The organism is Micromonospora sp. NPDC047762, from assembly GCF_043204655.1.
In the GTDB taxonomy this organism is placed as follows: domain Bacteria; phylum Actinomycetota; class Actinomycetes; order Mycobacteriales; family Micromonosporaceae; genus Micromonospora.
Map to the genome: position 1 here is coordinate 1 of NZ_JBIDCQ010000013.1, position 215,105 is coordinate 215,105.

Sequence of the window (215,105 nt, forward strand, 5' to 3'; positions counted from 1 at the left end):
ACAAACCGCCCACCCCGTCACCCTGCCGAACCCGACACGACGGCCACGGCGGCATGATCCACTCCGGTTCCCTGAAAACGCGGTGTCCCGCTGCCAGAGACCCCCCAACATCACGGAACCCGAGTCGGTCATGCCGCCTGCCTCGGTACCGGGTGAAAATGGTCAGGTTGCGTCGAGCAGTTCCAGGACCGCGTCGCGGGCGGCCAGGACGGCTGCCTCGGATTGCGGGCCGTGGTTGAGGATGTCGAAGGAGTGCTGCCCGTCCGGCACCTCGATCACCTGCATCGGCCAGCCCTTGGCGGTCGCCGCGGGGAGGAACGCGTCGATACCGGCCAGGACCGGCGGGATGTCCTGACCCGCGCGGGTCAGCACCAGTGGCACGTCGGTGCCGGAGCTGAGTGCCTCGACCGGCAGGAACCGGGCGTCGACCTCCCAGCCGGGGAACGGAACGAGCAGCGGGTACGTCAGTGCGATCCCGCGTAGCCAGGCCGGTGGGACGCGCAGCCAGTCGGCCGCGAAGAGGCCGCCGCCGGAGAAGAACCACAGCACCACCCGCTCGGGGTCGACCCGCGGATCGGCGCGGACCTGCTCGACCATGGCGGCGATGTCGTCGGCTGCGGCGGGCAGCGCGGACAGGTCGGACACCTGGTAGCTGACCAGTGCGGTGACCACGCCGCTCGCGGCGAGCAGCGCGCCGTAGCCGCGGTAGAGCAACCAGTCGCGAGGGTCGGGCGCGTCGGGTGGCAGCGGAGCGCCGTGCACCACCACGACGGCCGGCGCGCGACCGGCGTGGGTGGGCAGGTGCAGGTCGACGTTGCCGTGTCGTTCGACCGGCGCGGCCGGGATGGACAGGACGAAGGGCCGTTGTGCGACGGGCGTCGTCATGGCCTCATCGTATCGATCATCGACCCGCCCGGCTGCCCAACGAGGATCTACAGAGGACGGTGGGTCAGGTCGGGTCGCCGGGTTTCGCGGCGTCGCTGGCCTGGGCGTGCCGCTCCAGCAGCCGCTGCCGGATCTCCTCCGGGGTGTACGCGCGCCGACGCCGTTCGGCCCGGGCGATGACCACGCCGGAGGCCGCGACACCGGCGAGCCCGGCCAGCCCGAGAACTTTCCACCACCGCATTCGTTGCCGCATCGGCCTAGGCTAGACCCTCATGAGCATCAGCCTGGATGAGGCCGTCGAGTTGACCCGCACCGGTGACGTGTGGGTGTTCCGGGGCCGCAGCGTGCCGGACCGGGCGATCCAGTTCACCACCAACAGCCCGGTGAATCACGTCGGGATGGCGGTGGTGCTGGACGACATGCCGCCGCTGATGTGGCACGCGGAGTTGGGCAGGTCGTTGCCGGACCTGTGGTCGGGCAGCCACCAACGTGGCGTCCAGCTGCACGACCTGCGGGACGCCGTCTGCGTCTGGGCCAACCGGTACGGCCAACGGGCCTGGTTGCGGCAGCTCGACCCGCCGGCCGACGCGGAGATGGAGCGGGCGGTGCTGCGGACGATCGCGCGGCTCGACGGCACGCCGTTCCCGTCGACCGCCCAGTTGGCGTGGCGCTGGGTGCGGGGTCGGGTGCCGGCGCTGCCGCGCCCCGGCCGGCTTCCCGCGTTGCCGCACCTCGGTGGGCTGTCGGCGTTGGCACGCCTCGGCCAGCCGACACCTCACCCCAACCGGGCCGAGCGCCCCAACCCGACCGAGCGCCCCAACCCGACCGACCGCGCTGAGCACCCCAACCCGACCGACCGCGCCAACCCTTCCGGCCCGGTCAGCTCGGCCCGGTCGGCGGGGGAGCGGGACCGGGCGCTGGAGACGGCGTACTGCGCCGAGGTGGTGGCGGTGACCTATGAGGCAATGGGGTTGCTGCCGGCGGGTCGACGTCCGAACTGGTACGACCCGGGGCGATTCTGGAGCGGGGACGACCTGGGTCTGGCCGGCGACGCCCGGTTGGGTTCCGAGATCGAGGTTCAGGTGCCGCCCCGCTGAGGTTTGAGCTGTGCGGTGACCGGCAATTGCTGTGGCCGTGAACGCCTCCACGGATCTTGACACGTTGGCCGACTTCTTCGACCGGTACGGCGTGGCGTTGACCTCAGGCGACCTGCCGGCCATCGCCGGCTGCTACGCCCTGCCGGGGCTGGTGGTGGCTGACACCTACAGTTTCTCGTTCACGTCCGCGGCGGCGGTGGCGCTGTCCTTCGTGGGCGCCGCACCCGACTACCAGGACCGGGAGTTGGTCGCGGCCCACGCCCGGATCGAGGACGTTCAGGCGGTGTCCGCGCTGTTGACGATGGTGGCGGTGGAGTGGGAGTTCCTGGACTGTCGGGGGCAGGCGGTGCCGGGGGAGCGGTACCGCTACCTGCTGCGTATCTCGGATGACGGACCACTGATCTGCACTGTCGTCCGGACGGGCTGACCGACGGGGGCCGGTTGGCCCGATCCGTACCCACCCGGTTTCGGGTCCGTGCGGCGCTGGCTACGCTGTCGCGTCGGTGGGGGACGAGGGGAGACCTGATGGCGGTGCGGCCGGACGGTGCGGCAGATTCGCGGGCGGCGCGGGTGTTGGCGTCGGTGCCGTGGATCGTGGTGCTGCTCGGCGTGTGCGCGCTGGTGGTGCTCCTCGTGATCGCGCTGCTGGCGTTTCGCACCAGGGAGCGGGACGCGCCGCCGCAGGCCGCGCCTCCGGCGTTCCTGCCGACCGTGCCGGCCGCCGCGTCGGCCACCGGTGGGCCGACTCCGGCCGCCGTGGAGCGGCGCTCGGTGTCACCGCGACCGTCACGCAGTAGCCGGACACCGTCACCGCGGGCCACCGTCACCGGCTCGCCGACTCCGGGGCGGACGAGCGTCCTGATTGCGCCGTCGGCGCAGGACGCGGTCAGCGCCCGGTACGAGGTCGGTTCGAACGGCTGGGACGGGGATTCGGCGGTCCTGTCGATCGCCAACGAGTCGAGTCGGTCGGCGGACTGGCAGGTGGAACTGCTGTTCGACGACGACACCTGGACTCTGCGGGTGGGTGATGACTCGGGCGTCTCGGTGCGGGGGCGCGGGCACGGGGAGTTCGTCCTGCGCGGCACCCGTTCGCTGGACCCGGGCGACTCTCGGACGCTGCGGCTGCGCGTGGGCTGGGGTGACTCGGCACAGCGACCGGTCAAGTGCACAGTCAACGGGGTCGACTGCCGGATCGGCTGAGCCACCGCTGCGCCGCTGCGCCGCTGCGCCGCTGCGCCGCTGCGCCGCTGCGCCGCTGCGCCGCTGCGCCGCTGCGCCGCTGCGCCGCCAAGGCTTTCCGGGCCGGGCCGCCGATCGCTACGCTGCGCGGACGGTCCGCTGAAGGAGGTACATGTCCGGCATGCGCCGTGTTCCGCGCCCACCACACGGTCCGGTGGCGATCGCCACGTCACCCTGGATAGTGGTCGGCGCCGGTGTCGTCGTGATGGTGGTCCTGCTCATCGTGGCCCTGGGCGCGTACCGGGGACGGAGCCCCGCGCCGGACGGCGCGCAACCGCCGGCGCTGCCGGTGCCGTCGGCGGTGGTGGTGGCGCCGAGCGTGCCCACCTCGGTGCCGTCTCCGGCGCCGGTGCTGCCGGGGATATCCGGCCGTGCGAACGGGCTGCCGCCGAGCGCCGCGGCCGGGTCCGCGTCACCATCGGCCGAACCGACGGCCGGTCCCACCGGGAAGCCGGCGGCGACGCTGTCGCCGAGCCGGGCCGCGCCAGGGCAGCCGGCGATGATCGGGCGGTACCGGGTGGTGCAGAGCTTCGACGGGGGCTTCATCGGCGAGGTGGCGATGGTCAACACGTCCACCCGCAGCCGTGGTTGGACGGTGCGGTTGGAGTTCGCCGGTGGACGGCTGGTGACCTCCTGGGTGGAGGGCGTCCCACAGGGGACGATCCGCCAGTTCGACGACGGCTTCACGTACGTCAGCGGGGTCGACGTGTCGCCGGGCGGTTCGGTGTCGTTGCGGTTCCACATGGAGCGGGCTCCCACCACGCCGCGGGAGTGCACTGTGGACGGGACGCGCTGCAACGGGCTCTGACCGGCGCTTCCGCAAGGACGTGCTGTGTTGCGACCATGTTTGCAAGGTATTGCAGAATGTTTCGGCAAGGGTTAGCGTGCGGCCAATCAGCGACCAGAGGAAGGCGTCGATGAAACCCCCGCCGATACCGCGCACCGCCCTGCTGGCCCTTGCCTCCCTGCTCACCGTCACGCTCGTCGGCGCTCCGGTCGCCGTGCAACCCGCCGCCGCAAGCCCCCGGCCGTCCGACGACGCCCCAACCGCGATCGGCGGCGCGACCCAGTGGCGCGCCGAACCCTCCGCCGAGGCGCTGCTGAAGGCCGGCGGCAACTCTGCCCGAGCCGAGCAGTTCTACTTCGTCCTGCCGGACCGGTTCGCCAACGGAGACCCCCGCAACGACCGGGGCGGCCTCACCGGCGACCGGCTGCGGACCGGCCTCGACCCGACCGACAAGGGCTTCTACCACGGCGGCGACCTCAAGGGCGTCATCGACAAGTTGGACTACATCCAGGGGATGGGCACCACTGCCATCTGGCTCGCCCCGATCTTCAAGAACCGGCCGGTGCAGGGTGCCGGCAACGACATCTCGGCCGGCTACCACGGTTACTGGATCACCGACTTCACCCAGGTGGACCCGCACTTCGGCACGATGGAAGAGATGAAGCGGCTGGTCAAGCTCGCCCACCAGCGTGGCCTCAAGATCTACCTTGACGTGATCGTCAACCACACCGCCGACGTGATCAAGTACGCCGAGGACAGGTACGCGTACGTGGACAAGGCGACCTCGCCGTACACCGACGCGCAGGGCCGGGCGTTCGAGGACCGCAACTACGCCGACGGCTCCCGGGCGTTCCCGCCGGTCGACAAGGAGTCCTTCCCGTACACGCCGACGTTCGCCGACTCGAAGGACGCGAGCGTCAAGGTCCCGGCCTGGCTGAACGACGCGACCATGTACCACAACCGGGGTGACTCCACCTTCGCGGGCGAGAACAGCGAGTACGGCGACTTCTTCGGCCTCGACGACCTGTGGACCGAGCGTCCCGAGGTGGTGCGGGGTTTGACCAAGGCGTACGGGGACTGGATCGGCGCGACCGGCGTCGACGGCTTCCGGTTGGACACCGTGAAGCACGTCAACATGGACTTCTGGCCGCAGTTCAGCCAGGGCATCGAGCGGGCCGCGGAGAAGGCCGGCAAGAAGGACTTCTTCATGTTCGGCGAGGTGTACAGCGCCGACCCGGAGATCAGCTCCAGCTACGTCCGCCAGGGTGGTCTGCCGGCCACCCTCGACTTCGCCTTTCAGGAGGCCGCGCGGGGCTTCACCGCCGGTGCCGGCTCCGCGAAGGCGCTCGCCGACGTGTACGCCCGCGACGACCTCTACGCGGCCCGGGACACCGACGCGGGTCGGTTGACCACCTTCCTCGGCAACCACGACATGGGCCGGATCGGATCGTTCATCGCCGGTGGTGGCAGCGACCCGGCCAGCCACCTGCGTCGTGACCAGCTCGCGCACCAGTTGATGTTCCTGACCCGGGGCCAGCCGGTGGTCTACTCCGGCGACGAACAGGGCTTCACCGGCCCCGGCGGGGACAAGGACGCCCGGCAGGACATGTTCGCGTCGAAGGTTGCCGACTACCTCGACGACGACCTGCTCGGCACCGACCGTACGCACGCCAGCGACCAGTTCGACCCGACCCACCCGCTGTACCGGACCATCGCCGAACTGGGCCGGCTGCGCCAGGCCCACCCGGCGTTGCGCGACGGCGTGCAGGTCACCCGGTACGCGGCTGACGGGCCGGGCGTCTTCGCCGCCTCCCGGATCGCCCCGTCCGACCGCACCGAGTACGTGGTGGCCGTGAACAACGCCGACACCGCGCAGACTGTCACGGTGGACACCTGGTCGGCCGGCGCCACCTTCACCGGCATCTACGGCGGCACCGACCGCGCCACCGCTGGCGGGGACGGCGAACTGACCCTCACCGTGCCGCCGTTGTCAGCGGCGGTGTACCGGGCCGGCAAACCCGTCGCACCGGCGGCCGACAAGCCGACCGTCACCATCACCAGCCCGGTTCCGGACGCGGCGGTCGCCACCAGGGCAGCGGTCACCGCCCGGGTGACCGGCGACCCGCTGGCCACCGTCACCGTCGCGGCGCGGGTGGCCGGCGGCCGGTGGACACTGCTGGGCAGCGCCGACCACGCCCCGTACACGGTGCAGCACGACCTGACCGGACTGGCCGGCGGCACCCGGGTCGAGTACAAGGCGGTGGTCCGCGACGGCCGGGGCCGTACCGCCACCGCCCGGTCCACCGCCGTCGTGGGAACCCCGCCGCAGGGCAGCTCCCGGGAGTGGGCGGTGGTGCACTACCAGCGCCCGGCCGGAGGGTACGACGACTGGGGGCTGTACGCCTGGGGGGACATCGACCCGGCGTACGTCACCGAGTGGCCGAAGGGGCAGCCGTTCGCCGGGGAGGACTCCTACGGCCGGTTCGCCTGGGTGAAACTCAAGCCGGGCGCGACGTCGGTGAACTTCCTGGTTGTCGACAAGGCTGGTACGAAGGACGTCGCCCAGGACCGCAGCATCGACGTCACCCAGACCGGCGAGATCTGGCTCAAGCAGGGCGACCCGGCGATCTACCCGAGCAGGCAGGCGGCCGCCGGAGAACCGGAGCCGCCGGTCGAGGAGGGCACCGCCGTGCTCCACTATCGGCGGGCCGACGGCAACTACGACGGCTGGGGCCTGCACCTGTGGGACGGCGCGGCCAACCCGACCGAGTGGTCCGCCCCGCTGCGGCCGAGCACCGTCGACGCGTTCGGGGCGGTGTTCCGGGTGCCGCTGGCGACCGGTGCCACCGGCCTGAACTACATCATCCACAACGGCGACACCAAGGACCTGCCCGACGACCAGCGGCTCGACTTCGCCAGCGCCGGCCGGGAGGTGTGGCTGCTCGCCGCCACGCCCGGGCGTCTGCTGCCGTCGACGGCCACCACCGCCAGCGGAGACACCGACATCGGCAAGCAGGAGGCGCACTGGATCGACAGGTCCACTGTGGCGTGGCGGACACCGCCGACCGACGGCAGGACGTACGCGTTGGTCACCGCGCCCACCGGCGGGGTCAGCGTGGTCGACGGCGAGCTGACCGGCACGTACACCACGATGCCGCTGCGGGCGCAGCGCAACGGGCTCACCGAGGCCCAACGCGACAGGTTCCCGCACCTGTGGTCGTACCGTAGCTTCGCCCTGGACCGGGCGGACCTGGCCAAGGTCCCGGCGGCGCTGCGGGGGCAACTGCTGGTCACCGAGCGCGACGCCGAGGGCGCGCTGCTCGCCGCGACCGGCGTGCAGATCCCGGGCGTGCTCGACGACGTGTACTCCCGCGCGACCGACGCCACGCTCGGGCCCACCTTCGCGGGGCGGACGCCGAGCCTCGCGCTCTGGGCGCCGACCGCCCACAGCGTGCGCCTGCACCTGTTCGACTCGCCCACCGCCGCACCGAAGACGGTGCCGATGCGCCGCGACGACCGTACCGGCGTCTGGTCGGTGCGCGGTGACCACACCTGGACCGGCAAGTTCTACCGGTACGAGGTGCGGGCGTGGCAGCCGGCGGCGCAGCGGACGGTCACCGCGTCGGTGACCGACCCGTACTCGGTGGCCCTCGCCGCCGACTCCACGCACAGCCAGCTCGTCGACCTGAACGACCCGGCGCTGGCACCTCCCGGGTGGCGCACGCTGCGCAAACCGGCACCGGTGCCGGCCGCGAAGGCGCAGATCACCGAGTTGTCAGTGCGGGACTTCTCCATCGCCGACGACACCGTGCCGGCCGGGCGGCGGGGGACCTTCCTCGCGTTCACCGACCCGGGAACCGCCGGCATGACCCACCTGCGGGCGCTCGGCGACGCCGGGGTCAACTACCTGCACCTGCTGCCGGCGTTCGACTTCGCGACGATCCCCGAGAAGCGGGCCGACCAGCGGCAGCCGGCCTGCGACCTGGCGGCGCTGCCACCGGACTCGCCCGAGCAGCAGAAGTGCGTGGCGGCGGTCGCCGAGACCGACGGTTACAACTGGGGGTACGACCCGCTGCACTACACAGTGCCCGAGGGCGGCTACGCCGTCGACCCGGTCGGCGCGGCGCGGACCACCGAGTTCCGGCGGATGGTCGCCGGGGTGAACGACGCCGGGCTGCGGGTGGTCATGGACGTGGTCTACAACCACACGTCGGCGGCCGGCACGGACGCGAAGTCGGTGCTCGACCAGATCGTGCCCGGCTACTACCACCGGCTGCTGGAGGACGGCGCGGTGGCCAACTCCACCTGCTGCGCCAACACCGCTCCAGAGCACGCCATGATGGGCAAGCTGGTGGTCGACTCGCTGGTCACCTGGGCACGGCAGTACAAGGTGGACGGCTTCCGCTTCGACCTGATGGGCCACCACCCGAAGGCGAACATCCTGGCCGTCCGGGCGGCCCTGGACCGGTTGACCGTCGCCCGCGACGGCGTGGACGGCAAGGCGATCATGCTCTACGGCGAGGGCTGGAACTTCGGCGAGGTCGCCAACGACGCCCGTTTCGTCCAGGCCACCCAGGCCAACATGGCCGGCACCGGCATCGGCACCTTCAACGACCGGCTGCGCGACGCGGTGCGCGGCGGCGGACCATTCGACGAGAACCCGAGGGTGCAGGGTTTCGCCTCCGGGCTCTACACCGACCCGAACGGCGACCCGGTCAACGGGTCACCGGCCGAGCAGAAGGCCCGGCTGCTGCGTGCCCATGACCTGATCAAGGTGGGGCTCACCGGCAACCTGCGCGACTACCGGTTCACCGACAGCGCCGGGCACGAGGTCACCGGGGCGCAGGTCGACTACAACGGCTCCCCGGCCGGCTACACCGCAGCGCCCGGGGAGGCCGTCACCTACGCCGACGCGCACGACAACGAGATCCTGTACGACGCCTTGGCGTACAAACTGCCGCAGGCCACCTCGGCGACCGACCGTTCCCGGATGCAGGTGCTGGCGTTGGGCACTGTGGTGCTGGGACAGGGCACCGGGTTCGTCACCGCCGGCACCGAACGGTTGCGGTCGAAGTCGCTGGACCGCAACTCGTACAACTCCGGTGACTGGTTCAACCGGATCCGCTGGGGTTGTGAACGGGGCAACGGGTTCGGCGCCGGTCTGCCGCCCGCGCCCGACAACGAGGACAAGTGGCCGTACGCGAAGCCGCTGCTGGCCGACCCGGCGCTGGTGCCGGACTGCGCGGCGATCAACACCACCGACGCCCGCTACGCCGAGTTGCTGCGCGTCCGGGCGTCGTCGCCGGTGTTCGGGCTGGCCACCGCCGAGCAGGTACAGCGACGGGTGGCGTTCCCACTGTCCGGTGCGCAGGAGACGCCGGGTGTGCTGACCATGACCCTGGACGCCAGTGGGCTGGGCGGGCCGTGGAAGTCGCTGACCGTCGTCTTCAACAGCACCCCGTCGGCGGTCGACCAGACGGTGACCGGACTGCGCGGAGCGGACGTGGCACTGCACCCGGTGCTTGTCGACTCGGCCGACCCGGTGCTGCGTACCGCCTCGTTCGACCGGGCGGCCGGCACCTTCACCGTACCGGCGCGCAGCGTGGCGGTCTTCGTCCAGAAGTGACGTGAACCGGCCCCCTTCCGCGTCTCGCGGAAGGGGGCCGGCCCGTTGTGCTGGCGCTACGCCGTGCTCACAGTGAGGTGATCAGGCGAAGCAGTTCTCGATGGTGCCGCCCGGAATGGCCAGGCAGTTGGTCGGACGGTTCGCGGTGATGGCGGACTTGTCGTCCACGTTCACGTCTCCGAAGAAGCTGAAGACACCGCCCGGCTCGAAGGTGGAGAAGTTGTGGGCGACCTTCGTCTTCGACAGGTTGACCTCGCCGAAGATGTTGAAGATTCCGCCGCCGACCCCGATCGGGCCGATGGCCCGGTTACCGGCAACCTCGCTGTCGCGCAGCGTCGTGACGCTGAAGGCGTTGAAGAGCCCGCCGCCGAAGAAGCCGGCGGTGTTGTCCTTGATGCTGCTCTTCTCGAACGTGACAGCGCTGTCGAACGCGATGGCCACACCGCCACCGACACCGGCGGTGCTGTTCCGCTCCACCGAGACCTCGTGCAGGTTGAGCTGGCTGTCCGCTGCGGCCAGGCCGCCGCCGGCGAGGACCGCGGTGTTCGAGACGAACTTGGTCCCGTACGCCGTGGTGTTGCCCTCGATGTCGAGGTAGCCACCGCCGAAGCCCAGCGTCTCGTTGTCGTTGATCTCGGCCTTCTTGAGCTCGACCGTTCCGCCGTCGACGTCGTCGGCGAAGATCCGAGCGGCGCCGTTGGAGATACCGCCACCACCGATGATGGCCGTGTTGTCGGTGATCTTCGACTCCTCGACCTTGAGCAGGCCGGCGTTGAAGACACCGCCACCGAAGAAGAAGGCGGTGTTACGGGTCACGGTGCTGTGCCAGATCTTCGTGGTGCCGAAGTTGGCCACACCACCACCGTTGCCGCCCGACTGGTTCAGGACGACCTCGGACTCCAGGATCTCGGCGGTGCCGCCCGGCTGGACCAGGATGCCGGCGCCGTCGGTGTCCTCCGGGTACTCCACGAGCGGCGTGACGACACCCGCCTTGGCAGCCGGCGCGGCCTTGGCCGTGACCTTCGGAGCGGCCGTCAGGCCCGCCTTCGGGTTGGCCTGCCGGGCGGTGAGCGCCTGGTTCAGCGGAACGCCCGCCTTCACCTGAGCCGCGATCGCCTCGGAGTCCGAGTACGACGCCCAGACGGCCGCCGGCTCGACGCTGTTGTAGCGTTCGAGGGTCTGTCCACCCTTGATGGTCAGGCCCTTGATGGTGAGGTGACCGCCCGCGCCGACGTTGAGGATGCGGAAGTAGTCCGCGGTGGCTTCCCGGGCGATCGTCGTGTGCTCACCCTTCAGGGTGATGCGCTCGGTGATGACCGGCAGGCCGTTGCCCTGGTAGTCGTTGCGGCTCAGGTTGTAGGTGCAGCCCTTGGCCAGCTCCAGCACACCGCCGTGCTTGTTGTTGGCGAACACGATCGCCTGAATCAGCTTGTCGGTGTCGCAGGGCACCTCCTTCCCGCGCTCGTGGTCCTTGTCCCGGTCCTTGTCCCGGTCCTTGTCCTTGTTCCGGTCCTCGTCCTTGTTCCAGTCGCGCGACTCGTCACCCCGCTGGTCGCCGTCCTTGCTGACCTGTGCGGTGTTCCAGTTCAAGCCGACCGCTCCGGCGCTGCCCGCGACGCCCACCGCCGCGAGACTGATCACGCCCGTCAAACCGGCCACGCCACTGGCGAGCCAGAGCTTGCGGCGGCTCTTTGCCGTCGCCCGCCCGGAGGCTTCGTTGTTCGTTAGGTAGTTGGACATCGGAGCTCTCTGCCCTCTCCTCGTACCAGACAGGGTCGCCGCCGTCAGACGGGCGTCCCCTGCTACAAATCGGTTGTAGCTCCCAAAACCACCGTATGAGAAGGTTCCTCGCCTCGCGGGCTTATCCGAGAGAAGCCCACATTCGGTTCATGTTGCCCCCAGTCGGGCCCGGACCGACACACGGGCCCCCAAGCCGGCCTGCACGCCCCTGACCTGCCCAAATAGGTACGCCCCTCCGAGCCGGTGACGGCTCGGAGGGGCGTTCTATATGGTTCAGCCCCACCCGGTCAGGCGAAGCAGTCCAAAACGTTGAAGCAGTTGGTCGGGCGGTTGGCGGTGACGGCGGACTCGTCGTCCAGCGTCACGGTGCCGCCGAGGCTGTTGAAGATGCCCCCCGGCTCAAGGGTGGAGAAGTTGTGCGCCACCTTCGTCCGGTGGAGCGTGACCTCGCCGCCCTCGGTGTTGAGGATGCCGCCGCCGCGGGCGAACGGACCGACGGCCCGGTTGCCCGACACCTCGCTGTCGCGCAGCGTGGTGACGCTCTCCTCGTTGAAGAGGCCGGCGCCGGAGGAGCCCGCGGTGTTGTCGTTGATTCTGCTGTTCTCGATGGTCGCCACGCTGTCGAAGGCGGCCACACCGCCGCCCGAGCGGGCGGCGCTGTTCTTGACCACAGTGGCGTCCTTGAGGGTGAGCTGGCTGTCCGCCACCGCGACGCCACCACCGTCGAGCACCGCGGTGTTGTCACTGACAGTCGTCTGGTGCAACGTCGTGGTGCCCTCGACATCCAGGACGCCGCCGCCGAAGCCGAGCGTCTCGTTGTCGGTGACCTCGCTCTTGTAGACCCAGACCGAGCCGCCGTCGACGTCTTCGGTGAAGATGTCGGCAGCGCCGTTGGAGATGCCGCCGCCGCCGACGATCCCGGTGTTGTCCTTGATCTTCGACTCGTCGACCTGGAGTACGCCGGCGTTGAAGACACCGCCGCCGAAGAAGAACGCGGTGTTGTGCGCAACCGTCGTCTTGCTGAGCCTGGTGCTGCCGAAGTTGGCCAACCCGCCGCCGTTGCCGCCGGACTGGTTGTAGAGCAACTCGCTGTCCAGGATCTCCGCGCGACCACCGGGCTGCACCAGCACCCCGGCGCCGTCGGTGAACCCAGGCTGCTCGACCAGCGGCACGACCGCCGTACCGGCAACCGGCTTCGCCGCCGCCACCGGCTTGGCCGGGGCGGCCTTGGTGGCAGTCGGGGCTGCCTTGGTTGCTGGCGCGGCCGGCTTGGCTGGCGCTGCCGTCGCGGCCGGCTTGGCGGCTGCCTTTGCGGTGGCCTTGGCAGGCGCTGCCTTCGCGGCCGGCTTGGCAGCGGTTGCTGCCGGCTTCGCTCCCGCTCCCGTTGCCGTTGCTGCTGCCGCTGCTGGCTTGGCGCCGGGCGCGGCAGCGGTCGCCGGCTTCGCGGCGGGCGCCGCCGCTGCCGGTGGCGTGGCAGTGGTCGAGCGGACCTGAGCCGAGTACGGCGCCCAGACCGTCGCCGGGTCGGCGGCTATCGGGTACTGAAGGGTCTGGCCACCCCTGATGCTCAGGCCCTTGAGAGTGAGCTGCCCGCCAGCCCCGACGTTGAGGATGCGGAAGTAGTCGGCAGTGGCTTCGCGGCCGATGGTGGTGTGCTCACCCTTGAGGGTGATGCGCTCGGTGATCACCGGGAGGCCGTTGCCGTCCTGGTTGCGAGTCAGGGTGTAGGTGCAGCCCTTGGCCAGCTCCAGCACGCCGCCGTCATCGTTGTTGGCGAACGTGATCGCCTGGATGAGCTTGTCGGAGTCGCACGGGACCTGCCTGGTGCGGTCCTTCTCGTCGTGCTTGCCGTCCTCGCGGTCCTTGCCATCCTTGCCGGACCGGTCGTCGAAGCCGCTCCAGTCGTCGCCGCCCCACTCGTCGTCCTGACCGCCGTCGTCCTGGGCGCCGCCCTTGTCCGTGCCGCCGTCGTCGCTGACGTTCTCTCGGTTGGTCGATGGCTGCGCGTCCGACACCTGGTCGGACTTGGGCTTGTCGTCCCGAGCGGCGACGCCGCCGAGGGCCGCCAGGCCGACCACGCCGGTCAGCCCGGCTACGCCGGCGACCCAGAGCGCCCGCCTTCGCCGTGTTGGCGGAGCTGTCGAGGCCCCGCCGTCGGTACTCGTTACGTCGTTGGACATCAGAGCCTTCCGCCCTTTCCTGCTACCAGACGGGATCGCACCGCCCGAGGCGCCACGACCAGCTACAAATGGGTTGTAGCCTCTGATCCTCACCGTATGAGAACCATCTTCGCGATGCGGACGTATCCGAGATAACCACGCATTTGGCGCAGGTCAGGTGAGGTAGGCCAACCGGTCCGAGCCGGCGGAAAGGGCCCGAGCAGCACAAACACCGGCGGACGAGCCGTCCCTTGGCCGTCAGGTGTACGGATGCCGAACGGGGCCCGTCCTCCGGGCGTGATCCACTCGGCTTCGCTGAAAACGCGGCATCCGAGCGACCGGGACAGCGCGACTTCACGGAAACCGAGTTGATCACGGCAAAAAGCCCCTGGCCGCCGGCCCTCAGCGAGGGCGGGCGGGCCAGGGGCGCAGCGTGACCCGTCAGCGCCCCCGGGGCGAGGGCACTGGCGGGTAGGCGGGTAGGCGGGTCAGCTGGGCAGGCGGGGCCCGGCTTCGCGCTGCTCGGCCAGCCAGGTCTCCACCTCGTCGGAGGTGCGGGGCAGCCCGGCCGACAGGTTGACCGCGCCGGTCGCGGTGACCAGCACGTCGTCCTCGATCCGGATGCCCACACCCCGCAGCTCGGCGGGGACCAGCTCGTCCTCCGGCTGGAAGTACAGACCGGGCTCGACGGTGAGCACGTAGCCCTCGCCCAGCGCGCCGTCGCGGTACGTCTCCTTGCGGGCGTTGGAGCAGTCGTGCACGTCGATGCCGAGCATGTGGCCGAAGCCGTGCAGCGTCCACCGCCGGTAGACGGTCGACTTCTCGTCCATCGCCTCGTCCACGCTCACCGGCAGCAGGCCCAGGTCGGACAGGCCCTCGGCGAGGACCCGCATGCAGGTCAGGTGGACGTCCTTGAACTTCACGCCGGGGCGGATGGCCTCGATGCCAGCCTGCTGCGAGGCGTACACGATGTCGTAGACCTGGCGTTGCAGGGCGGTGAACCGACCGTTCACCGGGAGCACCCGGGTGACGTCGGCGGTGTAGAGGTTGCGGCCCTCGACGCCCATGTCCATCAGCAGCAGGTCACCCGGTCGGGTGGCGCCGTGGTTGTGGACCCAGTGCAGGATCGTGGCGTGTTCGCCGGCTCCGACGATCGAGCTGTACCCGACGTCGTTGCCGTCGTGACGCGCCCGCAGCGCGAAGACACCTTCCAGGAGCCGCTCGGAGACCGCCCGGTCGGCCGGCAGGATCCGGGCGACGTCCTCGAAGCCGCGTACGGTGGCGTCGATCGCGTCCTGGAGTTGGCCGATCTCCCACTCGTCCTTGACCAGCTTCATCTCCGAGATGGCGATGGCCAGCTCGCGGTCCCGGGCCGGCTGGCCCTCGGTGCGGGGCCCGTCGTAGGGGCGGACGGCCGCGTCCACCTGGGCGTCGAAACCGCGCAACACCCGGGTACGCCCCGGAGCCAGGTCGGCGAGCGTCGCCTCCAGGCCGGTCAGGTCGGCGGTCGGCAGGCCCACCTCGGTCGACTTCTCGCTGAGGGTGTGCCGCCGGCCCACCCACAGCTCGCCGTTGCGGCTGCGGAAGAACTCGTCGGTCTCCCGGGAGGACCGGGGCCGCATGTACAGCGTCGCGTCGTGCCCCGAGCCGTTCGGGCGCAGCACCAGGACGCTGTCGGCGTCGTGGTCGCCGGTCAGGTAGGCGAAGTCGCTGCCCGGCCGGAACGGGTAGTCGGTGTCGTTGGCCCGGACCTTCTCGGTGCCGGTGGGGATCACCAGCGTCTCGCCGGGGAACGCCGCCGAGAGGGCCGCCCGCCGCTTGGCGTAGTTGGGCGTCTCCGGGCGGGGCGTCACGGGAAGCGCGGTGTCGCTCCAACCCTGCCGCATGAAGGACAGGAACGCCTCCGGGAAGTCCGGATCGTGCGATTCCGTACCGTCCGTCGGCGTACCGTCGGTCTGTCCCTCGGTCATTGCGCCGCTCCCTCCGCTTCGTTGCTGGTCCCGACGGTACCGCGCGTCCGGTTGGCGGTGACGCCCCCTCGGAGTCGGGTGGATCGACGGACGGCTGCAAGGGCCGACAGCGCGCGTGGAAAGATGGCCACCATGTGCGGACTTCTGGCCTTCTTCAGCGCGAACGGCAACGCCGCAGCGCATCGCGACCACATCGCCGGAGCGTTGGAATGCCTGCACCACCGCGGCCCCGACGAGACAGGGGTCGAGGTGGTCGGCGACGCCTCCGGCCGGTACGCGGACGGCGTGTTCGCCCACAAGCGGCTGGCCATCATCGACGTCGCGTCGAGCCACGAGCCACTGCCCTACGCGAACGGCCGTTACCTGCTGACCTTCAACGGCGAGATCTACAACTACATCGAGCTGCGCGAGGAGTTGATCAGAAACTTCGGTGCCCAGTTCGCCACCGCCGGTGACGGTGAGGTGATCGTCGCGGGCTACCACTTCTGGGGTGAGCAGGTGCTCACCCGGCTGCGGGGCATGTTCGCCTTCGTCATCTGGGACCGGCAGGAACGGCGGGCGTTCGGTGCCCGCGACTACTTCGGCATCAAGCCGATGCACTACCTGGAGACCGCCGACGGCCTCTACCTGGCCTCGGAGAAGAAGGCGCTGCTGCCGTTCGCGCACAGCAACTACCAGGGCGACGCGGGCGTCGACACGGCGAACCTGAGCCACTACCTGACCCTGCAGTACGTCCCCGAGCCCGGCACCCTGCACAAGGGCATCAGCCGGATCGGCTCCGGGGAGTACCTGAACTGGACCCCGGGCGGCCGGATCGACGTACGCCGGTGGTACCGGCCGGTGTTCCGGCCGGCACCGGTCGACGACGAGCAGAGGCTCTACCACGAGATCCGCGAGACGCTGCGGGAGAGCGTGCGCATGCACATGCGCTCCGACGTGCCGGTCGGCTCGTTCCTGTCCAGTGGCATCGACTCCACAGCGGTGGTGGCGCTGGCGCGGGAGTTCAACCCGAACATCCTGACCTTCACCGTCGGCTACGACGTGCCGGGTTACTCGGAGATCGACGTCGCCCAGGATTCGGCCCGGCACCTCGACGTCACCACGATCCCCACCAAGATCGGTCCGCAGGACATGATCGACGCGCTGCCGAAGATCGTCTGGCACCTTGACGACCCGGTGGCCGACCCGGCGCTGGTACCGCTCTACTTCGTGGCGAAGAAGGCCGCCGAGCACGTCACAGTGGTGCTCTCCGGTGAGGGCGCGGACGAGTTCTTCGGCGGTTACACGATCTATCGGGAGCCGCTGTCGCTGGGCAGCGTCAACGGTCTGCCCGGCGGTGTGCAGAAGGGGCTGCGCGCGGTCTCCAAGGCGATTCCGCAGGGCGTCAAGGGCAAGAGCTTCCTGGAGCGCGGCACCACCCCGATCGAGGAGCGTTACTACGGCAACGCCCGGATGTTCACCGAGGAGGAGAAGCAGCACCTGATGCGCCGCTACGACCCCTCGGTGCGCTACACGGACGTCACCGCCCCGATCTACGCCGAGTGCACCGAGCTGGACGACGTCACCAAGATGCAGTACGTCGACCTCTACACCTGGCTGCGCGGCGACATCCTGGTCAAGGCCGACCGGATCTCGATGTCGCACTCGCTGGAGGTGCGGGTGCCGTTCCTCGACCGTGAGGTGTTCGACGTCGCGGCGAAGATCCCGGTGGACCTGAAGTTGCCGCCGCGCTCCGACGCCACCAAGTACGCGATGCGTCAGGCGTTGCAGGGTGTCGTGCCGCCAGCCATCGTCAACCGCAAGAAGCTGGGCTTCCCGACCCCCACCCGGGTCTGGCTGCGTGGCGAGATGTACGAGTGGGCCCGGCACGTGCTGAGCACCTCGGGCGCGGGTGACCTGCTGGACCTGTCGTACGCGCTGCGGCTGCTCGACGAGCACAAGCGGGAGGAGGCCGACCACTCCCGCAAGGTGTGGACGGTGCTGATCTTCTGCATCTGGCACGCGATCTTCGTGGCCAAGACCCTCGACCCGGGTATCCAGCGCAACCAGTCCGCCCTGCTCACGAAGCCGGTGGTCGGTTCCATGGTCCGCTGACCCGGCCCAACGTCTCCAACATTGATCAAGAGGTTTGCGTCACCCGAGTTGCTCCAGGTGACGCAAACCTCTTGATCATCTAGCCGGGGTTGGGCCTCAGCGGCCGGCGCAACTCACCGTGGGGACGCCGTTGGTTCCTGTGGAGCTGGCCAGGAAGCCGAACGTCGCGGTCCCCGACGGCGCGACAGTGCCGTTGTAGGCCACGTTTGTCGCCGTCACCGACGAGCCGGACGACGTCTGTGTCGCGCCCCAGATCTGGCTGATCGCCTGCCCGTTGGGCCAGGTCCAGCTCGCGGTCCAGCCGGACAACGCCGAACTGCCGTTGTTCGTGATCGTGACATCGCCCTGGAAGCCACCCTGCCAGGAACCCGACACCTTGTAGCTGGCCGTGCAGGCGCCACCGGCCGGCGGCGGGGTGGTGGTCGGCGGCGGGTCGGTCGGACCCGGCGTCGGCGTGGTCGGCGTGGGGGTCGGCGACGTCGTGCCACCCCGGATGCCGGTCACCTGGCCGTTGCCACCGTCGAAGACCACGTCAGAGCAGCCGAAGAAGTTCTCCTGTGAGTCCGAGCGGACCCAGCGGGAGTAGATGATGTGCTGGCCGCTCTTGCCCGAGGGCAGGTTGCCGCTGAAGTAGTAGTGCCCGTCGTTGCTGCCGACCGAGCCGCGCTGCGGCGGGTTGGTCACCGTCAGGAACGGCTCCTCCAGGTCACTCCAGGCCAGGGCCCGGGTCGGGCTCCAACTGTTCTTCGTCACGTAGAAGTAGAACGTGCCCGGGTGGTGCGCCCAGTTGCTGTACTTGAAGTCCAACCGTGCCCCGGCGGTCAGGTGGGTCAGCGGCCAGTCGGTGCGGGGCAGGTCGTAGCCGCGGAAACCGGTGGCCCCGCCGCTGCACAGTTGCCCGTCCGGAATGAAGCCGGTGGTCCGGCCGCCAGCGTCGGAGCGCAGCACGCTGAACCAGTTGTAGAGGGAGTTCGTCCCGCTCTGGGCCACGGCGGCGGAGCACGCGGGGTTGGTCGGCCTGATCTCGCCGGTCGTACTGAGGCCGTCCTGCCAGCACAGGTAGGTGCGGCTGCCGGGCGTCATCGCCGCGCCGTGCGCGGCGGCCGGCTGTGGAGTGGATGCCAGGGCGACAGCGCCGAGCGCGAGGGTCATGGCCGCGGTGAGCAAGGCGGCCATACGGGAACGGTTCACAGGGTCTCCTGACTCGCGAGGGGCGCTGGCTGAGCCGCCCCGCCGCAATCGGGTGGGATGTGGCGTGATCGCCCCGCTGTCGTGAGCGGTGCGACGATCACGGCGACGTGCCCCGGCGGAAAACAGCCGGTGGACGTGCGCCGTCGACGGTCCTGTCCTGGACCGGTGCCCTCGCGTCTAACCAACCCGGCAACCGGCGGCGCCGCAGCCCTCGCACCGCCCGGTACGCGTCATCCCACCACGCCGCAGCGGCCGAGCGCAATAGTCATTCCTCGATGTATGAGAAGACCCGCCGGTCGTCGTTGGACGTCATATCCTGCGTACGGGGAGCGGGGACGGGGAGGCGGCCGCCGGTGCCGGACGTGTTCGACGAGGTGCACCGCCGGTGCCGCGACGGCGAGGCGGTCGCGCTGGCCACCGTGGTGGCCACCTGGCACTCCGCCCCGCAGCCACCCGGCGCCGCCATGGCCGTCGCTACCGACGGCACGGTCATCGGCAGTGTCTCCGGCGGCTGCGTCGAGGCCGATCTCTACGAACGGTCCCGCCGTGTGCTGGACACCGGCCAACCCGAGCTGTGCCGCTACGGGATCAGCGACGACGACGCGTACACAGTGGGCCTGACCTGCGGCGGCATCCTCGACGTGTTCGTGGAGCGCGTCGACGCGAGCGCCCTGCCGGCGCTGGACGCGGTCGCCGCAGCCCGTAGCGGCGGCCACCCGGCGGCGATCGTCACCTGCGTGGCCGCCGACGCCAACGACGATCCACAGGCCGACGCCGGCAGTTCACCGGGCACCGAACCGACCGACCCGGCCCGGCGGCTCGGCCGGCGGATCGTGCTGACCGGCCAGCGGTCCGTCGGCTCGCTCGGTGACGACCGGCTCGACGACGCGGCCAGCGCCGACGCCCTCGGGCTGCTCGCCGCCGGGCACAGCGGCATGCTCCGGTACGGGTACCACGGGCAGCGCCGAGGCGGCGGCGTCAGCCTCTTCGTGACCGCGTACGCCACCCCGCCCCGGATGATCGTCTTCGGTGCGATCGACTTCGCCGCCGCGGTGGCCCGGATCGGCGCGTTCCTCGGCTACCGGGTCACCGTCTGCGACGCCCGGCCGGTCTTCGCCACCGCGCGCCGCTTTCCCGACGCGGACGAGGTGGTGGTGCAGTGGCCGCACCGCTACCTGCGTACCGAGTTGGCGGCCGATCGGCTCGACGAGCGGACGGTGGTGTGCGTCCTCACCCACGACCCCAGGTTCGACGTGCCGTTGCTGGAGTTGGCGCTGCGCCACCCGCTGGCGTACGTGGGCGCGATGGGCTCACGACGTACCCACGACGAGCGACACAAGCTGTTGAGCGAGGCGGGGCTCGGCCCGGCGCAGCTCGCCCGGCTCGCCTCCCCGATCGGGTTGGATCTCGGTGGTCGTACCCCCGAGGAGACCGCTGTGAGTGTGGCCGCGCAGATCGTCGCGGCCCGGTGGGGCGGCACCGGTCGCCCCCTCGCGGTACTCGACGGGCCGATCCACCAGCCGGGGTAGCGCGGCCTTCGGCGCCCAACGGGCCGTGCGCTGTGCCAGCCTGGTGCCACGGAGGTCGGCTCGGCGATCGGCGGCCGGTGGCGACGACGAGAGGATCGGCATGGGATACGCGGTGGTGCTCGGTGAGGCGCTCGTCGACCTGCTCGACAGCGATCTCGACGGGGAGCGGGTCTATCGGCAGGCCATCGGCGGCGGGCCGCTGAACGTCGCCGTCGGGGTGGCCCGCCTCGGCGGTGCGGCACAGTTCGTCGGCTCGCTCGGTGACGACGCGCTGGGCGGCCGGATCCGCGCCTTCCTCACCGCGGCCGACGTCGGGGTGGCCGGTGCGATCACGGTCCCGGCGCCGACCACGCTCGCGGTGGTCACGTACGCCGGGCCGGAGCCGGACTTCCGTTTCTACGGCGAGCCGGCCTCCTACGGACTGCTCGGTCCCGACGATCTGGACCTGGCGTTGCTGGAGGGCGCCGACGTGCTCTACTGCGGCTCGATCGTGCTGCTCCGACCCGCTACGCTCGCCGCCGCCCGCCGTGCCTGGTCGCTCGCCGCCGGCCTGCGGGTCTTCGACCCGAACGTACGTCCCCGGCTGCTGAACGGGCCGGGCGCGCTGGAGGGGCTGCGCGAGGTGGTGGCCGAGTTCGCCGCCGGCGCGCACCTGGTCAAGCTGAGCGCAGCCGACGCTGTGCTGCTCTATCCCGGTGAGCCGGTCGAGGGGGTGGCGGCGTACCTGCGTGAGTTGGGGGCGGCCACTGTGGTCGTGACGCTCGGCGCGGCCGGTGCGGTGCTGGCTGCCGCCGACGCCGACCCGGTCCGGGTGCCGGCCCCCAAGGTCAATGCGATCGACGCCACCGGCGCGGGTGACTCGGTGATGGCCGCGCTGATCGCCGACCTGCTCGTCGACGGCGAGCCAAACAGCCCGTCGGGCTGGACCGAGCGGGTGGCCTTCGCGCTACGGGTGGCCGGCCTGGTCTGCGAATCCCCGGGCGGCGCCACCGCCATGCCCACCCGCACCGCAGTACAAAACCGCTTCAACCCCTAACCCCAACCCCAACCCCAACCCCACGCCCCCACGCCCCCGCGCCCCCTTCCCGGCGTCGATCTTGCAGTTTCTGTCGACGTTTCGTCAGCTGTGCCCTGCTTTCGCCCCGCACAAGGTGCAAGATCGCGTGCTCGGGCGGGGCGGGCGGGGGCGCGGGGCGCGGGGAGAGGGGGCGGGGTGCGGGGGCGGGGGGAGGGGGCGGGGAGAGGGTTGACCTCGGGGATTTGTGAACGTTAACATCGATGACGCGCGATGGAAACGTGGGCGTCGTCGGGGAGGTTCTGATGCGGGTGGTTCTGGTGCCTCTGGCGTTCCGCCACGTTGCGGCCCTACTGGTCATGCTGCTCGTGGCTGCCGGGATGGTCGTCGCCCACCCGCCGGAGCGGGCGGCCGCGTGGGACAACGGGGTGGCCGACACCCCGCCGATGGGGTGGAACAGCTACGACTCGTTCAACTGGCGGGTCACCGAGACCGACGTCCGGGCCAACGCCGACTACATGGCCACGAACCTGCGGCAGTTCGGCTGGGAGTACGTGGTGATCGACTGGGCCTGGTACTACCCCGGTCAACACAACAACAGCCCCAACCAGGACGCGAACCTGCAACCCCGGCTCCGGATGGACGCCAACGGACGGCTGCTGCCGGACACGACCCGGTTCCCCTCCGCCGCCGGTGACAACGGGTTCAAGCCGCTCGCCGACTACGTCCACGCGAAGGGGCTGAAGTTCGGCGTCCACCTGATGCGGGGCATTCCCCGCCAGGCGGTCGCCGACAACGTACCGATCCTCGGCACCACCTGCCGCGCCAACCAGATCAACAACACCACCACCGCGGCCTGGCTCAACCTCATGTGGGGCCTGAACATGTCCAACCCCTGCGCGCAGACCTACCTGGACTCGATGTTCCAGTTGCTGGCGTTCTGGGGTGTCGACTACGTGAAGGTGGACGACATCGCCGCCCCGACGTACCGGCAGTCGGAGGTCGAGGGGTACCGGACGGCCATCCAGCGCAGCGGCCGACCGATGGTGCTGAGCCTTTCGCCCGGCCCGACCTCGCTCTCCAGCGGCGCACACGTCCAGGCCAACGCGCACATGTGGCGGATCGTCAACGATCTGTGGGACAACTGGTCGTCAGTGGACGCGCTCTTCGACCAACTGCGCAACTGGACCCCGTACCGCGCCACCGGCGCCTGGCCCGACGCCGACATGATCCCGATCGGCCGGCTCTCCAAGTACGGGCCGGTCGGCTCGCCGCGATACTCCAACCTGACGTCGGACGAGCAGCGCACCCTGATGTCACTGTGGGCGATCAACCGGGCGCCACTGATGTGGGGCGGCAACCTGGTCGAGAACCGTGCCGCCGAGCTGGCGTTGATGACCAACGCTGCGGTCCTGGGAGTCAACCAGAACAGCGCGAACAACCGTCAGCTCTACGGTGGCAGCCGGCAGGTGTGGACCGCCGACGTGCCGGGCAGCAACCACCGGTACGTCGCCCTGTTCAACAGGGACAGCAGCGCGGCGCAGGTGTCGGTGAACCTCGCCGACCTCGGGATTGGGTCGGCCGCCGTGACCGACCTGTGGTCCGGCGCGGCCCTCGGCACGGCGACCGGGACCCTCACCCGGTCGCTCCCGGCCCACGGCGCCGGGCTGTACCGGCTCGCCCCGGACACCACGGTGCCGGTGCCGAGCGCGTACACCCTCGCCGCGCGGCACAGCGGCAAGCTGCTGGACGTCAACAACAGCGCGACCACCGACGGTGCCGACGTGGTGCAGTGGGCCGCCAACGGTCAGCCCAACCAGCGGTGGCGGTTCCAGGACGCTGGTGGGGGTTACCAGACGGTGGTCAGCGCGCACAGCGGAAAGTGCCTCGACGTGTACGGCGGCGCGGGCGCCACCGCCGACGGGGTACGGGTCACCCAGTGGACCTGCAACGGCGGCACCAACCAGCAGTGGCGGGTGCAGGACCTCGGCACGGGTTACGTGCAGCTCGTCGCCCGGCACAGCGGCAAGTGCCTCGACGTGCTCAACTCCGCCACCACCGACGGTGCCCGCGCGGTGCAGTGGACGTGTGGCACCGGCACCAACCAGCAGTGGCGACGTACCTCGGTGTAGGCCGTCAGGCCGTGCCGTTCAGTTCCAGGTAGCCGCGCTGGGCGGCGACCAGGGCCGGGCGGGCCCCGAAAGGGGCCTCGGCGGCCACCCGCTCCGGCGGGGCGCTGCCGGTGTGCGCGGCCCGGATCAGCCAGGCCAGCTTCGCCAGCTCCGCGTGCTGAGCCCGGACGAAGTCGACGTCGACCGGGTCGCCGTGGCCCGGGATCACCACAGTGCGCGCGGTGGTGAGTCGCAGCAGGTCCGCGACCGCGTCCGGCCACCGCAACGGGTACGAGTCCTCGAAGGCGGGCGGGCCACTCTGCTCCACCAGGTCCCCGGCCACCAGCACGTCGGCGTCCGGCACGTGCACCACCAGGTCGGCCTCGGTGTGCCCCCGCCCGGGGTGGCGCAGCAGCACCTGTCGACCGCCCAGGTCGAGGACCGTCTCGACGTGCACGGTGTGCGTGGGAGCGAGCAGCGAGGTGTCGGCCAGCTCGGCGGCGAGCGCCGGGTGCTCCGTGCGCAACTCCTCGTACGCCTCCCGGCGCAGCCGCTCCGGCTCCTCGCGCAGGGCGGCGGCGGCCAGCTCGTGCGCGTACACCGGGCGGGGTGGGTCGCCGGCCAGGACGGCGTTGCCGAAGCAGTGGTCGTAGTGGTGGTGGGTGTTGACGAGCGTCAGCGGACGGTCGGTGACCGCCCGGACGGCCGCGGCCAGCTCGGTGGCCTGGGCGGCCGACGAGAGCGTGTCCACCAGTAGCGCCTCGTCGTCGCCGACGACCAGTGTGACGTTGACCCGCAGCAGCGGTTCGGCCAGCACGTGCACCCGGTCGGCGACCTCGACGAAACCGGCGTTCACGACGCCCGCCCGGCCCGTTCGACGAAGCGTCCCCGGTCGACCAGGATCCGGTCCACCCGGCCCCGGGCCACCGTCTGGTCGCCGTCGCTGACCGTGACCTCGAACGACAGCCGGCGACCGTCGACGGTCGCCAGCAGCGCCTGCGCGCGGACCGTCCGGCCGACCACTGTCGGCGCCAGGTGCTCCAACTCGACCCGGGTGCCCACTGTCGTGGAACCAGGCGGCATCCCGGTCGCCGTCGCCGCGACGGTGGCCGCCTCGGCCAGCGCCAGCACCCGGGGGGTGCCCAGCACCGGTACGTCCCCGGAACCGACCGCCTGGGCGGTGTCCGCGTCGGTGACGGTCAACTCGACCTGGGCGGTCAGACCCGGCGCGAAGGCCGGCTCGGGCTGCTCCTGCATGGTCGTCAGCCTAGGTGCTCGCTGGACCCGTCGAGCACGCGCCCGACGATCCGGACGCGACCACCCCGGACGCGCAACGGGTGGTCCCCGTCGGTCGATGCCGTACCCGTCGTTAACCTTGACCCCGATGGCCGTCGCGACTGACCCCCAGCCCCCCGCCCGGACCGACCCGCCCGCGTCCCCGGACGGGGGTCGTCGGCGCGTCGTCGCCATGACCGTCTGGGCGGTCGCGTTCGTCGCCGCGTGGCTGGCCATCGGGCTGCCCACCGACCCGGCGTACGCCTTCGTCTGGATCTGGCTGGCGACCATCGCCTGGAACAGCGATCGGCCGTGGCGTAGCCACCTGCGCTTCGCCCGGGACTGGGTGCCGGTGGTGCTGCTGTTCGTGATCTACAACCTCTCGCGCGGGTTCGCCGACAACGGGGCCACGCCGCACGCGATGGAGTTGATCGTCGCCGACCGGTTCATGTTCGGCTGGGCCACCGGCGGTGAGGTGCCCACCGTCTGGTTGCAGCAGCACCTCTACCACCCGCAGGTGCACTGGTGGGATGTCGCGGCGAGCTGGGTGTACTTCTCCCACTTCGTGGTGGCGCTGGCCGCCGCCGCGGTGCTCTGGCTGCGCGACCGGCACCGCTGGGCCGCGTACATGCGGCGGTGGGGTTTCCTCTGCGCGGCCGGCCTGGTCACCTACTTCATCTACCCGGCGGCCCCGCCCTGGTGGGCGGCGCAGAACGGCCTGCTCACCGAGGTCGCCCGGATCTCCACCCGGGGTTGGAAGGCGTTCGGCATGCACGGTGCCGGCAACGTCCTCAACGCCGGCCAGATCGCCTCCAACCCGGTCGCCGCGATGCCGTCGCTGCACACCGCCTGGGCGTTGTTCGTGGTGCTGTTCTTCCTGACCGCCACCCGTCGTCGCTGGTGGCCGCTGCTGCTCGCGTACCCGCTGGCGATGACCTTCACCCTGGTCTACTCGGGTGAGCACTACGTGATCGACGTGCTGGTCGGCTGGGCCTACGTGGGGCTGACCTTCCTGGTGGTCGGTCTGGCGGAGCGTGGCTGGGCGGCGTGGCGTGTCCGCCACCCGAAGGCCGGAACGCAACCGCCCCCCGACTCCCCGCACAACGAGCCGGAGCCCCCAACCCCACGCGAACCGAACAGCGCCACCACCCACCCCCAGGTCCCCGCCGACCACTGACCCCCACCAAGGCCCGACCCCGCCCCCGCCCCCATCCCGTTGATCATGAAGTTATTGCCCTCCCGCGCGGCGTGTCGGGGCAACAACTTCATGATCACCGCGAGGGGAGAGGGTCGGTCAGGGGGGGTGGAGGGGCGGGGTCAGGGTTGGGGGGTGGTGGTGCGGGCCTGGTGGGCTCTTGTCGTCAGGTCGGCTGCCAGGGCCCAGGCTTCGGCCAGGTCGCGGTCCTGGGCGGTGGCACCGGAGCCGCCCGCGGTGTCCGCGTGCACGGTGGCCAACCCGAGACGGCGCTGGATGGGCCCCTGGACCACCCGCACGCTCTGGATCCGGGCGTACGGCACGATCACCAGTTGCCGGGTGAGCCGCCCCGACCGGGTGGCGAACACCCGCTCGAACAGCCCCGCGCCGAACGCGGCACGGCCCAGCGGGTGCAGCCAACGGGTCCGGCGCGGCGGCGGGCTCAGCGCGAGAGCGTCGAGGCGTACCCCGGGAAGCACCTCGGCGACGATCATCGTCGCCGTCGGCAGGTCGCCGACCGGCAGCAGCCGGTCGGGCCGGTTACGGTCGTCGGCCTCCGCGACGGAGTAACCGGCCACCTCCAGCCGCAGCCGCAGCCAGCCCTTCACCCGCCACAACAGTGGCCAGGTGGCCCGCACGGTCTGCACCCGCTCCAGCGGCACGGTCTGCGCCCGCGTCTCCAGCAGGCCGTTGTGCACCCGCAGCGTGCCGCCGTCGCGGGCCAGCCGGAAGTTCCAGTCGTCGAGGACGCGGCGGATCGGTTGCAGCAGCACACCCGCCATCGCGGTCAGGGTGCTCGCCACCGCGACGAACGACCACGAACCGGCGGTGAGGAACTGCACCACGACGAAGGCCACACCGAACGGGAGCAGGAACGCCTGTGGAGTGAGCAGTTGGCTGATCAGCAGGTTCTGGTTGCTCACCGCGTGCAGTGGCCGGCCCGGTACGGCCGCCGGGGGCGCCGTCGCACCCGGGGCCACCGGGGCCGCCGCGTCGCCGGGTACGGGCTGCTGCGCCACCCGCCCGGCCAGTACCAGCAGACGTTCGCGCAGCACTGCCGCGTCGCCCACCCCGAGGTACGCCAGTGGCGCCTCGGTCTTGCCTCCACCGACCACCTCCAGGCGCAGCTCGGCCAGGCCGGTGAGCTGGGCGAGCAGCGGCCGGACCACCTCGACGGCCTGCAACCGTTCCAACGGGATGGCCCGGGTACGCCGCCAGAGCAGCCCCTCGTACACCCGTAGTTCCCGGCCGACGACGTGGTAGCCGGTGTTGTACCAGCTGATCACCGACAGCACTGTCGCGCCGAGCGCCAGCACCGCCACCATGGCGGCGAACCAGCCGAAGCCCACCCGCGACAGCGTCGACCAGGACAGCCCGGCGATCACCACGACCAGGGACTTGGCGCCGTGCAGCACCGGGCTGAGCGGGTGCAGTCGTTGCCGGGGTTCGCCCTCGCCACCACCCGGCGGTGCCGGCCACGGCGCGGGCGCCCCGGGCGGCACCGGCCCATCGGGTGCCGCGCCAGGCGGCACCCGTCCAGGCGGTGTCGCGCCATCACGAGCCGTGCCATCGGGCAGCAGCGGCCCCGGTGGTGTCGGGCCGGTGGGCGGCACGGTGCTCGGCTCGCCGGGCCCGTCGCTCATCGGAGCGGCCCTCGGTGCGGTCGGCGGCTGCCCGCGCGGGTGCTCACAGCCCCTCCGCCCGATCCTCGCCGAGCGCGGTGAGTCGATCGCGCAGCCGGGACGCCTCCGCCGGGCGCAGCCCGGGCACCCGGGCGTCGCTCGCCGCCGCCGCCGTGTGCAGCTGCACGGTGGCCAGGTCGAAGGCGCGCTCCAACGGCCCGGCGCTCACGTCGACGAACTGCATCCGCGAGTACGGCACGATGGAGAGCCGGCGCACCAGCAGCCCGTGCCGGACCAGCAGGTCGTTCTCCCGCTCGGCGTACCCCCAGGCCCGGACCGCGCGGACGATCGCGATGGCCCGCCACGCGCCGAGCACCAGCACGACGGCCACGGCGAGCCCGAACAACCAGTGGCCGCTGAACGCCCAGGCGACCCCGGTCACCGCCAGCCCGATGGCCACCACGATCGCCAGCCGGATCAGCTCCACCCAGATCAGGTCGGTGGAGATCGGCTGCCAGTTGACAGTGTCGGGCCAGGGCTCCAGCGGACCCCGGCCACCCGGCACACCAGTCATCAGCGCGCCGGGGTCGGGCGGCAGGAGGCCGGGAGGCGGCAGGTCGGGTGGGCGCTGGTCGGCGGCGGGCACCGGCCGGTGACCGGGTGGCAGCGCACCCGGAGGCAGCGGGGCGGGCGTCGAGACATCCGGCGCGGTGGGCTCCGGGCCGAGCGTGCCGGGTGCGGGGAACGCGCCGGGCGGCGGGTCGACGCCGGGTGGTGCGGTGGCCGGGGTGGGCGGCCAGGACGGGGAGGTGGGGCCGGGGGAAGCCGGAGGGTCGCCGCTCACACGTCGAGCGTAGGCGATCCGGGCACCGGAGTGACGGCACGCAGGAAGCCTCGAGCGTCGAGGAAGTCGCCGAGGCTGCCCCGGTGCCCTGCACAGGCCAACCAGGTCTTGCGCCGATCGGCGTCGTGCAGGCGCGGATTGTTCCACTCCAGTGCCCAGACGGCGACGGACCGGCAGCCCCGGGCTGAACAGATCAGGGCCTCGTCGGCGGGGGAGAGGGTGCTCATCCCGGCCAGTCTAGGGCGGCGCGACGGAGAGCTTGAGCGCCGGGCGACCACGGGGGGAGCCGCCCGGCGACGGGGTGAATCGTACACGCGGCAGGCCGGTATGTGCACACCCGAGATGTGTGATTCGGCTGCCGGGGACGGCGCGCCCGAAATCGGCTTCTCCCCACCTCGACACTCAGCAAGGCGTGCGAGTCTTGATACCGCACGAGCCGCGACGACCGACAACGCTGTGGAGGACCGGTGGCCCAGCCGACCATGCCCGACGCCCCGACGCCGAACGGAGCGGCACCTGCCCCGGTGACCACACCAGCGCAGGACGCCACCCTGCTGGAGAAGGGCCTGTTCGAGATCAAACGCGTGATCGTCGGGCAGGACCGGATGGTGGAGCGGATGTTCGTCGCGCTGCTCGCCCGAGGTCACTGCCTGCTCGAAGGCGTGCCCGGGGTGGCCAAGACCCTGGCGGTGGAGACCCTGGCCAAGGTCGTCGGTGGGTCTTTCGCCCGGGTCCAGTTCACCCCGGATCTGGTGCCCGCCGACATCATGGGCACCCGGATCTACCGGCAGTCGAGCGAGAAGTTCGACGTCGAGTTGGGGCCGGTCTTCGTCAACTTCCTGCTCGCTGACGAGATCAACCGTGCGCCGGCGAAGGTGCAGTCCGCGCTGCTGGAGGTGATGAGTGAGCGGCAGGTGTCCATCGGTGGGGAGAGCCACCGGGTTCCCGACCCGTTCCTGGTGATGGCCACCCAGAACCCGATCGAGCAGGAGGGCGTCTACCCGCTGCCGGAGGCGCAGCGGGACCGGTTCCTCATGAAGATCGTGGTCGGCTACCCGACCGACGCGGAGGAACGGGAGATCGTCTACCGGATGGGCGTGGCGGCGCCCGAGCCGACCGCGGTGTTCGACACCCCGGAGCTGATCGCCCTGCAACGCAAGGCGGACCAGGTCTTCGTCCACAATGCCCTGGTCGACTACGCGGTCCGGTTGGTGCTGGCCACCCGGGCCCCGGCCGAGCACGGCATGCCCGACGTCGCGCAACTGATCCAGTACGGGGCCAGCCCGCGTGCCTCGCTGGGTCTGGTCCGGGCCACCCGTGCCCTGGCGTTGCTGCGCGGGCGTGACTACGCACTGCCGCAGGACGTTCAGGACATCGCGCCGGACATCCTGCGGCACCGGTTGGTGCTCAGCTACGACGCGCTCGCCGACGACGTACCCGCCGACCACATCGTGCAGCGGGTGATGTCGACGATCCCGCTCCCGGCGGTCGCTCCCCGGCAGCAGGCCACCCCGCCGTCGATCGCGCCGCCGCCGGGCGCTGGCTGGCCCGGGCAGCGCCCGTGACCTCACCCACCCCTCGTCCGGCCCCCCTGGCCGACCGTAGCGAAGCCGTGCTGTCCCGGCTTCAGCTGCTCGTCACCCGCAAGCTCGACGGTCTGCTCCAGGGCGACTACGCCGGCCTGCTGCCCGGACCGGGCAGTGAGGCGGGTGAGTCCCGGGAGTACCGCCCCGGCGACGACGTACGCCGGATGGACTGGCCGGTCACGGCCCGGACCACCACACCGCACGTGCGGCGTACGGTCGCCGACCGGGAGCTGGAGACCTGGCTCGCGCTGGACCTCTCCGCCAGCCTGGACTTCGGGACCGGGCAGTGGCTCAAACGGGAGGTGGTGGTGGCCGCCGCGGCTGCCATCACCCACCTGACCGTGCGCGGAGGTAACCGGATCGGTGCCGTGATCGGCACCGGTGGCGGGGTGTCCGCCCCGGCCCGACGCTGGCGGGGCGGACCACCGCCGGCCGGGCCCGGGGTGCTCACCCGGCTGCCGGCCCGTTCCGGACGCAAGGAGGCGCAGGGCCTGCTGCGTGCCGTCGCCGGCACCGCCATCCAGCCCGGCCGTGGTGATCTGGGCGCCCTGATCGAGATGCTCAACCGTCCGCCCCGCCGTCGCGGGGTGGCCGTGGTGGTCTCGGACTTCCTCGCGCCGGCCGAGCAGTGGGCGCGGCCGATGCGCAAGCTGCGCGTCCGCCACGACGTGCTGGCGATCGAGGTGGTCGACCCGCGTGAGCTGGAGTTGCCCGACGTGGGCGTGTTGCCGGTGGTCGACCCGGAGAGCGGCGAGCTGCACGAGGTGCAGACCGCCGACCCGCGGCTGCGGCAGCGCTACGCCGAGGCCGCCACCGCCCAACGGGCCACGATCGCCGCTGCCCTGCGCGGCGCCGGCGCGGCCCACCTGCGTCTGCGTACCGACCGAGACTGGCTGCTGGACATGGTGCGATTCGTGGCCGCGCAGCGGCACGCGCGTACCCGGGGGACGACACGATGATCCGTTTTCTGCAACCGTGGTGGCTGCTGGCCGTGCTGCCGGTCTTCGCCCTCGCCGCGTTCTACGTCTGGCGGCAGTTGCACCGCCGGGCGTACGCGATGCGGTTCACCAATGTGGATCTGCTGCGTACCGTCGCGCCGAAGGGCCTGGGCTGGCGTCGGCACGTCCCGGCGACCGCCTTCCTGCTCTGCCTGCTGGTGCTGGCCACCGCGCTGGCCCGTCCCGCTGTGGACACCAAGGAGCCGCTGGAGCGGGCCACGGTGATGCTCGCCATCGACGTGTCGTTGTCGATGCAGGCCGACGATGTGGCGCCGAACCGGCTGGAGGCGGCCCAGGAGGCGGCCAAGCAGTTCGTCAGTGAGCTGCCGGAGAGCTACAACCTGGGCCTCGTGTCGTTCGCCAAGGCGGCCAACGTGCTGGTGCCGCCGGGCAAGGACCGGGACGCGGTGACCAGCGCCATCGACGGGCTGGTGCTGGCTGAGGCGACCGCGACCGGCGAGGCGGTGTTCACCTGCCTGGAGGCGATCCGGTCGGTGCCGGCCGACGGCGCGGCGGGTATTCCACCGGCCCGGATCGTGCTGCTCTCCGACGGTTTCCGGACCTCCGGTCGGGCGGTGGAGGAGGCGGCCGCGGCCGCGCAGGCCGCAAACGTTCCGGTCTCCACCATCGCCTTCGGCACCGACACCGGCCAGGTCGACATCGGCGGGCAGTTGCAGCGGGTGCCGGTGGACCGGATGGCCCTCGCCGAGCTGGCCGAGACCACCGAGGGTTACTTCTACGAGGCGGCCTCGGTGAGCGAGTTGAAGCAGGTCTACCAGGACATGGGCAGCTCGATCGGGTTCCGCACCGAGCCGCGTGAGGTGACCCAGTGGTACGCCGGGGTGGCGTTGCTGCTGGCGCTCTGCGCGGGCGCGTTCAGTCTGCTGTGGTCGTCCCGGATGTTGTGAACGGCTGCGCCGGCGGCGGTCGACGGTCGCCGCCGGCACCAGCACCAGGCAGCGCGAGCTGCCGGCCCGGAGCGGTCAGTGACCGCCGCCGGCGAGCACGAAGACGATGGCCACCCAGACGGCGGCGAGGGTGAAGCCCAGCGGGGCGACGTAGCGGCTCATGGACGGCTCCGGGTGGCGGCTGGACGGTCCGCGTGCGGGGGCGGACCGCAGGGGGTGGGGACGCGCACACGAAGTCGTGACCGGGCGGCTCCCGGCGACCGCCCGGGATCGGGCGGTGCGGCACACTCACCTCGGCAGTTGCCGACGTGGTGGGGAGCGGAGCGGGGTCAGCTCACCAGACTGAGTCGTGGCTCAGCGGGACTGACCATCGGCCCGGCCACGACTGGGAGGATCGCTATCTCGCACAGCGATCACCTCCTGCAAGTCGGGCGGGCCGGAACGTCGATGATCGTACACCTGCGGTGCCGACGGAACGCACTCGGCCGACCGGTCGGCGGCCCCTCCACCGCCCGGTTGGCGACGCCACCCGCCACCAGCGCGTACGCCCCGCCGAAACAACCTCGGCTGACCCACCCGCACCACGGTGACCAGCACCACGGCGAGCAACGGCAGCCAGCAGCAGCGCGCCAGCACCCACCCCGGGCCGTCCGGGGCGGTGTGCAGACCAGGCAGGGCCAGCCCGCCGCGGGCGGCGAGCGCGGTCACCGCCACCAGTACCGGCTGGTGCCACAGGTAGATCCGGACGGCGGACCGGTTCACCTCGGTCACCGCCCGGCCCGGCAGCGGTCGGGTCAGCAGCCGGTGCAGTGCCGGCCGGGCGAGCAGCCCCAGCCCGACCTGGGTCACCGCCAACGCCACGACCAGCAGCGACGGCGGGTTCAGGTTGGACACCCCGGCCCCGGGTACGCCGACCGCGCTCACCGGGTAGCCCAGCGCCACCAGCGCCGCCAGCGCGACAGCCCCACCGGCCGCCAACGTGCCGCCCGCCCGCCGGCCGTCCAGCCGCCCGTCGGCGTGCGCCACGCCCAGCAGGTACGGCACCGACCAGGCCGCCAGCACGGTGACCGGAGGCAGGTCGGTGCCGGACGGCAGCAGCCGGACGGCCAGGTCGACCGCTGCCACCACGGCCACCGCCGGCGCTACGCACCGGGCCACCCCCCACCGGCGTACGGCGACGCGCAGCGGACCGGTCACCGCGACCAGGATCACCAGCGGCAGCAGGAACCACAGCGGGCTGACCGCCAGCCGCAGCGCGACGGCGAGCGTGTCGTCCGAGGTGCCGACGACGGTCGCGGCGAGCAGCACGGCGGCCCCCACACCGAGCAGCGCCACGGTGGGCAGCAGCAGCCGCCGCAGCCGACCGGCCACCCAACCGCCCGCGCCGCCCGGGTGACGGGCCAGCGACCGGGTCGAGCCGAACCCGGCGGTGAAGAAGAACAGCCCGAGCGTCTGCAACACCCACGTCATCGGGGCCAGGTCGGGCAGGGCGGTCAGCGGACTGGCCTGGTGCAGCCCGCCGTCGCCGGTCAGCACCAACCCGGTGACCAGCCAGTGCCCCAGCACGACCCCGCCGATGGCGTACGCCCGCAAGGCGTCGACGGCACGGTCCCGGCTCACCGGGCGTCCCCGATCCCGTCGGTGTCGACGCCGCCCAGCACGACCGCCGCCACCGCGACCAGCGTGGCGCTGCCCGGCGCGAGGTAGCCGTCGTGCCCCGCCACCCCACCCACCGGCAGGGGTCGGGCACCGAACGCCGGATCGCCGGGTCGCCGGCCGAAACCCAGGCCGGGCAGCCGCACCGGCGGTACCCGACGGATCCAGTCGGTCGGCGACTCGGCCGCCCAGAACCGCCGCCCGCCGGGCAGGTCGCCGGCGCGCTGCACCCCGGCGCCGACGCCACCGAGGCTGACCACGTCGGTGACCTGGGCCGGGGCCTTCGCCGCCGCCAGCGACACCACCAGCGCCCCGTAGCTGTGCCCCACCAGCGTGATCGTCGCCGCCGGACGGCGTCCGGCCAGTTCCCTGAGCAGCGTGGCCAGCCCGGCCGCGCCGCGCCGCGCGCTGACGCCACCGGCGGCCGTCAGGACCCCGTCGGGCGGGTCGTAGCCGAGCCAGGCCAGCACCGCGACCCGCGCCGCCGGTTCGAGCGCCCGCAGCTCCCGGTAGAGCTGCCCGGCCTGCACCGCCGGCGCCCGCCGGGCCACCCCGCCCAACCCCCTGTCGAAGTCGGCGAGGGTACTGCCGACCCCCGGCACCAGCACCGCGATCCGGTCCGCGTCGGCGAGGTCGCCGAAAACCTCGACCGCGCGGCCGTCACCGCGCTCGTCGAACAGCAGGAACCGGCGTCCGTCGGCCGCCCAGTCCGCGTACGGGGGACCGGCCGCGCGCATCGCCGCCGCCGTCAGGGGGTACGCCTCGACGAACCCCACCGCCGTGGCCGGCTCGGGTCGGGTCGGCAGAACCAGGTTCACGCCGAGCAGCGCGGCCATCGCCACCCGGCTGGCACCTCGTCGTCGCATCACGGTCTCCCTCCGGAATGTCGTCCGGAGGGAGACTGCGCCCAGGGGCGGGGCCCGGTCGTCGTCCCGCAGAGCCGTTTCCGGGCTGGCTCCACAGGGCTACTCGCCGGCGGCCACCAGACCCGTCTCGTACGCCAGCACCACTGCCTGGGCCCGGTCGCGCAGACCCAGCTTGGCCAGGATCCGCCCGACGTGCGTCTTCACCGTCTGCTCGGCCACCACCAGGTCACCCGCGATCTCCGCGTTGTTGCGGCCCCGGGCGATCAACCGCAGCACCTCGGTCTCGCGCGGGGTGAGCCCGGCCAGGTCGGTGGGGCGCGGGCCGCGGCGATCCGGACGGGCCGCGAACTCGGCGATCAGCCGACGGGTCACCCCCGGGGCGAGCAGCGCGTCCCCGGCCGCCACCACCCGCACCGCCTGCACCAGGTCGGCCGCCGGGGCGTCCTTGAGCAGGAACCCGCTGGCCCCGGCGCGCAGCGCCTCGTACACGTAGTCGTCCAGGTCGAAGGTGGTGAGGATGAGCACCCGGGGCCGCTGCGTCGACCGGTCACCGAGCAGCTTGCGGGTGGCCTCCAGCCCGTCCATGACCGGCATCCGCACGTCCATCAGCACCACGTCCGGGTCGAGGTGGCGGGCAGCGGCCACCGCCTGCGCGCCGTCGGCGGCGTCCCCCACCACCAGCAGATCCGGTTGGGCGGCGAGCAGCGCGCCGAAACCCTGCCGGACCATCGCCTGGTCGTCGGCGATCAGCACCCGGATCATCGGCCCCCGCCCTCCGCGTCGTACGGCAACTCGGCCGCCACCGCGTAACCCCCGTCGGGCAGCGGCCCGGCGGTGAACGTACCGCCCAGCGAGGTGGCTCGCTCCCGCATGCCGGTCAGCCCGTGCCCGGAGCCACCGTCGGCGGTCGGTCGGACGTCGGCCGGGGAGTTCTCGACGCGTACCCCCAGACCGGACGGACCGGTGCGGACGGTGACCCGCACCGCGGCGCCAGCAGCGTGGCGGGCCGCGTTGGCCAGGCCCTCCTGCACGATGCGGTACGCGGCCAGCCCGACCGGCGCGGGCACCCGGTCGTCGTCCACCGACTCGGCGTCCAGGGTCACCGGCAGCCCGGCCCGGCGTGCCGCGTCCACCATCGCGCCCAGGTCGGTGAGGTCCGGCTGCGGCGCGGTCTGCGGCCCGCTCGTCTCGCTGCGCAGCACCCCCAACAGCCGCCGCATGTCGGTCAGCGCGTCGCGGGCCGACGCGGCGATGGCGACGAACTCCGCGGCTGCCGGGGCCGGCACGTCCGTCAGCCGGTACGGGGCGGTCTCCGCCTGCACCGCGATCAGCGACATGTGGTGGGCCACCACGTCGTGCAGTTCCCGGGCGATCCGGGTGCGTTCCTCCAGCACCGCCCGACGTTCCTGCTCACGTTCGCTCAGCTCGGTCTGCGCCACCAGCGCCCGCCGGGACAGCCGGTTGCGCCGGATCAGGTCGCCGGCGATCGCCAGCGCGCCGAGCAGCAGCAGGACCGGAACCCGGTTGTCGGGGTGGACCAGGGTGAACACCGGCACCGTGCTGATCGCCACCACCCAGGCCAGCACCGGTCGGTCGACCCGTGCGACGACCACCGCCGCCACCGCGATCGACCCGAGTGCCAGCGGCGGGGTCCACGGCCAGGCCTGGTCGGCCGGGGCGTTGAACGTGCAGATCAGCAGGGCCAGCACCGTCAGCCGCCAGGCCAGCAGCGGACGCCGGGGCAGCGCCAGCAGCGGCGCCACCGTCATCGCCGCGAACAGGAGCGCGATCGGCGGCGGCAGGCCCCAGTCGCTCTCCACCGTCAACGTGATCAGGAAGAGGCCGAGCGCGGCGAGCAGGCCGACCGGCGCGGCGTACGGGGCCAGCCGGGGCCAACGGGCCAGCAGCGGCCGTTCGGGCCGGGCGTCCGGGCCGAGCAGGGTCTGCCGCAGGGCCCGCAGGGCCACCGCGATCGGATGCCGGTTCACCACCCGGAGGCTACGGGCCGACCCCGCCACGAGGCGTGCCACCAGGGGTTGATCCCGGTGTCGTACCCCGGTGTGACACGACTCCCGTTAGCGCTTACCTGCCGGTAACGCCTAGGCTCCGACGCGTCCGTGCTGACCATCGCAAGGGGGAACAGTGGCTCGCACCGTGCTGGTGACCGGGGGCAACCGGGGGATCGGCCTGGCCATCGCGCAGGCCTTCGCCAAGCAGGGCGACCGGGTGGCGGTCACCCACCGCAGCGGCGAGGCGCCTGAAGGGCTGTTCGGCGTTCGCGCCGACGTCACCGACGCCGCCTCGATCGACGCCGCTTTCGCCGCCGTCGAGGCCGAGCTGGGGCCGGTCGAGGTGCTGGTCGCCAACGCCGGCATGACCGCCGACACGCTGCTGCTGCGGATGACCGAGGAGCAGTTCACCGACGTGGTGGACACCAACCTCACCGGCGCGTTCCGGGTCGCGAAGCGGGCCTCCGGCAAGATGCTCCGCGCCAAGTGGGGTCGCATGATCTTCATCTCCTCGGTGGTCGGGCTCGCCGGCGGCGCCGGGCAGGTCAACTACGCCGCCAGCAAGGCCGGCCTCGTCGGCGTCGCCCGCTCGATCACCCGGGAGCTGGGCAGCCGCAACATCACCGCGAACGTGGTGGCGCCCGGCTTCATCGACACCGACATGACCGCCGGCCTCACCGACGACCGCAAGGCGGAGATCCTCAAGTCCATCCCGGCCGGCCGGATGGCCAGCCCGGACGAGGTCGCCGACGTGGTCACCTGGCTGGCGTCCGACAGCGCCGGGTACGTCTCCGGCGCCGTCATCCCGGTCGACGGCGGCCTCGGCATGGGCCACTAACCCTTTTGACTACGGAGGAAATCAGCGATGTCCGGACTGCTCGCCGGTAAGCGACTGCTCGTCACCGGTGTCATCACCGACGCCTCGATCGCCTTCTCGGTGGCGAAGCTCGCCCAGGAGAACGGCGCGCAGGTCGTCCTCACCGGCTTCGGCCGGATGTCCCTGGTCGAGCGGATCGCCAAGCGGCTGCCCGAGCCCGCGCCGGTCATCGAGGTGGACGTCACCAACACCGAACACCTGGCCAGCCTCGCCGACCGGGTCCGCGAGCACGTCGACGGCCTCGACGGCGTCGTGCACTCCATCGGCTTCGCCCCGCAGAGCTGCCTCGGCGGTGGCTTCCTCGACGCGCCCTGGGAGGACGTGGCGACCGCCCTGCACGTCTCCACCTTCTCGTACAAGTCCCTCGCGATGGCGGCGCTGCCGCTGATGTCGCCCGGCGGCGCGGTGGTCGGCCTGACCTTCGACGCGACGAAGGCGTGGCCGGTCTACGACTGGATGGGCGTGGCCAAGGCCGGCCTGGAGTCCGCCTCCCGCTACCTGGCGATGCACCTGGGCAAGCAGGGCATCCGCAGCAACCTGGTCGCCGCCGGGCCGCTGCGGACCATCGCCGCCAAGTCGATCCCCGGCTTCGACCAGTTCGAGGACGCCTGGGCCGAGCGGGCCCCGCTGGGCTGGAGCCTCACCGACCAGGAGCCCGCCGCCAAGGCCTGCCTGGCGCTGCTCTCCGACTGGTTCCCGGCCACCACCGGCGAGATCGTCCACGTCGACGGCGGCTACCACGCCATCGGTTCCTGACCCTCCCCGCGACGCCCACTGGTCGCCGTCCGCGTGATCTACGCGTCCGGACCAGGGGGCGTCGCCGGGGCGTCCCGGCCGAGGGGCAAGAATGACCCCATGTCGTACGACGCGGTGGTGCTGGTGTCCTTCGGCGGGCCCGAGCGGCCCGAGGACGTGATGCCGTTCCTGCAGAACGTGACCCGGGGCCGGGGTGTGCCTCCTGAGCGGCTGGCCGAGGTCGCCGAGCACTACCAGCACTTCGGTGGCGTGTCCCCGATCAACCAGCAGTGCCGGGACCTCCTGGCCGCCGTCCGCGCCGACTTCGCCGCGCACGGTGTCGACCTGCCCATCTACTGGGGCAACCGCAACTGGGACCCGATGCTCGCCGACACCGTGACCCAGATGCGCGACGACGGGGTCACTCGGGCACTGGCATTCGTCACCAGCGCGTACGGCGGCTACTCGTCCTGCCGGCAGTACCAGGAGGACATCGCCGCCGCGCGTGCCGCCGTCGGCCCGGACGCCCCGGTGATCGAGAAGCTGCGTCAGTTCTGGGACCACCCCGGCTTCGTCGAGCCGCACGTCGACGCGGTCCGGGCGGCGTTGAGCCAGCTCGACCCGGCGAAGCGGGACACCACCCGGCTGGTCTTCACCGCCCACTCCATCCCCAACTCGATGGCGGCCAACGCCGGCCCGCACGGCGGCCGGTACGAGGCGCAACTGCACGAGACCGCCCGGCTCGTCGCCGCGGCCGCCGCACCCGACCTGGGGTACGACCTGGTCTGGCAGAGCCGCTCCGGCCCACCGCAGGTTCCGTGGCTGGAACCGGACATCAACGACCACCTGGCCGCCCTCGCGCAGGGCGGCACCACCGGTGTGGTGGTCAGCCCGATCGGGTTCGTCTCCGATCACCTGGAGGTCGTGTGGGACCTGGACACCGAAGCGCTGGAGACGGCGAAGCAGCTCGGCCTGGACTTCGTCCGGGCCGCTACGCCCGGCACCGACCCGCGTTTCGTGACCATGGTGCGTGAGCTGGTCACCGAGCGGACCGACCCGGACGGCGCGCAGTTGCGCCGCCGCCTGGGCGAGCTGCCCATGTGGGACACCTGCGCCACCGTCTGTTGCGTGCCGACCCGTCGCCCCTGACCTCTGAGGATCATCATGCATGACCGTAAGCCCGTGCAGAGTTGGCTGACCGACATGGACGGCGTGCTGGTGCACGAGGGCCAGCCGGTGCCCGGCGCGCCGGAGTTCATCAACCGGATGCGCGCCTCCGGCAAGCCGTTCCTGGTGCTGACCAACAACTCGATCTACACCCCCCGGGACCTGACGGCCCGACTCAGCCGGATGGGGCTGGACGTGCCGGAGGAGTCGATCTGGTCGTCGGCGCTGGCCACCGGCCAGTTCCTCGCCGACCAGCGCCCGGGTGGCACCGCGTACGTCATCGGTGAGGCCGGGCTGACCACGGCGCTGCACGCCGTCGGCTACGTGCTGACCGATTTCGCCCCCGACTACGTGGTGCTCGGCGAGACCCGCACCTACAGCTTCGAGGCGATCACCAAGGCTGTCCGCCTGATCAACGACGGCGCCCGGTTCATCTGCACCAACCCCGACGTGACCGGCCCGTCCGTGGAGGGCGCGCTACCCGCCGCCGGCTCGGTCGCTGCCATGATCTCCAAGGCGACCGGGGTCGAGCCCTACTTCGTCGGCAAGCCCAACCCGATGATGATGCGCTCGGCGCTCAACACCATCAACGCCCACTCGGAGAGCACCGCGATGATCGGTGACCGGATGGACACCGACATCCTGTGCGGCCTGGAGGCTGGGCTGGAGACCATCCTGGTGCTCACCGGGATCAGCAGCCGCACCGAGGCGGAGCGTTACCCGTACCGCCCGTCGCGGATCATCAACTCGGTCGCGGACCTGCTCGACGAGATCTGACCTGACCTCAACCGGTGTTGCGGGGCTCCGGTCAGGGGCGCAGGGGGGCGTTGCAGGCGGCCACCAGCGCCTGCCGGCAGGCCGCGGTCAGGGGGCGGAGTGCCGCGTCTCGTTGCTGCGCCTCGTAGTTGTTGATCGCGCCGCCCGGGGCGGCGTGCCCGGCCAACGCCAGCACCCGGTCGAGCACCGCGGCCCGGGCGAAAAGTCGGCGGGACCGCGGGTCGAAGCCCGGTGGGAGATCGGTGGTGCCGTCCGGGCGGCGGAGCGCGGCCAGCGCACCCGCCAGCTCGGGCCGCCACTGGGCGACGTCGAGGCGGGTCAGCACGGCTGTCGTCTCGGCCAGCGCGGCGGCCAACTCGGCCTCCGCCTCGGCGGCGCCAGGCAACGAGAGTGACGCTGCGGGGGCGTTGGCCGGCAGCGGGTAGACCCGCCAGAGCACCGTCTCGAAGCAGTCTCCCGAGCCGGAGGTGTGCAGCCGCACCTGGGGGATCAACCCCAGCCCGCCGGCGACCACCGCCTCACCCGTGACCAGCGCCGCACCGGCGAAGTCGCCGGGGCCGGGCAGACCCCTCGGGTCGCCCGGCGCGGGCAGCACCAGGCGGATCTCGTCCGGGGAGAGCTTGGCCAGGGTGGGCAGCGCGGCACCCAGCGGGACGTCGGTCCAGGTGCCCGGGGCGTCCGCAACGAGGTGTTCCTCGTCGCCGGCGATGGCGTCGGCGACCTCGTCGAAGGGCACCAACCCGGCGCGCCACGCGCGCACCCAGGCAACGAACCGGCTGGACCGGCGCGGCGCGAGTGTGACCGCGCCCGTTGCGGGGGTGGACATGCCGAAAGGGTACGTGGTCACGACCGGCCCTGTCTCGGCTGCCGCTCCGGTCGCCCGGCCTGCCCCCAACTGCCCTGTTCGCCCTGATCCCCGCTCCGGCCCGCCCGTGTCTCCGTGCCCCGGGTCGCGTCGATCATGCAGTGGTGGTGGGTGACAGGCACCGGTTGTAGCCGTTTTGTGGAGCACCACAACTGCATGATCGACAGCGGCGGGCGGCGGTTGACGTGAGGGGTGCGGCGTTTGGGGGTTGGGGGTGGTGTGTCGGGGGTGGGGTGGGAGCGGGCTGGGTCTAGCGTGATCGACATGGCGGGGCGATACGGCGAGGACGTGTTGGCGGGCGACTGGCGACGGCGCAAGGTCACCCCCGAGGTGGACGCCGAACCGGATCTCGTGGTCGAGGATGCCGACTCCGGATTCTGTGGAGCGGTGGTGGGCTTCGAGGCCGGCGCGGTGGTGTTGGAGGACCGGCACGGCAAACGGCGCAACTTCCCGCTGCTGCCGGCGGCGTTCCTGCTCGACGGCCGCCCGGTGACGCTGCGCCGCCCCACCCGTGCACCGGTTCCGGCGGCCCGTCGACGCACCGCGTCCGGCTCGGTCGCCGTGGACAACGTGCGGGCCCAGGTGGCGAAGGCCAGCCGGATCTGGGTGGAGGGCATCCACGACGCCGCGCTGGTCGAGCGGATCTGGGGCGACGACCTACGGATCGAGGGCGTGGTGGTCGAGCCGTTGGACGGCATCGACGCCCTCGACGCCGAGGTACGCGACTTCGGCCCCGGCCCGACCCGACGACTCGGCGTGCTCGTCGACCACCTGGTGCCGGGCAGCAAGGAGAGCCGGATCGTCGCCCGGGTGAACTCGCCGCACGTGCTGGTGACCGGGCACCCCTATGTGGACGTGTGGCAGGCGGTCAAGCCTGCCGCGTTGGGTATCGCGGCGTGGCCGGTCGTGCCGCCGGGGCGGCCGTGGAAGGAGGGGGTCTGCGCGGCCCTCGGAGTGGCCGAGCCGGCCGACATGTGGCGGCACATCCTGTCCCGCGTGAACAGCTTCGCCGACGTGGAGACCCCTCTGATCAACGCCATGGAACGCCTCATCGACTTCGTCACCGAGCCGGCCTGACCGCCCGACCCCCGGCGGCCGGTCAGGGAACCTCGTCCGGGCTGCGCGTGAAGACGAACGTGGCGATGTCGACCGCCAGCGCCCGTCCGCTGTCGTCGCGCAGCACCGACAGGATCTCGCCGTTCTCCGGGCCGGAACGTCCCCGCCAGCGGTCCGTCCCCTCGGCGGTGAACCGGCTCACCCGCTCACCGCGTACGTGGGCCACCAGGTCACCCGCTTCCCAGCTCAGGTCCAGCGAGGTGCCCATCCACCACCAGCGACCGGTCAGCTCGGCCGACCCCGCGTCGGGTGCTGCGGTGGCGGGCCGCCACGGCTGCGAGTGCGCCGGCTCGGCGTCCAGCACCATGGTCAGCAGCTGACGGCCGAGCCCGGTGATCGGGAAGCCGTACGAGTTGGCGAAGCCGACCACTGCGGTGCGGCTGGGTCGGTGCACCATGAGGGCGGCCACGTACCCGGGCATCGAGCCGCCGTGCCCGACGTACACCCGCTCGCCGGCGCGGTAGAGCTCCAACCCCAGGCCGTGCCCGCCGGTCCAGGAGTCGAGGTCGCTGATCACCACGGGGGCGCACATCTCGGTCAGCGTCTCGGCGGCCAGCACCGACGGGTCGGGGTCGGCCAGGAAAGCGGCCCAGCGGCCGAGGTCCTCGATCGTCGACCAGAGCTGCCCGGCGGGGGCCATGGCGCCGGTGTCGGTACGGGGTTCCTCGCGCAGGGTGTCGTGCCAGGGGTGGACGACGTAGCCGCGGGCGTACGGCTCGGTGGCCGCGTAGGTGGTGCGGCGCAGGCCCAGCGGGGCGAGGATCCGTTCGTCGAGCAGGTCGGCCCAGGGTTTCCCGGTGAGCCGTTCGAGCAACCCGCCGAGCAGCCCGTACGCCAGGTTGGAATAGTGGTAGGCGGTGTGCGGCGGGTAGGCGATCTTGTCGGCGTTGAGGCCGTCAAGCAGCCTGGCCAGGTCGGCGCCCGCGCTCCGCTCCCACCAGTCGCCCTCGGGTTCGCGTTGCATGCCGCTGGCGTGCCCGAGCAGCTGACGCACTGTGAGCGCGCCCGCCGCGGTGCCGGGCAGGTGCCGTTCCAGCGGGTCGTCGAGGGAGAGCTGGCCGGCGTCACGCAACTGCATGATCAAGGTGGCGGTCATCGTCTTGCTGATCGAGCCCACCCGGTACTGCAGGTCGGCGTCCGGGCGGGGGTGCTCGCCGGCGGTGGCCAGGTGGACCAGCGTGCCGTCGCGGACCACGCCCAGCACCAGTGACGGGGTGCGTCCGTCGATCTGCGCCTGGGCGACCTGGGTGTCGATCTGCCGGGCGGTCGCGGGCAGCAGGGTCACGGGGATCTCCTCGTTCGGCCGGTGAATGCGGTGGGCGGCGCTCGTGTCGCCGAGCCTACTGATGATCACGGGTGGGCTGCTCGTGCATTAACGTGTCACCCTTGCGGTGTGGACGCCGTGGTGTGGATCGTTTTGGGTGTGGTGCTGGCCGTCGCCGAGATTTTCACGACGACGCTATTTCTGATCATGTTCGGGGTCGGTGCGTTCGCCGCCGCCGGTGCGGCCGCACTGGGTGCGCCGGTCGCGGTGCAGGCACTGGTGTTCGCTGTGGTGTCGGCGTTGAGCCTGGTGGTGGTCCGACCGGTCATCCGGCGGCACAGCCGCTCCGCGCTGGAGAGCGGCGAGCAGCCGTTCGGCGTGGAGGCGATCGAGGGCTCCACGGCACTGGTGTTGGAACGGGTGGACGCCGAGCACGGCCTGGTCAAGATCGACGGTGAGTTGTGGACCGCCCGGTCGTACGACACGACGCAGACTTTCGAGCCCGGTGAACGGGTTCGGGTGATAAAGGTCCGGGGCGCGACAGCCCTGGTGTGGCAGGACGATGTTTCTTCCGCCGGCGAGTTGCCGGAAGCGAGAGGGTGAACCGATGACGGTCATAGGTGTGCTGATCATCGCGGTGGCGTTGATCGCCGTGATAACGCTGGCCAAGGCGGTGCGGATCGTGCCGCAGCAGCGCCAGGACGTGGTGGAACGGCTCGGCAAGTACAAGCGCACCCTCAACCCCGGCCTCAACCTGCTGGTGCCGTTCATCGACGCGGTCCGTACCAAGGTCGACATGCGGGAGCAGGTGGTCAGCTTCCCGCCCCAGCCGGTGATCACCTCGGACAACCTGGTGGTCTCGATCGACACGGTTCTCTACTTCAAGGTGGTCGACTCGGTCCGGGCGACCTACGAGATCTCCAGCTTCCTTCAGGCCATCGAGCAGTTGACCGTCACCACGCTGCGTAACGTGATCGGCTCGCTCGATCTGGAGCGGGCGCTCACCAGCCGGGACGAGATCAACAGGCACCTCTCGGGTGTGCTGGACGAGACCACCGGCCGCTGGGGCATCAAGGTGACCCGGGTCGAGATCAAGGCGATCGAGCCGCCGGCCAGCATCCGCGACTCCATGGAGAAGCAGATGCGCGCCGAGCGGGACCGTCGTGCGGCGATCCTCACCGCCGAGGGGCACAAGCAGTCGGTGATCCTCACCGCCGAGGGTGACAAGCAGTCCGCGGTGCTGCGGGCCGACGGTGACCGGCAGGCCCGGATCCTGCAGGCCGAGGGTCAGGCGAAGGCGATCCGGACGGTCTTCGACGCGATCCACCAGGCCAACCCGAGCCAGAAGGTGCTCGCCTACCAGTACCTGCAGGCCCTGCCGCAGATCGCCCAGGGCAGCGCCAACAAGGTCTGGATCGTCCCGGCCGAGCTGACCAAGGCCCTGGAGGGCATGGGTGGCGCGCTGGGCGGGCTGAGCCAGATGGTGGGGGACCTGCCCGCACCGGAGGCGGCCGAGCACGCGAGCCAGGTCGAGCGAGAGGCAGCGGAGGCGGCGAAGGCAGCGGCGGACGCTGCCCAGCAGATCCACGACGAGGTACGCGTCGCCGAGGCGCAGGCCACCGGCGGCAAGGGGCCGCAAGGGCTGCCCGCGCCGGAGCCGGTGTCCCCGACCAGCCTCGTCGAGGACCCGGCCGACCAGCGCGAGCGCGGCTGATCCGATACGCCGGCCGCTCGGTCGGCTAAATACGAGAAAGACTCATGGGGCGCTCCGACGCCTGCCACGATCGGTCCTAGGACGGGTGGTGACCAGGCAATCGGGGCGCCCCGGCGCGTCGGTGCACCGCTCGACGACGAGCGAGGTGACGCATGAAGGATCCGGCGAAGCGGATGTGGTCCTCGGCCCCGGTGCCCGGCGCGCACGACCCGGTCGCCCCGCTGGGCTCCCGGCGCGGCGGTGGTGGGTTCGGCGTACTGCCCTTCGTCGGCGAGCCGACCCCGGGCGCCCCCGCCACGAACGCCAGTTGGGCCTGGTCGTTGCGTCGGTTCGCACGGGCGGCGGTCTGGCTGCTGCCCGCGTACGCCATCCTCTACGGTGCGGTGGCGATGGCCAGCGACGGAGGGGTGGGCAACGACCCCTATCCGGCCGACGGCCGGGCGGTCTACCTGATCGGCTGGGTGGCCGCGGTCTGGCTCGGCCTGCTCGCGCTGCTGGCGCTCACCGGGCTGCTGGCCGCGACCCGCAGCCGCCGGGTGGCCGCCGCCGGGTTGCTGGTCAGCATCGCCGGCACCGTGCTGATGCTGCCCTTCGCCGGGTTCGAGGAGCAGACGCCGGTCTTCGGCACCACCGCGCGGTCGCTGGTCCTGCTCGGCGCGACGTTCTACAGCGCGGGCTGGTTCCTCACCGGGTGGGCGGTGGCCCGCTCGGGCACCTTCAGCCTCGGCGACGGCGTCATGCTGATCATCGCCGCGCCGCTGCTCGGCCTCGGTGGTGCCCTGATCGGCTCGTTGCAGACCTTCGGCGCGATCTTCGTGCTGATCGCCGGCATCGGCATCGGCTACCGCTCCGGCCGCCTGATGCCCCGCGAAACCGCCAGAGACGCCGCCTCCGCCAGCCTGAGCACCCCAAACCCCTAAACCCCACCCCGGGGCCCCGCCCGCGCCCGTTGCCCCGCGCCGGTCGCCCCGCGCCCGTTGATCATGAAGTTATTGCGCGCGACCTCGGCGTGTCCTGGCAATAACTTCATGATCAACGAGGGTCCGCCGCCCGGCCCGGCCCTCGGGGGCGGGGGTGCGGGCGGGGGCGCAGGCAGGGGATTGGCTGGTGGGGGGCCGTGAAGTTGCTGACAATCCGGCTGTGGGGGTGGTCGGTTGGCGGCTTTCGTGGCAATCCTGGTTAGCATGGCCGCCCCTCGCTCGCCGCTGTCGCGGCTGTTCACCGTGCTGCTCGCCGGCGTGTTGGCCGGGCTCGTCCTGGCAGTCGCCGCACTGCCCGGCAACCTGCTGCTCGGGCTCACCGCCCGCTCCGCGCTCGGGTCGTACGCCGCGTTGCCGGCCTCGCTGAAGACCCCGGCCACGCCGCAGCGTTCGTACCTCTACGCCAACGACGGCAAGACGCTGATCACCACGTTCTACGACGTGAACCGCACCGACGTACCCCTGTCGGAGATCGCTCCGGTCATGCGGCAGGCGATCGTGGCGGCCGAGGACCGGCGCTTCTACGACCATGGTGGTGCGGACCTGCGCGGCCTGGCCCGGGCGCTGGTGGCCAACGTCAAGGGTGGCGGCACCGAGCAGGGCGGCTCGACGCTGACCATGCAGTACGTCCGTAACGTGCTCAAGACCGACCCCACCCGCACCGCCGAGGAGCGCGCCGCCGCCACCGATCCCACAGTGGGCCGCAAGATCCAGGAGATCCGGTACGCGAGCGCGCTGGACAAGAACCTCGGCAAGGACGAGATCCTCGACCGGTACCTGAACATCGCCTACTTCGGCTCCGGCGCGTACGGGATCGCGGCGGCCAGCCAGCGGTACTTCGGCAAGCCTCCGGCGCAGTTGACCCTCGCCGAGTCGGCCCTGTTGGCCGGTCTGGTGCAGTCTCCGGACGCGTACAGCCCGATCAGCGGCGACAAGGACGAGGCGCTGACCCGCCGGTCGTACGTGCTGGACTCGATGGTCGCCACCAACGCGATCACCGCGGCGCAGGCCGCCCAGGCCAAGGCCGAGCCGCTGGCCCTGCACCCCACCGCCCAGCCCAACGGCTGCACCGCCGTCTCCCAGGGCCACGACGACTGGGGCTACTTCTGCGACTACCTGCGCCAGTGGTGGCTGACCCAGCCGGCCTTCGGGGCGACCGTCGCGGAGCGCGAGCAGGCACTGCGTTCGGGCGGCTACACCGTGGTCACCTCGCTGGACCCGAAGATCCAGGCCACCGCACAACAGCAGGCCACAAAGGTCTACGGGTACGACAACAAGCGCGCCCTGCCGATCGCGGCGGTCCAGCCCGGTACCGGGCGGGTGTTGGCGATGGCGGTCAACAGGCACTACAGCCTCGCCGACAACCCGGCCGGGCAGGCGAACCACCCGAACACCGTCAACCCGTTGATCTCCGGCGGAGCCAGCGTCGACGGATACCAGGCGGGTTCCACGTTCAAGATGTTCACCATGCTCGCCGCGCTGGAGTCGGGCCGTACCCTCTCCACCGGTTTCGACGCGCCCGCCAAGCTGCCCACCCGGTACCCCGCCGAGGGGCCGGGCAGCTGTGACGGTCACTGGTGCCCGGCGAACGCCAACCCGGACTGGATGGACGGGTACCGGATGATGTGGGACGGCTTCGGCCGCTCGGTGAACACCTACTTCGTCTGGCTGGCCGAGCAGGTCGGCCAGGACAAGGTGGTCCAGATGGCGCAGCGGCTCGGCATCACGTTCCGCGCCGACTCGGACGCGGCCTTCGCCAAGAACAACGCCGCGAACTGGGGCTCGTTCACTCTGGGAGTGGCGGCGACCACCCCGCTGGACCTGGCCAACGCGTACGCGACGGTGGCCGCCGAGGGCACCTACTGCACGCCGGTGCCGGTGGTCTCGGTGACCGGCGCGGACGGCACGAAGGTGCCGGTGGGGCAGCCGTCCTGCAAGCGGGTGCTCGACGCGGACGTCGCTCGTGCCGCGACCGACGCGGCGCGTTGCCCGGTGGGTCAGCAGTCGGCGTTCGGGCAGTGCAACGGCGGCACCGCCACCGGTGTGAACGACATCCTCGACGGCCGACCGGTGGCTGGTAAGACGGGTAGCTCGGAGCAGAACTCCACCGAGACGTTCGTCGGCTTCACCCCGCAGGTCGCGGTGGCCGGTATCGCCGCGAACCCGGACGACCCGGCCGACTCGGTGGGGTCGGCGGTGCAGACCAAGGTGATCGACGCGGTGGCCCGGGTCATCGCCACCGCCGTGAAGGGCCAACCGGAGAAGGCGTTCGTCGCGCCGAGCCGTGAGCTGGCCGGCGATGCGCGCCGCCCGGTCGAGCTCCCAGCGGTCCCGAACCGTCAGCAGGAGCCCACCCAGGACCCCCGCTCAGCCCTGCAACGCTGGCTCGACCGCCGAGGCTGACCCCCACCCCGCCCGCCCACCCCGCCCGCCCCGCCCCGCCCGCCCCCGCGATCTTGCACTTTCGGTGGCCGAGAAGCACCCTTTTGGCAGCTTCTGTCGGTGCAGAAAGTGCAAGATCGCGGGGCGTGAGGCGGGTTAGCGGTCTCGGCGGCGGGGGCGGTAGCTGGCCAGGGTGGCGGGGAGGCCGCGGCGGATGATTCCGGCCCAGTCGGTGTCGCCGCGTAGCACCGCCGCAGCGGTCTTGCGGGCCTGCTCGACGGTGAAGTGCGGTGGCAGCATCAGCTCCGCCGGGTCGACCAGGGCGTTGATCACCACTGGCCGGTCGGCGGTGAGCGCCCGGTCCCAGACGTCGCGCACCTGATCGGGTGAGTCGATCAACTCGCCGTGCAGCCCGAGCACCTCCGCCCACTGGTGGTAGGCGATGTCCGGCAACTGCTGGCTGTCCGGGAACATCGGCGTCCCCTCGGTGGAGCGCTGTTCCCAGCTGACAAACGCCAGATCCCGGTTGTTGAGCACCAGCACCACGAAGCGCGGGTCGGCCCAGCTGCGCCAGTACTTCGCCACGGTGATCAGCTCGTTGACGCCGTTCATCTGCATGGCACCGTCACCGATCAGCGCGACCAGCGGCCGGTCCGGGTGGGCGAACTTGGCGCTCAGCGCGTACGGCATGGCGCCGCCCATGGACAGCAGCGTGCCGGAGAGGCTGGCCAGCATGCCGGGGCGTACCTGGATGTGTCGGGCGTACCAGGCGGTGGTGGTGCCGCAGTCGACGGCGAGCAGCACGTCGTCGGGCAGCCGTTCGTTCAGGGTGTGGAAGAGCAACTGCGGGTTGACCGGGTCGGCGGCCTGTTCGGCCAGGTCGTGTTGCACCCGACGCCACGCCGAGGTGGCCTCGGTGACCTCCGTCCGCCAGGCGGTCGGCCCGGGGCCGGGGCCCAGCTCGTTCAGCAAGGCCCGCAGCGTGGGGCGGGCGTCGCCGGTCAGGTTCACCTCGGTCGGATAGCGCAGCCCGAGCTGGGTGCCGTCCAGGTCGATCTGTACCGCGCGGGCCTGCCCGGGTTGCGGGTAGAACTCCGAGTACGGCATGTTGCTGCCCACGATCAGCAGCCGGTCGCAGCCGCTCATCAGCTGCCAGCTCGGTCGGGTGCCGAGCAGCCCGATCGCGCCGGTCACCCACGGCTCGCGGTGGTCGACGGCGGTGAAGCCGAGCAGTGCGGTGGCCACGCCGGCCCCGAGCCGATCAGCGATCTCGCGGACCTCGTCGCGTGCGCCGAGGGCACCCTGGCCGACCAGCATGGCCACCCGCTGCCCGCCGCGCAGGACCTCGGCCGCCCGGCGTACGTCCGCCTCCGGTGGCACCGTCGGCGTGCTGCTCGGCGCGTTGCTGGTCTGGTAGTAGCCGTGCGCGTGGGGCGGGTTCGGGACAGCCGGCTCGTCCTGGATGTCCAGGGGCAGGATCAGTGCGGTGACGGTACGCCGGGCCAGCGCCGTGCGGCACGCCCGGTCGACGAGGTGGCGTACCTGTGCCGGGTTGTCGAGCTGGGCCAGGAACGCTGCCGCCACGTCCTTGTAGAGGGCGAGCAGGTCGACCTCCTGGTAGTAGCCGCCGCCCTCGGCTGTGGTCGCGGTGTGCCCGACCAGGGCGATCACCGGTTGGTGGTCGAGCTTCGCGTCGTACAGGCCGTTGAGCAGGTGGATGGCGCCCGGCCCGCTGGTGACCAGCGCGCAGCCCAGCGGGCCGCCGCCGTACTTGACGTGCGCGGAGGCGGCGAAGCCGGCGGTCTCTTCGTGGCGGACCTGGATGAACTGGGCTCGTCCGTTCGTGCGTTGCAGCGCGGAGGTGAGGCCGTTGATGCCGTCGCCGGGGTAGCCGAAGTAGCGGTGCACGCCCCAGCTGAACAGTCGCGACACGATGTGGTCCGCGACGGTCGGACGCCGGGGCAGGGCGCCCGCTTCGCCCGCGGTGGTGTCGTCTGCGCTCACCTGGCTGGTCCTTCCCGTCACGTCCGTTGCCTGCCGGTCATTCCCCTTCTTCTTCGGACAAAACACCTCGTCGGGCGGGCCTCGGAGCGCGCTGCTCCGCGTCCGGCAGAATCGTCGGGTGCCCGTCCACCAGATCACCGACCCCGACGACGACCGGATCGCCGACTACCGGGCGCTCACCGACGTCGAGCTGCGCACCCGTTGGGAACCACCGCACGGCCTGTTCATCGCCGAGGGGGAGCTGGTGCTACGCCGGGCGCTGCGCGCGGGCTACCCGGCCCGGTCGTACCTGGTCGACGCCAAGCGGGCCGACCAGCTCGCCGACCTGGACACCGGCGACGCCCCGGTCTACGCCGCGACCCAGGATGTGCTGCAACGGGCCACCGGTTTCCACGTACACCGTGGGGTGCTGGCGTCGTTCCACCGCCGGCCGCTGCCGACGGCGGCCGAGGTGCTCGCCACCGCGCGCCGGGTCGTCGTCCTGGAGGACGTCAACAACCACACCAACCTGGGCGCGATCTTCCGGGGCGCCGCCGCGCTCGGTGTCGACGCGGTGCTGCTGTCGCCGACCTGCGCCGACCCGCTCTACCGGCGCAGCGTCCGGGTCAGCATGGGTGAGGTCTTCGCCATGCCGTACGCGAAACTCGACCGCTGGCCCGACGGCCTGGACCAGGTGCGAGAGGCCGGCTTCACGGTGCTCGCGATGACGCCCGCGCCGGACGCCGTACCGATGCAGCGGTTGACCCCGGCGCAGCGTGAGCGGGCCGCGTTGCTGCTCGGTGCCGAGGGGCCGGGCCTCACCGATGCGGCGCAGGCCGCCAGTGACGTGCGGGTGGTCCTTCCGATGCGGCGCGGCGTGGACTCGTTGAACGTCGCCGCCGCGGCGGCGGTGGCGTTCTGGGAGCTGGGGCGCGACGACGCGCCGGTCGACGGCGGGTAGACCGCATCGGCTTGCATGGCCATGCGTTCTATTGCATAATTTTCCCCGTGTCCAAGGTTCTCACCTCCCTGCCCACCGGCGAACGTGTCGGCATCGCCTTCTCCGGCGGCCTCGACACCTCGGTCGCGGTCGCGTGGATGCGCGACAAGGGCGCCATTCCCTGCGCCTACACCGCCGACATCGGCCAGTACGACGAGCCCGACATCGCCTCGGTGCCCGGTCGTGCGCTCAGTTACGGCGCCGAGCTCGGCCGCCTGGTCGACTGCCGTGCCGCCCTGGTCGAGGAGGGCCTGGCCGCGTTGACCTGCGGCGCCTTCCACATCCGCACCGGCGGTCGGGCCTACTTCAACACCACCCCGCTGGGCCGCGCCGTGACCGGCACCCTGCTGGTGCGGGCGATGGTCGCCGACGACGTGCAGATCTGGGGCGACGGCTCGACCTTCAAGGGCAACGACATCGAGCGGTTCTACCGGTACGGCCTGCTGGCCAACCCGATGCTGCGCATCTACAAGCCGTGGCTCGACACCGCCTTCGTCACCGAGCTGGGTGGCCGTAAGGAGATGTCCGAGTGGCTGCTGGAGCGCGGCCTGCCCTACCGCGACAGCACCGAGAAGGCGTACTCGACCGACGCCAACATCTGGGGCGCCACGCACGAGGCGAAGACCCTGGAGCACCTCGACACCGGCATCGAGACGGTCAACCCGATCATGGGCGTCCGGTTCTGGGACCCGTCGGTGGAGATCCCGACCGAGGACGTCACAGTCGGTTTCGACCAGGGTCGCCCGGTCACGATCAACGGCAAGGAGTTCGGCAGCGCCGTCGACCTGGTGCTGGAGGCCAACGCCATCGGCGGCCGGCACGGCCTGGGCATGTCGGACCAGATCGAGAACCGGATCATCGAGGCCAAGAGCCGAGGCATCTACGAGGCGCCCGGGATGGCGCTGCTGCACTACGCGTACGAGCGGCTGGTGAATGCCATCCACAACGAGGACACCCTGGCGAACTACCACAACGAGGGTCGCCGCCTCGGTCGGCTGATGTACGAGGGCCGCTGGCTGGACCCGCAGGCGCTGATGCTCCGCGAGTCGTTGCAGCGGTGGGTCGGCACGGCGGTCACCGGCGAGGTGACGTTGCGGCTGCGCCGGGGCGAGGACTACTCGATCCTGGACACCACCGGCCCGTCGTTCAGCTACCACCCCGACAAGCTGTCCATGGAGCGCACCGAGGACTCGGCGTTCGGCCCGTCGGACCGGATCGGCCAGCTCACGATGCGCAACCTCGACATCGCCGACTCGCGGTCGAAGCTGGAGCAGTACGCCTCCCTCGGGCTGGTCGGCGGTGGGAACCCGCAACGGATGATCGGGGCCGCGCAGGCCGCCTCCACCGGGTTGATCGGCGCGATGCCCGAGGGCGGCGCGGAAGCCATCGCGTCCCGGGGCGTCGCCTCGCCGGAGGACGCGGCCCTCGACCGCGCCGCTATGGAGTTCGGCGTCGACTGACCCCTCGCGCCGGTGGCGAGTCGAGTTCCGGCGTCACGGACGGTAGCGTGTCGGCCGTGTTCCCTACCGTCCGTGAGGTCCTCGCCCTGGGCCCGGTCCGCCACGGCGCGCCACGCGTCGTCGCCGGCGACGAGGGGCTGGACCGACCCGTCCGCTGGGTGCACGTCGCCGAGGTGCCGGACATCGCCACCCTGCTCGGCGGTGGCGAACTGGTGCTCACCACCGGCATCGGTCTGCCCGGGGACGACGCCGGGTTGCGCGCGTTCATCGGCGATCTCGCCGACGTCGGGGTCTCCGGGCTCGTCGTCGAGCTGGGCCGCCGGTACGTCAGCGGTGTGCCCCGGGTGATGGCCGCCGCCGCCGAGCGGCGTGGGCTGCCCCTGGTGGAACTGCGCCGGGCCACCCCGTTCGTCCGGATCACCGAGGCGGTGCACGCGCTGATCGTCGACGCGCAGCTCACCGAGCTGCGCGCCACCGAGGAGATCCACCAGCGGTTCAACGACCTGTCCGTGGAGGGCGCCGACGCCGCCGAGGTGATCCGACAGGCCGCCGAGCTGTCCGGCTGCCCGGTGGTGCTGGAGAACCTGTCCCGGCAGGTGCTCGGGTACGACCCGGCGGGGGAGAGCGCCGAGTTGCTGCTGGACGGCTGGGAGCAGCACTCCCGGCGGATCCGCCCGGCCGGGCGGACCGCGTACGACCCGGACAGCGGCTGGCTGGTGACCACCGTCGGCGCCCGGGGGCAGGACTGGGGTCGGCTGCTGCTGCGCTGGCCGGCCAGCGGCGACGTGCCCAGCGCACAGGCCGTCGAACCGAGCGCGGGCTCGCCCACCCGGCTCACCATCCTGATCGAGCGGGCCGCGTCCACCCTCGCGTTGGGCCGGCTGATCCGCCGCGACGCCGAGGGCCTGGAACGGCAGATCCACCGCACCCTGCTCACCGCGCTGCTCGACCACTCCCGCCCGGTGGACGAGGTGGGACTGCGGGCCAAGGCGCTCGGCGTGGTGCTCGACCGGCGGCACCTGGTCGGCGTGATGGTCCGGCACCGCGCCGACGACCCCGCCGGGGAAGTCGGCCCCGAGGCTGGCCAGGCCCGGCTACGTGATCTCTCCGAGGCCGTCGGCCAGGCCCTGCGGGAGGCGAAGCTGACCGCGCTGACCAGCGCCGTCGACGACAACTCGGTGGGCGCGCTGCTGGCCCTGCCAGACCCGGCCGCCGAGGACCGCGCGCTGTCCGCGTTCGCCAGCGCCCTTCGTCAGGTACGCCTCGACACCGGCGCCGGCCGGCCGGGACCCGGCGTCGACGTGTCCCGCTCCTCCTCCGGCGCGGAGCCGTCCCGCGCGACTCCCGGTGTCGAGGCCGCTCGGGTGGGTGTCGAGGGGGCCCGGGGTGCTGGTCCGGGTGCCGTGATCGTGGCCGCCGGGTCCGGGGTGAGCACCCTGCGGGAGGCCCGCCGGTCGCTCGTCGAGGCACGGCAGATCGCCGAGGCGGCCCGACGGGACCGGCGTGACCTGCCGATCTTCCGGCTCCCGCACGTCGGGCTGGCCGGTCTGCTGCACCTGCTGCGCGACGAGCCCCGCCTGCAGACGTTCGTGGAACGCGAACTCGGCGCCCTGCTGGAGTACGACGCCCGGCACCCGAGGGAGCGGCTGCTGGACACCCTGCGCGCCTACCTGGAGCAGGGGCGCAACAAGTCCGCGGCCGCTGCCGCCGCCCACCTGTCCCGACCGGCCTTCTACGAACGCCTGGCCCGCATCGCCCGCATCCTCGACGTGGACCTCGACTCGGTGGAGGCCACCCTCTCCCTACACGTGGCCCTGCTGGCCCTGGACGCAGTCCGAACCCCATAACCCCCGGCCCCACCCCCACCCCCACCCCACCCCCCTCACGCCGCGATCTTGCACTTTGTGCTGGGACAAGCCTCGCAAAGACGGCATATCGACAACACAAAGTGCAAGATCGACGAGGACGGTGGGCGCGGGGTGTGGGGTGCGGGGAGGTGCGGGGAGGTGCGGGGAGGTGCGGGGTGGGTGGGGTGGGGGTTAGGTTGCTAGGGCGTTTAGGGCTTTTGCGTAGGTTGGGGGGATGTGGTTGGGGCCGCCGGGGGTGAAGACGTCCGAGTGGGCCACCGAGGACCAGGCCGTCTCCGGGACGGCGTCGACCAGGGCCTGGATCACCGGGGCGTCGCGCCACTGGTCCTGCTCGGCGAGCAGGCCGAGGGCCACCACCGACTCCTCGACCTCGCCTACGCACTCGAACGGCTTGTGCCCGTCCACGCCCAGCAACTCGCGGTAGCCGGGAATCTGCGACTCGTCGGCCAGGAGGTCGCCGCCGAAGATGTGGGTGACCCGCTCCCGCGGCATGAACGGCGCCATGGCCAGGAAGACGAAGCGACACTTCGGGCAGTCCCGGCACCAGCGCTCACTCGCGTCGCGCAGCTTGAACGCCTGGTTGCAGCTGGTCACCACGTCGTCGTACCGGGTGAACTCGGCGAACAGCCGGGCGATGTGCAGCTCGGACAGCGAACGCAGCAGGGAGAAGTACGGGTCGGTCAGGCCGGCGTGCTCGGCCAGCGACGCCCGCAGCAGCCCTTCGGCCTCGACACCCTTGGACCACTGGTGGTTGATCTCGTGGCCGTTCCAGACCAGGTTCGGGTCGGACGCCGAACGCTCGTTGGACATCACCACCGGGCCCAGCCCGTGCAGGACGGCGGTGGCCACCGCAATCAGAGAGTTGATGGCGGTGACCGGGATGTGCCCGTTCAGCGCGCCGGCGGCGTTCAGGTCGAACAGCACCGGGTCGATGCGCCGCCGGGCGGCCAGCGGAACCAGCCCGGACGCCTCGTTGACGGCGACGATCACGTGGTTCGGGTTGACCGAGAACGGCACCGGGTCCAGTTCGGCGTGGCGCAGCGCCTCCAGGCTGACGATCGAGTCCTTACCGCCGCCGACCGCCGAGAGCGGGCGACGGTCCGAGTCGTCGTACACCCGGGCCGGCGTCACCACACCGGTCGGCACCTCGGGGCGCAGTTCGAGCACGTGCGGCAGTTGGTTGCGGTACGCGTACTCCGCGAGGCCCCTGGTGTAGACGGCCGTGACGTAGTCGACGGTGGCCGCGCCCAGCGGCGTCGGCAGCACGAGCCGGGGCGGCGCGGCGGCCTTGTAGTAGCTGACCCCGGCGACGAGGTGGAGCACCTCCAGCACCCGGTTGAGGGTCGCCACCGTCTCGTCGGAGGGCGGTTCCGCCGGCAGCGGGAGCGTGATCACCTCGGTGAACCGCTGCTCGCCGGCCGGGCCGGTCAGGGCGTAGTCGAACAACACCTCGCCGGTGGCGAAGTCGATCGAGTAGGACGGGAAGGTGAAGGCGTCCATCCGCCGGAGCTGCTCGTTGGGCACACGCCATACTAGGCCCTGGTTCGTCCGGCCGTGTCCGGACCGGGCCCGCCCTGCCGCCGCCGTGACCCCCGAGGAGACACCAGTGCGCCTGTCTGACCTGCGCGGACGTACCGTCGCCGTCTGGGGCACCGGTCGGGAGGGCCGGGCCGCTGTGACAGCGATCGCCGCCCACGGCCCGGCCGAGATGGTCGCCGTGGACGACAGCGCGAACTTCCTGTCGCTGCCGTGGGACGGCCCCCTGGCCGAGGCGGCGCCGCTGGTCACCGGCGAGGCGGGCTTCGAACGGCTGGCCGCCGCGGACGTGGTGGTGCGGTCCCCGGGCGTGCCCCAGACCCACCCGTGGCTGGTCGAGCTGCGGCGCCGCGGGGTCATGGTGACCCAGGGCACCGCGTTGTGGATGGCCGACCACGCCGCGCGCACCGTCGGGGTCACCGGCAGCAAGGGCAAGAGCACCACCTCCAGCCTGATCAGTCACCTGCTCACCGCGATGGGGCGACCGAACGTCTTCGGCGGCAACATCGGGGTGCCGACCCTGGACCTGCCGGAGGCGGAGCTGTACGTGTTGGAGCTGTCCAGCTACCAGTGCAGCGACCTCACCGACTCGCCGCGGGTGGCGGTGGTCACCGCGCTCTTCCCCGAGCACCTGGACGCGCACGGCGGGGAGCGGGAGTACTACCGGGACAAGCTCAACCTGCTCGCCCACGACCCGCAGACGATCGTCGTCAACGGTGGCGACCCCAGGCTGGCCGCGGAGCTGGGTGAGCTGCCGGCGGTCCGCGCCGGAAGCCCCGACACCACCCACGTCGCCACCGGCTCCGACGGTACGCAGTGGTTCCACTTCGGTGACCAGCCGCTGTTCCCGCGCGCGGTGCTGCCGCTGGTCGGCCGGCACAACGAGGGCAACCTCTGTGTCGCGCTCGCCGTCCTCGACGCCCTCGGCGTGGACGTGGTGGCCGGTAAGGACCACCTCGCCGTCGCGGTCGCCGAGTTCCAGGGGCTGGCCCACCGGCTCACCGAGATCACCGACCCGTCCGGGCTGACGTTCGTCGACGACACCCTCGCCACCAGCCCGTACGCGGCGATGCACGCCATCGACGCGTACGACGGGCGGCCGTTGACGGTGATCGTCGGGGGCAATGACCGGGGTCTGGACTACTCGCCGTTGGCCGAGCACCTGGCCGAGCGGGAGCTGACCGTGATCGGAATTCCGGACAGCGGCACCCGGATCGTCGAGGTGCTCGCCGGCCTGCCGAAGGTGCGTACCGAACTGGTCGACGACCTGGTGGACGCGGTCCGGCTGTCCCGCGAGGTGACCCCGGCCGGCGGGGTGGTTCTGCTGTCCCCGGCCGCGCCCAGCTACGGCCAATTCCGCAACTTCGAGCACCGCTCCGAGGTGTTCGCGCAGGCGGTCGCCGACACCGCCCGCTGAATCAGCCCCGGTCGGCCGGGCTGGGGTCCGGTGACTGCATTCCGGGCAGGAGCACCGTGTCGGTGTCGTCCTCGTCCCGGGTTGGCGCGGGTGCGACGGGTTCCGTGCCGGCACCGGCGCGACGGTGGTCCTTGTCCGGGGTCCACGCGAAGGCGAGTGCCCCGCCGGTCAGGGCCAGCAGCATCCCGACCACGAAGCCGCCCAGGTTCGAGGTCAGCCAGGAGACCAGCCCGAGCACCAGCGAGACCACCGCGTAGAAGACCCGCTGTTGCGGAGTGGTGATCAGCAGCACCCCGCAGATCACCAGGATGGTGGGTACCAGGTACGCGGCGAGCCCCTGCGGCCCGATGTGCAGCAGCACCCCGAGCGGCGCGCGGAGGGTCGCCAGCATCTCCGCGCCCCCGAGGGCGATCAGCACGGCGGCGGTGAACGGGCGGGCCCGCCGCCAGCGGCGCCACCGCCCGCGGGATCCGCGGACGGCCGGCGTCGTCTGGTGTTGTTCGGCGCTCACGTCAGCACCCGTCGGAGGTGAACGCCATGCGCAGGTTGGGCAGGTTGAAAACGGCAGCGGTGGTGGCGTAGTTGTTCTGCCGCAGGTTCTCGATGACGATCGAGTCCGCCTGCTGGGAGAAGACGCCGGGGTTACCTTTCACGCCGGGCACCTTGTCGAGCGTGCTGGCGTCCTGCCCGATGTCGATGTTCTTGAAAGCGGCGTTGCCGGCGATCTCGTCGCCGTCGACCACCAGGGTCCGGGCGGTGACCGGTTTGTCGCCGCCGCCAGCGGTGATCTTCAGGAAGACGCCGCCGAGGTTGATGCTCTGGCAGAGGTTGGCCAGCTCCGCCTTGTCGATCGCCGAGACCATCACCAGGACCTGCCCGCCGGTGTCGCCCTGGTTGGGGCTGTCCGGGATCATCTGGTCGAGGGTGGCGAACTGCTCGAAACCGGTGCCGGTGAGCCTGTCGGCGGTGACGGTGAACGGCATCCCGGAGATGGCGAACTGCGCGCCCAGCACGCCCTGGGCGGTGAGCATGATCATGCCGGCGGCGCCCGCCATGACGACGCCGAACGTGGCGGCGAACCGGCGCCAGCGCACGCCGGCGCGCGGCGGGTCGGGTGCGATTGGTGCGGTCTCCTCCGACATGGCGACTCCCTCGTGATCATTCATCGGCGACAATGGGAATTGCGACTCTGGTCTGCGCCTGGTGGGCGCAGAGCCGAAGTTACCGCCGAGTAAAGGGCAGGTCAACGGAGTGTGGCAGTCATTTGGGCGGTATTTGTTAAATGCGGCCAAAGTGAAAAACCGCTGCGGTTTCCGACCGCGTGATCAGGAGTGGTGGGCCGGTGCGCACGGCGCGGTCGTGCTCGGGCCGTCGTCCGGCCTTATCGGCCGGGTCGCCTGAGCCGCGCCCTCGGTGCCCAGGAACGGCGCCACGGCCGCGTAGGTGAGCACGGGCAGCAGTTGCGGCAACTCCTCCGCCCGCCCCTGCGCCACACGTCCCCGAACGGTGGCGTAGATACCGCCGACCACAGTGGACACCAGCTCGTCGCGGTCCACCTCGGCGAGCGTCGGCCCCGGGCCGGCGTCGGCGAAGAACCGGCGGAAGCTGCTGAGCAGCGCGTCGCGCTCGCGGCGGGCGTCCGGGCCGGCCGCGTCCACCTCGACGAGCGCCATCCGGGCGAACGCCGGCACGCTCGCCAGCACCTCCAGCAGGGTGCGCAGCGCGGCGCGTGCCGCGTCCGGCCAGGTCGGGCCGGCCTCGCGGTAGGCGCTCTCCATCAGCTGGGACACCACGGCGATCCCGTGCCGGTACGCGGCGAGAAAGGCGTCCTCCTTGCCGGTGAAGAGGGCGTAGAAGGCCGGCCTGGTCACGCCGGCGGAGTGGCAGATGTCGCTGACCCGGGCGTTGTCGTAGCCCTTGGTCGCCACCTCGTGCACGAGCCCGTCGAAGAGGCGGTCGCGCTGGGTGGCGGCCACGACCTCTGCGGAGACTCGTCGCGGGCCGCGCTTGATCGCGCGATCCGGGTCGCGGCCTGGACGTGCGCCCGGCAGGGGCGCCGGCACCGGCGGTCGGTGGCTCTGCGTGGTCAATTCATTGACCTCCTTTGATGCGTTGACTTTGCGACCCTCCGGGGTTTATAACTTTCCTCACGCTCAGTTGGCTCCCCGTCACCTTTGGTGATCTCCCCGGATGGTCACCCCGACTCGTCGAAGGAGGGCTCGATGGCTGTCATTATCGCCGACGAGGAACGCTCTCCCAATGCCGGAAAGGCGCAGGTGACGCGGCTACGCCGCAGTGCACCACGCCGAGCCGCCCGCTGACCCGCGGCGCCTCCGTCACCAGCGGTCGACCCGACGGTCGCCCGGCACCTCCACCACCGCCGTCCACCGTGGATGGCCACAATCGCCGCCCGGACATACCTGCCCGGCGGTGACCGCCTGTGCGGTCCGCTCGTTCCCGTCCCACCACCGGAAGGAAGCACCATGCTCAGGTACGGAAAAATCGGCGGGGGCCTCGTCGCCCTCGCGCTGCTGACCGGTCTCGTGGCCGGCACGCCAGCCTCCGCCGACCCGTCGGCCGCGCTCGCCGGCAACGTCCTGACCTACCCCACCGCCGGCGGCACCGCCGTCGCCGTCAACGACGTCATCCAGGCCAGCCTCAAGACCAGCACCAACGCCACCTTCTACAACTCGACCTCGGGCACCACCGGCATCAAGTGCGCCGCGTCCAGCTTCAGCGCCAAGGTGCTCACCAACCCGACCGCACCGGGCACCGCCACCGAGAGCCTCACCGCCCAGAGCTTCGGCACCTGCACCACCAACGTGTTCGGCACCACCGGAGTGCAGAGCATCGCCCTCAACAACCTGCCGTACGCCACCTCCGTCACCAGCGCCGGCGTCGTCAAGATCTCCGGCACCACGGCGGCGCCGGTCCAGAGCACCGTCGTGCTGAACTCGCTGCTCGGCGCGATCACCTGCGTCTACCGGACCAGCACCAACAGCCTCACCGGTGCGGCGGCCAACGCCACCAACTCGATCACCTTCACCAACCAGCCGTTCACCAAGTTCTCCGGCCCGTCCCTCTGCTTCGGCACCGCGTACTTCTCGGCGACGTACTCGCCGGTGCGCGACAGCAGCAAGGGCAACGCCGCCGTCTACGTGAACTGACCACGTTCCACCGGGCCGGTGCGCGGCGACAGGCCGTGCGCCGGCCCTCGACCGTGCGCGGGTCAGCCGGCGGCCAGCGCCGCGTGCAGGGCGCGCATCGACCGGATGGCCGAGCGGATCTCCTGGAGGTAGCGCCCCGGTGTGAGCGTCTGCTCGGGCAGCACCGCCAGGTCGGCCAGTGCCGGATCCACCCCGACCGTGTCGATGGCGCACCCGTACGGCAGGGCCAGGGTGCGCAGCGCGTCGCAGTGCTGGAACGGCACGTAGATCGGCGCGGTGACCATCAGCACCTCGTCGCCCGGGGCGAGCTGCGCGTGCCCGGCCCAGAACCGCTGGGTGTCGGCGGTGTGCGCCCGCCGCCGGTCCGGTTCGCTGGACGGCGCGGCGAGTACCCGTACCGGCGGCAGGCCCGCCGGTCGGTAGGTCCGCGAGGACCAGGAGTGGTGCGGGTGTCCCGCGTCGACGCCGTCCTGCTCCGCCGGGGCGGCCACCTCGAACACCCGGCGGACGGCGGCGTCCAGCACGTCGACCTCGGTCTCGTCGGCCGGCAGGCCCGCGTCGGCGAGCGTGCGGCGTTCCCAGTCCGAGAGCGGTCGGAAGCTGCCCAGCACGGCGACCTCGCCGCTCACCGGTAGGCCGGCGCGCAGCAGGTGCGCGGCGTAGCCGACGCGGCGTACGCAGGCGGGCGCCAGGCCGCCCAGCACCACCAGGTGGGCGTACGCCGACCGGGCCGGTGGCACCGGGCGGATCAGCCGGAGCGCGGCAGCCGCGTCCAGCACGAGGGTCGCGGCGGCCGGGTCGAGGTCGGGCTCCCGGGCGTCGGGCCGTTCCCGGCCGCCGCGGAAGTCCCAGTGACGGGCGGAGAAGTCGTCGAGGTAGCGGAGCACGTCGGTGAGGTCACCGTCGGGCCAGGTGCCGCCGAAGTGGGCGACCAGGCCGCGGATCGGGGTGGAGCAGACCCAGGCCCGGATGTCCGCCGTGATCCGCTCGTCGTCCGTTCCGGTCGACGGTGGCCCGTCCGCTCTGTGCACCTGCCGGATGCTACCGGCCCGCCGCGTCAGGGCTGCTGGTTGTGGTTGCTGTCTACGCTGGCGGGAGCCGCTGATGGGGGGATCCCGATGTCTCGTGACGTGGCCCGTCAGCGGTTACGGGAGGGCGGCGGCTCCGGCGCGGGCTTCGTTCGTCTGGTGGCGCACACCGACCCGGTGGCGTTGGTCGGCATCACGCTGTCGATCTTCCTCAGCGTCGTGCTCGACCTCAGCAACGCCGCCTCCGGGGTGGAGTCGCTGTTGGCCGGCCTGATGGGCATCACCATCTCGCTGCTCGTCGACTCGCTGGCCCGCGCGGAGCGCCGCTTCCACCTGCGCACCCTGTTGGACGGCCCGCCCTGGCTGGTCCGCACCACAACGGAGCTGGCCGGGGCCATGCGGGAGGCGGCCGAGCAGCACGCGGGCACCCGGGTCGCGGTGGAGGCCCAGCGGCGCTACGAGCAGTTCCGGTTGGAGGCCGAGCAGCTCGCGGACGGTCGGATCATCCGGCGCGGTGACGAGGACGAGGATCTGGTCGGCGCGACCCGGGCCTGCGTACGCCGGCTGGACGGGTTGACCAACGTGATGCCCCGGGTGAGCGGGGAGTTGAGCTGGTGGCGCAGTGAGATCGGCCGGCGCTACTGGGAGGCCAACCTGGACGCCCTGCAACGGGGCGTCCAGATCACGCGGGTCTTCGTCTACGCCACGCTGACCGATGATCTGTCCGCCCTGGTGCAGATGCAGCGCGCGGCCGGGGCGCGGGTGGGTCTGCTGCCTCTCGGGGTGGTGAGTCCGCACCTGCACGTGAACTTGACACTCTGGGACGGGTCGAGCTGTTGGGAGGCCCACATGACCGCGCACGGCGAGATCGGCGAGAACCAGTTCTCGGTCAACCGGACGGACGTCGCTCGACTCACCCGCGTGTTCGACCTCTGCGCCAACGCCGCGACCTTCCAGGACTGACGGCCCTCACCGGGGCGGGAGCGGGTGAGCCATGACGTGGAGCGCGGTCCTGCTGGTGACGGCCGTGGTCTGGGCGGTCAGCGTGATCCGCTCCGTCCGGCTCCGCGCGCTGGTCTACAGCCTGCCGCTGCCGATGACGCTCGCACTGGTCAGCACCGGGTATCGGGTGGACGGCGTGCAGGTGCTCGGCGTGCTCGGGCTCAACCTCTTCTTCGTCACAGTGGCCGTCACCCACCAGCGGTGGCGGTGGCCGATCCTGCTCGCCGACGTCGCGGGGATCGCCGTCTACGTGGCGCTGAGCGCCGGCCTGTTGGCCGTCGACATCCCGTTCGAGGCGGCCCTCGCCAGCACGCTCGTGCTCTGGCTGGCGGCCATCCTGTGGTTGCGCCGCCGCGCCCGCCGACGTGGGGCTTCCGCGGAGGAGACGGTCGCCGTCGCGGAGACCCGGCCGGACGGGCTGCCGGTGCTGCTCAAGCTGGTGGTCATCTTCGTCGGGGCGGTCCTGACCGCGCTGCTCGGCGCGGTGCTGCGCGGCATGGTGGTGACGTTCCCGTACTCGGGGGTGCTGGTCGCCGTGGAGGCCCGCCGGCAGTTGGCCGAGTTCGGCCGGCACTTCGCCCGCAACAGCCTCGCTCTGGTCGGTTTCCTCACCGCGTACCACTACCTTCAGGACGTCTCGTCAGCCGCGGCGCTGGGCGCCGGCTGGGCGGCCTTCGCGGTGGTCGCCGCCGCCCTGCACCTGCCGACCGGCCAAGGTGCGGATCGAGTGGAAGTATCCCGTCAATGCTGCGCAGAACAGCAGTGAAAGCTGCCCGGGGCCGTGGAAACCGTTGACGTGCTGTCAGGTCGGGACGTCCATGCGCTACAGGCTGACAGTTGTTCGCATCGGCCGACGGTGGGAGCGTGCGGTATCCACGAACGCCGCTGAAGGGTTGCCACGATGACCGACGACCTGCTGGCCCGGCACCGGGCAGTGCTCCCGTCCTGGATGCCGTTGTACTACGCCGAGCCGATCGAGTTGATCTCCGGCTCGGGCCGCCGGGTCACCGACGCGCAGGGGCGCAGCTACCTGGACTTCTTCGGCGGCGTGTTAACCAACATGATCGGGTACGACATCCCGGAGATCCGGGAGGCCGTCGAGCGGCAGCTCGCCACCGGCATCGTGCACACCTCGACGCTCTACCTGATCCGTCAACAGGTGGAGCTGGCCGAGAAGATCGCCCAGCGCTCCGGCATCCCGGACGCCCGGGTGTTCTTCACGAACTCCGGCACCGAGGCGAACGAGGCGGCGCTGCTGGTGGCCACCAACCACCGCCGCTCGCACCAGATCCTGGCGGTGCGCAACAGTTACCACGGCCGGTCGTTCGCGGCGATGGGCGTCACCGGCAACCGCACCTGGTCGGCCAGCGGCCTCAACCCGCTCCAGGTGGCCTGGCTGCACTCCGGTGACCGGGTGCGGGGTCTGCTGGCCCGGCTCAGCGCCGACGAGCAGGTCGACGCGGCGGTGGAGGACCTGCGCGAGGTGTTGGCCACCCAGACCGCCGGCGACGTGGCGGCGCTGATCGCCGAGCCGATCCAGGGCGTGGGCGGTTTCGTGCACCCGCCGGACGGGCTCTTCGCCGGCTGGAAGAAGGTGCTCGACGAGCACGGCATCCTGTTCATCGCCGACGAGGTGCAGACCGGCTGGGGGCGCACCGGGGAGCACTTCTGGGGTTACCAGGCGCACGGCGTCACCCCCGACCTGCTCACCTTCGCCAAGGGCATCGGCAACGGGTTCGCCCTGGCCGGGGTGGTCGGTCGGGCCGACGTGCTCCAGGCGGTGCCGGCCATCAGCTTCTCCACCTTCGGCGGCAACCCGATCTCCACGGCGGCCGGCAACGCGGTGCTCGACTACCTGATCGCGCACGACCTCCAGGCGAACGCGGCCCGCGTCGGCGCGATCCTCGCCGACGGCCTGCGGTCCGCCGTGGGCGGGCTCGACTGCGTCGCCGAGGTACGCGGAAAGGGGCTGATGCTCGGCGTCGAGTTCGTCCGGCCGGGCGGCAGCGAGCCGGATCCGGCGCTGACCAACCGGGTCTTCGAAGCCGCCCGCGACGGTGGCCTGCTGACCGGCAAGGGCGGCCTCCACGGCAACGTGCTGCGGATGGGGCCACCGTTGACGCTGACCGAGGAGGAGGCCCGTGAGGGCCTGGCGATCCTCGTCGACGCGATCCGTTCGGCTGCGGGGGTGGCGGCATGAGCATCGGTCACTTCATCGACGGCAAGCGGGTCGACGGCACGTCGCAGCGGCGCGGCGACGTGTTCGACCCGGCGACCGGTCGGCGTACCGCCGAGGTCGAGCTGGCCTCGACCGCGGACGTCGACGTGGCGGTGCAGGCCGCCGCCCGCGCGGCGCGGGCGTGGCGGGACGCGTCGCTGGCCCGGCGGTCGGCGGTGCTGTTCGCCTTCCGGGAGTTGGTGCACACCCGGCGGGACCGGCTCGCCGAGGTGATCACCGCCGAGCACGGCAAGGTGCTCGCCGACGCCGCCGGCGAGGTGCAGCGCGGCCTGGAGGTCATCGAGTACGCGTGCGGCCTGCCGTCGGCGTTGCGCGGCGCGTTCAGCGAGAACGTGTCCACCGAGGTCGACTCGTACACCATCCGGCAGCCGCTCGGCGTGGTCGCGGTGATCTCGCCGTTCAACTTTCCGGTGATGGTGCCGCTGTGGTTCGTGCCGGTGGCAGTGGCCTGCGGCAACGCGGTGGTGCTCAAGCCGAGCGAGAAGGACCCGAGCGCGGCGCTGCTGCTGGCCGAGTGGTTCGCCGAGGCGGGCCTGCCCGACGGGGTGCTCAACGTGGTCAACGGCGACAAGGAGGCGGTCGACGCGTTGCTGGAACACCCGGAGGTGCGGGCGGTGTCGTTCGTCGGCTCCACGCCGATCGCCCGGTACGTCTACCAACGCGGAACGGCCGCCGGCAAGCGGGTGCAGGCGCTCGGTGGGGCGAAGAACCACATGGTGGTGCTCCCGGACGCCGACCTGGACCTGGCCGCCGACGCGGCGGTCAACGCCGGGTTCGGCTCGGCGGGGGAGCGGTGCATGGCCATCTCGGTGCTGGTGGCGGTGGAGCCGGTGGCGGACGCGCTGGTCGAGCGGATCGCCGCGCGGGTGACCGGTCTGCGCACCGGCGACGGCCGACGGGGCTGCGACATGGGCCCACTGGTGACCGCCGCGCACGCGGCGAAGGTGCGCTCCTACGTGGACGCCGGTGTCGCCGCCGGCGCGGTGCCGGTGGTGGACGGGCGGGACGTGACGCCGGACGGCGACCCGGACGGTTTCTGGCTCGGCCCGACGCTGTTCGACCGGGTGAGCCCGGACATGTCGATCTACACCGACGAGATCTTCGGGCCGGTGCTGAGCGTGGTCCGGGTCGACTCGTACGACGAGGCGGTGGACCTGGTCAACGCCAGCCCGTACGGCAACGGCACGGCGATCTTCACCAACGACGGCGGGGCGGCCCGGCGCTACCAGCACGAGGTGGAGGTGGGCATGGTCGGGATCAACGTGCCCATCCCGGTGCCGATGGCGTACCACTCGTTCGGCGGCTGGAAGTCGTCGCTCTTCGGTGACCTGCACGCGCACGGCGAGGACGGGGTGCGGTTCTTCACCCGGGGCAAGGTCGTCACCAGCCGCTGGTTGGATCCGCGGCACGGCGGGGTCAACCTCGGGTTCCCCACCCAGACCTGAGCAGTCGCAGCACGCCCGCCCCGGCCAGGTACGCCACCAGTGCCGGGACGGGTGTGCCGAGCGGCTCCGGGGCGCGGGAGGCCGTCGCACTGTTGAGCAGCAGCGCCACCACCACGGCGGCGTAGGCGGCCACCGTCGAGGCCGTTCGGGCTGGCGTGCCTCGACCGGTCCGACGCCCGGTGCGATGCCGGCCGCTGCGCGCCTCCACCCGGCCGAAGATGGCGACGAGCACCGCCAGAACGACGCTGAGCAGCAGCAACCACGGCACCCGCCAGGCCCACCAGGCGGCGCTGCCGACCACCGGGGTGGGCAGCGCCCCGATCGCGTCGAGCACTCCGATCAGCAGGATCGCGGCGGTCAGGTGCCAGAGGAAGACGGTGAGCACCACGAGGTTGACGCCGATCACCAGCGACCAGGGGCCGGTGCGGCGCAGCAGGCGCTCCGCCGGGCCGGACAGCAGCAGGATCAGACCGAGCTGGCCGGCGGCGACGGCCAGCAGCGCGAGGCTGGGCGGCGCGGCGTTGTCCAGGCGCTCGCCGGGCACGTGCAGCATGGCCACCGGCCACGGGCCGGGCCCGGTGAGCAGCAGTACCGTGGCCAGGCCGCCGGCCAGGAACACCAGTCCGGCCCGCCGCGAGGTGGGCAGTCGTCGCCAGCGGCGTACCCCCGGACGGTCGTGGGCCGACGGTCCGGCGGCGGGCGTCGGGCCGGCTTCCGAGGCGGTCGCGGCGGTGTCGCCCGGCGGCCCGGCGGCGGGCGGCGGCATCTGCCGGGTGTCGTGCCAGGCGAAGCCGAGCTGGTGGACGGCCAGCCAACCGAAGAGGTAGTTGCCGTAGCTCAGCGCCTCCGGCCCGCTGAGCCGGCCGAGGTCGCCGAGGCCGACCAGGGCGACAAGTGCCAGCGGGATGGTCAGACCGAAGCGACGGTGCAGCGCGTACATCGGTGGGGTGAGCGCGACCGCAGCCAGGTAGGCGACCAGGAACCAGAGCGGAATGGTCGCGAACCAGAACACCTCGCGGATCCTGGTGGGGTCGGTGCCGCGCAGCCAGGCGACCGCCGCCCCGGCGGTGAGTACGAGCAGCAGCGTGTTGGTGGGGCGGACCAGGCGGGCACTGCGGTCGATCAGCCACCCGGCGGCGTCGCCGCCGCGGGCCCGCAGGCGGGTCAACGAGGCCGCGTTGGCGTAGCCCCCGACCAGGAAGAAGACGGGCATCACCTGGGCCAGCCAGGTCAGCGGGTACGCCCAGCGCAGGTCGCCGAGCGCGGAGTGCCCGGTGACCTGCCCGGAGGCGTCGCGCCCGATCGCCGTGACGCCCCAATGTCCGAAAACGACCATGGTGATGGCGAGTGCGCGGAGCAGGTCGACATATCGCTCCCGCCCAGCCGGGGTGTGCTCGGCCAGCTGGCGCAGGCGGCGCATCGCCTCAGGCTAGGCGACCTGATGACGGCTGGTGGTGATAACGGTTCGACAGTCAGGACTTGAAGTCCGAGCCCGGCTGTCGTAGAAATTCTTCAGCAACGGAGCATTAACTGAAGAGAACTACCGCCCCTCGCGCGGTGGACGCCTCCCCCCACAAGACCGGCGATCCGCCCGACCCGACCCGAGGAGAACCCATGAACAGGCGTGACATCCTGCGGCGCAGCGCCGCCGCCGGCCTCCTGGCCACCCCCGCCGCCGGTCTGCTGTCCGGCTGCGCCACCAGCGGTGGCGGTGACAAGAACGATGCCGAGACCTACCAGGGCACCAAGAGCGCCGAGAACCCGCTCGGCGTGAAGGAGGACGCCCCACTCGAGGTGGTGATCTTCGGCGGCGGGTTCGGTGAGGAGTACGCCAAGGCCCACGAGGCCATGTACACCGAGAAGTACCCGAAGGCGAAGATCAAGCACTCCTCCACCCAGGAGATCAGCAAGACCCTCCAGCCGCGCTTCGTCGACGGCACCCCGCCCGACGTGGTCAACAACTCCGGCTCCAGCCAGATCGACTTCAACGGCCTGGTCAGCCAGAACGCCCTCGCCGGCCTCGACGAACTGCTGGCCGCCCCGAGCCTCGACATCCCCGGCAAGACGGTCAAGGACACCCTGCTGCCCGGCGCGGTCGAGGTCGGCTCCTACGACGGCAAGTTCCTGGTGCTCAACTACACCTACACCGCCTACGGCATCTGGCACTCCGCCAAGCTCTTCGCCGACCGCGGCTGGTCGTACGCGAAGACCTGGGAGGAGCACATCGCGCTCTGCAAGCAGATCAAGGCCGCCGGAATCGCCCCCTGGACGTACGCCGGCCTGCACCCGCGCTACATGAGCTGGCCGCTGATCTCCACGGCGATCAAGTTCGGCGGCCCGTCGGTGGCGACCGCCATCGACAACCTGGAGCCGAACGCCTGGAAGTCCGACTCGATGCGTGCCGCCGCCGACGCCTGGCACCAGATCGTCAAGGACAAGTACATCCTGGACGGCTCGCCCGGCCTGGACCACAAGCAGTCGCAGACCGCCTGGTGTCAGGGCAAGGCCGCCTTCATCTCCTGCGGATCCTGGCTGGAGAGCGAGCAGAAGGACGTCACCCCGGCCGGTTTCAACATGACCATCGCGCCGACGCCGAGCCTGGGCAGCGGCGACAAGCTGCCGTTCGAGGCGATCCGGGGAACCGCCGGGGAACCGTTCATGGTGCCCGCCAAGGCCCGCAACGTCGCCGGCGGCCTGGAGTACTTCCGGACCATGCTCTCCAAGAAGGGCGCCCAGGACTTCACGAAGAAGGTCGCCAGCCTCACCGTGGTCGCCGGTGCCACCGAGGGCGTCGAGCTGCCGTACGGGCTGAGCACCGTGGTGAAGGCGCTCGACGCGTCCGGCGCCAACGGCTTCAACTGGGTCTACAACAGCTTCTACCGCAAGTTGGAGCGCAACCTCGTCGACGCCGCGTGCGGTGAGTTCTTCAGCGGCCGGATCGGCCCCGCCGAGTTCCTCGAACAGTGCCAGAAGGGCGCCGACTCGATCGCCCAGGACAGTTCGATCAAGAAGTACAAGCGAGCGGCCTGACCGCCCGGCCGGTGGGGGAGAGGTCCGCCCCCACCGGCCGTACCCAAACGGAGAGGTCCCTCTCGTGAAACATGGCAAGTGGCCGCTGATCGTCACGTTCCTGGTGCCACCGGTGCTGCTGTACGTGTTCTTCGTCGTCTCGCCGTACCTCCAGGCGTTCCAGATCTCCACCACCGACTGGCTCGGCTACTCGGCAGACGCCAACCCGGTCGGTCTGGCCAACTTCAAGACCCTCTGGCACGACGACTACGTGTGGAACGCGCTGAAGAACAACGCGATCCTGCTGGGGCTGGTGCCGGTGCTCACCATCGTGCTCGGGCTGTTCTTCGCCACCATGCTCGCCATGGGCGGGCGCAAGGGCAGTGCCGGCGTCACCGGCGTACGCGGCGGTGCGCTCTACCGCACCGTCTACTTCTTCCCGCAGGTGCTCTCCGTGGTGATCATCGCGTTGCTGTGGAAGGAGGTGTACCACCCCAACAAGGGGCTGCTCACCACAGCTCTGCACGGCCTCGGCCTGCCCGCGCCGACCTGGCTCGGCGACCCGGCGACCGCCTTCTGGTGCGTGCTGGCGGTGATGGTCTGGAGCAACGTCGGCTTCTACGTGGTGCTGTTCGGCGCGGCGATGTCGGCAGTGCCGAAGGAGATCTACGAGGCCGTCCTGCTCGACGGCGCGTCCCGGTTCACCACCCTGCGCCGGGTCACCCTGCCGCTGCTCTGGGACACCGTCCAGGTCGCTTGGGTCTACCTGGCCATCTTCGCCCTGGACGGGTTCATCCTCGTCCAGCTGATGACCAACGGCGGGCCGAACTTCTCCACCGACGTGATCGGCGTACGCATGTACGACACCGCCTTCGGCAGCGAGACCAAGTTCGGCTACGCCTCGGCGATCGGCGTGGTGATGTTCTTCCTGACCCTCTCGGTGGCCGTGCTGTCGCTGCGGGTCGGCCGGCGCGAACGGATCGAGTACTCGTGACCACTCTGGATCAGCCCACCGCGACCGCCCCGACCCCGGTCACCAGCGGAGACCGCCCGGTACGCCGGGAACTCGGCGTGGCCAACGCCCTCTCGCACGGCTTCCTGCTGCTCTGGGGCCTGCTCACCGTGCTGCCACTGCTGTGGATGTTCATCAGCTCGTTCAAGACCAACGGTGAGATCCTCGCCGACCCGTGGGGGCTGCCCGGCGCGCTGCACCTGGACAACTGGGTGCGGGCCTGGACCGGCGCGCACATCGGCCGGTACTTCCTCAACAGCCTGGTGGTGGTGGCCGGCTCGGTCAGCCTCACCATGCTGATGGGCGCCACCGCCGCGTACGTCTTCGCCCGGTACGAGTTCCGCGGTCGCCAGGTCGTCTACTACCTGTTCGTCGGCGGCCTGATGTTCCCGGTGTTCCTCGCCCTGGTACCGCTCTTCTTCGTGGTCCGCAACGCCGGCCTCTTCAACACCTGGCTCGGGCTGATCCTCGTGTACGCGGCCTACTCGCTGCCGTTCACAGTGTTCTTCCTGAGCGCGTTCTTCCGGACCCTGCCGACCTCGGTGGCGGAAGCCGCACTGGTCGACGGCTGCGGTCACTTCCGGCTCTTTTTCCGGGTAATGCTGCCCATGGCACGTCCAGGACTGATCAGTGTGGCGATCTTCAACTTCCTCAGCCACTGGAACCAGTTCCTGCTACCGCAGGTGCTGTTGCAGGGCGACGAGTCCAAGTGGATGCTGGCGCAGGGGCTCTTCGCGCTGTCGGTCAGCCAGGGGTACGCCGGCGACTACGCCCGGCTCTTCGCCGGACTGAGTATCGCGGTGCTCCCGGTGCTCGCGGTCTACGTGGCCTTCCAGCGGCAGGTGCAGGCGGGCCTCACCGCAGGGCAGCTCAAGTAGAACCGACCTGGCCACCGCTGTCCGATCCCGATCACCGCCCCCGCAGGCCGATACGACCTTCCACCCGACTCGTTCACCCCGACCCGCCCCACCCCGACCGGCCCCACCCCGACCCGCCCCACCCCGACCCGCCCCATCCCGGGCCGGCCCCATCCCGGCCCGGCCCGGCCCCAAGATCCGCGCAACTCCGGTGAAATTGCTGCCTCACGCCGTGCCGAGGCAGCAGTTTCACCGAAAGTGCGCGGATCTTGGCCATGTCGCGACGGGCCGGGGCTGTGCAGGTGCGTTGGGGCGTGCCGGCGCATGTGTGGAGCCACCGCGGACCCCAAGATCGTGCTCGATCCAGGATGTAGTCCCCTCCTGGCGGCGTGAGGCCACTACATCCTGGTTCGAGCACGATCTTGGGCCGGGCGCTCGGCGCTGCCGGGCGGGGGTGCGGGGCGGCAGTGCGGTGCGGGGGCGGCAGTGCGGTGCGGGGCGGCCGGGCGGGGTGCGGGGCGGCCGGGCGGGGGTGCGGGGCGGTAGTGCGGCGCGGGGCGGCCGGGCGGGGTGCGGGGCGCAGTGCGCCGCGGGGTACGCCGCGGGCAGGCGGGGCGGGGGGTGCCGTGCCGATACGGGCGGCGCGCTGGGCGCCGTCGGCTTCAGGGGGTGGGGAAGAGGCGGGCGTGCAGCGCGCCCGGGTCGGGCACCCCGGGTAGGCCACGGGCGGCGAGCCAGGCCGCGGCGGCGGCCCCGTCTCCGGCGGTGCGCAGTGGCGCGTCCGGCCAGTGTCGCGCGATCTCGGCCCGGACGGCGGCGGCGAGCGGGGTGTCCGCGGTGAGCAGGCCGCCGCCGAGCACGATCGGTGTCACAGCCCCGGCGGGGCGGATGCGGCTCACGCTCTCGGTCAGGTGCGCGGCGGCGTCGGTGATCAGTTCGGTGGCGACCGGGTCGCCGTGGGCGGCGGCGTCGACGACCAGCGGCGCGAGCCGGGCCAGTTCGACGGGGGGTCGACGGGTCACCGTCTGGATGGTGGCGTCGACGGTGTCCCGGGGGCGGGCGGCGATGTCGGCGCTGCCCAGAATCTCGGTGAGCACGGTGGTGGTCAGCGTGCCCAGCGCACTGCCGGCGTCGAGGTCGGCGAGCAGTCGGCGTACGGCTTCCCGACCGAGCCAGAAGCCCGACCCGGCGTCGCCGAGCAGCCAGCCGTGGCCGTCGGCGATCCGGTCGAGCCGCAGCTCGTGGACGTGGGCGGTGATCGCGCCGGTGCCGGCGATGAGGATGGTGCCGTCCGGGGCGGCGGTGCCGGAGGCGTACGCGACCAGGGCGTCGCCGTGGACCTCGTACGGGCAGCGCAGGCCGGCGTCGTGCCAGGCCTGGTCGAAGGCGGCCCGCCCGGCCGGGTCGGCGAGCAGTCGGCCGGCTCCGGCGAGCCCGATGGTGCCGGCGGCGGCCCGCGTCGGGTCGACGTCGGCGAGCGCTTCGCGCAGCGCGGTCAGCAGTTCGGCGGCGGCGCGCTCGGCGCCGTGACTGGTGGGGTTGCCGCCGCCGGCGCGACCGGTGCCGACGCGTTGCCCGGTGAGGGTGAGGACGGTCGCCCGGGTGGACGTGCCGCCGATATCGAGACCCACCACGACGGTGTCGGACATCGGCACGAGTCTCCTTGCGCGGAACGGCGATCTGGCTTGTTCATGCTGGTCGGCGGGGTCGTGCGGGGCAAGTTGTGGCCGGTGTGAGGGGCCGTGCGCCAGGTAACAGTTTGAAAACTTCGCCCACGGTCTTGACATAGACGGTCGTTCAGTAAGAAATTTTACCACTAACAGTTAACAGTCTTTTCGGAAAGCAGGGGCGTCTCATGGTTGATCACGAGGTGGACACCGCCGCGGGGACCGCGGTGGTCGACGCCGACGTGATCGAGCGACGGACCTCGGCCTCCGACGGGGTGCTGGCCAGGGTCCGCAACGGGCTCGGCGAGTTGACCGGTGCTCTGCACCGGGTTGCCGAGCACGTGCTCAGCGACCCGGAGGCCGCCGCCCGCTCGACGATCGTCGAACTGGCCGAGCGCAGCGGCACCTCACCAGCGACCATCACCCGGTTCTGCCGGGCGATGGGCTTCGAGGGGTACGCCGACCTGCGACTGGGCATCGCCTCCGAGACCGGCCGGGCCCGCTCTGCCGGTTGGACAGTCGACATCGGACGCGAGATCCAACCGAGCGATCCGCTCGCCCGGGTGCTCGACCAGATCATGGCCGCCGACACGCGGGCCATGCACGACACCGCCACCCTGCTCGACCTCACCGAGGTGGAGCGGGCCGCTGTGGCGATCGCCGGCGCCAGCAGGGTGAACATCTTCGGTGCCAGCGGCAGCGCCCTGGTCGGTGAGGAAATGCAGTTCAGCCTGCACCGCATCGGTGTGGCGGCGTGGGCCTGGAACGACGTGCACGAGGGGCTGGCCAGCGCCGCGTTGCTGCGATCGGGGGACGTGGCGCTCGGCATCTCGCACACCGGGCAGACCCGGGAGACGATCGAGATGCTCGCCGAGGCGGGCAGCCGTGGCGCCACCACGCTCGCGCTCACCGGCTTCCCTCGCTCCCCGTTGGCCGAGCTGGCCGACATCGTCCTGCTCACGGCCAGCCAGGCGACCACCTTCCGGCCGGACGCGCTCTCCGCCCGGCATCCCCAACTGGTGGTGCTCGACCTGCTTTACATCGCCGTCGCCCAACGCACGCACGACCGCGCGCACGCGGCCTTCCGGCGGACAGCGCAGGCCGTCGACGGGCACAAGGCAGCGAAGGGAGCCCTCTCATGATCAGCGCCCAGGGGTACGCGGACGCCGTCCGCCCGGTGCTCGACCGGCTGCTCGACTCGGAGGCGGACGGGATCACCCGGGCCGCCGACCTGATCGCCGGCAGCCTGCGCGACGGCGGCGTGCTCCAGGCGTTCGGCGCCGGGCACTCGGAGGCGTTCGCCGCCGAGCTGGTCGCCCGCGCTGGCGGGTTGGTCCCCACCAACCGGCTCTCGGTACGGGACCTGGTGATGCACGGTGACGCCCCGCGTGACGTGCTCGCCGACCCCAAGCTGGAACGTGATCCCTCCATCGCCCACCAGATCTACGCGCTCGCGGCACCCCAGCCGCGCGACGTGTTCGTGGTGGCGTCCCAGTCCGGCATCAACGGCTCGGTCGTCGAGCTGGCGGCGCTGGTCACCGAGCGCGGTCACCCGTTGATCGCGGTCACCTCGGTCGAGCACACCGCGCGGGTGGCGCCACGGCACCCGTCCGGGCACCGGCTCGCCGACCTCGCCGACGTCGTGCTGGACAACGGCGCGCCGTACGGCGATGCACTGCTGCCGCTCGAGGGCGGCGGCGCGGTCTGTGCGGTCTCCTCGGTCACCACGGCGCTGCTGGCGCAGTTGCTGACCGCGGAGGTCGTACGACGGTTCCACCAGGCCGGAGAGGTGCCCCCTATCTACCTCTCCGCCAACGTCCCCGGCGGGGACGAGCACAACCTCGCCCTCGAGTCGCGGTACGCCGGACGTCTCCGGCGTACCGCATGACCCGAATTTCACAAGGAGAGACGACGATGTCGATTACCCCCGAACACCCGGCCGCACTCGACCGTCGCACGGTGCTGCGTCGCGCCGCCGCCGTGGGCATGCTCGCCACTCCGGCCATCGGCCTGCTCGGCGCCTGCGCCACCAGCGGCAGTGACGGTGACAACGAGCAGGTCGCCGGCGGAACCAAGAGCGAGGCGAACCCGCTGGGCGTCAAGGAGGACGCCGCGATCGAGGTGGTCATCTTCAACGGTGGCTACGGCGAGAAGTACGCCACCGACGTGCACGAGCCGCTGTACAAGAAGGCGTTCCCCAAGGCCGAGGTCAAGCACCAGGCCACCCAGGCCGTCTCCACTGTGCTCCAGCCGCGGTTCGCCTCCGGCAACCCGCCGGAGTTCGTGAACAACTCGGGCGAGAAGCTGATGGACTTCGGCGCGCTCGTGGCCGACGGTCAGCTCCAGGACCTCACCGAGCTGTGGGACGCGCCGTCGGTCGACGACCCGACCAAGAAGGTCCGCGACACGGTGGTGCCGGGCACCATCGAGGCGGGTTCGTTCAACGGCAAGCCGTTCGTGCTGTACTACGTCTCCACGGTCTTCGGTATCTGGTACTCGGCCAAGCTGTTCAAGGACAATGGCTGGGCGCCGGCGAAGACCTGGGAAGAGTTCATGACCCTGCTCACGAACATCAAGGCCAAGGGCATCACCCCGTACGGCTACGCCGGTGCGAACGCGGCCTACTACCAGTGGAACGTGATCCTCACCCAGGCCGCCAAGATCGGCGGCACGGACGTGCTGAAGAACATCGACAACCTGGAGGACGGCGCCTGGAAGCAGGACGCCGTGAAGCAGGCGGCCGCGGCGTGGGCCGAGGTCGGGGCGAAGTTCAGCGACAAGAGCTTCGAGGGCCTGAAGCACACCGACGTGCAGCTGCGGCAGAACCAGTACAAGGTGGCCCTGTACCCCAGCGGTGACTGGCTGGAGGGCGAGCAGAAGAAGGACACCCCGGCCGGCTTCGACTACCAGCTCATGCCGGTGCCGAGCCTGACCGCATCGGACAAGCTGCCAGCCACCGCGCTGCGCGCCACCGCCGGTGAGGGCTACTTCGTCTCGGCCAAGAGCAAGAACCCCAAGGGTGGCCTGGAGTACATGCGTCAGATGCTGTCGAAGGCGGGCGCGAAGGGCTTCACCGAGGTGGTCAAGGCCCCGACCGTGGTCACCGCCGGGTCGGAGGGCTTCTCCTTCCCGCCCGGTGTGGCCAGCTCGCAGGCCGCGCTCAAGGCGGCCGGTCAGGACGTGTTCAACCTGTACTTCGACGGCTGGTACAAGGAGCTCGACACGGAGGCGCGTACCGCCACCAACGAGCTGATGTTCGGCCGGATCAACGCCGACGCCTTCGTGGAGCGGATCCAGAAGCGCGCCGACGCCATCAAGAAGGACAGCTCCGTCACCAAGTTCAAGCGCTGATCGATCGGAGCTAGGGTCATGCGGCACGGCAAGTATCCATTCGTGATCGGGTTCCTGTTCGCCCCGGTCGCGCTGTACGTGACATTCGTGATCTGGCCGTACGCGCAGGCGTTCCAGATCTCGATGACCAACTGGCGGGGGCTGTCCGCCCCGCAGTGGGTGGGCTTCGACAACTACCAGAGGTTGCTCGATGACGGGGCCTTCTGGAAGGCGGTCCAGCACCACGGCGTACTGCTGCTTGCCCTGCCGCTGATCACCATTGCCATCGCACTGTTCTTCTCCTTCCTGCTCAACGTGGGCGGCAAGAGCAGCGGTGGTCAACGCCAGGGGGTCTGGGGGGCGAAGTTCTACCGGGTGGTGTTCTTCTTCCCCCAGGTCCTGGCGGTGGCCATCATCGCGGTGTTGTTCCAGATGGTGTACCGGCCGAACGAGTCTGGCCTGATCAACGGCGTGTTGATGAAGTTCGGCATTGAGCCGATCCTCTTCCTGGTCAAGCCGAGCCTGGCCCTCTGGTCGATCCTCGCGGTGCTGGTCTGGCAGGCGGTCGGCTTCTACGTGGTGCTCTTCTCGGCGGGGATGGCCTCCATCCCCGGCGAGATCTACGAGGCCGCCGAGATGGACGGGGCGACGAGGGTGACGCTGTTCTTCCGGGTCACCCTGCCGCTGCTGTGGGACACGCTCCAGGTGGCCTGGGTGTACCTCGGGATCGCGGCGTTCGACGCGTTCGCCATCGTGGCGGTGCTCTCGGTGGACGGTGGCGGCCCGGACGGCGCCACCACCGTGCTGGCCATGGAGATCTACCGCAACGCGTTCGTCTACTCGAAGTACGGCTACGCCTCGGCGATGGGCGTGGCGTTGTTCTTCCTCACCCTCACGTTCGCGGCGCTGACGCTGCGGCTCACCAAGCGGGAAAGCGTGGAGTACTGATGAATCCGCAGTCGACGCTGCCGCCGACCCCGGCCGCGCTGCCGCCGAAGACCGGTGACCCGTCCGCCCCCGCCGGGCCGGGGCGTAAGGACCCTCGCTCGGAGGTACGGCTCTTCGCCGGCCTGGGGCACGTCGCGCTCGCCGTGTGGGCGGTGATCGTCATCGTGCCGATCCTCTGGACCTTCCTGGCCGCGTTCAAGAACACCAGCGAGATTTTCAGCAGCCCGTGGACGCTCCCGGCCGAGCTGCGGTGGGAGAACTTCGGGCGGGCCTGGACCAAGGCGCACGTCGGCCGTTACTTCATCAACAGCGTGATCGTGGTGTCGTGCAGCACGTTCCTCACCATGCTGCTCGGCTCGATGGCCGCGTACGTGCTGGCCCGCTACAAGTTCTGGGGCAACCGGGCGGTCTACTACCTGTTCGTCTCCGGGTTGGCCTTCCCGGTCTTCCTGGCCCTGGTGCCGCTCTTCTTCGTCGTGAAGAACCTCGGGCTGCTCGACACCCACACCGGCGTGATCCTGGTCTACTCGGCGTACTCGTTGCCGTTCACCGTGTTCTTCCTGGCCGCGTTCTTCAAGACGCTGCCGTCGTCGGTGGCCGAGGCGGGGATGATCGACGGCTGCTCGCACACCCGGCTGTTCTTCCAGGTGATGATGCCGATGGCGAAGCCGGGCCTGATCAGCGTGGCGATCTTCAACATCATCGGCCAGTGGGCGCAGTACCAGCTCCCGTTGGTGCTGCTCTCCAACGCCAAGGACAAGTGGGTGCTCACCCAGGGCATCGCCGACATCTCGGTGAACGCCGGCTACGAGGCGGACTGGTCCGGGCTGTTCGCCGCGCTGACCATCGCCATCCTCCCGATGATCATCGTGTACGCGGTCTTCCAGCGTCAGATCCAGGCCGGCCTCACCTCCGGAGCGGTGAAGTAGGACGCCTCACCGCTCGTCGACGCGGGTGTGCCAGGAGCGCCACAGCGCCGCGTACGCTCCGCCGGCCGCGACCAGCTCGTCGTGGCTGCCGATCTCGGTGATCCGACCGTCGGCCAGCACGGCGACCCGGTCGGCGTCGTGCGCGGTGTTGAGCCGGTGCGCGATCGCGATGACGGTCCGCCCGACCAGTACGGCGGCCAGCGCGCGTTCGGTCCGGCGGGCGGTGGACGGGTCGAGCGCGGCGGTCGCCTCGTCCAGGATCAACGTGTGCGGGTCGGCGAGCACCAACCGGGCCAGCGCGAGCTGTTGGGCCTCGGCCGCACCGAGTTGACGGGCCCCGTCGCCGAGCTGGGTGTCCAGGTCGTCGGGAAGCTCGGCGAACCACCCGGCGCCCACCGTGAGCAGCGCGTCACGCATCTCCTCGTCGGTGGCGTCGGGCGCGGCGAAGGAGAGGTTGTCGCGTACCGAGCCGATGAAGACGTGGTGCTCCTGGGTGACCAGGGCGATCCGGCGGCGTCGCTCGGCCGGGTCGAGGTCGGTGATCGGGCAGCCGCCGATGGTGACGACGCCGTGGCGTGGCGCGTCGATCCCGGCCAGCAGCCGGGCCAGGGTGGACTTGCCGGCGCCGGACGGGCCGACGACGGCCAGCCGCTCACCGGGCTGCACCTCCAGGTCGATGCCGTGCAGCACGTCCGGCCCGTCGGAGTAGGAGAACCGGGCGCCACTGACCACCAGCCGCTCACCCCGTGACGTGGCGTTCGTGCCGGGTGCTTCCGGCGGGACCATGCCCACGCCGAGCAGTCGCGCGTACGACGCGAAGCCGCGTTGCGCCTGCTCGGTCCACTGCAACAGCCGGTCCAACGGGTCGATCGCCTGTTGCAGGTAGAGCGCGGCGGCGACGACCGCGCCGAGCGACACCATGTCCCGGGAGAGCAGGTAGCCCCCGACGAGCAGGACCATGGCGACCGGCAGCGGATAGCTGGCCTCGACGACCGAGAAGAACACGGTACGCAGCGCGAGGGTCGCCCGACGGGCCCGCCACACCGCTGTGACGCGGGTGGTGCCGTGTCGGATCCGGTCGTCGGCCAGCCGCAGCGCCTCCACGGTGCGCGCGCCCTCGGCGGTGGTGGTCAGCGTCTCGGTCAGCTCGGCCGCCGCCGCGCCCTCGGTGAGGTACGCGGAGCTGGCCCGGCGCAGGTACCAGCGGGTCACCGCCACGATCGACGGGAGCCCGGCCAGCGCGGCCAACCCGAGCAGCGGGTGCAGCAGGAAGACGGCCCCGAACAGCAACGTCAGCTGCACCGTGGCGATGACCATCGTGGGCACCACGTCCCGGACGGTGGTGCCGACCGTCGACACGTCGACCGAGCTGCGGGTGGCCAGGTCCCCGGAGCCGGCACGTTCGACGACCGAGACGGGCAGCCCGAGAGTCCGGGAGACGAACTCCTCGCGTAGCTCGGCGACGGCCCGTTCGCCGAAGCGGTGGCCGGCGTACTGGGCGTACCGGGAGAGCAGGGCGCTGACCGCGACGCAGCCGGCGATGGCCAGTGCCAGCCGGTCCACTGTCGCCACGCCCGCGCCCGCGGTGACCCGGTCGACGATGGTGCCCAGCAGCCACGGCGGGGCGAGCCCGGCGACCGCGGCGGCGCTGTGCAGCGCCAGCACGACCCCGACGGCGCGCCGGTGCCGGCTGATCATGTCCCGTAGGGCGCGGCGTACGGTGCCACGGTCGGCGACCGGCAGCCGGCTCACCGGTACGCCTCCTCGCTGCCGCGGGCCACCAGGTGCCGGTAGGCCGGGTCGTCGTCGAGCAGGTCGGCGTGGCTGCCGGTGGCGGTGACCCGGCCGGCGCTCAGAAGCGCGACCACGTCGGCCCGGCCGAGCAGCAGCGGCGACGTGGCGATCACCACTGTGGTCCGCCCGGCCCGCCCGGCCCGCGCGGCCCGCAGCCGCTCGGCGATCCGCGCCTCGGTGTGCGCGTCCACCGCCGACGTCGGGTCGACGAGGATCAGCACCTCCGGTTCGCTGCTCAACGCCCGGGCCAGGCGCAGCCGTTGGCGTTGACCGCCGGAGAGCGTCCGCCCTCGGGCGTCGATCGGGGTGTCCAGCCCGGCGGGCAGGGCGTCGACGACATCCTGCGCCGACGCGGTCCGCAGGGCCGCGCCGATCCGTTCGTCATCGTCGTCGGCCCCGGCTCGCAGGATGTCGCGCAGGGTGCCGGCGAAGAGGTAGGAGTCGTGGTCGGCGACGAGGATCCGCGCGCGGACCTCGTCCAGGGCGACCTCGCGCAGCGGCACGCCGCCCCAGGTGACGTCGCTGGCCACGTACCGGCCGAGCCGGTCGGCCAACGCCACGGCCGCCGCCGGGTCGTCCACCGCCACCCCGGTCAGGTGGCCGGCGCGCACGGTCAGGCCGGTCACCGGGTCGTGCAGGTCGGCCGGGTCGTCCGGCCCGGCCAGGTCGTCCGGCCGGCGTGCCTCGGGCACGGCACCCGGCCACCGGCGGCCCGGACCACCGACGTCGTCGGGTGTCACGTTGAGCAGGTCGGCGATCCGTCGGGCGGCGACCCGGCCGCGAATGAGCTGGTAGCTGCCCTCCAGCAGAAACCAGACCGGCACGATCAGGGTCGCCACGTAGCCGTAGACGGCGACCAGCTCGCCGATCGTGACGTCGCCGGTCACCGCCATCCGGGCCGTCAGCCACACCACCGCCGCCAGGAACAACCCGGGGATGGCGACGGTCGCCGCGTCGATCCAGCTGTTGACCGCGCCGACCCGGTAGCCCTCGGCGCGTAGCTCCTGGGACCGGGCCGCGTACCGCCGGGCGAACAGGTCCCGGCCGCCCACCCCGGCGAGCACCCGCAGCCCGGCGACGATGTCACCGGATCGGGCGGTGAGCGCGCCCTGTTGCCGGCGGTAGACCGATTCGACCTGCTCCAGGCGGCGCAGCAGCGGCCCCACGATCAGGCCGACCAACGGCACCCCCACCAGCACGCAGAGCGCGAGCATCGGGGAGACCGACCAGAGCACCACGGCGATCACCCCGTACGCGATGACAGCGCCGACGCCGGGCCCGGTCAGCGTCAGCACCTGCGCCGTCCAGTCGATGTCGGAGCCGCCGATGGTGGACACCTCACCCGCGCCGACCCGCCGGGGCAGCACCGCGCCGATGCGGGACAGGTGGCGCAGCAGAACCTCCGCCGAGCGGGCCTTGGCGTCCTCCCGGATGAAGGTCATCGTGCGGTGCCGCATGATGCCCAGGTAGGACAGGGCCACGCCCGCGACGACGATCGCCGCTACCCAGAGCGCCAGGGCCTGGCTGTCGCGTTCGCGCAGCCCGTCGTCGACGGCGCGGGCGATCAGGTAGGGCCGGGCCGAGAGCCCGATCATCCAGGCCGTGCCGATCAGGCTGCCGCGCAGCACCCGCCAGGGTTGGCAGCGGACGAGCCACCAGAGGTAGCGCATCGGACCGCGGGCGTCGGGGGTGCCAGGATCGGGATGCGGGATCTGGGGAGGCACCCGATCACGCTACCGACCGGCCCCGACAGCCCACCGGCCCGACGACGGTGAGGTGCGCCTCCGTTCCTGTCGGACGGGAGAGGCAGAATCACGTTCGTGCTGGTGGCGGTGGTGTCCGACGAGCGGGGTGGGGGAGTGCTGTGCCCGCTGGACGCCACCGGCCGGCCGACCGGCCGACCCGAGGTCGTCACCGATCTGGTCGCCGCGGTCGCCGCCCGCGAGGCCGCCGAGCACCCGCGCTGGGTCTGGTCGACCGCCACGGCGCTCTACCCGACGCTGCTGCGCGCCGGCGTCCGGGTCGATCGGTGTCACGACGTGGAGTTGACCGAGGCGTTGCTGCTCGGGCACGTGGGCCGTTGGGGTGAGCCCCGCTCGCTGGCCGCCGCCTGGGCCCGGCTGACCGGCGCGGCGGTGCCGCCCGACCCGCCGCCGCGCGCCGCAGCACCACCCGGGCACGGGCAGGGCGCGCTCTTCGACACCCTGCCCGGTCCGCCGGGCCCGGGCATCGAGGCACTGACCCAGGTGTACGCCGACCAGCTCACCCGCGTCGCCGCGACCGAGCACCCCGGCCGGTTCCGGTTGCTGGTGGCCGCGGAGTCGGCCGGCGCGCTGATCGCGGCGGAGATGGGTGTCGCCGGGCTGCCCTGGCGGGCCGACGTGCACAACGAGATCCTGCACGAGCTGCTCGGCGAGGCGTCCCCGGTCGGTGGTCCGCCACGCCGACTCGCCGAGCTGGCCGCCCGGATCGCCGACGCGCTCGGCGTACGCGGCCTGCACACCGACTCCCCGGCGGAGCTGCTGAAGGCGTTCGCCCGGGCCGGGGTGGAGCTGCCCAACACCCGGGCCTGGGTGCTGCGCGGGGTGGACCATCCGGCGGTGCCGCTGGTGCTGGAATACAAGGAGCTGTACCGGATCTGGACGGCGCACGGCTGGTCCTGGCTCGATCAGTGGGCCCGGGGCGGCCGGTTCCAACCGGAGTACGTGCCGGCTGGTGTCGTCTCCGGCCGGTGGGCCACCCGGGGCGGTGGCGCGTTGCAGATTCCCAAGGTGATCCGACGGGCGGTGGTGGCCGATCCGGGCTGGCGGTTGGTGGTCGCCGACGCCGGCCAGTTGGAGCCCCGGGTGCTGGCCGCGGTCTCCGGCGACGCGCGGTTGGCGGCGGCGGGCGGTGCCGGCGACCTCTACGCGGCCCTGGCCCGGGACTCGTTCGGCGGTGACCGGGCCAAGGCCAAGGTGGCCCTGCTCGGCGCGATGTACGGGCAGACCGGCGGGGCCGCGGTGCCCGCGTTGGCGGTGCTGAAGCGCAGCTACCCGACGGCGTTCGGTTACGTCGAGGCGGCGGCGCGTACCGGTGAGACGGGTGGGCTGGTGCGGTCGTGGCTGGGGCGGACGTGTCCGCCCGGCTCGGTCGGGTTCGGTGATCTCGACGACGAGCCCGCCGACCCGGAGCGGGCGGGTGATCCGCACAGTCCGCGGGCGCGTGCCGCCCGGTCCCGGGGGCGTTTCACCCGCAACTTCGTCATCCAGGCCACGGCGGCGGAGTGGGCCTCCACCTTGCTGGCCACGCTGCGGACGGAGCTGTCCGGCACCGACGCCGAGCTGGTCTTCTTCCAGCACGACGAGGTGGTCGTGCACGCGCCGGCCGATCAGGCGGACGCGGTCGCCGAGGCTGTCAATCGGTCGGGCGAGCGAGCCTCCGCGCTGCTCTTCGGTGCGACGCCGGTCCGGTTCCCACTGGACCTGTCCATCGTCGACTGCTACGCCGACGCGGCCTGACCCGTGCTCGCGCCATGATCAAGTGACGGGAAGGAGGTTCCAGGAGCCCTCTCGGCCTACTTGTCATCACTTGATCAACGGCGCCCGTCAGGGGTGGCAGCGGGGCGGAGCGGCTGCGGTCCGGTGTATAACGGTTGTGCTATTTCTCCTTTTCGCCCCGCCACCCCTGACTGGCGCTCCTCGTTGCAGTGTCCGTAGGAGGGGGCGGATCGGTCGCGGTCGCTCCCATGCTTGAGGGGGGCGCAGCTGAACGGGATCGCAGGAATGATCATCGCCGCAGGCGGGGGACGACGGATCGGTGGTCCCGAGGCGCTGCTGCACCAGGGCGACAAGCCGCTGGTGAATCAGATGATCGACACGATGACCGAGGCGGGCTGCGAGCAGATCGTGGTCGTCCTGGGCGCTGCCGCCGAGCAGGTCCAGGAGACCGCCGACCTGGGCAAGGCGACCGTTGTGATCAACAAGGCGTGGGGCACCGGGGTCGGCTCGTCCATCCGGGCCGGCCTGGCCGCCATGGACGACGTGGGGATCGAGGCGGTGGTGGTGGTGCCGGTCGACATGCCGGGCCTGACCGCCGAGGCGGTCAGCCGGGTGGCCGCGCTGCCGTACCCGGACGTGCTGGTCTGTGCCACCTACGACGGTCTGCGCGGCTACCCGATGCTCTTCGGCCGCCGGCACTGGCCCGGCATCGCGACCCTGGCCAGCGCCGACGTCGGCGCTCGGCCGTACCTGTTGGCGCACAAGGACCAGATCGTCGACATCGCCTGCGACTCGGTGGCCGACGGCAGCCGGGTCGACACTCCGGAGCTGATGGAGATGTACGGGCTCACCGTCCCGCCGCAGCGCGTCGGGGTCTAGGACCGCGCCGATCTTGCAGTTTCTGTCGCCGATACGCGTGGGATGCCCGGCATGTCGGTGCAGAAAGTGCAAGATCGCGTAAGGGTGGGCGGGTTGCCGGGCAGCCTCCTTGCGGGGCTGCCCGGCGGTGCCTACTCCGCCGCCTGGTCCAGCTCGCCGGTGGCGGCGAGACGCTGGTACCAGTGGGCGCTGTCCTTCCAGGTGCGTACCTGGGTGTCGTAGTCGACCCGGATGATGCCGAAGCGACGGTCGTAGCCGTAGCCCCACTCGAAGTTGTCCAGCAACGACCAGACGAAGTAGCCGCGCACGTCCGCGCCCTGCGCGCGGGCGTCGGCCATCGCGCCGATGTGCCGACGCAGGTAGTCGATCCGCCGCTCGTCGTGGATCCGGCCGTCGGCCGACACCACATCGTCGAACGCCGCGCCGTTCTCGGTGATCATCATGGGCTGGTTGGGGTATTCGCGCTGCAGGCGCAGCAGCAGCTCGGTCAGCGCCGGCGGGTCGATGTTCCAACCCATCGCCGTGTACGGGCCGGGCTGCGGCAGGAAGTCGACGTTCTCCGCGGCGACCCACGGCGTCGAGGTCGACGCGCCGTGCCCGTCGGCGTCGGAGCGGGCCGACACCCCGTCCCACGCCCGGACCAGGGTGCTGGAGTAGTAGTTGACCCCGAGCACGTCCAGCGGCACCGCGATCAGCTTCTCGTCGCCCTCGCGCACGAACGACCAGTCGGTGACGGAAGCGGTGTCGGCCAGCAGGTCGGCCGGGTACTCCCCGTCCAGCATCGGGCCGAGGAACGCCCGGTTGGCCAGGGCGTCGATCCGCCGGACCGCGTCCTGGTCGGCGGCCGAGTCGGACGCCCCCCGGATGACGTGCAGGTTCAGGGTCACCGACAGCTCGGCGGAGGGGGCCAGCTCCCGGACCACCCGACCGGCCAGGCCGTGCGCGAGGTTGAGGTGGTGCACCGCGGCCAGCGCCGCCGCCGGCTCGGTCCGACCCGGCGCGTGCACGCCGGAGGCGTAGCCCAGGTACGCGGAGCACCACGGCTCGTTGAGCGTCGTCCAGGTGTGCACCCGGTCGCCCAACGCACCGACGATGCCCGCCGCGTACTCCTGGAAGCGCAACGCGGTCTCCCGCGCCGCCCACCCGCCGGCGTCCTCCAACTCCTGCGGCAGGTCCCAGTGGTACATGGTGGCGACCGGGCGGACACCCCGCTCCAGCAGCCCGTCCACCAGCCGCGAGTAGAAGTCGATGCCGGCCTGGTTGAACCGGCCCGAGCCGCCCGGCTGCACCCGGGGCCAGGAGATGGAGAACCGGTACGCACCGAGCCCCAGGTCGGCGATGTGCCCGAGGTCGTCGGCCCACCGGTGGTAGTGGTCGGCGGCCACGTCACCGGTGTCCCCGTTGAGAGTCCGACCCGGTGTGTGGCTGTAGGTGTCCCAGATGGACGGTCCGCGCCCGTCCTCGGTCGCCGCGCCCTCGATCTGGTACGCGGCCGTCGCCGAGCCCCAGACGAAGCTCTCCGGGAAGTGGTGTTGCGTCATCGTTCCGTCCCCTGGATCTCGCAGATGTAGCCCGTCGAGGTGCCGGCCACCAGTTCGGCGCTGACCGTCCCACCCTCGTAGCGCACGTCGAACTCGGCGCCCGGCCCGTTGCCGGGTGACGGTACCCGTACCCGGGTCCGCTGCCCCTCGGCCGGTGCGTACACCCGCAGCCGCACATCGTCGGCCCACTCGTAGTCCGGTCGGTCGGTGCGCGAGCCGAACGGGATGACCGCGCCCGGTCGGGCCAGCACCGGCAGGCTGTCGAAGCAGTGCTTCTCGGTCAGCCAGGCCGGGCCGGTGACCTGCGCGCCGGTGACCAGGTGCGTCCAGGTGCCGGCGGGTACGTAGTACGTGACGTCGCCGTCGGCGCTGAGCACCGGGGCGACCAGCACGTCCGGGCCGAGCATGTACTGCCGGTCCAGGTGTGTCGTCGCCGGGTCGTCCGGGAACTCCAGGAACATCGGGCGCATCACCGGCGTCCCGTCGCGGTGCGCCTCCTGAGCGGCGGCCGCCAGGTACGGCATCAGGCCGAGCTTGAGGTGGGTGAAGTGCCGCAGCACGTCCACGGACTCCTCGTCGTACGCCCACGGCACCCGGTACGAGCCGGACCCGTGCAGCCGGGAGTGAGAGGAGAGCAGCCCGAAGGCGACCCACCGCTTGAACACCGCCGGGTCGGGAGTGCCCTCGAAGCCGCCGATGTCGTGGCTCCAGTAGCCGAAGCCGGAGGCCGCCAGGGACAGCCCGCCGCGCAGCGACTCGGCCATCGCGACGAACGTCGACTCGCAGTCGCCGCCCCAGTGCACGGGGAACTGCTGCCCGCCGGCGGTGGCCGAGCGGGCGAACAGCACCGCCTCGCCCTCGCCGCGTTCGGTCTCCAGCAGCTCGAAGACGGCCTTGTTGTAGAGGTACGAGTAGTAGTTGTGCATCCGCTGCGGGTCCGAGCCGTCGTGCCACACCACGTCGGTCGGGATGCGCTCACCGAAGTCGGTCTTGAAGCAGTCGACGCCCATGTCCAGCAGGGCCTTGAGTTTGCCGGTGAACCAGCGGACCGCGTCCGGGTTGGTGAAGTCGACGAGCGCCATGCCAGCCTGCCACTTGTCCCACTGCCAGACCGAACCGTCCGGGTTGCGGACCAGGTAACCGGCCTCGCGGCCCTCCTCGAAGAGGTAGGAGCGCTGCGCGATGTACGGGTTGATCCAGACGCACACCTTCAGGTCGCGCTCGTGCAGCCGGCGCAGCATCCCCTCCGGGTCTCCGAAGGTCGCCGGGTCCCAGATGAAGTCGACCCAGTGGAACTGACGCATCCAGAAACAGTCGAAGTGGAACACCGACAGCGGCAGCCCCCGCTCGGCCATCCCGTCGACGAACTCGGTCACCGTCTTCTCGTCGTACGAGGTGGTGAACGAGGTCGACAACCAGAGGCCGTACGACCAGGCGGGGATCCGGGCCGGACGACCGGTGAGGGCGGTGTAGCGGCGCAGCACGTCCTTCGGGTGGGGTCCGTCGATGACGTAGTAGGTGAGCGACTGGCCCTCGACGCTGAACTGGGTCTGAGCGACGACCTCGGAGCCGACCTCGAACGACACGTGCTCCGGGTGGTCGACGAAGACCCCGTAGCCGGCGCTGCTCAGGTAGAACGGCACGTTCTTGTACGCCTGCTCGCTGGCGGTGCCCCCGTCGGCGTTCCAGATGTCGACGGTCTGCCCGTTCTTCACGAACGGGCCGAAGCGCTCGCCCAACCCGTACACCGTCTCGCCGACACCGAGGGCGAGCCGTTCGTGTACGTGCCGGCGGCCCTCGGCGTCGGTGACGACGCCGATGCTGCGTGCGGTGGACGCGGTGACCAGCCGGTCGCCGTGCAGGAAGTCGACCCGCCACCCGTCGATGAGCGCGACCCGCGCGGTCAGCTCGCCGGTGGTCAGTGTCGCGCTGAGCCCGGTGACGTCGACGGTGACCGGGTGCGTGTCGTCGGTGCTCAGCCCGAAGTGCGGCTCGCGGGGCAGCCCTCCGGTGTGGTGGGCGATGGTCACGCCGATGACACCGGGGGCGGGGGAGAAGAACCGGACGGTGACCAGCGGGCGGTTGAGGGTGTCGCCGCGGCCGGTGATCTGACCGGTCGGTGCGAAGACGGTGAAGCCGCGCTCGTCCGGCTCGACCGACTCCACGATGCCGGGGCGCAGGACGCTGACGCCGGGGCGCAGCTGCCAGTACCCGTCGGTGAACTTCACTTCTCGGCTCCTGCCGTGATGCCGCGCGCCAGAGTGCGCTGGAAGATGAGGAAGAAGAGGATGGCCGGCACCAGGCTGATCAGCGCGCCGGCGTTGGTGGTCGGGGCGTCCATCAGCCGGTCGCCCTGCAACGACGCGAGCGCGACCGGAATGGTCTGCGTCCGGTTGTCGATCAGCATGACCAGCGGGATGAGGAACTCGTTCCACGTCCAGATGAAGAAGAAGATGAGCAGCACCGCGAGGGTGGGCCGCAGGTTGGGGAAGACCACCCGCCACAGCACGGTCCACTTGCCGGCGCCGTCCAGCGCGGCGGCCTCCAGCAGCGAGCGCGGGAACGTGCCCATCACCGAGGCGAGCAGGTACGTGCCGAACGCGCTCTGGATCACGGTGAAGATGATGATCACCGAGAGCTGGGTGTTGTAGAGGCCGACCTGCTTCGCCGCGTAGTACAGCGGGTAGATCAGCGCCTCCTGCGGCAGCATGTTGGCCAGCAGGAAGAGACCCACGATCCACAGCCGGCCCCGGACCCGGCCGATGCCCAGCGCGTACGCGTTGAGCAGTGACACGGCGACGCCGAGCACTGCCACCGAGCCGGCGATGACCGCCGAGTTCCAGAACTTCAGCGGGAAGTTGACAGCGGTCCAGTACGTGCGCAGACCCTTGGTGTAGAACTCCGTCGGCCAGCTCAGCGGGCCGCCCGACGAGTAGTCGCCGGGCGACTTGAACGCGTTGAGCAGCATGAACGCGAACGGCACCAGCATGACGAGCGCGCCGAGGGTAACCAGGGCGAGCACCACCCAGCGGCTGACACCACGGTGGTGTCGATCGCGTACGGGCCGGGCCGGCGTCACCGGCGCGGGGCTCGGTGTGAGCGTGACGGCCATGTCAGAACCCCCGGTCCCGGCGCTCGCTGCGGGCCTGCATCCAGATGAAGACCCCGGCCACCACCACGATGATCAGTGTCAGCACCGTGGAGATCGCGGAGCCGTAGCCGACCTGCAGCTTCTTGAAGAACGTGTAGTAGGCGAAGTAGCTCGGCACGTTCGTCGCGTTGTCCGGACCACCCCGGGTCAGCGCGAAGATCGGCCCGAACACCTTCAACGCGGCGATGGTGCAGGTCAGGGCCACCACGAAGGTCTCCGGCCGGATCTGCGGAAGGGTGATCGCCCGGAACCGGTGCAGCCAGTTCGCGCCGTCGACCTCGGCCGCCTCGTACAGCTCGGGGTCGACCCGCTGCAACGCCGCCATGAAGACGACCACCGGGTAGCCGATCTGCACCCAGATCATCACGGCCATCACGGCCGGCAGGGCGGTGCCCGGGTCGCCGAGCCAGTCATGACGTAACGCGCCGAGACCGACCACGTCGAGCAGGCTGTTGAACGCGCCGTCGGGGCGCAGGATCCAGCCCCAGACGATGCCGGCCACCACGACGGGCAGCACCTGCGGGAGGTAGAACGCGGCCCGCAGCGCGGCGGCGGTGCGGGGCTTGAACCGGCGGCCGACGACGTCGAAGAGCACCGCGGCGAGTAGCAGCCCCAGCACAGTGGGCACCACCACCATCGCGACGAGCATCCAGACGGTGTTGCGGAACGACGCCCAGAACACGTCGTCCTGCAGCAACTGCCGGTAGTTGTCCAGGCCGACCCACCGGGGGTCGCCGACGCCGGACCACTTGGTCAGCGACAGGTAGAGGGTGCCGACCAACGGCGCGCCGATGACCAGGAGAAAGAGCGCCGCTCCGGGGAGCAGGTAGAGCCAGTACGCCGCGTTGCGGCCGCGGCGTCTGCGGCTGGGCGCGGGCGGGGTGGGGGTCGCGGCCGGCGGTGTGGCGGCGACCGTCTCGGAGACTGCCATGGAAGATCCTTCCCGGCGGGGCGGGCGGGCGCGCGCCGGTCGTGCCGGTCGCGCCCGCTGCTCGCCGTGTCACTTGCCGGTGATCTCCTTGACGCCATCGGCGTACGGCTTGGCGATCGTGTCGAGAACCTGGTCGGCTGACTTCGAGCCGTTGATCAGACCCTGGAAGCCGGAGACCAGCACGTCGTAGTAGCCGGGGACCGGCCAGTCCGGGTAGAAGGCGAGCCCGTCGGACTTGCTGACCGTGTTGAAGTCCTCGATCAGCTTGCGGTCCTTCGGGTCGCTGATCTTCGACGCGTCAGCGGCGACCGGAACACCACCGTTGTTGCCGATCAGGTCCTGGATCTCCGGACGCAGGGTGATGTCGATGAAGTCGTACGCCAGGCTCTTGGCCTTGCTGTTCTCCGGGACGACCCAGAGGTTGCCGGAGGAGCCGGCCTGCAGGGTGTTGCCGGGGAAGAGGAAGGTGTCCCAGTTGGCCTTCATCTCGGTCTTGAACCGGCCGTACCACCAGCTACCCGAGACGATCATCGGAACCTTGCCGCCGATGAAGGCGGTGCCCATGTCCTCGGCCTTGAGGCTTGCCGAGTTCTTCGCGACGTAGCCCTTCTGCACCCACTGGGCGAAGGTGTCCGCGCCGTACTTGAGCGGGTCGGCCTTGAAGTCGACCGGGTTCTTGTAGAGCTGGTAGTTGTCGACGAACTGCCGGTCGCCCTTGGAGAGGGCGAGCTGGTAGAAGAGCTGCCCGGCCGGGTACTCGGCGCCGGCCATGCCCAGCGGGGTGATGCCCTTGCCGACGAAGGTGTCCATCGCGGCGGTCATCTCCGCCATCGAGGTCGGAACCTTGACGCCGTTGCTCTGGAACAGGTCCTTGTTGTAGTAGACGGTGACGTACTCGCCGTAGTTCGGCACACCGAACCACTTGCCGGAGCCCATCACGCCCTTGTCGCTGTACCGGGCGGTGGTCTGCAGGCTGGGGCTGAGCTTGCCGGCCCAGCCGCGCTTGTCGGCCTCGCTGCTCAGATCGGCCAGCAGACCCTGGGAGGAGAGCAGCCCGGCGGTCGCGTTGCCCTTGTTGTACTCCATGATGTCCGGGCCCTCGGACGAGTTGATGATCATGCCGGCGTTCTGCTGGATCTGCTCGAACGCCTTGCGCTCGAAGCGCACCTCCACGCCCGGGTGCTCGGACTTGAAGATCTCGATCGCCCGGTCCCAGCCGACCCCCATGGCACTGTTCTCGCTCTCGTAGTGCCAGAGCTTGAGGGTCTTGGCGTCACTGTCGTCCCCGCTGTCACCACCGCCGCACGCGGCCACGGTGGTCGTCGCCATCGCCGCCAGGGCGATCGCGGCGACGAGCCGGTGGAATCGCTGCATTAGCATCCTCCTCGTTGAGTATCTAGCCGGTACTTCACGGGGCCCGTCGTCGCGTTGCAGCGCGGCGGCGGGCCATTTACTGATCGGCCCCCATCAGCTGGTGGCTTCGGGGCACGGCGGTCGACCCACGGACCTCCAACGCGCACGGCAGCAGTTGCTGGTGACGAAGGTCAGCGGGGCCATCCAGCTGGCGCGTCAGCGCCTCGATCGCGATCCGGCCGAGCGCCGAACCGGGTGACGTCATAGCGGTCAGTGCCGGGGTGGCCAGCTCGGCGACCTGCGGCGAGGTGACCATCGAGACGACGGAGACGTCGTCGGGCACTGACAACCCGCGGCCGGTCAACTCACCGAGAATGCCGAAGATCGCCGTCTCGTTCATCGCCAACACCGCCGTCAGCTCCGGGGCCCGCGCGAACGCGGCGGCCAGGGCGGCCCGCCCGCCGGCGGCGCTGTCCTCGGCCGCGATCATCACCGGCTCCAGGCCGTGCCCGGTCATCGCCGCGGTGAAGGCGTCACGGGTACGCAACGCCGGCCCGTAACCGCTGGCCAACGTCGCGGCCGAGTGGTTGACGTAGACGATGCGCCGATGCCCGAGGCCGACCAGATGCGCGACAGCCTCCCGGACGGTCTGGTCGAAGTCGATGTCGACGTAGGAGAGCGTGCTGGTGTCGCCCGTGCGGCCGATCAGCACCAGCGGCACCCCCGCCTCCTGGAGCACCGTGACCCGCTCGTCAGCCAGCTCGACCTCCATCAGCACGACCCCGTCAAGCATCCGCTGACTGGCCAGCCGACGTAGGTCGTCGAGGTTGCCACCACCGACCGGCGAGAGCACCAGGTGGTAGCCGGCGACGCTGGCCGCGGCGGCGGCACCGGTGACGAACGCGGTCTCGGTGGCACCCAGGCCACGCTCGTCCATCGGCATCAGCAGGCCGAGGATCCGGCTGCGGCGACTGGCCAGCCCACGGGCCATCGCGTTGGGCTGGTAGTCGAGCTGCGCCATCGCGGCGAGCACCTTGTTGCGGGTGGCCTGCGAGATCGGCCGGGTGCCGGTGAGCACGTACGAGACGGTGCTGACCGAGACCTGTGCGAGGCGGGCGACGTCGTGCATGGTGGCCACCGCGCGCACCTCCTCCGGCCTGGGGTGGGACCGCTCCCGAACTTCGTCGAAGCGTTTCGACGAAGCGGTTCGACAGGACGCTAGGCCACCTGTTACGGCGACGTCAATAGCCGATGTCGAAAAGAATTCAAGGGCGCGCGGAGCCCCGCACCCTTGGATGCAGGGCGCGCGCCGCTCCCCGGTCGGTCAGTCGCACAGGACGGTCGCGGCCAAGATCCGCGCAAGATCGGGGATGTTGCTGCCTCCCATTCGCCGGAGGCAGCAACTTCAGGGAAGTTGCGCGGATCTTGGGTGCGGGGTGCGGGGTGCGGGGTGCGGGGTGCGGTGAAGGCGCGGGGCCTGGCCCGGTGGAGGCGTGCGGGGCGGCCCGGTGGGGTGAGGGCGAGGGGCGCGGCCCGGTGCGGCGAAGGCGAGGGCGCGGGGAGAGGGCGCGCGACGACGCGGTGGGGCGAACGCGAGGGCGAAGGCGAGCGGGCCCCGTGGGGCGCGGCGGGCGAGGGTCAGGGCAGGTTGAACAGGGTGGCGGCGTTGTTCCAGCAGACCGCGCGTAGCCAGTCGTCGCCCAGGTCCAGTCGGGCGAGCCCGGTCACCTGATCGGCGTACGGGTACGGGATGTTCGGAAAGTCGCTACCCAGCAGCACCTTGCCGGCCAGCCCCAACTCGCGTAACCGGGGCAACTCCTCGGCGGGGTAGGGAACGAACTGGTCGAAGTGGGGCGTGAACACCATTGTGGTGTCCAGTCGGACCCGCTCGTACGTCTCGGCGAGGTCCAGGAAGGCCTGGTAGTCCGGGGCTCCCATGTGTGCCACCACAGCGGTCAGTCGAGGGTGGCGGGCGAGTAGGGCGGCGAACGGTTCCGGGCCGGTGTGGGAGGTCCCCACCGGGGCGTGCCCGGCGTGCACCACCACCGGCACATCCGCGTCGGACAGCATCCCCCACACCGGGTCCAGCGCCGGATCGGTCGGCGCGAAGCCGCCGACCTGTAGGTGCAGCTTGAACACCTGGGCGCCTTCGGCGAGGGCTGCCTCGACGTACCCGGGGGCGTCCGGCTCGGGGTAGAACGTGGCCGAGGCCAGGCACCCGGGGGTGTCGCGGGCGAAGTCCAGCGTCCAGCGGTTGAGTTCCGCCGCCATGCCCGGTCGGTGTGCGTACGCCAGGGCGCTGAACGCCCGCACCCCGAGCCGGCGCAGGTGCGCGACCCGTTCGGCGTCGCTCCAGCGGTAGAGGATCGGCCATTCGGTGCCGACCAGCGGCCCGGCCGCGTCGAAGTAGGCCCACACCCGACGCAGCAGGCGTGGTGGCAGGAAGTGCACGTGCACGTCGGCGAGGCCGGGCAGCCCCAGGGCGCGGCAGAACCCCGGTACGCGGTCGTCCGCATCGGGTGGGACCGGCAGATGGTCGCCGCCTGTGCCAGGCGGCACAGGCACAGGCACCGGCACCGGCACCGGCACCGGCACAGGCACAGGCGCCGGATCGGTCATATGTCGATGTCGAATCGGCTCAGCACCGAGGGTGCGATCAGGCCGACGGTGGCGAGCGCGGAGACGACGGTCAGTGCGATGCGCATTCCGACCACTTCGGCCTTGCTGCCAACGCGCAGGGCGATGCTGTTCGGCAGGCCGATCATCATCCACATGCGCCGCTTGATGGGGATCGGCCAGAGGATCGGCACGCCGGCTCTGGTGATCATGTCGCCGAGGATGTGCACGAAGCAGCCCACGCCGAGCGCGGTGCCGATCAGTGGATAGCCGCGTCCGCCCGGCAGGTTGGCGAAGGTGAACCAGGCGGCCCCGGCCGACGCGAGAGTGATGATCACCCAGCCGGCCCGTTCGGCCCACTCGTCGAACAGCCCGCGCAGCGCCAGGCCGAACATGAAGAACAGGATGGTGATGACAGCCCACTTGCCGTACGCGGCGCAGAGGGCGGTGGTGCCCCAGCCGACCAGCACGGTGAACGGCAGCGTGTGGGTGAGCGTCCGGTGCCCGTTGTTGCGGCGTGGGTCCTTGCTGAGCTTCGTGGCGTAGTAGACCCCGAGGGAGATCTTCTCCATCACCTCGGCGGCGAAGAGCGAGAAGACTCCGAAGGTACGGGCCACGGTGGCCCCACCCTGGTTCTTGGTCACCTTGCCCGACATGTCGAGGTCGGGAAAGAGCGCGCCGCCGGCGCACACCGCGGTGCCCACCGCCAACGCGAGCGGCGACTGGTGGTAGTCGGCGAACTGCTCCAGTGCCCAGGAGCCAGCCAGCCACACCGCCGCGCCGGACAGCGCGTGTTGCGGTCCCATCATCTCGGCTCACCCTCCCCAGGGATCTTGAGCGCCCAAAACTACGCCACTGTAGTAAGCGTCGGCGTCGCAGGGGCATCACCCGGAAGGTCCACATCGGACCGCGCTACAGGGTGGGGGTGAAGCTCTGCCGGATCATCGGCAAGTATGCCGCGTTGACCTGCCAGTCGAACTCTTCTGTCAACCACGAGACGGTGTAGGAGCGGTCGGCCGAGGTGTTGGCGAGCAAGCGGAAGCTGTGCACCGGAACGCCGAGGGCGTTCTGCCAGCCGCACTCCCACACCGCGCCGCCCTCGAAGATGTCCATCGCGGAGATGTCCACCTTGCGATAGTCCGGCAGCGCCGCGTTGGCGGTCAGCCGATCCTCCTCGGCCTCCCAGTGGGCCACCGGATCGGGGCGGGCCGGCCCCGCCTCGACGCTGAGCACCCGGGTTCCGTTGGATCTCCGGAAGCAGGTCACCGAGCCCTCGGTCCAGCGCGCCCACCCCACCGGCGCGGCGATCCGGAACCCGCTCGGGTCGTCGTACCAGGTCCAGCCCTCGCGTAGCCCGTACTTCACACCGGGTGGCGGTGACACCGCCACGACCGGGGTCGCCGACGGTGGCGGGGGAGACGTGCAGGCGAACGCGGCCGGCCGGGAGGTCGGCGCGCCGCCGCCCGAGCCGGACGGAGGGGTCCGGTCGTCCTGCCGGTTCACCAGCGCGAGCGTGACGCCTCCCGCGACGAGCACAGCGGCAGCCGCACCACCCAGGGCGATCAGGCGCCATCGCCGGCCGGGTCGGCGCCGCGGGCTCGGGGTCGGTGTGGCCGGCTCGCCCGACGGGGCGACCGGTTCGACTGGTCGGGGCGTTCTGGTCCGTCCGGCGTCACGGACCGCCGCGACCGCCGTGGAGCGGGTCGACGCGGCGGGCTCGTCGTGGCTCGCCTCGGCGGTGCGCAGCAGCGGCTCCGCCTCGGCGGCGGTCAACCGCCGCCAGGGGTCGCGCTGCAACAGGCCGGTGAGGACGGGACGCAACGGGCCGGCCCGACGCATCGGGTCCGGTGGTTCGGTGGCCAGCGCGCTGAGCGTCGCCATCGCGCTCGACCGCGCGTACGGTGACTGCCCTTCGACAGTGGCGTAGAGCGTCGCGCCCAGCGACCACAGGTCGGTGCGCGCGTCGGACACCCCTTCGCGGGCCCGTTCGGGGGCGACGAACTGCGGCGAGCCGAGCACGGTGCCGGGCCCTGTCATCACACCGTCACCGCCGTCGAAGGTGGCCAGCCCGAAGTCGGTGAGCACCACCCGCCCGTCGTCGGCGACCAGCACGTTGTGTGGCTTCACATCGCGGTGCAGCACCCCGGCGGCGTGGGCGGCGCGTAACGCGGCGAGCACCGCCAGCCCGATCCGGGCGGTGCGCTGCGGACTCAGCGGCCCCTCGGCGCTGATGATCTGCTGCACCGATCGCGACGGCACGTACTCCATCACGATCCAGGGGCTCTCCCGGTCGTGCACCACGTCGTAGAGGCGGACCACGTTGGGATGGTTGAGGCGAGCGGCGGTGCGTGCCTCGCGCAGGGTCCGAAGCCGCAACTCCTCGCGTTCGGTCTCGGCCAGCCAGGACGGCGGCACGACCTCCTTCACCGCTACGTCGCGATGCAACATCTCGTCGCGAGCAAGCCACACCCGGCCCATTCCGCCGGTGCCGACCAGGTCGAGCAGCCGGTACCGACCCGCGATCAGCAACTGATGCACGGTCGCTCCCCCTCGGTCACCCCGGGATCCACGATAGCCACCAATGGCGGCTAATTCATCCACTGAGCGGCCTCGATCCACGACGGACGGTGGTCTCGATCATGGCCATACGGTGCAGGTCAGCGGGGTGGTCGGAAACTCTCTCGCACCTTTTTCCAGTCGGCTGCGGCCCCGGTCCAGTCCTCGTCGTGGGTGATCCAGGCCAGCGTCCAGCGGCCGGCAGCGACGGTTTGTTGCCGGGCGTGCAGCCACAGGTCGCCGTAGGGGGCCTGCCACCGGAGTTCCCACTCCGCCCCGCCGTCGCTGGCGGCGAGCCGGATCTCGTCGTACCCCGGCAATGCCCCGGCCCCGGCGGCCGCGTCCCGGGCCGCGCGGAGCCGGACCAACGGGTCGGCGCTGTTGCCGGGTGCGACGCTGAAGGCCCGGCCGGTCGCCGGGTCCTGGAAGCAGACCACCCCGTCGTCGCGGGAGTAGTACCAGCTGGCCGGAACGGAGACCCGGAAGCCTGCGGTGTCGGCGTGCCAGACCCAGCCCGGCGGTGGCCGGAACTGTTCGCCGGAGGCCGGGTCGCCGGCCAGCACCGGCGTGCCGGCGACATGCGGGCGGACACACGCGAACGGCGGCGGGGGGACGTCCCCTCCGTTGGGCGGCGGCCCAGGCCGGTCGGGGCCCGGTCCGCCCGGTCCGCCCGGTCCGCCCGGTCCGCCTGGTCCGCCTGGTCCGCCTGGTCTGTTGTCGGGTGGACGGTTCGATGGCTGCGGGGAGGACGAGGCGACCGTGTCGCCGGGCTTGTCGTCGTCGAAGGTCAGCGCGGTACCGACACCGGCCGCGACGGCCACCAGCAGCGCCACACCGATCAGTGCCAGCCGGCGGGTGGCTGGTCCCCGGGCCGCCCGGTCCGCGCCCGGCGCGGGGGAGGCCCCTCCGGTTGCGGTCGGGGCAGGGCTCGGCTCGTCGGACGGATCGGGCAACGGGACGGTGGGGTCCTGGTCGTCGTCGACGGCGGCGGGGTGGGCGATCAGCCCTGGCACCGGCCCGTCACCAGAGGGCCGGTCGGTCGCCGGCGGCAGGTCGGCGCGGCCGGTCGCGGCCATCGTGAGCAACCGACGGGCCGCGTCGTGGTCGAGGCGTTCGCGCGGGTCGCGGCGCAGCAACCCCTCCAGCACCGGCGCGAGCGCCCCGGCGTGGGGGGCGGGGTCGGGCGGGCCGGCGGCCAGCGCGCTCAGGGTGGCCATCGCGGTGCTGCGGGCGTACGGGGACCGGCCCTCCACTGCGGCGTGCAGGGTCGCCCCGAGCGACCACAGATCGGCGGCCACCGTGGACACGCCCTCGGCGGCCCGCTCGGGTGCCACGTACTGCGGGGAGCCGAAGACCATGCCGGGGCGGGTCATCGCGCCGTCGCCACCGTCGAAGGTGGCCAGCCCGAAGTCGGTGAGCATCACCCGCCCGTCGTGCGCCACGAGCACGTTCTGCGGTTTGATGTCGCGGTGCAGCACTCCGGCGGTGTGCGCGGCCTGGAGCGCGTCGAGCACGGCCAGCCCGATCCGGGCTGCGCGGGCCGGCTCGAGCGGCCCCTCGGCGTCGACGACGTCCTGAAGGGTGCGGGACGGGACGTACTCCATGATGATCCACGGGCTGCCGTCGACCGCGACGACGTCGTAGAGCCGGACCACTGTGGGGTGGTTGAGTCGGGCTGCGGCGCGTGCCTCCCGCATGGTGCGTGAGCGCACCTCGTCCCGTTCATGATCGGCCAACCAACTCGGTGGGACGATCTCCTTGACCGCCACCTCGCGGTGCAGCATCTCGTCGCGGGCACGCCACACCCGACCCATACCCCCGCGACCCACCAGGTCGAGCAGACGGTACCGACCAGCGATCAGCACCTGTGCACGCTCCTCCTCAGCCGCTGTCCGGGCTACACCCTAACCAGCGGATCGGAAGTCACCTATCGGTCGTCCGACCTGGCTCAGCAGGCGGCGTGGTCGGCGGCAGCGAGCAGGTTCCCTTCCGGGATGGCGATGCGGGTCCGTCCGGCGCTCAGTCGGGCGGCGGCGCGGCGGGCCTGCACGGGGCCGTGTTCGCGCCGGGCGGTGGCGTAGCTGGCGGCGGTGCGGGCCGCGATGGTGGCCCAGCCGTACCGCTCGCCGACCATCGTGCGGGCCCGGCGGGCCAGCCGCCGGGCGAAGACCTCGTCGCCGAGCAGTTGGCCGACCGCGCCGGCGAGCGCGTCCGGGTCGCTGTGTGGGAACGTCACCCCGGTCACGCCGGGTTCGACGATCTCGGCGAGGCCGCCGGTACGGGCCACGGCGAGGGGCGCTCCGGCGGCCGCCGCTTCCAGCGCCACCATGCCGAACGGCTCGTAGAGGCTGGGGACCACCGTCGCGTCGGTGGCGCCGAGCATCGCCGGTAACTGGGTGGAGTCGAGGAACCCGGTGAACCGGACCGTCGAGCTGAGCGCCAGTCGCCGGGCCTCCGCCTCCAGCTCGGTGCGGTACGGGCCGTCGCCGGCGATCACCACGCGCAGCCCCGGGTGTCGTTCGCGCAGCCGGGGTATGGCGTGCACCAGATGCTGGACGCCCTTCTCGTAGACCAGCCGGCCGGCGTACCCGACCAGCGGGCCGTCCCCGGCGAACCGTGCCCGGGCCGACGCGACCGCTCGGGGGCGGGCCCGCCAGGCCCGGTCGTCGACCCCGTTGGGCACCACGTCGACCTGGCCGGCAGGTACGTCGAACAGCGCGGTCACCTGGTCGCGCATGTAACCCGAGCAGGTGATCACCCGGATGGAGGAGTTGCTGAGCCAGTGTTCGACGCCGTGGATGGTGCGGTTCATCTCCTCGGGCAGCCAGCCCTGGTGCCGGCCCGCCTCGGTGGCGTGAATGGTGCTGACCAGGGGGAGGTCAAGGTGCTCGGCGAGGGTGACGGCGGTGTGGGCGACGAGCCAGTCGTGGGCGTGGATGACGTCGTAGGCGCCGGCCTGGGTGGCGCGCAGGGCGGTGCGGGTGAGGGTGTGGTTGAAGGCCATGGTCCAGGCCAGGAGGGAGCTGGTGGCGAGGGGGAAGGTGACGGGGTCTTCGGGGGCGCGCAGGATGCGGACGCCGTCGGCGTACTCCTCCAGGGGTGCGCCTTCGCTGTGGCGGGTGACGACGGTGACTTCGTGGCCGGCGGCGGCGAGGGCGACGGAGAGGGCGTGCACGTGTCGGCCGAGGCCGCCGACGAGCACCGGCGGGTACTCCCAGGAGAGCATCAGCACCCGCAGCTGTCGGGCGGGGTTGATGTCGATCACGTGGGCATCGAGTGACATGCGGCCCCCTTTGAGTTGTCCCCGGGCGCGCGCCGACAGACACCGAATTGATGTCGCCGTCGCGTCTGGATCGAGGCCAATCCTGCCGGGATCGCGATAACCAGCGGCGACACCACCGTTGCGGTCGTGTAAAGCGCTACTGGCTCTTTCGCCGCACCCGCAGCAGCTCGGCCACCGACCACGCCTGGAACGGGCACCCGGTAGCGGTGTGCGGCGCGAGGCCATCGGCCGTCTCGCTCACTGAGCCTAACCCATATTCCATCAAATGGGACTCAATGCCGACGAATACGTCATCGACGGACATCCTCCCCCGCCGGGCGGCGTCCACGTACGGGCCGAGCAACCACGGCCAGACCGTGCCCTGGTGGTAGCCCCCGTCCCGCTCGGCCGGGCCGCCCCGGTGCCGGCCCACGAACTCCGCGGAATCCGGGGCCAGACTGCGCGGCCCGAGCGGGGTGAGCAGACCGCCCCCGACCCGCCGCACCGTCGCCTCGTCCGGCTCCATCGGCGCGTACGGCAGCGACCAGGCCAGCAGCTGGTTGGGACGCAACGCGTCGTCGTCGTGCACCGCGGCGCCACCCAACGGGTACGCCGGCGCGGGCGCGTCCAGCACGTCGTGCAGCCAGCCGGTCGGGGTTGGGAACCGCTCCCGGAACGAGGCGGTGGCCTGCCGGTGGAGTCGCCACAGCTCGTCGGCGTCCTGCCCGGCCAGCTCGGCCAGCTCCGCGAGCCCGGCCAGCCCGTTGATCCACAGCGCGTTGACCTCGACCGGCTTACCGGTCCGCGGGGTGACCGGCACCCCGTACACCCGGGCATCCATCCAGGTCAGCGCGGTGCCGGCGGCGCCCTGGGTGAGCAGCCCGTCGGCCGGGTCGACCCGGATCCCGTACCGGGTGCCGGCGGTGTGCGCGTCGACCACAGTGCGCAGCGCCGGCAGCAGCTCGTCGCCGAGGTCGGTGTCGCCGGTGACGGTGACGTGCCGGCTCACCGCGTGCAGGAACCACAGCGTGCCGTCGACGGTGTTGTACTCCACCCGACCGGTGTCGGCCGTGTTGGCGAGCATCCCCTCGGACAGCGTCGCCGCGTACGCCCGCAGCAGCTCCCGACCCTCGTCGGCGCGACCCGTGCAGAGGAACAGCCCCTCGTACGAGATCATCGTGTCCCGCGACCACGCCCCGAACCACGGGTACCCGGCCACCACGTCGACCGCCGCCTGGTCGGTGCGCACCACGAACGCGTCGGCGGCCAGCGCCAGGGTGGCGTCCACGTCGTCGGCCGGCTTCGCCGTCGCCACCACCAGCCGGTTGCGCCGCCGGGCCGTGGCCACGATCTCCGTGCCCGGCGGCGGCTCCTCGTCGAGCCGACCGGCCCAGGCCCGCACCGACACCGTGTCGCCGGGGCGTTCCAGCTCACCGGAGAAGCGGCCCGCGTACCAGAGATCCTCGTCCGCGTTCAGACCACGGTTGGCCTCCTCGCGGTGGTGCACGCCCAGCCACCACTGCCCCTCGGGCGTCCAGCCCGGGCCGGCGAGCCGGTACGCGCCCTCGACCACCGCGCCGTCGGCCACCGCCTCGACCTGCGGGACCGGGCCGTCGGCCCGCCGTTCGCCGTGCGCGTCCCGCCAGGTGCAGGCGGCCGACAGCTCCAGCCGCACGGGACCACCGGCGACCAGTCGGTGCACCACCGCGACGCAGGAGCGGCCGGGCAGCATGGCCAGCTCCCGTTCGATGACCACCGCGCCGATCCGCCACCGCCACCGGGGCAGCCCGTCGACCAGGTCGAAGCGCTCCAACAGCTCGAAGCCGCGCGGGTCCACGTCGCCGGAGGCCCACTCGTGCGCGCCGAGGCGGACCCGTACGCCGGACGGCAGGGTGACCGCCGGATCAAGACTGACCAGTCCCACCTGACGGGACGCCGGCGTTTCGCCGGGAACCACCAACAGGCCGTGGTAGCGACGTGTCCGCAGCCCGCCGACGGTGCCCATCGCGTAGCCGCCGAGGCCGTCGGGGACCAGCCACTCCCGGCTGGCCGCGCTGGTCAGATCGCCGCAGACCTGCGGGCCGAACCGAATGTCGATCAAGTTTCCTCCACCGGCGGCAACGTGTAACACGCCACGACGAGAATGGCCGCTGTGGTCAAGTACCGCGGCGACGTCAAAGATGTGCACGTGATCACTGACCGATCGTCCTCCGACGCCTCGCCACCCGACGCTGAGCGGCTCCGGCTCGCCCAGGCCGACTCGGGGGAGCAGGACTGGCGTGCATGGGGTCCCTATCTGTCCGAGCGGGCGTGGGGGACGGTACGGGAGGACTACAGCGAGCACGGTACGGCCTGGGACTACTTCCCGCATGACCATGCGCGGTCCAGAGCCTACCGGTGGAATGAAGACGGGATGGCCGGCGTCTGCGACGAACGACAGACCTTCGCGTTCGCCCTCGCCCTCTGGAACGGCAAGGACCCGATCCTCAAGGAGCGGATGTTCGGCCTCGGCGGCGACAGCGGCAACCACGGAGAGGACGCCAAGGAGTACTGGTGGTACGAGGACTCCACGCCCACCCACTCCTGGATGCGCTGGCGCTACCACTACCCGCAGGCCGCCTTCCCGTACGACGAACTCGTCGCGGTGAACGCGTTGCGCGGCCGCGACGACACCGAGTACGAGCTGGTCGACACCGGGATCTTCGACGACGACAGGTACTGGGCGGTGACGGTCGACTACGCCAAGGCGTCCCCGACCGACCTCTGCATGGTGGTGACCGTCGCCAACCGGGGCGACCAGGCGGCCACCCTGCACGTCCTGCCCACCCTGTGGTTCCGTAACACCTGGTCCTGGGGTCTGCCCGGCGGCGACCGGATCCCCCGGCTGACCGGTCAGGGCACCCGCCTCGTCGGCGAACACCGGGTGTTCGGCCAACTGCTGCTGGAGGGCGACGGCGGCCCGGTGCCGCTGCTCTGCGACAACGACACGAACGCCGAACGGCTCTGGGGCCTGCCCGGCCGCTCCCCGTACCCGAAGGACGGCATCAACGACCACGTCGTCAACGGCGCGGCCACTGTCAACCCGGCCCGGGAGGGCACCAAGGGCGCGCTGCACTACGTGCTCGACGTGCCGGCCGGCGGGCAGCGCCAGATCCGGCTGCGGCTGACCCGCACCGCGTCGCCGCCGGCCGCCGCACCGCCGCCCCCGGCCGACCTCAGCGAGGGCTTCGAGGCCGTGGTGTGGGCGCGGCGGGCCGAGGCGAACCGGTTCTTCGCCGGAGTCATCCCGCCGGCCGCCACCCCCGACGAGGCGCTGGTCGCCCGGACGGCGATCGCCGGGCTGATGTGGGGCAAGCAGTTCTACCACTTCGACGTCAAACGGTGGCTCGACGGCGACCCGGGCTCGACACCGCCGGCCGGGCGTCGGCACGGGCGCAACAGCGCCTGGTGGCACATGACCAGCTTCGACGTGATCTCCATGCCGGACCCGTGGGAATACCCCTGGTACGCGGCCTGGGACCTGGCGTTCCACTGCGTGAGCATCGCCCGGGTCGACCCGGGCTTCGCCAAGGAGCAGATCCTGCTCCTGCTCCGCGAGTGGTACCTGCACCCCAACGGGCAGATCCCGGCGTACGAGTGGGCGTTCGGTGACGTGAACCCGCCGGTGCACGCGTGGGCGGCGCTGAAGGTGTTCGAGATCGACGGCGGCCGGGACTACGAGTTCCTGGCCCGGGTGATGCACAAGCTGCTGCTCAACTTCACCTGGTGGGTCAACCGCAAGGACACCGGCGGCAACAACGTCTTCGAGGGCGGCTTCCTCGGGCTGGACAACGTCGGGCCGTTCGACCGCTCGGCGGCGCTGCCGGTCGCCGGGGTGCTGGAGCAGTCCGACGGGACCGGCTGGATGGGCATGTACGCGCTCAACCTGTTGGACATCGCGATCGTGCTCGCCGAACACGACAGGACCTGGGTGGACACCGCCACCAAGTTCTTCGAGCACTTCGCGTACATCGCCGCCGCCGCGTACGAGCAGGGGTTGTGGGACGACGAGGACGCCTTCTTCTACGATGTGCTGCGCCTCGCCGACGGCACGAAGGTGCCGTTGAAGGTCCGCTCCGTCGTCGGGCTGCTGCCGTTGGCCGCCACCACCCGGCTCACCGCCCGGACCCTGCACCACCTACCGGAACTGGGCGCCCGGCTGCGCTGGTTCCTCACCAACCGCCCGGAGTACGCGCAGGTGATCGGCACCCGCCGGCTGGGCCCCGACGGCCGGCAGCAGCGACTGCTGTCCATGGTCGGCCCGGAGCAGGTGGTCCGCCTGCTCGCCCGGATGCTCGACCCGGACGAGTTCCTCTCCGACTTCGGTCTCCGTACGCTGTCCCGCGCGCACCTGGACAAGCCGTTCTCGGTCAACCTCGGCGGGCAGGAGTTCTCCGTCGGCTACGAGCCGGCCGAGTCGACCAGCGGACTGTTCGGGGGCAACTCGAACTGGCGCGGGCCGATCTGGATGCCGACGAACTTCCTGCTGATCAGCGCGTTGCGCGACTACGCGGCGTTCTTCGGCGACGACCTCCAGGTGGAGTACCCGACCCGCTCCGGGGTGAAGCACACCCTGGACGAGATCGCCGACGACCTCTCCGCCCGGCTGATCTCGCTCTTCACCCAGGACGACTGGGGTCGACGGCCGATCTACGGTGCCGCTCAGATGTTCCAGACCCACCCGGACTGGCGCAACCTGATCGCCTTCCCCGAGTACTTCCACGGCGACAACGGGGCCGGCCTGGGCGCCTGGCACCAGACCGGCTGGACGGCCCTGGTGGCCGACCTGATTCTCACCCTCCGCCGCTGACCCCCGGCGATGCCGTGCCCGCCCCCGCCCCGTGCGCGCTGCCCGCGCCGGCGGCGGGCGGCGGGTCGTTCGCGCAGGGCGCCTATGTGTGGGCCATTCACTATCGTGATCGGCCATGGGGGAGTCGGTGACGCCGGTGGGCGAGTTGCAGGTCCTCGGTCAGTCACGGGTCTGGCCCGGTATTGCGATCCCGGGCGTGATCATGCTCGTGATGATCGTTGTCGGGGTGCTCTTCGACCTGTTCAGCTGGACCGCCCTGGTGTTTGGCGCCGGATGGATCATCATCGCCGTCCAGCGCTCACGAAACGCGGTGTTCGCTGACGACCTGGGGCTGCTGGTCCGCGATCGCAAAGGCTTGCGGCGTTCGTACGCCTGGGATGAGATCGAGCGCATGGGCTGGGTGGACCTGGGGATGTGGGGGGCCAGCCTGGCGGTCAACCCCCGAGGCGGTCCCTACGACGTGCCGGGGCCCAACGCGTCCATCAATGTGGGGCGTATCTGGCGCCCCGGCCGTCGGCGCTCCGTGGACCCCGTGCCCGAACTGCTCAAGACCCATGGCATCAAGGCGCTGTTCGATCAGTAGGTAGCGTCAACCGATGTGACGCGGGGCGCGGCTCAGCGGTTCGCCCGTTCAATACCTCGCCGGACGAGACTGCTGATGCCGGGCAGGGTGACCGCCCGGATGGTCAGGTCGCTCATCCAGACGTGGAATCGGCTGGGTGGCGCGTACTGGGCCATGCCCCGACGGGCGAGTGCCTGTCGTTTGCCGACCTCGGGGCGTAGTCCGGCCTCCCACTCGGCGAGTGCTGCCGGGAGGTCGTCGGCATGCCGTCGCAGGGCGGTGCCGAGGTGGTCGGCGCCGGCGAGGGCGAGGGCCGCGCCGTGTCCGGCGAAGAGCGTGACGCACCAGGCCGCGTCTCCGAGCAGGACGACGCGGCCGGTGCTCCAGCGTGGCATGACCACCTGGCTGACGGCGTCGAAGTAGGCGCTGGCCGGGTCCTGCGCAAGGTGGTCGATCGCGTCGGGCACGCCACCCGCCAGATCTCCGAATGCGACCCGCAGCGCGTCGACCGGACCTTGTCGCAGGTCGGTGGCGGGCTCCGCGCTGCGGTAGGTGAAGAACGCCGACGACCGCTGCGGGCCCAGGTTGACCATCGCCGCGGTGCGCCCGGGACCGATGTGGGTGGTGGCGGACGACTCGGGCACGCCGGGCACCGGGTGGGGCAGCGGGAAGGCGGCCACGAGGTACGGGAGGTCCACCCGGAAGTCGGGGCCGAACACTGCGGTACGGGTTGTGGAGTGCACCCCGTCGGCACCCACCAGCAGGTCTGCCTGCTCGGTGGTGCCGTCGCTCAACTCCACGCGTACGTGGTCGGTGTCCTGTTCGACGGACGTGACGGTGGTGCCGAAGCGGATGTCGACCCGGTCCCGCACCGCTTCGAAGAGGCTGGCTTCCAGGTCGCCGCGGAACACCGAGAGGGCCCGCTTGCCGAGTGCGGCCTCGGCGATGGCGGACGGCACTGTGAACTTGGGCCGACCGTCGGCGTGGACGAGCACTGTGGTGAACGGGCCCAGGTCGGCGGCGGAGAGCGCGGGGAGCAGGCCGAGGCGCTCGGCGGCGTCGTAGCCCGGCCCGATCAGATTCACCATGTACCCGCTGCTGCGACGGGCCAGGGCTCGCTCGGCCACGATGACCTGCCACCCGTCCTGGTGGAGTCGGAGGGCTGTGGCCAGCCCGGCTATCCCCGCACCCACGATCACCGCACGTCGCATCGAGCACCTCGCCGCCTAGAATGAGCATCTGCTCAAACAAGTATGAGCGACTGTTCATACCGACGCAAACGGCGGCGGCGGAACCGCCTAGACTTCAGTCATGCCGCGCGGTGTCGCCATCCCAGCGCTCAGACAGCAGCTCTTCGCTGCCGTCGAGCGGTTGGTCGTTGAAGAAGGGCCGAGCCGGCTCACCGGCCGGGCCGTGACGCGCGAGGCCGGCGTCGCGACCGGCCTGCTCTACGCACACTTCTCGACCTTCGACGACTTCCTGACCGGGTTCGCTGTCGACCGCGTCTTCCACATCACCGGCGAGGTGGCCGGCCTGCCGGAGCGCGCCGGGTCCGGCACTGTCGCCGACAACCTGCGCCAGGCCGTCCTGGCGACACCGCTGGGCACGCTGACGGCGTTGACCCGGCTGACCGCGTTCCGGCCGGAGTTGACGGCGAACGTCGAGGCGGTGCTGGGCAGTGGGATGTCAGGGCTGCGGGGGATCGAACGCGCGGTCGCCGACTACCTGGCCGCCGAGCAGACCCGCGGGCGCGTGCCGGCCGACGCCGACACCGAGGCACTGGCCCTGGCGGTGGTCGGCGTGCTGCACCACGTCGCGTTGACCGGCCCCACCGACCCGACGGCGGACCACCGGATCCAGCGGGTGATCGGCGCGCTCACCGACGGCTTCCCGGCTGCCGCGCCCTCCTGAGCGCCGCGCCGCCCGGCAGTCCGTGCCCGGTGCGTCTCCGCAGCCCCGTCCGCGACGTCATCGCGCAAGGCCAGCCGGGGCAGGAGCGGGCCCAGGGTCAGCCGCTGAAGGGCTCGGGTCCGAGGCGGCCCCAGGCCACGAACGCGGCCAGCGCGAGGTAGATCAGATTCAGCACGATGAACCTCGCCTCGCCGTAGCGCAGGTGGGTGATCATCGCGCCGATCATCAGCAGGACCCAGCAGATGGCGGTCACCGGCACCAGCACCGATGCGATGTCGAGCACGGCGGGCAGGATGAGGCCGATCGCGGCCAGGAGTTCGAGGACCCCGAGGGTCTTGACGAAGCCCACGCTGGCGTCGCCGGTCCATCCGCCGCCGTTGTGTGCGGCCAACTTCTGCTTGGGTACGAACGTCTTGGTGATGCCGCCGGCCAGGGCGACTGCGGCCAACAGTCCGGCCGCGATCCACAGTGCCAGGTTCATGAGTTTCCCTCCGTGAGCGAGTCGCACAGGAGACACCGCCGGCCGGTGCGCTGTGACAGCTCGTGACGTGACGAGGAGCACGGAGGCTCGGTGTCACAGACGTCGCACGGCCGGTGTCTGGTGGGCGACGCGGTCGAGTTCGGTGAGACTGGAGGGCGCATGGACGCGGGAGGCGCAATCATGAGCGCGGACGGTCGGGGGGACCGGGCCGTCGATGCGTTCGTCACCCACCGGAACCTGCTCTTCACCGTCGCGTACGAGATGCTCGGCTCGGCCGCGGACGCGGAGGACGTACTCCAGGAGACCTGGCTGCGGTGGGCGGACGCGGATCTCGCGGCGGTGCGCGACCAGCGTGCCTACCTGGTCCGGATCACCACCCGACTGTCGCTCAACCGGCTGCGGGCGGTCGGTCGGCGCAGAGAGTCCTATGTCGGCTCCTGGTTACCGGAACCGCTGCTGACCGCGCCCGATGTCGCCGACGACGTCGAACTCGCCGAGAGCGTCTCGATGGCCATGCTGCTGGTGCTGGAGACACTCGCGCCGACCGAGCGGGCGGTGTTCGTCCTCCGCGAGGTCTTCGACCTCGGGTACGACGAGATCGCCGAGGCGGTCGACAAGAGTCCGGCCGCCGTCCGCCAGATCGCGCATCGGGCGCGGGCGCACGTGGCCGCGCGCCGGCCCCGGGGAATGGTCTCGGCGGCGGACACACGGCGGGCGTTGGACGCGTTCCGGCGGGCCGTCGAGACCGGCGACGTGCAGGGCCTGCTCGACGTCCTCGCGCCGGATGTCGTGCTCCTCGGCGACGGCGGCGGCATCAAGCAGGCCGTGCTGCGGCCTGTCGTCGGGGCCGACAAGGTAGCCCGTCTGCTGTGCAGCACACACGCCAGGACGGCGACCATGTCGCTGCACCCCACCCAGGTCAACGGTCACCCGGGGCTGATTCTGCGGCTCGACGGCGCGGTCGACACGGTCCTTGCGCTGCGGATCGACGACGGTCTGATCAGCGGGGTCTACGCCGTGCGTAACCCGGAGAAGCTGTCGCACATGCGGCGGGCGACCACCCTGCGCCGTTGACGGCCCGCACCGCCCGCTGAGGCTGGTGCTGCTCGGCGGGCCGAGTGTCATGAGCAATGATCACGGTCGGGACCGGTCAGGGGACGGCAGGATGGGGCCGTGCCGAACAACCCGATCCGAGTGTCAGCGGGACTCGTGCTGCTCGTCGGCCCGCCGGCCTCCGGCAAGAGCAGTTTTCTGCGGGCCCTGATCGCGCTCGGTCAGATCGACGCGGATGCCGTCGTCTCCAGCGACGAGATCCGCGCGGAGTTCTTCGGCAGCTCACCCACCGACGTGGACTCCGAGGCGGCGGATGCCCGAATCTTCGAGGAACGTGACCGCAGGATCGTCGCCCGGCTCGCCGCCGGGCGCACCGCGGTCGCGGAGTCGACGAACGTCACCCCGCAGGCGCGCGCTCGACTCATCGCGATCGCCAGGCGCTTCAACGCCCCGGTGACCATGCTGCGCTTCGATCCGGACGTCGCCGACCTTCTCCAGCAGTACACGCAGCGAGGTCGCACCGACCTGACTGCCGCTGAGGTCCGCGCCTACGCTACTGCCATGGCCCGTCACGGCGACCGTGACCGACTGCGCTTCGAGGGCGCAGACGCAGTCCACGACGTCCCCGGACGTCGTCAGGGAGCCACGCCCGCCGAGGCCGCGGCTCAATTCTCATTCAGCTGGCGCCCCGACCCATCCTGACTCGCCTCCCCTGGCTAGTACGGGGGAGCGGGTGTCTCCGGTGGTTGTCGACGGGAACGTCGCGTGTCCGCTGCGACGATGCCGAGCAGCACCACGGCGGCAAACGCGCCGGCGGTGAGCGGCCGGAGGTGCGGTGCCGCCGGGGTCAGCAGGCCGAGGGTCAGCAGGCCGAGGGTCAGCAGGCCGGCGATCCGGCTTCGGGAGACCCGGCCGAATACCTGGTATTCGAGCGTCGATCGCCCGGCGAGGAAGAGCGCGGGGCCCCCGAAGATGGCGATGACCCAGGTCGGCGGGAGGTGACCGCGCGGCTCGGTGATGAACAGTTCGAAGCCGACGCCGGTCAGCACGATCCCCGCGATCATGGCCATGTGGGCGAACGCCATGTCGGTCGCGAGCCGGGCCGGGTTACGGGAACGGTCGACCGCAGTGCCCAGCATCCCTCCCGCCACGTGGAAGTAGATCCGCCAGAGCAGGACGGTGCTGGCCAGCGCCAGGACGAAACCACCCGTCTGGTCGGTGTGGAACGCGCTGCCGCTGAAGGCGAGGCCGATGACGAAGATCGCCTCGCCGAGAGCGATGAGGAGGAACTGTTGGTACCGCTCGGCCAGGTGCTCGGCCGCGATCGTCTGGACGCCGAGCCGTCGTGCGCCGAGTCGGGGGGTCGGCCAGCCGAGGAACAGCCCGGTGTAGTCGATCAGTACGGCGAGGGTCCAGAGCGCCCCGCGCGCCCTGCCGTCGCCGACCAGCCCGCCGACGATCCAGAACGGCGCGCTCACGCCGAACCAGAACAGGATCCGGATGGACTGTTGCGGGTCCGGCCGGCCGTGCCCGACGACGCGGAAGAACACCACCCGGCCGATCTGGAGGGTCACCAGGGTGATGGCGAAGAGGGAGGCCCGTGCGCCGAAGCCGTCCGGCACGGCGACGGCCATCGTCATGGAACCGACCAACGTCATGATGATGACGGCCTGGACGATCGAGTTGTCCGGGTCCAGCCAACTGGTCGACCACACCGTCACCGACCAGACCGCCCACAGCGCCAGGAACAGCAGCAGAGCCTGGCCGAGGCCCGCGTACACGCCGCGTTGGCCGTCGGTGAAGTCGGTGATCAGCCGCGCGGAGATCCTGGTCAGGGCGAAGACGAAGACCAGGTCGAGGAAGAGCTCCAGGAAGGTGGCCCGCTGGCGGGTGGTCTCGCTGCGCAACAAGCCGTCGGGGGTGTTCCTCATCGGCTCGCCACGCGCCGATGTCGCCGAGCGATCACGTGCCCTCCCGTCGCGGTGATCTCCTCGCCTAACGAGCCAGGGGCGGCTGTGGCACGTGGAGCGAAGGCGCCGCCCCACCACAACAGTCGCCAATCTGTCACCCGGCCGCTACGGCAGGTGTGCGCGCTTACGCTCGTGGGCGTGCCCGGACCTGCCGAGAAGGCCACTGAACAGGACCGGCGTGACCTCATCGTCACTGTCGCGCGAGAGCTGGCCGAGACGGAGGGCTGGGCGGGTGTGACCACCCGGCGGCTCGCCGAACGAACCGAGATCGACATGGGCGACATCTATCGGCACTTCGCCGATCTGGAGGCGCTGATCGCCGCGGTCGCGGTGTGCGCCTTCGCCGATCTGGCGGCCGACCTCGCCGAGGCGCATGCGGAGACCACCGGCAGCCCGGAGGGGGTATGGCCGGCGGTCGCGACCGCGTACCTCGACTTCGCGTACACGAATCCCGAGGTCTATGACGCGATGCTCGCGCTGACCCCCGACCTGGCCCTCGGCGTGGACGGGGTGCCGGCCGCGCCCCGGGCGGTCTTCGCCGAACTGCGGGCCGCCCTGACCCCGCTGGCCGAGGGGCGGGACCCGGACACCCTCGCCGAGGTGGGTTGGAGCCTGCTGCACGGCGTCGTGATGCTCACCCGCGGCGGTCGGCTGCGACCCGAGGGGCAGGAGGACCGCGAGGCACTGATCGCGCAGCGGTTGCTGCGGTGGCCGTGACCACGGCACGGCCCACAGTCGATCGTGGTCAGTTGAGGGGCTCGCGGTCGGCCGGGCCCTTGTCGGCGAACCGGAACGTGGTGTTCAGCTTGGCGTTGCCCAACTCCTTGAGAATCAGACCGTTGCCGGGGAGGTGCTGGAGAAACCGGGTCTCGCTGCCGATCGCGTACGTGCCGTCGCCCTTGGCGATGATGGTGAACCGCTGGATCGGGTCGTCCTGGTCGCAGACGGCGACCCCGATGGTCAGTTCGGGCTCGATGTCCAGGCCGTTGACCTGCCAGCAGGACGGATCGTCGTTCGCGGGGTGGCCGTCCCTGGTGCCGAATGCCCTGATCACGTACCGGTCGCCGCCGATCGGTGTCGGTACGAACAGGATGCGACCACCGGTGTCGCCGCCCTCCTCGAGCCGCCCGCTGATCTCCAACGGTTCCCCCGACCCCCGCACCCGGGTGATGGTGATCTCCCGCTTGCCGGACAACAGCGGGTCGGTCACCTCCGCCGACGACGTGGTCGGCGTCGCTGCCGTGGGCGTCGGCGTGCCTGTCACGGCACCCGACGGCGTCGGCGTGCCCGCCGCGGCGCCCGGCGTCGGGTCCGCACCGCCCTGGCACGCCACCAGCGCGCTGGCGCAGGCCAGCATCGCCGCGCCGGTGACCCACTTCATGGTGACCATGCCGTACTCCTCAACAGCCGTCCCGAACCTGGGCGGGAATCATCATGGATGTCGCGTCCGCATGACGGCGGTCGCGCCGCGACGGTTCACGAAAATCCGGAAGATCTCACATCGATCTCCCGCCTATCCTGTCTCTCGGCCTGGCGGGCGGTGGCACGGGGAGGGCATGGCATGACGGTCGGCGTGGCGGCGCGACGACAGGCGCAGGTGTTGATCTTTGATGCGGACGACACCTTGTGGGAGAACAACGTCGTCTTCGAGCGGGTGATCGACGACTTCCTGGGCTGGCTGGACCACCCCACCCTGGACCGGGCCGCGCTGCGGGCCGTCCTCGACGACATCGAGCGGGCCAACGCGGTGGCGCACGGGTACGGCAGCAAGGTCTTCCTGCGCAGCCTGGCGGAGTGCCTGGAGCGGCTGCGCGAACGGCCGGCCACCGACTCCGAACGTCAGGAGATCGACCGGCTGGCGGTGGCCCTCGTCGAGCACCAGGTGGAGCTGATGCCCGGGGTGGCCGACGCGCTCGACGAGTTGGCCGGCCGGCACGAGTTGCTGCTGCTCACCAAGGGCGACCGCGAGGAGCAGCAGCGCAAGCTGGACGCCTGCGGCCTGCTGCACCACTTCGGGGCGGCGCACATCGTCGCCGAGAAGAACGTCGACACGTACCGGTGGCTCACTCGGGAGCACGGCTTCGCGCCGGACGGCGCGTGGATGATCGGGAACTCCCCGAAGTCCGACATCCTGCCGGCGCGGGCCGCCGGGTTGAACGCGGTGTTCATTCCGAACGAGAACACCTGGGTCCTGGAGGACGACGAACTGGACCCGACCGACGGCGGGGTGCTGCGGCTCGCCGCGTTCCGGGACCTGCTGCGCCACTTCTGACCGTACCGAAGCCCAACAGCGTCGGCGATCATGGTCGCGTTACGCGAATCTGCCCGATTTTCAGCGTGGGATCAGTCCTGCCGCCGGTCGTCCGACGCGGCTTGTCCGGCCGGTCGGAGCGCGCCTAACCTGGTCCGGCGCTGCCGGCCCTTCGGGGTGTGTCGGGGCGCGTCGGCGTTCGGCGGGTGAGCACCGTGGAGCTGAGTGCGAAAGTGGCTGGCTCGCCCCGTTCCGGCGCGTGGCGTCGTGTCACGCCCGCGCGGCGGGGTGCTGGAGCTGTCCGCTTCCCTGCCGGACGGCCGAGGGTCAGGGCCGGGTAGTTGCGGACCCGGTCCTGACCCGGCCCGCGAAACGTTCGAGCGGGGCAGACCGTGCGCCGGTTCGACTGTCAGGATGGCGGCATGAAGCGCAGATCTCTCCTTTTCGGCGCGGCGGCGGGTCTGGTCGCCCCGGCCGTGCTCGCCCCGGCCGCGCCCGCACTCGCGGCGAGCGGCCCCCTGCGGGCGGGCGCAGCCACGGCACCGCCAAAGCGGCCCCCGCCGAAGTGGCAGCCCCAGAACCGGGCCAGCGCGCTGACCACGCTGCCGGCGGAGACGAAGCAGGTGATCGTCGTCGGCGCCAGCAGCTACACCACGACCTACGCCACGCTGGAGGCGTTCGTGCGGGTGCGGAGCACCTGGCAGCCGGCCTCGGCGTCGTTGCCCGCCCGGATCGGCTCGAAGGGCTTCAGTGACAACCACGTGGAGGGTGTGCCGACCACGCCGACCGGCGTCTACTCGATCGGCCCCACCATGTACGGCATCGCCGCCGACCCGGGAGTGCGGTTCCCCTACCACCGGCTGGTCGACGGTGACTGGTGGAACGAGAACCCGTCGTCGGCGCTCTACAACACCTTCCAGCACAGTTCGACCAACCCGGGTGGGGCCAGCGAGGCCCTGTGGAAGGAGGTCCCCGCGTACACGCACTTCGCGGTGATCACCTACAACATGCCGCCGAACGTGCCGAAGCCGGTGCCGAACGCGGGCAGCGGAATCTTCCTGCACCAGTTCAGCACCAGCGCCGGCAACGCCACCGCCGGTTGCGTCTCCCTCGCCCACGATCACCTGGTCGACGTGCTCAACTGGCTGGACCCGGCGCTGTCACCACGCATCGTGCTCAGCCCGTACGCCCAGCTGAGCCGATACTGAGAGCCGCTGCGGCTCAGCCTTCCTCGCGCCGGACGATCGCCACCGCCACCCGGCAGAACTCGTCCATGTCCGGGTTGAAGCCGGCAGCGATGTCGGGATGCAACCCGGAGCGGGTCTCCTCCAACAGCCGCTGGCAGACCTGCTCGACCGGTTCGCCGGCATAGCCGGAGCGGACCCGCTCGGTGGCCGCCTGAAGCGCCGAGGTCAGCTGCTCCTCCAGCGGCCCGCGCAGCTTCTGCTGCACAGGATCGAGCCCGCGGGGGTCGAGCGTGACATGTGGCTCCGACATCGGTGCTCCCTTCGTCGGCGTCCGCGATACCCCACCGCGGACGTCGGTCAAACCCCTGTCGGTACGGCGGCGACCCGCACCTGGTACGAGAACTCCTCAGCCGGCTCCTCGTGGTACGACAGCCGGCGGATCTGCCGGTCGTCGTCGTAGAGGGCGACGTCCACCAGCACGCCGAGGTGGGTGAGGCCGATGCTGGACACCCGCTTCTTGTCCTGCAACACCGCGCAGACGCCGCCGAGCAGGGTGCTGGCGTCGGACGTACGGTGCCCGGGCGGGCAGCGCAACACCAGGTCCACCTCGATCGGCCCGGGCAACGGCGTCCAGCCGGTGCGCTGGGCCGCCGCGAGGGCGGCCTGGAGCAGAGTGCGGACCCTCGTCGCCTGCCGATGCCCGGCGGCGAAGATGGACAACGCTTCGGTCTTGACCGGTGGCAGGCCGCTCACCTCGAACGTCAGGGCGAGAGCGCGGGTGTCCTGCACGACGGCACCTCCTCGTTGGGACGATCCTGCCGAAACGGGGGAGCGGCGGTGGGACGTTCCCGCGATTACCAACCGATCGGGCAGGCATGGGTCGGCCGGAGGCGTGTCGACGACGGCGGCGAACGCGCCAGCTACGGCGCTAGGAAAACGCTAGCCGACGACGGCCGCGCTCGGTAGTCGGTCGTTCACCCGGTGGGGCGTGGTGCGAAGGCGCAGAACTCGTTGCCCTCGGGGTCGGCCAGCACCCACCACCAGTGCGCCTCGTCGATCGGCTCCCGCAGCAGCGTCGCGCCCGCCGCGATCAGCGCCATCGGCTCCGGCTCGGCCAGCTCGACGTCCCAGTGCATACGGTTCTTGACCGTCTTGGGCTCGCTCACCCCGTCGAAGACCCAGTGGTCCCAGGGCAGGCCGGCGGACCCGAGCACCAGCGCGTCGGTCGACCCGTACTCGGCGGTGCCGCCGAGCACGCCGGCCCACCAGCTCGCCTGGGCGGCCGGGTCGAGCGCGTCCACCACGAGCTGAAACGGCCCCGGTCGGCTGTTGGCGTCGGCCGCGAGCGCGCAGAACTCGTTGCCGTCCGGGTCGGCCAGCACCCACCGGCCGTCGTCGTTCGGCTCGCGGACCAGTCGGGCGCCGTCCGCGAGCAGCGGCGCCGGGTCCGCGCCGGGCAACCGCAGATCCAGGTGTACGCGGGTCCTGCCGACCCGAGGCTCCGGCACCTTGTTCACCCAGATCGACTCCGCGGGTGAGCGCGCCGAGCGCGGGTCCACCCGGGTGTCGTCGTCACCGGCGTCGGCCACGTCCCCGTCGAGCAGCCGGGCCCAGAAGGCACCCAGTGCGAGCGGGTCGTTGGCGTCCAGGCAGAGGTCCTTGAAGCGCGCGATCATCGTGCCAGCATGCCTGGTCCCGAGGGGTCCCCGCGCGCGTTGGGAGGGGAGTCTCGCACGACGCCGGGCCGGGCCCGGGCCGGCCTGGGCCGGGCCGGGCCGCGATCTTGCACTTACTGTCCCGACGTAGGCGGCATTCCACGCTTTTCGACCACCGGAACTGCAAGATCGGCGCGGTTGGCTGGGCCGGGGCGGGTCAGTGCTGCTTGGCGTACTTGATGAAGGCCTTCCAGGCTGTGGGGTCGACGTGCAGGGTGCCGCCGTCGCGGTCCTTGGTGTCGCGCACCAGCACCACGCTCGGCAGGTTGTCGGCGACCTCGACGCAGGAGCCGCCGTTGCCGCCGGACCGGGTCGACTTGCGCCACTGGGGGGTCAGCATGCCCATGACTTCGCCACTTCCTTGATCAGGTCGGTTGACTGCCGGCGGGGGAGCGCCTCGTTTCGCACGATCTCCCACGTCTTCGCCAGCTTAGCGACGTCGGTTGGCGCATCGACGAACTGCGCGGTGAGCTGGTTGTCGGCGTGGGCCACCCGCTCGCCGTCCGGCATCTCGGCGATGATGAACTGACCGGCCAGCCCCAGATACATCCCAGCATCCGTCGGGACGATGTGCACCTGGATATGCTCCGCCACCGCCAACTGGGCCAGGTGCTCGCACTGCTCGACCATGAGGCCCGGCTGGTCGAGCACCGGCCGGCGAAGCACCGCCTCGTCCAGCACGGCGATGAGCTGCGGCGGGCGCGGGCGGTGCAGGATCGCCTGGCGTTCCAGCCGCGAGGCGACGATCCGGTCCACATCCTCGGGGTCGAACCGGCCACCGGCCAGCGTCGCGCGAGCGTACCGCTCGGTCTGGAGCAGGCCCGGCACGTAGGCCAACTCGAACCAGCGCAGCGTGGTCGCCTCCCGCTCGAACTCGATCCACTCGCGAAGCCAGGCCGGTTCGGCGTCGAGCCGGGCCAACCCGTCGAGCATGCGGAGGAAGCGTCCGCCGGTCTGGTGGTGGGTGTCGACCGCCCTCATGTACTCCATCGTGGGCGGTCGCCCGCCGGTCTCCACCGAGCTGACGTGTGAACCCGAATAGCCGATGCCCCGGCCGAAGTCGTCCTGACTGAGCCCTGTTTCCGCCCGGAGCAGGCGCAACTCCTCCAGCACGTAGTCGGTGACGGTCCCCATCGATTCCCCAACCTTCGCTCAGTCTGGCTCGGCGTGTCCCTCATGGGTGCTCACCTGGACCGCTGAGCTGCACGGATGGCGCGAGCACGTATCGAAGGTAGTCGTGTCATCACCAGACTGTCACCAGTGGCGGGTCCGCTGGTGGCCGGAATGGCGGCGGCAGGCTCTGCACCCGGGGTCGCTCCCGTCTCCCCCTTGCGGGAGCGACCCCTTCACCCACCTTCAGGAGGACGATGTGCTGAGCCCTTTGGTGCGGTGGCGGTGATGGTTGTGGTCCGGCCGCCCGTCCCGCACGTCGCCATGCGCCCGCTCTGGCGGTGCCGCAACTGCGGCCGGGAGTGGCCCTGCCAGCCGGCCAAGCTCGCCCTGTTGACGGAGTACCGGGCCAACCGGACCGCGCTGCTGATCTATCTCGGCACTCTCATGCACGAGGCGACGAACCAGCTCACCCAACTCCACCCGGATCATCCGCCGGCCCGGATGACCGAGCGCTTCCTCTCCTGGGCGAGAGCCCGCGGCTGACGCTCGGCCCGCCGTCCTTCATCCCGGAAAGTGGATCAGCGGCACCCCGTCGGAGTATCCGGGCCCCTCACTGGTCAGCACCGCGGCGTCGTGGGTCAGGCCCGCCACGGCGGCTGCGGCCAGGTCGAAACGACGGGTCCTGCGCTGCCAGAAGGTCAGCTCCGGTAGATCCTCCGCCTGCTCGGGCAGCAGCGCGCAGGACGTCAGGGCCAGCAGCTTGTGCAGCAGGGCCAAATCCTTGCCGGTCGCCATGGTCAACGCTTCGGTCGCTGCCACCACCGGCACCCCGAACCGCACCCCGTCCTCAATCACCTCGTGGACGGGCTCGCCCACGTGCACCGTCCGGAGGACGGCGTACCCCAGCAGGGCCGACCGGTCCAGGATGAGGCGAACTGGTGGCGTCGTCTCCGAGGTCATGCGCCGTCGGCGCGGGGCGCGGTGTCGTCACCGTTCATCTCGGCCTCCATGGCGGCGCGGATCTTGGCGCGCTCCGCCTCGAACCGCTCCGGAGACCACTCAGCCTCGACGCCCAGGCGACGGGCCCGCGCCTCGGCCACACCCTGCTCGCTGACGTGGATGCCGGCGGCGAGCAACAACTCCTTGTGCTGCTCCACCCGCTTGCGCCGACGCACCGACTCGGTGACGTAGGCGCTGGCCATGCGGTTGCCCTGGCTCTCCAGGATCTGACTCACGTCCGGGGGGACGGAGATCGTGAAGCGGCGCTGAGGCTCTGTCATACGCGCAGCTTACACCTGTCATACTCCAGCCTGGCGCTGCTCGTACCGTTAAGCGGGTTCGACTCTGGTGGCATTCGGGTGCGGGCCGTCGGCGGCGGTCCGGGCGTGAACCTCCGCTGTAACAGCCAGGTTTCGCGGCTTCACGGGTGGGGCAGAGTAGCCGCTACAGAGCGTCCGGGCCGGTGTTTCCGCAGCTTGCCGACTCGGAATCGGCTCGCCGTGCGCCGGGGCACGGATGCCCTCCCCGGTCTTTCGCCGAGGAGAGGGGGAGGGCGATGACGGACCCCGAAACGGCTCGACACCGACGCCGGCCAGTAGCACGGCTGGGCGCGGCGGCCGCCGCGCTGGCACTCGTGGCGCCGTTGGCCGCGTGCGGCGCGGACGACGCTGGTGGCCCACCGACGATCAACCTGTACTACCCGCCCGAGCAGAACCTGCAGAAGGTCGTCGACGACTGCAACGCGCAGGCCCAGGGACGGTACGAGATCGCCTACCGGGTGCTGCCCCGGCAGGCCGACGACCAGCGGGTGCAGATGGTGCGCCGGCTGGCCGCCGAGGACAGCGGGATGGATCTGCTCGGGCTGGACGTCACCTGGACCCAGGAGTTCGCCAGCGCCGACTGGATCCGCGAGTGGACCGGCCAGGACAAGGCCGAGGTCGAGCAGGGCACCCTCGCCGGGCCGTTGGACACCGCCCGCTACAAGGACAAGTTGTACGCGGCGCCGAAGAACACCAACGTCCAGCTGCTCTGGTACCGCAAGGACCTGGTGCCGCAGCCGCCGACCACCTGGGACCAGATGATCAGCGCGGCCCAGCAGCTCAAGGACCAGGGCAAGCCGTACCAGGTGCTCACCATGGGCGCGCAGTACGAGGGTCTGGTCGTCCTCTACAACACCCTCGCCGAAAGCGCCGGCGGGAAGATCCTCAACGACGACGGTACGAAGGCCGAGATGGACGAGGGCACGGTCCGGGCGTTGGAGCAGCTGAAGAAGTTCGCCACGTCGGGCGTTACCTCGCCGTCGTTCAGCAACGCCACCGAGGACCCCGTTCGGCTGGAGTTCCAGTCCGGTGAGGGCGCGTTCCAGGTGAACTGGCCGTTCGTCTACCCGGCTCTCCAGGAGGCGAACCCGGACCTGGCCAAGCAGGTCGGCTGGGCTCGGATCCCGGGCATCGACGAGGGCACCCCCAGCAAGGTCACCATCGGTGGGGTCAACCTGGCGGTCAGCTCCTACTCCAAGCACCCGGAGCAGTCCTTCGAGGCGGCCCGGTGCATCCGCAGCGCCGAGCACCAGAAGTTCTCCGCCATCAACGACGGTGTGCCGCCGACCATCGAGGCGGTCTTCGACGACCCGGAGATGATCGAGGCGTACCCGATGAAGGACACCATCCTGGAGGAGCTGAAGGATCCGGCGACGCGTCCGCTGACCCCCGCCTACCAGAGCATCTCCACAGTGATGTCGGCGATCCTGTCGCCGCCGTCCGGCATCCGCCCGCAGCAGACCGCCGACGAGCTGCGCGACGCCATCGCCGACGCCCTCCAGTCCAAGGGGGTCCTGCCGTGAGTATCAACGCCACACCGACCGGCGCCGAAGTCGCCGCCGAGGAAACCCAGCGGCCCGCGTCCGTGCCGAAGCAACGCGGCAGCCGTCGCAAGCCCCCGTTGAGCGAGAACAAGAAGGCCGAACGCCGGCTCGGTCTGCTGCTCTGCGCGCCGGCCGCGCTGGTCATGATCGCGGTGACCGCGTACCCGATCATCTACTCGGTCTGGCTGTCGTTGCAGCGCTTCGACCTGCGCTTCCCCGACCAGCGTGAGTTCATCGGGCTGGAGAACTACGTCACAGTGCTCACCAACGAGTTCTGGTGGACCGCGTTCGGGGTGACCATGCTGATCACGGTGGTCACCGTCGCCATCGAGCTGGTGCTCGGCATGGGCCTGGCGATCATCATGCACCGCACCATCGTCGGGCGCGGCCTGGTCCGGACCTCGGCGCTGATCCCGTACGGGATCGTCACTGTTGTCGCCGCGTTCTCCTGGCGGTACGCCTGGACGCCCGGCACCGGCTACCTGGCCGACCTGTTCAGCGACGGCGCGCCGCTCACCGAGCGGGCCAGCTCTCTGGCGATCATCATGCTGGCGGAGATCTGGAAGACCACCCCGTTCATGGCGCTGCTGCTGATGGCCGGGCTGGCGCTGGTCCCGGAGGACCTGCTCAAGGCGGCCTCCACCGACGGCGCGACCGCGTGGCAGAAGTTCACCAAGGTGATGCTGCCGGTGATGAAGCCGGCCATCCTGGTCGCGTTGCTGTTCCGCACCCTGGACGCGTTCCGGGTCTTCGACAACATCTTCGTGTTGACCGCCGGAGGCAACGAGACGTCGTCCGTGTCGATGCTCGCCTACAACAACCTGATCCGGGGTCTCAACCTCGGCATCGGCTCGACGATGTCGGTGCTGATCTTCATCACCGTGGCGATCATCGCCTTCGTCTTCGTGAAGCTGTTCGGCACCGCTGCTCCGGGCAGCGACGACGGGGAGAGGCGCTGACATGGCTGTCGAAACCACTACCAGGGCAAAGCTGCGCTGGGGTCTGCTCGACGTCCTCGTGGTCGTCTTCGCGCTGGTCCCGGTGCTGTGGATCGCGTCGTTGTCGTTCAAGACGCCGGCGACCCTCACCGACGGGAACTTCATCCCCCGGGAGTGGACGCTGGACAACTACCGGACCATCTTCGACACCGACCAGTTCGTCCGGGCACTGGTCAACTCGATCGGCATCGCACTGATCGCCACGCTGATCGCGGTGGTACTCGGCGCGATGGCCGCGTACGCGATCAGCCGGCTGGACTTCCCCGGTAAGAAGCTGCTGGTCGGTGTCTCCCTGCTGATCGCGATGTTCCCGCAGGTGTCACTGGTGTCGCCGCTGTTCGAGATCGAGCGCCAGCTGGGGATCTTCGACACCTGGCTGGGGCTGATCCTGCCGTACATCACCTTCGCGCTGCCGCTGGCGATCTACACGCTGTCGGCGTTCTTCAAGCAGATCCCGTGGGATCTGGAGAAGGCCGCGAAGATGGACGGCGCCACCCAGGGGCAGGCGTTCCGGCGGGTGATCGCGCCACTGGCCGCGCCCGGGCTGTTCACGACGGCGATCCTGGTCTTCATCTTCTGCTGGAACGACTTCCTGTTCGCGATCTCGCTGACCTCGACCGAGCGGTCCCGCACGGTGCCGGCCGCGTTGTCGTTCTTCACCGGCGCGTCGCAGTTCGAGGACCCCACCGGGGCGATCTGCGCCGCCGCCGTGGTGATCACCGTTCCGATCATCCTGTTCGTTCTCTTCTTCCAGCGTCGCATCGTGTCCGGTCTGACCTCCGGCGCGGTCAAGGGATAGGTGGGTAGTCATGGCTGACATCGTGCTGGACAAGGTGAGCAAGAGCTTCCCGGACGGGACCGTCGCCGTGCAGGACGTCGACCTGGAGATCGCCGACGGCGAGTTCGTGATCCTGGTCGGGCCCTCGGGCTGCGGCAAGTCCACCACCCTCAACATGATCGCCGGGCTGGAGGACATCAGCTCCGGTGAACTGCGCATCGCTGGGCAGCGGGTCAACGACAAGGCCCCCCGGGACCGGGACATCGCCATGGTGTTCCAGTCGTACGCGCTGTACCCGAACATGACGGTGCGGGAGAACATGGCGTTCCCGCTGCGACTGGCGAAGCTCGACAAGGAGACCATCGACCGCAAGGTCGACGAGGCGGCGAAGGTGCTGGAGCTGACCTCGCTGCTGGACCGCAAGCCGGCCAACCTCTCCGGTGGCCAGCGTCAGCGGGTGGCGATGGGCCGGGCGATCGTCCGCCAGCCGAAGGCGTTCCTGATGGACGAGCCGTTGTCCAACCTCGACGCCAAGCTGCGGGTGCAGATGCGCACCGTGGTGTCCCGCCTGCAGAAGCAGCTCGGCACCACCACCGTCTACGTCACCCACGACCAGACCGAGGCGATGACCCTCGGCGACCGTGTGGTGATCATGCGCGGGGGCGCGGTGCAGCAGGTCGGGCCTCCGCAGGAGCTGTACGACCACCCGAAGAACCTCTTCGTGGCCGGCTTCATCGGCTCGCCGTCGATGAACTTCCTGCACGCCGCCGTGCAGGACGGCGAGCTGCACACCGCCCTGGGCATCGTGCCGATCGGTGACCGGATCCGCCGCGAGCTGGAGGCGGCCGACGCGCCCCGCGAGCTGATCCTCGGCATCCGGCCCGAGCACTTCGAGGACGCCGAACTGGTCGACGACGACACCCGTCGGCGGGGTATGGAGTTCGAGGCGCCGGTGGACATCGTCGAGTCGATGGGCTCGGACAAGTACGTCTACTTCACCGTCGAGGGGGAGAAGGCCAGCGCCGCCGAGTTGGAGGAGTTGGCCGCCGACGCCGGCGCCGCCGACTTCGCCGGCGCCGGTGGCAACCTGGTGACCCGGTTGTCCGCCGAGTCCCCGGTCGCCGAGGGGCAGACGCGCCGAGTCTGGTTCAACCTGGAAAAGATCCACCTGTTCGACCCGGCCAACGGCCGCAACCTGACCCTGCAGGAGGGCCGAGCAGCCGGCGCGCTCGCCGACTGACGACCTCCTTACGCCGCCGATCTTGCACTTTCGGTTGTCGATACAGGTGGAATGCACCTTGTGTCGGGACAGGAAGTGCAAGATCGGCGCGGCGGGGGGTGGGGGTGCGTGTTCTGCGGGGTTCGGGTGGGCGTGGCAGGGTGGTCGTAGGTCGCGTCGTGGAGCGGGGGGCACATGGACCGACGATTGGCCGCGCTGGCCAACGCGCACGGTGTTTCCACCTGGTACGAGGACTGGCGGCACCGCCGCGTCGAGGTCGCACCGCGGACAGTGGTGGGTGTGCTGGGGCTGCTCGGCGTGGACGCCACCAGCCCGTCGGCGATCGCCGACGCGCTCGCCGCCGCCCGTGCGGTCGACCGGAACGCCCTGCCGGAGACAGTCGTGCTCACCCACGGTCGCGGCCGGGCGCTGCCCGGCCCGGGGATGGTGACCCTGGAGGACGGTGGCCGCCGCGCTGTCGAGGGCGAACTGCCGGCCGACCTGCCGCTGGGCTGGCACCGGCTGGCCTGCGCCGACCGCGAGGTGACACTGGTGGTGGTGCCGCGTCGGCTGCCGGTGCCGCCGTCGAGCTGGGGGTGGATGCTCCAGCTCTACGCGCTCACGTCGGAGCAATCCTGGGGCATGGGAGACCTCGGTGATCTCGCCGAGTTCACCGGGTGGGCCGGTGCCAACGGGGCGGGGCTGGTGCTGCTCAACCCGCTGCACGCGGTCGGGCCGGCGCACCCGGTGGCCACCTCACCGTATTCGCCGGCCAGTCGACGCTTCGTCAATCCGCTCTACCTGCGGGTCAGCGACACCGCCGCGTACCGGGCGGCGGAGCCGGCCACCCGGGCGGTGGTCGACGCGCTGCGCCCCGACCGGGGGCCCCTGATCGACTACGACGAGGTGTGGGCCGCCAAGCGGCGCGCGCTGGAGTTGCTGCACCCGTACGCCCAGCCGGTTGACCTTGGCGCGGACCCGGCGCTGACCAGCTTCGCCACCTGGTGCGCGCTGGCCGAGCGGCACGGCAACGACTGGCGGGCCTGGCCGGCGGAACTGCACCACCCGGACGCCCCGGCGGTCGCCGAGCAGCGTCGGCATCTCGCCGACCGGGTCGCCTTCCACGCCTGGCTGCAACACCTCTGCGACGAGCAGCTCGACGCCGTCACGGCGGCGGCCCGCTCGGCGGGGATGCCGGTCGGTGTCGTGCACGACCTGGCCGTCGGCATCGACCCGGGCGGCGCGGACGGGTGGCAGCTCGCCGACGTGCTGGCCCAGGGCGTGCGGGTCGGCGCGCCACCGGACGACTTCAACCAGCTCGGCCAGGACTGGGGGCTCGCCGCGTGGCGCCCGGACCGCCTCGCCGCAACCGGTTACGCCGCGTACCGGGACATGCTGCGCCGCGTCCTGCGGCACGCGGGTGGCCTGCGGGTCGACCACGTCGCCGGTCTGTGGCGACTGTGGTGGGTGCCGCCGGGCGGCGGTGCGGCCGAGGGCACCTACGTGCGCTACGACGCCGAGGCGATGCTGGGCATCCTCGCGTTGGAGGCGCACCGGGCCGGCGCGGTGGTGGTCGGTGAGGATCTCGGCACTGTCCAACCGGCGGTGACCCGAGGTTTGCGGGGGCGCAACATGCTCGGCTCGACGGTGCTGTGGTTCGCGCGCGACGAGGCCGGTGACTTCGTCCCGCCGGCCCGGTGGCCGCGCAACGCCCTCGCCACCATCTCCACCCACGACCTGCCCACCGCGCCGGGCTTCCTGACCGGTGAGCACGTGCGGGTGCGCGACGAGCTGAAGCTGCTCGGCACCGACGTGGCGGTGGAGCGGGCCCGCGCCGCCGCCGACCGGGACCGGTTGCTGGGCATGCTGCGCGCCGAGAACCTGCTGCCCGAGCCGATCCCGCGGCCACCGACCGATACTGTCGCCTCCGCGGGTGCAGAGCAAAGGACGGATGCCGACTCGGCGCTGCCCGATGCGAGCTCGACACCCGACGACGGCGAGGTGGTGGTCGCGATGCACGCCGCGCTCGCGGCCAGCCCGACCCGGCTGCTCGGCGTCTCCCTCTACGACGTGCTGGGCGAGGTGCGCCAACCCAACATGCCGGGCACTGTCGACGAGTATCCGAACTGGCGGCTGCCGCTGCCGGCCAGCGTGGCGCAGATCCGCGCGGACCCCCGGGTGGCCCGGATCGTCGACCTGCTCAGCGCAGCCCGCCCACGACCGGCCGACCCGGCGCCGCCGCAGCGGTGACGCCGCCGGGTCAGGTCAGCCAGTCGAAGCGGGCCGGCAGCCCGAGGAATTCGGCGTAGCGCCCGAGTGCCTGCTCCACCCGGGCCCGCGCGGCGGCGTCGAGCGTCGTGACCGGCTGGATCGTCACAGTGACCGCCGTGCGGCCGATCTTGCGTTTCCACACGCCCACCACCCGACCGGCGCGGACCACTGTGGCCTGGAAGATGCCGTTGTTGCCCGGCACGACGGCCGCCTGGTGGGCGGGGTCGAGCATCAACGTGCGGTCCCGGTAGCCGAGCAGGTACTCGTCGAAGCCGGGCAGCGCCAACACGTCGTCCGGCGTGGTGCGTGGCGCGTCGGCCAGGGCCGCGTCGACGTACATCGCGGTGCCGTCGACGCGTACCGTGCTCAGCGCGTCGTCGGCGGCGGCCAGACCGCGCCGGGCGTCGGTCACTGTGAGGCCGCTCCACCCGGCGAACTCGCGGTCGGTGACCGGGCCGTGCCCGCGAACGTATCGGTGGGCGAGCACTGCCAACGCCTCGTCCCGCTCCAGCCGGTGGGACGTGGGTGCCCACTCGTCGAGCAGGGCGAAGGTCTGCTCGGTCCCGACGTTCGGCGCCACGCAGGTCACGCCGCGCACGCTCGCGTACCACAGCAGGTGGTAGCCACGTTGCCCGTCGGTGCTCAGGCCGGCCGCCCGCAGGGTGGCGAGGCACTGCGCGCGGGTGAGTCGACCACCGCCGGCCAACGCGGTGCCCAGGACGTCCACCGCCCGGTCCGCGTCGGCCTCGGTCAGCCCCAGCTGCGCCCGCCGGGTCGCCACGCCGGCCAGGGATCGTACGCCCGTCACCTCCAGCATCCAGCGGGCATCGGCGGGCGGAACGAGGTGCACGGTGCCCCGCATCGGCCAGGTACGCAGCGCCTCACGCCGCTCCAACGCCGCCTGCACGTCGGCCATGCCGTGACCGGGTAGCCGGGCGCCCAGCGACCACAGCCCGCTGGCCAGATCCTGTGCCTGCATCGCGCCGAACCACTCGACCACCTCGGCGACGGTGCCGGGGCGGGTGGTCGGGTGCGGGCGCAGCAGCAGGCTGGTCATCCGCAGCGCCAGCGCGTCGGCCGCGCTGAGGTCGACAGGCATCCTGCGCTCCTTTTCGTGGCCGGGCGGCCAGCCTAGGGCCGAGCACCGACACTCCTGCTGGTGGGAGGCGTAACGGCGGTCGTCGGGGGAATGCGGCTCGCCGGAAGTGCGCGCGCCGCGCGTACGGAAGGGAATCTCATGACTGCCGCAAGCGAGCCGGCGCGGGGCGCCGGCGTAACGGCCGGGTCCCGGGGCCATCGGGGGGACGCCCGCGCGAAGACGAGCGCCGCGGCGACCTTCGCCCTGGTGTTCGGGGTGGCCGCTCTGTTCAGCGTGTTGACGGCGATCCTCGCCTGGCTGGGGTTGGTGCTCGGCATCATCGGGATCATCCTGGGCATCGTCGGCCTCAAGATGGCGCGTCGACCCGGGGTCACCGGTCGTGGCGTGTCGATCGGCGGCCTGGTGCTCAGCATCCTGAGCGTGCTGATCGGGCTCGGTCTGGCAGCGGGTATCACCACGTTCGTCAACAACGAGAACGCTGTGGACCGCCTGCAGACCCAGGTCGACAAGCTGCGCGACAAGCTCGACTGACTCGCACGTGCCGGCCTGGGCCGGCCCGCCACCCGTCCCGGCCGGCCACAGTAGGGTGGGCGGCGTGCTCCGCCAGGTCACCGCGATCCGTTACGTCACCCCGCTGCGCGAGGGTGGGTCGCTGCCGGGCGTGGTGGAGGCCGACGACCTGGGCACGTACGTGGCGAAGTTCCGAGGCGCCGGGCAGGGGCCCAAGGCGCTGATCGCCGAGGTGATCTGCGGTGAGCTGGCGCGCCGGCTGGGGTTACGGGTGCCGCCGCTGGTGGTCCTCGACGTCGACCCGGTGATCGGGCGGGCCGAGCCCGACCAGGAGGTGCAGGAGCTGCTGCGCAGCAGCGGCGGCGCCAACCTCGGGATGGACTTCCTGCCCGGGGCGTTGGGCTTCGACCCGGTGGCGCACCCGGTCGACCCGGCGCTGGCCTCCCGGGTGCTCTGGTTCGACGCGTACGTGGAGAACGTCGACCGGAGCTGGCGCAACCCGAACCTGCTCGTCTGGCACCGGGAGCTGTGGCTCATCGACCACGGCGCTTCGCTGTACTTCCACCACAACTGGCCGCGCGCCGAGGCCGCCGTGCACCGTGCCTACCGCGCGGAGGACCACGTGCTGGCGCCGTACGCGTCGCGGCTGGCCGAGGCCGACGCCGAGCTGGCCCCCCAGGTCACCCCGGAGCTGCTCACCGAGGTGCTGGCCCTGGTGCCGGGGGAGTGGTTGACCGCCGCCGACTTCGAGACGGCCGACGCGGCGCGCGGCGCGTACCTGGATCACCTGTCCCGCCGGGTCGCCCGCACGGCCGACTGGCTGCCATCGGGGAGCGGGGCATGAGGCAACCCTTCGAGTACGCGCTGATCCGGCTCGTGCCCCGCATCGAGCGCGGTGAGCAGATCAACGTCGGGGTGTTGCTCTACTGCCAGCAGCGTGACTTCCTGGCCGCGCGGACGCACCTGGACGCCGACCGGGTGCGCGCGCTGGCGCCCGACGTCGACCTGCCGGCGGTGGCCGCGGTGCTCGACTCCTGGGACCGGACCTGCTCCGGTGACGGGCCGGCGACCCGGATGCGCCTCGGCGAGCGGTTCCACTGGCTGGCCGCGCCGCGCAGCACGATGATCCAGACCGGGCCCGTGCACACCGGTCTCACCGCCGACCCGGCGGCCGAGCTGGACCGGCTGATGGCGACCCTGGTCCGCTGACCCGAGGCGGAGGCGTGGGAGCGGTGATCGTCCCCTGATCGCGCTACGCCAGCGCCATTGCCGGCGGAGCGCGATCCCCCGTTCAGGTGCCCGGTGCGGGGCGGCGGCTCGATCCCGCCGGCACCGATGGCACCAGGATCGTCGTCCGGGCCTGGCGGCGGGCCGGAACGACCGGGAAGTTGCGGAAAACTTGAGCCGGCGTACCGGTAGCCGGCGGCCCCGGAGGCTGTCGTTAGAGCGCGTCCGCAGCGGGTAGTCGCGGGAGCTGATCCGAGACGAGAAGGGGACACTCTGATGGCTGCCCAGACCAAGGTAGCGGTGATCTACTACAGCGCCACCGGCATCACGTACCAGATGGCGCAGGCCGTGTGTGAGGCCGCCGGGGACGCCGGTGCCGAGGTACGCCTGCGCAAGGTGCGCGAGTTGGCGCCGGACGAGGCGATCCGCTCCAACTCCGGATGGCAGGCGCACCACCTGGAGACCCAGGACGTGCCCGAGGCGATGATCGACGACCTGGCCTGGGCCGACGTGGTGATCCTCGGCGCGCCGACCCGGTACGGCATGATCGCCGCGCAGTTGAAGCAGTTCATCGACACGACCGGCCCGCTCTGGGCCCAGGGCGCGCTGGCCAACAAGGTCTACTCCGCCTTCACCTCGACGGCGACCTCGCACGGGGGGCAGGAGACCACGCTGACCTCGCTCTTCAACGTCTTTTACCACTGGGGCGGTGTGGTGGTCACCCCCGGCTACACCGACACCAGTCAGTTCATCGCCGGCAACCCGTACGGTCCCTCGCACACCAGCAACAACGGGGAGATCGCCCCGGACGCCGTGGCGCTCGGGGCCTGCGCGCTGACCGCCCGGCGCGCCGTGCTGCTGGGGACCGCGCTGAAGGCGGGTATGGCCGGCTGACCGAACGTCGAACGAGGGCGACCGGTGGCGCGGGCGGGGGCTCTCGGCCCGCCCGCGCCACCGGTCCATCCAGCCCTACCCCCGGGCCGGGCCGACTATGCGCCTTCGCGGATCGCGGACAGCTCGTCCGGGCGTGACGCGGGCAGCAGGTCGGTCAGCAGCTCGCTCAGCACGGCGAGCCCGTCGGGGCTGAGCACCGACTCCGCGTGGAACTGCACTCCGGCGAAGCCGCGGCCCCGCAGGGCGTGCACGGCGCCGTCGTCCGGGTCGCGGGCCAGCTCCACCGGCCCGTACGCGGTGGCCAGCCGGTCGGCGTCGGAGCGGGCGGTGAACGTCGAGTAGAACCCGACCCGGCGGGTGCGGCCGAACAACGGCACCTCCCGCTGCAACCCCTGGTAGGGCGCGTCCCGGCGGTGCAGCGTCAGCCCCAGCAACCCGGCCAGCACCTGATGGCCGAGACAGACCGCGAGGGTGGGACGGCCGGTGGTCAGCAGCCCGGTCAGCAACTTGCGCAGCGCCAGCATCTTCGGCTCGTCCGCGCTGCCCGGGTCGCCCGGCCCGGGACCGACGACCACCAGGTCGTAGTCGTCGACCGGGCCGCTCGCGTGCCAGGTGCGGGTGGTCACCGCGAGACCCAACGCGCTCAGTTGGTGGGCCAGCATTCTGGTGAAGGTGTCCTCGGCGTCCACGATCAACGCTCGGCGGCCGACCAACCCGGGCAGTCCGGGCGCGTCCGGTGACCGCTGGTCCAGCCAGAACCGCGCCAGCGGTGCGTTGCGCGCGGCCAGCGCGTCGCGTACCGCAGGGTCGTCGTCCAGCCGCGCGACCGGCCCGCGGTCGCCGACGGACGCCGCCGGCCCGAGGCCGAGCGCGGCCAGCACCCCGGCGGCCTTGGCGTGCGTCTCGGCCACCTCGCCGGCCGCCGTCGAGTGCCGGACCAGTGTCGCGCCGACCGGCACCCGCAGTCGGCCGGTGGGGGAGATCTCGGCGGTCCGGATCAGGATCGGGGCGTCGAGCGTCTGCCGACCGGCCTCGTCGTGGCCGAGCAGTGCCAGCACGCCCCCGTAGTAGCCCCGGCCCCGGCGCTCGTGCCGGGCGATCACCCGGCAGGCGTTCTCGATCGGGCTGCCGGTGACGGTGGGGGCGAACATCGTCTCGCGCAGCACCTCCCGCACGTCGCGGGTGCCCCTCCCGGCGAGCAGGTACTCGGTGTGCGCCAGGTGCGACATCTCCTTCAGCTGCGGTCCGATCACCTGCCCACCCTGCTCGGCGACGGTGGCCATCATCTTCAGCTCCTCGTCGAGCACCATGTACAGCTCTTCGATCTCCTTCTCATCGGCGAGGAAACGCAGCAGCGCCGCCCGGTCCGCGACGCCACCGGGGCAGCGGAAGGTACCGCTGATCGGGTTCATCATCACCAGTCCGTCGTCGACGCTGACGTGGCGCTCCGGGCTGGCGCCGACCAGCGTCCGGGTGCCGGTGTGCACCACGAACGTCCAGTACGCGCCGCGCTCGGCAATCAGCAGCCGGCGTAGCGCGGCCAGCGCGGCCGCCAGCGGTGGGCCCTGCACGGTGGCGTGCAGGGCGCGGTGGATGACGAAGTTCGCGCCCTCACCGCGGCCGATCTCCTCGGACAGCACCCGCTGCACGGTCCGCGCGTACTCGTCGTCGCTGACGTCGAAGCCCGCGTCGGTGGTGCGCACCGGTTGATCGGGCAGCGCGGCGAGGGCGTCGGTCAGCGTGATCCGTTGATGCTCGCGGACCCGGAGGAACTCCAGCGGGGCGGCGTCGTCGACGCAGGCGAAGCCGCGCTCGGCGATCTGCCGGTACGGCACCAGGGCCAGCGTCCGCGCCCCGGGCGGGCCCTCCGGCAGCGGGAGGTCGGTGAGCTCTTCGACGGTGTCGACCGGGCCGGCAAACAGGTCCAGGTCGTCCGCGCCCTCACGGCGCAGAAGCGCGAAAGGGCCGGGGTCGACGCCGCTGGCGACGGCGGCGAGCAGGTCGGTCAGGTGGGTCATCGGAGTCTCCGTCGGGCTGGGTGCCGCCGTCGGGCGGCCCTCAAGCCGGGAGATCCGGCGACCGCCTCAATGGCGGCCGCGTGGATGGAGCTACGCGCGGGAGATGGCCGCCGGGTCGGCGGGCCACCAAACGGTCAACTGCGCGAGCATGTGATCCACCCTACGCGCCCGTCGGCCGGCTGGCACGGGGTAACTTGACCGGCGATGAACATTCTCGCGCTCGACCTGGGCACCTCCTCGGTACGCGGACTGGTGCTGGACGCGGACACCCAGCCGCTGCCCGGCGCTCTGGCCCGCCGCAAGGTCGACCTCGCCATCGGCGACGACGGCACCGGCACGCTGTCCGGTCGGGACTATCTGGCCAGCCTGGTCGAGTGCCTGGACGAGTTGGCCGACTCGGGGCACCTGCACGACGTCGGCCTCGTGGCGGTCTCCGCCCAGTGGCACTCGGTGCTCCCGCTGGACCGCGACGGCGCCCCCTTGGGCCCGGTGGTCACCTGGCTGGACACCCGACCGGCCCCGGTCGGGCGCACCGCCGGGCCGGCCGACCCGGACGGCTTCCACCAGCGCACCGGCTGCTGGTGGCACCGTTCGTACTGGTCGATGCGGTTGCCCTGGTTGCGTGAACAGTCCGGCACGCCGATCGCCCGGTTCGTGGGTCTGCCCGAGTACGTGCTGGGCGAGTTGCTCGACTCGGCGCCGATGTCGATCTCCCAGGCCTCCGGGACCGGTCTGCTGGATCTGCGCACCCTGAGCTGGGACGAGGAGGCGCTGACGCTGGCCGAGGCGCGGCCGGCGGAGCTGCCGCCGCTGGGCGAGCTGGACTGGCACGGCCGGCTCCGGGTCGACCTGGCTCGTCGGTGGCCGCAGTTGGCGAAGGCCCGCTGGACGCCGCCGGTGGGCGACGGTGGGGCGTCGAACGTCGGCTCGGGCTGCGTCGACCCGAGCCGGGTCGCTGTCACAGTGGGCACCTCCGCTGCCGTACGGCTGATGCAGCGGATCCCGGCGGGCGAGCCGATGCCGCGCCTGCCCGAACGGTTGTGGCGCTACCGGGTCGACCACGAGCATGTGGTGACCGGGGCCGCGTACGCCAACGGGGGCAATCTCTTCGCCTGGGCGGACCGGGAGCTGCGGTTGCCTCGGGGCGCTGAGCTGGACGCGGCGCTGGCGCTGGTGCCGACGGGTGGTGGCCGGCCGGCGAATCCCCGCTTCGGTGGCGACCGGGCGCCGGGGCTGGCCCCGGCGGGCAGTGGTGAGCTGCGCGGTCTGAGTTTCAGCACCACCTCGGTCGACATCCTGGCTGGGCTGATGCAGGGTTTGTGTGAGCTGGTCGCCGGGGATCTCGGGGTGCTGGAGTCCACAATCGACAAACCGGTCGGCGTGGTGTTGGGCGGCGGTGCGGTGGCCGCCTCGGTGTGGTGGCGGCAGGCCTTCGCGACCGCGCTCGCCCCGCGACCGGTGTCGCATCAGCGCAACCCGGAGATCGGCGCCACCGGTGCCGCGTTGGTGGCGCTGGGGCGCTTCGGTGACGCGATCCAGCTCGCCGACATCGGCCGGACGGACGAGCTGGTTTTACCGACCACGGCAGGACGTTCCCACCCGCAGTATCCTTCCTGAACCTCGGCCTCGCCCGGGCCGTTGACAGCGGTACCGAGCCTGGTTGGATGGACTGCGCTCCCCCGACCGCGGTGGACGCGGTAGGACGGAGGAGGCAGGGTGGCGGCAGGTCCCGACCCGGCGAACGGCGCGGTGTCGAACCATCGCCGACGTCGCTTCGATGTCCGGGTCGTTCCGCATCGACGGCGGTCGCCGTTCCGGCTGCGCGACTGGCGGATGAGCACGAAGCTCGCCACGGTGCTGCTGGTGCCGTCGATGGCGTTCCTCCTGCTCGCCGGGGTGCAGACCAGCACCCTGGTGGGGCGGACGACGGCGTTGAACGACTTCTCCAGTCAGGTCGGCATCGGCCGGCAGATCACCGCGGCGGTGCACCAGCTCCAGCAGGAGCGTGACCGTTCGGCGGGGGAGCTGGGTGAGCTGCGTAAAGGTGGTGACCGGCAGGCCGCGGCGAACGACCTGAAGCCGTTGCAGGAGGCCACCGACAAGGCCATCGTGGACCTCAGCCGCGCCGCCGAGCCGCTGGCCGACGCGGACGCGTCCTGGCGGGTGGCCTTCTCCGAGGCGCTGGAGGCGTACGACCAGGTGGTCGACATCCGCTCGGCGATCCCACCGGCGGTGCTCAGCACCGAGACCATCCTGGGTAACTACCACCGGGCCGTCGGGGCGTTGCTCGACCTGCTGGCCGAACCGACGCCGGGGCAGAACCAGCCGGCGTTGAACGACGCGGTGCTGCGCTACGTCCAGTTGGCCCGGGTCAAGGAGCTCTCCTCCCGGGTGCGGGCCCAGCTCTACGCCGCCGCCCGCGCCGGTGCGTACGGCACCGAGGACCGGGTGATCCTCGCCGACCTGCGCGGTCAGCAACTCACCGCGCTCGGCGCGTTCCGGGTGGCCGCGACCAGTGAGCAGATCCGCCGCTACGACGAGACCTCGGTGTCGCCGATGTTCCTGGTCGCCACCGGGTTGGAGGAGCGCAGCCTGTCCTCCGGCGGCGCGTCGCCGCAGGTGCTGCCGTCGGAGCAGTGGTGGTCGGCCAGCCAGCAGCGTCAGGAGCTACTGCGTCAGCTTGAGGCGGGGGTGCTCGACGACGCTGTCCGGCAGGCCGAGGAGGCCAGCGACGATCAGCTGCGTACGACCCTGCTGGTCGTCGGCGGGGTGGTCACGGTCCTGCTGGCAGCACTGCTGATCTCGTTGCTCATCGGGCGCTCGGTCGCCCGGTCGATGCGGCTGCTGCGCAGCCAGGCATTGCGGATCGCCCAGGTCGAGTTGCCGGACGCCCTGGACCGGCTGAAGACCGTCACCGGTGGGGTGCCGCGCATCGACGTCGCGCCGGCGGTGGTCCGCTCACTCGACGAGATCGGCGAGCTGGCCGAGGCGTTCGTGGCGGTTCACCGCAGCGCGGTCACCGTCGCCGTCGAGCAGGCGCTGATGCGGCGCAACGTCAACGCGATGTTCGTCAACCTGGCCCGCCGCAGCCAGGTGCTGGTGGAGCGTCAGCTCGAGCTGTTGGACGACCTGGAGCGCGAGGAGAGCGACCCGGACCAGTTGGAGAACCTGTTCAAGCTCGATCACCTGGCCGCCCGGATGCGCCGCAACGACGAGAGCCTGCTGGTGCTCGCCGGCACCGACTCCACCCGCCGGTGGAACCGGCCGGTCGGGCTCGGTGCGGTGCTGCTGGCCGCCGCCGCGGAGATCGAGCAGTACCAGCGGGTCCGGATCGAGTCGGTCGCTGACGTGCACGTGGTCGGGCATGCCGTCGGCGAGTTGGTGCACCTGCTGGCCGAGCTGCTGGAAAATGCCACGGCCTTCTCCCGCCCGGACACCGTCGTGGTGGTGACCGCCCGGGTCGAGGCGGGCGGTGCGCTGATCGAGATCGTCGACCGGGGTCTGGGTATGAGCCCGACCGCGTTGGTGCAGGCGAACGAGGTGCTGGCCAGCCCTCCGGCCGCCGACGTCGCGGCGGTGGAGCGGATGGGGCTCTTCGTGGTCAGTCACCTCGCGGCCCGGTTGAGCGTCCGCGTGCGGTTGCAGGGCGGCGAGGACGGCCTGGTCGCCCGGCTCGCCCTGCCCGCGGAGTTGCTGGCGCCGCCGGGCAGCGTGGAGCTGGACGCGCCCCCGTCGGCGCGGATGCTGGCGGCGAGCGCGGCACGAGGGGTGGTTCCGCAGCCCGGGGCCGCCCGGCCGGCCGCTGCCCCGATGGTGAACGGCGCGGTGCGGGACCTGCCGGTGGCCGGCCGCCCGCCGGGCGTCGGCGTGCCGCGTCAGGGCCGCCCGGTGCCGGTACGCGCCGAGGACGTGCTGACCCCCGCCGCCGCTCGCGGTGCCGGCGGGGGCTGGTATTCGCGGCAGGGCCCAGCGCCGGTGGTGCCCGCCGCGGCGGCGCCACCGACGATCCCGGTGACCGCCGGCACCAATGAGCGGGGATTGCCGGTGCGGGTGCCCATGGCGCAGTTGAGCGCGGTCACCCGTTCGGCACAACCGATGACGGCACCGACCCGCACCGACCCGGACCCGGAGGCGGTCGGCGGCATGCTCTCGCGGCTCTACAGCGGAGTACGGCGCGCCGAGGCTGAGGACACCACCGAGATACCCGTGCCACCGTCCGGGGGGCACGACGAAGGGGGACGACGACAGTGACGACGTTGAGCCAGGAGGCGCGTGACCTGAGCTGGCTGGTGAGCGCGTTCGCGGAGCGGGTGCCGGGTGTGGCGCACGCGGTGGTGGTCTCCTCCGACGGGCTGCTGGTGGCGATCTCCGATCACCTGCCGCGTGACAACGCGGACAAGCTCGCCGCGGTGACCTCCGGGCTGATGAGTATCACCGCGGGCGCGGCCTCGATGTTCGACGGCGATATCGTCAAGCAGACGGTGGTCGAGATGGGCCGGGGCTACTTCCTGGTGATGCAGATCCGCGACGGTTCGATTCTGGCCACGCTGGCCGCCGGTGACGCGGACATCGGCGTGGTGGGCTACGAGATGGCCCGGTTGGCCAAGCAGGCGGGGGAGATGCTCACCCCGGCCCTGCGGGCGGAGTTGCAGCAGGCGCTGCCCCGCTGAATGAGCCGGCCGAGGCCCGGACGGTCGCGGCTCACCCGAGCCGAGCCGTCCGGGCCCGGGCGTCCGGGTGGCGGCGCGTTCAGAAGCCGCCGTCGGCGATGACCGAGCGGTACCAGGTGGCGGAGTTCTTGAGCACCCGACGCTGGGTGGCGTAGTCCACGTAGACCAGGCCCCAGCGCTGGTCGTAGCCCTGGTCCCACTCGAAGTTGTCGAGCAGTGACCAGACGTGGAAGCTCTCCAGCGGCACTCCCTCGGCGATGGCCCGGTGCGCGGCGGTGAGGTGGTCGCGCAGGAACCTGATCCGCCCGGTGTCCTGGACGGTGTCGTCCGCGCCCAGGGTGTCCGGTGTGGGCAGCCCGTTCTCGGTGATGGTGAGCGGGATCGGCCCGTATTCGCGGGTGATCCGGGTCAGCAGGTCGTACATCCCCTCGGGGTAGATCTGCTGCCATTCGGCCTCGGAGGTTTCCCAGCGGTGCGTGGTGCCGCCGTCGCCGGTGACGTAGATCGGGGTGTAGTACTGCACCGCCAGCAGGTCGACCGGCGCGGAGATGGTCTCCAGGTCGCCGTCGCGGATGCCCTGGGCCATCCGGCTCTGCGGGCCCAGGTCGGCCAGCAGGTCCTCCGGGTAGCTGCCCTTGAGCAGGGAGTCGAGGTAGAGGCGGTTCTCGTAGGCGTCGTAGAGGTGGGCTGCCGCGGCAGCCTGCGGGGAGTCGTCGGCGGGGTAGCAGGGGTGCAGGTTGAGCGCGGGGCCGATGCGGCTGTCGCTGCCGGTGGCGCGCAGCGCGGCGACGGCGTACCCGTGGGCGAGTTGCAGATGGTGGGCGACCAGGTAGGCGGCGTCCGGGTCCTGCCGCCCGGGGGCGTGGTGGCCGGTGAGGTAGCCGTTCTGCACCACGGTCTTGGGTTCGTTGATGGTGAGCCAGGCCGGCACCCGGTCGCCGAGGGCGCGGAAGACCACGTCGGCGTAGTCGGCGAAGCGGTGGGCGGTGTCGCGTGACTCCCAGCCGCCGGCGTCCTGGAGCGCCTGCGGGAGGTCCCAGTGGAACAGGGTGGCCATCGGGGTGATTCCGCGCTCGTGCAGGCCGTCGAGGAGGCGGCGATAGAAGTCGAGGCCGCGTTGGTTGGGCGTGCCGGTGCCGTCGGGCTGGATCCGGGGCCAGGAGATGGAGAAGCGGTAGCTGCGCAACCCGAGGTCGCGCATGAGGTCGAGGTCCTCGGCGTAGCGGTGGTAGTGGTCGATGGCCACGTCGCCGGTGTCGCCGTTGCGGGTGCGACCTGGGACGCGGCTGAAGGTGTCCCAGACCGACTCGCCGCGCCCGTCCTCCTTGGCGGCGCCCTCGATCTGGTAGGCGGAGGTGGCCGCGCCCCAGCCGAAGTTGTCCGGGAAGCGCAGCGGGCCGGCGGGCCCGGTAGGTATCGACATGGATTCTCCTCATGGATACGGGGCCACCGCCGAAAGATTCGGGAGCGCTCCCATGATAGGGCAGACGCTGCCGGCCGGTCAGCCGGCCGTCAGAACGGCCGGCGCTGGCGGTTGGGAGGCGGGTGTGGGCCCCGAGCAGCGAACGAGGCCGTCCGGGCGGCGCGGCGCGCCTGTCCCGTCGGCCTCTTTTCCTATCGTGTACGGGGGTTTAGTGTGGGGACGGGGGAGGGCAACCCCCGTCCCCACCGTAACTGCACACACACGGGCGGAATTTGGGTCCTGCCGTGCGTGTCGCGCGGGAGCCGGGCCACGCGAGTGGCTCTGGTTCCACCTCCCTCCCTGTGGCGGGACGATGGCTGACGACGGCGTCCGGGCTGGCCCGTCGTCGGCCCTCGGTCTGGTTCCCTGGGCTCGTCAGGACGACCCCAGCGATCTTCTTGTTGGAACCTTGTCGATGGAAGCGCTCCCATCGACCGATGTTGCGACTGTAACGCCCGTCACGCCTTTGTGAAAGACCCAAAACGAGATCGAAACAAGGAGCTGATCCAGCGCTCCGTGCGCTTGTTGTGGGAGCGCTTCCATGGCACACTGTCGATTCGACGCGACAGGAGCCACATCGCGTGAGTGCGGGTCCACCGAGGGCAACCGGCAGCGCCAGCTCCGGTCACGGTCACCCGAGCGCAGCCGGCGGGACCCCCTCCCGTGCGGGCCGCGACCGCCCTACCCCGGCCGGGCCCGGGGAAGACCACCTTCCCGGCGCCTCGACATCCCCGCGGACCACCACCACCCTCGCGGGCAGGCGCCTCGCCGGGGACCATCCCGGCCTGGTCCGAGGAGACACCGCGCACATGAGACAACTGGCAATACGCCGCCGCGTGGCGCTCGCCGCCGCCGCGCTGCTCGCCATCGGCGGGGTGACCCTGCCTGCCGGCGCCGCACAGGCCGCACCGGCCTGCGACGTGGTCTACGCGACAAACGACTGGAACACCGGCTTCACCGCGAACGTCACCATCAAGAACCTGGGTGACCCGGTGAGCAACTGGACGCTCAAGTGGACCTTCCCGACCAGCGGTCAGCGGGTCACCCAGGGCTGGTCGGCCAGATACAGCCAGACCGGCAGCGAGGTCACCGCGACCAACGAGTCGTACAACGGCAACCTTGCCACCGGGGCCTCCACCACCATCGGCTTCAACGGCGCCCACTCGGGCAGCAACCCGAAGCCCACCTCGTTCACGCTCAACGGCACCCCCTGCAACGGCACCCCGGCCAACCAGCCGCCGACGGTCTCCCTCGGCCTGCCGACCGGGCCGTTCACCGCGCCGGCCGACGTGCCGCTGACGGCCACCGCCAGCGACCCGGACGGGACGATCAGCAAGGTCGAGTTCTACCGCAACGGCCTGCTGATCAACACCGACACCTCCGCCCCGTACGCGTACACGCAGGAGGACCTGCCGGCCGGCAGCTACACCGTCCAGGCCAAGGCGTACGACAACGCCAACGGCATCGGGGTCGACGAGAAGGCGTTCACCGTCGGGGCCGCCACCGGCCCGACACTGGTCGCCACCCCGTCCGCCGTGAGCGTCGCCGAGGGTGGCAGCGCCACCTTCAACCTGAAGCTCAGCGCCGCCCCGACGGCCAACGTGCCGGTCACCCTCACCCGCACCGGTGACACCGACGTCACGGTCTCGCCGGCCACCGTCACGCTGACCCCGAGCAACTGGAACACCGGGGTCACCGTCACGGTCGCCGCGGCGGAGGACGCCGACACCGTCGGTGGCGCCGCCACCATCACCGCGTCCGCCACCGGTCTCGCCTCGCTGGCGGTCAGCGCCACCGAGATCGACAACGACACCCCCGGCGGCGACAACGCCTACACCGCGAAGTTCCTCGAGCAGTACGGCAAGATCAAGAACTCGGGCTACTTCAGCCCCGAGGGCGTGCCGTACCACTCGGTGGAGACGCTGATCGTCGAGGCGCCCGACCACGGCCACGAGACCACCTCGGAGGCGTTCAGCTTCTGGCTCTGGCTGGAGGCCTACTACGGCAAGGTCACCCAGAACTGGGCCCCGTTCAACAACGCCTGGACGGTGATGGAGAAGTACATCATTCCCACGCACGCCGACCAGCCGACCGCCGGCTCCGCGGGCACCCCGCAGTACGCCGCGGAGTACAACCTGCCCAGCCAGTACCCGTCGGCGCTGAACCCGAACGTCCCGGTCGGTCAGGACCCGCTGCGCTCGGAGTTGCAGTCCACCTACGGCACCGGCGACATCTACGGCATGCACTGGCTGATGGACGTCGACAACACCTACGGCTTCGGCCGCTGCGGTGACGGCACCACCAAGCCGGCCTACATCAACACCTTCCAGCGGGGCACCCAGGAGTCGGTGTGGGAGACCATCCCGCAGCCCTCCTGCGACACCTTCAAGCACGGCGGTCAGTACGGCTACCTCGACCTGTTCGTCAAGGACACCGGCGCCCCCGCCAAGCAGTGGAAGTACACCAACGCCCCGGACGCCGACGCCCGCGCCGTGCAGGCCGCGTACTGGGCGCTGACCTGGTCCAAGGCGCAGAACAAGCAGGCCGACGTCGCGGCCACCATCACCAAGGCCGCCAAGATGGGCGACTACCTGCGGTACGCGATGTTCGACAAGTACTTCAAGAAGATCGGCAACTGCGTCGGGGCCAGCACCTGCCCCGCCGGCAGCGGCAAGGACTCGGCGCACTACCTGCTGTCCTGGTACTACGCCTGGGGCGGCGCGTACGACGCCAGCCAGAACTGGTCCTGGCGGATCGGCTCCAGCCACAACCACTTCGGCTACCAGAACCCGTTCGCGGCCTGGGCGCTGACCAACACCCCGGAGCTCAAGCCGCAGTCGTCGACGGCGGTCGCCGACTGGACCAAGAGCTTCGAGCGGCAGCTGGAGTTCTACACCTGGCTGCAGTCCGCCGAGGGTGGCATCGCCGGTGGCGCCACGAACAGCTGGGACGGTAGCTACGCCCAGCCGCCGGCCGGGACCAGCACCTTCTACGGCATGTTCTACGACGTCGACCCGGTCTACAACGACCCGCCGTCGAACCAGTGGTTCGGTATGCAGGCCTGGTCGATGCAGCGCATCGCCGAGCTGTACCAGCAGACCGGCAACGCGAAGGCCAAGGCGCTGCTGGACAAGTGGGTGCCCTGGGCGATCGCCAACACCACCCTCGGCACCAACTGGTCGATCCCGTCGGACATGGCGTGGACCGGTCAGCCGACCACCTGGAACCCGTCCAACCCGCAGCCCAACACCGGCCTGCACGTCGAGGTCATCAGCAAGGGCCAGGACGTCGGTGTCACCGCCGCCTACGCCCGGATCCTGATCGCGTACGCGGCCAAGTCGGGCAACGTGGCGGCGAAGAACACCGCCAAGGGGCTGCTCGACGCGCTGTCGGCCGCCAGTGACGCCAAGGGTGTCTCCACCACCGAGACGCGCGGCGACTACCGGCGCTTCGACGACGTCTACAACGCGTCCACCGGGCAGGGCCTCTACGTCCCGTCGGGTTGGACCGGGAAGATGCCGAACGGCGACACCATCGCCGCCGGCAAGAGCTTCCTCGACATCCGGTCCTTCTACAAGAACGACCCGGACTGGCCGAAGGTGCAGGCGTACCTGGACGGTGGTCCGGAGCCGACCTTCAACTACCACCGGTTCTGGGCACAGGCTGACGTCGCCATGGCGTACGCCGACTACGGCAGCATGTTCCCGAACGGCTGAGACGACCCGGGGTGGGTGGCGTGGACCGCCCACCCCGGGATTCGGCCCCGGTCCGGGGAACGACGGACCGGGGCCGGCGGGACGGCCTGACACCCACGGTCAGGCCGGGGTGGGCCGGCCATCTGGCCGACGCAGCGGATCGGCTGGCCCACCCCACCGCCCGGACTGGAGCCAGCCGCGAAAAAGCCCAGAAATTCGGGCCGTCGCGGGATCACACCGAGGTCTGTGACGGAGTAACGTACGTCACCGGAGAGGCCGCTCCCCCCGTGGCGGCCTCTCCACTTTTTTTGCCCCGAGTCCGGCCGCTTGCCCGCCCCGATTCCGGCCGCTTGCCGCGCCGAGTTCGGCCGCGCGGGACCGGGTTTTCAGCGTGGCGGCACGACCGGGTGACGCAACCCCGGGTGCCCGGCCGGCAGCGAGCGCCGCAGCACCACCCAGCTCAGCGCCAGCGCCGCGGCGACCAGCGGCCAGGTCAGCGCCACCCGGGCCACCACCAGCGCGAGCACCTGCCCACCCAGGTAGAGCGGCACGAACACGGCCACCCGCAGCAGGTAGGTCACCGTCCACACCCAACTGGCCCGGCCGTACCCGCGCAGCAGCGCCGGGTCGCGCCGCCACCCGGCCCGCTGGCCCAGCACCGCGCCGACCAGCACACCGAGCAGTGGCCACCGCACCACGATGCTGACCGTCCACGCCAGAGCGCTCGCGGCGTTCGACAGCACCTGGATCAGAAAGAAGTTCTCGGCCCGGCCGGTGCGCACCGCGATCAACGCCGCGACGCAGACGGCCAGCAGCCCGATCAGCACCGAGCGCGGCCGGTCACCCCGGCGCAGCCGTACGCCGGCCACCACCGCGCCCACGGCCAACGCCGCGCCGACCCCGCCCCACAGCGACTCGCCGCCCAGCAGCCAGCCCACCGCGAAGGCCAGCGGCGGCAGGGTGGCGTCGATCGCGCCGCGTCGCCCGCCCAGCAGATCCGTCAGCGACTCGGCGCGCGCCGGCCCACCCGGGCCGGTGTCGCCGCCCGTCGGCACCGGCCCCGCCGACCCCGGATTGTCGCCTTCACCCTGCTCCGGGCCGGTCTCGGTCGGGCCGCCGTCGCGCTCCGGTACTCCGCTCACCACCGCCTCCTCGCCTCCGGCACAACCTAACCGGCGATTGATGGCGGGCCACCGGTCGGACCGCCGGCACCTGCCGCTACGGTGTGCGGATGCGCGCGACGGCACGGGGTTGGACCGCGGTCTGGTTGGTCGTACTGGCCCTCGTCCAGGCGGCCGCCTTCCTCGCCGTGTGGCGGGTGGCCGTGCACTCCGAGATAGGTCAGTGGGTGGACACGGTCGCCCTCACCGGCAACCGGATCGGGCAGGACACCATCGACGGCCCCGTCGACAAGATCCTCAACGCGATGTCGGTGGTCTCGCTGCTGGCCGCCACCGCGACGATCGGGTTCATCGCGCTGATCCGGGGGCGGATCGCCCTGGCGATAACCGCGACCCTGCTGATCGCCGGAGCGAACGTCACCACCCAGTTGCTCAAGTACGGGCTGAACCGGCCCGACTACGGTGTCGACCCGGAACGCGCCGCGGTGGGCAACAGCCTCCCGAGCGGGCACGCCACGGTGGCCGCCTCGGTGGCGGTCGCCCTGATGCTCGTGCTGCCACGCAAGGTACGAGCCGTCGGTGCCTTCATCGGTGCCGGGTACGCCGCCGTCGCCGGAGTCGCCACCCTCTCCGCCGGCTGGCACCGACCCAGCGACGCCGTCGCCGCGTACCTGGTGGTGGGTGTGTGGGCGGCATTGGCCGGGTTGCTGCTGCTGGTCACCCAGCGGGAGCAGGCCGAGATCGCCCCCGGCGACGCGCACCGGGTCGCGGCGCTCGTGCTCGGGCTCGGTGGTGTGCTCGCCCTGGTGGCCTGCGGGCTCTCCCTGTCCTGGTTGCTCGACCTGCGCGACACCGGGCCGGAGGAGCTGGCCCGCCGTCCCCTGTTCGTCGGGTACGCGGGCAGCGCCGCCGGGATCGCCGGCACGATGGCGGTGGTGATGGCGTTGGCGCTCACCGTCGTGCACCGGCTGGTGCCCCGGGTCAAGGGCTGAGCCAGCCGGCGTAGCCACCTGGGCGGCCGAGCGGGCTCAGCTCGCGGCGCGGGGTGCGGGGACGTGCGGGGCGACACCGCGCAGGTGGGTGAGCACCACCGGGTCGATGCGGCCCGGCACCAGCCGCTCCTCCAGGTTCTCCAACCCGGCCCAGGAGATCAACGCCGCTTCCGTGCCGTCCTCGTGCACCCTGTGGCCCAGCGCGCCGAGCAACGCCGCCACCTCGGCGGCGACCGCGCCGCTCAGGTCGAGCAGGGTCGCCGGGTCGGGTCGGCCGAACAGCATGGTGTGCACAGTGAGCAGCCGACCCAGCTCGGCGATCGGGTCCGGGTGGTCGTCCACGCGCAGGTCGACCACCACGTCGCTGGTGCCGCCGTACCCGCCGCCGCGCTCGACCACCAGCAGACCGGCGCTCTGCCGGCCCCGCCGGTCGCCGCCGGCCTCGTCGCCGGCCCGCAGCGCGGCGACCAGCCGCTCGGCGAACGGCAGTGCCGCTCCCGCCTGCCAGGCCGCGCCGAGGGCGTCGACGACCTCCGGCCCGGTGAGGATGTTGCCCTGCGCGGCCCAACCGTCGCCGGTCCGCCCGCCGGCCCACGGATGGCAGGCCGGCCCGGTCCAGGTGGCACCCGCACCGGTGGCCCCCACGACGCCGAGTTGGCGGTGCTCCCGCTCGGGGTCGGCGGCGATCAGCCCGGCCACCACGTCGGCGGGGGCCACCCCGGTGCGCAGCAGGGTGAGGCCCTGCGGGCGGTAGGCGAGGTTGACGTGGGCCTGGGTGGCCAGCGCACCGACCTCGGCGGCGGCGGCCGGGACCAACGCTCCGGCGGCGAGGAACTTGCTGGCGACGGCGACGCCGTGCAGGCGCCCGTCGGCGGAGCGGGCGACGAGGGAGAAGGTCACCGGCCGAGATTAGCCTTCCGCGCCGCCGTGACGCGGGCACGCGAGGCTCAGAACGGTGGCGCGGCGGCCTCCGGTGGGGCGCCGTGGGCCCGACGGGCGTCGGCCACCGCGACAGCGGCCAGCACCACCGCTCCGACCGCCGTCGCGGCCACCCCGGGCAGGTGCCGCAGCGGCACGGCCGACGCCAGCAGCACCAGGAGGGCGATCCACCGGGACGGGGAGACCCGTGCGAACACCTCGTACTCCAGGCGGGACCGCCCGGCCAGGAACAGGATCGGACCGCCGAGCACCATGACCAGCCACGGCCCGGGAATCCGCTCCAGCGGACTCTCGATGATCAGCTCGTATCCGACAGCTGTGGAAGCGAGACCGATCACCATCAGCAGGTGGGTGTCGGCGGCGGAACGGCCGATGGTGGCGGGGTGCCGGGCCTTCGTCACCGCCTCGCCCAGGATCCGCCCGGCCCGCTGCACGTAGATCCGCCACAGCATGATCGAGGTGGCCAGCGCCAGCGCGAACGCCCACGCGTGCCCGGTCTCGTACGGGCCCTTGCTGTACGCGAAACCGGCCACCAGGATCGTCTCGCCCAGCGCGACGAGGAAGAACTGCTGGTACCGCTCGGCCAGGTGCTCGCCGGCGATCTCCCACTTCGAGATTCTCGAGCGGCCCAGGCCGGGCACCGGCCAACCACAGCGGGCCGCCAGGTACTCCACCGCCAGCGCCGCCGACCAGAGCGCCACCTGCCCGTTGGTGCCCAGCATCGCGCCGCCGATCCAGAGCACCCCGCTCACCGCGAAGATCACCGCCATCCGCACCTTCAGCCGGCGGTACGGGTGCGGGCCCAGCGCGATCGACAGGATCACCGGCCGGGTCACCTGCGCGATCACGTACGCCACCGCGAACATCAGCGCGGTCTGGCTGAACGCCCGGGGAATCGCGACCCCCATCAGCATGCTGCACACCAACGCGGTGATCACCACGGTCTGCAACGGCACCCGGTAGGGGTCGTAGCGGCTGGTCGTCCACGCGGTGCCCTGCCAGACCGCCCAGAGCGCGAGAAGCAACAGCAGTGTCTTGCCGCTGCCGGTGACCGCCTCCCAGATGTACTTCCGGCCCGACTCCTCGGTCAGGTCCTCGAACGCGCGCGCCGAGATCCGGGTGAGCGCGAAGACGAACACCAGATCGAAGAAGAGTTCCAGGAAGGTGGCCCGACCCGGTGTGGCCACCCCGGGGACCGGCTCCAGGTGTCCTGCCGCCCTGAAACCCATGGTCAGCGGCCTGCGCCGTCGGTCCGGTCCACCTCGAAGTGGTAGCACTTCCACCGCCACGCACGGTCGGAAACCGGCGATTCTGCCCAACCCGGGGATCTTGCTCGGGCCCGCGTCAACGGGCACGATCGATCGGTGACGAATCGATGGGGCATGACGGTGCCGCTGAGCGGGATCGCGCTGGCGCAGCACGACGCGGCCTACGCGGCCCTCGACCGGGCCGGGTTCACCGACGTCTGGTCGTCCGAGGTCGCCGGGACCGACGCGTTCACCCCGCTGGCGCTCGCCGCGGCCTGGCAGCCGGGGCTGCGGCTCGGCACCGCGATCACACCGGTCTTCACCCGAGGCCCCGGTCTGCTCGCGATGAGCGCGGCAGCGCTGGCCGAGGCCGCGCCGGGCCGGTTCTCGCTCGGCATCGGCGCGTCCTCACCCGTGCTCGTCCGGGACTGGAACGCCGTGCCGTTCGACGAGCCGTTCCGCCGCACCCGCGACGTGCTGCGCTTCCTGCGCGCCGCGCTGGCCGGCGAAACCGTCGACGAGGCCTACGACACGTTCACCGTCCGCCGGTTCACGCTGGAACGACCACCGGCGGTGCCGCCATCGATCCTGCTCGCCGCGCTGCGCCCGGGGATGCTCCGGCTGGCCGGCTCGGAAGCCGACGGGGTCATCCTCAACTGGCTCAGCGCCGACGACGTGCCGCGCGCCCTCGCCGAGCTGGGCGAGCGCCGCACCGGCTTCGAGGTCGCCGCCCGGATCTTCGTCTGCCCCACCGAGGACACCGTGTACGCCCGGGCGCTGGGCCGTCGGCTCATCACCAGCTACCTCACCGTCGGGGCGTACGCCGAGTTCCACCGTTGGCTCGGCCGCGACGAGACGCTCGCGCCCATGTGGGCGGCCTGGGCCGCCGGTGACCGGCGCGGGGCCAACGCGGCAGTACCCGACGAGGTGGTCGACGCGCTGGTGCTGCACGGCTCACCGGAGCGGTGCCGCGCCGAGGTGCGCCGCTACGCCGACAACGGGGTGGACGTGCCGATCATGGCGCTGTTGCCCACCCCCGAGGTCACCACCGGCGGGGCGAGCGCTCTGCTCAGCCTCATCGCCCGGTTGGGCGCCGCCACGGTGGAGGTCAGCGCGTGAACCTCACCGACCGGATCGTGGTGGTCACCGGCGGGGCCGGCGGCATCGGAGCGGCGCTGTCGCGCCGATTCGCCGCCGAGGGGGCCGCCGCCGTGGTGGTCGCCGACCTGGACGCCGACGCGGCCCGCGCGGTGGCCGAGGGCATCGGCCCGGTCGCGCACGCCCGCGCCCTCGACGTCACCGACGAGGAGCAGGTCCGCGCGCTGGTCGCCGACACCGAGCAACGGTACGGCCGGATCGACCTGTTCTGCGCCAACGCGGGGGTGACCACCGGCGGGGGAGTGGAGGTCGACGACGCCGGATGGGACCGCGCCTGGCGGGTCAACGTGCTCGCCCACGTCTACTCGGCCCGCGCGGTGCTGCCCGGAATGCTCGTCCGGGGCGGCGGGCACCTGCTGCACACCTGCTCCGCGGCGGGTGTGCTGACCGCTGTGGGCGACGCCCCGTACACCGCGACGAAGCACGCCTCGGTGGGGTTCGCCGAGTGGCTGGCCATCACCTACCGGGACCGGGGCATCCGGGTCAGCGCACTCTGCCCACAGGGGGTGGACACCCCGATGCTCGCCGACGGGCTCGCCGACGCTCACCTGGGCGCCCGGGTGGTCGCCGCGTCCGGTGCGGTGCTCACCCCGGACCAGGTCGCCGACGCGGCCGTCGCCGGGCTGGCCGAGGAACGTTTCCTGATCCTGCCGCACCCCGAGGTCGCCGACTACGCGCGCCGTCGCGCCGAGGACCCGGACGGCTGGCAGGCCGGTATGCGCAAACTCATCCGCCGGCTGACCGCCTGAGCCGCTACCGCGGGGGAACTCGTCCGACGGCCAGGAGGTGGGCGCTGGAGCTGATCAGCGCCGGCTCGCTGCCAACGCAAAGCTCTTGATCAGCGCGGGGAGCGGCGGGCGCGGCGCAGGGGAGTGGGGTGCACGGACCAGAGCAGGCGACGCCACCAGGGGCGGGCGGAGCGCAGGGTGGCCACGTAGGCGGTGGCCACCTCGGCGGCGCGAGCCGCCTGGTCGGGTGTTGCGGCGCCGGGGGCGAAGCCCACCTGGTTGAGCAGGGCCGCCAACTCGTCGACGGCCGGGCCGGACGCGTCTGCCTGCGCCGTGCCGCTGGGCGCGACGGTGCCCGGGTCAGCGACGGCGCCCGGGTCAGCGACCGCGTCACCTCCGCTCCGGGCGAGACGGGCATCGGCGAGGGTTTGGCGGGCGTGGCCGGCGACCTCGGTCGCGGCCAGGTCGTCGCCGACCGGTCTGCCGGCCAGCCGGAGCGCGTCGGTGACCTCCCGCCAGGCGCCGGCGATGCGCTGGCCGGGGTCGCCCCGCACGAGCCGGCCGCGGGTCAGCGAGCGGCGCATCGCCAGCAGGGTGAGCAGGAGCGCCCCCACCACCAGCAGCAGTCCGCCGCTGCCGCCGGCGACCAGCACCGGCGTGGAGAGCCCGTCGTTGCCGTTTGGGGCGTCGGCGGCGGTCGCCGGTTCCGGTGAGGCGCTGGGCTCGGCGGTCGGTGCCGGCGCCTCCGACGGGGGCGGGTCCTCCGGCGTCGGGCGGAAGTCCTCCTCCACCGGTCGCGGCTCGTTGTCGGGGCGGGGCAGCGGGTCGAACGGCACCCAGCCCAGCCCGTCGAAGAGCACCTCCGGCCAGGCGTACGCGTCACCGGCCAGCACCGGCCCCTGCCCGCTGGTCCGGAAGCCCACCACCACCCGTGTGGGCAGCCCGGAGAGCCGGCCGAGGACCGCGAAGGCCGCCGCGAACTGCTCCGAGGTGCCCTCCTGCCCGCCGCCGTTGCGGGGCCCGAACAGGAAGAAACCCAGGTTCGGGTACGCGTGCCCGCTCGGCGCGTCCGCCACCACCCGGTAGTGCTCGGCCAGGAACTGCTCGATCGCCGACGCCCGCGCGAACGGGGCACCGTTCTCCTCGGCGAGTTGGGTGGCCAGCCGGCGCATCGGGTCGGGCACCCCGTCGGCGACCCGCAGCACCCGGGCCACCTCCTCACCGGCGGGCACGTTCGCGCTGGCCAACAGATTCTGGTCGGGGCGTTCCTCGGCGGAGGTCACCGCGTACCGCAGCCCCGGCGTCAGCCCCTCCGGTCGGATCAGCGTCCCGCTCGCCGGGTCGTACGCCACCCGCGCGCCACTGACCTCCCGGGGTGTCGCCACGGCGGGCAGCAGACGGCCGCTCAACTCGGCCACGCTGATCTGCTGCCGTACCGTCCGCACGGTGCTGTCGCGGGCCACGGCAGCGGCCGGCAGGATCCGCCCGGCGTTGCGGTACGTCGCGCCGACGCGCCAGGTCACCCCGTCGTAGTCGCTGAGCACCGCCAACCGGATCCGCACACTGCGCGCGGTGTCCGCTGCGGGATCGGCCTCCGGCGGGGGGCCGGCGGGTGGTGCGTCGGGGCGTTCCGTGCTCACGTCGAGGAGTTTCTGCTCCGGGTGCAGCGCCCAGCCGGAGATGCGGATCAGCGGGTTCTCGTCGAGTGTCTGCACCTGCGGTGGCTCCACGTACCGGCGCGGGTCCACCGGCCGGCCGTCGACCTGCTCGGCGACGACCGGGCCGAGCAACGCCACCAGCCCGACCACCAGTGCCACCCCGAGCGCCGCGCTGGTGGCCAGCCGCAGTCGCACCGCCGCGCGTACCCCGGGGGTCAGCTCGGCGCTCGGATCGCCGCCGCCCGCCGCGGTGCGGGTGGGGGTGGCCAGGCCGAGGGCCGCGACCGCGACGAACACCACTGTCGACCCCACCGCCGGTTCGGCGTTCGGGCCGACCACGTAGAGGGCGGCGGCGTAGAGCCCCGCCGCCGGCAGATAGCCCAGCAGCACCCGGCCGGTGCGCAGCGCCACCTCCGCGCCGGTCAGCCCGGCCAGCCAGGCGGCGACGACCGGCACCAGCACGGTGTCCGGTGTGGGCTCCACCGGGATCATCGCGGTGAGCAGCCGGGGGATGCCGTTGCGGGCGGCGTCCGCGCTGACCTCCAGCAGGCCGCCCGGCAACTCGGCGCGGGTGGCGGCCATCCGCAGCGACCACAGTGTCCAGCCGGCCATCGCGGCCACCGACACCGGCGCCACCAACCAGGACGGCAGCCGCCGGGCGGCCACGCTGACCAGCACCGAACCCGCCGCCGCGCCGATCACCAGCCAGGTCAGCAGGTTGCCCGCGTACACCCGGCCGAGCACCACCCCGGCGAGCGCCGTCAGCCCGATCAGGGCCAGCGGCAGGACCGCCGCCCGCAGCACCCGCCCGGCGAGCGTCACCACCGGCGTACCCCGTCCCACTCGGCGGCGAACTGCGCGCCGTCGGCCGCGTCGACGACCACGAGACCCGCGGTGCCCGGCGGGGTCGGTTCGGCCGCGCCGAACACCGCGACCACCACCGACGGGTACGCCCCGCGCAGCGCGCCAAGGTGCCCCAGCTCGTCGCGGCCAGCGGGCCCGGTCAGGAAGATCAGCGTGTCGCCGAGCCGGTCCTGTCGCAGTCGGGTGGTGGCCGCCCGCACCGCGTCACCGTCGTCGGACAGGTCGGCGGCGGCGAGCCGGTCCAGCGGCCCGAGCGCGCCGCCGGCCTCGCCGCCGGGTGTCGTGGCCTCGGCGGGCTCGGCGGCGACCATGAGCAGCAGCACCGGCAGGTCCGCGCGGTGCGCGGCGGTGACGACCGACGCCGCCGCCTCGCAGGCCGACTCGAACGACTCCGCCACCCCGCCGACCCGCTGCGGGTGCGCGGCAGCACGGTTGTCCAGCAGGACGACCAGGCGCGGCAGGCTGGTGTCCACGTTCTCCCGCACCATCAGCTCACCCACCCGGGCGCTGGTGCGCCAGTGCACCCGGCGCAACTCGTCGCCGACCACGTACTCCCGCAGCGAGTCGAACGTGATCGACCCGTGCGGGACACCGTCCACCCGACCGTCGAGGCTGCGGCCCGCGCCTCTGGGCACGGCCGTCAGCGGATGGATCCGGGGGTGTACCCAGACCGGCACCGCCGCACCGTACGGGCGGGCCAGCGCCACCAAACCCAGCGGATCCCGGCGGGTCACCCGCAGCGGCCCGACCAGCACCACCCCACGACGGTCGGTCGGCACGTCGTAGCGGACCTCGGTGTCCCGGCCGGGTCGCAGGCGCAGCACCGGCACCGGCACGGTCCGCTGGCCGCACCGGTCCTCGGCCAGCAGGTTCGCCGAGCGCAGCCGCCCGGTGTTGCGCACTGTCAACGTCATGCTCGCCGGCTCGCCACGCGCCACCCGGTCCGGGTCCGCACGACGGGTCACCGTCAGCCGGGGCCGCCAGGCCGCGACCAGCGCGGCGTAGCCGACGGCCGCGCCGGCCGCCGCGCCGAGCAACGTCAACTCGGGGTACGCGAACCGGAAACCCGCCCCCAGCAGCACCACGGCGGCGACGAGCAGCCCGACCCCACGGGCGGTGATTCCCATCGCGCTACTGCCGGTCAGCCCTGCACCGGAGCGGGTTGCCCCGACGGCAGCGGCACCGGCACCGACGCGACGGCCTGGCGCAGCACCTCCGCGGGGGTCATCCCGCGCACCTGGGCGTCCGGGGTGAGCAGCAGCCGGTGCGCGAAGACCGCCTCGGCGAGCGCCTTCAGGTCCTCCGGCATGATCCAGCCCCGCCCGTCGATCAGCGCGTACGCGCACGCCGCACGGGTCAACGCGATCACACCCCGAGGGCTGACGCCGACGCGCACCTGCGGGTGGGTGCGGGTGGCAGCGGCCAACCGGACCGCGTACGCGTAGAGCGGCTCCGCGATGTGCACCCGGCGGGCCATCCGGACCATCTCGCCGACGGTGGCGGTGTCGGTGACCGGGGCGAGCGCCTCGGGGGACCGCACCGTCGCGCCGCGCAGCACCTCCACCTCGACGGCCTCGTCCGGGTAGCCGACGGAGAGTTTCACCAGGAAACGGTCCAACTGCGCCTCGGGCAGCCGGTAGGTGCCGTCCATCTCCACCGGGTTCTGGGTGGCGACGACCAGGAACGGCGACGGCACCGGGTGCCGGACCCCGTCCACAGTGACAGTCCGTTCCTCCATCACCTCCAGCAGCGCCGACTGGGTCTTCGGCGACGCCCGGTTGATCTCGTCGGCGATGACGATGTTGGCGAAGACCGGCCCCGGATGGAACTCGAAGTCCCGGGTCGCCTGGTTGAAGATCGTCACGCCGGACACGTCCGAGGGGAGCAGGTCGGGCGTGAACTGGATGCGCCGCCACTCACCCTTAACAGTGGCGGCGATGGCCCGTGCCAGGGTCGTCTTACCGACCCCGGGCACGTCCTCCAGCAGTACGTGACCCTGGGCGAAGAGCGCGGTCAGCGCCAGCCGCACCACCTGCGGTTTGCCGAGCACCACAGCGTTGACGTTCTCGGCCAGCCGGGCGGCCAGGGCGGCGAAGCCCTGCACCTCCGGCTGGGTGAGCGGCTCGTGGGTGTTCACGGTCGGTGGTGCTCCTCGCCTGGTGGTTCAGCAGGTGGGCAGGACCTTGATGTCATCGCCGCCCTCCAGGTTGAGCCAGGCCCACGGGATGTAGTTCTTCCCCTTGTAGTTGACCTGCACCCACCAGGTGCTGCGCTTCTCGTTGTTGTAGATGTAGGCGTAGACCTCTTCGCCCGACTTCTTGCAGTACGCCTGGAGCCGGGTGCCGGGCTTGGCCCAGCCGGCCTGCTGGTCGTTGTCCTGCCGGGTGACCTTGAAGACCTCGTTGCCGTTGCGGCCTTCCCGGTCGCTGTCGCAGTAGGTCGACTCGGGCCCGGATGCGCCGTTGCGGCAGGTCGCGATCCCGTACAGCGCCTGGGTGGCCTGCGCCTTCGTGGCGGTGCCCTTGCCGGCGGCGTTGCTCGCCGTCACCGTGAACGTGTAGCTGGTGCCCGGCGTCAGGCCCGTCATCGTGATGCTGGAGCACGCCCCGGTCTTCGCCGGTTCGCCAGTCGTGGTCAGCGTGCAGGTGGCCTGACCGCCACCGGCGTCCACTGTGAACGTGACGGTCGCCCCGGTGGCCGTCGACGACGAGCCGGTCACAGTGACCCGTGGCTCGGCCACCGTGCGGGCCGTGGCGGTGGCCTCCGGGCCGGGCCCCGCCTCGTTGACCGCCTTCACCTTCACCGTGACGTTCTGGCCGTTGCCCAGCCCGGTGACGGTCGTGCGGGTGTCGGTCACCTCGCTGACCCGCCCACCGACGTCCACCAGGTACTTCGTCACCGGCCGACCGTTGGCCTCAGCCGGCGCCCACTGCACCGTCACCGCGCCCGGCTGGTTGGCGACCGTGCCGGCGCGCAGGTCGAGCGGCCGACCGGGCGCCGCGAACGGCACCACTGTGTTGCTGACCGGCGACGCCGCCGACCCGGCGCCCTTGCTGTTGACCGCCACCACCGTGAACGCGTACTGGGTGCCGAACTCCAGCTCACCGGCGGGCACCACCAGCTCCGTCTTGGTCGACTCACCGGCCGGCGCGTTCGTCCCCGCCGAACTGGCCGTCACCGCGTACCTCGCGATGGTGTTGCCCTGCCCGTTCGCCGCCGGCCACTTGACGAGGACCGTGCCGTCCGGCCGTTCTTGCGCCGTGACGCTCGCGGGTGGGTCGGGCACCGCCGCCGTCGGCGTCACCGGGTTGCTGTTGCGCGGCGGGCCGTCGCCCTTGGCGTTGACGGCGTGCACCGCGAACCGGTACGTCTCGCCGTTGGTCAGACCCTTGACCTCCACCGCCCGCTGGTTCGCGCCGACCTCCAGGCGCTGCCCGGCGCCCTGCACCACGTACTTGATGATCTCGGCGCCGTTGGCGGCGGCCGGGCGCCAACTCACCCGCGCCTGGGCGTTGCCGGCGGCGGCGGTGACGCTGCGCGGCGCGCTCGGCTTGCCCACCCGCGGCTTCTTCGGCGGAGGCGGCGGCGGGGGAACCGGCGGCGGGTCGCCGCCGAGCACGTCGTTGGCGTACTTGTTGACCTCGCGCACCTGGTGCTTGTCGTCCACCACCCGGGCGGTCGACGAGTCGGGGGAGTTGATGAACAGGTGGTTCTCCCGGACCTCCAGCTCCAGCGGCCCGTTGGCCCGCCCGCGGATGGTCTCGACCAGTTGACCCGCCGCGTCGAAGGAGTAGATGGTGCCGGTGGCCTCGTCGGCGCAGTAGACCCGGTTCGCCCAGGCCACCGCCGGGCTGAGCCGGTCCCCCTCACCCGGGACGGTGAACGCGCTCTCCTGCCCACCGTCACCCACCAGCAGCACCCGCCGGTCGGCGGTCACGGTGACCGGCACCCGTGGGCCGCTGGTACGCGACGGCAGGGCCGCCGGGCCGGACAGCGTCAGCGCCGTCGGGTGCACCTCACCGCGCTGCACCCGCACCAGCTTCCCCGCCGTCCGGTCGAGCACCGCCACCCCGTCGTCGAGGGTGGAGACCACCAGCTCGTGGCTGGCGTCGGCGACGTCGTACGACTCGACCCGCTGCGGGCTGAGCCCGGCGCTGGCTGTCGCCGGCGCGGACGGCAGCTTGGCCGCGGTGATCGCCGAGACCGTGCCCTGGCTGGGCACCGCGATCCAGAGCCGACCCTTACCGTCGAAGGTGCCGCCCGTGATGCCCGGCGGATAGCGCACCGGCTCGCCGACCGGGGTCAACGACCGTGGGTCGAGCTGCCGGACGATGCCCTGCACGGCGTCGACGACGAACGCCGCGTCCTCGTGCAGGGCCACACTGACGCCCAGGCCGGGGGTGGTCCGGGTGGTAGCGCTGAGCTGGAGGGTGGCCAGATCCAGGGAACTGACCTGCCCGCTCTGAAGGTCCCGCAGGATCAGCAGCCGGTCGGTCTGGGTGATCTGCATCGGATGCTGCCGGGCACCGGGGATCTCCGTGCGGGTGTCCACCCGGGCGGTGACCCCGTTGACCCGGGCCAGCTCGCTGCGCGCCGTGCTCCACAGCCAGGAACTCGCGTCGTAGTTGGCCACCGCGTTGTCCGCCGCGCCCAACCCGAGGACGGTCAGCCCCATGGCTGCCAACAGCGCGGCCACCGTGCCGACGGTCACCAGCCCACCGCGCAGCCGGGACCGGGAGCGGGGGGCCTCGGCCTGTACGGCGTCGTCGATGCTGGCCACAGCCGGCTGCCTCCCCTGAGTCGTGGCAGGTGGCGCGCCTTCCGGCGACCCCTCCCCTGAGCCGGGTGCCATCATATGGCGCTGGTGGTGGCGGGGGAACCCGCACCGTCACCCCTGTGGATACCGAGAGTGTGCGTTGTGGACGTCCAGCTCAGCCCGGTTCCCGCTCGACTCGGCGCGGTTTCGGCGCGACTCAGCGCGGCGACGCCCGGCCGGAGGGCTCCCCGCTCGACGTGGCTCCACGCTCCCGCGCGGTGCACACCTGTCCGGAAGTCGCAAAGCTGTCAGTGGAGTAGACCGCCAAAACGGTGAAACAGTGATCCACTCGGGAGTTCAACCCGTTGACCGTGTAGCTGGTCCGGCCCGGGTCCACGGTGGCCATCACGCCCAGGGCCTGCCCGGCCCGACCTGCGGCGACCATGAACGGCACCGCGCCGCCGGTCGGGTCCGTCCAGGTCAACGTGATCGTGGTCGAATCGTCCCGCAGCGTGAGATCGCCCGGCGGAAGCCCGGCCGCCGTCGGTGCCGCCGCCGTCGGCGCGGTCCCGGCCGGCGGCGGATCGTCGCGGGTCAGCATCACCGCACCCAGGCCCGCCACCGCCACGACGGCCACCCCGGCCGCCACGACCGCGCCGACCAGCGCCGCCCGGTTGCGGCCCGTCGACCCACTGTCATCGGCGTACGCCGGCCGGTACGCGTCCGGCACCGGGTGGTACTGCTGACCCGGGTACGGCGCCTGGCGCTGGTCCTGGGCCGGGTACGACCCCTGAGGTGGCTGGTGGTGGTACTGCTGGACCGGCGGCGGCGCGGCTGGCGGTGCCAGCGCCGGGTCGGCGCCGACGGACGAGGGCCAAGCCGGCTGCGCAGCGGGGCTCGGCTGCGCGGCGATGGGGCCTGCCTCAGCGATGCCCGGGTTCGCCTGGGTGCCTTCTCGGTGAGTTGGCGCGGCGGTGGGGTGCGGTTGGGCGGCCGTGAGGTGCGTATGCGCGGCGGTGGGGTCCGCCTGTGCGGCGGCGGGCCAGCCCGGACTGGTGTCGACCCCGGCCGGGCCGCGCTGCGCCGGAACGGACGGCAACACCACGGTCTGGTCGGACAGCGCGCCAGGAGCCCGCTGAGTCGGCACCACCGGGGCGTCGAGGATGCCCAGGCCAGAGTCGACATCCGCGCCGGTACCGCCCGCGTCCATCATGGCCTGCCCAGCCACCGGGGCCTGCCCGGTGGTGACTGTCTGCGCGGCCGTAGTGCTCTGGGTGGGGGAGTCGGCACCTGGAGTTGGCAGGGGCTGCGGTGGGGCGCTGCTGCTCCAGGGTGGTGCGGTCAACCCCCAGGGCGGTACGGGTGGTGCGCTCACCGGCGGCGCGGAGACGGGCGGCCCGTAGGGCGGCCCCGAGACGGGCGGCCCGAAACCGGGCGGCGCGGACACGGGGTAGGTGTGTCCGGGTGGTGCGGACCCGGGTGGGCCGTAGCCGGGCGGTGCGGACACGGGGTAGGTGTGTCCGGGTGGTGCGGACACTGGTTGGGCGTAGCCGGGTGGTGCGGAGACCGGGTAGGTGTGTCCGGGTGCCGCGGACCCGGGTGGGCCGTAGCCGGGCGGTGCGGAGACAGGGTATGGGTGGGCCGGCGGTCCCGAGACTGGGTACGGCGGGCTGGGGGGCGCGGAGATCGGTGACGGGGTCACTGGCGGTGCGCTGATCGGCTGGGCCGGCGGCCCGCTCACCGGGTACGCCGGCCCTGGTTGGCCGACGGTCGGGGAGGGGCTGCCCGATGATGTCGCCTCGGTGCCGGACACGGTGTGCGATTCGCTCGACGTGGTTGGCCGGGCGGCGGCTCGGGCGGCTTCCTCAGCGAGCAGCGGCTCGATCTGCCGTACCTGGATGGTGGGGTTGTCCCAGCGAGGTGCCGGCACCGCCGGTGTCGCCGGCGGAGCGGTCGACGCCGAGGCGGTTGGGGTCGACGTCGCGGGTGGCACGTCGACCACCGGCGGGGTCGCGTGACCGCCCAATCGTTGGCGTGGTGCGACGGTCGGCCCGGACGGCGCTCGGTCTGCTGACCGCTGCTCGGCCGGCGTCGACGGAGATGCCGGCTGAACGGGCATCGCCCGAGGGGCTGGCACCGGTGCCGGGGTGGCGTGGCCGGGCGACGGGGGTGTGGCGGGTGCGCGTACCGCCGGAGGGGTTTGTTGGGGTGCGGCCGGCGGTTGCGGCGCCCACTGTGAGACGGCGGGCGGCTGGCCGTCGGCGGAGGGCCGCATCGCGGCGAGGGTCGCCAGCGACAGGGTCGGGCCGGACAGCGCCGACCGGCCGCCCGGCTCGGTCACCGGGGCGGCCGGGGCAGCATCGAGCGTCGGCGCGGGGTGGTGCTCGCCCGGGGGCGGCGGGGGTGGGCCGAGGTAGTCGCGGGCTGCGCGTACCGCCGGGTGGTTCTCCCCCAGTGCGGCGGGCCCGGCGGTGGCGACGCGGGTGTAGTTGCGGCGGGCCTCGTGCCGGTTGCCGAGCTCCTCGGCCACCTCGGCGAGTTCGAAGGCGAGGGCGAGCATCAGCGGGTCGGAGTGCTGCCAGCGCCGCTCGCCCGCCGCGAACGCCTCCTCCAACACCCGGCGGGCGGCGAGCGGGTCGTCCCCCTCCCGGTGCAGCCGTGCCAGCAGGTGCGCGGTGTGCAGCACCTCGGGATGGTCGTCACCGTACGGCGGGGGAGCGGCTTCGACGACCTCCGCGAGCAGTTGCCGGGCGGCGCTGAGGTCGCCCGCGGCGCGCAGGGCGAGGGCTCGGTGCTGGGCGGCTGCCAGGGGGGAGGGATGGGACACGTGGCAATGCTGCCGTCACAGGGCCGCCGGACGCTACCCGGACACGCCCCGACGGTGTGTCGGTGCGGCCGTTTTGAGGCGGCTTGAGCAGCGGCGAAAGCTCCAGGGGAGAGGCGCCGGAAGGCGATGTGCATGATCCACGAGTGGCGTGTACAGTAACTCCCCGTGCGGCCCGCTGTGCTGACCACCGGATGAAAGATCATCTGGTCGGCAAGGTAGGCTGAACGTGTAGGTCCGGGTGGCGGAATGGCAGACGCGCTAGCTTGAGGTGCTAGTACCCGTATAGGGTGTGGGGGTTCAAGTCCCCCCTCGGACACATCATTACCACATATCGATCATGATCCGCGCAGGTTGGCCTGCGCGGATTTTTCTGTGGTTGGTGTGCAGTGTTCCTGGTCGCAGACGATGGTGATCTTCCTGCTGTGTAGGAGTGTGACCAGGTCGTGTGGGGTCTGGATGCCGCTGGGGAGGTGGGGATGGTCGGCGAGTCTTGCGATGATGTGGTCTTCTCTGAGGTAGAGGATCTTGCGTCGGCGGTTGGTGGGTTGTTGGGTGCTGGTGTGGCCGTGGCGGCATCGGTAGCCGGGGCGTTGGTTGATCCAATGGGATTCCAATCGTCGGCCGCAGGGTCCGCAGCGCAGTAGGCCGGTGAACAGGTAGCGGTGGGTGGTGCCGTCGTGGGCGCTGCGGTGGGAGCGGATGGTCTGGACGGCGACGAAGTCCTGTTCGCTGACCAGCGCGGTGTGGGCCTGTTGCGTGGAGACCACCCAGTCCACGCTCGGGTTCCGCCGGATCGGTGCTCGCTCCGAGCGGCTAGCGTCGGCGTCGTGGTGCGCGGGTTGCCGGTTCCAGACCTGCCGGCCCGTGTAGCGAGGGTTGGCGAGGATCGCCGCGACTGTTCGTAGGGTCCACCGGTTGCCGCTGCGGTGGGGGTTGCGGTCGGGATCGACGTCCGACGGGCACGGTATGCCGGCGTCGTTGAGGGCGCGTGCCATGCTGGCGAGACTCTGGCCATCGAGGCGTTGGGCGAACATCCACCGCACGTGTCCGGCCGTGGCCGGGTCCGGTTCGAGGCGTTGAAGCCGGCGACCCCAGCGCGCCTGGGCGGTGTTCGGATGAGGGCCGGCGTCGGTGAGTCGGTATCCGTAGGGCGGTCGGCCTCCGAGATACCGTCCCTGCTCTCGCGCTTGGGCGCGCATCGCGGTGACGACCCGGAACCGGGCGCGCTGTACCTCGCGTTTCGACTGGGCGCCCAGCATCATGATCAGTGCCTGGTGGGTCGGGTTGTGGTGATCGACCGGCCCGTCTGTCTCGGGCAGCCACAGCTGCACATCGTGCTGTTCGAGCACGGGCGCCAGGTGCTGCAGCTGATTGGCGGAGAACGCCCGCTCGTACTCGCCGACCACGATCGCGTCGAACCCGCGATCTGGATCGTCGAGCGCGGCCAGCAGCGCGGCGGCCTGCGGACGCTGCCGCCAACCGCGGCGGCGAGAGCAGCCGACATCGAAGTACTCGGCGACGATCACCCCGTGACCGGCGACGAGCTCAGTGGCGCAGTCCCGCTGCCAGTGCCGGGACGTCACCCGGTCCTGGTGCTCGACGGTCGACATCCGACCGTAGAACGCAAACCGCAGGCCGGGCTGCCTATGGGTAGGTGGTTGCGGATTGTTCGGCTGGTTGTGGAGCCAACGGGTCAGCGGATCGAGAGCGTCGCTCTGGTTGTTGGACACGCCGACATTCCTACGAAGAATCCTCGTGGTCGAGGCGGACAGGCAGTCCGCTGGCGCTGGTGTAAAGAGAGGTGGGCCGTACGCCGTTGAGACCCAGCGCCAGACGCAATGCCGGGTCGGCAGCCGCGGAGGAACTAATAGTTCAGCATCACATTAATTCAGGAGCTGGTGTATTGTCGGGTCGTGGAGACGCTGACGCATGGGCAGGTACTGGCCCGCTTTGGTCACGCCTTGTCCGACCCGGTCCGGGCTCGGCTCCTGCTCGCGCTGCGCGAAGGCCCTGGCTATCCGGCAAACCTCGCCGAACTATTGGGCACGAGCAGGCAGAACCTGTCCAACCACCTGGCGTGTCTGCGAGGCTGCGGCCTGGTCGTCGCCATACCCGAGGGTCGACGCTCTCGCTACGAACTCGCCGACGCGCGCCTCGCGCACGCCCTGGGTGATCTCCTCGGTCTCGCCCTTGCGGTCGACCCGGCCGCCTGCCCGAGCACCGAGGCCGAGGGCTGCTGCTGATGAGCCTGCCGCACATCTCGCTGACCGCGGCTCCGCCGCCGTCTCGACGGGCGGTGCTGATCCGCCGGGTGCGGCTGTTCGTGGCCGCGACCATCACCTACAACCTCATCGAAGCGGCCGTGGCGATCAGTGCCGGGACGATCGCATCGTCGACCGCGCTGATCGGCTTCGGCCTCGACTCGATCATCGAGGTCGCCTCCGCCGCCGCGGTGGCGTGGCAGTTCTCCGGCCCGAACCATGAACGCCGTGAACGCACCGCGCTGCGCATCATCGCGATCTCGTTCTTCGCCCTCGCCGGCTACGTCGGCATCGAGTCCGTGCGCGCGCTGCTCGGCACCGACCGCCCCGAGCACTCCACGATTGGCCTGCTCCTCGCGGCCGTATCGCTGGCGGTCATGCCGATCCTGTCCGCCGCGCAACGCCGCGCCGGCCGCGAACTCGGCTCCGCCTCCGCGGTCGCCGACTCGAAACAGACCCTGCTGTGCACCTACCTGTCCGCCGTTGTGCTCCTCGGGTTGGCCGTCAACTCGCTGTTCGGCTGGTGGTGGGCCGACCCAGCCGCCGCGCTGACCATCGCCGCCGTCGCGATCAAGGAAGGCCGCGAAGCCTGGCGCGGCGACACCTGCTGCACCCCCACCACAGTGGTAGACGACTCCACTGCACCCGGCTGCGCCGACGGCTGCTGCACCTAACGTGACGACTGGGGCGGGCGCGCCCCGGCGCAGCGCTGGATGAAGGCCCGGAAAGAGCAACGCCTGGTGGTGATTGACGACGGCCCCCGCCGGCGATCACGGAGGCTGGCCTGGTGCCAACAACGTCAGGAACTTTCCCTCCTCCGCCCCCGACTATTCAGATATTGACGGTTATCAGAGGGGTTGCTGGTGAGACGACGGGCAGTGTTGACGGGCGGTGCCGCCGCGAGCGTGGGCACGCTGATCGGCGGGCAGGCGACTGCGGCCACCCCGCGCGATGCGAAAGGGCCTCTGCGGGTACGCATTGTCATGTTCGACGGCGTTGAGGAGCAGGACTTCATCGCGCCGCAGGAAGTGTTCTCGCTGGCCGGGTGGTACAGCAGCAGAAAGATCGACACCGGCTACATGGTGCTCGGCAGGCCTCGCGTCATCACCGCCGCATTCGGCACTCGCGTGACGATCGACCGCGGCTGGCGGCCCGAGGAGGCGGATCTGATCGTCGTACCCGGTGGCGGTCGTCCCGGAGAGCCCGGCATCTGGGCGGAGATCAACAATGGGGCGCTCCCGAAGGCGCTCGCGACGGCACGCCGCCCGGGTCTCACCATCTCGTCACTCTGCACCGGCGCGATCATTCTTGCCGCGGCCGGACTGGTCACCGGCCGTCCCTGCACCACTCACACGGTTGCCAAGAAAGAGTTGGCCGCGCGCGGTGGCGTTGTCAAGAACGCGCGCGTCGTCGACGACGGCGACCTGGTCACCGCCGCCGGCATCACGTCCGGCTTGGATCTGGCGCTGCACCTCGTCGCGCGCGAGCTCAACGCGGACGTCGCTGTCCAGGTCGAAGAGGCCCTTGAATACCAGGCACGGGGCACGGTCTGGACCCGGTGAGGCATTGACGTGGGCCGAGCGCCGGCGTCACCGCTAGTGGTCTGTCTGGGTTGCGGTGTCTCGGCCGCGTTTGATGCCCGCTTCGCTGCCGCCGGTTCCGTCAGCGGCGGCGCAGGACGATCACGTTGTCGGTCACCTCGGCGGACTCGCCGCTCGGGCCGGTCGCGGTGCGGGTGCGGGCCTCGCAGATGACGGTCTGCCAGTGGGACGGCGACCGACAGGTAGCTCACCGAGTACTGACCTTTGGCGGGCAGATGCGCGAGGGCCACCACCGCCGGGAAACCCGTCGTGTACTCGCGAGGCTCGAACTGGCCGTTGACCAGGAAGTACTCCCGTACCGGCTTGTCCAGCGGCTTGGGCTCCCCGTACGTCCAGCCGTTGTCGACCCGGCTGCCGCCCGGGGCGGTGATGGTGAAGTACGCGTTGGCGGCGTCCTTCTCGGTGAAGTACAGCCGCACCGTCGTCAACGGCTCGTTCACAGTGGCGCCGGCCACCGGTGTGGACATGGCGAGGGTCCCGTGAGCCGCGGCCGGCGGAGCGGACGCGAGCAGTGTGACCGCCGAGGCGAGGACGAGCGCGAGCAGGCCCGAGACCATGCGGCCAGGAGACTGAGGGAGACGACGCATCTGAATATCCTCACCGCGGTGAGGCTTTTCGCAAAAGGTCGCGATCTTTTTCCTCAGGTAGCAAAAGTTGGATACGCTGCGGTTCCAGCCCTGTGTCACACATGTGAAAGGCTGTGCCGTCGTCGAGGCGGGGCGGAGTCCTCAACGAGCGTTCGTGTCCGGGTGGACGCGGGTCTCGGTCGCATCGAGGGGCTCAGAGGGTTCGCCCTGGCATGAGGTGGAGGCGCGCCGCGACGTCGTTGGTCCCGCAGGGCGGACATGCCAAGCCCAAATCGCGTACGGAGCCCTAGGATGGACAACGGTGTTGGTTCGCCGTGGCCTGAATGGTCGTGGCGTCGTAAGAGGGAACCCGGTGCGAGACCGGGACTGCCCCGCAGCGGTGAGTGGGAACGACCGCCGTCATCAAGCACTGGGCCGCGAGGTCTGGGAAGCGACGGCCAGTAGGCGACCGAACAGGTCACGCCCGCGAGTCCGAAGACCTGCCAGCGCCGCGCATGCCAGCCGGTGTGCGCCGCCGATGGTCTCTCGGGACGGCCGGGGCGGAAGCCGGTACGCATCCGTACCCCTTCCTTCCCTGCTGTGGCGCGAGTCCTCGGCCGCTTCGAGGGAAGGACCCCCATGAACACCGCATTCGGTCAGAGCACCGTGCTCGGTTATCCGCGCATCGGCGGCAACCGTGAGTTGAAGAAGGCCGTGGAGGCCTACTGGGCGGGTCACATCGACGCGGAGGAGTTGGAGACCACCGGCACCGCGCTACGGGGTGAGGTCTGGCGGGCGCTGCGCGACGCAGGTCTGGACGCGATTCCGTCCAACACGTTCTCCTACTACGACCACGTGCTCGACACCGCCGTGGCCGTCGGCGCCATCCCGCAACGCTTCACCCGCCTCGGCCTGTCCGAGCTGAACACCTACTTCGCGATGGCCCGCGGCGTCGACGCCGAGCCGGCACTGGAGCTCACCAAGTGGTTCGACACGAACTACCACTATCTGGTGCCGGAGGTCGGCGCCGACACCGTCTTCGCGGCGAACCCCGCGAAGGCGTTGCGCGAGTACCGCGAAGCCCGTGACCTCGGCATCGAGAGCCGCCCGGTGCTGGTCGGACCGGCCACGTTCCTACTGCTGTCCAAGCCCGCCGACGGGGGCGGGCAACCGTTTGACCGGTTGGCGGACCTCATCGACGTGTACGCCGACATCCTGGGGACGCTCGCCGACGCCGGAGTGCGGTGGGTGCAGCTGGACGAGCCCGCCTACGTGAGCGACCGCAGCGAGGCTGAGATCGCCGCGCTCCGCGACGCGTACACCCGGTTGGGCGCCGTGCAGCAGCGGCCGAGGATCTTCGTCGCCACCTACTTCGGGGAGCTCGGTGGCGCACTGCCCGCTCTGCTGGACACGCCCGTCGAGGCGATCGGCCTGGACCTGGTCGCCGGGCCCGGCAACCTGCAGCGGCTCGCTGGCGCGGGGCAGTTGCGTGGCAAGACGATCGTCGCCGGGCTTGTCGACGGCCGCAACGTCTGGCGCACCGACGTGCGAGCGGCGATCAGCGCCGGCGCGGCGGTGACCGGGCTCGCCGACCACGTCGCGGTGTCCACATCGTGCTCGCTGCTGCACGTGCCGGTGGACCTGTCCGTCGACACCGCGCTCGATCCGGACCTGCGCCACCGGTTGGCCTTCGCCCGGCAGAAGGTCGACGAGGTCGTCCTGCTGGGTCGGGCGCTGCGCAACGGCACCACGACCCTGCCCGCGCCGCTTGCGTCGGCCCCGCCGGGATGGCATGACGACGGTGTGCGAGGGCGCCTCGCCGCGCTGCGCGGGGTGGACCGGCAGCGCGGCGCCTACCCGCAACGCGCTGCCGCGCAGCAGGCGAGGCTGAGTCTGCCGGCGCTGCCAACGACCACGATTGGCTCGTTCCCACAGACCGACGAGCTGCGCAAGGCCCGCGCCGCGTACCGGGCTGGGCGACTCGACGAGACGGGTTACCAACAGCGGATGCGAGCTGAGGTCGAGCGGGTCATCCGTCTTCAGGAGAGGTTGGGTCTCGACGTGCTGGTGCACGGCGAGCCGGAACGCAACGACATGGTCCAGTACTTCGGCGAGCAGTTGAGCGGGTTCGCCGCCACCGAGCACGGCTGGGTGCAGTCCTACGGCTCCCGCTGCGTACGCCCGCCGATCATCTACGGCGATGTCACCCGCAAGGCACCCATGACCGTCGGTTGGTCCACCTACGCCCAGTCGTTGACCGACAAGCCGGTCAAGGGGATGCTCACCGGTCCGGTGACGATCCTGGCCTGGTCGTTCGTCCGCGCCGACCAGCCGCTCGGCGACACCGCCGATCAGGTCGCGCTCGCCTTGCGCGACGAGTGCCGCGACCTCGAAGCCGCGGGCATCCGGGTGATCCAGGTCGACGAGCCGGCCCTGCGCGAGACGCTGCCGTTGCGCAAGGCCGACCGGAATGCCTACCTGGACTGGGCGGTCGGCGCGTTCCGTCTGGCGACCTCCGGCGTCGCCGACGGCACCCAGATCCACACCCATCTGTGCTACTCGGAGTTCGGCGAGGTCATCACCGCCATCGACGCTCTCGACGCCGACGTCACCAGCATCGAGGCGTCCCGTTCGAAGATGGAGGTCCTCGACGACCTCGCCGCGATCGGATACCGCCGCGGCGTCGGACCCGGTGTGTGGGACATCCACTCACCGCGGGTGCCCGCGCACGACGAGGTCGTCGAGGCGCTGCGTCGGGCAGCGGCGGCGGTCCCTGTCGAGCGGCTGTGGGTGAATCCCGATTGCGGTCTCAAGACCCGCGGCTACGCGGAGGTGCAGGCGTCCCTCGAACATTTGGTAGCCGCTGCTGCCGAGCTTCGCCGCGAGTAACGCGCTGTGCCGGGTGGGATCTCGAGCTGATCCCGCCCGGCACGCCGGGCAAGCAAGTTCCTGGATGAGCAGCAGTAGCGGGGTGAGGTCAACTCGGCCGCAGGGGAACAGTGCGGGCCGTCGTCGAGCCCCTGCCTACCGCGTGGGTGGGCTCGTCGATCAATTAGAATGGCTGGTGGCGCTGGTTCGCCCGATCGTGACTGATCGGGCGTCGTAAGAGGGAACCCGGTGGGAATCCGGGGCTGCCCCGCAGCGGTGAGTGGGAACGACCGCCGTCATCAGCACTGGGCCAGTGGCCTGGGAAGCGACGGCCAGTAGGCGATCGGCGTGCAGCCGGTCGGGCCCGCGAGTCCGAAGACCTGCCGGCGCCGCGTACACGACCGTGTGCGCTGCCGTCGGCCTCGCGGGTGGGCTGGGCGGGTGACGTGCCGGGCGGTGTGCGCCGGTGTGTCCTCGTCAGCGTGTGCCCGCAGTCCGGTGGTGTGGTTTCCCGAGGGACGGACTACCGCTGTGCACGACACCACCACGATCGCCGGCCGGGCGCCGTCGGCGTCGCACCTGACCCTGTCGCAGATCATGGACCAGCACCACACGAACCTGATGGGTACGGTGCACGGCGGCCGGATCCTCAACCTCATCGACTCCGTCGCCGGTGTGGTCGCCGCCCGGCACTCCGACGGGCCGGCGGTGACCGCCGCCATCGACGAGACCGCGTTCCTGCGCGCCGTGCGGGTCGGCGACGTCGTGCACGTCGACGCCCGGATCACCTGGGCCGGACGCAGCTCGATGGAGGTGGCCGTCAAGGTCACGGCTGACCGGTGGGACCGGGCGGTGCCGCCCACCGACGTGGCCACCGCCCACCTGGTCATGGTCGCCATCGACGACGAGGGTCAGCCTCGTACGGTGCCGCCGCTGCTGCCGGAGACCGACGGGGACCGGCGTCGGTACCGGGAGGCGGAGATCCGCCGGGAGCACCGGCTGGCGCTGCGGAGGGCGTTGCTCGACGGCGCCGAGGAGGTCTGAGCCGTGCTCGGACTGTCCGTTGCGACGCTGGCCGGCTACCTGGCTGCGATCGTCGTCCTCATGGTTACGCCCGGTCCGGACATGATGTTCGTGCTGGCCACCGCCGGCCGCTACGGCACCCGCGCCGCGGTGGTGGCCGCGTTCGGTGTCGCCGCCGGGGAGGCCGTGCACGTGGCCGCGGTCGTCGGCGGTCTCGCCGCGGTCATCTCCGCCTCGCCGGTGCTGTTCACGGTGATCCGCTGGGCCGGCGCGGCGTACCTGGTCGTTCTAGGCCTGCGGGCGCTACGCGCCGTCGGCGCCCCGGTCGCCGGCGAGCCGGAGCAGAGTGGTCGCGCTGGGCGGGCCTTCCTGCGCGGCTTGGTGACCAACCTGCTCAACCCGAAGATGATCCTGTTCAGCGTGGCGTTCCTGCCCCAGTTCGTCGACCCGGCAGCGGGCAGCGCCACCGCGCAACTGGTGCTCCTCGGCGCGATCTTCGTCGCGGTGCAGCTGACCGTCGACATCGCTCTGGGCGTGATCGCCGGCCGGGCCGCCGGCCGGATGACGGACGGCCGTTGGTCGCGGCGGATCAACCGGATCTGCGCGGTGGCGTTCGTCGCGCTCGGCGTACGACTGGCGCTCGGCTCGTAGCGTCGCCTCGCCGGGTTGATGGCTGGTGGCCGGGCAACCTGGGTGGGCGGACCGGCCCGCGGTGCGCAACGGGCAGGTGTGGGTGGTCGACGGATCCGCGTACTTCAACCGCCCCGGATTAACGCCACCGGACGACTGATGTGGTGCCGCCGAGGGCTGCTGGTGCGTCGGGGGCGGTGCCGTTGCGCAGCTCGGTCGTTCGGGACTCCGGTGCCGGCACCACCCCCGGCGCATGTTAGGGCGGGGAGATCGACGGAGCCTGCCCGGAGCCGAAACGCCATCCTTCGACGGTGCCCTGCGCGGGGTTGTAGCTGCTGGCGCCGAGCGTGCTGTAGGACCAGGTGCCGCCGGGCACAGCGTGCCAGTACGACCAGTACGCGCTGGCCGGGGGAGTGTTGACGCATGGTTCGGAGGCGGGTGTGGGATAGCCGTTGATGCGGCAGACGAAAGCAAGCCCCCAGCGTTGGGTGCCCGTCACGGTGAAGCCCGCGCCCTGCAACGCGGCCAAGCCGGTCGGCGGGTCTCCGAGCCGGCAACCGGTCTGCACGCCGAGGCCGAACGCGGTGAGGTCGACGACCACCGTGACGCCCGCGCCCGGCGCGCACGCCGCTGCGTGTGCGGCGCGCGGAACCGGGTCAATGACGATCAGGCCGACGCTGGCGACGGCAGCCGCGAGCAGCAGCGCCATCCGTCGCCGAATCGTCGCCCGCTGCGCGGTCACCACGGTGCACACGCCAGGACGGGAGCGGCGGGCTGGGCGCCGCTGGCCGACAGGGTCGCGTACCCGGTGCCGGCAAGGCCGGGGACGGCCTGAGCGGTGGCACGCACCGCGGTGGTCGCGTCGAAGCCACCCGAGGTGTACGCGATGGCGCCGCGCTCGGTGGAAGGCCCGGTGCAGGCCACCTGGAGGCCGATGAGGAACTGGCGGGCGCGCAGCCACGGCAGCGGTCGCCCGGCGACGGCCAGTGCCTGGGCGGCGAGGCCGGTGCTGTTCGCGTTGGGCACGCCGTTGGCGGAGAATGAGCCGTCACCGCCCTGCACGGAGACCAGCCACTGTGCAGCCGAGGCCGCGACGAGCGGCCGGTCCGCCGCGAGCAGAGCCTGGACCGCGATCGCTGTCGCGTCGACGTCGCTGACACACGTCGCCTGCCCGAACAGCAGTGGGAAGCCACCGTCGGCGCACCGGCTCGCGGCCAGGAACGTCACCGCGGCCGGTGGTGCGCCGCCAGCGCGGTCCGACGCCAACACCGCGAACGACTGGGTGAACGTGTTGCTGTAGTCGCCGAACGCTGAACGGTCGGAGTATCGACCTGACGGAGTCAGCAGACCGCCGAGGCGGGTGAGCAGATCGACCCCGCCGAACGCCGCCGGGTCGAGGCCGCGGACCTGGGCGCCGAGGGAGAGCTTCGCGGTCGCGCCCGCGTACGCCTCAGTGCCGTCGCCGATGTAGCCGGTGAGCACAGCGGGTTGGGCGAGCCACGACACCGCATTGGCCGCGGTCGTGTCCGCCACCTTCGCCGCAGCGAAGGCGAACACCGCGTCGAGGGTGAGGCCCTGGTCGGGGTAGGCGACGCCGTCGAAGACGACCTCGAAGCGTTCACCGTCGACGGACTGGCGGGCGAGCCAGCCGGCGGCGGCATCGACCCTGTTGAGGGTGGGCGGCGATGCTGACGCGGCCGACGGTGTGACCGTCAGCGCCAGCGTGAGGGCGGCGAGCGCGGCGGTCGCGAGGACGCGGGCGCGGTGCCGGAGGGGGCGGTTGACCATGAGACGGCGCCTTTCCGGGCTCCGTTGGTCCGAGACAGCCCGACGCTGTCGGGCGGCTCCGACCCGTGGGCCACGACGGGTTGGGGATGCGCAACACGTGCACGGACGGGTACTCGGGCTCGCGGCGTTTGCACGTTCGTCGCCGCCTACCGTTGCGGGCCAGCGCCGGATTTCGACCGGACTTCCCCCATCAGCGCACAGGTATGAAGTTGTGGCGCCCAGTCTCACCGCCCGTGGTGGTCACCGTCAATGTCGACGATCCGACGGCACTCGATCCCGGCCCGTGGTTCAGTGGCCCGCCGTCGCCGGCGGTGCAGCATCGTGGTCCGTTGTGCCGACGATCAAATTACGTCCCCTGACGACACGTGGACGCTTGTTGCAAGATAATGGCAACAACCATAGCTTGGCAGCATTGAGAGGACGTACCCCATGGCCGTGTACAACCTGCCCGACCTGCCCTACGACTACGGCGCACTCGAACCCGCGATGTCCGGGGAGATCCTGGAGTTGCACCACGACAAGCACCACGCCGCGTACGTCAAGGGCGCCAACGACGGCCTCGACCGGCTCGCCGAGGCTCGCGACAAGGGCGACTACGCGACGCTTGTCGGTCTGGAGAAGACGTTCGCGTTCAACCTGTCCGGGCACGTCCTGCACTCGATCTTCTGGAACAACCTGTCCCCGGACGGCGGTGACCGCCCCGAAGGCGAGTTGGCCGCGGCGATCGACGAGCACCTCGGCTCCTTCGACGGCTTCGCCGGCCAACTGTCGGCGGCGACGAAGGGCGTGCAGGGCTCCGGCTGGGGTGTTCTCGCGTGGGAGCCGCTGAGCCAGCGGTTGATCGTGGAGCAGGTCTACGACCACCACGGCAACGTCGGGCAGGGCTCCACCCCGATCCTGGTGTTCGACGCTTGGGAGCACGCCTACTACCTGCAGTACCGCAACGTGCGTCCGGACTACGTGGACCGGCTGTGGAACCTGGTCAACTGGACCGACGTCACCGCCCGTTTCGACGCCGCCCGCGCCGCGACCCCGAAGATCTGACCCGGCGTGAGCGGCTATACCCCTGAGGCCGCAGAGATTGTCCAACGCGCCGCCGGGGTCATCGCGGCCAAACACCGCGGTGACCTCGCCGGCGCCGAGGAGTTGATGTCGGCGTTCAGCTCCGAGCAGGCCCGTACCCTCGGCTTCTACCTACTGGCCGACCTCGCGCTTGGCCTGGTCAAGGCACAGAGCGGCCAGTCGATGGACGATCTGGTCCGGGAGCTGTCCCTGCTCCTGGCCGACACCGCCCAGTCCCCACCGGCATGACCGTCCGCTGGGTTCCGCCCGAGGCGGAACCCAGCGGACAACCACAGCACCACCGCCCACATCGGAGGAACCTGATGCGCCGCAAGATCGAGCACCGCATCCTGACGATGGACGGGCGGCAGGTGGCCGTGCTCGCCGTAGCCGACTTCGAACGGCTCGATGCCGCCCGTCGCCAGCTCGGCGCGAGCGAAGCCCAGGCGCACCAACTTCGCCAACAACTCCGCGATGCCCGCCGTAGGCTCGCTCGCCTTGAGGGCCATGTCGGCGTCGAGTCAGGCACCAGCGCGTCGGCGGGAGAACCAGGTCGCTGCCGATGCGTCGACGTGCCGCAGCCGGGCGGTCCGTGCAACCCCAGCGGAGGGCGGCGACCAGCGGCGGCGATCGGACCGCCGCTGGTCGCACCATTACTGGACGGTCAGGCGCCGTAGCGCAGGTAGAGGGTGTCGCCGACGGTCACGGTCGTGCCGCGGGTCGCGGTGGCCAGGGTGCCGCCGTCCCTGGACACCTTCCAGGTGGAGGAGCCGCTGTTGGCCAGGCCGTTGATCGAGGTGATGGTGCCGGTGCCGCTGGTGGGGATGCGGGCGGTGACACAGCCGCTGGGGGTGGCGGACCCGATGGCGGCGTCCAGCACGGCGCCGAGGGTGGTGGTGGCGGCGGTCGGCGTCAGAGTGACCGCGCAGGGCTTGATGGTGCCGCTGCCGTTGTCGATGATCACGGCGAGTCGGCTGGCGGTGCCGGCGGTGAATCCGCTCGCCGCGACCCAGGTGGGCGCCCCGGCGGTGACCGGGGTCGGGGGAACGGCGGTGTAGCCCGCGCCGGCCAGGGCCCGCACCGCGTCGATCGAGGCGTACGCCGACGGAGTGGTGTTGGTGGGCAGGTACTTGAACCCGCCGCCGGTCAGCTGCTGAGCGCGCAGGAAGTCGATCGGGGTCTTACCGGCGGTGGTGGTGAAGTCGGTGCCCTGGCTTGGGATGCCACAGGCGTTCAGCCCGGAGACCGCCCAGGCGTTGGAGTCGGTGTTGACGCCGAACATCGAGGTGAAGGCGCCGGAGGCGTTGACGAGCTTGCCCTTGAGGAAGTTCTTCGCCTGGACGATGTCGGTGTCGGTGTTGGGCACCCCGGCGACGCAGAGGGCGGCCATGGCGGCGCCGGTCATGTCGATGTCACTGGCGGCGGCGAGTTGGGTGGGGTTGCCCTCGGCCTGGCTGAAGGTCCAGCCGCCGTCGTTGTGCTGGTTGTTGCGGATCCGGGTGACCGACAGGTTGAGCAGCGCCTGCGGTACGCGGGCGGCACCGGTCTGGGTCTTCGCGCCGGCCAGGGCGAGGGTGGCGAAGACGGTGCCGTTGACGTTGGCCGGCGGGCCGTAGTAGCCGGCCGAGCCGGTCTGCCAGTAGGCGATGGTGTCGGCGATCAGGTTGCGGGCGGGGGAGACCCGGGCGGGGTCGATGCCGGCCGCGTAGGCGTTCAGGACGCCGCGCTCGTAGTCGGTGACGACGGGGGAGGTGCTCGGCCAGGACGCGGCGGAGAGGTGGTTGCGGTAGACGGTGCGGGCGTTCTTGGTCGTGTCGCCGGAGGGGTAGACGTCCACGGCCGCGACACCGGCGGGGGCGAACGCGCTGAACGCCCATTCGTTCGACAGCCCGCCGCTGGCGTAGCTTCCGTCTGCGGCCTGCAGGGTGCGCAGGTAGGCGACGCCGTTGGTCTTGGCGGTGGCGATCTGCGCCGCCGTCGAGGTCGCGGCGGCCGGTGCGGCACCGGTCGCGACCGCGACGACAGCGGCGATCAGCGCGGCGGCGGGAACCGTCGCGAGACGTCTCCGGCGACTGCCGGGGGAAAGGCGCGAGGACATCGGGTCTCCTTGGGGTACGGGGCACGACTGCCTCGACCCGGGGCCCAGCGGGAGAGCCGGCGGAGCGGGGCGGGCCGGCCGCAGGACGCGTGGGACGGATACCGCAGGTGCTGCGTCACCACGTGGGTAGTCGGGCTCGGGACGGCCAACCGTCCTCACCGTTGCGCGTCAGCCCCGGATTCCCACCGGGTTCCCCCACGCGATGACGCGGTCACGGTATGGGAGGAAGCCCCTACCGCGCGCTGTTAGGTAGATGACACGCCCTCGCGTTGACGAGGTGGTCGCGGTTGTGGTCCGATGACCGCGATCCAGCAGTCAGGGGAAGCCGGTCAAAGTCCGGCGCTGGCCCGCAGCCGTAGGTCCCGTTTCGGGACGAGTCGGATTACCTGGCTGGATAGTGCACCGCAGCGCCGTCGAGGTACACGGCGCGGAGCAAGATTTCCGAGACTTGTCCTCGGGGTCCGCGTCCGCGCCTGCGCCGCTAGCCCCTTGAGAGAGTCGCCATGTCTCCACTGGTCAGTCGAACGTCGCGGACTTCCGCGCCGTGGTTGGCGTTTGTCGCCGCGGTGACGCTCGGCGCGTTGGCACTGGTGGTGCCGACCCGTGCGGCGATCGCCGATCCGCTTGAGTCCTGCACCCCGACCCAGGGCGCCATCGTCGCGGTCGATTTCGGCGCGTGGGGCGGGCCGCTGCTGCGGGGCTGCGACGTCACTCCGACCACCGGCCTGGACCTGCTGCACGAGGCGGGTTTCACCACGACCGGCACCGCTCACGACGGCCCGGGTTTCATCTGCCGGATCGGCTCACCCGCCTTCGAGTCCGGTGCCGAACGCCCGGCGCCGGCCGACGAGGCGTGCCAGTTGACGCCGCCGGCGACGGCCTACTGGTCCTACTGGATCGCCCCGGCCGGGCAGGAGCACTGGACCTACAGTCCACTCGGCGCGATGTCCCAGCGGCCCGGCCCGGGTGAGGTCGAGGCGTGGGTCTTCGGCGGCACCGACATCGGCGGCGCCACCGGGGCGCCGAGCTTCACCCCCGCGTCGGTGCGCGCGAGCGGCCCGACTCCGACCGCGACCCCGACTCCGACCCCGACCGGGACGCCCGCACCGGCGCGCCCGACGGAAGCGCAGGTCAAGGCGGTTGCGAGTTACCTCGTGGGGCAGCTCGCCGACGGCGACCACGTCGACAACGGTTTCGTTGACTACTACCGGACCGTCGCCGTCGCCATCGCCCTGGCCGGGACCGGTGGGCAGGACCAGACCCTCACGAAGGTCGTCGACTACCTGCGGGCACACGTCGACGCCGCCATCTTCCCGAACGGTGGCACCGCCGCACCCCACATCGCCAACGTCGCCAACCTCGCGCTGTTGACCACGATCACCGGCGGCAATCCGCGCGCGTTCGGAGGTCGTGACCTGATCGCCACGCTCACCGACCGGGTGTGCGCCGCGACCGACGTCGACGCCGGCTGTGCCGCCGCTGGTGACTTCGCCGGATCGAGCGATCCCCTGACCCACGCGACCGCCCTGCTCGCGCTCAAGCGGGCCGGCGTCACCCCGCCGGCCGCGACCGTCACCCGACTGACCGAGCAGCAGTGCGCGACCGGAGCCTTCGCCGGTGTATGGCGCAGCCCCACCGACGCCTGTGATCCAGACCTCGCGGCCACGACCCTGGCCGTCCTGGCGCTGCACACGCTCGGCGCGACGCACGATGCCGCGCTCGGTTCGGCCAAGGCGTTCCTGACCGGCGCGCAGGAGACCGACGGCGGTTACCAGCCGTACACCGGCGCGGGGGTCACCGACACCTACTCCACCGGGTACGCCGCGCAGGCCCTCGCCGTGCTGGGTGTCGCCGACCGGGCTGCCACCGCCACCGGTTTCCTGGTCGGGCGGATCGTCACCGGCGGTGGGCTCAACCCCGACCCGAGCAACCCGGACGCTGACCTTGCCGCCACCGGCGCGGCGGCGCTCGCACTGGCCGGCAAGAACCTGGCCACCCTGGGTGAGACGCCGCCGCCGGCCGGACCGCGACCCGATCTGGTCAAGGGGGTGTCCTACCTCGTCGCGCCGACCAATCTGGTCGACGGCAGGTACTACGAGTCGTTCCCCGGCTTCCCCGACTTCGGGTTGAGCATCGACGGCGCGTACGCCCTGGCCGCCACGGGCGGGAACGACGCCAAGCTGCGGGCGATCGTCGAGTTCCTGCGCGGCGGCGGCGCTGTCGGTGACGGCGGGTTCACCGTCGACTCGTGGCTCGGCATCGGCACCGACTACGCCGCCGGCGGCGCGATCGGCAAGGTCGCCCTCCTCGCCCAGGTCACCGGCTACGACCCACGGTCCTTCGGTGGACACGATTTGATCGCCGCGCTGGGTGACGTGACCTGCGCCAAGCTCGACGAGCAGGCCGGCTGCGCCGGGGCCGGCAACTACCGGTACGCCACCTCGGTGTTCGGGCAGTCGCTGGGCATCATCGCGCAGCTCCGTGCCGGACAGGGCGACGCGGCCGCCAAGCCGATCGCCTTCCTCAAGGGACTTCAGCGCGCGGACGGGTCGTTCCCCAGCCTCATCCCGGCGGGGGACGCCGACCGGGACGTCGACAGCACCGCGATGGCCGCGATGGCTCTCGCGCCGCTGACCGATGACCCGGCGGCGGTCAACGCCGTCGACAAGGCGTTGACCTGGGTCGCGTCGGCGCAGAAGGAGCACGGCGGTTTCCCCGGCGCGGCCGGCGACTCCACCAACTCCACGGCGCTCGCGATCCAGGGCCTCACCCTGCGCGGCGACACCTACGCCCGACAGGTCGACAAGGCACTGTCGTTCCTGGCCGGTCAGCAGAACGACGACGGCGGGTTCACCGTCGCCGCCGGCGGTCAGGCCGGCTCGGACCTGCGCGCGTCCACCCAGGTCGTCGGCGGCGCGACCGGCATCTCGTTCGCCGCCCTGACCCGGGACGTGCACGAACTGCCGGGCCCGGACCCGTCCAGCACCCCGACGACCAACCCGACCGCGACACCGACCGCGAGCCAGTCGTCGTCCCCGTCGGCAGCCCCGAGTGTGTCTCCGCCGTCGGCCGGCGCCGGCGGGCACTCGTCGGGCAACCTGCCCCGCACCGGCTGGTCGATCATCACGATCACCCTGCTGGCGTTGGTGCTCGTCGTCGCGGGCGTCCTGCTGCGGGTCTCCGCACGCCGTCGCGCGGTCTCCAGCACGGGCGGTCTGTCGTGACGGCCCGCAGGTGGCGCCGCTCGATAGTGGCGCTGATGATCGTCGGCGCGCTGGTGGTGACGCCCGCACCGGCGCTGGCCGACCCGCTGCCGATCGGGCAGTGCACCACCTCGTCCGGGGTGATTCTCGCGGTGGACTTCAGCCGCTGGGGTGGGCCGCTCCTGCGGTCCTGCGGCACCACCCCGACCACCGGCTACCAACTGCTCAACCAGGGCGGCTGGCGCACCACCGGGACACAACACGACGGGCCGGCGTTCATCTGCCGGATCGGCTACGCGGGCCACCAGGGCGGCACCCAGTACCCCACCCCGGCGGACGAGAGGTGTGCTCTCACCCCGCCGGCCAGCGCGTACTGGTCGTACTGGCACGCCGACCCGGGGCATAACAGCTGGGTCTACAGCCAACTCGGCGCGATGAGCTACAAACCCAAGCCTGGCAGCGTCGACCTGTGGATCTTCGGGGCGACCGACATCGGGGGCACCGAGGGACGGCCCCGGCTCAGTCCGGACAGCGTCCGCGCCCGCAACAGCAAGCCGACCGGCACGGCCACCACCGCTCCGCCCCCCGTCGCACCCACCCCGGCTCAGCCGGGCGGCGGGAATCCACCAGGCGTCGGCAACCCGGGCGCTGGCAATCCGCCGCCGGGCAACCCCGGCGTCGGCAACCCTCCGCCCGGCCTCCCGCCGGCGGGAGCGCCGACGCCGATCCCGATGAGTGGTACGCCTACGCCCCCGGCCGGCGAAGCTATCTCACCGGCCGCGGTAGGACCGTCCCTGCCACCGAACGCCACCGTCGAAGGACCACGCATCCTCGACGCGGAACCCACCGTGACGGCAGCCCGCCAGGACACCGGTTCGGCGCTGCCGGCACTGATCACGGTTGGGCTGCTGGCGCTGCTCGCCCTCGCCGGCGGTGTCGTCGGCTGGCGACGCCGCCGCACCTGACCCGATGCGCCCGATCCGTACCGGCCTTGTCCACCGCCTCGCGGTGGCCCGGTTGCCGCGCTCCCTGCATCCGGTGGCTTGGTGGCTGTGGGCGCTCGCGCTGGCCACCGCCGCGAGCCGTACCAGCAACCCCCTTCTCCTGCTGCTCATCTTCGCGGTGCTCGGTTTCGTCGTCAGCGCCCGCCGCACGGACGCGCCGTGGGCACGGGCGTTCCGCTACTACCTCTACCTCGCGCTGATCATCATCGCGATCCGGGTGGTGTTCCGGACGGTCTTCGCCTCGGGCATCACCCCCGACGACCACATCCTGTTCCGGCTCCCGCAGCTGCCCACGCCCGAGTGGTACGCGGGAATCCAGATTGGTGGTCCAGTGTCCCTGGAGGCGACCCTGTCCGCCTGCGTTGACGGGCTCCGGCTGGCCTGCCTGCTGTGCTGCATCGGTGCCGCCAACAGCCTCGCCAACCCCAAACGCGCCCTGCGGGTCCTCCCCGGCGCGCTGTACGAACTCGGTGTCGCCGTCACCGTCTCGTTCAGCGTCGCACCGCAACTCGTGGAGAGCGTCCAACGGGTCGCCCGGGCCCGCCGGTTACGTGCCGGACGGGCCAGGGGCCTCGGTGCCGTACGGGCCATCGTGATGCCGGTCCTGCACGACGCGCTGGACCGGTCGCTGCGGCTGGCCGCCGCCATGGACTCGCGCGGCTACGGCCGGGTCGGCACCGCCACACCGGGCTCGCGGCGGCTCACCGGCGTCCTCATGCTCACCGGCATGGCCGGCCTGTGCGTCGGCGTGTACGGCCTGCTCGACCCGCGCGTGCCCCGCCCGGTCGGGCTCGGCGGCCTCGGCGGTGGTGTGCTGCTCTGCGTCGCCGGGATGGCGCTCGGTGGGCGTCGGGTCTCCCGCAGCCGTTACCGGCCGGACCCGTGGCAGTGGCCGGAGTGGACGGTCGCCGGCTGCGGCGTCGTCACGGCCATCGTGCTCGGTGCCGGCACCGGCTACGACCCCGCCGCGCTCAACCCGAGCCTCTACCCGCTGCACTGGCCCAGCCTGCCCGCACTACCGGCCGCCGCGATCCTTGTCGCCGCCCTCGCGGCGATCGCCGCACCGACACCGCCGCGCCCGCACCGACCGCAGCCCGCCGCCGTACGGGGCCGCGCCGCCGACACCGCAGGAGCACCGTCATGATCCGCTTCGAGCGCGTCAGCATCACGTACGACGGTGCGCCCCGCCCCACCCTGCGCGACGTCGACCTCGACATCGACGAGGGAGAGCTGTGCCTGGTCGTCGGGCACACCGGCGCCGGGAAGTCGACACTGCTCGCCGCGATCAACGGGCTCGTACCGCACTTCAGCGGCGGCACCCTCCAGGGCAGCGTGCGCGTCGCCGGCCGGGACACCGCCGACCACCCGCCCCGCGAGTTCGCCGACCTGGTCGGCGTCGTCGGGCAGGACCCGGTCGCCGGGTTCGTCACCGACACCGTCGAGGAGGAGTTGGCGTACGGGATGGAGCAGTTGGCGCTCGACCCGGCGGTCATGCGGACCCGAGTGGAGGAGACCCTCGACCTGCTCGGCCTCGTCGACCTACGCCGCCGTGGCCTGCACGAACTCTCCGGCGGTCAGCAGCAACGCGTGGCGATCGGCGCGGCGCTGACCGCCCACCCACGGGTGCTCGTCCTCGACGAGCCCACCTCCGCGCTCGACCCGACCGGGGCCGACGACGTTCTCGCCACCGTCACCCGGCTGGTTCACGACCTAGGTGTCACAGTCGTGCTGGCCGAGCACCGACTGGAACGTGTCCTGCCGTACGCCGACCGGCTCATCCACGTCGCCCGCGACGGCACCGTCCGCCACGGTGACCCGGCCACGCTCGTCGCCGGCACCACCGTCGCGCCGCCAGTGGTCGCACTCGGGCGCCTGGCCGGCTGGTCACCGCTACCCCTGTCGGTACGCGACGCCCGCCGGCACGCCACCACACTGCGCGACCGGCTCCCCACCACGCCCCCGCAGCCACACCGCCACTCACACGCCGAAGCCCAGAACGCACTCACCGCCGCCGGTGTGATCGTCCGGCACGGATCGGTCGTCGCCGTCCGTGGAGTCGACCTGACTCTGGTATGCGGTGAGATCACCGCGCTGATGGGGCGCAACGGCTCCGGCAAGTCGTCCCTGCTCTGGGCATTGCAAGGCTCGGGTCTCCGGGACGGCGGCAGCATCGCCGTTCCCGACCCGGCGCACGGCGACGACCTTGACCCGGGTCGGGTGGGTGCCAGCCAGGCCCGCCGACTCGTCGGTCTCGTCCCGCAGACCGCCACCGACCTGCTGTACCTCGACACCGTCGACGCCGAACTCGACCAGGCCGACCGCGACGGCGCCGAGCCGGGCACCGCGCGACGGCTCCTCGACGGCATCGCCGCCGGCATCGACGGCGACAGCCATCCCCGGGACCTGTCCGCCGGGCAGCAGCTCGCCGTGGTCCTGGCCATCCAACTCGCCGTCACCCCCGGTGTTGTGCTCCTCGACGAGCCCACCCGTGGGCTGGACTACCAGGCCAAGGCCGCACTGACCCGTACTCTCGACAGCCTCGCCGCGCAGGGCCGTTCCGTCGTGGTGGCCACCCACGACGTTGAGTTCGCCACCGCCGCCGCCGACCGGGTGGTGGTGATGGCCGACGGTGAGATCGTCGCCGCCGGCCCCGTTGCGGCCGTCCTCACCGCGTCGCCGACGTTCGCCCCGCAGGTCGCGAAGATCCTCGCGCCGCTGCCGTACCTGACGGTCGGGCAGGTAGCCGCCGCCCTCGACAATCCGGAGGTACGCGCGTGACCACGCTGACCGTCGCCGTCCGCGTGCCCGGCCGTGCCGTGCTCGCGATCACCATGGCGTCGTTCCTCGGCTTCGTCGCGTTTCTCTGGCCGTTCGTTGTCGCGCCGGGCACCTTCGGCTCCACCCAGACTCCTCCGCTGATGTTCGGGGTGCTGCTGCTCCTGGTCCTCGCCGTCATCTTCGCCGAGATCGCCGACGGCAGGATCGACGCCAAGGCGCTCGCCATGCTGGGCGTGCTGTCAGCGATCAACGCGGCCCTGCGACCACTCGGCGCCGGCACCGCGGGCATCGAGACGGTCTTCTTCATCCTCGTGCTCGCCGGCCGGGTCTTCGGACCCGGCTTCGGCTTCGCGCTGGGCTGCACCTCGCTGTTCGCCTCCGCCCTGCTCACCGGGGGAGTGGGACCGTGGATGCCGTACCAGATGTTCGGCTGCGCCTGGGTCGGCATGTTCGCCGGTCTCCTGCCCCGGATCCGCGGACGGGCCGAGATCGTCCTGCTCGCCGCCTACGCCGCGGTCAGCGGATACTTCTTCGGGTTCATGCTCAACCTGTCCTTCTGGCCGTTCTCGCTCGACCCGACCAGCTCGATCGCCTACCAACCCGGCCTGCCGGCCCTGGAGCAACTCCACAGGTACCTGACCTTCTTCACCGTCACCTCGCTGGGCTGGGACACCGGGCGGGCGGTCACCACCGCCATCCTCGTCACCCTCGCCGGGCCGGCAGTGCTCGGCGCGTTCCGGCGCGCGGCCCGACGTGCACGTTTCCGGGCTGCCCCGACGTTCACGGCCGCTGCTGTGCCGTCCCCGGCCAGCCCCAGAGCCTCCTCCGCTGATGGTCGGCCTCTGGCGCCTGATCCGGACAGCGACACGACAGCGGGCATCGGTGGTCGGCCGCCGACCGCCCGACGGGGCTGTCTCGCTAAAGGTGTTTCCGGCGATCTTGGTTCGTAGGTTTCAGCGGCTGGGAAGCGGTCGCTGAAGGTGATGGCGAAGGCGTTCAACGCGGGTTTCCAGCGCGTCGTCCATCGGGTTCGGCCTGCTCCGGTGGGGTCCAGGGACCGGGTCACCAGTTACTGACAATTCAACGCGGCCAGTTCGTTGGGGACGTGGCCGCGGGCCTTGACCGCTCGCCGGTAGCGGGCGATCAACGATTCGATTGCGTTCGCAGAGCAGATGCAGCCCATCCGGACCGGTCAGCGACAGCCCTTGTTCCTTGGCTGCCCGGACCAGCTCGATGGCGGCTTTCGCCTCCGCCGAGGGCTCCGCCCGCTTCTTCCGTCCGGTCTGATCGGTTCTGTGTCGCGGGTCATCACGGCACGCGGTGGCCGTCTCCATACCCATGCCACGCCCAACGCCAAAGCCAAGTGAGTTTGGAGTATTAGATAGACCCGCACACCCGATCTGGGCTTGGCCATTGACACCTATCGCGCCGACCCGTGCGCCTGAGCCCTCGTTGTCCCGCCGAACGGCGTTTGCCGATCCGGCAAGTTTTCTCGCCGGCGCCATGGAACAACGGGCACCATGCCGGTGGAGCCCGATCGATCGCGAGGACGTGAGCGCATGAAGTACATGGACCCCCCGGACGCGGCGACACCGGCCGAGTTCTGGGAGAGCCTGCACCAGCAGGTCGCCGCCTCCTCGTGGGAGGTACGCGTCAACCCGATCCTTGCCGCAATGGTCGGCGACCTTCCGCCGGGCGCTGCCCTCGACCTGGGATGCGGTCAGGGCGGCGACAGCCTGTGGCTCGCCCAACGCGGCTGGCAGGTCACTGCGGTCGACATCGCCGATGCCGCCCTGCAACGGGTAAACGAGCGCGCCGCCCAGGAGCGGCTGAGTGACAGGATCCGTACCGAACGGCACGACCTGTCGGATTCCCTGCCCTCGGGCACCTGGGACCTGGTGAGCGCTCATTACCTGCACAGCCTCTTCGAGTTCCCCAAGGCCCGCATCCTTCGTGAACTCGGCGAACAGGTGAACCACGGCGGCGTGCTGCTGATCGTCGACCATGGTTCGGTGGCCCCATGGTCCTGGAACCAGGGGGCCACGATTCCCACCCCGGACGAGACCCTGGCCGGTCTGGCCCTCGATCCCGCGTCCTGGCAGGTGGGCTGCTGCGAAGCCCGCGATCGGACGGCCACCGGCCCGGGCGGCCAGACGGCCAAGGTGACCGACAATGTGATCGCCTTGCGCAGGACGGCCTGACAGAATCTTCGCGCCGAAGGCGACCTTGGACCGGCTGGTACCGCCACGTCACCCTGGCCATGCTCGCCCTCGCCGTCCTGACCATCCTCACCGCCACCGCCCAGCAACCCCACGCTGACACGGAGATCATCGCGTTGACCGTCGCCGAGATCCGCCGACTCGTCAACGCCTTCGTCCTCGCCGCTGCCCTCCCACCAGGGCACATCCTGCACCGGTCGATCTGGCGACGAACATCCCAAGCCCAAGCCCGCCGATCCCACTACCAGTGCGGACCTGGAGCGCGTCGTGCACCAGCCGGCGGTTGTTCCCGGCTGGGACAGCCGTCAAGGCTCGCGTCATCTCCCGCTCGGGCAGGATCAGCAGCCCTTCGCGGGAGGCGTCCAGGGCCCCGGCAAAGTCGTGAACACATCGAGCCGGATGACGGGATCAGGCGTGTCCGGGTCTTCCAGAATGTCGCACACTGGGTTCCGCTCGACTGCGGCCGTTACCTCAGCGAGAAACTCGACCAACTTCGTCGTCTTCTTGATCGCATCCTGACTGAGAGTCACGCTCGCATGCACCCCCTGTTAGTTGACAGGCAACGTCACAGACTGCGCTGCCTACGATCAAGATCACAAGGGTGATGCCGTGCGTGCAGCATGAGTGAAACCCCTGAGCAGGGGTGCGGCCCAAAATCGGGCACCCGTCGCCACCTCACCTCTGCGGTGTTCGCGGGCGGCGCCGCGATAGTCTGCAACGGATGAAGCCGTCGGCTCGAAGGTGAGGCTTGCCCGATGGGTACCAGCTACGAACCGATGAGTCTGGCCAGGTTGGCCACCCATCTGGTGTCCGCGGACACCGACCAGACTCGCTGGAAGCTCGTATGGGAGTTTCTGGAGGAGTACCGCTGGGAACTCGCCGAAACCAGGGTCGACCTGTTACGAGATGAGCCCGGGCTAACCGGAGACCCACGGTGGGACGCGCTGCTTGCCGCGCTCGCGGAGCACCTGCTGGCTCAGGCAGATCTTGCCCCGCCCGCATGGGTCGACGCACGTGTGCTGCGCCGGGCATGGTTCCCGGCCGAACTGGCCATCCACCGGGCCGACGCCCTGGCATGGGCCCCGGCTGCATTCCGGAAGCACGGTGTTTACCTCTCCGTTCACGACCTGGCCGCGGCGTGAGCGGATCAGACAGCGTCCTCATGGGGCGCGCGGAACTCGAACGCGCGTTCGCTCACCTGGGCGACCGGCTTGTCCGGCGCGGAGTCGTCGCTGACATCTTCATTGTGGGTGGTGCCGCGATGGCGCTCGCCTCGACGCGAAACGGGTTACCAGGGACGTCGACGCGATGTTCGTCCCGCACGGAGTCGTCCTCGATGAGGCGCGTGCAGTGGCCGACGAACTGGGCCTACCGCCGTGGTGGCTCAACGAGCAGGCCAGCGTGTATGTATCCGGCAAGGACGACCCGGGCAAGCGGCGAGTCTTCGACCACCCTGGCCTGCGCGTGATGGCCGCCTCGCCGGAGCACATCTTCGCGATGAAAGCGCTCGCGGCGCGAACCCGCGACGTGGACGACCTTCGCGCCTTGGCGGCGCTGGCCAAGATAGCGACGGTGGACGACGCTATACGTCTGTGCGCCGACTTTTACCCCGACGAAGCGATCTCGCCACGAGCAATGGGAGTTATCCGCGAACTTTTCGGATGATTCGGCTCCCCATGCGGCGCGGCGGTCAATGTGATCACTTCCGATGGCTCAGGCCTCTAAACAGGATCCTCACGTGTCCGCCGAAGCGCGTGAAACGTGACCGTAAAGCGCGGCGCTTGCTCAGAATCCTATCTGCGGTTGTTCGCCTCGGACATGGAACAGTTGGTGCCGTCGGGGGAGAGGTACTTCGGGAATCTGCCGTTCCTGTTCAGCGTCAGCGACGTGCGACGGCAGGAGGGGCAGATCTGACGGCCGTGGCCGTCTACCGCAGCTCCGACACCGCAGCGGTCCGGCGACTCATCCGGATCCAGACCCTCGCCCTGGCGGTGCGAGCGCAGATCCGCGCGTTGCGGGAACACCTCGGTGCATCGCGGTGGTCGGCGCTGAATGCTCTGGCGCTGCGCGCGGTTGTGGTGAATTTCAAAGTTCGACGAAGGCGGTGAACCTGGTGCGCTCGCTACCGAAGAACGCGAGCGGCACGGGTTGCCGTCAACGCCGGTCGACTGAAACTCACCAGGACCCCTGCGGTGGGGCTCAAGCTTGATGCCTGCACGTTCATTTCGGTCAGTCGATAACCGAACCAGCTGGCTGGCAAGCTTGGACCCTACGCGTCCCGACTTCGATTCATGCTCACGCCCGGTAATGAGCGCGCGAGGTTGAGCCAACCCTGAACGTGCCGTAATCTATGAGCATGTGCACCCGAAATGGAGCACCGATGATACGTACAAGAGTTCGAATCCCCCCTCGGACACATTATTTCCACACGAACTGTGATGGTTGTTCGTGTTTTGCGTGATCCCCGTCCCGTTGGGCGGGGATTTTTGCTGTCGTGGCGAGGAAGCTCCCCGCCGCGGTGAGCGGGTAGATCGCGGTTTCGGCTTCGATGGTCCACGCTTGGTGGTCACACACAATGATCATGTTGTGGTGCGTAAGTAGGCGGCAAGCTTTTCTGGGTCGGGGCTGCGCAGTGCGGGATGGCGACGGTGTAGCCCGCGGTCGTGTCGGATGCGGTCGAGCAGGTGGTCTTCCCGGATGTAGAGGATCTTCGGTTGGGCGAAGGTCTTGGTGCGGGTGCTCGTGTGTCCGTGTCGGCATTGGTAGCCGGGTCGGCCGTGGACCCAGCGCCAGGAAGCTCATGGACCGGTCAGCCACTGTCGAAATCGGTCGCGATATCGCTCAATGCGATCCGGTTTGGCTCGCCGGTCTTGGTGATGAGGCTGGAGACGTGCCGCTCCACCGTGCGCGGTGACAGGTGTAGTCGCCCGGCTATTTCGCGATTGCTCAGTCGGCCGGTGAGCAGCTGCAGCACCTCCCACTCCCGTACCGTCACGCCCGCTGCCCGCAGCTCGGGTGGGATCTCTGCGGCACCGCGCCGACGTTGGGTGACCCGCGCGCCAGCTTGGCGCAGCAGCGTGCGACACGCCCCGGCGACCGGCGTGACCTTCGCCTGGTGGAAGTAGTTTTCGGCGGCACGCAGCCACTCCACGGGGGTGCCCCAGCCATCGGCGAGCGCCGACTCGGCGACCAGCCGCAGGGCGAGGTGTCGCCCCATCGCGTACAGCGCGCCGACCTCCATGGCCTCGGCCAGGGTGGCGGTCGCGGCGTCGTGCTGACCCGCGCGGCCAAGCAGGACCGCCCGGGCGAAGAGAGCGAACTGCCGGTCCCACCGGAGCTGGCTCGCCGGTGTGCCGACGATCGCCTCGTACGCCGAAAAGCTGACCTCGCCGGCCATCGCCCGCAACAGCAACTGGAGGCCGAGCCGTCCACCCAGGTGGAACACGGTCGGGTTCGTCTCCTCCGCCCGTACCGCCAGGGACAGCTCGTCCAGCGCCCGCGGGCGATTCTCCTCCAGCAGCGCGCAGAACGTGCCGGCCAGCCCGTGGACCCGCTGTGTGTGCAGGCTCTCGTCACCGCCCCAGCGCCGGAACTCGGCGAGCGCGTCCTGCATCTCCACCCGCCGGCCCTGGTGGGCGGCGAGCACCGCGCTGAGCAGCAGCACGTACTGGGTGGTCTCCATCAGCTTCAGGCGGGTCGTCGCGGTGAGGACCTGGTCGATCAGGTTCTGTGCGGCCGGGTACTCGCCGCGCATGATCAGGTGCAGCGCGATGCTCGCCTCGGCCTGCTGGCGGGCAGTCACCGCCCCGGCTCGCAGCGCTCGTTCCCGGGCTTGTTCCAGCCGGTCCAGTGTGCCGTGCAGCAACGCGTCGTCGTTGCCGAGCCGAATCAGCGCGTGGACCTCCCAGATCGGCAGGCCGTGCTCGGCGGCGATGGACCGGGCCTGCTCCAAGCAGCGGGTAGCCTCGGCCGGGTCGCGATGCCGGACGAGCGCACCGAGCAACTGCCAGGCCTGACAGGCCACCACCGGCAGCGGCACGGCGGCGCCGACCGTGGCGGCCCGGCGGGCCAGGGTCTCGGCGACCTCCATCTGGTCCCGCCCCGGCGTGTCCAGGGCCAGGTGTGCGGCGACGACGTCGATCGGAGCTGCGTCCTCCGCCGCGGGGTCCGGGCCGAGCAGCTCACGGGCAATCTCCACCTGGGCCAGCGCGTCGGTCAGCTCCCCGGCCAACACCGCGGTCCAGGCCAGCCGGGTGTGCAGCCTGGCCTGCCGTCGAGCGGGGAGACCGGCCACCTGGTCCGGACTGTTGACCAGCTCCAGTGCCCGCCGTACCAGGCCAGCCTCGCCGAGGGCCTGCAGGAGCGTCTCCAGGGTGTCGGCGCGGGCCTCGGCCGGCCCGTCGGCCTGGAGCTCCCAAGCCCTGTCGAGGAGGGCGACGGCCGAGGTGGCGGCACCCTGCGCGAGGGCCCTCCGGCCAGCTTCGGCAAAGAGCCGACCGGCCAACAGGGCGTCGCCGGTCTCGACGCGCAGGGTGGCGGAGATCTGGCACCACTCACCGGGCAACTCCGGGTGGACCTTCGCGACGGCCTCGGCGACGGTGTGGGCCAACTCCCGCCGGGTGGCCGGCTCGACCAGGGCGAGCAGCGACTCGCGGGTGACGCGGTGCCGGAAGGTGTACCAGTCGGTCAACTGGTCGTCCGGTGCCACCAGCTGGGCGACGATGTCGCCGTGCAGATTGTTGAACAGGTCGCGGTCGCTGAGCCCTGTCGCCGACTGCACCACGGCCACCGAGAAGCGTTGCCCGATCAGGGCGCCGCAGGACAGCAGCTCCCGGGCCTGCGGGCTCAGCTTCTCGATCCGGTGCGCCATGCTTCTGGCGAAGGCGGTGGGCAGCGTGGTGGGCGCCTCTGGAGTGACGAGCCACCCCTGTGGACCGTGCCGGAGCAATCCGTTCTCCACCATCGCCGCGAGGATCTCCTCGATGAGGAACGGGTTGCCGCCGCTGCCGCCCCAGAGCAGCTCGGCCGCGGCCGTGGGCAGCTCATCCGCCGCCACGCCGAGGCATGCCCCAGCCATGGCGCGCAGGTCCTCGGGCCCGAGACCGCCCAACTCGATCACGGTGCACCGGCCGCGGCGGGCTGCTGCCCGAGCGACCTCCAGCGCGGGGGAGTCGTCCGCCCGGAGGACGCCGACCAGCAGGGTGGGCTGCTGGTCGAGGTTGTCGATCAGGTATTCGACCACCATGAGCGTCTCGGCGTCGGCGTCCTGGAGATCGTCCAGGACCATCAGGCACCCGCGGTCCTGGCCGGCGAGACCGGTCAGCCGGAGCACCGCCTCGGCCAGGATCACCACCGATCCGGTCTCCTGGTCGGCGAGAGGGGTGCCCCAGTCGGGCACCAACCGGCCGAGGATCGGCCCGTACGGGCCGAGCGCCGCGACGTCTACGGTGGACGATCTGAGCAGGGAGAGCACCGCCTCGGTGAGCGGGCGCAGCGGCACTCCGGTGCCGAGTGCGCTGGCCCGCCCCCGCAGCAGACTCATTTCGGCGGTGTAGGCGGACTCGGCGGCCGCCGCGGCGAGCCGCGACTTGCCGACGCCGGCCTCTCCGACGATGAAGACCGCGCCCCCGCGCCCGACGCGGGCAGCCTCGATCATGCCGATCAGCACACCGAATTCCGCATCTCGGCCGACCAGGACGCGTGATCGTTGCACGGCGGCAACGATAGCGAGGCACTTCATCGATGACCAGGGTCAGACAGCAGGCGCACCGAGCCTGGCGGGATTATCGTCCGACCGGACTGATCGCCGCGCTGACCGGGTGGTTTCCGCCCAGGGTCACAGAGCGAAGGTGGGGCAGCAGGTGGTGAGCGGAGCGGCGGCGTCGACGGTTCCGGCGTCGCCAGCGACCAGGTGTCCCACCAGGAGGCCCACCGGGATGGCCAGACCGGCCAGGGCCGCCGTACGCAGGCCGAAGGCCACCATCGGGCTGACCTTTGGCTCCCCGGCGGGGTTCGGGTCCTCCAAGTGGGCGGTCTCGACGGGGGCGGTAGCGACGTGGGTGACGTCGGCGGTGAGCTGTTGAGACATCATTGTTCTTCTCTCCTCGTGGTGAACGGGTTGGTGAGCGACAGCCAGTCGGGTCCGGTTGGCTGTGGGGTGGGTTCCAGGAGCAACGCGGACGGAATCCGTGCGGCCAGGGCGGAGCGCAGCAGTCCGTAGCCGATGCCGGCGAGGCCGGTCAGCAGTCCCGGTGTGAGCACTCCGTCGGGTGTGCCGCAGTGGCGCGTCTGCCATTGCAGGGAGTTGAGGAGCAGGGTGGTCCGCTGCCGTAGCGCGGCGGCGGCCGCAGGGCCAGCCGGCCCCGCGGCCAGCACGGTCAGCGCCTCACCGATACCGGACTCGCCGTGGCAGATACTCAGGTCGCGGGACAGTGGCCGATCGGCCAGGCGCCGGACGAGGTGAGCCAGCGCGTCCGGGTCTGTGGTGGGCGAGGTGCCCGCGTCGTGTCGACCGGCGAGGGCGAGTGCCAGGCCGGCGGTGCCGGCACACCACCCGGACGAGCTGGTCGGGGTCTGCCGGGCGTGCCGCAGGGCTCTGTCTGCCGCGTCCGCATGCTGCGGTGAGCCGCCGCCGACGTCGACGAACCGTTGCAGGGCGTACGCGATGCCGGCCGTGCCATCGGCGAAGCCAGCCGGACTGGCGGGGTGATCGAACGCGGTCGTACCGGCCAGCTGGTCGGCGCAGGTCCGGGCCAGCGCCGCCGCCCGATCGAGACCCAGCTCGGCGTGGATCGATGTCATCGCGGCCAGGCAGCCGGCCCTGCCGGTGGCCCAGTCGTCGGTGGCGGGGCCGGCGACCGCGACCTCGGCGAGTTCGACAGCCGTGTCGACCCACCGACCGATCTCCGGGTCGTCGAGCAGCACGGCCAGCCGAGCCAGCCCGTAGGCCAGTCCGCCGAGGCCGTGCAGCCCGCCACAGCCGATCGCCGTGACCAGCTCGGGTCGATCCGCGAGTAGGCGCAGTAGCCCCGGGGTCGCGGCGACCGCCCGGCGGGCCACGTCGCCGTAGCGGGCCACGCCGCTGATGTGAGCGAGCTGGCCGAGGAAGAGCGCCACGCCGAGGTACCCGTTGGCCAGGCCGGCGCCCATCGGGAGCAGCAGCCACTGCCGGTTGTCGACCAGCTCCAGGCCGAGCCAGTTCACGCGGTCCCGGCCCGGTGCGCCCCGGGCCACGATCTGGTCGGCGATCGCGCAGGCTGCCGAGACCAGCCGTTCGGGTGGGGCGGCGGTTCCTTGCGACGCACCTTCCATTGGCGCCGTGTCGCCATGGGCGCCGACCGGCCGGCGGGTGGCCAGGCTGGCCATGATGACCCATTCCTGGTCCTGCCGGTCGGCCTCGCCGAGCCCGGCGATCCGGTCCAGTGCCGCGTCGACGCCGCTGCGGTACAGCGGCACCGCGGTCGGCTCCCCGTCGGCTGCCAGCTGGGGGCTGTCGGCCCGGGCGTGGAAGTACGGCACGTCGCCGCGCCACAGGGCCGCGATCTCGTGGCGGGCGAACATTGGGTCGCCGGGCAGTGTGGTCCGGCCGCAGAGCCGCCCGAGGAACCGGTCCCGGTCCAGACCGTCGCGCAGCAGGCTCGGATGGGTGGCCTCGTCGAGCAGCGTCCGGTAGGCCCAGGTGGGCCGCACGACGAGTCGCACCGTCATGGCCGACGACGCCTTGATCAGCTGGGCGAAGTCCCCGCGATGGGCCTCGATTGCTTCGTAGCCGAGCCGGAAACCCGCCAGCATCGCCGCCTCGTGGTCCTCCGGATCGATCACCCGGTCGCCGAGCCGGGGCCGGTTCGAGGCACCGTCGAAGGTGGACGCGCGACGTACCAGGCGCATCTGGTCTGTGCCCGGGTCCGCCCAGTCGATCCGACTGACCGGGCTCTGCCGGCCCTCGTCGCCGCCGGCGCCGGACAGGTCCATGATGCCCTGCTCACCGACGACGATCAGCGGCAGCAACGCGGTTCGGTGCACCGAGGCGGCGAGCAGGTCGGCGGCTGGATCGCCGCTCTCGGATGCCGGTCGCCAACTGGGGCTGAACAACGTCTCGGCGTCGATGGCCACGGGGTCCTCGCCGCTGGCGATCACGTTCTCGTAGTGCAGATCGGTGGTGTTGAGGGCGTGGGCGAGCGCCAGCAGCGCACCCTGTCGTCGATAGAAGCGGTCCGCGCCGTCCAGGTCGGCCAGCGGTGCCGCGGTGACGAACTCGGTCCAGCCGTACTCCGGACGGACCAGGCAGGCGGCCGCCCGCATGCCGACGGTGGGCACCATCCGATTCATCCAGCCGACGAAGGCCGCCAGCCGGTCGTCGTGGGTGAGATCCCGGGGCTTGTAGACCAACCGCCGGCCGTCCGCGAACTGGACCACGGTGGTGGTCCGGCCGGCCCGGTGCGGGTCACCCCGCCTGTCGTCGACGGCCACCAGTGGGCCGGGGTCCACGCCGCCCAGGAGGTTGTCGACCAGGCAGTCCCGGTCGGCGGTGTACCGGGCGAGCAGCTCCAGCATCGCGTCGGTGGCGTGCGCGGTGGCCTGCCCGAGCAGCCTGGCCAGGACCGGAAGATCGGTGAACAGCGCAGCCAGCCCTGCCGGGGTGGCAAGCTGGCGGACGAAGCCGATGAATCGGGCGCGACTGTCGGCACCCTGGAGGAGGCCGGCGATCCTGCGGCGGTGCAGCTCCTCGACGAAGGTACGGGCGGCCAGCGCGGCCAGACGCCGTTCCAGGGTGGCCCCCAACGCGGCGTCCAGCGCGCCCAGGTCGACCTGGGCGTCGGTCACCGGGCCGGAGCCCCGGCGGAAGCGAGCCCTCGCCTGGTCGACCAACGGGCGCAACGGCAGGGCGAACGCCGCCCTCCAGTCCGCTGGGACCGGCACCGACGGAGGCGGTGCGGCGGCGTGCACCGCGGACTCGATCAGGACTGCCCAGGGCGGTGGGTCGACTCGCGCGGCGAGGTGCTCGTCGTCCTCGGCGAGGAGGGTGAGCAACCGGTCCTCGTCGACGCCCAGCTCGCCCAGCCGGACGTCCAGCTCTGGCCCACGGTCGGCCCGCCACAGATCCAGCCGCGACCGTGCGTGCCCGAACCGCTCGCTGTCCACCGGGTCGGTGCCGCCGCCGGCGGTCACCCGCTCGTGCAGCGCCAGGCCCCGCGCCCACCAGCCCCGGCGGAGTCGGGGCGACTCGGCCGAAGCGAGGCTGGGTGGGCCGTCGACGTCTGTGGTGTTCATCGAGTTGAGGGTGCCAAGCGACGACGGGTATCTCATGCGTGGGATCCACCCAAATTCTTGTCGGTCCGGCTGGTCGCCGCAGTTCGCGCACTGTCCGGTGCGGTCCGGACGACTGTCGGTGATGACCGCCCGGAGGGAGCCGGTATCGGTGGGGTGGCGACAACACGCGGGTGCGGACGACGAAACTTGGGTGGCGGGCACAGATGTGTCGATGCGCGGCGGTGGTCGACTCTCCGACTGTTCGTTGGGCTGACCCGATCGGAGCGACTGTGGAGTTTCGCGTACTGGGGCCGGTGAGCGCCTGGCGCGACGGCGGCGAGGTCCCGCTGGACGGCGCCAAGCAGCGCACCGTCCTGGCCGTCCTGTTGCTCGCCCGAGGGCGAACAGTCTCCGACACGCGTCTCTGCCAGCTGCTGTGGGACGAGAAGCCGCCGGCGACATTCGCCGCCCAGCTCTACAACTACGTCTCCCGGCTGCGGAAGTATCTCGGCGACGAGGTGGAGATCGTCCGGCAGTGGTCCGGCTACCTGCTGCGGATGCGCGACAGCCGACTCGACATCGAGGAGTTCGAACGGCTGGCCGGACTGGGTCGGGACGCACTGCGCTCCGGCCGGCACGAGGAGGCCGCGCGGGACCTGCACGAGGCGCTCGCGTTGTGGAGCGGAGCGACGCTCAGCAACGTCACCGACCACCTCATCGAGGCGGAGTCGCCCCGGATGGCCGAGGTGCGGATGGCGGCCCTGGAGGATCGCATCACGGCCGACCTGATGCTGGGCCGACAGGCCGACCTGGTGGTGGAGCTGAGCGATCTGGTCGCCGCGCAGCCGCTGCACGAGTTGCTGCGCAGTCATCTGATCACGGCGCTGCTGCGATGTGACCGCCAGGCCGACGCGCTGGCCGTCTACCACCAGGGCCGGCGGGTCCTCGCCGACGAGTTGGGTGCCGATCCGGGCCTGGCCCTCGCCGAGGCGTACCAGACGGTGCTGGCCGGCCCCGGGACGCCCGACGCCGCTGTCGCACCGCGGCAGGGACCGGGCTGGCGCGACGTCCGACCGGCGATGCTGCCGCCCGGGGCGCAGGACTTCTGCGGCCGGAAGCAGGAGCTGCGGGCGCTGGCCGGGCTGCTCGCCGAGACGTCGCCGTCCGCTCCGCAACGGACGTTGCTGACCGGGATGGCCGGCGTCGGCAAGTCGGCGCTGGCGCTGCGGGCCGCGCACCTGTCCAGCAGCGACTTCCCGGACGGGCAGCTCTACGCCGACCTCGGCGGCACCCGGGGCAACGCCATCGACCCGGGCGACGTGCTGGGCTGGTTCCTCCGGAGCCTCGGCAATGCCGAGGAGGCCATCCCGAGGCGCCTCGACGAACGCGAGTGCCTCTACCGCAGCCAGTTGGCCGGCCGGCGGGTCCTGGTGGTACTCGACAACTCTGCCAGCTATCCGCAGGTCCGCCCGCTGTTGCCCGGTGACCCGTCCTGTCGGGTGATCCTGACCTGTCGTGGCCGCCTCTCCGAGTTGCCCGGTGTCACCCGCGTCGAGGTGGGCATCCTCGACCCGGCGCAGGCGCTGGAGCTGTTCGCCACGATCGTCGGCTCGCCGCGGGTGGCCGCCGAGCTCGGTGCCGCACACCGGATCGTGCAGCTGTGTGGGCGGCTCTCGATCGGCATCCGGGTGGCTGCGGCGCGACTCATCGCTCGGCCGCACTGGTCGCTGCGCTACCTCGCGCAGCGGCTGGCCGACGAACGGTTCCGTCTCAACGAACTACGGCTGGGGACGCTGGACGTGCGGGCCCGCATCGAGGGCAGCTACCAGGAGCTGGAGGTCGAGAGCCAGGTCGCGCTGCGCCGGCTGGCACTGCTGAACACTGCGGACTTCCCGATCGGCGCCGCCGCCCGGGTGCTCGGCGTGACGCCCCGGGTGGGGGAGGAGGTGGCCGAGAGCCTGGTCGACGCACGGCTGCTGGAGATCGCGGGCTCGGACGGTGGGCGGCGGCAGCGACACCGCTTCCACGACCTGGTGCGGGTCTTCGCGCGGGAGAAGGCCGACCCGGTGGACCACCGCGTCGTGACCGCCCGATCGGCGTTGCCGGCATAGCCGCGCCTGCGGACCCCCGGCGTTTCCGCCGTGCTCCCGCGCCTATGGAGAAGATATAGCCGGTGCCAGCACGGTCAGTGCGTGACCATCCTGATCCCGCCCGAGTGCGCGACCAACGCGCGGATCGACCTCGACCACGCCAGCGGGGACGAGATCATCGGTCGAGTTCGACCCGACCGGGACGACCCGGTCTTCGTCGGGCACTATCCCGGCTTCCCCCTGCTGCCAGGTGTCTACATCGTCGAGTACGTGCACCGCGCCGTCCTCGCGGCGATGCCGTCGGAGATCCTCGCGGAGCTGGTGTCCTGCCGGTTCCTCCGAACGATCGATCTCGACGACGAGCTGGTCATCACCGTCCGGCGCGAGGGCGGGCTACGCCGGGGCACGGTTGCCGTGTCCGGTGTACCGGCCGCCGAGGTGGTGTTGCGCTATCAGGAAGGAAACCCGTGATGCTCGACCGCGACGACATTCGACGGCTCATCCCGCACCGACCGCCGATGCTCCTGGTCGACGGAGTCAGCGAACTGGTACCCCGGAGTCGGCTGGTGGGCAGTTACACGGTGACCGGGACCCGGCCGCTGCCTGCCGTGCTGCTGTTGGAGTCGTGGGGCCAGGCGGCATTGGTGCTGATCAGGCACGACCGGCCGATGGCCACCGTACTGACCGACGGAGTGCCGATCGCGGGTGCATTCGAGGGGATCCGCTTCGGCCGGCCGGTGCTGCCCGGTGAGACGGTCGAGCACCGGGTCGAGCTGATCCGGCTGATCGCCGACACGGGTTTCGTGCGGGGCGAGAGCGTGGTCGGTACCGAGGTGGTCATGCAGGTCGGTCGTCTGGTCGGCGCGGTACGCCCGGCCGCTGCGCTTCGCCCCGCCGTCCCGGCCGGGGTCTCCGACGTCAAGGAGTCGACATGAGTGACATTCGACGACCGGTCGCCCTCGTCAGTGGCGGATCCCGAGGGATCGGTCGGGCCGTGGTCCGGCAGCTCGCCGCAGACGGGTACGACGTGGCTTTCTGTTATCAGAGCAACCGGGTGGCCGCCGAGAAGGTGGCCGCAGAGGCGCTGGAGACCGGTGTCCGGGTGCTGGCCCGGCAGGTGGACGTCGCCGATGCCGCGCAGGTGCGCGACTTCGTCACGGGGGCGGAGCAGGACCTGGGCGAGATCGCGGCACTGGTGACCGTCGCCGGGATCATCCGTGACCGGCCGTTGGCGATGATGGCCGACGAGGACTGGCAGTCGGTGATCGACGTCAACCTCGGGGGTGTCCACAACGTGTGCCGGGCGGCGATCCGCCGGATGATGCGGCGTCGTGGTGGCGCCATCGTCACGGTGTCCTCGGTGGCCGGCATCACCGGCAGCCCGGGCCAGACCAACTACTCGGCCTCGAAGGCCGGCATCATCGGCTTCACGAAGGCGCTGTCGAAGGAGGTCGGCTCGTACGGGATCCGGGTCAACGCCGTGGCCCCGGGCTTCATCGAGACCGACATGCTGAACGACCTGCCGGCCGGCCTGGCCGTGGGCGTCCAGCAGCGCACCGCCCTCGGCCGGCTGGGCCAGGCGGAGGAGATCGCCCCGGTGGTGACGTTTTTGCTGTCGGAGCGGGCCTCCTACCTGACCGGGCAGGTCGTCACAGTTGACGGTGGTCTGACGTTCTGACCCGCTGCGCCGCGAGCCGGGTCCGCATGGCCTCCAGGCGGACCTGGCTCGCCTGCGTCCGGGCCCGACGCGCCGTGATCCGGGGATAGGCCGTGCCGAGCAGCCGGGTGAGCAGGTCGACCCGTCGCGCGTCCGCCCCGACGATGATCTTCACCCGGTTGCGCCGGACCCCGCGCAGGATGAGCCGTGCGGCCTGCTCGGCCGAGGTCGTCGCCTCGCGGGCGAAGCGCTCCCGGATCCCGCCGTAGCCGAGCCCCTTCGCGGCCCGGGCGTTGCTGAAGATGTCGGTCCGCACCTTGCCCGGGTAGACGCAGCTGACCTTCACCGGCACGTCGCCGACCCGCATCTCCTGCAACACCGCCTCGGTGAAACCCCGGACGGCGAACTTGGCCGCGTTGTACGCGCTCTGCGCAGGTGCCGCGGTCAACCCGTACATGCTGGAGATGTTCACCAGGTGGCCCTGCGAGGCGACGAGTAGCGGCAGAAACGCCCGGGTGCCGTGCACCACGCCCCAGAAGTCGACGTCCAGCACCCACCGCATGTCGTCCCACTCGGCCTCGGTGATCGAGGCCAGCAGAGTCACCCCGGCATTGTTGATCACCAGGTCGGCGCCGCCGAAGTCGGCGCGTACCTCCTTGGCGTGGGCCTGCACCGCCAGCCGGTCGGTGACGTCCAACCGGTAGGTGTGGACCTCGGCTCCCCGCTCGGCGCAGCTCGCCGCGGTCTGCGCCAGGCCCTCCTCCGCCGCGTCGGAGAGGGCCAACCGGGCGCCCTGGGCGGCCAGTTCGACCGCCAGTGCCCGGCCGATGCCCGAACCGGCTCCGGTGACGACCGCGACCTTTGTTCGGAACTCCTCCATGCGCGCCCCCTCGGAATGGCGTGCCCGCCCGCGGCGACACACGTCCGCGGAACGGTCCGCTGCCGGGCTATCTCTTTTCCATACCGGGCGCGATGTAGAGAAGTTATGAGAGCCCCGCCGAACACTGCCTCCGGACGGTGCCACCAGGACGCCGACCAGGCGTGGTGCGGAGGAGGCGATGGCACAGATGACAGGTGCGGCAATCACCGGGCTGGGGGCGTACCGGCCGAGCAGGCTGATCACCAACGAGGACATCGCCGAGGAGGCCGGGGTGACTCCGGAGTGGATCGAGGAGCGGACCGGCATCCGGTCGCGCTACCGGTCCGGGCCGGAGGAATCCGTGACGATGATGGCCGCCGAGGCCGGCGGGAAGGCGTTGGCCATGGCGAACGTCGACCCGGCCGACGTGGACCTGGTCATCCTCGCCTCGGCGACGAAGAAGGACCGCATCCCGGGCGGGGCGCCCGAGGTGGCCAGCCGTATCGGCATCCCCGCCACCGGCGCGTTCGACCTGAACGCCGCCTGCGCCGGCTTCGCCTACTCGATCGGCATCGCGGCCAACGAGATCCGGATGGGCGGCGCCCGCAACGTGCTGGTCGTCGGAGCGGAACAACTGAGCAGGTTCATCGACCCGGAGGACCCGGCGACGTACGTCATCTTCGGTGACGGCGCGGGTGCCGCGGTGGTCTCCCCCGCGGAGGTCGACGGCATCAGCCCGACAGTGTGGGGCAGCGACGGCGCGCGGTCCGACATCCTCGGCACCAAGTGGGACGCCAACGGCCGCGAGTTCGCCAAGATGGACGGCCCCCTGGTCTACCGGTGGTCGACCAAGAACGTGCCGAGGGTGGCCCGCAAGGTGTGCGCCCTGGCCGGTGTCGAGCTCTCGGACATCGACTGGTTCGTGCCGCATCAGGCGAACCTGCGCATCGTCGACCAGTTGGCCGAGATCCTCCAGATCCCGGACGAGAAGGTCGCCAAGGACATCATCGACACCGGCAACACCTCAGCCGCGTCGGTGCCGCTGGCGCTCAGCCGTCTGTACGAGAGCGGTCAGACCACCCCCGGCGACCGCGTGATGCTGCTGGGCTTCGGGGCGGGACTGGCCTACGCCGGTCAGCTCATCCGGATGCCCTGACCACTCCGATCACGACCCCTTCCTTCGAAAGGACAAGCACCATGACGCTGACCGTGAACCAGGTTTCCCTCGACGTCGTATCGCTCACCCGCAAGCTGATGACCGAGAACGTCGACCGGGAGATCAACGTCGGCGACACCTTCGTCGAGCTCGGTCTGGACAGCCTCAAGCTCGTCGACCTGCTCGCCGCCGTGGAGACCCACTTCGACATCGAGGTGCCGGACGAGTTGGTCGGCAGCTTCGCCACGGTCCAGGATCTCAGCGACTTCGTGCTCTCCGCCAGGTCTCCGGTGTGACCGGGGACGTCCGGGAGTTGTCGGTCGGGCAGCGAGCGCTGTGGCTGGTCCACCGGTTGGCCCCGGACAGCCCGGCCAGCAACGTGGTCCACGGTCTGCACGTCGAACCGGCGCTCGACCTCGACCTGCTGCGCCGGGCGGTGGCGGCGGTGCGCTCACGGCACGACCTGCTCCGGTCCCGGTTCGTGCAGACAGATCAGGGCCCGGTGCGGGTCGTCGATCCCGACCTCGGGTTCGAGGTCGAGGTCCTCGATGTTCCCGACCTGGACGACGACGGGCTGTTGCGCCGCTGCCAGGAGCTCGGCGACCAGCCGTTACGGCTGGCGCAGGACGGTCCGATGCGGGTGGCGTTGCTGCGTCGGCGTACCGACTGCGTGCTGGTGGTGGTCATCCATCACATCGCCACCGACTTCCATTCGCAGCGGATCGTCTGGCAGGAGTTGGACAGCGCGTACGGGGCGTCGCAGACCGGGCGGTCGGTGGAGTGGCAACCGGTCTCCGGCAGCTACGACGACTTCCTGACCCGGGAGCGGGCGGCTCTCTCCGGCGAGAGCGGCGAGCGGCTGCGCGCCTACTGGGATCGGGTGTGCGACGGCGCCACGGCGGCGACCCTGCCGACCGACCGGCCCCGTCCGCCGGTGCGTTCGTTCCGCGGCGGCGCGTTCAGTCAGGAGTTCCCGGACGACCTCGCCCACCGGCTGCGGGAGACCGCGGCGGCGGCCGGGGTGACGCCGTACAGCGTCGTGCTCGCCGCGTTCCAGGCGACGATGTACCGCTACACCGGTCTGGGGGAGTTCACCGTCGGTTGTCCGGCCTCGCTGCGTCGGGGACGGGCGCTGCGCGGGGTGGTCGGCATGTTGATCAATACGATCGCGCTGCGTGGATCGTTCGACGCGGACACCACGTTCGCCATGGCGATCACCGCGGCGAGCCGGCAGCTGTCCGACGCTGCGGCCCATGCCACCTATCCGTTCCCGATGCTCTCATCGGGCCGCCGTAACCAGGAGCCGCCCGTACGGGTGACCGTCACCCTGCTGGCTCACCAGCACGGCGACGACTACACCACTCGACGGCACGCGTTCGCCGGGCACCAGATCCGGCTGCTGGACATCCCGTACGACGAGGGCCAGTTCGACCTGTCGACGACCCTCACCCAGTACCAGGACGGCCGGCTCCAGGCCGAGTTCGGTTACGACACCGACCTGTTCGACGAGGCGACCGTACGGCGGCTGGCCGGGCACTTCCTCCAGATGCTGCGGGTGGCCTGCACGGCGCCGGAGACGGTGGTGTCCCTGGCGCCGATGGTCGACCAGGCGGAACTGCGGGAACTGCTGGCGTTCGGCACCCGATAGACCGGTGCGGCGTGGTCCGCGGTCCCCGTGCCGCCGGGCCGGCGCGTCCGCCGCACGGGCCGGATCCGGCCGGCGCGACCCCCGTCGCCAGCCGGATCCAGGCCCGGCGCTGGCCGATCGAGGCACCGGTATAGGGGCGGTATAGCGCTGATTGACAACGTCGTGGCATTGGTAGGTCACTCGTGGAGGGAGGAACGGTGCGCGAGGGCATCCTCTCGACGGTCGGGAACACACCGCTGGTACAGCTGGTCCGGTTGTTTCCGGAGTTCCCCTCCCGGTTGTTCGTCAAGCTCGAACGCTTCAATCCCGGCGGCAGCATCAAGGACCGCACCGCGCTGAGCATGCTGCGCGCCAAGGTCAAATCCGGGGAGCTGGTGTCCGGCCGATCAGTGGTCGTCGAGTCCAGCTCGGGCAATCTGGCCATCGGCCTCGCTCAGGTCTGTGCGTACTACGCGATCCGGTTCATCTGCGTGGTCGACCCGAAGACCACCCGGCAGAACCTCGCGATCCTGACCGCGTACCACGCGGAGATCGAGATGGTCGAGCACCCCGACCCGGTCACCGGCGAGTACCTGCCGGCCCGGCAGCGACGCGTCCAAGAGTTGTGCGACCAGGTCCCGCACGCCTACCGCCCGGACCAGTACGCCAACCCGCTCAATGCCGCAGCTCAGCGCCAGACGATGGCCGAGATCGTGACCGCGCTCGACGGGCAGATCGACTACCTGTTCTGTTCCACCGGCACCTGCGGGACGCTGGTCGGCTGCGTCGGCTACCTCCGCGACCACGGGCTGTCCACACGGGTGGTGGCGGTGGACGCGGTGGGCAGCGCCATCTTCGGCGACGAGCCAGCGACCCGGCTGATCCCCGGGCACGGCGCCTCGGTCGTGCCGCCGCTGGCCGCCGACGCCACCCCGGACGAGATCATGCACGTCTCAGACCTCGACTGCGTGGTCGGTTGCCGGTTGCTGCTGCACCGGGAGGCCATCCTCGCCGGCGGCTCCTCCGGCGCCACCGTGGCCGCACTGCGCCGACGGATGGCGGACATCCCGGCGGGCTCCACCGCCGTGCTGATCCTGCCCGACAACGGCGACCGCTACCTCGACACGATCTATTCCGATCAATGGGTTTCCGGGCACTTCGGAGAGATCACCCACCTGTGGAAGGACGCTACGTGCTGATCATCGGTCGGGCAGTGGTGCGCGACATCCTCGACGGCGACGACGCCCGGGTGGTGGATCTGGTTCGGCACGCGTACCTGCTGCACGAGCAGGGCCGCACGAGCCTGCCGCACTCGGTCTTCCTGCGCTTCCCGCAGCAACCCCGCGACCGCATCATCGGCCTGCCCGCCTACCTCGGCACCGACCCACCGGTGAGCGGCATCAAATGGATCTCCTCCTTCCCGGGCAACCTCGACGCGGGGCTGGAGCGGGCCAGCGCGGCGATCCTGCTGAACTCGATGCGTACCGGTCACCCGGTGGCCCTGGTCGAGGGTTCGGTCATCTCGGCCCGGCGTACCGCGGCGAGCGCGGCGCTCGCGGCCGGCCTGCTCACCGCGCACCGCAGCCCGGACGGTCTGGCCCTGATCGGCTGTGGGTTGATCAACCAGCAGGTGCTGCGGTTCGTGGCGGGAACCATCGCCCCTCCGCTGGCGCTGACGCTGTTCGACACCGACCCCCGCCGGGCCGAGGCCTTCGCCGAGGTCGCCCGGACGCTGCTGCCAGGGACGCCGACGACACTGGCCGGGACCGCCGAAGAGGCGATGGCCGCGCACCGGCTGGTCTCGATCGCCACCACCGCCACCGAGCCCCACCTCGACCTGGCCGCCTGCCGACCCGGCGCGGTGCTGCTGCACCTGTCCCTGCGCGACCTGCTCCCCGAGGGGCTGCGGACCGCGCGCAACGTGGTCGACGACCCCGATCACGCCTGCCGTGAGGGCACCTCGGTGCAGTTGGCCGAGCAGCTCACCGGCGGCCGGGACTTCATCCACGCCACCGTCGGCGCGCTGGCCGGCGGCCAGGCGTGGCTGCCCGCCGACGACGTACCGGTGGTGGTTTCCCCGTTCGGGCTCGGCGTGCTGGATCTCGTGCTCGCCGAGCACGTCCGCGCCACCGCCGAACGGCGGCGCCTGGGCGTACGCGTCGACGATTTCCTACCCGTGGGGGACGCCACCGTGGCGTCCACCGGATCCCTGAAGGAGTGGCAATGACGGACAACCGCAGCTACCGAGTGGTGCTCAACGACGAGGAGCAGTACTCGGTGTGGTGGACCGACCGGGATCTACCCGCCGGCTGGCGTGCCGAGGGCACCGAGGGCAGCCGTGACGAGTGCCTGGCCCGCATCGACGAGATCTGGACCGACATGCGGCCGCTGAGCCTGCGCCTGCGCATGGAGTCCCAGGCCACGGCCTGACCACCTGATCCGATCCCACGCCCGCGCCCGGTCCCCCGGAGGAGCACCATGAGTATCGTTCCGCCAGCGGCGCCCGAGGCCGCAGCCGCCACCCATGGGGCGGGCACCCTGTCCGAGCTGATCGCCTGGCAGGCCGCGCTGACCCCCACCGCGATCGCGGTGAGCGGTGACACCGGGCAGCTGGACTATGCCGGGCTGGACCGGCGGGCCAACCAGCTCGGGCGGTACCTGGCCAAGCTGGGCGTCGGTCCGGAGTCGCTCGTCGCGGTCAACCTGGACCGCGGCGTCGACCTCGTGGTCGCGTTGCTGGGCGTGTGGCGTGCCGGTGCCGGGTACCTGCCGCTGGACCCGGCCCACCCCGCCGAGCGGCGGCGGTGGCTTCTCGCCGACAGCGGGGCCGGAGTGCTGCTCACCCGCGACGCGTTGCGCGACGAGGCGACGCCCGGCCAGGTTGTCTTGCTGGACGCCGACCGGGCGCGGATCGCGGCCTGCACGGACACCGCCGCGGTGCCGTCACCCGACCCGGACTCGGTGGCGTACGCCATCTACACCTCCGGGTCCACCGGTCGGCCCAAGGGCGTGCTGATCACCCACCGCGGAATCGGCAACCGGGTGACCTGGACGATCCGGGAGCACGGCCTGGGTCCCGGCGACCGGGTGTTGCAGAAGACGTCGGTCAGTTTCGACGCGGCGGGCTGGGAGTTCTTCGCCCCGCTGGCCAGTGGCGGCACCGTGGTGCTCGCGCCGGACGGGGCGCACCGGGATCCCGCTGCCCTGGTCGCCGCGGTCGTCCGGCACCGGATCACCGTCCTCCAGGGAGTGCCGTCGGTGTTCGGTCGGCTGGTCGACCAGCCCGGCTGGGCGGACTGCACCAGCCTGCGCCTGGTCTTCTCGGCGGGGGAGCCGTTGCACGCCGACCTGTGCCGGCGGCTGGCGGTCACGCCCGACGTGCGGGTGTGGAACACCTACGGCCCCACCGAGTGCGCCATCGACGTGACCGCCCACCCGGTGGACCCGGCGCAGCCGGCCGGGCCGGTGCCGATCGGACGGCCGCTGCCGAACGTCCGCGTCCAGGTGCTCGACGCCGACCGCCGACCGGTGCCGGTGGGTGTGGTCGGCGAGCTCTACGTCGGTGGCGACAACCTGGGCCGGGGCTATCTGCACCGGCCGGACCTGACCGCCGAACGGTTCGTGCCCGACGAGTACGGGCCGCCCGGCGAGCGCCTCTACCGCACCGGCGACCAGGTCCGGTGGCGCGCTGACCAGAGCCTGGAGTTCGTCGGTCGAGCCGACCACCAACTCAAGGTCAACGGCGTACGGATCGAACCGGCCGAGGTGGAGGCGGTGCTCGCCGCCCACCCGGACGTCCAGGCGGCGGCGGTGGTGGGCCACACCGACCCGGCCGGTCGCCGGCAGCTCGCCGCGTACGTCGCCGGTCGGCGATCACTCGACCCGGCGACCCTGCGCGCGTTCTGCGTCGGCCGGTTGCCCGAGGCGCTGGTGCCGGCCGTGTTCCAGCCGGTGGCGGAGTTCCCGCTCACCGCGAGCGGCAAGATCGACCGGTCCGCGCTGCCGGCCATCGACCCTCTCGACCGGCCCGCGCCGCGTCCACCGCGGACCGCCGCCGAACGGACTGTCGTGGCCATCTGGCGGGATCTGCTCGACGTCGACCAGGTCGGCGTCGACGACGACTTCTACCAACTCGGCGGCTCCTCACTGCTGACGCTGACGCTGGAGAGCCGGCTCAGCGGGGCCGGCGGCACGGTGACGCTGCGCGACCTGCTCACCCACACCACCGTGGCCGCGCAGGCCCGGCTGGTGGAGGCGGCCACCCCGGCGGACTCGCCGGTGCCGCCGGTGGGACGCGACCGGCCCCTGCCGCTCTCCGCCGCCCAGCACCGGCTCTGGATGCTCGACCAGCTCGACCCGCGCAGCAAGGAGTGGGTCGTCCCCGTGCACGTACGGCTGCCCGCCGCCATCGACCCGGACCACGTCCGAGCGGCCCTGCACGCGCTCGAGGCACGGCACGAGCCGTTGCGCACCCGCTACCTGGTCGTCGACGGCGTGGCCCGGCAGCAGGTCGTGCCGCCGGGAGAGGTCGACCTGGAGGTCCGCGACGTCAGGCACGGCGGGTTGGCCGAACTGATCACCGCGCAGCTCGACCGGGGCTTCGACCTGCACACCGGCCCGCTGTGGCGGGCCGGGCTGGCCGTCGCCGCCGGCCGTGATCACCTGCTGGTGCTGGCCGTGCACCACATCGCGTCCGACGCCGGCACCGCCGACGTCCTCGAACGGGACCTGCGGGAGCTGTGCGACGCCGCCGCGCGGGGCCGGCCGGCCGAACTGGGGGAACTGCGGGTGCAGTACGCCGACTACGCCGTCTGGCAGCAGCGGCACCTCACCGACGACGTCGTCGGACGGGAGCTGGTGTACTGGCGGGAGACGCTGGCCGGGATGCCCCAGCTGGAGCTGCCACTGGACCGGCCGCGCCCGGCGCGGCGGGACGCGCAGGGCAGGATGCTCGGCTTCACCGTCGCGGCGGAGGTCGCCGGTGCCCTGACCGAGCTGGGTCGGCGCTGCGCGGCCAGCCCGTTCATGACCCTGCTCACCGGCTTCGCCACGCTTCTCGCCCGCTACACCGGGCAGTGGGACGTGCCGATCGGCACCCCCACCTCCGGGCACCGGCCCACCGAGCTGGACCAGGCGGCCGGGATCTTCCTCAACCCGGTGGTGCTGCGCTGCACCCTGGACCCGGCGGCCGGCTTCACCCAGGCCGTCCGGGAGGTCCGCGACCGGACCGTCGCCGCCCTGGCCCACCAGGACCTGCCCTTCGACCGCGTGGTGTACGACCTGGTCGGCGAGCGGGACCTGTCCCGCACCCCCCTCTACCAGGTGGCGCTGAACTACCAGGCGGGCGGGATCACCGGCCGGGTGGCCGACGACCCGATCACGATCGAGGCGCTGCGGCGGGCGTCCACAGTGGCCAAGACCGACCTGACCGTGCACCTGTGGCCGCAACCGGACGGTTCCCTCGCCGGCGCCGTGGAGTACGCCACCACGCTGTTCGACGACGCGACCGTACGACGACTGGCCGACCACTTCGTCCGGCTGCTGCGCGCCGCCGCCGACGAGCCGGACGCCCGCCTGGACCAGCTCGACCCGTTCTCCGCCGAGGAGCGGCACCGGCTGCTGCACGAGTGGAACGGGCCGACGGTGCCCCGGCCGGCCACCACAGTGGTCGACCTGTTCGAGGCGCGCCGCGCGGCGACACCGCAGGCCGTGGCGTTGCGCCACGGCGACGCGCGCACCAGCTACGCCGAGTTGGACGACCGGGCCAACCAGTTCGCCAACCATCTGCGCCGCTCCGACGCCGGATCGGGCGCGACAATCGCCGTACTGCTGGCGCGGGGACCGGACCTGGTCGCCGCGATTCTCGGGTGCTGGAAGGCGGGTGCGGCATGCCTTCCGCTGGATCCGTCGTACCCGGCCGAGCGGATCGGCTACCTGCTCGACACCGCCGGCGTCAGCCTCGCCATCACCGACTCGCGGTACGCCGACCGGTTCGGGGTGCCCACCCTCCAGGTGGACACCCACCGGCTGATGATCAGCGCCGAACCGCCCACCGCGCCGGCCCGCGATCTCGACCCGGCGCAGACGGCGTACGTGCTGTTCACCTCCGGATCGACCGGCCGCCCCAAGGGGGTGCTGCTCTCCCACGCGGCGGTGACGAACTTCCTGGCCTGCGCCACCGAGACCGAGGCGCTCGGCGACCGGGGAGGCCGCCAGGCCGGCGGAGGGGCTCCGCTGTTCTCCACCATCGCCTTCGACCTGTCGATCTCCAACCTGTGGGGACCGTTGGTGGCCGGCCAGCCGGTGACCCTGCTTCCGCAGGAGTTCGACCTCACCCAACTCGGCGCGCTGCTGCTGACCGCCGGCCCGTACGACCGTTTCATCATGACGCCCCCGCACCTGGAGTTGCTGGCGGCGCAGGTCGACGCCGCGCAGGCGCAGCGGCTGGCCGGTCAGCTCTGGGTGGCCGGTGGGGTGCTGCGCGGGTCGGTGGCGAACCAGTGGCTCGACAGGCTTGGCCCCGGCGGCCTGATCAACTCCTATGGTCCGACCGAGACCACCGTGATCATGTCGGCGTACCCGGTCGTCGCACCACAGACCAGCGAGATCGTGTCGATCGGCCGGCCGATGGCGAACACCGTGGTGCGGATCCTGGACGACGCGATGCGGCTGCTGCCGGTCGGCGCCGTCGGCGAGCTGTACATCGGCGGCGAGTGCCTGGCCACCGGCTACGTCGGGCGGCCCGGGCTGACCGCCGACCGCTTCGTGCCCGACCCCTTCGGCCCGCCGGGCGCCCGCCTCTACCGCAGCGGCGACCTGGGCCACTGGCGACCCGACGGCACGATGGCCTTCGTCGGTCGGGTGGACGACCAGGTCAAGGTCCGCGGCTACCGGATCGAACCCGGCGAGATCAGCGCTGTCGTCGCCCAACATCCCCGGGTACGCGACTGCGTGGTCCTCGCCCACCAGGACCGCCTGGTCGCCTTCTACGTCGGCGAGGCCACCGACCTGGCCGCGTACTGCGCCCGGCCGTTGCCCGACTTCATGGTGCCGAGCCTGTTCGTACCCGTGGAGCGCATACCCCTCAACGCCAACGGCAAGGTCGACCGGGACGGGCTGCGCGGCCGGCTCGACGCGGCACTCGCCGACGGCGCCGCCGATCCCACCGAGTTCGTCGCGCCGCAGAGCGTGGTCGAGAAGCGGGTCGCCGCGAACTGGGCGGAACTGCTCGACGGGCGGATCGGCGCCACCACCGACTTCTTCCTCCTGGGCGGCCACTCGGTGCTCGCCGCCCGGCTGATCGCCGGGCTGCAGGAGGAGTTCGACCTCGACCTGCCGATCCGGCTGGTGTTCGAGCACCCGACGGTGCGTGCCCAGGCGATCGCCATCGAAGACCTGATCCGAGCGGAAATCGACGCGCTGGACGCCGCCGACCTCACCCACGACCTTTCGCGATCCGAGGAGTCCCCGGCATGACCAGCATCGCCAACGAGCCGAACCTGCGTGAAGAACTCGTCCAGCGTCGCCTGGCCGGCCGTCGTACCGGCCGCCGGGACCGGATCCCGACCGTCGACCGGTCGGGGGAGCTGCCGCTGTCGTACGGCCAGCAGCAGATGTGGTTCCTCAACCGGATGGATCCCACCAGCGCCGAATACCTCGTCTCCTCCGCGCTGCGGCTGCACGGCCCGCTGGACGCCGACGCGCTGGGCCGTGCACTCGACGCCCTGGTCGCCCGGCACGAGATCCTTCGCACCCGCTACGCCCTCGCCGGCACCTCTCCGGTCCAGGTGATCGACCCGCCGGCGCACCGCGACCTGCCGGTGGTGGACCTGACCGACCGGCCCCGCGCCGAGCGGGAGGCGGCGCTCGACGCTGTGCTCGCCGACAGCGCGCGCAACGGGTTCGACCTGGCCCGGGAGTGGCCGGTGCGGGCCGTGCTGGTCGGGCTGGACACCGACGAGCACGTCTTGGCCCTGGTGCTGCACCACATCGCCTGTGACGCGCCGTCGGTCGCGGTGCTCACCGGGGAGCTGGCCGAGCTGTACGCCGCCCTGCGGGCCGGCGTCGAGCCCTGGTTGCCGGTGCCCCCCGTGCAGTACGCCGACTTCGCCGCCTGGCAGCGCGGCCGGTCGCGCGCCGAGTCGGTGGCCCGGTCGCTCGACTACTGGCGCGACCAGCTCGCCGGGCTGACGCCGGTGGAGCTGCCGGCCGACCGGACCCGGCCGAAGAGCCGGGACTGGCGGGGCTCGTCGGTGCCGTTCACCCTGAGCGCCGATCTGTCCGCCGCGCTGCGCGGCGTCGCCCGCGACGCCGGCACCACCGTCTTCGTCACCCTGCTCAGCGCCTTCCAGGTGCTGCTGTCGCGCTACACCGGCCGGACCGACCTCGCCGTGGGTACGGTGTCGTCCGCGCGCAGCCGAGCGGAGCTGCACAACCTCGTCGGGTACGGCATCGACAACCTGGTGCTGCGGGCACGGTGGAGCGGCGACCCCTCGTTCGCCGCTCTGCTGGCGCAGACTCGGGACACCGTGCTGGGCGCGTTCGACCACACCGACGCCCCGTTCGCGCTGCTGGCCGACGAGCTGGAGCCGGAGCGGGATCTGTCCCGTACCCCGCTCTACCAGGTCGCGATCACTCTTCAGAGTGAGCCGCCCACCACCGACTGGCCCGGCGACCTGCGCGTGGAGCCGGTCGAGCTGCCCCTGCGCACGTCCAAGGTGGACCTCACGCTGCACATGATGGAGGGCGTCGACGGCGGGCTGCGCGGCCGGATCGAGTACGCCACCGCCCTGTTCGACCCGGCCACCGTCGAGCGCGCCGCCGACCACCTGGTGCGGCTCCTGGAGCAGGTGACGGCCGACCCGACGGCCCGACTGTCCGACCTGGCCATCCTCGGTGCCGCCGAGCTGGCCGTGGTGACCCGGGGGCCGGTCACCGCAGACCCGGTCACCGGCACCGTGCACGGCGTCTTCGAGGCGATGGCGGCCACCCACCCCCACGCTCCTGCGGTGACGGCGGGCGACACCACCCGCAGCTACGCCGAGCTGAACGCCGACGCCAACCGGCTCGCCCACTGGCTGCGCGGCCACGGTGCCGGCCCGGAGCGGCTGGTCGGTGTGCATCTCGACCACGCCCCCGAACTGGTGCCGGCCCTGCTCGGCGTGCTCAAGTCCGGCGCGGCGTACCTGCCCCTCGACCCGGCCTCGCCGGACGAGCGCCTCGACTTCATGATCAACGACGCCGGGGCGGAGATCGTGCTGACCACCACCGCCCACCGCGACCGGTTCGCCGACTTCGGTGGGACCGTGGTGCTGCTGGACGACCCGGACCTCGTCGCCGAGCTGGCCGCCCAGCCGACCGTCGACCCGGCCGTGCCCATGGACGTCGACAACCTCTGCTACGTCATCTACACCTCGGGCTCCACCGGCCGCCCCAAGGGTGTCGCGGTGGCCCACCGGCAGGTGCTGCGCCTGCTGACCGTCACCGCCGCCGACTACCGGTTCGGCCCGGACGACGTGTGGACGCTGCTGCACTCGTACGCCTTCGACTTCTCCGTCTGGGAGATCTGGGGCTGCCTGCTGCACGGCGGTCGGCTGCTCGTGGTGCCCCGCGAGCTGGCCCGGTCCCCGCAGGACCTGCTCGACGAGCTGATCGCACAGCGGGTCACGGTGCTCTGCCAGACGCCCACGGCGTTCCGCGCGCTGGTCCGGCTCGCGGCCGACGGCGACGCCCGGATCGACCGGCTCGCCCTGCGGGTGGTGACCTTCGGCGGCGAGAAACTGGACTTCGCCGACCTGGCACCGTGGGTGGCCGGCCGTGGCGTGGACGCGCCGCACCTGATCAACATGTACGGGATCACCGAGACCACGGTGCACACCACGTACCACCGGGTCACCGCCGACGAGGTGGGCGGCACGGCCAGCCTGATCGGCGTACCGCTGTCGGACCTCACCGTCCACCTGCTCGACGCCGACGGTCGACCGGTGCCGATCGGTGTGCCCGGCGAGATCCACGTGGGTGGCCCGGGTGTCGCCCGCGGCTACCTCGGTCGCGCCGACCTCACCGCGCAGCGGTTCGTGCCGGACCCGTGGGGGCCGCCCGGTTCGCGGCTCTACCGCAGCGGCGACCTCGCCCGCCGGTACGCCGACGGACGGCTGGAGTTCGTCGGACGCATCGACCACCAGGTCAAGATCCGCGGCTACCGGGTGGAGCTGGGCGAGATCGAGGCGGCCCTGACCGTCCTGCCCGGCGTTCGGGACGCGGTCGTGGTGCTGCGCGAGGACAACCCGGGCGACCAGCGGCTGACCGCCTATCTGGTGGCCGACGACACCTCGACGCTGCTGCGCCCCTCACAGCTGCGTACGGCGCTCGGCCGGACGCTGCCGGACTACATGATCCCGGTGGCGTTCATGCCGCTGCCCCGGATCCCGCTGACCGTCAACGGCAAGCTCAACCAGGCCGCGCTGCCCGCACCGGGCCGTTCGGTGGCCGCCGTCGACCGCCCGTACGTGGCCCCACGCACCACTGTGGAGCAGCAGCTCGTTGACATCTGGACCGCCACCCTCGGGCTGGACCGGGTCGGTGTGCAGGACGGCTTCTTCGATCTCGGCGGCGACTCCATCCGCGCGGTGGCACTGGCCGGCGCGTTGCGTGAGGCGTCCTTCGACGTCGAGGTCCGGGACATCTTCGAGCGGCGTACCGTCGCCGAGCTGGCCGAACTGCTCACCGCACGGCCGGCCGCCGAGCCGGAGCCTGCGGTCGCCCCGTTCGAGCTGGTCGGCGAGGCGGACCGGGCCGCGCTGCCCGCCGGCCTGGTGGACGCCTACCCGTGCACCCAGGGTCAGCTCGGCATGCTTGTCGAGCTGCTGTCCGACACCGAGCAGAACCCGTACCACAACGTGACCAGCTACCGGGTCCGTGGCGAAGGCGAGTTCTCCCTGGACGCGCTGCGTGCCGCCGCGGCACTGCTGGTGCGCCGCCACGAGGTGCTGCGTACCTCGTTCGACCTGACCAGCTATTCGATGCCCATGCAGCTGGTGCACGCCACCGCCGAGCTGGCCGTCACGCACGACCACAGCCCTGCCGCAGAGCGGGCCGAGCTGGACCGGGAGCTGCGCGAGCACATCGCGGTCGAGCGGGCCCGTCTGTTCGACCTCGATCGCCCGTCGCTGCTGCGGCTGCACGCCAGGACCTGCGCCGACGGCAGTTGGTGGCTCACCATCACCGAGTGCCACCCGATCCTGGACGGGTGGAGCTACCACTCGCTGATCATGGAGCTGGTCCGCGCGTACCAGCAGATCCGGGCCGGAGAGCCGCTGTCACCGCGGCCCATCCCGTCGGTGCGCTTCGCCGACGCCGTCGCTGCCGAACGGCGGTCGGTCGCCGGTGACGCCGACCGGGCGTACTGGCGTGGTGTCCTGACCGGTCGGGCCCGTCACGACCTGCCCACCGGCTGGGGTGACCCCGAGGCACCGGAGGGCGCCAAGCACGAGCACTGGGTACCGGTGCAGGACCTCGAATCCGCGCTGCGCGACCTGGGCCGGCGCCTCGGCGTGCCGTTCAAGTCGATCATGCTGGCTGCGCACCTCAAGGTGATGAGCCAGCTCACCGGCGCGGAGCGCTTCTACACCGGGCTGGTCTGCAACATCCGCCCCGAGGCAGCCGGCGCCGACCAGGTGTACGGCATGCACCTCAACACCGTGCCGGTCGGCTACGACGGGCCGGCTGCCACCTGGTCGGAGCTGATCCAGCGGACCTTCGACGCCGAGGTGGAGCTGTGGCCGCACCGGCGCTACCCGCTGTCCACCCTGCAGCGGGAGGTCGGCGAGGACGCCCGCATGCTCGACGTGCGGTTCAGCTTCCACGACTTCCACCAGATCGACACCGACGACATCGACTACGCCGAGTCCATCGACGACAGCCCCACCGAGTTCCCGCTCGGCGTGTTCAGCCGGCTCGGATTCCTCACCCTCCAGGCCAGCCAGCGGCACGTCGGCCACGATGCCTTGCGCCGTCTGGGCGCGATGTACCGGGTGGTGCTGGAGGCGATGGTGGCGGACCCGGGTGGGGACGCGCGGGTGGTGTGTCTGCCGCCGGGTGAGGTGTCGGTGGTGTTGGCCGATGGTGACGGCGCGGTGGAGCCGGTGTCGGGCTCGGTCCTTCAGTGGTTCGAGGAGCAGGTCTCCCGGGTGCCGTCGGCCGAGGCGGTGAACGGTGTGTCGTTCGCGGAGTTGGACGCGCGGGCGGTGACGTTCGGGTCGTGGTTGGTCTCGCGGGGTGTTTCTCGGGGTTCGGTGGTGGGGGTGCTGCTGGATCGGGGTGTTGATCTGGTGGCGGCGCTGCTGGGGGTGTGGAAGGCGGGGGCGGCGTTCGTGCCGCTGGACCCGTCGTATCCCGTGGGCCGGGTGGAGGCCATGTTGGCCGATGCGGGCGCGTCGGTGCTGGTGACGTCGTCGGGGCACGTGGACCGCTGCCCCGATGGCGTCGAGGTGCTGACCGTCGACTCTGTGCCGCAGGTGGAGTCGGTGGTGTTGCCGGGTGTGGTGGATCTGGATGATGTGGCGTATGTGATTTTCACGTCGGGTTCGACGGGTCGGCCGAAGGGTGTGCAGGTTACGCATCGGGGTTTGGCGAATCATGTTCGGTGGGCGTCGGTGGAGTTGGCGGGTCGTGGTTCTGGTGGGTCGGCGGTGTTTTCGTCGGTGGCTTTTGATTTGCAGGTGCCGAATGTGTGGGCGCCGTTGGTGGTGGGTCAGCGGGTGTTCATGGTGGATCAGGATTTGGATTTGGCGGAGTTGGGGGAGTCGTTGTCGGCGGCGGCTCCGTTTAGTTTTGTGAAGTTGACGCCGGGTCATTTGGAGATTCTGGGTCGGCAGTTGTCGGATGAGTTGTTGGTGGGTTTGGCGCCGGTGGTGGTGGTTGCGGGTGAGGGTTTGCCTGCGGCGTTGGCGAACCGGTGGTTGGGCATTGTGGGTGCGGGGAATCTGATTAATGAGTATGGGCCGACGGAGGCGTCGGTGGGTACGTGTGTTTTTCCGGTTCGGGTGGAGCAGACGTTGCCGGTGGTGCCGATTGGTCGGGCGTTGCCGGGTATGCGGATGTTCGTGCTTGATTCGTGGATGAATCTGGTGCCGGTGGGTGTGGTTGGTGAGTTGTTCGTGGGTGGTGTGGGGGTTGCTCGGGGTTATGTGGGTCAGTCGGGTTTGACGGCGGATCGGTTTGTGCCGGATCCGTTCGGGTCGGTGGGGTCGCGGTTGTATCGGACGGGGGATCTGGTTCGTCGGTTGGCCGATGGTGCTGTCGAGTTCGTCGGCCGGGTTGATCATCAGGTGAAGGTTCGTGGATACCGGATCGAGTTGGGCGAGATCGAGTCGGTGATCGGCTCGGTGGCCGGGGTGCGTGATGTGGTGGCGCTGGTGCACGGCGACGAGTCCCGGCTGCTGGCGTTCTACGTGCCGGCCAGCCCGGACGTCGAACTGGCGGCCCGGGTGCGGCAGGAATGCGCCAGTCGACTGCCGGAGTACATGATCCCGGCGGACCTCGTGGCGGTGGAGTCCATCCCGCTGAACGCCAATGGCAAGGTCGACCGGGCCGCCCTGGCCGCGTCGGTGACCGGTGGTGGGCGGGTGCACTTGGCCCCGCGTACCGACCTGGAGCGGCAGCTCGCGGACATCTGGGCGCAGGTGCTGAACCTGGAGACGGTGAGCGTCGACGACAGCTTCTTCGACCTCGGCGGTCACTCGATCAGCGCCATCGCTCTCGTCGGCGCACTGCGTACGGCCGGGATCCCCGCCTCGGTGCGCGACATCTTCCTGCACCGGACCGTCGCCGCGCTCGCCGCGAACCTCGAAGCGGAGCAGACCCCCGTCGAGCCGGCGTTCCAGCCGGTGGTCCCGTTCGCGCTACTCGACGACGCCGACCGGGCGGCCCTGCCCGCCGGCCTCGCCGACGCGTACCCCATCGCCCAGGTCCAGCTCGGCATGCTCGTCAAGACGATGACCGACACCGAGCGGCACACGTACCACAACGTCTCGGCCTTCCCGATCCACGACGAGCAGCCGCTGGTCCTCGACGCGCTGCGCCGCGCCGTGCAGACGGTCGTCGACCGGCACGAGATCCTGCGTACGTCGTTCGACCTGAACGGCTACTCGGTGCCGCTGCAACTCGTGCACGCCGAGGTGCCGATCGAGGTCACCGAGCTGGACCTGCGTGGCCCGGACACCGAGGCCCGGATGAGCGCCTTCATGGCCGCCGAGCGGGCCAGACCGTTCCCGCCGGACCAGGTCCCGCAGATGCGCGTCGCCGGTGCGATCGGTGAGGGCACCGCCTGGTGGTTCGTGCTGACCATGTCGCACGGCATCCTCGAAGGCTGGAGCCACCACTCCCTCCTGATGGAGATCCTGGACAACTACCGGCGGCTGCGGGACACCGGTGCTCCGGTGCCCGTCGACGCGCTGCCCGTGCGCTACGCCGACTTCGTCGCCGCGGAACTGGCCGCGCTGACCTCCGCCGAGGACGAGGCGTACTGGCGGGGCGTCGTCGCGTACCCGCGCTTCGCCTTGCCCACCGGGTGGGGCGCCCCCGACTCCGACCCCCAGTTCCAGTGCGGCACCCGGGTGCCGCTGCACGACCTGCTCCACGGGCTCAGGGACCTGGCCAGCAGCACCGGCACCGCACTGAAGAGCGTGCTGCTGGCCGCGCACCTGAAGGTGATGAGCCAGATCACTGTCGAGCCCGTCTTCACGAGCGGCCTGGTCTGCCACGGGCGGCCCGAGGTGACCGGCGCGGACCAGGTGTACGGCATGCACCTCAACACGCTGCCGATCGTGCACCGTGGCCCGGCGGCCACCTGGACGGAGCTGATCCGGCAGACCTTCGACGCCGAGGTGGAGCTGTGGCCGCACCGGCACTACCCGCTGCCGTCGGTGCAGCGGTTCACCGACGGCGACCGGCCCATCGAGATCCTCTTCAACTACCTCGACTTCGCGCAGGTCGACACCGACCGGGTTGGCTTCGACGACGCCGTCTACGAGGCGTCCAGCGAGTTCGACCTGCACGTCTCCACCCTGGACGGGACGCTCAGCATCCTCAGCGACCCCCATGTCGTCAGCTACTCCAACGTCCTGCGCCTGGGCGCGATGTACCGAGCGGTGCTGGAGGCGATGGTGGCGGACCCGGGTGGGGACGCGCGCGTGGTGTGTCTGCCGGCCGGTGAGGTGTCGGTGGTGTTGGCCGATCGTGACGGCGCGGTGGAGCCCGTGTCGGAGTCGGTGCTGGCGGCTGTTGAGCGCCAGGTCACTGCGGTGCCGTCGGGCGAGGCGGTGAACGGTGTGTCGTTCGCGGAGCTGGATGCGCGGGCCGTGGTGCTGGGGTCGTGGTTGGTTTCGCGGGGTGTTTCTCGGGGTTCGGTGGTGGGGGTGCTGCTGGATCGGGGTGTTGATCTGGTGGCGGCGCTGCTGGGGGTGTGGAAGGCGGGGGCGGCGTTCGTGCCGCTGGACCCGTCGTATCCGGCCGGTCGGATCGCCTCGATGCTGGCCGATGCCGGTGTGTCTCGTGTGGTGACCTCGGCGCATTACGCGGATCGGTTCGCGCCCGGCGTCGAGGTGCTGACCGTCGACTCTGTGCCGCAGGTGGAGTCGGTGGTGTTGCCGGGTGTGGTGGATCTGGATGATGTGGCGTATGTGATTTTCACGTCGGGTTCGACGGGTCGGCCGAAGGGTGTGCAGGTTACGCATCGGGGTTTGGCGAATCATGTTCGGTGGGCGTCGGTGGAGTTGGCGGGTCGTGGTTCTGGTGGGTCGGCGGTGTTTTCGTCGGTGGCTTTTGATTTGCAGGTGCCGAATGTGTGGGCGCCGTTGGTGGTGGGCCAGCGGGTGTTCATGGTGGATCAGGATTTGGATTTGGCGGAGTTGGGGTCGGTGCTGTCGGCGGCGGCTCCGTTTAGTTTTGTGAAGTTGACGCCGGGTCATTTGGAGATTCTGGGTCGGCAGTTGTCGGATGAGCGGTTGGTGGGTTTGGCGCCGGTGGTGGTGGTTGCGGGTGAGGGTTTGCCTGCGGCGTTGGCGAACCGGTGGTTGGGCATTCTGGGTCCGGGGAATCTGATTAATGAGTATGGGCCGACGGAGGCGTCGGTGGGTACGTGTGTTTTTCCGGTTCGGGTGGAGCAGACGTTGCCGGTGGTGCCGATTGGTCGGGCGTTGCCGGGTATGCGGATGTTCGTGCTTGATTCGTGGATGAATCTGGTGCCGGTGGGTGTGGTTGGTGAGTTGTTCGTGGGTGGTGTGGGGGTTGCTCGGGGTTATGTGGGTCAGTCGGGTTTGACGGCGGATCGGTTCGTGCCGGATCCGTTCGGGTCGGTGGGGTCGCGGTTGTATCGGACGGGGGATCTGGTTCGTCGGTTGGCCGATGGTGCTGTCGAGTTCGTCGGCCGGGTTGATCATCAGGTGAAGGTCCGTGGATACCGGATCGAGTTGGGCGAGATCGAATCGGTGATCGGCGCCGTGACCGGAGTCCGCGACACGGTGGCTCTGGTCCATCCGGAAGAGGCGCGGTTGCTCGCCTTCTATGTCCCGGAAGGACCGGACGCCGAACTGGCGGCCCGGGTGCGGCAGGAGTGCGCGAGTCGACTGCCCGAGTACATGATCCCGGCGGACCTGGTGGCGGTCGAGTCGATCCCGCTGAACGCCAACGGCAAGGTCGACCGGGCCGCCCTGGCCGCGTCCGTCGGGGAGACCGGCCGGGTGCACGTGGCTCCCCGCACCGAACTCGAGCAGCAGCTCGCGGAGATCTGGGCACGCGTGCTGACCCTCGACACGGTCAGTGTCGTGGACAGCTTCTTCGACCTCGGCGGCGACTCACTACGCGCGGTGGCCCTGGTCGGCGCCCTTCGGGGAGCCGGATTCCCCGTTGGCGTCCGAGACGTCTTCGTGCACCGCACCGTTGCCGCGCTCGCCGCGCACCTGACGGCCAAGGACGCCGCCGAGGTCGCACCGGAGTTCCAGCCGGTCGCCCCGTTCGCGCTGCTCGACGATGCCGACCGGGCCGCCCTGCCCGCCGGCCTCACCGACGCGTACCCCATCGCCCAGGTGCAACTCGGCATGCTGGTGGAGATCCAGAAGGACCCGACGCGGTCGCTGTACCACATCGTCCGCTGCTTCCGGGTGCACAGCCGCCAGTCCTTCTCGGCCGAAGCGCTCACGTCGGCGGTGCACGACATCGTCGACCGGCACGAAACCCTGCGTACGTCGTTCGACCCGCACACCTACTCGGTGCCGCTTCAACTCGTGCACGCCCAGGCCCCCGTCGACGTACGGATCCTGCGCCTGGATGAGGAGCGGGCCGAGGCGCACCTGCGCGGCTACGTCGAGGCCGAGCGGGCCCGACCGTTCGACGCCGAGCACCCCGCCCCGCTGCTGCGGGTCAGCGCTCACGTCGGCACCGACGGCGGATGGTGGCTCACCGTGGCGATCAGCCACCTGGTGACAGGTGGCTGGGACCTCAACGCCCTGCTGGCCGAGCTGCTCAGCTGCTACGAGCGGCGGTGCGTGGGCATGACGCCGGAGGCGCCGGAACCGACCGCGGTCCGGTACGCCGACTTCGTCGCCGGCGAGCGCGCCGCGCTGGCCTCGGCGGCCGACGAGGCGTACTGGCGGGAGATCACTTCCGAGTACGCCAGGTTCGTTCCGCCGTCGGGCTGGGGCGAGGCGTCCGCGACTCCCGGGACGGTGCTGCGGCACCGGATCAGCTACCAGGACCTCGACCCACGGATCCGCGCCCTGGCCTCGACGCTCGAGGTGTCACCCAAGGCTGTTCTGCACGCTGCTCATTTGAAGGTGATGAGTCAGTTGACGGGGGAGCGGCGTTTTTACACGGGGTTGGTGTGTGATGCGCGGCCGGAGGTGCGGGGTGCGGAGCGTGTGCATGGGATGTACATCAATGTGTTGCCGTTTGGTCATGAGCGGGGTGGGGGTTCGTGGGGTGATCTGGTGCGGTCGGTGTTCGACGGTGAGGTGGAGTTGTGGCCGCATCGGCGCTTTCCGTTGCCGGCGGTGCGCAGGCTGACGGGTGCCGACACGCACCCGATCGACGTCGTCTTTGACTACACCGAATTCCGGCGTGCCAACACCGACAGCGAGGAGCAGGTCGGCTTCGAAGCCGTCGCCGGTGAAGGTGGCACCGAGTTCGCCCTCCAGGTCACCGCGGCCAGCGGATTCCTCGACCTCGTGGCTGATGGGCGGGTGTTTGGCGGGGCGGGTTTGGTGCGGTTGGCGGGGATGTTCCGGGTGGTGTTGGAGTCGATGGTGGCGGATCCGGGTGGGGATTCGCGGGTGGTGTGTGTGCCATCCGATGAGGCGCGATGGTTGTCCCGGGTGGGTGTGGGGCCGGTGGCGTCGGTCTCCGGGGTGGCGTTCTCGGCGTTCGAGTCGAGGGCTGCCTCTGCTGGTTGGTCGGTTGCGATTGGTGATGGTGGGGTGTCGTTGTCGTATTCGGAGTTGAATGCGGCGGCGAACAGGTTGGCTCGGTATTTGCGGTCGGTGGGTGTG

The 215,105-nt window shown here is 71.4% G+C and carries 163 protein-coding genes, 1 tRNA gene, 4 pseudogenes and 5 riboswitches; of the genes and pseudogenes, 97 read left to right on the plus strand and 71 right to left on the minus strand.

What is annotated here, in order from left to right:
- Window positions 1-162 precede the first annotated feature (162 nt).
- Window positions 163-885 carry a dienelactone hydrolase family protein gene (locus tag ACGF3C_RS30490; RefSeq protein WP_393227183.1) on the minus strand — a complete coding sequence of 241 codons (723 nt, stop codon included), beginning with the start codon at window positions 883-885 and terminating at the stop codon, window positions 163-165.
- 64 nt (window positions 886-949) lie between these two features.
- Window positions 950-1,138 carry a hypothetical protein gene (locus ACGF3C_RS30495; RefSeq protein ID WP_238671532.1) on the minus strand — a complete coding sequence of 63 codons (189 nt, stop codon included), beginning with the start codon at window positions 1,136-1,138 and terminating at the stop codon, window positions 950-952.
- A gap of 19 nt (window positions 1,139-1,157) precedes the next feature.
- Between ACGF3C_RS30495 and ACGF3C_RS30500 the strand changes: the two genes are divergently transcribed.
- From ACGF3C_RS30500 to pulA, 5 genes are all read left to right on the plus strand, one after another.
- Entirely contained in the window at window positions 1,158-1,982 is an 825-nt protein-coding gene (locus ACGF3C_RS30500) for a hypothetical protein (protein ID WP_393227185.1), read from the plus strand.
- A gap of 37 nt (window positions 1,983-2,019) precedes the next feature.
- Window positions 2,020-2,409 carry a hypothetical protein gene (locus tag ACGF3C_RS30505; protein ID WP_357234833.1) on the plus strand — a complete coding sequence of 130 codons (390 nt, stop codon included), beginning with the start codon at window positions 2,020-2,022 and terminating at the stop codon, window positions 2,407-2,409.
- A gap of 98 nt (window positions 2,410-2,507) precedes the next feature.
- A complete protein-coding gene (locus ACGF3C_RS30510) occupies window positions 2,508-3,182 on the plus strand; it encodes a hypothetical protein (RefSeq protein ID WP_357234830.1) in 675 nt (224 codons plus the stop codon).
- Between the two features lie 151 nt (window positions 3,183-3,333).
- A complete protein-coding gene (locus tag ACGF3C_RS30515; RefSeq protein ID WP_393227187.1) occupies window positions 3,334-4,029 on the plus strand; it encodes a cellulose binding domain-containing protein in 696 nt (231 codons plus the stop codon).
- A gap of 109 nt (window positions 4,030-4,138) precedes the next feature.
- Entirely contained in the window at window positions 4,139-9,634 is a 5,496-nt protein-coding gene (gene pulA / locus ACGF3C_RS30520) for a pullulanase-type alpha-1,6-glucosidase (protein WP_393227189.1), read from the plus strand.
- Window positions 9,635-9,715: 81 nt separating this feature from the next.
- On the opposite strand, the gene ACGF3C_RS30525 is transcribed toward pulA, so the two are convergent.
- The 3 genes from ACGF3C_RS30525 to ACGF3C_RS30535 all read right to left on the minus strand — a co-directional run bounded on the left by ACGF3C_RS30525 (window position 9,716) and on the right by ACGF3C_RS30535 (window position 15,503).
- Window positions 9,716-11,374: a hypothetical protein gene (locus tag ACGF3C_RS30525; RefSeq protein WP_393227191.1), complete on the minus strand. Its 1,659-nt coding sequence runs from the start codon at window positions 11,372-11,374 to the stop codon at window positions 9,716-9,718.
- A gap of 287 nt (window positions 11,375-11,661) precedes the next feature.
- Window positions 11,662-13,554, minus strand: a complete 1,893-nt coding sequence (locus tag ACGF3C_RS30530) for a hypothetical protein (RefSeq protein WP_393227193.1) — start codon at window positions 13,552-13,554, stop codon at window positions 11,662-11,664.
- A 467-nt stretch (window positions 13,555-14,021) separates the two neighbouring features.
- Window positions 14,022-15,503, minus strand: coding sequence for an aminopeptidase P family protein (locus tag ACGF3C_RS30535; RefSeq protein WP_357260514.1), 1,482 nt, complete (start codon window positions 15,501-15,503; stop codon window positions 14,022-14,024).
- Between the two features lie 132 nt (window positions 15,504-15,635).
- Here ACGF3C_RS30535 and asnB point away from each other — a divergent pair, with 132 nt between their 5' ends.
- Complete coding sequence (gene asnB, locus ACGF3C_RS30540; RefSeq protein WP_357194453.1) at window positions 15,636-17,597, plus strand: asparagine synthase (glutamine-hydrolyzing); 1,962 nt, start codon at window positions 15,636-15,638, stop codon at window positions 17,595-17,597.
- 96 nt (window positions 17,598-17,693) lie between these two features.
- On the opposite strand, the gene ACGF3C_RS30545 is transcribed toward asnB, so the two are convergent.
- Window positions 17,694-18,773: a lytic polysaccharide monooxygenase gene (locus ACGF3C_RS30545; RefSeq protein WP_393227311.1), complete on the minus strand. Its 1,080-nt coding sequence runs from the start codon at window positions 18,771-18,773 to the stop codon at window positions 17,694-17,696.
- A gap of 368 nt (window positions 18,774-19,141) precedes the next feature.
- Here ACGF3C_RS30545 and ACGF3C_RS30550 point away from each other — a divergent pair, with 368 nt between their 5' ends.
- The 3 genes from ACGF3C_RS30550 (at window position 19,142) to ACGF3C_RS30560 (ending at window position 23,464) form a co-directional block, all read left to right on the plus strand.
- Window positions 19,142-20,317 (plus strand): XdhC family protein, encoded by a 1,176-nt coding sequence (locus ACGF3C_RS30550; protein ID WP_393227196.1) that lies wholly within the window; start codon window positions 19,142-19,144, stop codon window positions 20,315-20,317.
- Window positions 20,318-20,417: 100 nt separating this feature from the next.
- Window positions 20,418-21,353, plus strand: coding sequence for a PfkB family carbohydrate kinase (locus ACGF3C_RS30555; protein WP_393227197.1), 936 nt, complete (start codon window positions 20,418-20,420; stop codon window positions 21,351-21,353).
- Window positions 21,354-21,595: 242 nt separating this feature from the next.
- The gene (locus ACGF3C_RS30560; protein ID WP_393227199.1) at window positions 21,596-23,464 is read left to right on the plus strand and encodes an RICIN domain-containing protein; all 1,869 of its coding nucleotides are present in this window, start codon (window positions 21,596-21,598) and stop codon (window positions 23,462-23,464) included.
- Window positions 23,465-23,468: 4 nt separating this feature from the next.
- Here ACGF3C_RS30560 and ACGF3C_RS30565 read toward each other — a convergent pair whose 3' ends face one another.
- Together ACGF3C_RS30565 and ACGF3C_RS30570 are read right to left on the minus strand one after the other, a co-directional pair.
- Window positions 23,469-24,299, minus strand: a complete 831-nt coding sequence (locus tag ACGF3C_RS30565) for an MBL fold metallo-hydrolase (RefSeq protein WP_357231123.1) — start codon at window positions 24,297-24,299, stop codon at window positions 23,469-23,471.
- The gene (locus tag ACGF3C_RS30570; protein WP_030488289.1) at window positions 24,296-24,700 is read right to left on the minus strand and encodes a thioesterase family protein; all 405 of its coding nucleotides are present in this window, start codon (window positions 24,698-24,700) and stop codon (window positions 24,296-24,298) included. The genes ACGF3C_RS30565 and ACGF3C_RS30570 overlap by 4 nt, the downstream gene beginning before the upstream one ends.
- A 127-nt stretch (window positions 24,701-24,827) precedes the next feature.
- Here ACGF3C_RS30570 and ACGF3C_RS30575 point away from each other — a divergent pair, with 127 nt between their 5' ends.
- Complete coding sequence (locus ACGF3C_RS30575) at window positions 24,828-25,895, plus strand: phosphatase PAP2 family protein (RefSeq protein ID WP_393227201.1); 1,068 nt, start codon at window positions 24,828-24,830, stop codon at window positions 25,893-25,895.
- Window positions 25,896-26,035: 140 nt separating this feature from the next.
- Here ACGF3C_RS30575 and ACGF3C_RS30580 read toward each other — a convergent pair whose 3' ends face one another.
- From ACGF3C_RS30580 to ACGF3C_RS30590, 3 genes are all read right to left on the minus strand, one after another.
- A complete protein-coding gene (locus tag ACGF3C_RS30580) occupies window positions 26,036-27,556 on the minus strand; it encodes a PH domain-containing protein (RefSeq protein WP_393227203.1) in 1,521 nt (506 codons plus the stop codon).
- Window positions 27,557-27,599: 43 nt separating this feature from the next.
- Window positions 27,600-28,109 carry a PH domain-containing protein gene (locus tag ACGF3C_RS30585; protein ID WP_393227313.1) on the minus strand — a complete coding sequence of 170 codons (510 nt, stop codon included), beginning with the start codon at window positions 28,107-28,109 and terminating at the stop codon, window positions 27,600-27,602.
- A 266-nt stretch (window positions 28,110-28,375) separates the two neighbouring features.
- Window positions 28,376-28,606, minus strand: a complete 231-nt coding sequence (locus ACGF3C_RS30590; RefSeq protein WP_357225975.1) for a hypothetical protein — start codon at window positions 28,604-28,606, stop codon at window positions 28,376-28,378.
- A gap of 240 nt (window positions 28,607-28,846) precedes the next feature.
- Here ACGF3C_RS30590 and ACGF3C_RS30595 point away from each other — a divergent pair, with 240 nt between their 5' ends.
- Genes ACGF3C_RS30595 through ACGF3C_RS30605 form a run of 3 tightly spaced genes read left to right on the plus strand, consistent with a single transcriptional unit; the run spans window position 28,847 to window position 31,871 of the window.
- Complete coding sequence (locus ACGF3C_RS30595; RefSeq protein WP_196924350.1) at window positions 28,847-29,944, plus strand: MoxR family ATPase; 1,098 nt, start codon at window positions 28,847-28,849, stop codon at window positions 29,942-29,944.
- Window positions 29,923-30,924: a DUF58 domain-containing protein gene (locus tag ACGF3C_RS30600; RefSeq protein WP_112603426.1), complete on the plus strand. Its 1,002-nt coding sequence runs from the start codon at window positions 29,923-29,925 to the stop codon at window positions 30,922-30,924. The genes ACGF3C_RS30595 and ACGF3C_RS30600 overlap by 22 nt, the downstream gene beginning before the upstream one ends.
- Entirely contained in the window at window positions 30,921-31,871 is a 951-nt protein-coding gene (locus ACGF3C_RS30605; protein WP_238682141.1) for a VWA domain-containing protein, read from the plus strand. The genes ACGF3C_RS30600 and ACGF3C_RS30605 overlap by 4 nt, the downstream gene beginning before the upstream one ends.
- Window positions 31,872-32,225: 354 nt before the next feature.
- Here the strand turns inward: ACGF3C_RS30605 and ACGF3C_RS30610 are convergent, their stop codons facing one another.
- The 4 genes from ACGF3C_RS30610 to ACGF3C_RS30625 form a co-directional block, all read right to left on the minus strand.
- On the minus strand, window positions 32,226-33,491 hold the full coding sequence (locus ACGF3C_RS30610) for an acyltransferase (RefSeq protein WP_393227205.1): 1,266 nt from the start codon (window positions 33,489-33,491) through the stop codon (window positions 32,226-32,228).
- Complete coding sequence (locus tag ACGF3C_RS30615) at window positions 33,488-34,393, minus strand: alpha/beta hydrolase (RefSeq protein WP_357225982.1); 906 nt, start codon at window positions 34,391-34,393, stop codon at window positions 33,488-33,490. Before ACGF3C_RS30615 ends, ACGF3C_RS30610 begins: the two co-directional genes overlap by 4 nt.
- Window positions 34,394-34,492: 99 nt before the next feature.
- Window positions 34,493-35,155, minus strand: a complete 663-nt coding sequence (locus tag ACGF3C_RS30620) for a response regulator transcription factor (RefSeq protein WP_357225985.1) — start codon at window positions 35,153-35,155, stop codon at window positions 34,493-34,495.
- Entirely contained in the window at window positions 35,152-36,381 is a 1,230-nt protein-coding gene (locus tag ACGF3C_RS30625; protein ID WP_393227207.1) for a sensor histidine kinase, read from the minus strand. The genes ACGF3C_RS30620 and ACGF3C_RS30625 overlap by 4 nt, the downstream gene beginning before the upstream one ends.
- A 154-nt stretch (window positions 36,382-36,535) precedes the next feature.
- On the opposite strand from ACGF3C_RS30625, the gene fabG (ACGF3C_RS30630) reads away from it, so the two are divergent.
- The 4 genes from fabG (ACGF3C_RS30630) to ACGF3C_RS30645 all read left to right on the plus strand — a co-directional run bounded on the left by fabG (ACGF3C_RS30630) (window position 36,536) and on the right by ACGF3C_RS30645 (window position 39,958).
- The gene (fabG, locus tag ACGF3C_RS30630) at window positions 36,536-37,240 is read left to right on the plus strand and encodes a 3-oxoacyl-ACP reductase FabG (RefSeq protein WP_355009692.1); all 705 of its coding nucleotides are present in this window, start codon (window positions 36,536-36,538) and stop codon (window positions 37,238-37,240) included.
- A gap of 27 nt (window positions 37,241-37,267) precedes the next feature.
- Window positions 37,268-38,035, plus strand: coding sequence for an enoyl-ACP reductase FabI (fabI, locus tag ACGF3C_RS30635; RefSeq protein ID WP_357194417.1), 768 nt, complete (start codon window positions 37,268-37,270; stop codon window positions 38,033-38,035).
- A gap of 99 nt (window positions 38,036-38,134) precedes the next feature.
- On the plus strand, window positions 38,135-39,163 hold the full coding sequence (locus ACGF3C_RS30640; protein WP_357225991.1) for a ferrochelatase: 1,029 nt from the start codon (window positions 38,135-38,137) through the stop codon (window positions 39,161-39,163).
- Between the two features lie 15 nt (window positions 39,164-39,178).
- Window positions 39,179-39,958, plus strand: a complete 780-nt coding sequence (locus ACGF3C_RS30645; protein WP_091403868.1) for an HAD-IIA family hydrolase — start codon at window positions 39,179-39,181, stop codon at window positions 39,956-39,958.
- A 31-nt stretch (window positions 39,959-39,989) separates the two neighbouring features.
- Here the strand turns inward: ACGF3C_RS30645 and ACGF3C_RS30650 are convergent, their stop codons facing one another.
- Window positions 39,990-40,784: a hypothetical protein gene (locus ACGF3C_RS30650; RefSeq protein WP_357225995.1), complete on the minus strand. Its 795-nt coding sequence runs from the start codon at window positions 40,782-40,784 to the stop codon at window positions 39,990-39,992.
- A gap of 303 nt (window positions 40,785-41,087) precedes the next feature.
- On the opposite strand from ACGF3C_RS30650, the gene ACGF3C_RS30655 reads away from it, so the two are divergent.
- Window positions 41,088-41,900: a DUF3097 domain-containing protein gene (locus ACGF3C_RS30655; RefSeq protein WP_357194409.1), complete on the plus strand. Its 813-nt coding sequence runs from the start codon at window positions 41,088-41,090 to the stop codon at window positions 41,898-41,900.
- A 22-nt stretch (window positions 41,901-41,922) separates the two neighbouring features.
- Here the strand turns inward: ACGF3C_RS30655 and ACGF3C_RS30660 are convergent, their stop codons facing one another.
- Complete coding sequence (locus tag ACGF3C_RS30660; protein WP_393227315.1) at window positions 41,923-43,224, minus strand: serine hydrolase domain-containing protein; 1,302 nt, start codon at window positions 43,222-43,224, stop codon at window positions 41,923-41,925.
- A gap of 108 nt (window positions 43,225-43,332) precedes the next feature.
- Here ACGF3C_RS30660 and ACGF3C_RS30665 point away from each other — a divergent pair, with 108 nt between their 5' ends.
- From ACGF3C_RS30665 to ACGF3C_RS30680, 4 genes are all read left to right on the plus strand, one after another.
- A complete protein-coding gene (locus ACGF3C_RS30665; RefSeq protein WP_355009697.1) occupies window positions 43,333-43,806 on the plus strand; it encodes an NfeD family protein in 474 nt (157 codons plus the stop codon).
- Window positions 43,807-43,810: 4 nt separating this feature from the next.
- Window positions 43,811-44,917, plus strand: coding sequence for an SPFH domain-containing protein (locus tag ACGF3C_RS30670; RefSeq protein WP_393227211.1), 1,107 nt, complete (start codon window positions 43,811-43,813; stop codon window positions 44,915-44,917).
- Window positions 44,918-45,069: 152 nt separating this feature from the next.
- Complete coding sequence (locus tag ACGF3C_RS30675) at window positions 45,070-45,837, plus strand: hypothetical protein (protein WP_357234705.1); 768 nt, start codon at window positions 45,070-45,072, stop codon at window positions 45,835-45,837.
- A 264-nt stretch (window positions 45,838-46,101) separates the two neighbouring features.
- Window positions 46,102-48,300: a transglycosylase domain-containing protein gene (locus tag ACGF3C_RS30680; protein WP_393227213.1), complete on the plus strand. Its 2,199-nt coding sequence runs from the start codon at window positions 46,102-46,104 to the stop codon at window positions 48,298-48,300.
- A gap of 135 nt (window positions 48,301-48,435) precedes the next feature.
- On the opposite strand, the gene ACGF3C_RS30685 is transcribed toward ACGF3C_RS30680, so the two are convergent.
- Window positions 48,436-50,283 (minus strand): thiamine pyrophosphate-requiring protein, encoded by a 1,848-nt coding sequence (locus ACGF3C_RS30685; protein WP_393227214.1) that lies wholly within the window; start codon window positions 50,281-50,283, stop codon window positions 48,436-48,438.
- 118 nt (window positions 50,284-50,401) lie between these two features.
- On the opposite strand from ACGF3C_RS30685, the gene ACGF3C_RS30690 reads away from it, so the two are divergent.
- The 4 genes and pseudogenes from ACGF3C_RS30690 to ACGF3C_RS30705 form a co-directional block, all read left to right on the plus strand.
- Complete coding sequence (locus tag ACGF3C_RS30690; protein WP_393227216.1) at window positions 50,402-51,223, plus strand: TrmH family RNA methyltransferase; 822 nt, start codon at window positions 50,402-50,404, stop codon at window positions 51,221-51,223.
- Between the two features lie 47 nt (window positions 51,224-51,270).
- Window positions 51,271-52,722: an argininosuccinate synthase gene (argG, locus tag ACGF3C_RS30695; protein ID WP_357194390.1), complete on the plus strand. Its 1,452-nt coding sequence runs from the start codon at window positions 51,271-51,273 to the stop codon at window positions 52,720-52,722.
- Between the two features lie 47 nt (window positions 52,723-52,769).
- Window positions 52,770-53,994: pseudogene (locus ACGF3C_RS30700) on the plus strand (PucR family transcriptional regulator ligand-binding domain-containing protein); the annotation flags it as partial.
- Window positions 53,995-54,134: 140 nt separating this feature from the next.
- Window positions 54,135-54,569: pseudogene (locus tag ACGF3C_RS30705) on the plus strand (PucR family transcriptional regulator); the annotation flags it as partial.
- A gap of 192 nt (window positions 54,570-54,761) precedes the next feature.
- On the opposite strand, the gene ACGF3C_RS30710 reads toward ACGF3C_RS30705, so the two are convergent.
- Window positions 54,762-56,114, minus strand: a complete 1,353-nt coding sequence (locus tag ACGF3C_RS30710) for a hypothetical protein (RefSeq protein WP_393227218.1) — start codon at window positions 56,112-56,114, stop codon at window positions 54,762-54,764.
- A gap of 82 nt (window positions 56,115-56,196) precedes the next feature.
- Between ACGF3C_RS30710 and murD the strand changes: the two genes are divergently transcribed.
- Window positions 56,197-57,543 carry a UDP-N-acetylmuramoyl-L-alanine--D-glutamate ligase gene (murD, locus tag ACGF3C_RS30715; RefSeq protein ID WP_357232765.1) on the plus strand — a complete coding sequence of 449 codons (1,347 nt, stop codon included), beginning with the start codon at window positions 56,197-56,199 and terminating at the stop codon, window positions 57,541-57,543.
- A gap of 1 nt (window position 57,544) precedes the next feature.
- Here murD and ACGF3C_RS30720 read toward each other — a convergent pair whose 3' ends face one another.
- From ACGF3C_RS30720 to ACGF3C_RS30730, 3 genes are all read right to left on the minus strand, one after another.
- Window positions 57,545-58,054: a DUF6114 domain-containing protein gene (locus ACGF3C_RS30720; RefSeq protein WP_393227220.1), complete on the minus strand. Its 510-nt coding sequence runs from the start codon at window positions 58,052-58,054 to the stop codon at window positions 57,545-57,547.
- 1 nt (window position 58,055) lies between these two features.
- Complete coding sequence (locus ACGF3C_RS30725; RefSeq protein ID WP_357232769.1) at window positions 58,056-58,685, minus strand: DUF6230 family protein; 630 nt, start codon at window positions 58,683-58,685, stop codon at window positions 58,056-58,058.
- A gap of 183 nt (window positions 58,686-58,868) precedes the next feature.
- Window positions 58,869-59,633, minus strand: coding sequence for a TetR/AcrR family transcriptional regulator (locus tag ACGF3C_RS30730; RefSeq protein WP_357232771.1), 765 nt, complete (start codon window positions 59,631-59,633; stop codon window positions 58,869-58,871).
- 393 nt (window positions 59,634-60,026) lie between these two features.
- On the opposite strand from ACGF3C_RS30730, the gene ACGF3C_RS30735 reads away from it, so the two are divergent.
- Window positions 60,027-60,710: a Tat pathway signal sequence domain protein gene (locus tag ACGF3C_RS30735; protein ID WP_393227222.1), complete on the plus strand. Its 684-nt coding sequence runs from the start codon at window positions 60,027-60,029 to the stop codon at window positions 60,708-60,710.
- Window positions 60,711-60,772: 62 nt separating this feature from the next.
- Here ACGF3C_RS30735 and ACGF3C_RS30740 read toward each other — a convergent pair whose 3' ends face one another.
- On the minus strand, window positions 60,773-61,741 hold the full coding sequence (locus tag ACGF3C_RS30740; RefSeq protein WP_357232617.1) for a hypothetical protein: 969 nt from the start codon (window positions 61,739-61,741) through the stop codon (window positions 60,773-60,775).
- A gap of 87 nt (window positions 61,742-61,828) precedes the next feature.
- Between ACGF3C_RS30740 and ACGF3C_RS30745 the strand changes: the two genes are divergently transcribed.
- The 4 genes from ACGF3C_RS30745 (at window position 61,829) to ACGF3C_RS30760 (ending at window position 66,424) form a co-directional block, all read left to right on the plus strand.
- Complete coding sequence (locus tag ACGF3C_RS30745) at window positions 61,829-62,701, plus strand: hypothetical protein (protein ID WP_357194367.1); 873 nt, start codon at window positions 61,829-61,831, stop codon at window positions 62,699-62,701.
- A gap of 31 nt (window positions 62,702-62,732) precedes the next feature.
- Window positions 62,733-63,506, plus strand: a complete 774-nt coding sequence (locus ACGF3C_RS30750) for a hypothetical protein (protein WP_357232611.1) — start codon at window positions 62,733-62,735, stop codon at window positions 63,504-63,506.
- A 135-nt stretch (window positions 63,507-63,641) separates the two neighbouring features.
- Window positions 63,642-64,940 (plus strand): aspartate aminotransferase family protein, encoded by a 1,299-nt coding sequence (locus tag ACGF3C_RS30755; protein ID WP_357232608.1) that lies wholly within the window; start codon window positions 63,642-63,644, stop codon window positions 64,938-64,940.
- Window positions 64,937-66,424: a CoA-acylating methylmalonate-semialdehyde dehydrogenase gene (locus ACGF3C_RS30760; protein WP_357232605.1), complete on the plus strand. Its 1,488-nt coding sequence runs from the start codon at window positions 64,937-64,939 to the stop codon at window positions 66,422-66,424. The genes ACGF3C_RS30755 and ACGF3C_RS30760 overlap by 4 nt, the downstream gene beginning before the upstream one ends.
- Here the strand turns inward: ACGF3C_RS30760 and ACGF3C_RS30765 are convergent.
- The gene (locus ACGF3C_RS30765; protein ID WP_393227225.1) at window positions 66,396-67,844 is read right to left on the minus strand and encodes an acyltransferase; all 1,449 of its coding nucleotides are present in this window, start codon (window positions 67,842-67,844) and stop codon (window positions 66,396-66,398) included. The genes ACGF3C_RS30760 and ACGF3C_RS30765 overlap by 29 nt on opposite strands.
- A gap of 194 nt (window positions 67,845-68,038) precedes the next feature.
- On the opposite strand from ACGF3C_RS30765, the gene ngcE (ACGF3C_RS30770) reads away from it, so the two are divergent.
- The 3 genes from ngcE (ACGF3C_RS30770) (at window position 68,039) to ACGF3C_RS30780 (ending at window position 71,323) form a co-directional block, all read left to right on the plus strand.
- Window positions 68,039-69,454, plus strand: coding sequence for an N-acetylglucosamine/diacetylchitobiose ABC transporter substrate-binding protein (gene ngcE / locus ACGF3C_RS30770; protein WP_357231729.1), 1,416 nt, complete (start codon window positions 68,039-68,041; stop codon window positions 69,452-69,454).
- A 64-nt stretch (window positions 69,455-69,518) separates the two neighbouring features.
- Entirely contained in the window at window positions 69,519-70,427 is a 909-nt protein-coding gene (locus ACGF3C_RS30775; protein ID WP_091403945.1) for a carbohydrate ABC transporter permease, read from the plus strand.
- On the plus strand, window positions 70,424-71,323 hold the full coding sequence (locus tag ACGF3C_RS30780) for a carbohydrate ABC transporter permease (protein ID WP_355009716.1): 900 nt from the start codon (window positions 70,424-70,426) through the stop codon (window positions 71,321-71,323). The genes ACGF3C_RS30775 and ACGF3C_RS30780 overlap by 4 nt, the downstream gene beginning before the upstream one ends.
- Before the next feature lie 641 nt (window positions 71,324-71,964).
- Here the strand turns inward: ACGF3C_RS30780 and ACGF3C_RS30785 are convergent.
- Entirely contained in the window at window positions 71,965-72,951 is a 987-nt protein-coding gene (locus tag ACGF3C_RS30785) for an N-acetylglucosamine kinase (RefSeq protein ID WP_393227227.1), read from the minus strand.
- A gap of 206 nt (window positions 72,952-73,157) precedes the next feature.
- On the opposite strand from ACGF3C_RS30785, the gene ACGF3C_RS30790 reads away from it, so the two are divergent.
- Genes ACGF3C_RS30790 through ACGF3C_RS30810 form a run of 5 tightly spaced genes read left to right on the plus strand, consistent with a single transcriptional unit; the run spans window position 73,158 to window position 78,176 of the window.
- The gene (locus ACGF3C_RS30790; protein ID WP_357231721.1) at window positions 73,158-74,111 is read left to right on the plus strand and encodes a MurR/RpiR family transcriptional regulator; all 954 of its coding nucleotides are present in this window, start codon (window positions 73,158-73,160) and stop codon (window positions 74,109-74,111) included.
- Window positions 74,108-74,857, plus strand: coding sequence for a sugar isomerase domain-containing protein (locus tag ACGF3C_RS30795; protein ID WP_196924320.1), 750 nt, complete (start codon window positions 74,108-74,110; stop codon window positions 74,855-74,857). The genes ACGF3C_RS30790 and ACGF3C_RS30795 overlap by 4 nt, the downstream gene beginning before the upstream one ends.
- A 26-nt stretch (window positions 74,858-74,883) precedes the next feature.
- Window positions 74,884-76,320 (plus strand): N-acetylglucosamine/diacetylchitobiose ABC transporter substrate-binding protein, encoded by a 1,437-nt coding sequence (gene ngcE, locus ACGF3C_RS30800; protein ID WP_357260452.1) that lies wholly within the window; start codon window positions 74,884-74,886, stop codon window positions 76,318-76,320.
- An 18-nt stretch (window positions 76,321-76,338) separates the two neighbouring features.
- Window positions 76,339-77,247, plus strand: coding sequence for a sugar ABC transporter permease (locus tag ACGF3C_RS30805; RefSeq protein ID WP_354878663.1), 909 nt, complete (start codon window positions 76,339-76,341; stop codon window positions 77,245-77,247).
- Window positions 77,247-78,176 carry a carbohydrate ABC transporter permease gene (locus ACGF3C_RS30810; RefSeq protein ID WP_354878666.1) on the plus strand — a complete coding sequence of 310 codons (930 nt, stop codon included), beginning with the start codon at window positions 77,247-77,249 and terminating at the stop codon, window positions 78,174-78,176. Before ACGF3C_RS30805 ends, ACGF3C_RS30810 begins: the two co-directional genes overlap by 1 nt.
- 6 nt (window positions 78,177-78,182) lie before the next feature.
- On the opposite strand, the gene ACGF3C_RS30815 is transcribed toward ACGF3C_RS30810, so the two are convergent.
- On the minus strand, window positions 78,183-79,874 hold the full coding sequence (locus ACGF3C_RS30815) for an ABC transporter ATP-binding protein (protein ID WP_393227316.1): 1,692 nt from the start codon (window positions 79,872-79,874) through the stop codon (window positions 78,183-78,185).
- 50 nt (window positions 79,875-79,924) lie between these two features.
- Window positions 79,925-81,640 carry an ABC transporter ATP-binding protein gene (locus ACGF3C_RS30820; protein WP_393227318.1) on the minus strand — a complete coding sequence of 572 codons (1,716 nt, stop codon included), beginning with the start codon at window positions 81,638-81,640 and terminating at the stop codon, window positions 79,925-79,927.
- 150 nt (window positions 81,641-81,790) lie between these two features.
- On the opposite strand from ACGF3C_RS30820, the gene ACGF3C_RS30825 reads away from it, so the two are divergent.
- On the plus strand, window positions 81,791-83,470 hold the full coding sequence (locus ACGF3C_RS30825; RefSeq protein ID WP_393227230.1) for a bifunctional 3'-5' exonuclease/DNA polymerase: 1,680 nt from the start codon (window positions 81,791-81,793) through the stop codon (window positions 83,468-83,470).
- A gap of 264 nt (window positions 83,471-83,734) precedes the next feature.
- Window positions 83,735-84,328, plus strand: coding sequence for a nucleotidyltransferase family protein (locus ACGF3C_RS30830; protein WP_357223121.1), 594 nt, complete (start codon window positions 83,735-83,737; stop codon window positions 84,326-84,328).
- A gap of 131 nt (window positions 84,329-84,459) precedes the next feature.
- Here ACGF3C_RS30830 and ACGF3C_RS30835 read toward each other — a convergent pair whose 3' ends face one another.
- From ACGF3C_RS30835 to ACGF3C_RS30890, 12 genes are all read right to left on the minus strand, one after another.
- Window positions 84,460-85,869 carry a GH1 family beta-glucosidase gene (locus ACGF3C_RS30835; protein WP_393227232.1) on the minus strand — a complete coding sequence of 470 codons (1,410 nt, stop codon included), beginning with the start codon at window positions 85,867-85,869 and terminating at the stop codon, window positions 84,460-84,462.
- Entirely contained in the window at window positions 85,866-88,097 is a 2,232-nt protein-coding gene (yicI, locus tag ACGF3C_RS30840) for an alpha-xylosidase (protein ID WP_357223127.1), read from the minus strand. Before yicI ends, ACGF3C_RS30835 begins: the two co-directional genes overlap by 4 nt.
- The gene (locus ACGF3C_RS30845; protein ID WP_357223130.1) at window positions 88,094-88,981 is read right to left on the minus strand and encodes a carbohydrate ABC transporter permease; all 888 of its coding nucleotides are present in this window, start codon (window positions 88,979-88,981) and stop codon (window positions 88,094-88,096) included. Before ACGF3C_RS30845 ends, yicI begins: the two co-directional genes overlap by 4 nt.
- A 1-nt stretch (window position 88,982) precedes the next feature.
- Entirely contained in the window at window positions 88,983-89,951 is a 969-nt protein-coding gene (locus tag ACGF3C_RS30850; protein WP_357223133.1) for a sugar ABC transporter permease, read from the minus strand.
- A 69-nt stretch (window positions 89,952-90,020) separates the two neighbouring features.
- A complete protein-coding gene (locus ACGF3C_RS30855; RefSeq protein ID WP_393227235.1) occupies window positions 90,021-91,325 on the minus strand; it encodes an ABC transporter substrate-binding protein in 1,305 nt (434 codons plus the stop codon).
- Window positions 91,326-91,401: 76 nt separating this feature from the next.
- Window positions 91,402-92,433, minus strand: a complete 1,032-nt coding sequence (locus tag ACGF3C_RS30860) for a LacI family DNA-binding transcriptional regulator (protein WP_357223152.1) — start codon at window positions 92,431-92,433, stop codon at window positions 91,402-91,404.
- A gap of 509 nt (window positions 92,434-92,942) precedes the next feature.
- Window positions 92,943-93,836, minus strand: a complete 894-nt coding sequence (locus ACGF3C_RS30865; protein WP_393227320.1) for an amidohydrolase family protein — start codon at window positions 93,834-93,836, stop codon at window positions 92,943-92,945.
- Window positions 93,837-93,919: 83 nt separating this feature from the next.
- The gene (locus ACGF3C_RS30870; protein WP_238672615.1) at window positions 93,920-94,729 is read right to left on the minus strand and encodes a metal-dependent hydrolase; all 810 of its coding nucleotides are present in this window, start codon (window positions 94,727-94,729) and stop codon (window positions 93,920-93,922) included.
- A 103-nt stretch (window positions 94,730-94,832) separates the two neighbouring features.
- Window positions 94,833-96,458 (minus strand): serine/threonine-protein kinase, encoded by a 1,626-nt coding sequence (locus ACGF3C_RS30875; RefSeq protein ID WP_357223138.1) that lies wholly within the window; start codon window positions 96,456-96,458, stop codon window positions 94,833-94,835.
- Between the two features lie 119 nt (window positions 96,459-96,577).
- Window positions 96,578-98,341 (minus strand): protein kinase, encoded by a 1,764-nt coding sequence (locus tag ACGF3C_RS30880; RefSeq protein WP_357223141.1) that lies wholly within the window; start codon window positions 98,339-98,341, stop codon window positions 96,578-96,580.
- Window positions 98,342-98,424: 83 nt separating this feature from the next.
- Window positions 98,425-99,759, minus strand: a complete 1,335-nt coding sequence (locus ACGF3C_RS30885; RefSeq protein WP_393227237.1) for a glycosyltransferase family 4 protein — start codon at window positions 99,757-99,759, stop codon at window positions 98,425-98,427.
- A gap of 136 nt (window positions 99,760-99,895) precedes the next feature.
- A complete protein-coding gene (locus tag ACGF3C_RS30890; RefSeq protein WP_357233933.1) occupies window positions 99,896-101,839 on the minus strand; it encodes an amylo-alpha-1,6-glucosidase in 1,944 nt (647 codons plus the stop codon).
- Window positions 101,840-101,881: 42 nt separating this feature from the next.
- Here ACGF3C_RS30890 and ACGF3C_RS30895 point away from each other — a divergent pair, with 42 nt between their 5' ends.
- Window positions 101,882-104,587 (plus strand): glucosidase, encoded by a 2,706-nt coding sequence (locus tag ACGF3C_RS30895; protein ID WP_393227239.1) that lies wholly within the window; start codon window positions 101,882-101,884, stop codon window positions 104,585-104,587.
- A 115-nt stretch (window positions 104,588-104,702) separates the two neighbouring features.
- Complete coding sequence (locus ACGF3C_RS30900) at window positions 104,703-105,170, plus strand: hypothetical protein (RefSeq protein ID WP_393227241.1); 468 nt, start codon at window positions 104,703-104,705, stop codon at window positions 105,168-105,170.
- A 32-nt stretch (window positions 105,171-105,202) separates the two neighbouring features.
- Here the strand turns inward: ACGF3C_RS30900 and ACGF3C_RS30905 are convergent, their stop codons facing one another.
- Window positions 105,203-106,360: an FAD-dependent oxidoreductase gene (locus tag ACGF3C_RS30905; RefSeq protein WP_393227243.1), complete on the minus strand. Its 1,158-nt coding sequence runs from the start codon at window positions 106,358-106,360 to the stop codon at window positions 105,203-105,205.
- A gap of 100 nt (window positions 106,361-106,460) precedes the next feature.
- Here ACGF3C_RS30905 and ACGF3C_RS30910 point away from each other — a divergent pair, with 100 nt between their 5' ends.
- On the plus strand, window positions 106,461-107,060 hold the full coding sequence (locus ACGF3C_RS30910; RefSeq protein WP_393227244.1) for a TetR family transcriptional regulator: 600 nt from the start codon (window positions 106,461-106,463) through the stop codon (window positions 107,058-107,060).
- A 97-nt stretch (window positions 107,061-107,157) separates the two neighbouring features.
- On the opposite strand, the gene ACGF3C_RS30915 is transcribed toward ACGF3C_RS30910, so the two are convergent.
- Window positions 107,158-107,541, minus strand: a complete 384-nt coding sequence (locus tag ACGF3C_RS30915; RefSeq protein WP_393227246.1) for a DoxX family protein — start codon at window positions 107,539-107,541, stop codon at window positions 107,158-107,160.
- A 180-nt stretch (window positions 107,542-107,721) separates the two neighbouring features.
- On the opposite strand from ACGF3C_RS30915, the gene ACGF3C_RS30920 reads away from it, so the two are divergent.
- Both ACGF3C_RS30920 and ACGF3C_RS30925 read left to right on the plus strand, forming a co-directional pair.
- A complete protein-coding gene (locus ACGF3C_RS30920) occupies window positions 107,722-108,615 on the plus strand; it encodes an RNA polymerase sigma-70 factor (RefSeq protein ID WP_393227248.1) in 894 nt (297 codons plus the stop codon).
- 99 nt (window positions 108,616-108,714) lie between these two features.
- Complete coding sequence (locus ACGF3C_RS30925; protein ID WP_393227250.1) at window positions 108,715-109,296, plus strand: AAA family ATPase; 582 nt, start codon at window positions 108,715-108,717, stop codon at window positions 109,294-109,296.
- Window positions 109,297-109,310: 14 nt separating this feature from the next.
- On the opposite strand, the gene ACGF3C_RS30930 is transcribed toward ACGF3C_RS30925, so the two are convergent.
- A complete protein-coding gene (locus tag ACGF3C_RS30930) occupies window positions 109,311-110,525 on the minus strand; it encodes a low temperature requirement protein A (protein ID WP_393227252.1) in 1,215 nt (404 codons plus the stop codon).
- 177 nt (window positions 110,526-110,702) lie between these two features.
- On the opposite strand from ACGF3C_RS30930, the gene ACGF3C_RS30935 reads away from it, so the two are divergent.
- The gene (locus ACGF3C_RS30935; RefSeq protein WP_354944538.1) at window positions 110,703-111,281 is read left to right on the plus strand and encodes a TetR/AcrR family transcriptional regulator; all 579 of its coding nucleotides are present in this window, start codon (window positions 110,703-110,705) and stop codon (window positions 111,279-111,281) included.
- Window positions 111,282-111,309: 28 nt separating this feature from the next.
- Here ACGF3C_RS30935 and ACGF3C_RS30940 read toward each other — a convergent pair whose 3' ends face one another.
- Window positions 111,310-111,954: a hypothetical protein gene (locus tag ACGF3C_RS30940; protein WP_357229743.1), complete on the minus strand. Its 645-nt coding sequence runs from the start codon at window positions 111,952-111,954 to the stop codon at window positions 111,310-111,312.
- 171 nt (window positions 111,955-112,125) lie between these two features.
- On the opposite strand from ACGF3C_RS30940, the gene ACGF3C_RS30945 reads away from it, so the two are divergent.
- Window positions 112,126-112,836 carry an HAD family hydrolase gene (locus ACGF3C_RS30945; protein ID WP_393227254.1) on the plus strand — a complete coding sequence of 237 codons (711 nt, stop codon included), beginning with the start codon at window positions 112,126-112,128 and terminating at the stop codon, window positions 112,834-112,836.
- Window positions 112,837-113,237: 401 nt separating this feature from the next.
- A complete protein-coding gene (locus tag ACGF3C_RS30950) occupies window positions 113,238-114,023 on the plus strand; it encodes a L,D-transpeptidase family protein (protein ID WP_393227256.1) in 786 nt (261 codons plus the stop codon).
- Between the two features lie 13 nt (window positions 114,024-114,036).
- Here ACGF3C_RS30950 and ACGF3C_RS30955 read toward each other — a convergent pair whose 3' ends face one another.
- From ACGF3C_RS30955 to ACGF3C_RS30975, 5 genes are all read right to left on the minus strand, one after another.
- Window positions 114,037-114,312: a hypothetical protein gene (locus tag ACGF3C_RS30955; RefSeq protein WP_357230032.1), complete on the minus strand. Its 276-nt coding sequence runs from the start codon at window positions 114,310-114,312 to the stop codon at window positions 114,037-114,039.
- 47 nt (window positions 114,313-114,359) lie between these two features.
- Window positions 114,360-114,791: a hypothetical protein gene (locus tag ACGF3C_RS30960; RefSeq protein WP_355008410.1), complete on the minus strand. Its 432-nt coding sequence runs from the start codon at window positions 114,789-114,791 to the stop codon at window positions 114,360-114,362.
- 185 nt (window positions 114,792-114,976) lie between these two features.
- Complete coding sequence (locus tag ACGF3C_RS30965) at window positions 114,977-115,678, minus strand: VOC family protein (protein WP_393227258.1); 702 nt, start codon at window positions 115,676-115,678, stop codon at window positions 114,977-114,979.
- A gap of 196 nt (window positions 115,679-115,874) precedes the next feature.
- Window positions 115,875-116,057 (minus strand): DUF397 domain-containing protein, encoded by a 183-nt coding sequence (locus ACGF3C_RS30970; RefSeq protein WP_357230036.1) that lies wholly within the window; start codon window positions 116,055-116,057, stop codon window positions 115,875-115,877.
- The gene (locus ACGF3C_RS30975; protein WP_393227260.1) at window positions 116,051-116,851 is read right to left on the minus strand and encodes a helix-turn-helix domain-containing protein; all 801 of its coding nucleotides are present in this window, start codon (window positions 116,849-116,851) and stop codon (window positions 116,051-116,053) included. Before ACGF3C_RS30975 ends, ACGF3C_RS30970 begins: the two co-directional genes overlap by 7 nt.
- A gap of 264 nt (window positions 116,852-117,115) precedes the next feature.
- Between ACGF3C_RS30975 and ACGF3C_RS30980 the strand changes: the two genes are divergently transcribed.
- Window positions 117,116-117,373, plus strand: coding sequence for a flavin reductase (locus tag ACGF3C_RS30980; protein ID WP_357230025.1), 258 nt, complete (start codon window positions 117,116-117,118; stop codon window positions 117,371-117,373).
- Window positions 117,374-117,391: 18 nt separating this feature from the next.
- Here the strand turns inward: ACGF3C_RS30980 and ACGF3C_RS30985 are convergent, their stop codons facing one another.
- Both ACGF3C_RS30985 and ACGF3C_RS30990 read right to left on the minus strand, forming a co-directional pair.
- Window positions 117,392-117,790, minus strand: coding sequence for a hypothetical protein (locus ACGF3C_RS30985; RefSeq protein ID WP_124858603.1), 399 nt, complete (start codon window positions 117,788-117,790; stop codon window positions 117,392-117,394).
- Window positions 117,787-118,110: a hypothetical protein gene (locus ACGF3C_RS30990; RefSeq protein WP_393227262.1), complete on the minus strand. Its 324-nt coding sequence runs from the start codon at window positions 118,108-118,110 to the stop codon at window positions 117,787-117,789. Before ACGF3C_RS30990 ends, ACGF3C_RS30985 begins: the two co-directional genes overlap by 4 nt.
- A gap of 275 nt (window positions 118,111-118,385) precedes the next feature.
- Here ACGF3C_RS30990 and ACGF3C_RS30995 point away from each other — a divergent pair, with 275 nt between their 5' ends.
- The 5 genes from ACGF3C_RS30995 (at window position 118,386) to malQ (ending at window position 124,938) form a co-directional block, all read left to right on the plus strand.
- Window positions 118,386-119,672, plus strand: coding sequence for an ABC transporter substrate-binding protein (locus ACGF3C_RS30995; RefSeq protein ID WP_393227264.1), 1,287 nt, complete (start codon window positions 118,386-118,388; stop codon window positions 119,670-119,672).
- A complete protein-coding gene (locus ACGF3C_RS31000; protein WP_355008402.1) occupies window positions 119,669-120,652 on the plus strand; it encodes a sugar ABC transporter permease in 984 nt (327 codons plus the stop codon). Before ACGF3C_RS30995 ends, ACGF3C_RS31000 begins: the two co-directional genes overlap by 4 nt.
- A 1-nt stretch (window position 120,653) precedes the next feature.
- The gene (locus tag ACGF3C_RS31005) at window positions 120,654-121,490 is read left to right on the plus strand and encodes a carbohydrate ABC transporter permease (RefSeq protein ID WP_357201639.1); all 837 of its coding nucleotides are present in this window, start codon (window positions 120,654-120,656) and stop codon (window positions 121,488-121,490) included.
- Between the two features lie 10 nt (window positions 121,491-121,500).
- Window positions 121,501-122,709: an ABC transporter ATP-binding protein gene (locus tag ACGF3C_RS31010; protein ID WP_393227266.1), complete on the plus strand. Its 1,209-nt coding sequence runs from the start codon at window positions 121,501-121,503 to the stop codon at window positions 122,707-122,709.
- Between the two features lie 174 nt (window positions 122,710-122,883).
- Window positions 122,884-124,938 carry a 4-alpha-glucanotransferase gene (gene malQ, locus ACGF3C_RS31015; protein ID WP_393227268.1) on the plus strand — a complete coding sequence of 685 codons (2,055 nt, stop codon included), beginning with the start codon at window positions 122,884-122,886 and terminating at the stop codon, window positions 124,936-124,938.
- A 10-nt stretch (window positions 124,939-124,948) separates the two neighbouring features.
- Here malQ and ACGF3C_RS31020 read toward each other — a convergent pair whose 3' ends face one another.
- Window positions 124,949-126,058 (minus strand): winged helix DNA-binding domain-containing protein, encoded by a 1,110-nt coding sequence (locus ACGF3C_RS31020; RefSeq protein ID WP_393227270.1) that lies wholly within the window; start codon window positions 126,056-126,058, stop codon window positions 124,949-124,951.
- A gap of 138 nt (window positions 126,059-126,196) precedes the next feature.
- Between ACGF3C_RS31020 and ACGF3C_RS31025 the strand changes: the two genes are divergently transcribed.
- The 4 genes from ACGF3C_RS31025 to wrbA all read left to right on the plus strand — a co-directional run bounded on the left by ACGF3C_RS31025 (window position 126,197) and on the right by wrbA (window position 128,689).
- Window positions 126,197-126,589 carry a hypothetical protein gene (locus ACGF3C_RS31025; RefSeq protein WP_393227271.1) on the plus strand — a complete coding sequence of 131 codons (393 nt, stop codon included), beginning with the start codon at window positions 126,197-126,199 and terminating at the stop codon, window positions 126,587-126,589.
- A 64-nt stretch (window positions 126,590-126,653) separates the two neighbouring features.
- On the plus strand, window positions 126,654-127,412 hold the full coding sequence (locus ACGF3C_RS31030) for a HipA family kinase (RefSeq protein ID WP_357201654.1): 759 nt from the start codon (window positions 126,654-126,656) through the stop codon (window positions 127,410-127,412).
- Window positions 127,409-127,777 (plus strand): DUF3037 domain-containing protein, encoded by a 369-nt coding sequence (locus ACGF3C_RS31035; RefSeq protein ID WP_366608662.1) that lies wholly within the window; start codon window positions 127,409-127,411, stop codon window positions 127,775-127,777. The genes ACGF3C_RS31030 and ACGF3C_RS31035 overlap by 4 nt, the downstream gene beginning before the upstream one ends.
- 294 nt (window positions 127,778-128,071) lie before the next feature.
- Window positions 128,072-128,689, plus strand: a complete 618-nt coding sequence (gene wrbA, locus ACGF3C_RS31040; protein ID WP_357201660.1) for an NAD(P)H:quinone oxidoreductase — start codon at window positions 128,072-128,074, stop codon at window positions 128,687-128,689.
- 95 nt (window positions 128,690-128,784) lie between these two features.
- Here wrbA and ACGF3C_RS31045 read toward each other — a convergent pair whose 3' ends face one another.
- The gene (locus ACGF3C_RS31045; RefSeq protein ID WP_393227274.1) at window positions 128,785-130,707 is read right to left on the minus strand and encodes an anthranilate synthase family protein; all 1,923 of its coding nucleotides are present in this window, start codon (window positions 130,705-130,707) and stop codon (window positions 128,785-128,787) included.
- A gap of 204 nt (window positions 130,708-130,911) precedes the next feature.
- Between ACGF3C_RS31045 and ACGF3C_RS31050 the strand changes: the two genes are divergently transcribed.
- From ACGF3C_RS31050 to ACGF3C_RS31060, 3 genes are all read left to right on the plus strand, one after another.
- A complete protein-coding gene (locus tag ACGF3C_RS31050) occupies window positions 130,912-132,324 on the plus strand; it encodes an FGGY family carbohydrate kinase (protein ID WP_357228509.1) in 1,413 nt (470 codons plus the stop codon).
- A 99-nt stretch (window positions 132,325-132,423) separates the two neighbouring features.
- A complete protein-coding gene (locus tag ACGF3C_RS31055; RefSeq protein WP_393227276.1) occupies window positions 132,424-134,958 on the plus strand; it encodes a nitrate- and nitrite sensing domain-containing protein in 2,535 nt (844 codons plus the stop codon).
- Between the two features lie 5 nt (window positions 134,959-134,963).
- Window positions 134,964-135,377 (plus strand): roadblock/LC7 domain-containing protein, encoded by a 414-nt coding sequence (locus ACGF3C_RS31060; RefSeq protein ID WP_355008432.1) that lies wholly within the window; start codon window positions 134,964-134,966, stop codon window positions 135,375-135,377.
- Between the two features lie 79 nt (window positions 135,378-135,456).
- Here ACGF3C_RS31060 and ACGF3C_RS31065 read toward each other — a convergent pair whose 3' ends face one another.
- Window positions 135,457-136,800: a GH1 family beta-glucosidase gene (locus ACGF3C_RS31065; protein ID WP_355008392.1), complete on the minus strand. Its 1,344-nt coding sequence runs from the start codon at window positions 136,798-136,800 to the stop codon at window positions 135,457-135,459.
- An 848-nt stretch (window positions 136,801-137,648) separates the two neighbouring features.
- Between ACGF3C_RS31065 and ACGF3C_RS31070 the strand changes: the two genes are divergently transcribed.
- Window positions 137,649-140,555, plus strand: a complete 2,907-nt coding sequence (locus ACGF3C_RS31070; protein WP_393227278.1) for a glycoside hydrolase family 48 protein — start codon at window positions 137,649-137,651, stop codon at window positions 140,553-140,555.
- A 365-nt stretch (window positions 140,556-140,920) separates the two neighbouring features.
- On the opposite strand, the gene ACGF3C_RS31075 is transcribed toward ACGF3C_RS31070, so the two are convergent.
- Window positions 140,921-141,589 carry a DUF3159 domain-containing protein gene (locus tag ACGF3C_RS31075; protein WP_357228349.1) on the minus strand — a complete coding sequence of 223 codons (669 nt, stop codon included), beginning with the start codon at window positions 141,587-141,589 and terminating at the stop codon, window positions 140,921-140,923.
- Between the two features lie 170 nt (window positions 141,590-141,759).
- On the opposite strand from ACGF3C_RS31075, the gene ACGF3C_RS31080 reads away from it, so the two are divergent.
- Window positions 141,760-142,647 carry a phosphatase PAP2 family protein gene (locus ACGF3C_RS31080; RefSeq protein WP_357228334.1) on the plus strand — a complete coding sequence of 296 codons (888 nt, stop codon included), beginning with the start codon at window positions 141,760-141,762 and terminating at the stop codon, window positions 142,645-142,647.
- A 36-nt stretch (window positions 142,648-142,683) separates the two neighbouring features.
- On the opposite strand, the gene ACGF3C_RS31085 is transcribed toward ACGF3C_RS31080, so the two are convergent.
- Together ACGF3C_RS31085 and ACGF3C_RS31090 are read right to left on the minus strand one after the other, a co-directional pair.
- Entirely contained in the window at window positions 142,684-143,547 is an 864-nt protein-coding gene (locus tag ACGF3C_RS31085) for a DUF1028 domain-containing protein (RefSeq protein ID WP_357228331.1), read from the minus strand.
- 47 nt (window positions 143,548-143,594) lie between these two features.
- Entirely contained in the window at window positions 143,595-144,815 is a 1,221-nt protein-coding gene (locus ACGF3C_RS31090) for a low temperature requirement protein A (protein WP_357228328.1), read from the minus strand.
- A 153-nt stretch (window positions 144,816-144,968) separates the two neighbouring features.
- Between ACGF3C_RS31090 and ACGF3C_RS31095 the strand changes: the two genes are divergently transcribed.
- On the plus strand, window positions 144,969-145,952 hold the full coding sequence (locus tag ACGF3C_RS31095) for an LLM class F420-dependent oxidoreductase (RefSeq protein ID WP_357228346.1): 984 nt from the start codon (window positions 144,969-144,971) through the stop codon (window positions 145,950-145,952).
- Complete coding sequence (locus tag ACGF3C_RS31100) at window positions 145,949-146,740, plus strand: SDR family oxidoreductase (protein WP_357228325.1); 792 nt, start codon at window positions 145,949-145,951, stop codon at window positions 146,738-146,740. Before ACGF3C_RS31095 ends, ACGF3C_RS31100 begins: the two co-directional genes overlap by 4 nt.
- Before the next feature lie 89 nt (window positions 146,741-146,829).
- On the opposite strand, the gene ACGF3C_RS31105 is transcribed toward ACGF3C_RS31100, so the two are convergent.
- The 5 genes from ACGF3C_RS31105 to ACGF3C_RS31125 all read right to left on the minus strand — a co-directional run bounded on the left by ACGF3C_RS31105 (window position 146,830) and on the right by ACGF3C_RS31125 (window position 156,824).
- The gene (locus tag ACGF3C_RS31105; protein ID WP_393227280.1) at window positions 146,830-149,220 is read right to left on the minus strand and encodes a transglutaminaseTgpA domain-containing protein; all 2,391 of its coding nucleotides are present in this window, start codon (window positions 149,218-149,220) and stop codon (window positions 146,830-146,832) included.
- On the minus strand, window positions 149,196-150,368 hold the full coding sequence (locus ACGF3C_RS31110; protein WP_357230165.1) for a DUF58 domain-containing protein: 1,173 nt from the start codon (window positions 150,366-150,368) through the stop codon (window positions 149,196-149,198). The genes ACGF3C_RS31105 and ACGF3C_RS31110 overlap by 25 nt, the downstream gene beginning before the upstream one ends.
- Before the next feature lie 14 nt (window positions 150,369-150,382).
- Complete coding sequence (locus ACGF3C_RS31115) at window positions 150,383-151,378, minus strand: MoxR family ATPase (protein WP_124777372.1); 996 nt, start codon at window positions 151,376-151,378, stop codon at window positions 150,383-150,385.
- Window positions 151,379-151,405: 27 nt separating this feature from the next.
- Entirely contained in the window at window positions 151,406-154,021 is a 2,616-nt protein-coding gene (locus ACGF3C_RS31120; RefSeq protein ID WP_357230167.1) for a fibronectin type III domain-containing protein, read from the minus strand.
- A 193-nt stretch (window positions 154,022-154,214) separates the two neighbouring features.
- Window positions 154,215-156,824, minus strand: coding sequence for a tetratricopeptide repeat protein (locus ACGF3C_RS31125; RefSeq protein WP_393227283.1), 2,610 nt, complete (start codon window positions 156,822-156,824; stop codon window positions 154,215-154,217).
- A 232-nt stretch (window positions 156,825-157,056) separates the two neighbouring features.
- Between ACGF3C_RS31125 and ACGF3C_RS31130 the strand changes: the two genes are divergently transcribed.
- Window positions 157,057-157,140, plus strand: a tRNA-Leu gene (locus tag ACGF3C_RS31130).
- A gap of 19 nt (window positions 157,141-157,159) precedes the next feature.
- Here ACGF3C_RS31130 and ACGF3C_RS31135 read toward each other — a convergent pair.
- Window positions 157,160-158,434, minus strand: a complete 1,275-nt coding sequence (locus ACGF3C_RS31135) for a recombinase family protein (protein ID WP_393227285.1) — start codon at window positions 158,432-158,434, stop codon at window positions 157,160-157,162.
- A 303-nt stretch (window positions 158,435-158,737) separates the two neighbouring features.
- Between ACGF3C_RS31135 and ACGF3C_RS31140 the strand changes: the two genes are divergently transcribed.
- From ACGF3C_RS31140 to ACGF3C_RS31150, 3 genes are all read left to right on the plus strand, one after another.
- On the plus strand, window positions 158,738-159,067 hold the full coding sequence (locus tag ACGF3C_RS31140; protein ID WP_357231105.1) for a metalloregulator ArsR/SmtB family transcription factor: 330 nt from the start codon (window positions 158,738-158,740) through the stop codon (window positions 159,065-159,067).
- Window positions 159,067-159,759 carry a cation transporter gene (locus tag ACGF3C_RS31145; RefSeq protein WP_357231102.1) on the plus strand — a complete coding sequence of 231 codons (693 nt, stop codon included), beginning with the start codon at window positions 159,067-159,069 and terminating at the stop codon, window positions 159,757-159,759. The genes ACGF3C_RS31140 and ACGF3C_RS31145 overlap by 1 nt, the downstream gene beginning before the upstream one ends.
- 231 nt (window positions 159,760-159,990) lie before the next feature.
- Entirely contained in the window at window positions 159,991-160,647 is a 657-nt protein-coding gene (locus ACGF3C_RS31150; RefSeq protein WP_357231099.1) for a DJ-1/PfpI family protein, read from the plus strand.
- A gap of 269 nt (window positions 160,648-160,916) precedes the next feature.
- Here ACGF3C_RS31150 and ACGF3C_RS31155 read toward each other — a convergent pair.
- A pseudogene (locus ACGF3C_RS31155) lies at window positions 160,917-161,273 on the minus strand (copper resistance protein CopC); the annotation flags it as partial.
- Between the two features lie 288 nt (window positions 161,274-161,561).
- Window positions 161,562-161,775, plus strand: a riboswitch (cobalamin riboswitch).
- A 116-nt stretch (window positions 161,776-161,891) separates the two neighbouring features.
- On the opposite strand from ACGF3C_RS31155, the gene metE reads away from it, so the two are divergent.
- The 3 genes from metE to ACGF3C_RS31170 all read left to right on the plus strand — a co-directional run bounded on the left by metE (window position 161,892) and on the right by ACGF3C_RS31170 (window position 165,794).
- The gene (metE, locus tag ACGF3C_RS31160; RefSeq protein ID WP_357231096.1) at window positions 161,892-164,141 is read left to right on the plus strand and encodes a 5-methyltetrahydropteroyltriglutamate--homocysteine S-methyltransferase; all 2,250 of its coding nucleotides are present in this window, start codon (window positions 161,892-161,894) and stop codon (window positions 164,139-164,141) included.
- Window positions 164,142-164,297: 156 nt separating this feature from the next.
- Window positions 164,298-164,523, plus strand: a riboswitch (cobalamin riboswitch).
- A 194-nt stretch (window positions 164,524-164,717) separates the two neighbouring features.
- Complete coding sequence (locus ACGF3C_RS31165) at window positions 164,718-165,164, plus strand: acyl-CoA thioesterase (RefSeq protein ID WP_393227321.1); 447 nt, start codon at window positions 164,718-164,720, stop codon at window positions 165,162-165,164.
- 3 nt (window positions 165,165-165,167) lie between these two features.
- Entirely contained in the window at window positions 165,168-165,794 is a 627-nt protein-coding gene (locus ACGF3C_RS31170; RefSeq protein WP_357235112.1) for a LysE family translocator, read from the plus strand.
- A gap of 235 nt (window positions 165,795-166,029) precedes the next feature.
- On the opposite strand, the gene ACGF3C_RS31175 is transcribed toward ACGF3C_RS31170, so the two are convergent.
- Both ACGF3C_RS31175 and ACGF3C_RS31180 read right to left on the minus strand, forming a co-directional pair.
- Window positions 166,030-166,482 carry a hypothetical protein gene (locus ACGF3C_RS31175; RefSeq protein ID WP_357235119.1) on the minus strand — a complete coding sequence of 151 codons (453 nt, stop codon included), beginning with the start codon at window positions 166,480-166,482 and terminating at the stop codon, window positions 166,030-166,032.
- A 29-nt stretch (window positions 166,483-166,511) separates the two neighbouring features.
- Complete coding sequence (locus tag ACGF3C_RS31180) at window positions 166,512-167,561, minus strand: prenyltransferase/squalene oxidase repeat-containing protein (protein ID WP_393227288.1); 1,050 nt, start codon at window positions 167,559-167,561, stop codon at window positions 166,512-166,514.
- A gap of 86 nt (window positions 167,562-167,647) precedes the next feature.
- A riboswitch (cobalamin riboswitch) is annotated at window positions 167,648-167,811 on the minus strand.
- Between the two features lie 179 nt (window positions 167,812-167,990).
- Between ACGF3C_RS31180 and ACGF3C_RS31185 the strand changes: the two genes are divergently transcribed.
- The 3 genes from ACGF3C_RS31185 (at window position 167,991) to ACGF3C_RS31195 (ending at window position 169,300) form a co-directional block, all read left to right on the plus strand.
- Entirely contained in the window at window positions 167,991-168,605 is a 615-nt protein-coding gene (locus ACGF3C_RS31185; RefSeq protein WP_357235510.1) for a superoxide dismutase, read from the plus strand.
- A 6-nt stretch (window positions 168,606-168,611) separates the two neighbouring features.
- Window positions 168,612-168,872 carry a superoxide dismutase gene (locus ACGF3C_RS31190; RefSeq protein ID WP_357235507.1) on the plus strand — a complete coding sequence of 87 codons (261 nt, stop codon included), beginning with the start codon at window positions 168,612-168,614 and terminating at the stop codon, window positions 168,870-168,872.
- A gap of 74 nt (window positions 168,873-168,946) precedes the next feature.
- Window positions 168,947-169,300, plus strand: coding sequence for a hypothetical protein (locus ACGF3C_RS31195; RefSeq protein ID WP_393227291.1), 354 nt, complete (start codon window positions 168,947-168,949; stop codon window positions 169,298-169,300).
- Here ACGF3C_RS31195 and ACGF3C_RS31200 read toward each other — a convergent pair.
- Window positions 169,288-170,721 carry a prenyltransferase/squalene oxidase repeat-containing protein gene (locus ACGF3C_RS31200; protein ID WP_357233865.1) on the minus strand — a complete coding sequence of 478 codons (1,434 nt, stop codon included), beginning with the start codon at window positions 170,719-170,721 and terminating at the stop codon, window positions 169,288-169,290. The two genes, ACGF3C_RS31195 and ACGF3C_RS31200, sit on opposite strands and share 13 nt — an antisense overlap.
- A gap of 103 nt (window positions 170,722-170,824) precedes the next feature.
- Window positions 170,825-170,947: riboswitch (cobalamin riboswitch) on the minus strand.
- Window positions 170,948-170,999: 52 nt separating this feature from the next.
- Window positions 171,000-171,130: riboswitch (cobalamin riboswitch) on the plus strand.
- Window positions 171,131-171,224: 94 nt separating this feature from the next.
- Between ACGF3C_RS31200 and ACGF3C_RS31205 the strand changes: the two genes are divergently transcribed.
- From ACGF3C_RS31205 to ACGF3C_RS31225, 5 genes are read left to right on the plus strand one after another with little or no spacing between them, the layout of a single operon-like run.
- Window positions 171,225-173,945 (plus strand): prenyltransferase/squalene oxidase repeat-containing protein, encoded by a 2,721-nt coding sequence (locus tag ACGF3C_RS31205; RefSeq protein WP_393227293.1) that lies wholly within the window; start codon window positions 171,225-171,227, stop codon window positions 173,943-173,945.
- Complete coding sequence (locus ACGF3C_RS31210; RefSeq protein ID WP_357221774.1) at window positions 173,942-174,889, plus strand: LPXTG cell wall anchor domain-containing protein; 948 nt, start codon at window positions 173,942-173,944, stop codon at window positions 174,887-174,889. The genes ACGF3C_RS31205 and ACGF3C_RS31210 overlap by 4 nt, the downstream gene beginning before the upstream one ends.
- 4 nt (window positions 174,890-174,893) lie before the next feature.
- The gene (locus ACGF3C_RS31215; protein ID WP_357221776.1) at window positions 174,894-176,072 is read left to right on the plus strand and encodes a CbiQ family ECF transporter T component; all 1,179 of its coding nucleotides are present in this window, start codon (window positions 174,894-174,896) and stop codon (window positions 176,070-176,072) included.
- Window positions 176,069-177,706 (plus strand): ATP-binding cassette domain-containing protein, encoded by a 1,638-nt coding sequence (locus tag ACGF3C_RS31220; RefSeq protein WP_357221778.1) that lies wholly within the window; start codon window positions 176,069-176,071, stop codon window positions 177,704-177,706. The genes ACGF3C_RS31215 and ACGF3C_RS31220 overlap by 4 nt, the downstream gene beginning before the upstream one ends.
- Window positions 177,703-178,656: an ECF transporter S component gene (locus ACGF3C_RS31225; protein ID WP_357221780.1), complete on the plus strand. Its 954-nt coding sequence runs from the start codon at window positions 177,703-177,705 to the stop codon at window positions 178,654-178,656. The genes ACGF3C_RS31220 and ACGF3C_RS31225 overlap by 4 nt, the downstream gene beginning before the upstream one ends.
- Here ACGF3C_RS31225 and ACGF3C_RS31230 read toward each other — a convergent pair.
- Window positions 178,653-178,880: pseudogene (locus ACGF3C_RS31230) on the minus strand (transposase); the annotation flags it as partial. The gene ACGF3C_RS31225 and the pseudogene ACGF3C_RS31230 sit on opposite strands and share 4 nt — an antisense overlap.
- Window positions 178,881-179,265: 385 nt before the next feature.
- Between ACGF3C_RS31230 and ACGF3C_RS31235 the strand changes: the two are divergent.
- From ACGF3C_RS31235 to ACGF3C_RS31245, 3 genes are all read left to right on the plus strand, one after another.
- On the plus strand, window positions 179,266-179,907 hold the full coding sequence (locus tag ACGF3C_RS31235; protein WP_357221782.1) for a methyltransferase domain-containing protein: 642 nt from the start codon (window positions 179,266-179,268) through the stop codon (window positions 179,905-179,907).
- A 773-nt stretch (window positions 179,908-180,680) separates the two neighbouring features.
- Entirely contained in the window at window positions 180,681-181,067 is a 387-nt protein-coding gene (locus ACGF3C_RS31240; RefSeq protein ID WP_357221784.1) for a hypothetical protein, read from the plus strand.
- Window positions 181,068-181,275: 208 nt separating this feature from the next.
- Complete coding sequence (locus ACGF3C_RS31245; RefSeq protein ID WP_357221786.1) at window positions 181,276-181,590, plus strand: hypothetical protein; 315 nt, start codon at window positions 181,276-181,278, stop codon at window positions 181,588-181,590.
- A 1,144-nt stretch (window positions 181,591-182,734) separates the two neighbouring features.
- Here the strand turns inward: ACGF3C_RS31245 and ACGF3C_RS31250 are convergent.
- The 3 genes from ACGF3C_RS31250 to ACGF3C_RS31260 all read right to left on the minus strand — a co-directional run bounded on the left by ACGF3C_RS31250 (window position 182,735) and on the right by ACGF3C_RS31260 (window position 189,195).
- Window positions 182,735-185,638 (minus strand): AAA family ATPase, encoded by a 2,904-nt coding sequence (locus ACGF3C_RS31250; RefSeq protein WP_357221790.1) that lies wholly within the window; start codon window positions 185,636-185,638, stop codon window positions 182,735-182,737.
- Window positions 185,639-185,761: 123 nt separating this feature from the next.
- Entirely contained in the window at window positions 185,762-186,016 is a 255-nt protein-coding gene (locus ACGF3C_RS31255) for a hypothetical protein (protein ID WP_357221792.1), read from the minus strand.
- A complete protein-coding gene (locus ACGF3C_RS31260; RefSeq protein ID WP_393227297.1) occupies window positions 186,013-189,195 on the minus strand; it encodes a type 2 lanthipeptide synthetase LanM family protein in 3,183 nt (1,060 codons plus the stop codon). Before ACGF3C_RS31260 ends, ACGF3C_RS31255 begins: the two co-directional genes overlap by 4 nt.
- Window positions 189,196-189,464: 269 nt before the next feature.
- On the opposite strand from ACGF3C_RS31260, the gene ACGF3C_RS31265 reads away from it, so the two are divergent.
- The 4 genes from ACGF3C_RS31265 to fabG (ACGF3C_RS31280) all read left to right on the plus strand — a co-directional run bounded on the left by ACGF3C_RS31265 (window position 189,465) and on the right by fabG (ACGF3C_RS31280) (window position 192,942).
- A complete protein-coding gene (locus ACGF3C_RS31265; RefSeq protein ID WP_393227298.1) occupies window positions 189,465-191,285 on the plus strand; it encodes a BTAD domain-containing putative transcriptional regulator in 1,821 nt (606 codons plus the stop codon).
- An 81-nt stretch (window positions 191,286-191,366) separates the two neighbouring features.
- On the plus strand, window positions 191,367-191,735 hold the full coding sequence (locus ACGF3C_RS31270; protein WP_393227300.1) for a hypothetical protein: 369 nt from the start codon (window positions 191,367-191,369) through the stop codon (window positions 191,733-191,735).
- Window positions 191,735-192,199, plus strand: a complete 465-nt coding sequence (locus ACGF3C_RS31275) for a hypothetical protein (RefSeq protein ID WP_357196495.1) — start codon at window positions 191,735-191,737, stop codon at window positions 192,197-192,199. The genes ACGF3C_RS31270 and ACGF3C_RS31275 overlap by 1 nt, the downstream gene beginning before the upstream one ends.
- Window positions 192,196-192,942: a 3-oxoacyl-ACP reductase FabG gene (fabG, locus tag ACGF3C_RS31280; RefSeq protein ID WP_393227302.1), complete on the plus strand. Its 747-nt coding sequence runs from the start codon at window positions 192,196-192,198 to the stop codon at window positions 192,940-192,942. The genes ACGF3C_RS31275 and fabG (ACGF3C_RS31280) overlap by 4 nt, the downstream gene beginning before the upstream one ends.
- Here fabG (ACGF3C_RS31280) and ACGF3C_RS31285 read toward each other — a convergent pair.
- Window positions 192,914-193,801, minus strand: coding sequence for an SDR family NAD(P)-dependent oxidoreductase (locus tag ACGF3C_RS31285; RefSeq protein WP_357221802.1), 888 nt, complete (start codon window positions 193,799-193,801; stop codon window positions 192,914-192,916). The two genes, fabG (ACGF3C_RS31280) and ACGF3C_RS31285, sit on opposite strands and share 29 nt — an antisense overlap.
- A gap of 178 nt (window positions 193,802-193,979) precedes the next feature.
- Here ACGF3C_RS31285 and ACGF3C_RS31290 point away from each other — a divergent pair, with 178 nt between their 5' ends.
- The 8 genes from ACGF3C_RS31290 to ACGF3C_RS31325 form a co-directional block, all read left to right on the plus strand.
- Complete coding sequence (locus ACGF3C_RS31290; protein WP_393227304.1) at window positions 193,980-194,936, plus strand: beta-ketoacyl-ACP synthase III; 957 nt, start codon at window positions 193,980-193,982, stop codon at window positions 194,934-194,936.
- 41 nt (window positions 194,937-194,977) lie between these two features.
- A complete protein-coding gene (locus ACGF3C_RS31295) occupies window positions 194,978-195,232 on the plus strand; it encodes a phosphopantetheine-binding protein (protein WP_357221807.1) in 255 nt (84 codons plus the stop codon).
- Window positions 195,229-196,584 carry a condensation domain-containing protein gene (locus tag ACGF3C_RS31300; RefSeq protein ID WP_357221809.1) on the plus strand — a complete coding sequence of 452 codons (1,356 nt, stop codon included), beginning with the start codon at window positions 195,229-195,231 and terminating at the stop codon, window positions 196,582-196,584. Before ACGF3C_RS31295 ends, ACGF3C_RS31300 begins: the two co-directional genes overlap by 4 nt.
- 209 nt (window positions 196,585-196,793) lie before the next feature.
- Window positions 196,794-197,762, plus strand: a complete 969-nt coding sequence (sbnA, locus tag ACGF3C_RS31305) for a 2,3-diaminopropionate biosynthesis protein SbnA (protein ID WP_357221819.1) — start codon at window positions 196,794-196,796, stop codon at window positions 197,760-197,762.
- Window positions 197,756-198,790 (plus strand): 2,3-diaminopropionate biosynthesis protein SbnB, encoded by a 1,035-nt coding sequence (gene sbnB / locus ACGF3C_RS31310; protein WP_393227306.1) that lies wholly within the window; start codon window positions 197,756-197,758, stop codon window positions 198,788-198,790. The genes sbnA and sbnB overlap by 7 nt, the downstream gene beginning before the upstream one ends.
- On the plus strand, window positions 198,787-198,993 hold the full coding sequence (locus ACGF3C_RS31315; RefSeq protein ID WP_357221813.1) for an MbtH family NRPS accessory protein: 207 nt from the start codon (window positions 198,787-198,789) through the stop codon (window positions 198,991-198,993). Before sbnB ends, ACGF3C_RS31315 begins: the two co-directional genes overlap by 4 nt.
- Before the next feature lie 48 nt (window positions 198,994-199,041).
- Entirely contained in the window at window positions 199,042-204,039 is a 4,998-nt protein-coding gene (locus ACGF3C_RS31320; RefSeq protein WP_393227307.1) for an amino acid adenylation domain-containing protein, read from the plus strand.
- Window positions 204,036-215,105, plus strand: an 11,070-nt coding sequence (locus ACGF3C_RS31325; RefSeq protein ID WP_393227309.1) for an amino acid adenylation domain-containing protein, incomplete at its 3' end; no start/stop codon positions are given. The genes ACGF3C_RS31320 and ACGF3C_RS31325, both read left to right, overlap by 4 nt.

Bases quoted from the DNA above. Each gene is read 5' to 3' on its own strand.
- ACGF3C_RS30490 (WP_393227183.1), bottom strand. From the start codon at position 885: ATGACGACGCCCGTCGCACAACGGCCCTTCGTCCTGTCCATCCCGGCC.
- ACGF3C_RS30495 (WP_238671532.1), bottom strand. From the start codon at position 1,138: ATGCGGCAACGAATGCGGTGGTGGAAAGTTCTCGGGCTGGCCGGGCTC.
- ACGF3C_RS30500 (WP_393227185.1), top strand. From the start codon at position 1,158: ATGAGCATCAGCCTGGATGAGGCCGTCGAGTTGACCCGCACCGGTGAC.
- ACGF3C_RS30510 (WP_357234830.1), top strand. From the start codon at position 2,508: ATGGCGGTGCGGCCGGACGGTGCGGCAGATTCGCGGGCGGCGCGGGTG.
- ACGF3C_RS30515 (WP_393227187.1), top strand. From the start codon at position 3,334: ATGTCCGGCATGCGCCGTGTTCCGCGCCCACCACACGGTCCGGTGGCG.
- pulA (WP_393227189.1), top strand. From the start codon at position 4,139: ATGAAACCCCCGCCGATACCGCGCACCGCCCTGCTGGCCCTTGCCTCC.
- ACGF3C_RS30525 (WP_393227191.1), bottom strand. From the start codon at position 11,374: ATGTCCAACTACCTAACGAACAACGAAGCCTCCGGGCGGGCGACGGCA.
- ACGF3C_RS30530 (WP_393227193.1), bottom strand. From the start codon at position 13,554: ATGTCCAACGACGTAACGAGTACCGACGGCGGGGCCTCGACAGCTCCG.
- ACGF3C_RS30535 (WP_357260514.1), bottom strand. From the start codon at position 15,503: ATGACCGAGGGACAGACCGACGGTACGCCGACGGACGGTACGGAATCG.
- asnB (WP_357194453.1), top strand. From the start codon at position 15,636: ATGTGCGGACTTCTGGCCTTCTTCAGCGCGAACGGCAACGCCGCAGCG.
- ACGF3C_RS30545 (WP_393227311.1), bottom strand. From the start codon at position 18,773: ATGGCCGCCTTGCTCACCGCGGCCATGACCCTCGCGCTCGGCGCTGTC.
- ACGF3C_RS30555 (WP_393227197.1), top strand. From the start codon at position 20,418: ATGGGATACGCGGTGGTGCTCGGTGAGGCGCTCGTCGACCTGCTCGAC.
- ACGF3C_RS30560 (WP_393227199.1), top strand. From the start codon at position 21,596: ATGACGCGCGATGGAAACGTGGGCGTCGTCGGGGAGGTTCTGATGCGG.
- ACGF3C_RS30570 (WP_030488289.1), bottom strand. From the start codon at position 24,700: ATGCAGGAGCAGCCCGAGCCGGCCTTCGCGCCGGGTCTGACCGCCCAG.
- ACGF3C_RS30575 (WP_393227201.1), top strand. From the start codon at position 24,828: ATGGCCGTCGCGACTGACCCCCAGCCCCCCGCCCGGACCGACCCGCCC.
- ACGF3C_RS30580 (WP_393227203.1), bottom strand. From the start codon at position 27,556: ATGAGCGACGGGCCCGGCGAGCCGAGCACCGTGCCGCCCACCGGCCCG.
- ACGF3C_RS30585 (WP_393227313.1), bottom strand. From the start codon at position 28,109: ATGACTGGTGTGCCGGGTGGCCGGGGTCCGCTGGAGCCCTGGCCCGAC.
- ACGF3C_RS30590 (WP_357225975.1), bottom strand. From the start codon at position 28,606: ATGAGCACCCTCTCCCCCGCCGACGAGGCCCTGATCTGTTCAGCCCGG.
- ACGF3C_RS30605 (WP_238682141.1), top strand. From the start codon at position 30,921: ATGATCCGTTTTCTGCAACCGTGGTGGCTGCTGGCCGTGCTGCCGGTC.
- ACGF3C_RS30615 (WP_357225982.1), bottom strand. From the start codon at position 34,393: ATGCGACGACGAGGTGCCAGCCGGGTGGCGATGGCCGCGCTGCTCGGC.
- ACGF3C_RS30620 (WP_357225985.1), bottom strand. From the start codon at position 35,155: ATGATCCGGGTGCTGATCGCCGACGACCAGGCGATGGTCCGGCAGGGT.
- fabI (WP_357194417.1), top strand. From the start codon at position 37,268: ATGTCCGGACTGCTCGCCGGTAAGCGACTGCTCGTCACCGGTGTCATC.
- ACGF3C_RS30640 (WP_357225991.1), top strand. From the start codon at position 38,135: ATGTCGTACGACGCGGTGGTGCTGGTGTCCTTCGGCGGGCCCGAGCGG.
- ACGF3C_RS30645 (WP_091403868.1), top strand. From the start codon at position 39,179: ATGCATGACCGTAAGCCCGTGCAGAGTTGGCTGACCGACATGGACGGC.
- ACGF3C_RS30650 (WP_357225995.1), bottom strand. From the start codon at position 40,784: ATGTCCACCCCCGCAACGGGCGCGGTCACACTCGCGCCGCGCCGGTCC.
- ACGF3C_RS30655 (WP_357194409.1), top strand. From the start codon at position 41,088: ATGGCGGGGCGATACGGCGAGGACGTGTTGGCGGGCGACTGGCGACGG.
- ACGF3C_RS30670 (WP_393227211.1), top strand. From the start codon at position 43,811: ATGACGGTCATAGGTGTGCTGATCATCGCGGTGGCGTTGATCGCCGTG.
- ACGF3C_RS30675 (WP_357234705.1), top strand. From the start codon at position 45,070: ATGAAGGATCCGGCGAAGCGGATGTGGTCCTCGGCCCCGGTGCCCGGC.
- ACGF3C_RS30680 (WP_393227213.1), top strand. From the start codon at position 46,102: ATGGCCGCCCCTCGCTCGCCGCTGTCGCGGCTGTTCACCGTGCTGCTC.
- ACGF3C_RS30725 (WP_357232769.1), bottom strand. From the start codon at position 58,685: ATGTCGGAGGAGACCGCACCAATCGCACCCGACCCGCCGCGCGCCGGC.
- ACGF3C_RS30735 (WP_393227222.1), top strand. From the start codon at position 60,027: ATGCTCAGGTACGGAAAAATCGGCGGGGGCCTCGTCGCCCTCGCGCTG.
- ACGF3C_RS30745 (WP_357194367.1), top strand. From the start codon at position 61,829: ATGTCTCGTGACGTGGCCCGTCAGCGGTTACGGGAGGGCGGCGGCTCC.
- ACGF3C_RS30750 (WP_357232611.1), top strand. From the start codon at position 62,733: ATGACGTGGAGCGCGGTCCTGCTGGTGACGGCCGTGGTCTGGGCGGTC.
- ACGF3C_RS30755 (WP_357232608.1), top strand. From the start codon at position 63,642: ATGACCGACGACCTGCTGGCCCGGCACCGGGCAGTGCTCCCGTCCTGG.
- ACGF3C_RS30760 (WP_357232605.1), top strand. From the start codon at position 64,937: ATGAGCATCGGTCACTTCATCGACGGCAAGCGGGTCGACGGCACGTCG.
- ACGF3C_RS30765 (WP_393227225.1), bottom strand. From the start codon at position 67,844: ATGCGCCGCCTGCGCCAGCTGGCCGAGCACACCCCGGCTGGGCGGGAG.
- ngcE (WP_357231729.1), top strand. From the start codon at position 68,039: ATGAACAGGCGTGACATCCTGCGGCGCAGCGCCGCCGCCGGCCTCCTG.
- ACGF3C_RS30785 (WP_393227227.1), bottom strand. From the start codon at position 72,951: ATGTCCGACACCGTCGTGGTGGGTCTCGATATCGGCGGCACGTCCACC.
- ACGF3C_RS30790 (WP_357231721.1), top strand. From the start codon at position 73,158: ATGGTTGATCACGAGGTGGACACCGCCGCGGGGACCGCGGTGGTCGAC.
- ACGF3C_RS30795 (WP_196924320.1), top strand. From the start codon at position 74,108: ATGATCAGCGCCCAGGGGTACGCGGACGCCGTCCGCCCGGTGCTCGAC.
- ngcE (WP_357260452.1), top strand. From the start codon at position 74,884: ATGTCGATTACCCCCGAACACCCGGCCGCACTCGACCGTCGCACGGTG.
- ACGF3C_RS30805 (WP_354878663.1), top strand. From the start codon at position 76,339: ATGCGGCACGGCAAGTATCCATTCGTGATCGGGTTCCTGTTCGCCCCG.
- ACGF3C_RS30810 (WP_354878666.1), top strand. From the start codon at position 77,247: ATGAATCCGCAGTCGACGCTGCCGCCGACCCCGGCCGCGCTGCCGCCG.
- ACGF3C_RS30815 (WP_393227316.1), bottom strand. From the start codon at position 79,874: ATGATCAGCCGGCACCGGCGCGCCGTCGGGGTCGTGCTGGCGCTGCAC.
- ACGF3C_RS30820 (WP_393227318.1), bottom strand. From the start codon at position 81,640: ATGCGCTACCTCTGGTGGCTCGTCCGCTGCCAACCCTGGCGGGTGCTG.
- ACGF3C_RS30830 (WP_357223121.1), top strand. From the start codon at position 83,735: ATGATCATCGCCGCAGGCGGGGGACGACGGATCGGTGGTCCCGAGGCG.
- ACGF3C_RS30835 (WP_393227232.1), bottom strand. From the start codon at position 85,869: ATGACGCAACACCACTTCCCGGAGAGCTTCGTCTGGGGCTCGGCGACG.
- ACGF3C_RS30845 (WP_357223130.1), bottom strand. From the start codon at position 88,981: ATGGCCGTCACGCTCACACCGAGCCCCGCGCCGGTGACGCCGGCCCGG.
- ACGF3C_RS30850 (WP_357223133.1), bottom strand. From the start codon at position 89,951: ATGGCAGTCTCCGAGACGGTCGCCGCCACACCGCCGGCCGCGACCCCC.
- ACGF3C_RS30855 (WP_393227235.1), bottom strand. From the start codon at position 91,325: ATGCAGCGATTCCACCGGCTCGTCGCCGCGATCGCCCTGGCGGCGATG.
- ACGF3C_RS30860 (WP_357223152.1), bottom strand. From the start codon at position 92,433: ATGCACGACGTCGCCCGCCTCGCACAGGTCTCGGTCAGCACCGTCTCG.
- ACGF3C_RS30870 (WP_238672615.1), bottom strand. From the start codon at position 94,729: ATGATGGGACCGCAACACGCGCTGTCCGGCGCGGCGGTGTGGCTGGCT.
- ACGF3C_RS30885 (WP_393227237.1), bottom strand. From the start codon at position 99,759: ATGTCACTCGATGCCCACGTGATCGACATCAACCCCGCCCGACAGCTG.
- ACGF3C_RS30895 (WP_393227239.1), top strand. From the start codon at position 101,882: ATGGCCGCTGTGGTCAAGTACCGCGGCGACGTCAAAGATGTGCACGTG.
- ACGF3C_RS30900 (WP_393227241.1), top strand. From the start codon at position 104,703: ATGGGGGAGTCGGTGACGCCGGTGGGCGAGTTGCAGGTCCTCGGTCAG.
- ACGF3C_RS30905 (WP_393227243.1), bottom strand. From the start codon at position 106,360: ATGCGACGTGCGGTGATCGTGGGTGCGGGGATAGCCGGGCTGGCCACA.
- ACGF3C_RS30910 (WP_393227244.1), top strand. From the start codon at position 106,461: ATGCCGCGCGGTGTCGCCATCCCAGCGCTCAGACAGCAGCTCTTCGCT.
- ACGF3C_RS30915 (WP_393227246.1), bottom strand. From the start codon at position 107,541: ATGAACCTGGCACTGTGGATCGCGGCCGGACTGTTGGCCGCAGTCGCC.
- ACGF3C_RS30920 (WP_393227248.1), top strand. From the start codon at position 107,722: ATGAGCGCGGACGGTCGGGGGGACCGGGCCGTCGATGCGTTCGTCACC.
- ACGF3C_RS30930 (WP_393227252.1), bottom strand. From the start codon at position 110,525: ATGAGGAACACCCCCGACGGCTTGTTGCGCAGCGAGACCACCCGCCAG.
- ACGF3C_RS30940 (WP_357229743.1), bottom strand. From the start codon at position 111,954: ATGGTCACCATGAAGTGGGTCACCGGCGCGGCGATGCTGGCCTGCGCC.
- ACGF3C_RS30945 (WP_393227254.1), top strand. From the start codon at position 112,126: ATGACGGTCGGCGTGGCGGCGCGACGACAGGCGCAGGTGTTGATCTTT.
- ACGF3C_RS30950 (WP_393227256.1), top strand. From the start codon at position 113,238: ATGAAGCGCAGATCTCTCCTTTTCGGCGCGGCGGCGGGTCTGGTCGCC.
- ACGF3C_RS30955 (WP_357230032.1), bottom strand. From the start codon at position 114,312: ATGTCGGAGCCACATGTCACGCTCGACCCCCGCGGGCTCGATCCTGTG.
- ACGF3C_RS30965 (WP_393227258.1), bottom strand. From the start codon at position 115,678: ATGATCGCGCGCTTCAAGGACCTCTGCCTGGACGCCAACGACCCGCTC.
- ACGF3C_RS30970 (WP_357230036.1), bottom strand. From the start codon at position 116,057: ATGCTGACCCCCCAGTGGCGCAAGTCGACCCGGTCCGGCGGCAACGGC.
- ACGF3C_RS30975 (WP_393227260.1), bottom strand. From the start codon at position 116,851: ATGGGGACCGTCACCGACTACGTGCTGGAGGAGTTGCGCCTGCTCCGG.
- ACGF3C_RS30980 (WP_357230025.1), top strand. From the start codon at position 117,116: ATGGTTGTGGTCCGGCCGCCCGTCCCGCACGTCGCCATGCGCCCGCTC.
- ACGF3C_RS30985 (WP_124858603.1), bottom strand. From the start codon at position 117,790: ATGACCTCGGAGACGACGCCACCAGTTCGCCTCATCCTGGACCGGTCG.
- ACGF3C_RS30990 (WP_393227262.1), bottom strand. From the start codon at position 118,110: ATGACAGAGCCTCAGCGCCGCTTCACGATCTCCGTCCCCCCGGACGTG.
- ACGF3C_RS30995 (WP_393227264.1), top strand. From the start codon at position 118,386: ATGACGGACCCCGAAACGGCTCGACACCGACGCCGGCCAGTAGCACGG.
- ACGF3C_RS31005 (WP_357201639.1), top strand. From the start codon at position 120,654: ATGGCTGTCGAAACCACTACCAGGGCAAAGCTGCGCTGGGGTCTGCTC.
- ACGF3C_RS31010 (WP_393227266.1), top strand. From the start codon at position 121,501: ATGGCTGACATCGTGCTGGACAAGGTGAGCAAGAGCTTCCCGGACGGG.
- malQ (WP_393227268.1), top strand. From the start codon at position 122,884: ATGGACCGACGATTGGCCGCGCTGGCCAACGCGCACGGTGTTTCCACC.
- ACGF3C_RS31020 (WP_393227270.1), bottom strand. From the start codon at position 126,058: ATGCCTGTCGACCTCAGCGCGGCCGACGCGCTGGCGCTGCGGATGACC.
- ACGF3C_RS31025 (WP_393227271.1), top strand. From the start codon at position 126,197: ATGACTGCCGCAAGCGAGCCGGCGCGGGGCGCCGGCGTAACGGCCGGG.
- ACGF3C_RS31035 (WP_366608662.1), top strand. From the start codon at position 127,409: ATGAGGCAACCCTTCGAGTACGCGCTGATCCGGCTCGTGCCCCGCATC.
- wrbA (WP_357201660.1), top strand. From the start codon at position 128,072: ATGGCTGCCCAGACCAAGGTAGCGGTGATCTACTACAGCGCCACCGGC.
- ACGF3C_RS31045 (WP_393227274.1), bottom strand. From the start codon at position 130,707: ATGACCCACCTGACCGACCTGCTCGCCGCCGTCGCCAGCGGCGTCGAC.
- ACGF3C_RS31050 (WP_357228509.1), top strand. From the start codon at position 130,912: ATGAACATTCTCGCGCTCGACCTGGGCACCTCCTCGGTACGCGGACTG.
- ACGF3C_RS31065 (WP_355008392.1), bottom strand. From the start codon at position 136,800: ATGTCGATACCTACCGGGCCCGCCGGCCCGCTGCGCTTCCCGGACAAC.
- ACGF3C_RS31070 (WP_393227278.1), top strand. From the start codon at position 137,649: ATGAGACAACTGGCAATACGCCGCCGCGTGGCGCTCGCCGCCGCCGCG.
- ACGF3C_RS31090 (WP_357228328.1), bottom strand. From the start codon at position 144,815: ATGGGTTTCAGGGCGGCAGGACACCTGGAGCCGGTCCCCGGGGTGGCC.
- ACGF3C_RS31095 (WP_357228346.1), top strand. From the start codon at position 144,969: ATGACGGTGCCGCTGAGCGGGATCGCGCTGGCGCAGCACGACGCGGCC.
- ACGF3C_RS31110 (WP_357230165.1), bottom strand. From the start codon at position 150,368: ATGGGAATCACCGCCCGTGGGGTCGGGCTGCTCGTCGCCGCCGTGGTG.
- ACGF3C_RS31135 (WP_393227285.1), bottom strand. From the start codon at position 158,434: ATGTCGACCGTCGAGCACCAGGACCGGGTGACGTCCCGGCACTGGCAG.
- ACGF3C_RS31145 (WP_357231102.1), top strand. From the start codon at position 159,067: ATGAGCCTGCCGCACATCTCGCTGACCGCGGCTCCGCCGCCGTCTCGA.
- metE (WP_357231096.1), top strand. From the start codon at position 161,892: ATGAACACCGCATTCGGTCAGAGCACCGTGCTCGGTTATCCGCGCATC.
- ACGF3C_RS31165 (WP_393227321.1), top strand. From the start codon at position 164,718: ATGGACCAGCACCACACGAACCTGATGGGTACGGTGCACGGCGGCCGG.
- ACGF3C_RS31175 (WP_357235119.1), bottom strand. From the start codon at position 166,482: ATGGCGCTGCTGCTCGCGGCTGCCGTCGCCAGCGTCGGCCTGATCGTC.
- ACGF3C_RS31180 (WP_393227288.1), bottom strand. From the start codon at position 167,561: ATGGTCAACCGCCCCCTCCGGCACCGCGCCCGCGTCCTCGCGACCGCC.
- ACGF3C_RS31185 (WP_357235510.1), top strand. From the start codon at position 167,991: ATGGCCGTGTACAACCTGCCCGACCTGCCCTACGACTACGGCGCACTC.
- ACGF3C_RS31195 (WP_393227291.1), top strand. From the start codon at position 168,947: ATGCGCCGCAAGATCGAGCACCGCATCCTGACGATGGACGGGCGGCAG.
- ACGF3C_RS31200 (WP_357233865.1), bottom strand. From the start codon at position 170,721: ATGTCCTCGCGCCTTTCCCCCGGCAGTCGCCGGAGACGTCTCGCGACG.
- ACGF3C_RS31205 (WP_393227293.1), top strand. From the start codon at position 171,225: ATGTCTCCACTGGTCAGTCGAACGTCGCGGACTTCCGCGCCGTGGTTG.
- ACGF3C_RS31215 (WP_357221776.1), top strand. From the start codon at position 174,894: ATGCGCCCGATCCGTACCGGCCTTGTCCACCGCCTCGCGGTGGCCCGG.
- ACGF3C_RS31220 (WP_357221778.1), top strand. From the start codon at position 176,069: ATGATCCGCTTCGAGCGCGTCAGCATCACGTACGACGGTGCGCCCCGC.
- ACGF3C_RS31235 (WP_357221782.1), top strand. From the start codon at position 179,266: ATGAAGTACATGGACCCCCCGGACGCGGCGACACCGGCCGAGTTCTGG.
- ACGF3C_RS31240 (WP_357221784.1), top strand. From the start codon at position 180,681: ATGGGTACCAGCTACGAACCGATGAGTCTGGCCAGGTTGGCCACCCAT.
- ACGF3C_RS31255 (WP_357221792.1), bottom strand. From the start codon at position 186,016: ATGATGTCTCAACAGCTCACCGCCGACGTCACCCACGTCGCTACCGCC.
- ACGF3C_RS31260 (WP_393227297.1), bottom strand. From the start codon at position 189,195: ATGAACACCACAGACGTCGACGGCCCACCCAGCCTCGCTTCGGCCGAG.
- ACGF3C_RS31275 (WP_357196495.1), top strand. From the start codon at position 191,735: ATGCTCGACCGCGACGACATTCGACGGCTCATCCCGCACCGACCGCCG.
- fabG (WP_393227302.1), top strand. From the start codon at position 192,196: ATGAGTGACATTCGACGACCGGTCGCCCTCGTCAGTGGCGGATCCCGA.
- ACGF3C_RS31285 (WP_357221802.1), bottom strand. From the start codon at position 193,801: ATGGAGGAGTTCCGAACAAAGGTCGCGGTCGTCACCGGAGCCGGTTCG.
- ACGF3C_RS31290 (WP_393227304.1), top strand. From the start codon at position 193,980: ATGGCACAGATGACAGGTGCGGCAATCACCGGGCTGGGGGCGTACCGG.
- ACGF3C_RS31295 (WP_357221807.1), top strand. From the start codon at position 194,978: ATGACGCTGACCGTGAACCAGGTTTCCCTCGACGTCGTATCGCTCACC.
- ACGF3C_RS31315 (WP_357221813.1), top strand. From the start codon at position 198,787: ATGACGGACAACCGCAGCTACCGAGTGGTGCTCAACGACGAGGAGCAG.
- ACGF3C_RS31320 (WP_393227307.1), top strand. From the start codon at position 199,042: ATGAGTATCGTTCCGCCAGCGGCGCCCGAGGCCGCAGCCGCCACCCAT.